This window comes from Amycolatopsis sp. NPDC048633 (assembly GCF_040650695.1).
Taxonomy (GTDB): domain Bacteria; phylum Actinomycetota; class Actinomycetes; order Mycobacteriales; family Pseudonocardiaceae; genus Amycolatopsis.
This window is the reverse complement of record NZ_JBEZHS010000001.1, coordinates 1-220,098: the sequence shown is the minus strand read 5'-3', so window position 1 is coordinate 220,098 and position 220,098 is coordinate 1. Positions and strand designations below refer to the sequence as shown.

Annotated in this window: 225 protein-coding genes, 7 tRNA genes and 1 pseudogene (1 of these 233 only partly in view); 130 read left to right on the top strand and 103 right to left on the bottom strand. The window is 70.6% G+C overall.

Translation table 11 applies throughout. The features are described from left to right. Positions 1-1,174 carry the 5' portion of an aspartate aminotransferase family protein gene (locus AB0C38_RS01165; protein ID WP_360664574.1) on the bottom strand. 119 nt of this gene lie to the left of the window's left edge, so 1,174 of the gene's 1,293 nt are visible here — the first part of the coding sequence; its start codon is at positions 1,172-1,174; its stop codon lies off the left edge, out of view. Positions 1,175-1,295: 121 nt separating this feature from the next. Here AB0C38_RS01165 and serS point away from each other — a divergent pair, with 121 nt between their 5' ends. Then, entirely contained in the window at positions 1,296-2,558 is a 1,263-nt protein-coding gene (gene serS, locus AB0C38_RS01160) for a serine--tRNA ligase (RefSeq protein WP_360664571.1), read from the top strand. 71 nt (positions 2,559-2,629) lie between these two features. Continuing rightward, positions 2,630-3,631: a DUF3558 family protein gene (locus tag AB0C38_RS01155; RefSeq protein WP_360664568.1), complete on the top strand. Its 1,002-nt coding sequence runs from the start codon at positions 2,630-2,632 to the stop codon at positions 3,629-3,631. On the opposite strand, the gene lhgO is transcribed toward AB0C38_RS01155, so the two are convergent. Further along, positions 3,628-4,815, bottom strand: a complete 1,188-nt coding sequence (gene lhgO / locus AB0C38_RS01150; protein WP_360664565.1) for an L-2-hydroxyglutarate oxidase — start codon at positions 4,813-4,815, stop codon at positions 3,628-3,630. The two genes, AB0C38_RS01155 and lhgO, sit on opposite strands and share 4 nt — an antisense overlap. Before the next feature lie 95 nt (positions 4,816-4,910). On the opposite strand from lhgO, the gene AB0C38_RS01145 reads away from it, so the two are divergent. Together AB0C38_RS01145 and AB0C38_RS01140 are read left to right on the top strand one after the other, a co-directional pair. Further along, on the top strand, positions 4,911-5,504 hold the full coding sequence (locus AB0C38_RS01145) for a TetR/AcrR family transcriptional regulator (RefSeq protein ID WP_360664563.1): 594 nt from the start codon (positions 4,911-4,913) through the stop codon (positions 5,502-5,504). Beyond that, entirely contained in the window at positions 5,501-5,986 is a 486-nt protein-coding gene (locus AB0C38_RS01140) for a nuclear transport factor 2 family protein (protein ID WP_360664560.1), read from the top strand. Before AB0C38_RS01145 ends, AB0C38_RS01140 begins: the two co-directional genes overlap by 4 nt. A gap of 59 nt (positions 5,987-6,045) precedes the next feature. On the opposite strand, the gene AB0C38_RS01135 is transcribed toward AB0C38_RS01140, so the two are convergent. Next, complete coding sequence (locus tag AB0C38_RS01135) at positions 6,046-9,135, bottom strand: BTAD domain-containing putative transcriptional regulator (protein WP_360664557.1); 3,090 nt, start codon at positions 9,133-9,135, stop codon at positions 6,046-6,048. Positions 9,136-9,263: 128 nt separating this feature from the next. Between AB0C38_RS01135 and AB0C38_RS01130 the strand changes: the two genes are divergently transcribed. Genes AB0C38_RS01130 through AB0C38_RS01110 form a run of 5 tightly spaced genes read left to right on the top strand, consistent with a single transcriptional unit; the run spans position 9,264 to position 13,829 of the window. Continuing rightward, positions 9,264-10,397 carry a DegT/DnrJ/EryC1/StrS family aminotransferase gene (locus tag AB0C38_RS01130; RefSeq protein ID WP_360664554.1) on the top strand — a complete coding sequence of 378 codons (1,134 nt, stop codon included), beginning with the start codon at positions 9,264-9,266 and terminating at the stop codon, positions 10,395-10,397. A gap of 23 nt (positions 10,398-10,420) precedes the next feature. Beyond that, positions 10,421-11,350 carry an NAD-dependent epimerase/dehydratase family protein gene (locus AB0C38_RS01125; protein WP_360664551.1) on the top strand — a complete coding sequence of 310 codons (930 nt, stop codon included), beginning with the start codon at positions 10,421-10,423 and terminating at the stop codon, positions 11,348-11,350. A gap of 32 nt (positions 11,351-11,382) precedes the next feature. After that, on the top strand, positions 11,383-12,579 hold the full coding sequence (locus AB0C38_RS01120) for a glycosyltransferase family 4 protein (protein WP_360664548.1): 1,197 nt from the start codon (positions 11,383-11,385) through the stop codon (positions 12,577-12,579). Then, positions 12,566-13,195: an acyltransferase gene (locus AB0C38_RS01115; protein ID WP_360664546.1), complete on the top strand. Its 630-nt coding sequence runs from the start codon at positions 12,566-12,568 to the stop codon at positions 13,193-13,195. The genes AB0C38_RS01120 and AB0C38_RS01115 overlap by 14 nt, the downstream gene beginning before the upstream one ends. Before the next feature lie 25 nt (positions 13,196-13,220). Beyond that, complete coding sequence (locus AB0C38_RS01110; protein WP_360664543.1) at positions 13,221-13,829, top strand: Uma2 family endonuclease; 609 nt, start codon at positions 13,221-13,223, stop codon at positions 13,827-13,829. Positions 13,830-14,021: 192 nt separating this feature from the next. On the opposite strand, the gene AB0C38_RS01105 is transcribed toward AB0C38_RS01110, so the two are convergent. Beyond that, complete coding sequence (locus tag AB0C38_RS01105) at positions 14,022-14,627, bottom strand: hypothetical protein (protein ID WP_360664540.1); 606 nt, start codon at positions 14,625-14,627, stop codon at positions 14,022-14,024. 119 nt (positions 14,628-14,746) lie between these two features. On the opposite strand from AB0C38_RS01105, the gene AB0C38_RS01100 reads away from it, so the two are divergent. Together AB0C38_RS01100 and AB0C38_RS01095 are read left to right on the top strand one after the other, a co-directional pair. Beyond that, entirely contained in the window at positions 14,747-15,259 is a 513-nt protein-coding gene (locus AB0C38_RS01100) for a SigE family RNA polymerase sigma factor (protein WP_360664537.1), read from the top strand. Next, positions 15,256-15,972: a hypothetical protein gene (locus AB0C38_RS01095; protein ID WP_360664535.1), complete on the top strand. Its 717-nt coding sequence runs from the start codon at positions 15,256-15,258 to the stop codon at positions 15,970-15,972. Before AB0C38_RS01100 ends, AB0C38_RS01095 begins: the two co-directional genes overlap by 4 nt. Before the next feature lie 20 nt (positions 15,973-15,992). Here the strand turns inward: AB0C38_RS01095 and AB0C38_RS01090 are convergent, their stop codons facing one another. Next, positions 15,993-16,949, bottom strand: a complete 957-nt coding sequence (locus AB0C38_RS01090; protein ID WP_360664532.1) for a Gfo/Idh/MocA family oxidoreductase — start codon at positions 16,947-16,949, stop codon at positions 15,993-15,995. After that, the gene (locus AB0C38_RS01085) at positions 16,946-18,052 is read right to left on the bottom strand and encodes a DegT/DnrJ/EryC1/StrS family aminotransferase (protein WP_360664529.1); all 1,107 of its coding nucleotides are present in this window, start codon (positions 18,050-18,052) and stop codon (positions 16,946-16,948) included. Before AB0C38_RS01085 ends, AB0C38_RS01090 begins: the two co-directional genes overlap by 4 nt. Positions 18,053-18,201: 149 nt before the next feature. Here AB0C38_RS01085 and AB0C38_RS01080 point away from each other — a divergent pair, with 149 nt between their 5' ends. From AB0C38_RS01080 to AB0C38_RS01050, 7 genes are read left to right on the top strand one after another with little or no spacing between them, the layout of a single operon-like run. Then, positions 18,202-18,921, top strand: a complete 720-nt coding sequence (locus tag AB0C38_RS01080) for a UDP-N-acetylglucosamine acyltransferase (RefSeq protein WP_360664526.1) — start codon at positions 18,202-18,204, stop codon at positions 18,919-18,921. An 11-nt stretch (positions 18,922-18,932) separates the two neighbouring features. After that, positions 18,933-19,175 carry an acyl carrier protein gene (locus tag AB0C38_RS01075; RefSeq protein WP_196425827.1) on the top strand — a complete coding sequence of 81 codons (243 nt, stop codon included), beginning with the start codon at positions 18,933-18,935 and terminating at the stop codon, positions 19,173-19,175. Further along, positions 19,168-19,899: a glucose 1-dehydrogenase gene (locus tag AB0C38_RS01070; protein ID WP_360664523.1), complete on the top strand. Its 732-nt coding sequence runs from the start codon at positions 19,168-19,170 to the stop codon at positions 19,897-19,899. The genes AB0C38_RS01075 and AB0C38_RS01070 overlap by 8 nt, the downstream gene beginning before the upstream one ends. Continuing rightward, positions 19,896-21,290 (top strand): AMP-binding protein, encoded by a 1,395-nt coding sequence (locus tag AB0C38_RS01065; RefSeq protein ID WP_360664520.1) that lies wholly within the window; start codon positions 19,896-19,898, stop codon positions 21,288-21,290. Before AB0C38_RS01070 ends, AB0C38_RS01065 begins: the two co-directional genes overlap by 4 nt. After that, positions 21,287-22,339, top strand: a complete 1,053-nt coding sequence (locus AB0C38_RS01060; RefSeq protein WP_360664517.1) for an acyl-protein synthetase — start codon at positions 21,287-21,289, stop codon at positions 22,337-22,339. Before AB0C38_RS01065 ends, AB0C38_RS01060 begins: the two co-directional genes overlap by 4 nt. Further along, a complete protein-coding gene (locus AB0C38_RS01055) occupies positions 22,336-23,580 on the top strand; it encodes an acyl-CoA reductase (protein ID WP_360664514.1) in 1,245 nt (414 codons plus the stop codon). Before AB0C38_RS01060 ends, AB0C38_RS01055 begins: the two co-directional genes overlap by 4 nt. 11 nt (positions 23,581-23,591) lie before the next feature. After that, on the top strand, positions 23,592-24,569 hold the full coding sequence (locus AB0C38_RS01050) for a lysylphosphatidylglycerol synthase transmembrane domain-containing protein (RefSeq protein WP_360664511.1): 978 nt from the start codon (positions 23,592-23,594) through the stop codon (positions 24,567-24,569). Positions 24,570-24,763: 194 nt separating this feature from the next. Here the strand turns inward: AB0C38_RS01050 and AB0C38_RS01045 are convergent, their stop codons facing one another. Further along, positions 24,764-26,653, bottom strand: coding sequence for a DUF6541 family protein (locus AB0C38_RS01045; protein ID WP_360664508.1), 1,890 nt, complete (start codon positions 26,651-26,653; stop codon positions 24,764-24,766). 163 nt (positions 26,654-26,816) lie between these two features. On the opposite strand from AB0C38_RS01045, the gene AB0C38_RS01040 reads away from it, so the two are divergent. From AB0C38_RS01040 to AB0C38_RS01030, 3 genes are read left to right on the top strand one after another with little or no spacing between them, the layout of a single operon-like run. Beyond that, positions 26,817-28,610, top strand: a complete 1,794-nt coding sequence (locus AB0C38_RS01040; RefSeq protein WP_360664505.1) for a hypothetical protein — start codon at positions 26,817-26,819, stop codon at positions 28,608-28,610. Next, positions 28,607-30,049 (top strand): hypothetical protein, encoded by a 1,443-nt coding sequence (locus AB0C38_RS01035; protein WP_360664502.1) that lies wholly within the window; start codon positions 28,607-28,609, stop codon positions 30,047-30,049. Before AB0C38_RS01040 ends, AB0C38_RS01035 begins: the two co-directional genes overlap by 4 nt. Positions 30,050-30,058: 9 nt before the next feature. Then, positions 30,059-30,787, top strand: a complete 729-nt coding sequence (locus AB0C38_RS01030) for a lysophospholipid acyltransferase family protein (protein WP_360664499.1) — start codon at positions 30,059-30,061, stop codon at positions 30,785-30,787. A 55-nt stretch (positions 30,788-30,842) separates the two neighbouring features. Here AB0C38_RS01030 and AB0C38_RS01025 read toward each other — a convergent pair whose 3' ends face one another. After that, positions 30,843-31,640 carry an HAD family hydrolase gene (locus AB0C38_RS01025; RefSeq protein WP_360667410.1) on the bottom strand — a complete coding sequence of 266 codons (798 nt, stop codon included), beginning with the start codon at positions 31,638-31,640 and terminating at the stop codon, positions 30,843-30,845. 96 nt (positions 31,641-31,736) lie between these two features. Here AB0C38_RS01025 and AB0C38_RS01020 point away from each other — a divergent pair, with 96 nt between their 5' ends. Beyond that, complete coding sequence (locus AB0C38_RS01020; protein WP_360664496.1) at positions 31,737-32,633, top strand: LLM class flavin-dependent oxidoreductase; 897 nt, start codon at positions 31,737-31,739, stop codon at positions 32,631-32,633. A gap of 148 nt (positions 32,634-32,781) precedes the next feature. Here the strand turns inward: AB0C38_RS01020 and AB0C38_RS01015 are convergent, their stop codons facing one another. Then, positions 32,782-34,791, bottom strand: coding sequence for a DUF6541 family protein (locus tag AB0C38_RS01015; protein WP_360664493.1), 2,010 nt, complete (start codon positions 34,789-34,791; stop codon positions 32,782-32,784). Between the two features lie 79 nt (positions 34,792-34,870). On the opposite strand from AB0C38_RS01015, the gene glf reads away from it, so the two are divergent. The 5 genes from glf (at position 34,871) to AB0C38_RS00990 (ending at position 39,859) form a co-directional block, all read left to right on the top strand. Next, complete coding sequence (glf, locus tag AB0C38_RS01010) at positions 34,871-36,094, top strand: UDP-galactopyranose mutase (protein ID WP_360664490.1); 1,224 nt, start codon at positions 34,871-34,873, stop codon at positions 36,092-36,094. Then, positions 36,087-36,605, top strand: a complete 519-nt coding sequence (locus AB0C38_RS01005; RefSeq protein ID WP_360664487.1) for a phosphatase PAP2 family protein — start codon at positions 36,087-36,089, stop codon at positions 36,603-36,605. Before glf ends, AB0C38_RS01005 begins: the two co-directional genes overlap by 8 nt. Further along, a complete protein-coding gene (locus AB0C38_RS01000) occupies positions 36,602-37,588 on the top strand; it encodes a decaprenyl-phosphate phosphoribosyltransferase (protein ID WP_360664484.1) in 987 nt (328 codons plus the stop codon). Before AB0C38_RS01005 ends, AB0C38_RS01000 begins: the two co-directional genes overlap by 4 nt. 106 nt (positions 37,589-37,694) lie before the next feature. Next, positions 37,695-38,270 carry a hypothetical protein gene (locus AB0C38_RS00995; protein ID WP_360664481.1) on the top strand — a complete coding sequence of 192 codons (576 nt, stop codon included), beginning with the start codon at positions 37,695-37,697 and terminating at the stop codon, positions 38,268-38,270. Positions 38,271-38,341: 71 nt separating this feature from the next. After that, positions 38,342-39,859 carry a hypothetical protein gene (locus AB0C38_RS00990; protein WP_360664478.1) on the top strand — a complete coding sequence of 506 codons (1,518 nt, stop codon included), beginning with the start codon at positions 38,342-38,344 and terminating at the stop codon, positions 39,857-39,859. Here AB0C38_RS00990 and AB0C38_RS00985 read toward each other — a convergent pair. The 4 genes from AB0C38_RS00985 to AB0C38_RS00970 all read right to left on the bottom strand — a co-directional run bounded on the left by AB0C38_RS00985 (position 39,841) and on the right by AB0C38_RS00970 (position 43,339). Next, positions 39,841-40,473, bottom strand: coding sequence for a VC0807 family protein (locus AB0C38_RS00985; protein WP_360664477.1), 633 nt, complete (start codon positions 40,471-40,473; stop codon positions 39,841-39,843). The genes AB0C38_RS00990 and AB0C38_RS00985 overlap by 19 nt on opposite strands. Before the next feature lie 39 nt (positions 40,474-40,512). Beyond that, entirely contained in the window at positions 40,513-41,127 is a 615-nt protein-coding gene (locus tag AB0C38_RS00980; protein WP_360664474.1) for a VC0807 family protein, read from the bottom strand. Positions 41,128-41,216: 89 nt separating this feature from the next. Then, a complete protein-coding gene (locus AB0C38_RS00975) occupies positions 41,217-41,972 on the bottom strand; it encodes a decaprenylphospho-beta-D-erythro-pentofuranosid-2-ulose 2-reductase (RefSeq protein WP_360664471.1) in 756 nt (251 codons plus the stop codon). Further along, the gene (locus tag AB0C38_RS00970; protein ID WP_360664468.1) at positions 41,969-43,339 is read right to left on the bottom strand and encodes an FAD-binding oxidoreductase; all 1,371 of its coding nucleotides are present in this window, start codon (positions 43,337-43,339) and stop codon (positions 41,969-41,971) included. Before AB0C38_RS00970 ends, AB0C38_RS00975 begins: the two co-directional genes overlap by 4 nt. Before the next feature lie 125 nt (positions 43,340-43,464). On the opposite strand from AB0C38_RS00970, the gene AB0C38_RS00965 reads away from it, so the two are divergent. Both AB0C38_RS00965 and AB0C38_RS00960 read left to right on the top strand, forming a co-directional pair. Next, positions 43,465-43,935, top strand: coding sequence for a GtrA family protein (locus AB0C38_RS00965; protein ID WP_360664465.1), 471 nt, complete (start codon positions 43,465-43,467; stop codon positions 43,933-43,935). Between the two features lie 8 nt (positions 43,936-43,943). Next, on the top strand, positions 43,944-45,863 hold the full coding sequence (locus AB0C38_RS00960; RefSeq protein ID WP_360664462.1) for a glycosyltransferase: 1,920 nt from the start codon (positions 43,944-43,946) through the stop codon (positions 45,861-45,863). Between the two features lie 53 nt (positions 45,864-45,916). Here AB0C38_RS00960 and AB0C38_RS00955 read toward each other — a convergent pair whose 3' ends face one another. Then, entirely contained in the window at positions 45,917-46,162 is a 246-nt protein-coding gene (locus AB0C38_RS00955) for a hypothetical protein (protein ID WP_360664459.1), read from the bottom strand. 130 nt (positions 46,163-46,292) lie between these two features. On the opposite strand from AB0C38_RS00955, the gene AB0C38_RS00950 reads away from it, so the two are divergent. From AB0C38_RS00950 to AB0C38_RS00935, 4 genes are all read left to right on the top strand, one after another. Then, positions 46,293-47,060: an ESX secretion-associated protein EspG gene (locus AB0C38_RS00950; RefSeq protein ID WP_360664456.1), complete on the top strand. Its 768-nt coding sequence runs from the start codon at positions 46,293-46,295 to the stop codon at positions 47,058-47,060. A 128-nt stretch (positions 47,061-47,188) separates the two neighbouring features. Continuing rightward, complete coding sequence (locus AB0C38_RS00945; protein WP_360664453.1) at positions 47,189-47,635, top strand: hypothetical protein; 447 nt, start codon at positions 47,189-47,191, stop codon at positions 47,633-47,635. 4 nt (positions 47,636-47,639) lie between these two features. Beyond that, positions 47,640-48,215 (top strand): DUF3558 family protein, encoded by a 576-nt coding sequence (locus AB0C38_RS00940; RefSeq protein WP_360664450.1) that lies wholly within the window; start codon positions 47,640-47,642, stop codon positions 48,213-48,215. A 10-nt stretch (positions 48,216-48,225) separates the two neighbouring features. Further along, the gene (locus AB0C38_RS00935; RefSeq protein ID WP_360664447.1) at positions 48,226-49,710 is read left to right on the top strand and encodes a hypothetical protein; all 1,485 of its coding nucleotides are present in this window, start codon (positions 48,226-48,228) and stop codon (positions 49,708-49,710) included. Positions 49,711-49,762: 52 nt separating this feature from the next. Here AB0C38_RS00935 and AB0C38_RS00930 read toward each other — a convergent pair whose 3' ends face one another. The 3 genes from AB0C38_RS00930 to AB0C38_RS00920 are packed head-to-tail and all read right to left on the bottom strand — an operon-like array spanning position 49,763 to position 52,446. Further along, on the bottom strand, positions 49,763-50,671 hold the full coding sequence (locus AB0C38_RS00930) for a glycosyltransferase family 2 protein (protein WP_360664445.1): 909 nt from the start codon (positions 50,669-50,671) through the stop codon (positions 49,763-49,765). Continuing rightward, a complete protein-coding gene (locus AB0C38_RS00925) occupies positions 50,671-51,489 on the bottom strand; it encodes an ABC transporter ATP-binding protein (protein ID WP_360664443.1) in 819 nt (272 codons plus the stop codon). The genes AB0C38_RS00930 and AB0C38_RS00925 overlap by 1 nt, the downstream gene beginning before the upstream one ends. A 3-nt stretch (positions 51,490-51,492) precedes the next feature. Continuing rightward, positions 51,493-52,446, bottom strand: coding sequence for an ABC transporter permease (locus AB0C38_RS00920; RefSeq protein ID WP_360664440.1), 954 nt, complete (start codon positions 52,444-52,446; stop codon positions 51,493-51,495). Positions 52,447-52,590: 144 nt separating this feature from the next. On the opposite strand from AB0C38_RS00920, the gene AB0C38_RS00915 reads away from it, so the two are divergent. Genes AB0C38_RS00915 through pseI form a run of 4 tightly spaced genes read left to right on the top strand, consistent with a single transcriptional unit; the run spans position 52,591 to position 55,216 of the window. Then, positions 52,591-53,217 (top strand): glycosyltransferase family 29 protein, encoded by a 627-nt coding sequence (locus AB0C38_RS00915; RefSeq protein ID WP_360667407.1) that lies wholly within the window; start codon positions 52,591-52,593, stop codon positions 53,215-53,217. A gap of 34 nt (positions 53,218-53,251) precedes the next feature. After that, a complete protein-coding gene (locus AB0C38_RS00910; protein WP_360664438.1) occupies positions 53,252-53,686 on the top strand; it encodes a hypothetical protein in 435 nt (144 codons plus the stop codon). Between the two features lies 1 nt (position 53,687). Continuing rightward, positions 53,688-54,140, top strand: coding sequence for a GNAT family N-acetyltransferase (locus AB0C38_RS00905; RefSeq protein ID WP_360664435.1), 453 nt, complete (start codon positions 53,688-53,690; stop codon positions 54,138-54,140). Positions 54,141-54,166: 26 nt separating this feature from the next. After that, positions 54,167-55,216: a pseudaminic acid synthase gene (pseI, locus tag AB0C38_RS00900; protein WP_360664432.1), complete on the top strand. Its 1,050-nt coding sequence runs from the start codon at positions 54,167-54,169 to the stop codon at positions 55,214-55,216. Here the strand turns inward: pseI and pseC are convergent. Next, the gene (gene pseC, locus AB0C38_RS00895) at positions 55,213-56,343 is read right to left on the bottom strand and encodes a UDP-4-amino-4,6-dideoxy-N-acetyl-beta-L-altrosamine transaminase (protein WP_360664429.1); all 1,131 of its coding nucleotides are present in this window, start codon (positions 56,341-56,343) and stop codon (positions 55,213-55,215) included. The two genes, pseI and pseC, sit on opposite strands and share 4 nt — an antisense overlap. Further along, complete coding sequence (pseB, locus tag AB0C38_RS00890) at positions 56,336-57,319, bottom strand: UDP-N-acetylglucosamine 4,6-dehydratase (inverting) (protein ID WP_360664426.1); 984 nt, start codon at positions 57,317-57,319, stop codon at positions 56,336-56,338. Before pseB ends, pseC begins: the two co-directional genes overlap by 8 nt. 41 nt (positions 57,320-57,360) lie before the next feature. Between pseB and AB0C38_RS00885 the strand changes: the two genes are divergently transcribed. From AB0C38_RS00885 to AB0C38_RS00875, 3 genes are read left to right on the top strand one after another with little or no spacing between them, the layout of a single operon-like run. Beyond that, complete coding sequence (locus tag AB0C38_RS00885) at positions 57,361-58,107, top strand: glycosyltransferase family protein (RefSeq protein ID WP_360664424.1); 747 nt, start codon at positions 57,361-57,363, stop codon at positions 58,105-58,107. Continuing rightward, positions 58,101-59,081: a spore coat protein gene (locus tag AB0C38_RS00880; RefSeq protein ID WP_360667405.1), complete on the top strand. Its 981-nt coding sequence runs from the start codon at positions 58,101-58,103 to the stop codon at positions 59,079-59,081. Before AB0C38_RS00885 ends, AB0C38_RS00880 begins: the two co-directional genes overlap by 7 nt. A gap of 3 nt (positions 59,082-59,084) precedes the next feature. Further along, a complete protein-coding gene (locus AB0C38_RS00875; protein ID WP_360664421.1) occupies positions 59,085-60,227 on the top strand; it encodes an epoxide hydrolase family protein in 1,143 nt (380 codons plus the stop codon). A 313-nt stretch (positions 60,228-60,540) separates the two neighbouring features. On the opposite strand, the gene AB0C38_RS00870 is transcribed toward AB0C38_RS00875, so the two are convergent. After that, positions 60,541-61,107, bottom strand: coding sequence for a bacterial proteasome activator family protein (locus AB0C38_RS00870; protein WP_360664418.1), 567 nt, complete (start codon positions 61,105-61,107; stop codon positions 60,541-60,543). 134 nt (positions 61,108-61,241) lie between these two features. Between AB0C38_RS00870 and AB0C38_RS00865 the strand changes: the two genes are divergently transcribed. Beyond that, complete coding sequence (locus AB0C38_RS00865; RefSeq protein ID WP_360664415.1) at positions 61,242-62,441, top strand: cysteine desulfurase-like protein; 1,200 nt, start codon at positions 61,242-61,244, stop codon at positions 62,439-62,441. Here AB0C38_RS00865 and AB0C38_RS00860 read toward each other — a convergent pair. Continuing rightward, a complete protein-coding gene (locus tag AB0C38_RS00860) occupies positions 62,438-63,415 on the bottom strand; it encodes an NAD(P)H-quinone oxidoreductase (protein ID WP_360664413.1) in 978 nt (325 codons plus the stop codon). The two genes, AB0C38_RS00865 and AB0C38_RS00860, sit on opposite strands and share 4 nt — an antisense overlap. 82 nt (positions 63,416-63,497) lie before the next feature. Here AB0C38_RS00860 and AB0C38_RS00855 point away from each other — a divergent pair, with 82 nt between their 5' ends. Next, positions 63,498-65,039, top strand: coding sequence for a M28 family metallopeptidase (locus AB0C38_RS00855; protein ID WP_360664410.1), 1,542 nt, complete (start codon positions 63,498-63,500; stop codon positions 65,037-65,039). Between the two features lie 48 nt (positions 65,040-65,087). Here the strand turns inward: AB0C38_RS00855 and AB0C38_RS00850 are convergent, their stop codons facing one another. Continuing rightward, positions 65,088-66,014, bottom strand: a complete 927-nt coding sequence (locus AB0C38_RS00850) for a neutral zinc metallopeptidase (protein ID WP_360664407.1) — start codon at positions 66,012-66,014, stop codon at positions 65,088-65,090. Positions 66,015-66,557: 543 nt separating this feature from the next. On the opposite strand from AB0C38_RS00850, the gene AB0C38_RS00845 reads away from it, so the two are divergent. Then, complete coding sequence (locus AB0C38_RS00845; protein ID WP_360664405.1) at positions 66,558-67,031, top strand: MarR family transcriptional regulator; 474 nt, start codon at positions 66,558-66,560, stop codon at positions 67,029-67,031. A 36-nt stretch (positions 67,032-67,067) separates the two neighbouring features. Here the strand turns inward: AB0C38_RS00845 and AB0C38_RS00840 are convergent. The 3 genes from AB0C38_RS00840 to AB0C38_RS00830 all read right to left on the bottom strand — a co-directional run bounded on the left by AB0C38_RS00840 (position 67,068) and on the right by AB0C38_RS00830 (position 68,384). After that, a tRNA-Ser gene (locus AB0C38_RS00840) sits at positions 67,068-67,154 on the bottom strand. A gap of 74 nt (positions 67,155-67,228) precedes the next feature. Further along, positions 67,229-68,071 (bottom strand): patatin-like phospholipase family protein, encoded by an 843-nt coding sequence (locus AB0C38_RS00835; RefSeq protein ID WP_360664402.1) that lies wholly within the window; start codon positions 68,069-68,071, stop codon positions 67,229-67,231. A gap of 31 nt (positions 68,072-68,102) precedes the next feature. After that, on the bottom strand, positions 68,103-68,384 hold the full coding sequence (locus AB0C38_RS00830; protein ID WP_360664399.1) for a DUF2277 domain-containing protein: 282 nt from the start codon (positions 68,382-68,384) through the stop codon (positions 68,103-68,105). 102 nt (positions 68,385-68,486) lie between these two features. Between AB0C38_RS00830 and AB0C38_RS00825 the strand changes: the two genes are divergently transcribed. Further along, the gene (locus AB0C38_RS00825) at positions 68,487-69,428 is read left to right on the top strand and encodes an Ldh family oxidoreductase (RefSeq protein WP_360664396.1); all 942 of its coding nucleotides are present in this window, start codon (positions 68,487-68,489) and stop codon (positions 69,426-69,428) included. 130 nt (positions 69,429-69,558) lie between these two features. Here the strand turns inward: AB0C38_RS00825 and AB0C38_RS00820 are convergent, their stop codons facing one another. Both AB0C38_RS00820 and AB0C38_RS00815 read right to left on the bottom strand, forming a co-directional pair. Then, on the bottom strand, positions 69,559-69,783 hold the full coding sequence (locus AB0C38_RS00820) for an RNA-binding S4 domain-containing protein (RefSeq protein WP_360664393.1): 225 nt from the start codon (positions 69,781-69,783) through the stop codon (positions 69,559-69,561). A gap of 17 nt (positions 69,784-69,800) precedes the next feature. After that, a complete protein-coding gene (locus AB0C38_RS00815) occupies positions 69,801-70,598 on the bottom strand; it encodes a trypsin-like serine protease (protein WP_360664390.1) in 798 nt (265 codons plus the stop codon). 135 nt (positions 70,599-70,733) lie between these two features. Between AB0C38_RS00815 and AB0C38_RS00810 the strand changes: the two genes are divergently transcribed. Both AB0C38_RS00810 and AB0C38_RS00805 read left to right on the top strand, forming a co-directional pair. Beyond that, entirely contained in the window at positions 70,734-71,552 is an 819-nt protein-coding gene (locus AB0C38_RS00810) for an SDR family oxidoreductase (RefSeq protein ID WP_360664387.1), read from the top strand. A gap of 116 nt (positions 71,553-71,668) precedes the next feature. Next, on the top strand, positions 71,669-72,295 hold the full coding sequence (locus AB0C38_RS00805) for a hypothetical protein (protein ID WP_360664384.1): 627 nt from the start codon (positions 71,669-71,671) through the stop codon (positions 72,293-72,295). A gap of 1 nt (position 72,296) precedes the next feature. Here the strand turns inward: AB0C38_RS00805 and AB0C38_RS00800 are convergent, their stop codons facing one another. Next, positions 72,297-72,956 (bottom strand): response regulator, encoded by a 660-nt coding sequence (locus AB0C38_RS00800; protein ID WP_360664381.1) that lies wholly within the window; start codon positions 72,954-72,956, stop codon positions 72,297-72,299. After that, positions 72,953-74,530, bottom strand: a complete 1,578-nt coding sequence (locus AB0C38_RS00795) for a sensor histidine kinase (protein ID WP_360667402.1) — start codon at positions 74,528-74,530, stop codon at positions 72,953-72,955. Before AB0C38_RS00795 ends, AB0C38_RS00800 begins: the two co-directional genes overlap by 4 nt. 190 nt (positions 74,531-74,720) lie before the next feature. On the opposite strand from AB0C38_RS00795, the gene AB0C38_RS00790 reads away from it, so the two are divergent. The 4 genes from AB0C38_RS00790 to AB0C38_RS00775 all read left to right on the top strand — a co-directional run bounded on the left by AB0C38_RS00790 (position 74,721) and on the right by AB0C38_RS00775 (position 78,363). Continuing rightward, on the top strand, positions 74,721-75,527 hold the full coding sequence (locus AB0C38_RS00790) for an ABC transporter ATP-binding protein (protein WP_360664378.1): 807 nt from the start codon (positions 74,721-74,723) through the stop codon (positions 75,525-75,527). Beyond that, positions 75,517-76,404 carry an ABC transporter permease gene (locus AB0C38_RS00785; protein WP_360664375.1) on the top strand — a complete coding sequence of 296 codons (888 nt, stop codon included), beginning with the start codon at positions 75,517-75,519 and terminating at the stop codon, positions 76,402-76,404. The genes AB0C38_RS00790 and AB0C38_RS00785 overlap by 11 nt, the downstream gene beginning before the upstream one ends. Position 76,405: 1 nt before the next feature. After that, positions 76,406-77,461, top strand: coding sequence for an ABC transporter substrate-binding protein (locus AB0C38_RS00780; protein ID WP_360664372.1), 1,056 nt, complete (start codon positions 76,406-76,408; stop codon positions 77,459-77,461). A gap of 191 nt (positions 77,462-77,652) precedes the next feature. Further along, complete coding sequence (locus AB0C38_RS00775) at positions 77,653-78,363, top strand: G1 family glutamic endopeptidase (protein WP_360664369.1); 711 nt, start codon at positions 77,653-77,655, stop codon at positions 78,361-78,363. 1 nt (position 78,364) lies between these two features. Here AB0C38_RS00775 and AB0C38_RS00770 read toward each other — a convergent pair whose 3' ends face one another. Together AB0C38_RS00770 and AB0C38_RS00765 are read right to left on the bottom strand one after the other, a co-directional pair. Then, complete coding sequence (locus AB0C38_RS00770; RefSeq protein ID WP_360667399.1) at positions 78,365-78,973, bottom strand: hypothetical protein; 609 nt, start codon at positions 78,971-78,973, stop codon at positions 78,365-78,367. A gap of 185 nt (positions 78,974-79,158) precedes the next feature. Further along, positions 79,159-82,068 (bottom strand): AAA family ATPase, encoded by a 2,910-nt coding sequence (locus AB0C38_RS00765; protein WP_360664366.1) that lies wholly within the window; start codon positions 82,066-82,068, stop codon positions 79,159-79,161. 448 nt (positions 82,069-82,516) lie between these two features. On the opposite strand from AB0C38_RS00765, the gene AB0C38_RS00760 reads away from it, so the two are divergent. Further along, positions 82,517-83,620: a S1 family peptidase gene (locus tag AB0C38_RS00760; protein ID WP_360664363.1), complete on the top strand. Its 1,104-nt coding sequence runs from the start codon at positions 82,517-82,519 to the stop codon at positions 83,618-83,620. 95 nt (positions 83,621-83,715) lie between these two features. Here AB0C38_RS00760 and AB0C38_RS00755 read toward each other — a convergent pair whose 3' ends face one another. Both AB0C38_RS00755 and AB0C38_RS00750 read right to left on the bottom strand, forming a co-directional pair. Continuing rightward, positions 83,716-84,120: an SsgA family sporulation/cell division regulator gene (locus AB0C38_RS00755; protein WP_360664360.1), complete on the bottom strand. Its 405-nt coding sequence runs from the start codon at positions 84,118-84,120 to the stop codon at positions 83,716-83,718. Positions 84,121-84,273: 153 nt separating this feature from the next. After that, positions 84,274-85,473, bottom strand: coding sequence for an MFS transporter (locus tag AB0C38_RS00750; RefSeq protein WP_360664357.1), 1,200 nt, complete (start codon positions 85,471-85,473; stop codon positions 84,274-84,276). A gap of 62 nt (positions 85,474-85,535) precedes the next feature. Here AB0C38_RS00750 and AB0C38_RS00745 point away from each other — a divergent pair, with 62 nt between their 5' ends. Further along, positions 85,536-85,964, top strand: coding sequence for a transcriptional regulator (locus AB0C38_RS00745; RefSeq protein ID WP_360664354.1), 429 nt, complete (start codon positions 85,536-85,538; stop codon positions 85,962-85,964). Then, positions 85,961-87,040: an FAD-dependent monooxygenase gene (locus AB0C38_RS00740; RefSeq protein WP_360664352.1), complete on the top strand. Its 1,080-nt coding sequence runs from the start codon at positions 85,961-85,963 to the stop codon at positions 87,038-87,040. Before AB0C38_RS00745 ends, AB0C38_RS00740 begins: the two co-directional genes overlap by 4 nt. Here the strand turns inward: AB0C38_RS00740 and AB0C38_RS00735 are convergent. After that, the gene (locus tag AB0C38_RS00735) at positions 87,018-87,491 is read right to left on the bottom strand and encodes an Lrp/AsnC family transcriptional regulator (protein WP_286000487.1); all 474 of its coding nucleotides are present in this window, start codon (positions 87,489-87,491) and stop codon (positions 87,018-87,020) included. The two genes, AB0C38_RS00740 and AB0C38_RS00735, sit on opposite strands and share 23 nt — an antisense overlap. A 213-nt stretch (positions 87,492-87,704) precedes the next feature. Here AB0C38_RS00735 and AB0C38_RS00730 point away from each other — a divergent pair, with 213 nt between their 5' ends. Continuing rightward, positions 87,705-88,694: a beta-ketoacyl-ACP synthase III gene (locus AB0C38_RS00730; RefSeq protein WP_360664349.1), complete on the top strand. Its 990-nt coding sequence runs from the start codon at positions 87,705-87,707 to the stop codon at positions 88,692-88,694. Here the strand turns inward: AB0C38_RS00730 and AB0C38_RS00725 are convergent. The 3 genes from AB0C38_RS00725 to AB0C38_RS00715 form a co-directional block, all read right to left on the bottom strand. Then, positions 88,682-90,181, bottom strand: a complete 1,500-nt coding sequence (locus AB0C38_RS00725) for an adenylate/guanylate cyclase domain-containing protein (protein WP_360664346.1) — start codon at positions 90,179-90,181, stop codon at positions 88,682-88,684. The genes AB0C38_RS00730 and AB0C38_RS00725 overlap by 13 nt on opposite strands. 88 nt (positions 90,182-90,269) lie before the next feature. Further along, the gene (locus AB0C38_RS00720) at positions 90,270-91,082 is read right to left on the bottom strand and encodes a class I SAM-dependent methyltransferase (protein ID WP_360664344.1); all 813 of its coding nucleotides are present in this window, start codon (positions 91,080-91,082) and stop codon (positions 90,270-90,272) included. Between the two features lie 36 nt (positions 91,083-91,118). Beyond that, positions 91,119-91,817: a FadR/GntR family transcriptional regulator gene (locus AB0C38_RS00715; protein ID WP_360664341.1), complete on the bottom strand. Its 699-nt coding sequence runs from the start codon at positions 91,815-91,817 to the stop codon at positions 91,119-91,121. A gap of 46 nt (positions 91,818-91,863) precedes the next feature. Here AB0C38_RS00715 and AB0C38_RS00710 point away from each other — a divergent pair, with 46 nt between their 5' ends. Together AB0C38_RS00710 and AB0C38_RS00705 are read left to right on the top strand one after the other, a co-directional pair. After that, on the top strand, positions 91,864-92,217 hold the full coding sequence (locus AB0C38_RS00710; RefSeq protein ID WP_360664338.1) for a VOC family protein: 354 nt from the start codon (positions 91,864-91,866) through the stop codon (positions 92,215-92,217). A gap of 69 nt (positions 92,218-92,286) precedes the next feature. Beyond that, on the top strand, positions 92,287-93,060 hold the full coding sequence (locus tag AB0C38_RS00705) for a sulfite exporter TauE/SafE family protein (RefSeq protein WP_360664336.1): 774 nt from the start codon (positions 92,287-92,289) through the stop codon (positions 93,058-93,060). Here the strand turns inward: AB0C38_RS00705 and hisC are convergent. Beyond that, positions 93,050-94,105, bottom strand: coding sequence for a histidinol-phosphate transaminase (gene hisC / locus AB0C38_RS00700; protein WP_360664334.1), 1,056 nt, complete (start codon positions 94,103-94,105; stop codon positions 93,050-93,052). The two genes, AB0C38_RS00705 and hisC, sit on opposite strands and share 11 nt — an antisense overlap. A 145-nt stretch (positions 94,106-94,250) precedes the next feature. Between hisC and AB0C38_RS00695 the strand changes: the two genes are divergently transcribed. The 7 genes from AB0C38_RS00695 (at position 94,251) to AB0C38_RS00665 (ending at position 102,317) form a co-directional block, all read left to right on the top strand. Further along, on the top strand, positions 94,251-94,880 hold the full coding sequence (locus AB0C38_RS00695) for a dienelactone hydrolase family protein (RefSeq protein WP_360664331.1): 630 nt from the start codon (positions 94,251-94,253) through the stop codon (positions 94,878-94,880). A 49-nt stretch (positions 94,881-94,929) separates the two neighbouring features. Further along, positions 94,930-96,927, top strand: coding sequence for an acetoacetate--CoA ligase (locus AB0C38_RS00690; RefSeq protein ID WP_360664328.1), 1,998 nt, complete (start codon positions 94,930-94,932; stop codon positions 96,925-96,927). A gap of 122 nt (positions 96,928-97,049) precedes the next feature. Beyond that, a complete protein-coding gene (locus AB0C38_RS00685; RefSeq protein ID WP_360664325.1) occupies positions 97,050-98,765 on the top strand; it encodes a phosphatidylglycerol lysyltransferase domain-containing protein in 1,716 nt (571 codons plus the stop codon). Positions 98,766-98,830: 65 nt separating this feature from the next. Next, positions 98,831-98,920: transfer RNA gene (locus tag AB0C38_RS00680), tRNA-Ser, on the top strand. Between the two features lie 46 nt (positions 98,921-98,966). Then, positions 98,967-99,040: transfer RNA gene (locus AB0C38_RS00675), tRNA-Arg, on the top strand. Between the two features lie 302 nt (positions 99,041-99,342). After that, entirely contained in the window at positions 99,343-100,971 is a 1,629-nt protein-coding gene (locus AB0C38_RS00670; protein WP_360664322.1) for a glycosyl hydrolase family 18 protein, read from the top strand. Continuing rightward, positions 100,968-102,317, top strand: coding sequence for a cellulose binding domain-containing protein (locus AB0C38_RS00665; RefSeq protein WP_360664319.1), 1,350 nt, complete (start codon positions 100,968-100,970; stop codon positions 102,315-102,317). Before AB0C38_RS00670 ends, AB0C38_RS00665 begins: the two co-directional genes overlap by 4 nt. Before the next feature lie 61 nt (positions 102,318-102,378). Here the strand turns inward: AB0C38_RS00665 and AB0C38_RS00660 are convergent, their stop codons facing one another. Beyond that, on the bottom strand, positions 102,379-103,707 hold the full coding sequence (locus AB0C38_RS00660; RefSeq protein WP_360664316.1) for an aspartate aminotransferase family protein: 1,329 nt from the start codon (positions 103,705-103,707) through the stop codon (positions 102,379-102,381). 87 nt (positions 103,708-103,794) lie between these two features. Here AB0C38_RS00660 and AB0C38_RS00655 point away from each other — a divergent pair, with 87 nt between their 5' ends. Beyond that, positions 103,795-104,712 carry a LysR family transcriptional regulator gene (locus AB0C38_RS00655; RefSeq protein ID WP_360664314.1) on the top strand — a complete coding sequence of 306 codons (918 nt, stop codon included), beginning with the start codon at positions 103,795-103,797 and terminating at the stop codon, positions 104,710-104,712. A gap of 4 nt (positions 104,713-104,716) precedes the next feature. Next, positions 104,717-106,873, top strand: coding sequence for a carbamoyltransferase HypF (gene hypF, locus AB0C38_RS00650; protein ID WP_360664311.1), 2,157 nt, complete (start codon positions 104,717-104,719; stop codon positions 106,871-106,873). On the opposite strand, the gene hypB is transcribed toward hypF, so the two are convergent. The 16 genes and pseudogenes from hypB to AB0C38_RS00570 all read right to left on the bottom strand — a co-directional run bounded on the left by hypB (position 106,830) and on the right by AB0C38_RS00570 (position 119,331). Further along, positions 106,830-107,525 (bottom strand): hydrogenase nickel incorporation protein HypB, encoded by a 696-nt coding sequence (hypB, locus tag AB0C38_RS00645; RefSeq protein ID WP_360664308.1) that lies wholly within the window; start codon positions 107,523-107,525, stop codon positions 106,830-106,832. The two genes, hypF and hypB, sit on opposite strands and share 44 nt — an antisense overlap. 1 nt (position 107,526) lies before the next feature. After that, positions 107,527-107,855, bottom strand: a pseudogene (locus AB0C38_RS00640) (hydrogenase maturation nickel metallochaperone HypA). Next, positions 107,856-108,932 (bottom strand): hydrogenase expression/formation protein HypE, encoded by a 1,077-nt coding sequence (gene hypE / locus AB0C38_RS00635; RefSeq protein ID WP_360664305.1) that lies wholly within the window; start codon positions 108,930-108,932, stop codon positions 107,856-107,858. After that, complete coding sequence (gene hypD / locus AB0C38_RS00630) at positions 108,929-110,056, bottom strand: hydrogenase formation protein HypD (protein WP_360664302.1); 1,128 nt, start codon at positions 110,054-110,056, stop codon at positions 108,929-108,931. Before hypD ends, hypE begins: the two co-directional genes overlap by 4 nt. 8 nt (positions 110,057-110,064) lie before the next feature. Then, positions 110,065-110,337: a HypC/HybG/HupF family hydrogenase formation chaperone gene (locus AB0C38_RS00625; protein WP_284744512.1), complete on the bottom strand. Its 273-nt coding sequence runs from the start codon at positions 110,335-110,337 to the stop codon at positions 110,065-110,067. A 3-nt stretch (positions 110,338-110,340) separates the two neighbouring features. Then, positions 110,341-110,838: a hydrogenase maturation protease gene (locus AB0C38_RS00620; RefSeq protein WP_360664299.1), complete on the bottom strand. Its 498-nt coding sequence runs from the start codon at positions 110,836-110,838 to the stop codon at positions 110,341-110,343. After that, the gene (locus AB0C38_RS00615; protein WP_360664296.1) at positions 110,835-111,995 is read right to left on the bottom strand and encodes a hypothetical protein; all 1,161 of its coding nucleotides are present in this window, start codon (positions 111,993-111,995) and stop codon (positions 110,835-110,837) included. The genes AB0C38_RS00620 and AB0C38_RS00615 overlap by 4 nt, the downstream gene beginning before the upstream one ends. Further along, a complete protein-coding gene (locus AB0C38_RS00610; protein WP_360664293.1) occupies positions 111,992-112,621 on the bottom strand; it encodes a DUF6084 family protein in 630 nt (209 codons plus the stop codon). Before AB0C38_RS00610 ends, AB0C38_RS00615 begins: the two co-directional genes overlap by 4 nt. After that, positions 112,614-113,231, bottom strand: a complete 618-nt coding sequence (locus AB0C38_RS00605) for a DUF5947 family protein (protein ID WP_360664290.1) — start codon at positions 113,229-113,231, stop codon at positions 112,614-112,616. The genes AB0C38_RS00610 and AB0C38_RS00605 overlap by 8 nt, the downstream gene beginning before the upstream one ends. After that, a complete protein-coding gene (locus tag AB0C38_RS00600; RefSeq protein ID WP_360664287.1) occupies positions 113,228-113,755 on the bottom strand; it encodes a NifU family protein in 528 nt (175 codons plus the stop codon). Before AB0C38_RS00600 ends, AB0C38_RS00605 begins: the two co-directional genes overlap by 4 nt. Further along, positions 113,755-115,539, bottom strand: coding sequence for a nickel-dependent hydrogenase large subunit (locus AB0C38_RS00595; protein WP_360664284.1), 1,785 nt, complete (start codon positions 115,537-115,539; stop codon positions 113,755-113,757). The genes AB0C38_RS00600 and AB0C38_RS00595 overlap by 1 nt, the downstream gene beginning before the upstream one ends. 13 nt (positions 115,540-115,552) lie before the next feature. Continuing rightward, entirely contained in the window at positions 115,553-116,608 is a 1,056-nt protein-coding gene (locus AB0C38_RS00590; protein ID WP_360664281.1) for a hydrogenase expression protein HypE, read from the bottom strand. Next, positions 116,605-117,294, bottom strand: coding sequence for an SIS domain-containing protein (locus tag AB0C38_RS00585; protein ID WP_360664278.1), 690 nt, complete (start codon positions 117,292-117,294; stop codon positions 116,605-116,607). Before AB0C38_RS00585 ends, AB0C38_RS00590 begins: the two co-directional genes overlap by 4 nt. 19 nt (positions 117,295-117,313) lie before the next feature. Beyond that, positions 117,314-117,499, bottom strand: a complete 186-nt coding sequence (locus tag AB0C38_RS00580) for a HypC/HybG/HupF family hydrogenase formation chaperone (RefSeq protein ID WP_360667397.1) — start codon at positions 117,497-117,499, stop codon at positions 117,314-117,316. Positions 117,500-117,546: 47 nt separating this feature from the next. After that, entirely contained in the window at positions 117,547-118,167 is a 621-nt protein-coding gene (locus AB0C38_RS00575) for an SIS domain-containing protein (RefSeq protein WP_360664275.1), read from the bottom strand. A gap of 120 nt (positions 118,168-118,287) precedes the next feature. Next, on the bottom strand, positions 118,288-119,331 hold the full coding sequence (locus AB0C38_RS00570; protein ID WP_360664272.1) for a tetratricopeptide repeat protein: 1,044 nt from the start codon (positions 119,329-119,331) through the stop codon (positions 118,288-118,290). Positions 119,332-119,509: 178 nt separating this feature from the next. Here AB0C38_RS00570 and AB0C38_RS00565 point away from each other — a divergent pair, with 178 nt between their 5' ends. From AB0C38_RS00565 to AB0C38_RS00555, 3 genes are all read left to right on the top strand, one after another. Continuing rightward, the gene (locus tag AB0C38_RS00565; RefSeq protein WP_360664269.1) at positions 119,510-120,190 is read left to right on the top strand and encodes an HNH endonuclease family protein; all 681 of its coding nucleotides are present in this window, start codon (positions 119,510-119,512) and stop codon (positions 120,188-120,190) included. A 10-nt stretch (positions 120,191-120,200) separates the two neighbouring features. Continuing rightward, the gene (locus AB0C38_RS00560) at positions 120,201-120,839 is read left to right on the top strand and encodes an alpha/beta hydrolase (protein ID WP_360664266.1); all 639 of its coding nucleotides are present in this window, start codon (positions 120,201-120,203) and stop codon (positions 120,837-120,839) included. 330 nt (positions 120,840-121,169) lie between these two features. Next, on the top strand, positions 121,170-121,919 hold the full coding sequence (locus AB0C38_RS00555) for a 3D domain-containing protein (RefSeq protein ID WP_360664263.1): 750 nt from the start codon (positions 121,170-121,172) through the stop codon (positions 121,917-121,919). 85 nt (positions 121,920-122,004) lie between these two features. On the opposite strand, the gene AB0C38_RS00550 is transcribed toward AB0C38_RS00555, so the two are convergent. Together AB0C38_RS00550 and AB0C38_RS00545 are read right to left on the bottom strand one after the other, a co-directional pair. Then, positions 122,005-122,643 carry a nitroreductase family protein gene (locus AB0C38_RS00550; RefSeq protein ID WP_360664260.1) on the bottom strand — a complete coding sequence of 213 codons (639 nt, stop codon included), beginning with the start codon at positions 122,641-122,643 and terminating at the stop codon, positions 122,005-122,007. Between the two features lie 18 nt (positions 122,644-122,661). After that, a complete protein-coding gene (locus tag AB0C38_RS00545; RefSeq protein WP_360664257.1) occupies positions 122,662-123,636 on the bottom strand; it encodes an aldo/keto reductase in 975 nt (324 codons plus the stop codon). A gap of 41 nt (positions 123,637-123,677) precedes the next feature. Between AB0C38_RS00545 and AB0C38_RS00540 the strand changes: the two genes are divergently transcribed. Next, entirely contained in the window at positions 123,678-124,166 is a 489-nt protein-coding gene (locus AB0C38_RS00540; protein ID WP_360664254.1) for a MarR family transcriptional regulator, read from the top strand. On the opposite strand, the gene AB0C38_RS00535 is transcribed toward AB0C38_RS00540, so the two are convergent. The 3 genes from AB0C38_RS00535 to AB0C38_RS00525 form a co-directional block, all read right to left on the bottom strand. Further along, the gene (locus AB0C38_RS00535) at positions 124,167-124,583 is read right to left on the bottom strand and encodes an ATP-binding protein (protein ID WP_360664251.1); all 417 of its coding nucleotides are present in this window, start codon (positions 124,581-124,583) and stop codon (positions 124,167-124,169) included. Positions 124,584-124,645: 62 nt separating this feature from the next. Next, a complete protein-coding gene (locus AB0C38_RS00530) occupies positions 124,646-125,425 on the bottom strand; it encodes a SigB/SigF/SigG family RNA polymerase sigma factor (protein ID WP_360664249.1) in 780 nt (259 codons plus the stop codon). After that, positions 125,422-125,838, bottom strand: a complete 417-nt coding sequence (locus AB0C38_RS00525; RefSeq protein ID WP_360664246.1) for an anti-sigma factor — start codon at positions 125,836-125,838, stop codon at positions 125,422-125,424. The genes AB0C38_RS00530 and AB0C38_RS00525 overlap by 4 nt, the downstream gene beginning before the upstream one ends. 162 nt (positions 125,839-126,000) lie before the next feature. Here AB0C38_RS00525 and AB0C38_RS00520 point away from each other — a divergent pair, with 162 nt between their 5' ends. The 3 genes from AB0C38_RS00520 to AB0C38_RS00510 all read left to right on the top strand — a co-directional run bounded on the left by AB0C38_RS00520 (position 126,001) and on the right by AB0C38_RS00510 (position 127,717). After that, complete coding sequence (locus tag AB0C38_RS00520; protein WP_360664243.1) at positions 126,001-126,309, top strand: WhiB family transcriptional regulator; 309 nt, start codon at positions 126,001-126,003, stop codon at positions 126,307-126,309. Between the two features lie 206 nt (positions 126,310-126,515). Further along, the gene (locus AB0C38_RS00515; protein WP_086862300.1) at positions 126,516-126,869 is read left to right on the top strand and encodes an STAS domain-containing protein; all 354 of its coding nucleotides are present in this window, start codon (positions 126,516-126,518) and stop codon (positions 126,867-126,869) included. A gap of 59 nt (positions 126,870-126,928) precedes the next feature. Beyond that, the gene (locus AB0C38_RS00510; RefSeq protein WP_360664239.1) at positions 126,929-127,717 is read left to right on the top strand and encodes a metal-dependent hydrolase; all 789 of its coding nucleotides are present in this window, start codon (positions 126,929-126,931) and stop codon (positions 127,715-127,717) included. Here AB0C38_RS00510 and AB0C38_RS00505 read toward each other — a convergent pair. Continuing rightward, on the bottom strand, positions 127,680-128,441 hold the full coding sequence (locus tag AB0C38_RS00505) for a nuclear transport factor 2 family protein (RefSeq protein ID WP_360664236.1): 762 nt from the start codon (positions 128,439-128,441) through the stop codon (positions 127,680-127,682). The genes AB0C38_RS00510 and AB0C38_RS00505 overlap by 38 nt on opposite strands. A gap of 97 nt (positions 128,442-128,538) precedes the next feature. On the opposite strand from AB0C38_RS00505, the gene AB0C38_RS00500 reads away from it, so the two are divergent. After that, positions 128,539-129,084: a TetR/AcrR family transcriptional regulator gene (locus AB0C38_RS00500; protein ID WP_360664233.1), complete on the top strand. Its 546-nt coding sequence runs from the start codon at positions 128,539-128,541 to the stop codon at positions 129,082-129,084. Positions 129,085-129,158: 74 nt separating this feature from the next. On the opposite strand, the gene AB0C38_RS00495 is transcribed toward AB0C38_RS00500, so the two are convergent. After that, positions 129,159-129,566: a hypothetical protein gene (locus tag AB0C38_RS00495; protein WP_360664230.1), complete on the bottom strand. Its 408-nt coding sequence runs from the start codon at positions 129,564-129,566 to the stop codon at positions 129,159-129,161. Between AB0C38_RS00495 and AB0C38_RS00490 the strand changes: the two genes are divergently transcribed. Continuing rightward, positions 129,565-130,044, top strand: a complete 480-nt coding sequence (locus AB0C38_RS00490; RefSeq protein WP_360664227.1) for a hypothetical protein — start codon at positions 129,565-129,567, stop codon at positions 130,042-130,044. The genes AB0C38_RS00495 and AB0C38_RS00490 overlap by 2 nt on opposite strands. Here AB0C38_RS00490 and AB0C38_RS00485 read toward each other — a convergent pair. Together AB0C38_RS00485 and AB0C38_RS00480 are read right to left on the bottom strand one after the other, a co-directional pair. Continuing rightward, positions 130,041-131,678: an ABC transporter permease gene (locus tag AB0C38_RS00485; protein WP_360664224.1), complete on the bottom strand. Its 1,638-nt coding sequence runs from the start codon at positions 131,676-131,678 to the stop codon at positions 130,041-130,043. The two genes, AB0C38_RS00490 and AB0C38_RS00485, sit on opposite strands and share 4 nt — an antisense overlap. Then, complete coding sequence (locus AB0C38_RS00480) at positions 131,675-132,571, bottom strand: ABC transporter ATP-binding protein (protein WP_284744540.1); 897 nt, start codon at positions 132,569-132,571, stop codon at positions 131,675-131,677. Before AB0C38_RS00480 ends, AB0C38_RS00485 begins: the two co-directional genes overlap by 4 nt. Positions 132,572-132,664: 93 nt before the next feature. Between AB0C38_RS00480 and AB0C38_RS00475 the strand changes: the two genes are divergently transcribed. The 4 genes from AB0C38_RS00475 to AB0C38_RS00460 all read left to right on the top strand — a co-directional run bounded on the left by AB0C38_RS00475 (position 132,665) and on the right by AB0C38_RS00460 (position 135,329). Further along, positions 132,665-133,153 (top strand): MarR family transcriptional regulator, encoded by a 489-nt coding sequence (locus tag AB0C38_RS00475; RefSeq protein ID WP_360664221.1) that lies wholly within the window; start codon positions 132,665-132,667, stop codon positions 133,151-133,153. A 9-nt stretch (positions 133,154-133,162) separates the two neighbouring features. Then, the gene (locus AB0C38_RS00470; protein WP_360664218.1) at positions 133,163-133,834 is read left to right on the top strand and encodes an SGNH/GDSL hydrolase family protein; all 672 of its coding nucleotides are present in this window, start codon (positions 133,163-133,165) and stop codon (positions 133,832-133,834) included. A gap of 419 nt (positions 133,835-134,253) precedes the next feature. After that, entirely contained in the window at positions 134,254-134,859 is a 606-nt protein-coding gene (locus AB0C38_RS00465) for a sigma-70 family RNA polymerase sigma factor (RefSeq protein WP_360664215.1), read from the top strand. Beyond that, entirely contained in the window at positions 134,856-135,329 is a 474-nt protein-coding gene (locus AB0C38_RS00460) for a carboxypeptidase regulatory-like domain-containing protein (RefSeq protein ID WP_360664212.1), read from the top strand. Before AB0C38_RS00465 ends, AB0C38_RS00460 begins: the two co-directional genes overlap by 4 nt. On the opposite strand, the gene AB0C38_RS00455 is transcribed toward AB0C38_RS00460, so the two are convergent. Together AB0C38_RS00455 and AB0C38_RS00450 are read right to left on the bottom strand one after the other, a co-directional pair. After that, positions 135,326-136,099: a polysaccharide deacetylase family protein gene (locus AB0C38_RS00455; protein ID WP_360664209.1), complete on the bottom strand. Its 774-nt coding sequence runs from the start codon at positions 136,097-136,099 to the stop codon at positions 135,326-135,328. The genes AB0C38_RS00460 and AB0C38_RS00455 overlap by 4 nt on opposite strands. Positions 136,100-136,202: 103 nt before the next feature. Next, the gene (locus tag AB0C38_RS00450; protein WP_360664206.1) at positions 136,203-136,655 is read right to left on the bottom strand and encodes an SRPBCC family protein; all 453 of its coding nucleotides are present in this window, start codon (positions 136,653-136,655) and stop codon (positions 136,203-136,205) included. Positions 136,656-136,721: 66 nt separating this feature from the next. Between AB0C38_RS00450 and AB0C38_RS00445 the strand changes: the two genes are divergently transcribed. Then, complete coding sequence (locus tag AB0C38_RS00445) at positions 136,722-138,689, top strand: FUSC family protein (protein WP_360664203.1); 1,968 nt, start codon at positions 136,722-136,724, stop codon at positions 138,687-138,689. Positions 138,690-138,713: 24 nt separating this feature from the next. After that, positions 138,714-138,935 (top strand): antitoxin, encoded by a 222-nt coding sequence (locus AB0C38_RS00440; RefSeq protein WP_360664200.1) that lies wholly within the window; start codon positions 138,714-138,716, stop codon positions 138,933-138,935. Here the strand turns inward: AB0C38_RS00440 and AB0C38_RS00435 are convergent, their stop codons facing one another. From AB0C38_RS00435 to AB0C38_RS00425, 3 genes are read right to left on the bottom strand one after another with little or no spacing between them, the layout of a single operon-like run. Then, positions 138,936-139,889 carry a prephenate dehydrogenase gene (locus AB0C38_RS00435; protein ID WP_360667394.1) on the bottom strand — a complete coding sequence of 318 codons (954 nt, stop codon included), beginning with the start codon at positions 139,887-139,889 and terminating at the stop codon, positions 138,936-138,938. A gap of 50 nt (positions 139,890-139,939) precedes the next feature. Continuing rightward, entirely contained in the window at positions 139,940-141,952 is a 2,013-nt protein-coding gene (locus AB0C38_RS00430) for an NADPH-dependent 2,4-dienoyl-CoA reductase (protein WP_360664197.1), read from the bottom strand. Beyond that, entirely contained in the window at positions 141,952-142,494 is a 543-nt protein-coding gene (locus AB0C38_RS00425) for a PadR family transcriptional regulator (RefSeq protein ID WP_360664194.1), read from the bottom strand. The genes AB0C38_RS00430 and AB0C38_RS00425 overlap by 1 nt, the downstream gene beginning before the upstream one ends. 104 nt (positions 142,495-142,598) lie before the next feature. Here AB0C38_RS00425 and AB0C38_RS00420 point away from each other — a divergent pair, with 104 nt between their 5' ends. After that, positions 142,599-143,537 (top strand): patatin family protein, encoded by a 939-nt coding sequence (locus AB0C38_RS00420; protein ID WP_284744554.1) that lies wholly within the window; start codon positions 142,599-142,601, stop codon positions 143,535-143,537. Here AB0C38_RS00420 and AB0C38_RS00415 read toward each other — a convergent pair. The 3 genes from AB0C38_RS00415 to AB0C38_RS00405 all read right to left on the bottom strand — a co-directional run bounded on the left by AB0C38_RS00415 (position 143,520) and on the right by AB0C38_RS00405 (position 145,404). Continuing rightward, positions 143,520-143,987 (bottom strand): hypothetical protein, encoded by a 468-nt coding sequence (locus AB0C38_RS00415; protein WP_360664190.1) that lies wholly within the window; start codon positions 143,985-143,987, stop codon positions 143,520-143,522. The two genes, AB0C38_RS00420 and AB0C38_RS00415, sit on opposite strands and share 18 nt — an antisense overlap. A gap of 88 nt (positions 143,988-144,075) precedes the next feature. Further along, positions 144,076-144,918, bottom strand: coding sequence for an SAM-dependent methyltransferase (locus AB0C38_RS00410; protein ID WP_360664187.1), 843 nt, complete (start codon positions 144,916-144,918; stop codon positions 144,076-144,078). A gap of 36 nt (positions 144,919-144,954) precedes the next feature. Beyond that, a complete protein-coding gene (locus AB0C38_RS00405; protein ID WP_360664184.1) occupies positions 144,955-145,404 on the bottom strand; it encodes a MarR family transcriptional regulator in 450 nt (149 codons plus the stop codon). A gap of 156 nt (positions 145,405-145,560) precedes the next feature. On the opposite strand from AB0C38_RS00405, the gene AB0C38_RS00400 reads away from it, so the two are divergent. Both AB0C38_RS00400 and AB0C38_RS00395 read left to right on the top strand, forming a co-directional pair. Beyond that, positions 145,561-146,523, top strand: coding sequence for an alpha/beta hydrolase (locus tag AB0C38_RS00400; RefSeq protein WP_360664181.1), 963 nt, complete (start codon positions 145,561-145,563; stop codon positions 146,521-146,523). A gap of 160 nt (positions 146,524-146,683) precedes the next feature. Continuing rightward, positions 146,684-147,889, top strand: coding sequence for an alpha/beta hydrolase-fold protein (locus AB0C38_RS00395; protein WP_360664178.1), 1,206 nt, complete (start codon positions 146,684-146,686; stop codon positions 147,887-147,889). A 206-nt stretch (positions 147,890-148,095) separates the two neighbouring features. On the opposite strand, the gene AB0C38_RS00390 is transcribed toward AB0C38_RS00395, so the two are convergent. Continuing rightward, positions 148,096-148,764 (bottom strand): hypothetical protein, encoded by a 669-nt coding sequence (locus AB0C38_RS00390; protein ID WP_360664175.1) that lies wholly within the window; start codon positions 148,762-148,764, stop codon positions 148,096-148,098. A gap of 424 nt (positions 148,765-149,188) precedes the next feature. Here AB0C38_RS00390 and AB0C38_RS00385 point away from each other — a divergent pair, with 424 nt between their 5' ends. Next, positions 149,189-149,824 (top strand): DUF4383 domain-containing protein, encoded by a 636-nt coding sequence (locus AB0C38_RS00385; RefSeq protein WP_360664172.1) that lies wholly within the window; start codon positions 149,189-149,191, stop codon positions 149,822-149,824. A gap of 18 nt (positions 149,825-149,842) precedes the next feature. On the opposite strand, the gene AB0C38_RS00380 is transcribed toward AB0C38_RS00385, so the two are convergent. Together AB0C38_RS00380 and AB0C38_RS00375 are read right to left on the bottom strand one after the other, a co-directional pair. Beyond that, positions 149,843-150,829 carry an SCO0930 family lipoprotein gene (locus AB0C38_RS00380; RefSeq protein WP_360664169.1) on the bottom strand — a complete coding sequence of 329 codons (987 nt, stop codon included), beginning with the start codon at positions 150,827-150,829 and terminating at the stop codon, positions 149,843-149,845. Positions 150,830-150,965: 136 nt separating this feature from the next. Further along, positions 150,966-152,546, bottom strand: a complete 1,581-nt coding sequence (locus AB0C38_RS00375; RefSeq protein ID WP_360664166.1) for a lyase family protein — start codon at positions 152,544-152,546, stop codon at positions 150,966-150,968. Between the two features lie 68 nt (positions 152,547-152,614). On the opposite strand from AB0C38_RS00375, the gene AB0C38_RS00370 reads away from it, so the two are divergent. Next, complete coding sequence (locus tag AB0C38_RS00370; protein WP_360664163.1) at positions 152,615-153,256, top strand: TMEM175 family protein; 642 nt, start codon at positions 152,615-152,617, stop codon at positions 153,254-153,256. 4 nt (positions 153,257-153,260) lie between these two features. On the opposite strand, the gene AB0C38_RS00365 is transcribed toward AB0C38_RS00370, so the two are convergent. Next, a complete protein-coding gene (locus tag AB0C38_RS00365) occupies positions 153,261-153,803 on the bottom strand; it encodes a DinB family protein (RefSeq protein ID WP_360664160.1) in 543 nt (180 codons plus the stop codon). Positions 153,804-154,013: 210 nt separating this feature from the next. Between AB0C38_RS00365 and AB0C38_RS00360 the strand changes: the two genes are divergently transcribed. After that, on the top strand, positions 154,014-154,859 hold the full coding sequence (locus AB0C38_RS00360) for a hypothetical protein (RefSeq protein ID WP_360664157.1): 846 nt from the start codon (positions 154,014-154,016) through the stop codon (positions 154,857-154,859). Positions 154,860-154,965: 106 nt separating this feature from the next. Here AB0C38_RS00360 and AB0C38_RS00355 read toward each other — a convergent pair whose 3' ends face one another. Continuing rightward, positions 154,966-155,115: a zeta toxin family protein gene (locus AB0C38_RS00355; protein ID WP_360664154.1), complete on the bottom strand. Its 150-nt coding sequence runs from the start codon at positions 155,113-155,115 to the stop codon at positions 154,966-154,968. A 111-nt stretch (positions 155,116-155,226) separates the two neighbouring features. On the opposite strand from AB0C38_RS00355, the gene AB0C38_RS00350 reads away from it, so the two are divergent. After that, a tRNA-Lys gene (locus tag AB0C38_RS00350) sits at positions 155,227-155,302 on the top strand. Between the two features lie 38 nt (positions 155,303-155,340). Beyond that, on the top strand, positions 155,341-155,841 hold the full coding sequence (locus tag AB0C38_RS00345) for a histidine phosphatase family protein (RefSeq protein ID WP_360664151.1): 501 nt from the start codon (positions 155,341-155,343) through the stop codon (positions 155,839-155,841). A 56-nt stretch (positions 155,842-155,897) separates the two neighbouring features. Here AB0C38_RS00345 and AB0C38_RS00340 read toward each other — a convergent pair whose 3' ends face one another. Continuing rightward, complete coding sequence (locus tag AB0C38_RS00340) at positions 155,898-156,611, bottom strand: trypsin-like serine protease (RefSeq protein WP_360664149.1); 714 nt, start codon at positions 156,609-156,611, stop codon at positions 155,898-155,900. A gap of 199 nt (positions 156,612-156,810) precedes the next feature. Between AB0C38_RS00340 and AB0C38_RS00335 the strand changes: the two genes are divergently transcribed. After that, on the top strand, positions 156,811-156,987 hold the full coding sequence (locus AB0C38_RS00335; RefSeq protein ID WP_360664146.1) for a glycosyltransferase family 39 protein: 177 nt from the start codon (positions 156,811-156,813) through the stop codon (positions 156,985-156,987). 208 nt (positions 156,988-157,195) lie between these two features. Then, a complete protein-coding gene (locus AB0C38_RS00330) occupies positions 157,196-158,128 on the top strand; it encodes a hypothetical protein (RefSeq protein ID WP_360664143.1) in 933 nt (310 codons plus the stop codon). A gap of 99 nt (positions 158,129-158,227) precedes the next feature. Here AB0C38_RS00330 and AB0C38_RS00325 read toward each other — a convergent pair whose 3' ends face one another. Then, positions 158,228-158,599 carry a hypothetical protein gene (locus tag AB0C38_RS00325; protein ID WP_360667391.1) on the bottom strand — a complete coding sequence of 124 codons (372 nt, stop codon included), beginning with the start codon at positions 158,597-158,599 and terminating at the stop codon, positions 158,228-158,230. Positions 158,600-158,621: 22 nt separating this feature from the next. After that, a complete protein-coding gene (locus tag AB0C38_RS00320; RefSeq protein ID WP_360664140.1) occupies positions 158,622-158,987 on the bottom strand; it encodes a hypothetical protein in 366 nt (121 codons plus the stop codon). Positions 158,988-159,436: 449 nt separating this feature from the next. On the opposite strand from AB0C38_RS00320, the gene lanKC reads away from it, so the two are divergent. The 4 genes from lanKC to AB0C38_RS00300 all read left to right on the top strand — a co-directional run bounded on the left by lanKC (position 159,437) and on the right by AB0C38_RS00300 (position 166,033). After that, positions 159,437-162,001 carry a class III lanthionine synthetase LanKC gene (gene lanKC / locus AB0C38_RS00315; protein ID WP_360664137.1) on the top strand — a complete coding sequence of 855 codons (2,565 nt, stop codon included), beginning with the start codon at positions 159,437-159,439 and terminating at the stop codon, positions 161,999-162,001. Positions 162,002-162,038: 37 nt separating this feature from the next. Then, on the top strand, positions 162,039-162,182 hold the full coding sequence (locus tag AB0C38_RS00310) for a SapB/AmfS family lanthipeptide (protein ID WP_360664135.1): 144 nt from the start codon (positions 162,039-162,041) through the stop codon (positions 162,180-162,182). A gap of 129 nt (positions 162,183-162,311) precedes the next feature. Beyond that, on the top strand, positions 162,312-163,979 hold the full coding sequence (locus AB0C38_RS00305) for an ABC transporter ATP-binding protein (RefSeq protein ID WP_360664132.1): 1,668 nt from the start codon (positions 162,312-162,314) through the stop codon (positions 163,977-163,979). Continuing rightward, positions 163,976-166,033 (top strand): ATP-binding cassette domain-containing protein, encoded by a 2,058-nt coding sequence (locus tag AB0C38_RS00300; RefSeq protein ID WP_360664129.1) that lies wholly within the window; start codon positions 163,976-163,978, stop codon positions 166,031-166,033. The genes AB0C38_RS00305 and AB0C38_RS00300 overlap by 4 nt, the downstream gene beginning before the upstream one ends. 236 nt (positions 166,034-166,269) lie before the next feature. On the opposite strand, the gene AB0C38_RS00295 is transcribed toward AB0C38_RS00300, so the two are convergent. Further along, positions 166,270-166,683, bottom strand: a complete 414-nt coding sequence (locus AB0C38_RS00295; RefSeq protein ID WP_360664126.1) for a thioesterase family protein — start codon at positions 166,681-166,683, stop codon at positions 166,270-166,272. Then, positions 166,677-167,957 (bottom strand): hydroxyacid-oxoacid transhydrogenase, encoded by a 1,281-nt coding sequence (locus tag AB0C38_RS00290; protein WP_360664123.1) that lies wholly within the window; start codon positions 167,955-167,957, stop codon positions 166,677-166,679. Before AB0C38_RS00290 ends, AB0C38_RS00295 begins: the two co-directional genes overlap by 7 nt. Positions 167,958-168,092: 135 nt before the next feature. Between AB0C38_RS00290 and AB0C38_RS00285 the strand changes: the two genes are divergently transcribed. The 13 genes from AB0C38_RS00285 to AB0C38_RS00225 all read left to right on the top strand — a co-directional run bounded on the left by AB0C38_RS00285 (position 168,093) and on the right by AB0C38_RS00225 (position 183,330). Next, the gene (locus AB0C38_RS00285; protein WP_360667388.1) at positions 168,093-169,751 is read left to right on the top strand and encodes a thiamine pyrophosphate-dependent enzyme; all 1,659 of its coding nucleotides are present in this window, start codon (positions 168,093-168,095) and stop codon (positions 169,749-169,751) included. 212 nt (positions 169,752-169,963) lie between these two features. Then, entirely contained in the window at positions 169,964-170,137 is a 174-nt protein-coding gene (locus AB0C38_RS00280; protein ID WP_360664120.1) for a hypothetical protein, read from the top strand. 206 nt (positions 170,138-170,343) lie between these two features. Next, positions 170,344-170,547, top strand: coding sequence for a cold-shock protein (locus tag AB0C38_RS00275; protein ID WP_013222289.1), 204 nt, complete (start codon positions 170,344-170,346; stop codon positions 170,545-170,547). Between the two features lie 64 nt (positions 170,548-170,611). Further along, positions 170,612-170,836: a heavy-metal-associated domain-containing protein gene (locus AB0C38_RS00270; protein ID WP_360664117.1), complete on the top strand. Its 225-nt coding sequence runs from the start codon at positions 170,612-170,614 to the stop codon at positions 170,834-170,836. Between the two features lie 614 nt (positions 170,837-171,450). Then, on the top strand, positions 171,451-172,485 hold the full coding sequence (locus AB0C38_RS00265) for an NAD(+)/NADH kinase (RefSeq protein WP_360664114.1): 1,035 nt from the start codon (positions 171,451-171,453) through the stop codon (positions 172,483-172,485). Next, positions 172,482-173,438, top strand: coding sequence for a thiamine pyrophosphate-dependent dehydrogenase E1 component subunit alpha (locus AB0C38_RS00260; RefSeq protein ID WP_360664111.1), 957 nt, complete (start codon positions 172,482-172,484; stop codon positions 173,436-173,438). The genes AB0C38_RS00265 and AB0C38_RS00260 overlap by 4 nt, the downstream gene beginning before the upstream one ends. Before the next feature lie 11 nt (positions 173,439-173,449). After that, complete coding sequence (locus AB0C38_RS00255; RefSeq protein WP_360664108.1) at positions 173,450-174,463, top strand: alpha-ketoacid dehydrogenase subunit beta; 1,014 nt, start codon at positions 173,450-173,452, stop codon at positions 174,461-174,463. Next, positions 174,460-175,530 (top strand): acetoin dehydrogenase dihydrolipoyllysine-residue acetyltransferase subunit, encoded by a 1,071-nt coding sequence (locus AB0C38_RS00250; protein ID WP_360664105.1) that lies wholly within the window; start codon positions 174,460-174,462, stop codon positions 175,528-175,530. The genes AB0C38_RS00255 and AB0C38_RS00250 overlap by 4 nt, the downstream gene beginning before the upstream one ends. Before the next feature lie 164 nt (positions 175,531-175,694). Further along, a complete protein-coding gene (locus AB0C38_RS00245) occupies positions 175,695-176,957 on the top strand; it encodes a GAF domain-containing protein (RefSeq protein ID WP_360664102.1) in 1,263 nt (420 codons plus the stop codon). A 14-nt stretch (positions 176,958-176,971) separates the two neighbouring features. Then, entirely contained in the window at positions 176,972-178,108 is a 1,137-nt protein-coding gene (locus tag AB0C38_RS00240) for a histidine kinase (RefSeq protein ID WP_360664099.1), read from the top strand. Between the two features lie 107 nt (positions 178,109-178,215). Next, a complete protein-coding gene (locus tag AB0C38_RS00235) occupies positions 178,216-179,637 on the top strand; it encodes a hypothetical protein (RefSeq protein ID WP_360664096.1) in 1,422 nt (473 codons plus the stop codon). Continuing rightward, positions 179,634-180,602, top strand: coding sequence for a glutamate ABC transporter substrate-binding protein (locus AB0C38_RS00230; RefSeq protein WP_360664093.1), 969 nt, complete (start codon positions 179,634-179,636; stop codon positions 180,600-180,602). The genes AB0C38_RS00235 and AB0C38_RS00230 overlap by 4 nt, the downstream gene beginning before the upstream one ends. A gap of 52 nt (positions 180,603-180,654) precedes the next feature. Beyond that, positions 180,655-183,330: a tetratricopeptide repeat protein gene (locus AB0C38_RS00225; protein WP_360664090.1), complete on the top strand. Its 2,676-nt coding sequence runs from the start codon at positions 180,655-180,657 to the stop codon at positions 183,328-183,330. A 6-nt stretch (positions 183,331-183,336) separates the two neighbouring features. Here AB0C38_RS00225 and AB0C38_RS00220 read toward each other — a convergent pair whose 3' ends face one another. After that, on the bottom strand, positions 183,337-183,924 hold the full coding sequence (locus AB0C38_RS00220) for a PaaI family thioesterase (RefSeq protein WP_360664087.1): 588 nt from the start codon (positions 183,922-183,924) through the stop codon (positions 183,337-183,339). A 237-nt stretch (positions 183,925-184,161) separates the two neighbouring features. On the opposite strand from AB0C38_RS00220, the gene AB0C38_RS00215 reads away from it, so the two are divergent. Next, positions 184,162-185,496 carry an MFS transporter gene (locus AB0C38_RS00215; protein WP_360664084.1) on the top strand — a complete coding sequence of 445 codons (1,335 nt, stop codon included), beginning with the start codon at positions 184,162-184,164 and terminating at the stop codon, positions 185,494-185,496. Positions 185,497-185,839: 343 nt separating this feature from the next. On the opposite strand, the gene AB0C38_RS00210 is transcribed toward AB0C38_RS00215, so the two are convergent. From AB0C38_RS00210 to AB0C38_RS00195, 4 genes are all read right to left on the bottom strand, one after another. Further along, entirely contained in the window at positions 185,840-186,298 is a 459-nt protein-coding gene (locus AB0C38_RS00210; protein WP_360664081.1) for a hypothetical protein, read from the bottom strand. Positions 186,299-186,303: 5 nt separating this feature from the next. Then, positions 186,304-186,858, bottom strand: coding sequence for a SigE family RNA polymerase sigma factor (locus AB0C38_RS00205; RefSeq protein WP_285482082.1), 555 nt, complete (start codon positions 186,856-186,858; stop codon positions 186,304-186,306). Between the two features lie 4 nt (positions 186,859-186,862). Then, the gene (locus AB0C38_RS00200) at positions 186,863-187,165 is read right to left on the bottom strand and encodes a hypothetical protein (protein WP_360664078.1); all 303 of its coding nucleotides are present in this window, start codon (positions 187,163-187,165) and stop codon (positions 186,863-186,865) included. A gap of 199 nt (positions 187,166-187,364) precedes the next feature. Beyond that, positions 187,365-188,564: an Ig-like domain-containing protein gene (locus tag AB0C38_RS00195; protein ID WP_360664075.1), complete on the bottom strand. Its 1,200-nt coding sequence runs from the start codon at positions 188,562-188,564 to the stop codon at positions 187,365-187,367. 468 nt (positions 188,565-189,032) lie between these two features. On the opposite strand from AB0C38_RS00195, the gene AB0C38_RS00190 reads away from it, so the two are divergent. Next, positions 189,033-189,236: a cold-shock protein gene (locus AB0C38_RS00190; RefSeq protein WP_003097368.1), complete on the top strand. Its 204-nt coding sequence runs from the start codon at positions 189,033-189,035 to the stop codon at positions 189,234-189,236. 81 nt (positions 189,237-189,317) lie between these two features. Here AB0C38_RS00190 and AB0C38_RS00185 read toward each other — a convergent pair whose 3' ends face one another. After that, positions 189,318-189,752, bottom strand: a complete 435-nt coding sequence (locus AB0C38_RS00185) for a hypothetical protein (RefSeq protein WP_360664072.1) — start codon at positions 189,750-189,752, stop codon at positions 189,318-189,320. 798 nt (positions 189,753-190,550) lie between these two features. Between AB0C38_RS00185 and AB0C38_RS00180 the strand changes: the two genes are divergently transcribed. From AB0C38_RS00180 to AB0C38_RS00145, 8 genes are all read left to right on the top strand, one after another. Then, positions 190,551-190,805 carry a hypothetical protein gene (locus AB0C38_RS00180; RefSeq protein ID WP_360664069.1) on the top strand — a complete coding sequence of 85 codons (255 nt, stop codon included), beginning with the start codon at positions 190,551-190,553 and terminating at the stop codon, positions 190,803-190,805. 170 nt (positions 190,806-190,975) lie between these two features. After that, positions 190,976-191,764, top strand: a complete 789-nt coding sequence (locus tag AB0C38_RS00175) for a hypothetical protein (RefSeq protein ID WP_360664066.1) — start codon at positions 190,976-190,978, stop codon at positions 191,762-191,764. Positions 191,765-191,863: 99 nt separating this feature from the next. Next, positions 191,864-191,936, top strand: a tRNA-Glu gene (locus AB0C38_RS00170). A 28-nt stretch (positions 191,937-191,964) separates the two neighbouring features. Beyond that, a tRNA-Asp gene (locus AB0C38_RS00165) sits at positions 191,965-192,038 on the top strand. A 31-nt stretch (positions 192,039-192,069) separates the two neighbouring features. Further along, positions 192,070-192,143 (top strand) — tRNA-Phe (locus tag AB0C38_RS00160). A 154-nt stretch (positions 192,144-192,297) separates the two neighbouring features. Next, positions 192,298-192,726, top strand: coding sequence for a hypothetical protein (locus AB0C38_RS00155; RefSeq protein WP_360664063.1), 429 nt, complete (start codon positions 192,298-192,300; stop codon positions 192,724-192,726). A gap of 251 nt (positions 192,727-192,977) precedes the next feature. Beyond that, on the top strand, positions 192,978-193,328 hold the full coding sequence (locus tag AB0C38_RS00150; RefSeq protein WP_360664060.1) for a YciI family protein: 351 nt from the start codon (positions 192,978-192,980) through the stop codon (positions 193,326-193,328). Positions 193,329-193,361: 33 nt separating this feature from the next. Beyond that, a complete protein-coding gene (locus AB0C38_RS00145) occupies positions 193,362-194,153 on the top strand; it encodes an arylamine N-acetyltransferase (protein WP_360664057.1) in 792 nt (263 codons plus the stop codon). Here AB0C38_RS00145 and AB0C38_RS00140 read toward each other — a convergent pair. Next, a complete protein-coding gene (locus tag AB0C38_RS00140; RefSeq protein ID WP_360664054.1) occupies positions 194,147-196,456 on the bottom strand; it encodes an EAL domain-containing protein in 2,310 nt (769 codons plus the stop codon). The genes AB0C38_RS00145 and AB0C38_RS00140 overlap by 7 nt on opposite strands. A gap of 40 nt (positions 196,457-196,496) precedes the next feature. After that, complete coding sequence (locus AB0C38_RS00135) at positions 196,497-197,246, bottom strand: rhomboid-like protein (RefSeq protein ID WP_360664050.1); 750 nt, start codon at positions 197,244-197,246, stop codon at positions 196,497-196,499. 171 nt (positions 197,247-197,417) lie between these two features. Here AB0C38_RS00135 and AB0C38_RS00130 point away from each other — a divergent pair, with 171 nt between their 5' ends. Then, positions 197,418-197,924, top strand: coding sequence for a hypothetical protein (locus AB0C38_RS00130; RefSeq protein ID WP_360664047.1), 507 nt, complete (start codon positions 197,418-197,420; stop codon positions 197,922-197,924). On the opposite strand, the gene AB0C38_RS00125 is transcribed toward AB0C38_RS00130, so the two are convergent. Next, the gene (locus tag AB0C38_RS00125; protein WP_360664044.1) at positions 197,911-198,372 is read right to left on the bottom strand and encodes a pyridoxamine 5'-phosphate oxidase family protein; all 462 of its coding nucleotides are present in this window, start codon (positions 198,370-198,372) and stop codon (positions 197,911-197,913) included. The genes AB0C38_RS00130 and AB0C38_RS00125 overlap by 14 nt on opposite strands. Positions 198,373-198,458: 86 nt before the next feature. Between AB0C38_RS00125 and AB0C38_RS00120 the strand changes: the two genes are divergently transcribed. Next, positions 198,459-199,034 (top strand): TetR/AcrR family transcriptional regulator, encoded by a 576-nt coding sequence (locus AB0C38_RS00120; RefSeq protein ID WP_360664041.1) that lies wholly within the window; start codon positions 198,459-198,461, stop codon positions 199,032-199,034. Here the strand turns inward: AB0C38_RS00120 and AB0C38_RS00115 are convergent. Further along, positions 198,985-200,316, bottom strand: coding sequence for a nucleobase:cation symporter-2 family protein (locus tag AB0C38_RS00115; RefSeq protein WP_360664038.1), 1,332 nt, complete (start codon positions 200,314-200,316; stop codon positions 198,985-198,987). The two genes, AB0C38_RS00120 and AB0C38_RS00115, sit on opposite strands and share 50 nt — an antisense overlap. Before the next feature lie 119 nt (positions 200,317-200,435). On the opposite strand from AB0C38_RS00115, the gene AB0C38_RS00110 reads away from it, so the two are divergent. From AB0C38_RS00110 to AB0C38_RS00090, 5 genes are all read left to right on the top strand, one after another. Next, positions 200,436-201,575 (top strand): 5-methyltetrahydropteroyltriglutamate--homocysteine S-methyltransferase, encoded by a 1,140-nt coding sequence (locus AB0C38_RS00110; RefSeq protein WP_360664035.1) that lies wholly within the window; start codon positions 200,436-200,438, stop codon positions 201,573-201,575. Then, complete coding sequence (locus AB0C38_RS00105; protein WP_191312392.1) at positions 201,575-201,892, top strand: NIPSNAP family protein; 318 nt, start codon at positions 201,575-201,577, stop codon at positions 201,890-201,892. The genes AB0C38_RS00110 and AB0C38_RS00105 overlap by 1 nt, the downstream gene beginning before the upstream one ends. Position 201,893: 1 nt before the next feature. Beyond that, complete coding sequence (locus AB0C38_RS00100) at positions 201,894-202,679, top strand: IclR family transcriptional regulator (RefSeq protein WP_360664032.1); 786 nt, start codon at positions 201,894-201,896, stop codon at positions 202,677-202,679. 78 nt (positions 202,680-202,757) lie between these two features. Further along, the gene (locus AB0C38_RS00095; protein WP_360664029.1) at positions 202,758-203,978 is read left to right on the top strand and encodes an FAD-dependent oxidoreductase; all 1,221 of its coding nucleotides are present in this window, start codon (positions 202,758-202,760) and stop codon (positions 203,976-203,978) included. A gap of 32 nt (positions 203,979-204,010) precedes the next feature. Next, a complete protein-coding gene (locus AB0C38_RS00090) occupies positions 204,011-204,748 on the top strand; it encodes a Clp protease N-terminal domain-containing protein (protein WP_360664026.1) in 738 nt (245 codons plus the stop codon). Positions 204,749-204,841: 93 nt separating this feature from the next. Here AB0C38_RS00090 and gndA read toward each other — a convergent pair whose 3' ends face one another. Continuing rightward, positions 204,842-206,281 (bottom strand): NADP-dependent phosphogluconate dehydrogenase, encoded by a 1,440-nt coding sequence (gndA, locus tag AB0C38_RS00085; RefSeq protein WP_360664023.1) that lies wholly within the window; start codon positions 206,279-206,281, stop codon positions 204,842-204,844. An 85-nt stretch (positions 206,282-206,366) separates the two neighbouring features. Further along, positions 206,367-207,290 (bottom strand): MBL fold metallo-hydrolase, encoded by a 924-nt coding sequence (locus AB0C38_RS00080; RefSeq protein WP_360664021.1) that lies wholly within the window; start codon positions 207,288-207,290, stop codon positions 206,367-206,369. 235 nt (positions 207,291-207,525) lie between these two features. Between AB0C38_RS00080 and AB0C38_RS00075 the strand changes: the two genes are divergently transcribed. The 4 genes from AB0C38_RS00075 to AB0C38_RS00060 all read left to right on the top strand — a co-directional run bounded on the left by AB0C38_RS00075 (position 207,526) and on the right by AB0C38_RS00060 (position 210,759). After that, positions 207,526-208,389, top strand: coding sequence for a helix-turn-helix transcriptional regulator (locus AB0C38_RS00075; protein WP_360664018.1), 864 nt, complete (start codon positions 207,526-207,528; stop codon positions 208,387-208,389). 101 nt (positions 208,390-208,490) lie between these two features. Then, complete coding sequence (locus AB0C38_RS00070) at positions 208,491-209,318, top strand: SAM-dependent methyltransferase (protein WP_360664015.1); 828 nt, start codon at positions 208,491-208,493, stop codon at positions 209,316-209,318. Beyond that, positions 209,315-210,163: an SAM-dependent methyltransferase gene (locus AB0C38_RS00065; protein WP_360664012.1), complete on the top strand. Its 849-nt coding sequence runs from the start codon at positions 209,315-209,317 to the stop codon at positions 210,161-210,163. The genes AB0C38_RS00070 and AB0C38_RS00065 overlap by 4 nt, the downstream gene beginning before the upstream one ends. Continuing rightward, positions 210,160-210,759 (top strand): class I SAM-dependent methyltransferase, encoded by a 600-nt coding sequence (locus AB0C38_RS00060; protein ID WP_360664009.1) that lies wholly within the window; start codon positions 210,160-210,162, stop codon positions 210,757-210,759. Before AB0C38_RS00065 ends, AB0C38_RS00060 begins: the two co-directional genes overlap by 4 nt. 183 nt (positions 210,760-210,942) lie before the next feature. On the opposite strand, the gene AB0C38_RS00055 is transcribed toward AB0C38_RS00060, so the two are convergent. Further along, a complete protein-coding gene (locus AB0C38_RS00055; RefSeq protein WP_360664006.1) occupies positions 210,943-211,197 on the bottom strand; it encodes a hypothetical protein in 255 nt (84 codons plus the stop codon). 458 nt (positions 211,198-211,655) lie between these two features. Between AB0C38_RS00055 and AB0C38_RS00050 the strand changes: the two genes are divergently transcribed. Continuing rightward, positions 211,656-211,910, top strand: a complete 255-nt coding sequence (locus AB0C38_RS00050) for a DUF397 domain-containing protein (protein WP_285482105.1) — start codon at positions 211,656-211,658, stop codon at positions 211,908-211,910. A 131-nt stretch (positions 211,911-212,041) separates the two neighbouring features. On the opposite strand, the gene AB0C38_RS00045 is transcribed toward AB0C38_RS00050, so the two are convergent. From AB0C38_RS00045 to AB0C38_RS00025, 5 genes are all read right to left on the bottom strand, one after another. Next, positions 212,042-212,575 (bottom strand): hypothetical protein, encoded by a 534-nt coding sequence (locus tag AB0C38_RS00045; RefSeq protein ID WP_360664003.1) that lies wholly within the window; start codon positions 212,573-212,575, stop codon positions 212,042-212,044. 64 nt (positions 212,576-212,639) lie between these two features. Then, positions 212,640-213,782 (bottom strand): hypothetical protein, encoded by a 1,143-nt coding sequence (locus tag AB0C38_RS00040; protein WP_360664000.1) that lies wholly within the window; start codon positions 213,780-213,782, stop codon positions 212,640-212,642. Positions 213,783-213,800: 18 nt separating this feature from the next. Beyond that, positions 213,801-214,193: a FixH family protein gene (locus tag AB0C38_RS00035; protein ID WP_360663997.1), complete on the bottom strand. Its 393-nt coding sequence runs from the start codon at positions 214,191-214,193 to the stop codon at positions 213,801-213,803. Continuing rightward, positions 214,190-215,587: a hypothetical protein gene (locus AB0C38_RS00030; protein ID WP_360663994.1), complete on the bottom strand. Its 1,398-nt coding sequence runs from the start codon at positions 215,585-215,587 to the stop codon at positions 214,190-214,192. Before AB0C38_RS00030 ends, AB0C38_RS00035 begins: the two co-directional genes overlap by 4 nt. Positions 215,588-215,682: 95 nt before the next feature. Beyond that, positions 215,683-216,537, bottom strand: coding sequence for an alpha/beta hydrolase (locus AB0C38_RS00025; protein ID WP_360663991.1), 855 nt, complete (start codon positions 216,535-216,537; stop codon positions 215,683-215,685). A 53-nt stretch (positions 216,538-216,590) separates the two neighbouring features. Between AB0C38_RS00025 and AB0C38_RS00020 the strand changes: the two genes are divergently transcribed. Further along, positions 216,591-217,145 (top strand): CGNR zinc finger domain-containing protein, encoded by a 555-nt coding sequence (locus tag AB0C38_RS00020; RefSeq protein ID WP_360663988.1) that lies wholly within the window; start codon positions 216,591-216,593, stop codon positions 217,143-217,145. On the opposite strand, the gene AB0C38_RS00015 is transcribed toward AB0C38_RS00020, so the two are convergent. From AB0C38_RS00015 to AB0C38_RS00005, 3 genes are read right to left on the bottom strand one after another with little or no spacing between them, the layout of a single operon-like run. Beyond that, positions 217,142-218,002: an oxygenase MpaB family protein gene (locus tag AB0C38_RS00015; RefSeq protein WP_360663985.1), complete on the bottom strand. Its 861-nt coding sequence runs from the start codon at positions 218,000-218,002 to the stop codon at positions 217,142-217,144. The genes AB0C38_RS00020 and AB0C38_RS00015 overlap by 4 nt on opposite strands. Next, the gene (locus AB0C38_RS00010; protein WP_360663982.1) at positions 218,002-218,577 is read right to left on the bottom strand and encodes a TetR family transcriptional regulator; all 576 of its coding nucleotides are present in this window, start codon (positions 218,575-218,577) and stop codon (positions 218,002-218,004) included. Before AB0C38_RS00010 ends, AB0C38_RS00015 begins: the two co-directional genes overlap by 1 nt. Further along, positions 218,544-219,920, bottom strand: a complete 1,377-nt coding sequence (locus AB0C38_RS00005; RefSeq protein ID WP_360663979.1) for an amidase — start codon at positions 219,918-219,920, stop codon at positions 218,544-218,546. Before AB0C38_RS00005 ends, AB0C38_RS00010 begins: the two co-directional genes overlap by 34 nt. Positions 219,921-220,098 lie beyond the last annotated feature (178 nt).

Genomic DNA, 220,098 nt, shown 5'->3' with positions numbered 1-220,098 from the left:
CGCCCTTGCCGACCAGCAGCCCGCGCTTCTTCGTCTCCTCCAGCATCCGAGCCGCCGCGGCGACAAATGGCACCGTCGTTCCCGGCTTGATCAGCTCGACCCCGATCATCAGCCCCTTGCCGCGCACCTCGGCCACCAGCGGGGACGAAGCGGCGCGCAGCCCGTCGAGCAGCTGACGGCCGCGGGCCGCGCAGTTCGCCTGCAGGTCGTGGTCCTTGATGTAGTCCAGCACCGCCGTCGCGCCGGCCATCGAGACCGGGTTGCCGCCGAACGTCGAGAACGACTGGGCCTGGAAACAGTCCAGCACGTCCCCGCGGGCCACCACCCCGCCGACCGCCAGGCCGTTCCCCAGGCCCTTCGCGAACGTCATCATGTCCGGCGTCACGCCGTGCGCGTCGATGCCCCAGAAGTGCTCACCGGTGCGTCCCCAGCCCGTCTGGACTTCGTCGGAGATGAACAGGACGCCATAGGAGTCGAGCACCTCCTTCATCGCCCGGAACAGCCCGTCCGGCGGGAGGCTGAACCCGCCGACGCCCTGGATCGGCTCGGCGATGAGGCACGCGACGTCGCCTGCCGTCGCCGTGTCCAGCACGTCCACCAAGTCCGCGACACAAGCGTCGATGTACGCCGCATCCGACAGGTCCCGGAACGGGCTTCGATAGCGATAACCGCCGTGGACGTAGTTGACCTTGACCGGGCTCAGCGCCGACGCCGACCAGCCGCGGTTGCCGGTGATCGCGACCGTCCCGAAGGACCGGCCGTGGTAGGAGTTCCGCATCGCCAGCACCTGGTTGCTGCGCCGGAACTGCGTCGCGAGCATCAACGCCGTGTCGTTGGCCTCGCTGCCGGAGTTGGTGAAGAACACCTTCGCGTCCGGGATGCCCGACAGCGAAGCGATCCGCTCGGCCAGCTCGACCTGCGAGCGGATCAGGTACAGCGTCGAGGTGTGCAGGATGCCCGTGTCGAGCTGCTTGCGGACCGCGTCGCCGATCTCGGCGACGTCGTAGCCCATCGAGTTGGTCAGCACGCCGGCGAAGAAGTCGAGGTAGGTGCGGCCCTGCGAGTCCGTCATCCGCCGGTCGTGCGCGTGCACGATCTCGATCGGCTCCTCGTAGAGCAACGACATCCACGACGGCATGACTGCGCGGTGCCGGGCCAGCAGCTCGTCGGTCATCGGGCGCCTCCTCTGGGGGTTTCCCTGGAGTATGAGGACGCCGTGAACAGCGCTTCAACGATCAGACTGTCGGGATAACCCAGTAGGGACGCACAGTCTGTACGGACTACCCTCTGTCTTCGTGATTGACCCCAGGACTCTGCGCGATGACCCGGAAGCCGTGCGCGCGTCGCAGCGCGCCCGAGGCGAGGACGAAGGAGTGGTCGACAAGCTGCTCTCCCTCGACTCCCGGCGCCGCTCTTCGATCGCGGCCGCGGACAAGCTGCGCAACGAGCAGAAGATCCTGGGCAAGCAGATCCCGAAGGCGCCGCCGGAGGAGAAGCAGCAGCTGCTGGCCACGGCCAAGGAGCTCTCCGCGCAGGTCAAGGCCGCCGAAGCGGAGCAGAACACGTCGTCGGAGGAGTTCGACCAGCTCTTCCGCACCGTGGCCAACCTGGTGCACCCGGACGCGCCGGTCGGCGGCGAAGACGACTTCACCGTGCTCAAGCACGTCGGCGAGCCCACCAAGTTCGACTTCACCCCGCGCGACCACCTCGACCTGCTCGAAGCGCTCGGCGGCGTCGACATGGAGCGCGGCGCCAAGGTGTCCGGCTCGCGGTTCTACTTCCTCACCGGTGTCGGCGCGCAGCTGCAGCTCGGCCTGCTCAACATGGCCATCGCGCAGGCGCTCGAGAACGGCTTCACGCCGATGATCACGCCGTCGCTGGTCCGGCCGGAGATCATGGCCGGCACCGGCTTCCTCGGCCAGCACTCGAGCGAGATCTACCACCTCGAGGACGACGACCTGTACCTCGTCGGCACGTCGGAGGTGCCGCTCGCCGGCTTCCACGCCGACGAGATCCTCGACCTGAACGACGGCCCGAACCGCTACGCGGGCTGGTCGTCCTGCTACCGGCGCGAGGCCGGCTCGTACGGCAAGGACACCCGCGGCATCATCCGCGTCCACCAGTTCGACAAGGTGGAGATGTTCGTCTACACCAAGCCGGAGGACGCCGAGGCCGAGCACGAGCGGCTGCTCGGCTGGGAAGAGCAGATGCTCGCCAAGATCGAGGTGCCCTACCGGGTCATCGACACCGCGACCGGCGACCTCGGCACGTCCGCGCACCGCAAGTTCGACTGCGAGGCGTGGATCCCGACGCAGGACACCTACCGCGAGCTGACCTCGACGTCCAACTGCACGACGTTCCAGGCCCGCCGGCTGTCGGTCCGCTACCGCGGCGAGAACGGCAAGCCGCTGATCGCCGCGACGCTCAACGGCACCCTGGCCACCACCCGGTGGATCGTCGCGATCATCGAGAACCACCAGCAGGAGGACGGCTCGGTGCGCGTGCCCGAGGCGCTGCGCCCGTTCGTCGGCGGCAAGGAAGTCCTCACGCCCCGCTGATTTGCGGTTATGCCGGGTGCGCACCCGTTCGGCCCAGTAAGGTCCGGGCCGAACGGGAGAGGACTCTTCGCATGCGCATGAAGTGGCAGGTCGCGGTGGCTTTGGCGGCCCTGACCGTGGTGTCCGGCTGCACGGTGGCCGTCGGTGGGTCGGCGTCGCCAGTGCCGGGTCAGGGCCCGATCGTCAAGGACATCGACGCCTGCACGCTGCTCGACGAGTCCCAGCTCGACGCGCTCGGCTACGAGGCCAAGGGCCGCTCGGTCAAGGAGAACAAGGACCGGAACCAGACGGCGATGTGCCTGTGGAACACGAAGGACGACCTCGAGCCGTCGGCCATCCTCAACGTCGGCTACACGACGGACATCGACTTCAACGAGTACATCGCCGGCGCCGTCCCGAAGGGCGAGCCGCAGCAGATCGCCGGCTTCAGCTGGACGCAGTACCCGTCGATCCTGTCCGACGACTGCGTGCTCTACGCCCTCCTCGGGGACAAGTCCTTCGCGTACGTCAGCGTGTCGGAGCCGCCCCTCGAGAAGTCGTGCGAGCTGGCGAAAGCCGCGGTTCCGCAGGTCGCGGCCCACCTGCCCGGCGGTCAGGACGCGCCGTCGATCACCCCGACGGCGCCGCCCAAGACGGAGCCGGGCGGGCCGCTGCTGTCGGCCGACCCGTGCGCGACGCTGAAGCCGGACCAGGTGGCGCAGCTGAAGAACGTCTCGCCCACCGGCGAGAAGGACAGCTCATCGGCGGTGCCCAACGCGATGTACTGCCTCTGGGACGACACCGACGGCGACGAGGGCCAGAAGGCGTTCGAAGTCTGGTTCGGTCCCAGCACGCCGGTCGGGGACTGGCCGGGCACGAAGGGCGTGACCCCGACCGAGACCGTCGACGTCGGCGGAAAGAAGTGGGGCGTCTTCCCGAACATGGGCGGCCTCCGCGCGACCTGCGGCGCGACCCTGCCGATCACCGACACGTCGTCGGTGCAGGTGGTCAGCGGGTTCATCGGCGACGACACCAAGACGTGCGACCTCGTCAAGCAGGGCCTGCCGCTGGTGACGGCGAACCTGCCCGGTTAAGCCTCGGAAACCTGGTCGGCGATGTGGCGCGCGATCTCCAGCGCGCTCGTCGCGGCCGGCGACGGCGCGTTCAGGACGTGCACCTGGTTGCGCGCGGTCTCGATGAGGAAGTCGTCGACGAGTGAGCCGTCACGGCGCATCGCCTGCGCGCGGACGCCGGAGCCGTGGCGGACGATGTCGTCCTCGGTGACGGCCGGGACGAGCCGGGCGAGGCTCGCGGCGAACCGCTTCTTCGAGAACGAGCGCCGGACCTCGTCGAGGCCGGTCGGGAACGCGTACTTCTTCGCGAGCCGCCAGACGCCGGGGAAGGCCGCCACCTCGGCGACGTCCTTGGCGGAGAAGTCGCTCCAGCGGTAACCCTCGCGGCGCAGCGCGAGCACGGCGTTCGGGCCGGCGTGCACACTGCCGTCGAGCATCCGTGTGAGGTGCACGCCGAGGAACGGCAGCGTCGGGTCCGGCACCGGGTAGATCAGGCCCTTGACCAGGCCGCGGCGTTCGGGCTTGAGCTCGTAGTACTCACCGCGGAACGGCACGATCTTCGCCGACGGCGTCAGCCCGGCCAGGCGCGCGACGCGGTCGGAGTGCAGGCCGGCGCAGTTGACGAGCCCGTCCGCGACGATGACGTCGGACCCGGTCGCCACCTCGACCCCGCCGTTCGCCCCGGCGCGGATGGCCATCGCGGGGCTGTCGAGCCGCAGGTCGACGCCGGCTTCGTCGAGCAGCCGGACGAGTGCCTGGCAGACGCCGGGGAAGTCGATGATCCCGGTGGACTCGACCCGCAGCGCGGCGACGCAGGCGACTTCGGGCTCGTACTCGCGGGCTTCGGCGGGGGAGATCTTCTTCGCCGGGACGCCGTTGGCTTCGGCTCGCTCGGCGAGGGTGTTCAGCGCCGGGATCTCTTTTTCGTCGGTGGCGACGACGAGCTTCCCGCAGACCTCGACGGGCACGCCGTACTGCCGCGCGAAGTCCACGATGGACCGGTTGCCGGCGACGGACATGCGCGCCTTGAAGGACCCGGGCTTGTAGTAGAGCCCGGCGTGGACGACGTTCGAGTTGTGCCCGGTCTGGTGCGCCGCCCAGCGCGGCTCCTTCTCCAGCACCGTGACGTCCAGCCCGCGCCTGGTCAGCTCCCAGGCCACGGCCAGACCGACGATCCCGCCCCCGACGACCACCACGTTGCGCACGATCGACCAGGCTACGCGAGTGCACTTCAGCCGCTGTTCCCTGGCGTTACCTAACACTTGTCAGGTACAGTACCTAACCAATGTCAGGTAAGCGGTTGACGCGGGAAGCTCGGCGCGAGCGGATCCTCGCCGCGGCCGGCTCGGTGTTCGCATCGGCGGGCTACGACGCGGCCGGGATGCGCGAGGTGGCCGCGGCCGCCGGGATCAGCACGCCGGTGCTCTACGACCACTTCCCGGCGAAGGCGGAGCTGTACGCGGCGCTCCTGGAGTCCGAAGTGGACGACCTCCTGGCCGGCTGGGGCTCGCCCCCGCCGTCGGACGACCCGGAAGTGCTGCTGCGCGGCCGCGTCTCGGCGATCTTCGCGTGGATCGAGAACCACGAGCGTGGCTGGCGGATGATCTTCGCGGAGACGCCGTCGGACCCGGCGGTCGCGTCGGTGCACCGGCGCGGTCAGGAACGGGCGACGGCCAACCTGGCGGCGTTGTTCCACGGCGTGCCGCTGGACCTCACGGCCCGCATCCCGCGCCCGCTGGCGGACGAGGTGCTGGCGGAGGCGTGCAAGAGCGCGCTGAACGCGGTGGCGACGTGGTGGTGGCGGCACCGCGAAGTTCCGCGCGACGAGGTCGTCGCGCTGACGGTGGACCTGTTGTGGCGCGGCCTGGCCACGCTGACCGAGGGGGAACGATGAGCACCGAGACCTACCGCCGCGCGGCCGAAGCGGGGGACGTCGACCTGGCGATGACGGCGTTCGCGCCGGACGCGGTCCTGCATTCGCCGCTCACCTCGCGGGTGCGGTTCACCGGGCACGCGCAGCTGCGGCCGCTGATCGAGGTGGCGTACGCGCACCTGTCGGAGATCCGCTTCCACACCGACGTCGGGGACGAGCGGACGCGAGTGGTGGTCTACACCGCCCGGATCGGCGGTGAGCCGATCGAAGAGGCGACGCTGGTGCGGCTGAACTCCGACGGGCTGATCGAGGAGGCGACGCTGTTCGTGCGGACGCTGCCGGGCCTGGTGGCGCTGATGGACCGCTTCGGTCCGGACCTCGCCCGGAAGAACGGGCGGCCGGGGGTGGCGCGGGCGCTGGGCGTGCTGGTGAAGCCGCTGCTGGCGATGGTCCGCTCGGGCGACCGGCACGCGGTCCCGCTGGTGGCGCCCCGGACGTCCTGAACGACTCTTTCAGGTCGCCGGACGTCATGAACGACTCTTTCATGACGTCCGGGGGAAGGTCAGTCCGCCAGCCCGGCCGTGGTCAGCGCCTTCTGCGCGTTCATCCCCAAGCCCACCCCGTAAGCCCGCTCGAACCCGTCGGCCCCCAGCGACTCGACGCCCCGGGCGCGCACCGAGGAGACGTCCGGGTCGCCGGCGATCGACGTCCCCCGCACCCCGGCCGCCGCGCCGAGCAGGGTGGCCGCCTGCTCGGGCTGGGCCACGCCGGCCAAGCCCTCCAGGGCGAACGCCACGACGTCGCCCGCGTGCCACTGCCGTCCGGTCAGCAGGGCCGAGCGGTGCAGCTGGGCCGCCTCGGCCGGCCGCCCCTCGGCCAGCGCCAGCCAGCCCAGCGAGATGAGCGCCGTCGCGCGGACCGTCTCCGCCGCGAACGAGCCGCCCGGGCACTCCGCCAGCGCGCGCTCGCACAGGGCGCTGGCCGCGGCCAGGTCGCCTTCGTACCGGGCCAGGTTCGCCAGCCCGATGTAGGCCGCCGCGCGGGACTCCGGCATCCCCGTGCGGCGGGCCGTCGCCGCGGCCAGTTCGTAGTCCGCTCGCGCGCCCGCGCGGTCACCCGACAGCAGGCGGGTCCACGCGCGGCGGCAGATGAGGTCCGCGGCGTCGTCGGTCGCGCCGATCTCGTGGATCAGGCTCAGTGCCTCGTCCATCAGCGGCACCGCGGCGGCGTGCTCGCCGCGCCAGGTCAGCAGCTGGGACAGATGGTCCAGTGCCATCGACAGGCCCCACCGCTCGCCCAGCGCGCGGAACTGCGCCGCGCCCTCGCGAAGCCCTTCCTCGGCCTCGGTCAGGTGCCCGGTCATCATCGCCCGCAGGCCCATGCCCGTCGGCAGCAGCGCCCAGCCCCAGGCGTCCCCGGCCGCCAGCAGGCCCTCGCCGCGGCCGGCCAGCTCTTCATCGTCGCCGGGCGGGCCCACGACGACGCCGAGCAGCATCACCAGCATCGGGTTCCGGGGCGCCCAGTCGCCGTCCACCGCGTAGCGCCGCACGAGCGGCAGGTACTGCTCCAGCGACTCGTGCGGCGACCCGGACATCGCCCCGAGCACGCACACCAGGAACTCCTCGACGTACTCCTCGCGCGCCTCCGGAGGGCATCGCGAGACGACCGCGAGCGACAACCCGGCGCCCTCGAACCGGCGGCCGCGCATCCACCAGTACATCGCCAGCAGCGGCACGAGCCGCAGCGCCAGCACGACGTCGTGGTCGGTCGCCCAGCGCAGGGCGGCCAGGAGGTTGTCGTACTCGGCGTCGATCCGGTCCAGCCACGCCAGCTGGGCCGCGGTCCGCAGCATCGGGTCGGCTTCCTCGGCGAACCGCAGGAAGTACTCGGCGTGCGCGCGGTGGAACGTCTCGGTCTCGCCCGCTTCGGCGAGCTTCTCCGCGCCGAACGCGCGGATCGTCTCCAGCATCCGGAACCGCCCGCCGACGGCCTCGACCAGCGACTTGTCGGCCAGTTCGAGCAGCAGGCCGTCGTCGGCGCCGCAGACTTCCGACGCGGCGGCGAGCGTCGCGCCGCCGGGGAACACCGTCAAGCGCCGCGCCAGTTCGCGTTCGTCGTCGCCGAGGAGGTCCCAGCTCCATTCGACGACGCCGCGCAGCGAGCGGTGCCGTTCTTCGGCCGTCCGGCTGCCGCGGGCGAGCAGCCGGAACCGGTCGTCGAGCCGGGCCGCGATCTCCCCGAGGTCGAGGCTCCGGACGCGCGCGGCGGCGAGCTCCAGCGCCAGCGGCAGGCCGTCGAGGGCCGCGCAGACGTGCTGGACGTCGCCGATCGTCGCCTCGCCGACGGCGAACGCGGGGTCGCTCGCGGCCGCGCGGTCGGCGAACAGCCGGATCGCCGGGTACGCCAGCGCCTCGGCGGCGGGCGTCCCCGGCGGCGGGACGGCCAGCCGCGGCACCGGCGCCAGCTGCTCGCCGGTGATGCCGAGCGGCTCGCGGCTGGTGGCCAGCACCCGCAGCCCCGGGCACGCGCCGAGCAGCCGCGCGGTCAGCCGGGCCGCGACGTCGACGACGTGCTCGCAGTTGTCGAGCACGAGCAGGGTCGAGCGGTCGCGCAACGCCGAGATCAGCCGGTCGGCCGGGTCCTGCGGGCCGCCGCGCGAGCTCTCGCGCAGGCCGAGCGCGGCCAGCACCGCACCGGGGACGCCGGCGCCGCTGTGCGGGGCGAGCTCGACGAACGCGACCGGCCCGGCCTCGGCCGCCGCGGTTTCGATCGCCAGCCGCGTCTTGCCGGTGCCCCCCGGCCCGGTCAGCGTCACGAGCCGGCTGCGTCCCAGCAGCTCGGCCACCTCCCGCAGCTCGCCGGCCCGGCCGACGAAGGTGGTCAGCTGCGCGGGCAACGCGGCGATCGCCGGCTTCTGGGTTCCGCCACGCAGCACGGCGAGGTGGGCTTCGGCGAGGTCGGGACCAGGGTCGGCACCCAGCTCGTCGGCCAGCGTGCGGCGGGCGTCTTCGAACGCGGCCAGCGCGTCGGCCGAGCGGCCCGCGGCGGCGAGCGCGCGCACGAGCTGGGCGCGCGGCCGTTCCCGCAGCGGCTGGGCGGCGACGGTCTCCCGCAGCTCGGCCAGCACGTCTTCGGCCTGCCCGAGGGCCAGCCGGGCCTCGACGTGGTCGTCCGCCGCGTCGGCCCGCAGCTCCTCGAGCCGGGCGGCCTGGGCCGCGGCGAACGGCGCGTCGGTCAGGTCGGTGAACGCCGCCCCGCGCCACAACGCCATCGCTTCGCCCAAAGTGGACGCCGCTCGTGCGTGCTCGCCGTTCTTCAGCAGCGTCCGGCCTTCGCGGGCAAGCCTTTCGAAGGCCAGAACGTCCACTTCGTCCGGTTCGACGACCAAGCGATACCCGGCCGCGGTGAACTCGACCGGCGCCAGCTCCTTCAACGCCGTCCGCAGCCGGGAGACCTGCGACTGGAGGGCGTTCGCCGCGCCGTCCGGCGGGTTTTCGCCGTACATGCCGTCGATCAGCCGCTCGGCCGGGACGAACCGCCCGGCCTCCAAGGCGAGCAGCGCGAGCAGTGTCCGCGACCGCGGGCCGCCCACCGCCACCTGCTCACCGTCCGGGCGCCACGCGGCGACCGCCCCCAGTACGCCGAATCGCATGGGGTTCAGCCTAAGACGTCGCCCGACCTGCGGAAGTCGTCACTCGAAAGTGGTCTTCGGCGTGGGCCTGTGAATCACCTGAGCGACCGTATATACACTTCGCCGGGTCCCCACGCAATGGGAGAGGTATGTCGACCGACAGCATTGTCCTAGGTCAACCGACCGTGGGCGAAGAGGAGCTAGCCGCCGTCGCCGAGGTCTTCAGATCCGGCTGGCTGGCCGGCGCCGGACCGGCGTGCCGCCGCTTCGAGGAACGGTTCGCGCAGGTGACGGGCACCGCGCACGCGTTGACGACCGCGAACTGCGGCTCGGCGCTCTTCCTGGGGCTCAAGGTCCTCGGTGTGCGGCCCGGCGATGAGGTGATCGTCGGTGACTACACGTTCCCGGCCACCGGCCACGCCGTCGTGCAGGCCGGCGCGATCCCGGTGTTCGCCGACATCCGCCCGGACGTCTTCAGTGCCGATCCGGCCCACGTCGAGTCCCTGATCACCCCGAAGACCGTCGGCATCCTCGTCGTCGACGTCGCCGGCCAGCCCGGTGACTTCGACGAGTACCGCGCGATCGCCGACAAGCACGGCCTCTGGCTCTTCGAGGACGCCGCCTGCGCCGCGGGCGCGACGTACCGGACGCGCCCGGCCGGCAGCCTCGCCGACCTCGCCGCGTTCTCCTTCCACGGCCGCAAGGGCATCACCGCGGGCGAAGGCGGCGCGCTGGTCTCCGACCGCGAGGACCTCATCGCGCACGCCCGCAAGCTGCACACCTACGGCATCGAGCCGGCGATCAGCCGTGAAGGCTCCGGTGCGCTGCCGATCCCGGAGTTCCACGAGCTCGGTTACAACTTCCGCATGTCGGACATCCAGGCCGCGATCATGAACGTCCAGCTCGACCGGCTCCCGGATCTCCTCGCCGCCCGCCGCTCGGTCGCGAAGCGCTACCACGAGGCCTTCGAGGACGTCGGCGCGCTGACCGTCCCGGTGGAACTGTCCGATCGGGAGCACCCGTGGCAGGCCTACCTGCTCACGGTGGCGCTCGAGATCAGCCGAGACACCCTCGCCCTGCGCATCCGCGAGCGGGGCGTCCAGTGCAACTTCGGCACGTACGCCTCCCACCTGCAACCGATCTACGGCGCTCAGACCCCGCTGCCCGTGTCGGCCGACGCGTTCGCGCGTCAACTCGCCATCCCCATGCACGCCAACCTCACCGACGCCGAAGTGACGCGCGTCGGCGAGGTGGTGCGCGAAGCCGTGCAGTCCCTGTCTTGACCCCGCCGACCGAGGAGAAATTGGTGTCCGACAAGAAGGTGCTCTTCACCGGGGCGGGTGGGTTCATCGCCGCGCACGTGATCCCGCTGCTCATCGAGGGCGGCTACACCGTGCGGATCTTCGACAACATGACCCGCGGCGACCGCGCCCGCGTCAACGAGTTCGTGGCCACCGGCAAGGTCGAGCTCGTCGAGAAGGACGTCCGCTACGGCGGCGCGGTGCGCGAGGCCATGCGCGGCTGCACGCACGTCATCCACTTCGCCACGGTCTCGATCAACAAGTCGATCGCCGACCCGCACGAGTCGTTCGACATCAACATGACCGGCAACCACAACGTGTTCGCCGCGGCCGCCGACGAAGGCGTCGAGCGCCTGGTGTTCGCGTCGACGGCGTCGGTCTACGGCGAGCCGAAGCGGCTGCCGATGCACGAGGACGACGAGCTCAAGCCGCTCACGCCGTACTGCATCTCGAAGCGCGCCGGCGAGGACATGCTCGGCTTCTACGAGCGCCAGAAGGGCCTGTCCTGGAACGCCCTGCGGTTCTTCAACGTGTACGGGCCCGGCCAGAAGATCGAGGCGTACTACACCTCGGTGATCAACCACTTCATCCAGCGCCTGCGGGCCGGCCAGCCGCCGATCATCGACGGCCGCGGCGACCAGTCGATGGACTTCGTGCACGTCACCGACCTGGCGCGGGCCGTCGTCGCGGCGCTGGAGTCCGAGCAGGCGAACCTGCCGATCAACATCGGCACCGGCATCGACACGTCGATCGCCGCGCTGGCCAAGATCCTGATCGAGGCCGTCGGCGTCGACGTCGAGCCGCTGTTCAACGAGCGTGACGTACTGGTCTCGCGGCGCGCCGCCGACATCACCCGCGCCCGCGAGGTGCTCGGCTGGGAGCCGCGGATCACTGTCGAAGAAGGCATGCGGCAGCTGGTCGAGGACTCCGAGTGAGTGCCACCGCGGGCCCTGCCCGAGGACGTGCGATGCGGATCGCGGTGGTCAACAACTTCTTCCCGCCCCGGGTGGGCGGGAGCGCGCACATGTCGGCATCGCTGGCGGCGCAGTTCGTCGAGTCCGGGCACGAGGTCCTGGCGATCACGGCCGCGTACGCCGACGCCCCGGCCGAGGAGGAGCGCGACGGCTACCGCGTCGTGCGCCTCCCGGCGGTGAAGATGCCGCAGGTCGGCCTGTCGATCGACTTCGACATGAGCTTCGCGTCGCTGCGGCCGGGCAACTGGCGGCGGTTGTGGAAGCTGCTGAACGAGTTCAAGCCGGACGCGATCCACCTGCACGGCCAGTTCTTCGACCTGTCGTGGCTGGCCGGGATCTACGCGCGGCGGCGGAACATCCCGGTGCTGCTCACCATCCACACCCTGCTGATCAGCGACAACAAGCTGTACGGCGGCGTGTTCCGGATGCTCGACGCGGTCCTCGTGAAGCCGATCCTGCGCTACATCCGGCCGAAGTACGTCATCCTGGACAAGCTGGGCGTCGACTACTGCGTCGACCGCTACGGCACCAGCGACGCGAACTCGGAGTACTTCCCGATCGCGGTCGACACCGGCCACTTCGCGAAGCCGGTGACGAAGGACGTCCGCGCGGAGCACGAAATCGGTGACGCGCCGCTGATCGTCTCGCTCGGGCACGTCATCCCGCTGCGCAACCGCTTGCCGCTGATCGAAGCCCTGCCGTCCATTTTGGACAAGCACCCCGGGGTCCGGGTGGTCGTCGTCGGCCGCGTCTACCACGACGCGTTCCTGAAGCGCGCCGCGGAACTGGGCGTTTCGGATGCGCTCGTGGTCACCGGCGCGGTGCCGAAGGCGGACGTCCCGGCGTACTTCGCGGCGGCGGACATCGTGACGCACGACCTCAACGGCGGCTGCGGCACGGCGTCGCTGGAGGCGATGCTGTCCGGCACGGCGACGATCGCGTCGGTCACCGAGGACAACTACCCCGGCATCGAGCTGCGCAACGGCGAGAACGTGCTGCTGGTCCGCCCGGACGACGCGGAAGCCGTGGCGCGCACGGTGATCGACCTGCTCGACGACCCGGATCGCCGCGCGCTCATCGCCCAGCGCGAGAGCGAGATGGTCCGGTCGAACTTCGGGCTCGACGTCGTCGCCGAGGAACACCTTCGTACGTTCGAGAAACTGGTGTCGGAAGCGGATGTTCTTCGATGACGAGCGCAGCCACCGGCTGCGCCCGCAGATCCTGACCGAGCTCGTCTCGCAGTACATGAACGACGCCGAGCGGGCGCAGTTCTACGGTCTGCCCGAGACGTGCCGCGTGCGCGAGCGCGTGAAGATCATCAGCCCCGAGAACCTCAAGATGGGCGACCACTGCTGGGTCGGCGAAGGCGCGGCGCTCGACGCGAGCGGCGGCCTGGAGATCGGCGAGCACACCAGCATCGGGCTGAACACGCTGATCTTCACGCACTCGAGCTGGCTCGCGAACATGACGCTGCAGAACCATTCGGGCAGCGACCTGATCGAGCGCAAGCCGGTGAAGATCGGCAAGGGCTGCTTCATCGGCGGCCTGGTGGTGATCATGGCGGGCGTGACGATCGGCGACTTCGCGACGGTGCAGCCGAACTCGGTGGTGGCGAAGGACGTCCCGCCCCGGACCCTGGTCGCGGGCAACCCGGCGCGGGTGTTCCAGCGCTACGACGAGGAGTACATCCAGTCCGAAGTGGACCGGGTCCGCGGGGAGAATGCGCGACGCCGCGAGATCGCGGAGTCACACGGGCAGAACACTTCGGGCTGGGGAGCCCCATCGGGCGACTACTCGGAGCAGTAGCTTTGTGGCAGCCTGACGTGCGAAGATGACGTCCAGTTACTGCGGCGAGGAGAAGGCGATGAGTGTCATGGAGTGGCCTCACCACCTCTTGTCCCTTGAAGACTGGATCGACCTGCCGGAAACCCCGGAGTACCAGGTCGAAGTGGTCGAAGGGGTTCTCGTCGTGGCGCCGCGTCCGATGCCGTTCCACCAGTCCGCCCTTACGCGGCTGAGCTACTTGATCAACGAGCAGCTCCCGGACAGATACTGGGCGCTGAGCGAGGTCGAGATGGTCGTCGCGGAGGCGCCGCTGACCGTCCGCGTGCCCGATGTGATCGTGGGCCCGACCGCCGTGGTGGAGACCAATCCGGCGCGGCTGCAGGCCGCGGATGCGCGGCTGGTCGTCGAGGTGTTGTCCGAGGGCACCAGGCGGACCGACCAGGTCACGAAATTCTCCGAGTATGCCGAGGCTGGGATCGAGTACTACTGGATCGTCGATCTCGCTCGTCCGGCCAGCGTGATCGCTTACCGCTTGGTCGAGGAGGACTACGAGAGTCTCGGCGAGCAGTCCGGCGTCGCCGAACTCGACTTCGACGGCGACGTGCTGACCATCGACCTGGATGCGCTCACCACCCGGCGCGCCCAGCGTCCTTAGAGCCCGTCCGCTTGCTCACGAAGTGGATGACGGCGGCGCCGACGTCATCGCCGGCACCGCCGTCGTGGAACCGCCCCAACACGCTGTGACGCAGGTCAGCAGGCGTGCGGCGGCGAAGATTTCCTCGTTGAAGCGCCCGCAAGACAATCTAGTGCTCCGTAACCGAGCGCAGGATTGCGGTTACGCAACGTTTCAGCCGTGGCCCACGCCCGTCTTGCCCGACGGGAGCTGCTTACCCGCCGCGTCGAAGGCCTCGAGGTGTTCCGGGTCCGCCGTTCCCGGGTCGAACCAGAACACGACCACGTTCGGGTCCGCGCTCCAGCGGGCCTGGTGCGCGACGCCCGTCGAGCCCGTGATCTTCGCGGCCGGGCCGACGTAGTAGCCGAAGCCCGGCACGTCGTGGCCGTCCGCGTTCAGGCCGCCGTTCACCGCGTGGAAGCCCGGCGCCTTGTCGGAGCCCGACGTCTCGTTCACGATGACCAGGTCCTTCAGGCCTGACGCGTCGCGCGTGCCCGCCATGATGCCGAACGTCGTCTCCGGGAGCCGGGGTTCCTGCACCTTGACGCCGTAGAAGACCAGGTCGCCCAGGCCCGACGGGATCACGTCGCCCAGCACCTCGTGCTCGGGCGCGGTGACGCGGGTCGGCGGCGGCGAAACCGGTGCGGCGGCGAGAGCCACCGGCGCGGCAGGTGCCACCGGCGCCGCAGGGGCGGCGTTCGCGCTGGTCAGCACGCCGGACACGGCGAGCGCGCCGCACGCGGCGACGACGGTGCCGGCGATGACGAGGCGTTTCCTCATGCGTTCCTCCCTCGGAGACAAGATCGTCCGGGGGGAACGACGGGCGTAGGCTCGAAAAGGTTGAGAGCAACCTTTCCGCGGCCCGGCCGTCGCTGGGAGAAGACGGAACGAGGTGACCGATGGCGCGCGGCGACGACGAGTTCGCGGACTTCGTCCGTGCCTCCTCGGCCCGCCTCACGCACGCCGCCTACCTGCTCACCGGCGACCGCCACCAGGCGGAAGACGCCGCGCAGACCGCCTTCACCCGCACGTACGCGGCCTGGTCGCGGGTCCGGCACAAGGACGCCTACGGCTACGCCCGCACCGTCCTGATGAACCACGTCATCGACGGCTGGCGGCGCCCGATCCGCGAGTACGCCACCGAGGCGATGCCCGACCAGCAGGACCGGCTCGACGTCGACAAGGCCGTCACCCAGCGCGCGTGGCTCACCGCCGTGCTGCGGACGCTGACCGCCCGCGAACGCGCCGTTGTCGTGCTGCGGCACTTCTTCGACCTGCCCGAAGCCGACGTGGCCCGTGAACTCGGCGTCTCGCTGGGTACCGTGAAGAGCACGAACTCGCGGGCGCTGGCGAAGCTGCGCGTCGAGGCCGACACCGACGAGGACACGCTGATCGGAGGGAGCGGACGATGAACGACCTCGACGATTTCCGCGCCGCCCTCCGCCGGTCACCGAGCGAGCCCTTCGCCGAGCCGGACCTGGCCCGGATCATGGCCGACGGCACGCGCATCCGGCGTCGCCGCCGCGTGCTGACGACCACCGCAGGTATCACCGCCGCGGCCGTCGTCGTGCTGGTGGTCGTGTTCGCGGTCCAGCTGCGGCAGCCCGCGCCCGCGCCGGTCGCGCAGCCGCCCGCACCGCCGACGTCGGCCGCACCGGCGTCGACGACCGGCCCGCCTGAGAAACCGCCGCTCGGCGACGTCGTCGGCACCGGGATCCGCACGAGCGCCGGCGAGATCGTGTTGTTCGCCCGGGCCGTCGACGAACCGTCGCTGCTGCCGGAGATCCACTTCGGCCTGGTCGCCGGGTTCCGCTCGGGCACCTCGCTGCAGGCCGCGCTGGCCACGAACGAGGTCCGCGGCTCGGACCGGTCGTTCGGCTTCCACGCCACCGACGGCGGCGAGCTCATCAGCGACCAGCTCATCCCGGTCTTCGGCTACTTCGCCGGCCCGGTGGCGCGGATCACCACGACCGTCCACGGCAAGACCGTCGACGCCAGCCTGACCAAGTGGACCGAGGACCCGAGCGTGGTCTTCTTCTGGTTCGACCCCGTCGAGGTGCCGGACTCGGGGTCGCTGACCCCGCTGGTCGCCTACGACGAGAACGGCAAGCGCCTCACCAAGTAGCCGCCCGCGGTGCCGGTGAGCTAGGCCGCCGCCTGAGTCAGGACCTGCTCGACGACGTGGTGCGACGGCAGGATCAGGTCGCGTTCGGTGTCGGCGTCGACCTTGCCCTCCAGCAGGTCGCAGAACCGGTCCAGCTGAGACGCGAGCGGCTCGCGCGCCGTGATCAGCTCGGGGATCTCGATCACCGTCTGCTGCCGGTAGCCGAGGCCGTCCGGCGTGACGGAGTCGTGCGAGATGTGCCGGTAGATCGTGACGTCGCGGCGCAGCAGGTCGATCTCGATGAGGCGGTCCAGCTCGGACACGACCAGCGACCGGACCTTCTTCTGGCCCAAGCGGGACGCCGAAACCGTGGCCAGGCCGGTCGGGAACGACAGTACCGTCTCGATGGTGTCCTCGGCGCCGTCGACCGACTGCGGGTGGAAGTACCCCGCGCCGGACGTCACCCGCGCCGGCGTCGCACCGCCGAAGAACTGGATCGCCAGGTCGACGTCGTGCACCAGCAGGTCCCACGCGACGCCGGTCTTGATCCGCGGCGCGTACGGGCCGTGGCGGCGGGCCATCAGGTGGATCGGCTCCTGCACCAGCGCCCGCGCGGTCATGACGGCGGGGTTGTAGCGCTCGAGCAGCCCGCACATCAGCGCGACGCCCTGCTTCTTCGACAGGGCAACGATTTCCTGCGACTTCTCGTAGCTGTTGCAGACCGGCTTTTCGACCAGCATCGGCTTGCCCTGGCCCAGGATTTCCTGCGCGAGGTCGTAGTGCACTTCGGTGGCCGAGGCCAGCACGACGGCGTCCACATCGGACAGTGAGCCGAGCTCGGGCGTCCACTTCGTCTCGTACCGCTCGGCGACCGCCTTGCCGGCTTCTTCGCGCGGGTCGATCACGCGGACGAGGTCCACGCGCTCGTTACCGGCGAGCACGCGGGCGTGCAGCGATCCCATGTTCCCGGTGCCGACAAGAGCGATCCGATGCGTCATGCGCCCAGTACCTCACGAACGGTTTCGATGATGGTGTCCAGTTGGGACTCGGTCAGGTGCGGGTGCACCGGCAGGGACAGCGCCTGGTTGGCGACCGCCTGCGCCACCGGGAAGTCCTCGACGCGCGCGCCCGGGGTCAGGTCGTGACCCGCGTAGCAGTCGTAGTCGAAGACGATCTTCGGGTAGTAGATGCCGTTGCCGATGCCGCGCTCGGTGAGCGCCGCGGCCAGCTCGTCGCGCGAGAGGAACGCGTGCGGCCCGACCAGCACGGTGTACTGGTGCCACACGTGCTCGCGGCCCGGCAGCACCTGCGGGATGTCCAGGCCGGGCGTGCCGGCGAGGCCCTCCGACAGCCGCTTCGCGTTCGCCTGGCGGGCCGCGGTCAGCTGGTCGAGCTTCGCCAGCTGCGGGATGCCCACGGCCGCGTGCAGGTCGGTCATCCGGTAGTTGTGCCCGGCGACCTCGTACTGGTAGCGGGCGCGCATGCCCTGGTTGCGCAGCACGCGCAGCTTGTCGGCCAGCGCGTCGTCGTCCGTCGTGATGACGCCGCCCTCGGCGGTGGTGATGTTCTTCGTCGCGTACAGCGAGAAGCAGCCGATGCCGAACGAGCCGGCCTGCTTGCCCTCGAACGACGCGCCGACGGCCTGCGCGGAGTCCTCGATGACCTGGAGGCCGTGCTCGGCGGCCAGCGGGGCGAGCTTGCCCATGTCCGCGGTCTGGCCGTAGAGGTGCACCGGCATCAGCACCTTCGTGCGGTCGGTCACGACCTTGGCGACGGCGTCGGGGTCGATCGCGAAGTCGTCGCGCCGGATGTCGGCGAACCGGACGGTCGCGCCGGCTTCGAGGATCGCGTTCAGGGTGGCGACGAAGGTGAACGGCGAGGTGATGACCTCGTCGCCCGGCTTCAGGTCGAGCACCTGGAGCGACGCGACGAGCGCGGTCGTCCCGTTGTTGACCGCGATCGCGTGCTTCGTCCCGGAGACGGCCGCGAAGGCGTCTTCGAAGCGCTTGACCATCGGTCCCTGTGCGATGGCGCCGGAGCGCAGCACCTCGACGACGAGGTCCTCCGCGTCGCGGACGTCGACCACAGTGATGGGGATCATGGGCAGTCTCTCTCGGCAGGCGATTTCGGCGCGTCCGGTACAGTGAGCCGCCGGTTCTGCGCCCGGCCGCCCTGCATGAACGCGGGCCACACGTTACCGGGCGCGGTAGCACGCCCAGTACCCAGCCGCCGACGAACGGATACCCGCCCGTGCCCAACCGCATCCACCCGACCGCCGTCCTCGGTGAAGGCGTCGAACTCGGCGACGACAACGTGATCGGGCCGTTCGCGGTGATCGTCGGGCCGGCCCGGATCGGCGACGGCAACTGGATCGGCCCGCACGTGACGATCGGCACGCCCGGCGAGGACCGTCATCGCCCCCACCCGGCGGCGTGGGACGACGTCCCCACCGGTGACGCGGATCACGACGGCCACGGCGTCGTCATCGGCAGCCGCAACCGCATCCGCGAGTACGTGAGCGTCCACCAAGGGACCTGGCGGACGACGACGATCGGCAGCGACGGCTACTTCCTGCGCAACTCCCACATCGCGCACGACAGCCTGGTCGGCGACGGCGTGACGATCGCCTCCAACGCCGTCACCGGCGGGCACTGCCACATCTGGGACGGCGCCAACCTCGGCATGGGCGCGATCCTGCACCAGAAGGTCGTCGTCGGCCCCGGCGCGATGATCGGGATGGGCTCGGCGGTCCGGCGCGAGATCGGCGCGTTCACCATCGCCGTCGGCAACCCGGCCCGCGTCACCGGCGTCAACGTCGTGGGCCTGTCCCGCCGCGGCGTCGACGAGGCGACGATCGAGGCGCTCGGGCCGTGGCTGAAGGGCAAAGGCAGCCTCCCGGACAACACGTTGCCCGGCGAACTCTCTACCTTGGTAAAGGCGTGGGACGCCCGCCCGCGCGAAGAGCACTAGGAGTCACGAACATGTCGGTTGCCCCCAAGCTGCGCGAGGTCTTCGTCGAGGCGCTGGACCTCGACGCGGACGTGGACGTCGAGAACCTGAAGTACCGCGACCTCGAGGCGTGGGACTCGGTCGGCCACATGGCGCTGGTCGCGGCCATCGAGGACGAGTTCGACGTCGAGTTCGACACCGACCAGGTGATCGACATGTCGAGCTTCAAGGTCGCCGTGGACATGGTGACCGAGCTGCAGGCGAAGAATGACTGATCTGTCCGGTCGTGTCGCGCTCGTCACCGGCGGGACGCGGGGGATCGGCCTGGCCACCGTGCGCGCGCTCGCCGAAGCGGGCGCGACGGTGGTGCTCACCGGCCGCGACGAGGCCCGCGCCAAGGAGGCAGCCTCTTCGGTGGGCGCCGCGGCCGGGCTCGCGCTGGACGTCACCGACGCGAAGGCCGTTTCTTCGCTGGTCAGGGGCGTCGCGAAGGAGCACGGCAAGCTCGACATCGTCGTGGCCAACGCCGGGATCATGGAGGACGCGCTCCTCGGGATGATCCGCGAAGAGCTCATCGACACGACGCTGAGCACGAACGTCGCCGGCACGCTGCACACGGTCCAGGCCGCGGCCCGGGCGATGATGCGCAAGAAGACCGGCTCGATCGTGGTGCTCGCGTCGATCGTCGGCGAATACGGAAAAGCCGGCCAGACGGTGTACGCGGCCTCGAAGGCGGCGGTGGCCAACATCGCGCGTTCGGCGGCGAAGGAGCTCGGCCGCTCCGGCATCCGGGTCAACGCGGTCGCGCCGGGCGTGATCGAGACCGACCTGACCGCGGGCCTGAGCGAGGACGCGAAGGCGGAGAACACCGGCAAGACGCCGCTCGGGCGCCTCGGCCGGGCGGAAGACGTGGCGAACGCGATCCGGTTCCTGGTGAGTGATGAGGCGTCCTTCATCACCGGCCAGGTGCTGGGCGTCGACGGAGGCTTGGTGCTGTGACTTTGCTGGGTGCGGGAGCTCGGCTGGTGGACGTGGCCGGGGGCCGCACGCTGGCGGGCGCGGAACTGTCGGCCGAGGTCGGCCGGGCAATGGAGGCGCTGGCCTCGTTGCCGACCGGCGTCGTGTTCGCGCGGATGTCGATCGACCTGCCGAGCGTGCTGACCTACCTGGGCGCGTTCGAGTCCCGGCGGGCGATCGCGCTGATCGACCCGGCGCTCGACGCCGACGTCCTGGCCGGGCTGGTCTCGCGCTTCCGGCCGGCGGCGGTGCTGTCGGCTTCGGGCGACGCGCCTCCGGGGTACGTCACGCGCGGCTCCGACTGGGTTCGCTCGTCGGCCGAGGGGGTGCAGCCGCACCCCGACCTGGCCGTGCTGCTGCCGACCAGCGGGTCCACCGGCAACCCGAAGCTCGTCCGGCTCTCGCGCCAGGCGATCCTGTCGAACGCCGACGCCATCGCGCAGGTGCTGGACATCGACGCCGACGAGGTCGCGCCGACCTGCCTGCCGTTGCACTACAGCTACGGCCTTTCGGTGCTGAACTCGCACTTGGTGCGCGACGCGACCATCGTGATCGAGCCGTCCGGCGTGCTCGGCCGCGGCTTCTGGGACGCCGTCGAGACCTACGGCGTCACGTCCCTCTCGGGCGTCCCGTACCACTACGAAATGCTGCGGCGGCTCAAGTTCGACCCCGCGAAGTACCCGACGCTGCGCACGCTGACGCAGGCCGGCGGGAAGCTGCGCGACGAGCTGATCGCCGAGTTCAACGACAAGATGCTGGCCGTCGGCGGCCGGATGTACGTCATGTACGGCCAGACCGAGGCCGCGCCGCGGATGACGACAGTGCCCGCCGAAAGACTGGCCGAAAAGCTCGGTTCCGCCGGGCCGGCGCTGCCGGGCGGCAAGTTCGCCGTCCGCCGCGACGACGGGTCGGAGACCACGCACCCGAAAATTGTCGGTGAGGTCGTCTACCGTGGGCCCAATGTGATGCTGGGTTACGCGGACGACGAGTCCGGCCTGGCCAAGGGCGACGAATACGCCGGCGTGCTCGCCACCGGTGACCTCGGGTACCTCGACGAAGAGGGGTTCCTGTTCATCACCGGGCGGCTCAAGCGCATCGGCAAGGTGTTCGGCAACCGCGTCAGCCTCGACGACCTCGAGAACGCGGCCCGCGCGGCGGCGGTCGGGATCGACGTCGTGGCGGCGGTGCCCGCCGGCGACAAGGTCGTGCTGTTCGCGGAGGGCGTCGACAAGGCGATCTGCAAGGACGCGTCGCGGGCGCTGTCCGAGCGGTTGCACCTGCACGTCAGCGGGTTCGACGTCCGCCCGATCGACACCGTGCCGCTGCTGGCCAGCGGCAAGATCGACTACCGGTCCTTGGAGGCGAAGGTATGAGTGTGTTCACTCGGTCGCAGGCTGACCGGGAGGCCTTGCTGCTGCCCGAGCTCGCCTCGTTGACGGCACACCACCGGGCGAACTCCGAAGGCTACGAACGGATCCTGTCGTCGCTGGGAATCGCGCCATCCGCTTCCTTTGCCACGATCGCCGACCTGCCCTGGCTGCCGGTGCGGATGTTCAAGACGCACGACCTGAAGTCGGTGCCGGACAGCGAGGTGTTCAAGACCCTCACGTCGTCCGGCACCACCGGCGCCGGCGCGTCGCGGATCTACCTGGACAAGGAAGCGGCGGGCGCGCAGACCAAGCAGCTCGGCGCCACGCTGCAGGAGGTCCTCGGCGGCGAGCGGCTGCCGATGCTGATGGTCGACACGATCGGCATCATCAAGAACCGCCGGTCGTTCTCCGCGCGCGGCGCGGGCGTGCTGGGCATGGCGAACTTCGGCCGCAAGCACACGTACGTGCTCGACGAGAACGACCAGCCGGACGTCGAGGCGGTCAAGAAGTTCCTGGCCGAGTACGGCGGCAAGCCGTTCCTGATCTTCGGCTTCACGTTCATGGTGTGGCAGTACCTGTACGAGGTCGCCCGGGAGCACCGGCTCGACCTGTCGAACGGCATCCTCGTCCATTCCGGTGGCTGGAAGAAGCTGATCGACCGCGCGGTGGACAACACCGAGTTCCGGCGGCGGTTCAAGGAGGACACCGGCCTCACCCGGATCCACAACTACTACGGGATGATCGAGCAGATCGGCACGGTGTTCCTCGAAGGCCCGTCCGGGAACTCGCTGTACTGCCCGGACTTCGCCGACGTCGTGATCCGGAACCCGGAGACGTGGGAAGAGCAGCCGGTCGGGGAGCCGGGCGTGATCGAGGTCGTCTCGACGCTGCCGCGGTCGTACCCGGGGCACGTGCTGCTGACCGAGGACCTCGGCGTGTACAACGGGATCGACGACGGTGACTGGCCGGGCAAGCACTTCTCCGTGCTCGGGCGGCTGCCCAAGGCCGAGGCCCGCGGTTGCTCCGACACCTTCTCGGGAGCGGCGGCGTGAGCACTCTTACCCAGCGTTTTCCTTTGTCGGACGCGGTTTCGGTGGGCGACCTGGTCTCCGAGCTGCGCGCTTCGCCGCCGGGCGGGCGGCTGCGCGTCGGTGACCCGCGGGTCGTCGAGTTCGTCACGAAGTTCGCGCGCAAGCTGCTGGCCCCGGCCACCGCGCGCCGGTTCCCGGAGCTGGCCTCGCTCGGGTTCTTCCTGCGCAAGGGCGAGATCGCCAAGGCTTTGTCCACTCTGGACACTTCGGCCGGTTCGCTGCGGTTCCCGCGCGGGCTGGTGTTCCACGTGCCGCCGGCGAACGTCGACACGATCTTCGTCTACTCGTGGGCGCTGTCGGCGCTGGCGGGCAACCACAACGTCGTGCGGGTGTCGTCGCGCTCGGCCGGGGCCGCCGAGGCGGTACTGGAGGCGCTGAACGCGGCACTGTCCGAAGTGGACCCGGCGACCGCGGCGGCGATCACGGCCACCCAGCGCATGGTGACGTACGACCGCAGCGACGAGGTGAGCGGCGCCCTGTCGCTGGCCGCCGACCTGCGCGTCATCTGGGGCGGCGACAGTTCGGTCGCGGCGCTGCGCAAGTACCCGCTGGCGCCGCACGCGCGTGACCTGACGTTCCCGGACCGCTCGTCGTTCGCCATCGCGTCGGTGGCGGGTTGGCAGCGAGCGTCTTCGGAAGAACGTCGTACGGCCGCCGAGGGCTTCTACAACGACTCGTACTGGTTCGACCAAGCCGCCTGCTCGTCCCCGCGCGCGGTGTTCTGGGTCGGCGACGCCGCCGGCGCGCAGGCCGCGGGCCAGGAGTTCCGCACGCTGCTGGCGTCGGTGCTGGAGACGAAACAGCACGTCACAGAGCCGGCGATGGCGGTCCAGAAGCGCGTCTCGGCGTACGGCGCGGCGGTCGACGGGCTGGTCAAGGAGATCGCGTTCCAGGGCAACGGCCTGGCCACCCTGGAGCTGACCGACCCGGCGGTCCTGCCGCGCGAGTGGCTCGGCGCGGGCACGTTCGCGAACGCGCGAGTGTCCACTTTGTCCGATCTGGTGCCGATCGTCCTGCGGAAGGACCAGACGGTCGGCCAGTTCGGTTTCACGGCCGAGGAGCTGACGGCGTTCGCGCACGAGCTGGCGGGCCGCGGCGTCGACCGGATCGTGCCGTTCGGCAGCGCCCTGACGTTCTCCGCGGTCTGGGACGGTTACGATCTGCTGGCCGAATTCAGCCGCCTGGTCACGGTGCAGGCCTGAGGAGACCGTCGATGACGACAGTTGAGACGCCGGAGGAGCTCCCGGCTGCCGGAAAGCAGCGGAAGTCCACCAAAGCGAAGATCCTCGACGTCGTCAGATGGGTCGCGATCCTGCTGGTCATCGGCTTCGCGGCGAAGCAGCTGGCCTCGAACTGGGGCGAGTTCTGGCACACCCTGCGTGACGTGGCGTGGCAGTCGTCCCTGCTGAGCCTGCTGGCCCTGGTCGCGGCGATCATGGTGTCGACCTGGGGCTGGCAGGCGATGGTCGACGACCTGGGCAAGCCGATCGGCTACGCCAGGGGAGCGCAGATCTGCCTGGTCGGCTCGCTCGGCAAGTACGTGCCGGGCTCGGTCTGGGCGTACCTGCTGCAGATGGAGCTGGGCCGCAAGGCGGGCCTCGCTCGCGCCCGGATCTTCACGGGCTCACTGATCCAGCTGGGCGTGGGCGTGGTGTCGGCGCTGGTGGTGTCCCTCCTGGCGGCGCCGGCGGTGTTCAGCAACAGCCCGCGTGCGCTGTGGCTGTTCGTGCTGATCCCGGTCGGCCTGGCGATGCTGCACCCGAAGATCCTGACCTGGGGCACGTCCCTGGTGCTGCGAATCCTCCGCCGGCCGCCGCTGCAGCATCCGCTGGGCTGGCGCGTGGTGGGCAAGGTCTTCGGCGCCTCGACGGCGGCGTGGTGCCTGCAGGGGATCCACCTGTGGCTCCTGGCCAACTCGGTGGGCACGCCCGGTTTCAGCGGTTTCGTCCTGTGCGTGGGCGCGATGGCCGTGGCGATGACGGTGGGCACGTTCGCGTTCATCCTCCCGAGCGGAGTGGGCGTCCGCGAGGTGGCCCAGGTAGCGGTCCTGACGGCCAGCGGCCTGACGGTCGGCCAGGCCACAGCGTTCGCGGTGGCCTCCCGGGTGATGTTCACAGTGGCCGACCTCCTGACGGCGGGCATGGCCGCGGTGGCAGCCCGCTCGACCCGCCCGGCGGTCACCCCCGCCTGACCTGGGCCTACCCGCCCCGCCGACACCCGCCCGGCGCTACTGGACGTCATGAAAGAGTCGTTCACCTCGCCAGACGACATGAAAGAGTCGTTCATGACGTCCGGGGGTTGTCCACCGCCTGCCCCCAAGTTGTCCACAGGCGTTACGCACATGTGGACAACTCCGGTCAGTCAGCCCGGCCGTGAATCACCAACTCACGGCAGCAAGCGATAAATCACCGCGTCCGAATTGCGCCAAACTTCCTTCAAGAACGGCTCGCCGGCCAATCCCACCAACCCAGGCTGATAAGGCTCCGCCGGCGCCGCCAAAGGCACGCCCAGGATCACCCAATGAATGTTCAGCCGCTGAACCGCCGCCCGGACCGTCGGATCGGTCTGGTAATCCCGGAACCGCTGGGCCAGCAATACGGCGTCCGAAGGGGGTGAAGTCTGGTCGTAGTGCGCCGCCACCGTGCGGACGCCCGACAGCGCGTACGTCCACGCCGTCCCGTCGAAGCGGTCGTTCATCGCCCACTCGCCCGGGGCGGCCAGCTTGCCCAGCTGCTCCATCGCCACTTCCTCGCCCGGCGTCACGTGCAGCTTCGACGGGTCCGCGGCCTGGTAGCCCGTGTACACGCGGGCGCCGTTCGACCGGAAGTACAAGCCGTTCGTGAGCGCCACGAAACCCAGCAGCACCACCACCGCGATCGCCACCGCCGGCACGCGCGCGGGGAGCCGGTCGCGCAGCCACGCCTGGGTCGAGGCCAAGCCGTGTGCGGCCAGCACGCACAGCGGGATCGCCGCCATCGCGAAGAACCGGTACGGGTCGTCCCACCACGGCCGCGACAACGCCATCACCAGCGGGGCGTTCGACGACGCCACCGCCATGTACGCCAGCCCCGTCACCCCCGCCGTCAGCCCGATCCAGCGCAACGCGCCCGCCCGCGCGAAGAACACGATCCCGAGGAACAGTGCCACCGACAGCCACACCTGCGGATGCGCTTCGAAGTGCTGGAACCCCAGCAACGCCCCCAGCGCCGTCGACGCGCGCCACTCGATCGGCCAGCCGAAGTACTGGATGTCGCTGCCCGTGGCCAGGCCCAGCGCCCCGAACAACTGCAGCCACGCCACCAGGAACGACACCGCCGCGATCGGCAGCAGCGCCAGCAGGTCGCGGCCGATCCGGCGCCAGCCCGACAGCCAGCGCTGCACCAGCAGCGGCCCGGCGAACAGGATCCCGCCGAACAACGTCGACGAGTGGACGCACAGCAAGCCCACCGCGGCCAGCAGCAGCACGAAACCCGTGTCCGGCGCGACGCGCTCCAAGTACCGTCGCAACGCGACCGCCGCCAGCGGCGTCAGTGTGACCCCCAGTGCGAACGGCAGCAGCGGGCCGCGGTCCATCGACTCGTAGACGCCGACCACCGGCGCCACCGCCGTCAGCGCCACCGCGCCCGCCAGCACCGCGCGCCCGCGGAACTCGCGGACCAGCGTCACCAGCGACAACGCCAGCAAACCCGGCAGCAGCAGCGTGTTCGCGTCCAGGGTGGCCGGGATCGACGCCCCGCTCAGGCGGTTCGTCATCGCCGCCAGCAGGTGGTAGGCGTTGGGGTAGAACACCGGCGCCGCGTCGCCGTACCAGTTCACGTGACCCGTGCCGAACAGGCTGCCGTCGCCGGTGTCGGCGATGTAGCGGACGGCGTTCCCGTGGTACACCGCGTCGAATCCCTGCGGCAGCGCGCCGATGTGGCCCAGGCCACGCAACGTCGCGTAGAAGCCGACGGCCGCCCCGAACAGCAGGCACGCGCCCACCGCGAGGTGCCCGCGACGGTCCCACAGCCCGGGTTCCGGTTCGGGTGCCCAACGCCGGACCGTCAGTTTCCGGACACCGTAAGCGATCGCGGCGAACACGACGGTCGAAACGGCGTACGTCAGCGGCGTGAACGACCATCCCACGGCCGCCGTCCACGGCCCGGTCAGGCCGCCGATGGCGTAGCTCAGCAACGGGGCCAATCCGGCCAGGGCCCAGCCGCGCAGTCCCGCGGCGAGTCCCGTCAGGAGGCCCGGGACGGCGATGACGACAATGGCAACGCAGACGGAGAGCACGCTGGAGACTAAGCCGACAAGGATCAGTCGGACGCTGCGGGGTGAGCAGTCCGATCGGGACGATTCGCGAATGTCTCTTCGCGATACCCGAACGGGTTATATTGACCGGTGCGTTTCCCTGCTTGACTGACGCCGGGCGGAGCGATCTTCACGAGGGGGCCGGGTGGTCTACGCGGTCGTGGTGGCGTGGCTGGTCCTCGCCGCGATCGTGGTGCTGACCTGGGGACGGCTTGACACCGACCGCGGCTGGCGCGGCTTCGTCCTCACGCTCACCCTCGGCCTTTCCCTGCTGCACCAGTTGCTGTTCGCGACCGTCACCGAGGACGCGCTCGTTTCGTTCCGTTATGCGCAGAACATCGCCGACGGAACCGGCCCGGTCTTCAACCCCGGTGAACGCGTCGAGGGCTATACGAACTTCCTCTGGCTGGTGCTGATCGCCCTGCCGCGGGCCGCGTTCGGCGCCGACGTGCAGACCACCGCCGTCGTGTTCGGCGTTGTCGCCGCGCTCGGCTGCGTACTCGTTTCCTATTTCCTGGTGAACCGGATCGTTGCGGGAGCCGACACGCAGCCGCGGCCGGCGATCGGCGTCGCCGCCGCGGTGCTCACCGCGAGCGCCGGCGGCCTCGCCGTCTACGGGCCGTCCGGCTCCGAGGTCCCGCTGTTCGTGCTCCTGCTCCTCGCCGTCTGCTACTCGCTCGCGGCCCGCCGCCCGGTGGTCGCCGGCGTGCTCGTCGCCTTCGCCGTGATGACGAGCCCGGAGGGGCTGGTGATTGCGGTGCTGGGCGGCTTCTGGCTGGCCGGCGCCGCGCTGAAGAAGAAGCACAGCTGGTGGGCTCCGGTGGGGTACGCGCTCGGCGCGCTGGTGTTCCTGATCCCGCGGCTGGCCTGGCGCGCGACGTTCTACCAGCACTACGTCCCGGCGCCGCTGGCCGCGAAGCTCGGCGGGTCGTTCAGCTCGCAGGTCGCCACCGGCTGGCCGTACCTGTCCGGGTTCGCCTTGGCGCACCAGGGTTTCCTGCTGCTCGGGCTGGTTGCAGCGGTCGCGCTCCTGCTGCGTCGCACCGAACCCGCGTTTCGGGGGTTCCGGGTGGCGGAGCCCCCGGCCCGGGGCGAAGCCCCGGTTGTCACCGAACCCGCGTTTCGGGGGTTCCGGGTGGCGGAGCCCCCGGCGCGGGGCGAAGCCCCGGATGTCACAGCTCAGGTGGGCACAGCCGTCGAGGCGCGCGCCCTGATCTGGCTGCTGTTCGCGACGGCCGTCGCGCTCGCCGCGGCCGCGGTGCTGATCGGTGGCGACCCGGGTCCGTCGTGGCGGCTGCTGGCCCCGCTGCCGCCGCTGATCGCCGTGGCGGCCGTCAGTGCGTACGGCGTGCTCACCGTCGACGTCGAGGCGAAGCCGTCGCCGCGGCCGAGGGCGTGGCCCGCCGCGACGCGGCTCGTCCCGGTGACCGCCTGCGGGCTCGCCGGCATCGCGGTGCTCGTCTCGGTGTTCAGCCCGGAGATGCTCGACCGCGTGCGCGACTGGCGCGCGCACGGCACCGAGCTGAGCGAGATCGGCGGCTGGCTCGGCCGGTACCTGCCGCCTGGGTCGGTCGTCAGCGCCGCCGCGCCCGGCGCGCTCGCGGCCCACGGCGGGCAGCTGCTCATCATCGACGTCCTCGGCCGCACGGACGACCACATCGCCCGCGAGGGGCGGCACGTCGGCGGCGTCGCGACCGACTACGACTACGTCGTCAACGGCCGCCGCCCGACCGTCGCCGTGCCCGCCGACAGCGGCTACGCCGACCGCCAGCACTGCGCGATCGACCCGGTCTACGCGGGCCGGTACGAGGTCGCCACGTTCCGCCGCGTCGGCACGCCCTACTGGGTCTCCGTGTACCCCCGCGCGGAGCAGGCGAAGTCCGTGGTCACGGACCTCGACAAGGATCCGGACTTCCGCTACGTACCCTGTCCTTCGTGAAGCTCGAGGTCCCGAAACGCCGGCTCGGTGCCGAAGCGAAGCTCGGGATCGGGGTCTTCGGGACGTCGCTCGCGCTGTTCGTGCTGCGGTTCCTGGTGCCGCGCCCGGTCGCGATGTCCAACAACGGCGACGGCGGCCGCGTGCTGTGCGGCGCCGGGATCACCTGGAAGGGCCTGCCCGAGCCGTTCGTGCACCTCGCCTACACGCCCGCGCCGGGCGTGCCGCCGTGCCGGCCGACGTACCTGCTCACGCAGAGCTGGCTCGCGGACCTGGCCGTCCGGATCGGCCGCCTGGTCGGCCTGCCCGGGACGCTCGGCCTGGTCGTGCTGGGCCTGCTGAGCAGCGTCATCGCCGCGGCGGCGATCGCCGCGATCGTGCTCGGCCTGCCGTACTCCTCCCGCGCGCGGCTGGCCGTGGCGGCCGGGCTGCTGCTGGTCGTCGCCGACTCGGCGTTCTTCGGGTACTTCGCCGCAATACTCGGCGAAGGCGCGGCCTTCCTCGGTTTGCTGCTGGTCGTCGGCGGCTTGCTGCTGACCGCGCGCGAAGGCTGGTGGAGCTACGCGGGCATGGCGGTGACGCTCGCCGGCGGTGTCCTGGCGGTCAACGCCAAGGTCCAGACGCTGACGATCCTGCCGATCCTCGCGCTCGCGGTGCTCCTCGTCCGGCCGGGCACGCTGCGCGGGCCGAAGCGGTGGGCGGCGGCGGTGCTGGTCGTCGGTGCTCTCGGCGCCGCCACACTGTCCGCGCAGCAGAGCGTCGAGCCGGCCGTCGCGCCCGACGGCACGCTCGCCGAGCTGCCCGGCGACGACTCGCGCGAGATCAACGTCTTCAACTCGATCTTCCTGAACATCGTCGACGGGCGGCACGACACCCAGGCCGACCTGGCCGAGCTCGGGCTGCCGCCGACGTTCGCCCAGTACGCGGGCAACGGCTGGTGGCACCCCCACCCGGCGACCATGGACCCGCTCTACGCGCGGTACCGCGACCAGATGACGCGCGGGAACGTCGTCGCTTACTTCGCGGGCCATCCCGCCCGGACGTTGGAGGTGCTGAACCGGGCCGCGACCGACCAGCTCACGGCGCGCCCGGGCTACCTCGGCAGCTTCGACCAGGACGCGGGCTTCGCGCCGAACGCGCAGGAGTACCGGGTGCCGGTGGTGTCGTGGCTGACCGGCCTGATCAGTCCGCTCGGCCTGTTCGCACTGGTCCCGATCTGGCTGTTCGTGCTGGTCAGAGCGTGGACGCAGCGGCGTGGCCCGCTGGGCGTCGTGCTGGCGTTCCTGTTCGCCGTCTCCGTGACGCAGTTCGGCGCCGCGGCCCTCGGCGACGGCATCGAGGGCATCAAGCACCAGTCCGTCGCGCTGTTCACGATCCTGCTCGCGGTCATGCTTTGTGTTCTTCCCCGCTCGAACGGCCGCCAGGAACCTACGGTCCCGTAACCTGGCACGATGGCTGACCTGGTGTACCCGCCCGTGATCGGAGCGGCCCGGACGATGTTCCGGGTACTGGACAACCGCATCCGGATCGAGGGCGCGGAGCACATCCCGCGCCGCGGCGGCGCGGTCATCGCGTGCAACCACGTGAGCTACCTCGACTTCATCTTCTGCGGCCTCGGCGCGCGCCCGGCCAAGCGGCTGACGCGGTTCATGGCGAAGAAGGAGATCTTCGACAACCGGATCGCCGGGCCGCTGATGCGCGGGATGCACCACATCTCCGTCGACCGCTCCGCCGGCGTCGCCTCCTACCGCGAGGCCCTCGGCAAGCTGAAGGACGGCGAGGTCGTCGGCGTCTTCCCCGAAGCCACCATCAGCCGGTCGTTCACCGTCAAGGAGATCAAGTCCGGCGCCGTCCGGATGGCCGCGGCGGCGAACGTCCCGGTCGTGCCGATGGCGCTGTGGGGCACCCAGCGGCTCTGGACGAAGGGCCGGCCGAAGGACCTGACCCGCCGGCACGTGCCGATCTCGATCCTCATCGGCGAGCCGATGCACCCGGCGAAGGGCGACGACTGGGACGTCGTGACGAAGGACCTGCGCGACCGGATGAGCGCGCTCGTCGACCGCGCCCAGGCCGGCTACCCGGACCAGCCCGCGTCCGACGAGGAACGCTGGTGGCTGCCCGCCCACCTGGGCGGGACCGCGCCGACCCCGGAGGAAGCCGCCGAGCTCGACCGGCAGTGACATCCGGGGCGTCGCCCCGGGCCGGGGCTCCGCGACCCGGACCCCCGCAGGACGGCTAGAACCAGCGCTCGAGGACCTGCGCGACGCCGTCCTCGCCGGCCGGGCCGGTGACCTCGTCGGCCACCGCGAGCACCGCGCGGTGCCCGTTCTCCATCGCGACCCCGTGGCCGGCCCAGCGCAGCATCTCGACGTCGTTGGGCATGTCGCCGAAGGCGATCACCCGCTCGCGCTCGGCGCCCAGCCGCTCGGCGACGTCGGCGAGACCGGTCGCCTTCGTGATCCCGTGCGCGGACAGCTCCACCAGGCCGCCCGACGACGAGTAGGTGACGTCGACCTCGCGCTCGAACAGCGCGTTCACCGCGTCGGACATCTCCTCGGACGACATCCCGCGGTGGCTGACCAGCAGCTTGATGGCCGCGTGCCCGAGCACCTCGGCGCGCGGCGCGGTGCGGCCTTCGCCGTCGCCCCACGGGTTGTGGTACTTCGGCTCGATCACGAAGCTGCGCATCTCGTGGTCGGCGCCGGTGCTGACGCGTTCGGCGGCCAGCCGGCAGCCGGGCAGCGCCTTGTCGAGCGCGTGCGCGATGTCCTGGAGCAGTTCGGGCCGCAGGAGGCCGTGCACCGCGACGACCTCTTCGCGGCCGCAGTCGTACAGGACGGCGCCGTTCGCGCACACGGCGTACCCGGTCAGCTCGAGCGGCTTGGCCACGGGCGCGATCCAGCGCGGCGGCCGGCCGCTGGCCAGCACGAACGGCACGCCCGCCTCGATCGCCCGGCGGACGGTCGCGATGGTGCGGGCACTGAGGGATTCGGAGGGGCCGAGCAGGGTGCCGTCGACGTCGGACGCGATCAACTGAGGTCTCTCCACCCCGCCATTGTCCCTGACACGTCCGGGTGGCCTCGTCCCCATCCGAGCGATTGTCGGTGGTTACCGATACGGTCCGGCATTGTGCGAGTAGGCATCGTGATTCTCCCGGAAGATCGTTGGTGGGCCGCCGAGCCGAAGTGGCGCGCCGCCGAGGAATACGGCTTCGACCACGCGTGGACGTACGACCACCTGGGCTGGCGCAACCTGGTCGACGGCCCGTGGTTCTCCGCGGTCCCGACCCTGACCGCCGCGGCGATGGTGACGTCCCGCATCCGGCTGGGCACGTTCGTGGCCTCCCCGGTCGCGCGGCACCCGGTGCCGTTCACGCGGGAGCTGACCACCCTGGACGACATCTCGGACGGCCGGTTCGTCCTGGGGGTCGGCGCGGGCGTCGACCACCAGTACTACGACAGCAAGGTGCTGGACGCGCCGCAGCTGTCGGCCAAGCAGCGCGCGGACCGGTTCACCGAGTTCGTCGAGGCGCTCGACGGGCTGCTCATGACGGACAAGTTCGACTTCGACGGCGAGTACTACCGGGCCCGCGAGGCCCGCAACCTGCCGGGCACGGTCCAGCGCCCCCGGCTGCCGTTCGTGGTCGCGGCGAACGGCCCCCGCACGATGACCCTGGCGGCGCGTTTCGGCGCGGGCTGGGTCACGACGGGCAAGGGCGGCGCGACCGAGGACGAGTGGTGGGGCGGCATCAAGCAGCTCACGGAGGTCTTCGACCAGCGGCTGGACGCGGTGGGCCGCGAGCGGGCGAGCATCCAGCGGCACCTGAGCCTGGACGCGTCCCCGGTGTTCTCACTGAGCAGCGTGGAGGCGTTCCGCGACGCGGCAGGCCGTGCGGGGGAGCTGGGCTTCACCGACGTCATCGCCCACTGGCCGCGGTCGTCGTCGCCGTACGAAGGCCGCGAAGCGGTGCTGGAGCAGGTGGCGAGCGACGTCCTCCCGGAACTCCACGCTAGTCCGAACGGGTGACATCCGGGCCGCCGGGAAACCGATTGCCGTCCCTCGGGCGTCCATCACTGCAGACGTCAGAGATCACCCCGGGGGTGGTTGGGGGACGGAGGGCCCTCGTGGCCGCGGCACGGGGCGCCGCGGCCACGAGGGCTTTGTCTTGCCCGGGCTACTTCACGATCCGGTAGATCACGGCTCCCGGGTTCCGGTAGACCTCGTGCACGAAGTCGTGGCCGTCCAGGTGCTGCAGGCCGGGCGCGATCGGGGTGTCCCGGCGGATCGTGCCGCTGCCGACCAGCACGTAGTGCACGTTGAGCCGCTGGGTGGCCGCGCGGACCCGCGGGTCGCTGTCGTAGTCGCCGAAGTGCAACGCCAGGTAGAGCGCGTCCGGGGGTGCGATGCCCGCGTCGTAGTGGCCGGCCACCGGGTGCACGCCGGTGAGCGCGTACATCCACGCCGTGCCGTCCATGCGGTCGTTGAGCACCTTCTGGTCGGCGGGGATCCCCAGCGTGCCGAGGTGGTCCATCGCGTCGATCTCGTCCTGGCTGACCGGCGGGACGGTCTCGCCGGGCAGGCCGTTGTAGTACAGCAGCGACACCGTCTTGGCGTTGGCCGCGCGGTAGAACCCGCCGGTCAGCACGCCCATCGCGACGACCAGCAGCACCGCCGTGGCCAGCCCGACCCGGCCGGTCAGCCACGGCCGCGCCCGCACCCAGGCGCGTCCGCTCGCGACCTTCGCCAGCCACTGCTGGGCCTCGCTCATCCCGTGCGCGGCGAGCAGGCACATCGGGATCGCCGCCAGCGCCATCAGCCGGAACCGGTCGTTCCACCAGGGCCGCGACAGGGCGATCACCCAGTCTTCGCCGCCGAAGCACGCGACGACCACGAAGAGCGCCGACAGCGCGAGCGCCGAGAGCACCGCCCAGCGCATCCGCCGCAGCCGCGGCAGCGTGAACACGCCGAGGGCCAGGAACACCGTCAGCCAGATCTGCGGCACCGGCAGCACCTGCTTGAAGGTCACCAGCATCGCCAGTGCTTTCCACACCGGCATGTGCGAGCCCCACGCGTGGTACGGGTACGCCCCGGACGTGAAACTGATCGCGCCGAGGATCATCGGCGCGGCCAGCAGCCCGGTCGCCACCATCACCGGCACCATCCGCAGGACGTCGCCGCCGGCCACCCGCCACGCGGCCCGCCCGTCGGGAACGCCGTCGATCCGGCGTCGGCGCAATGCCCGGTACCAGCGCTGCACCACCACCGGGAACGCGAACAGGATCGCCCCGAACAGCGCGCTCGAGTGCGCGGCGAGCAGGCCGGTGGCGCTCAGCGCCAGCACCGCGCCCGTGTCGACGCCCGGCCGCACGACGAACCGCTGCAGCGCGACCACCGCCAGCGGCGTCAGCACGATGCCGAGCGCGAACGGCAGCAGGCCGCTCGACACCGACTCGTACGCCCCGGTCGTCGCGCCGCCCGCGACCAGCGCCGCGCTGCCGGCGAACACCGCGCGGCCGCCGAGCTGGCGCACCAGCGCGACCATGGCCAGCGCGAACAGCCCGGCGATCGGCATCGTGACGGCGTTGAGCGTGACCGGGACCGACGTCCCCGACAGCTGGTAGACCAGGGCGCCGACCAGGTGGTACGCGTTCGGGTAGAAGGACCCGTCCGGGTACCAGTTGATGGTGCCCATGCCGGTCAGGGAGCCATCGCCGGTCTCGGCGATGTACCGGATGCCGTTCGCGTGGAAGACGGTGTCCCAGCGCTGGAACACCGCGGTCGTCCCGCCGCGGCCGGTGACCACGACGGCGATCGACACGGCGGTGGCGATCGCGACGCAGGCCCCCACGGCCAGGTGGGCGCGGCGCGTCCACGGGTGCGGCGGCTCCTCGGCCCCCGGCGTCATCCAGCCCCGCGCGATCGAGAGCCGGCGCAGGCCGTGGAGCACGCCGGCGAGCAGCAAGGTGCACGCGGCGACGCTCAGCGGGCCGTACGGCACGTGCACGATCGCCAGCCAGGGGCCGGCCAGGCCGGTGATGGCGTAGCTGAGCAGCGGCGCGAGCCCGGCCAGAGCCCAGCCGCGGACGCCGGCGGCCCAGCCCACGACGCCGCCAGGCACCGCCAGCACGGCCAGATAGGTGGCCACGGCGGTGAAGTAGCTCCAGAAGTCCTCGGGTGCAGGCACTGCTTTCCAGGTGTGTCGTAGGCCGAAATGTGATAGTCGGATGCGAGCCGGGTCAGCGACCCCCGTACCCTCGACGCCCGTGAGCGCGCACACGAACCCCGCACAGATTACTGAAGACGATTTCGCAGGTTACGACCTCGTCATCGTCGGGTCCGGTTTCTTCGGTCTGACCGTCGCCGAACGGGCCGCGACCGAGCTGGGCAAGAAGGTCCTCATCCTCGAGCGGCGCAGCCACCTCGGCGGCAACGCGTACTCGGAGGCGGACCCGGAGACCGGGATCGAGGTGCACAAGTACGGCGCGCACCTGTTCCACACCTCGAACAAGCGCGTCTGGGAGTACGTGAACCGCTTCACCGAGTTCACGAACTACCAGCACCGGGTGTTCGCGCGGGTCAAGGACCAGGTCTACTCGTTCCCGATGAACCTGGGCCTGATCAACCAGTTCTTCGGCAAGTCCCACACGCCGGACGAGGCCCGCGAGCTCATCGCCAAGCAGTCGTCGGAGTTCGAGACCGGCGCCGCGCAGAACCTCGAGGAGAAGGCGATCTCGCTGGTCGGCCGTCCCCTCTACGAGGCGTTCATCCGCGGGTACACCGCGAAGCAGTGGGAGAACGACCCCAAGAACCTGGGCGAGAACATCATCACGCGCCTGCCGGTCCGCTACAACTTCGACAACCGGTACTTCAACGACACCTACGAGGGCCTGCCCGTCAACGGGTACACCGCGTGGCTCGAGAAGATGGCCGAGCACGAGAACATCGAGATCCGGCTGAACGTCGACTACTTCGACGTGCGCGAGCACATCCCGGCGGGCACCCCGACCGTCTACACCGGGCCGCTGGACCGCTACTTCGGCTACTCGGCGGGCCGGTTCACCTGGCGCACCGTCGACTTCGAGTCCGAGGTCGCGGAGACCGGTGACTTCCAGGGCACCTCGGTCGTCAACTACAACGACCAGGAAGTGCCCTACACCCGCATCATCGAGTTCCGGCACTTCCACCCGGAGCGGGACTACCCCAAGGACAAGACGGTCATCTTCCGGGAGTACTCGCGCTTCGCGAAGGAAGAGGACGAGCCGTACTACCCGATCAACACCCCGGAGAACCGCGAGAAGCTCGAGGCCTACCGCGAGCTGGCGAAGACCGAGGCGCGCGAGCGCAACGTGCTGTTCGGCGGCCGGCTCGGCACCTACAAGTACCTCGACATGCACATGGCCATCGGGTCGGCGCTGTCGGCGTTCGACAACAAGATCGCCCCGCACCTGACCGACGGCGCGCCGCTCGACGGGTCCCTCGATGCTTGAGAAGGGCGCCCCGACGGGCGAGGTCGCTGTCCTCTCGAAGGCGCAGGGCTTTCTGAGGAGTGACGTTTCGGTGAAAGCCGCGCGCGGCATGTCGCACTTCGGCGAGCACGCGATCGGCTGGTTCGGCATCGGCCTGATCGGTGCCGTGGTCGACAAGAAGCGACGCAAGGACTGGCTGGTCGCTTCGGCCGGTGTGGTCGGTGCGCACGCGGCCTCGATCGCGGTGAAACGCGTGGTCAGGCGGCCCCGACCGGACCACCCGAGCGTCGAGGTACTGGTCGGCACGCCGAGCAAGCTGAGCTTCCCGTCGTCGCACGCGACGTCCACGACGGCGGCGGCGGTGCTCTACTCCGGATTGACCGGGCGTAACCTGGTGCCCGCCCTGGTACCGCCGATGCTCGCCTCGCGGCTCGTGCTCGGCGTTCACTATCCGACAGACGTTCTGGCCGGTGCGGCCCTCGGGGGGCTCGTCGGTGGTCTGATACGACGGAAGCTGAAGAAGAACCCATGAGCGAGACGACCGAGCAGCGCAACAGCGACGAAGCGGCCGTGACTCCTGAGGCACCGGAGACCCCGGTGACGGCGGAGACGACGACGGCGACTGCCGCCCGCGGGCCGTTCGGCCTGGTCGGCGGCGTCATCAAGACGGCGCGGCCGCGCCAGTGGGTCAAGAACGTGCTGGTCTTCGCGGCCCCGTTCTTCGCCTTCTCGAAGTCGACGGACCGCACGGGCCTCCTGCTCGACGCGATCGTCGCCTTCGTGGCGTTCTCGCTGGTGGCGAGCTCGGTCTACCTCATCAACGACGCCGTCGACGTCGAGGCCGACCGGGCGCACCCGACCAAGCGGAACCGGCCGATCGCGGCCGGGATCGTGCCGGTCCCCGTCGCGTACGGGGCCGCGGTCGTGTTCTTCCTGGCCGGTCTCGGCGTGTCGTTCTTCGCCAGCTGGCAGCTGGCGATCGTGCTGGGCGTCTACGAGGCCGTCCAGCTCGGCTACTGCTTCGGCCTGAAGCACCAGCCGGTGGTCGACCTGGCCATCGTCGGCTCGGGCTTCCTGATGCGCTCGATCGCCGGTGGTGTCGCGGGCGGCCTCGCGCTCTCGCAGTGGTTCCTGCTGGTCACGGCGTTCGGCTCGCTGTTCATGGTCGCGGGCAAGCGCTACGCGGAGATCATGCTGTTCGAGCGCACCGGCGCCAAGATCCGCTCGTCGCTGAAGAAGTATTCGGCCAGCTACCTGCGGTTCGTCTGGGCGACGTCGGCGGCGATCCTGATCATGTCGTACTGCCTGTGGGCCTTCGAGATCCGGCAGACCGAGCACAACTCGGTCTGGGCGCTCATCTCGATGGTGCCCTTCGTGGTGGCGGTGCTGCGGTACGCGGTGGACGTCGACGGCGGCATCGCGGGCGAGCCCGAGGAGATCGCGCTCAAGGACCGCGTGCTGCAGGTGCTCGGGGCGACCTGGGTGGCCACGCTGTTCCTGTCGTTCTACCTGTGACTCATGGCGGATCGACAGGTTCGTTTCAGGTGACGCACAGCTGAGCGGCGCACCCTGAAGTGGTGGGGGCGGGCACTGGCCCGTCCCCGTGACCAGGGGAGCCACGATGAACGACCAGCCGCGCGAGGAGAAGGCCCCGGAGGGGGCCGACCAGCCGACCGTCGAGCAGCCCACGGCCCAGGCCGGCGCGGCTGACCAGCCGACCACGCAGCAGCCGGCGGCCGCTGCGCCAGGGCAGAGCGAGCCTGCGACTCAGGCGGTGCCCACCGCGGCCCAGGCCCCGGCCGGGAACGCCTTGCCGACGGCCGAGGGGACCGCCGTCCACGGTCAGCAGCCGCCACCCGCCCCACCCACGCCGCAGCTTTCCCAGCCCGGTCCCGGCCAGGCCTACGGCGCCTGGGGCCCGCCTCAGGCCGCTCCACGGCAGCCCGGCGGCTTCCGGCGTTTCGTCGGGCACCGCGCCACCCAGCTCGTCGGCGTCGGCGTGCTCGGCCTGCTGATCGGCGGCGGCATCGTCGGCGGGATCGCCGCCGCGACCAGTCACGGTCCGCGCGACGGCCGCCCCGGCATCCACCGCCAGTACGACGGCCCCGGCCAGGGCCCGGACGGCCGCGGCTTCCCCGGTCGCGGTGGTGGCAACTCCGGCAACTCGGGCGATTCCGGCTCCGGGAACGGCATCTGATCGCTGTGGTCTGAGCCACCCGTACCTCGCTCAGATCACAGAAGCATCACGGGCGGGGTACGGTGTTCGGGATGCGAAGCGCCTCCGCAGAACTTCCCCAAGCCGCCCGTGCGCTGCCGGCGGCGCTGCCCCTTGCCCGCTCGTGGGCGCTGCCGGCGGGTGCCGCGGCGGCTTCCGCGCTGGTGTTCGCCCTGGTCAGCAGCCATCTCATCGATGACACGTACATCACGCTGTCCTACGCGAAGAACCTCGCCTTCCACGCCCACTGGGGCCTGGTCGAACAGGGGACGGCGAACACCGCGACGTCCCCGCTGAACGTCCTGGCCCTGGCCGCGGTCACGTTCGTCGTCCGCGACGCCGTGCTGGCCGCCGGGATCGTGTTCGTCGCCGCGCAGGTGCTGCTCGTCCTCGGCCTGCGCCGGCTGGGCGAGCGCACCGGGCTGCCAGCCGCGTTCGCGCCGGTGACGTTCGCGCTGCTGCTGGTCAACCCGCTGCTGCTGTCCTCGGTCGGGCTGGAGGTCGCGCTCGGCGCCGCCGGCGTCGTCTGGACGCTGGTCTACGCGGGCGAGCGCAAGGCGGGCCGCCTCGGCGTCGTGATCGGGCTGCTCGCCCTCGTCCGGATCGACCTGTTGCTCATCGCGGTGGTGCTCTTCGCGGCCCGTCGCGAGTTCTGGACCGGCATCTGGCGGACGGCCTTCGCCGCGCTCGCGGTGACGCTGCCGTGGTTCGGGTTCAGCTGGGTCGTGCTCGGCTCGGCCGTGCCGGACACGCTGGTCATCAAGATCAGCCAGCAGTCGTGGGGACCGTTCAGCTTCACGAACGGCCCGCTCCTGTACTGGCGGAACTTCCCGGCCGAAGCCGCGCTGTCGTTCCTGCCGCTGCTGCTCGCCGCCGTGGTGGGCGTGGTCTGGGTCGTCCAGTACCGCCGCGGTTCCGAGCTTGCCCGCCGCCTCACGCCGTTCGCGGCGCTGGCCGTCGCGGGAGCCCTGCACTACCTGGCGTACAGCCAGCTCGGCGTCCCGCCGTACCACTGGTACTACGCGCCGAGCATCATCGGCGCGACGATCTTCCTGGCGGCGTGCGCGTGCGCGGTGCCAGAACGCGTGCGACGCGGAACGTGGACGCTGGCCGGCGGAGTCCTCGCGGCGAGCGTCGCGGTGTACGCGGTGCCGGGGCTCCCGCGCCAGTTCGCCCCGATCACGAGCAACCACGCCTCGACGACGGAGTACCGCGAGATCGGCGAGGAGCTGGCCGCGATCGCCCACGGCCGCACGGTGGAGACGGCGGGAGAGGTCGGCGCGCTGGCGTACGCCTGCGACTGCGAGCTGGTCGACGAGTTCTCCGACCGCGGCGCGGTCGACCCGGCGATCACCGAGACGAAACGCCGCAGCGGCGACCTCGGCCGCGCGCTGCTGGAGGCGAACTTCCACAACTTCGACCACAGCGTGGCCCCGATCAGCCCCGACCTGATCCTGGCGACGACCCGGCGGCCGCCGCCCCCGACGGCGCTGGCGACCTGGCGCATCGACTCGCCGTGGATGGGCACCCAGAACCTCTACCTGATGCCCGCTCACGCGGCCGGCAGCTGATCACCGCCGCGGAACATCCGGTTCATCGTCCCCTCCCGGGCCAGCAGCACCTGCGTGATCACCTGGAGCACCACGAAGCTCCCGATCGACAACGCCGTGTCGAGCCCGGGCACCACGTCCACCGGCAGCGTGTACGCCATCGCGATGCTCCCCGCGCTGTGTAAGAGCCCGCCGACGCCCCACACGACCGTCAGCACCCACCACACCCGCCGGAACGACGGCGTGTCCGCCCAGCGGGCCTCCAGCGTCGAAGCCCGGCCCGGCAGCAACGCCAGCGTCGCCTGGTACGTCGTCGGGCGGCGGCCGATGCGCAGGCTCGCCAGCATCCACACCCCGATCAGCACGCTGAACCACGCGCCGCGGACCAGCTGCAGCCGCGCGTCGCCGGTCAGCAGGGACGTCGCGAGCCCGAGCGCCACGATGGCCAGCACGAACACGCCCATGCCGTCGACCCGCCGGTGCCGCGCGGCCAGGTACAGCACCCGCAGCGCCGGGGGCAGGCCGCTGAGCGTCAGCGCCCAGATCGGCGCCACCTCGAACGCCCGCAGCAGGTAGTAGCCGCCGACCGGGGCGGCGATGTCGCAGAGCAGCGTGACCAGCATGCTCCTGAGCATCGGGGATCCGCGCCGCCGGGCACATCGTCGAGCCGGCTGTCAGGCATCCACCGTCCGGTTGATGCCCATCCGCTGCCGCGTGAACTTCACGCCGAGCACCACGGTCCCGATCGTCAGCGCGGTGTCGAGGATCGGCACGATGTCCACCGGCAGCGTGAACGCCATCACGACGACGGCGCAGGCCAGCAGGACGCAGCCGGCGCCCCACCAGAGCGTCGCCGAACGCCACCGCTGCCGGAACGCCGCCGAAACGCCCCACATCCGCTCGAGGTCGCCGGCGCGGGCGGACTGGAAGGTGCACGCCGCCCGGAACAGGAGCGGCCGCCGGCCGACGAGCAGGCTCGCCAGCATCACCACGCCGAGCGGCAGGGTGAGCCAGGCGCTGCGGACGAGCAGCAGGCGGGCGTCGCCGGAGAACACCGCCACCGCGCTGTTGACGAGCAGCACGGCCAGCACGAACGCGCTGACCGGGTCGACCCGCCGGTGCCGCACCAGGACGTACCCGGTCCGCAGCGCCGGCAGCACGGCGCCGGCCAGCAGCGCCCACAGCGCGTCGACGTCGAAGGAGCGCAGGACGTAGTACAGGGCCATCGGGAGGGCGACGTCGCGCAGGAGCACCGTCAGCCCGCCGCGGTCGCTCGTCGTGTTTGCCATGGTGACAGTCTGTTTCGACGACGACCACGGCACATCGGCGTGCGGGCGGGGTTCGGATGGAACCCCGCCTCAACCCCGGGGTGGAGACGTCAGATGGGGAGCTTGCGGAAGATCGGCCGCGGGACGTGCCGCAGCGCCGACATCACCAGCCGGAACGGCGCCGGCGCCCAGATCAGGTCCTTGCCCGAGCGGGCGGCCGCCACGGCCTGCTCGGCGACCTGGTCGGCGTTCTGGGTCAGGGGAGCGTCCTTCAAGCCGTCGGTCATCTTCGTGCGCACCTGACCCGAGCGGACGACCGTCACCTGCACGCCGTGCGGCGCGAGAGCCTCGCCGAGGCCCAGGTAGAAGCCGTCGAAACCGGCCTTGGACGAGCCGTAGACGAAGTTGGAGCGCCGGACGCGCTCACCGGCCACCGACGACAGCGCGATGACCGTGCCGTGGCCCTGGACCTTGAGCTTCTCCGACAGCGCGACGCCGACGGACACCGCGGCGGTGTAGTTCACCGTCGCCGCCTCGACGGCCTTCGCGTGGTCCTGCCACAGCTCCTCGGGGTCGCCGAGCAGGCCGAACGCCACCACCGCGACGTCGATGTCGCCGCCCTCGAACGCCTTGTCCAGCACGCCGGGGTGCGAGGCCAGGTCCTTCGCGTCGAAGTCGACGGTCGCGACCTCGGCGCCCTTGTCCTTCAGGCGCTGCGCGGCCGCGTCGAGCCGCGGCGACGGCCGGGCCGCGAGCACGACCCGCAGCGGCTTCTCGGTGAGGTACTTCTCGGCGATCGCCAGCGCGATGTCGGACGTGCCGCCGAGCAGCAGCAGGGACTGGGGGTTGCCAACAGCGTCGATCACAGCTCGAGCCTCCGGCTCATGTCAGAGGCGAAAACGCCTTCGGGGTCAACGGCGGCGCGCACCTTGCGCCACTCTTCGAGGCGCGGGTACATCTTCGCGAACGTCTCGGGCGAGGTGCGCGAGTCCTTCGCGGTGTACAGCCGGCCGCCCAGCTCGAGGACGTCGTCGTCGAGCTCCTGGCAGAACCGGCTGAGGCCGTTCTTGATCGGGAAGTCGACGCAGACCATCCAGCCGGGGTGCGGGAACGACAGCGGCGCCGCGTTGCCTTCACCCATCCGCTTGAAAACGTTGAGGAAGGACACGTGGCCCGACTCGGCGATCTTCTTGACGATCTTCCGCAACGGCTCGTGCGCGTTGAGCGGCGTCGAGAACTGGTACTGCAGGAAACCCTTCGAACCGTAGGCCCGGTTCCACTCGCCGAACATGTCCAGCGGGTGGTAGAAGGCGGTCAGGTTCTGGATGACGCCGCGGGCGTCCTTCGGCGTCTTCCGGTAGTACAGCTCGCCGATCGTGCCGAAGGTCAGCTTGTTCGCGAGGCCGTTCGGGAAGACGTCCGGCAGGGTCGCGAGCTGCGGGGCGTCGAACTTGAGCGGGTTCGCGCGCAGCTTCGGCGGCAGCTCGTCCAGCTTCGCCAGCGAGCCGCGGCCGAACGCGGCGCGGCCCAGCTTCGAGCCGGTGGAGATCGTGTCGAACCACGCCGACGAGTACGTGTAGTTGTCGTCGGAGCCGTTGCTGACCAGCTCCAGGGTCTCGTCGAGGTTGTTCGTGCGCTCGTTGTCGGCGAGGAAGTACGCCGTCTCGGTCTTGGTCATCCGGATCGTCGCCCGGACGATGATCCCGGTCAGGCCGATGCCGGCGACGGTCGCCCAGAACAGCTCGGCGTCCGGGCCCTCCGGCGTCAGCGTGCGGACCTTGCCGTCCGCGGTGATGAGGTCCATCGACACGACGTGGTTGCCGAAGCTGCCCGCGCTGTGGTGGTTCTTGCCGTGGATGTCGTTGGCGATCGCGCCGCCGACGGTCACCTGGCGCGTGCCCGGCAGCACCGGGACCCACAGGCCGTACGGCAGCGCCTCACGCATCAGCTGGTCGAGGCTGACACCGGCGTCGAGGTCGACTAGCGCGCTGTCCGGGTCGATCGAGTGGATCCGGTTCAGCGCGGTCATGTCGATGACGAGGCCGCCCGCGTTCTGCGCCGGGTCGCCGTAGGAGCGGCCGAGGCCGCGCGCGATGACACCGCGCTCGCCGGCCTGGGTCACGGCCCGCGCGATGACTTCGACGTCTGCGGTGCTCAGCACGTCGGCGGTGGTCGGTGCCGTCCGCGCCCAGCCCGTGAGCGTGCGACGCTGTGTCTCGGGTCCTTGGGTCACCCGACCAGGGTAGCCACGCCGAAGGACGCCCGGAACGTGACCCTGAAGTGCTCGCTTCTACACTTTGCGCATCAAGGCACAAGCGCCCGCGCGGGTGACCATGACTCAGGCAACGAGGTAAAGCAGTGGTGGCGACCGATCCGCAAGCCGACATCGCAGCTGCTCAGCCGTCCTCCATCGGACTGCTCGGGCAGCTCATTCGCTTCGCCCTGATCGGCGGCTTCTGCGCCCTGATCGACCTGGGTACGTACACGCTGCTGACCCAGGTGGCCGGGATGGCCACTTCACCGTGGGTCGACGTCGCTCGCGCTATCAGTTTCATCGTGGGCACCACCACGGCGTTCTTCCTGAACCGCAAGTTCACCTTTTCGGGCGGACGGCGCGACGGGAAGGCCCAGGTCGGCTCGTTCGTCCTGCTCTACACCGTGACGTTCTTCGTCGCGGTCGGGGTGAACCAGCTCATGCTGCAGGTGCTGCCGGAGTCCGCGTGGCAGCACACACTGTGCTGGGCCGTGTCGCAGGCAACCGCCACGGTGATCAATTTCGTGATGCTCAAGTGGGTCGTCTTCCGCGAGCCGTCGACTGAGGAGAACTGAGGAACTCAATGCCCGGTAAAACAGCCACCCCGGCGCCGACCACCCAAGCCGGCGCGGCCGCCGAGACGCGGTTCACCGAGCACACTCCGCAGGGTCGCCTGACGGCGCAGCGGGGGCTCTACGCCGGCCCCGCGCCGATCGTGAGCAAGGACCTCTACGCCGAGCTCGAGTGGGGCTCGGCCGTGCGGGAACGTGCGGTGATCACCCTCGAGCCCGCCTCCAAGGTGTCGGGCAACACGTACTTCGGCCGCTTCCCGGCCAGCTACTGGCAGCGCTGGTCGACGGTGACCGAGGTTTCGGTCGAGGCCGTCGTCACCGGCACGGGCCTGCTGTCCATGGGCGCCTCCGACGTCGAGGGCGAGCCCCGCGTGGTGGCCGCCGAGCAGGTCGCCGACGTCAAGCAGGCGAAGGTGACACTGACCTCGCAGCTGGACAAGTTCTACGACGGCGGCGCGCTCTGGCTGGACCTCGAGACCGAGGGTGGCCAGACGCTGCGCGTCGAGCAGGTCCGCTGGACGGTCGAGGCGCCGGAGAAGATCCGCCCGACCGCGGTGACCATCTGCACGATGAACCGCGCCGACGACTGCCTGAAGAACCTGCAGGCCCTGGCCGCGGACGTGTCGTCGCTGGAGACCCTGGACGCGATCTACGTCGCCGACCAGGGCACCGACCTCGTCGAGTCCCGTGACGGGTTCGAGCAGGTCGCGAAGGACCTCGCCGACAAGCTGCACTACATCAAGCAGCCGAACCTCGGCGGCGCCGGCGGCTTCACCCGCGGCCTCTTCGAGGTGGCCGGGCACACCGCGACCGAGCACGCGAACGTCCTGTTCATGGACGACGACGTGCTGCTGGAGCCGGACCTGGTGATCCGGATGACGGCGTTCTCCAACCGCGCCGCCAACCCGATCATCGTCGGCGGCCAGATGCTCAACCTGTTCCACCCGAACCAGCTGCACGTCGGCGCCGAGTACGCCCGGCTCAACACGCTCGAGCCCGGCCAGCCGGTCGAGCACTCGCTCACCACCGCCGACCTGCTCGGCGTGGACGAGGAGACGCTGAAGCCGAACCGCCAGGAGCGTCGCCTCGACGCCGGCTACAACGGCTGGTGGTCCTGCCTGATCCCCTACGAGGTCGTGCAGGCCACGGGCTACCCGATGCCGTTCTTCTTCCAGTGGGACGACGCGGAGTACTCCTACCGCGCCCGCGCGCACGGCTTCCCGACCGTCACCCTGCCGGGTGCGGGCGTGTGGCACGCGGACTTCCACATGAAGGACTGGGACGAGTGGCACCGGTACTTCAACCTGCGCAACTCGATCATCACCGCGGCGCTGCACTCGCCGTTCAACCTCAACCTGCTCTCGCGGGTCCTGCTCGCGCAGCTGGTGCGCTACCTGCTGGGCATGCAGTACGGCCTGTCGGCGACGCTGATCAAGGCCGTCGAGGACTTCCTCGAGGGGCCCGAGATCCTGCGTGACGGCGGGGTCGAGGCGATGAAGGAGATCCGCCGCATCCGCGACCAGTACCCGGAGACCAAGCGCCACAAGGCGACCGACGTCCCGGGTATCGCGTCCAACGACATCGGCATCATCAACAGCGCGCCGCGGCCCAGCATGCAGCGCCTGGTGCTGATCAAGCGGGTGCTCGACCGGGTCCTCGGCCGCAGCCGCTTCGGGCTCGGCGCGGTGCCGATCGACGAGGCCAACTGGTGGCACATCGCGCTGTTCGAGACCGCGGTGGTCACCGACGCGAACCAGGAAGGCGTCCGCGTCCGGTCGTACGACAAGGTCAAGATGTTCGACCTGGCCAAGCGCGGCGCGAAGGTGGTCCAGCGGCTGCGCAAGGAAGGCGCGGCGGTGCAGGAGCAGTACAAGCGCGCCATGCCGGAGCTCACCTCGCGCGACAACTGGAAGCGCCTGTACAAGCTCTGACCGACGTTTGCCGAAGGCCGTCTCACGCTCGTCGTGAGGCGGCCTTCACCGGGTCAGCCGTGCATGCCGAAGACCGTGGACTTCCGGTTCAGGTCGTCGAGGTACGCGGCGGCCACGTGGGCGAAGTTGATCGCCACCTCGGAGCCGTCCTTGGTGGTCACCGTTTCGACCGCGCCGGTCTTCACGAGCTGGGCGAGCTTGCCCGTCAGTTTCGCGGATTCGTCGGCCTTCAAGGCGAACAGCAGCGGTTCGCCGCCGGTGGCGAGGTGCAGTACGAGTGCGGGTTTCGGGTCAGCCATGCCTCCATCGGACCAGCGCTGATCTTGCGCTGACAAGGGAGTTCGCTGTCGGCGCAGCATCCGGCTGCGGGCGGGGCACGTCGTGGACTACCGTTTCCGGAGGCCAAGGAACCCGCGGGGGGAAGAGAAGATGCCGCACTCGTTCTCGCTGTCGCTGGCGGCGGTGGACATCCTGCTCGAACAGCTCGGGCTGGGCCGCGCGCCGACGCCGTTCGAGGTCCCGCACGTCGGCACGACCGTCGAGCAGCGCGCGATGATCCGCGACGCCGTCGTCCGTGACCTGAACGGTCGCGGGCTGTGGAGCCGCGGCCGGCTCGACCCGGACGCCGAGCTGGCGCTGGCCACCTTCGTCCGGGGCAGCGTGGTGATCAACGCGGCCGCCGAGCTGGGCGAACGCCACCTCTTCGCCCGCGTGGCGTCCGATGGCCAGTTCGCGGTGCTCGCCCGCCAGGAGGAGAACCTCATCGTCTTCGAGGAGGTCCGCCCGACGGGCATCGTCCCGGCGATCGTCGACCTCCTCCCGCTGACCCCGGCGGCGCCCGGCCAGTCGGTCACCATCGCCCGCCCGGTGGAGCAGCCCCGCCACCAGCGCCGCGACGACGCGTACGACCCCTTCGCCGGCGTCAGCGGCCCGCGCTCGCAGGGCAGCAGTGGCGGCGGCCCGCAGCTCCGCATGATCGAGCGGGTGTTCCAGGAGCCGAAGAAGCGCGTCGGCCAGTTCACGACCCAGACCCGCGGCGGCACGTTCCCGCCCCTGGCCTGGTTCGACACCCCGTCCGGCCGCTGGCTGATGTCCTCACGGGCGGCCGCGGACGGCCAGCGCTGGGTCACCTACGCCCCGGCCGACAACGCCCGCCTGGCCCAGCAGCTGTACGCGCAGCTCGAAGGCCAGTTCTGAGCGCCGGGAACCACGCACGGGGCCGCTGCGTCCGAGGTGAAGATCGGTGAACGGCCGTCGCACAGGGTGCCCGGCTAGTAGACTTCCGGGTGCACACGCACGGCGAAGCGATTCGGGGTGGAACAGCGATGTTGATGGCTGACGGTGGCGGCGGCTCGATCTCGGACATCGTCAACCCGCTTTCCTCTGCCGGTATGGGCGCCGCGGTCCAGAGCGTCACGGCGGAGACGCAGAAGCTGGTCGACGCGGCCAAGGGTGGCGGTTTCAAGATCACCCCCGAAGGTGTCAAACCGATCCGGGACGCCCTGACCGACCTGATCAACGACCTCGGAACCCTGCAATATCAGAGCTCCATGCTCGATCAGGCACCACAACTCGGTAGCCACCCGTACGGGCACACCATCGCCAAGCACGACCAGAAGAGCGCCTCGGAAGCCGAAGGTTCGGCGACCGCAGTCCTGGAGCAGCTCAGGCAGGTCGCGAAGCAGGCCGATGAAGCGCTCGCCAGGGCCGCGGGCTTGTACAAGGGAACCGAGAACGACGCCTTCGCCGCGCTCCAGACCAAGCAGGCTTGAGGTAATGACCAAACTTCTCATCCGTGTCGTGTTGCCGCTCGTCGCCGGCGGATTCTTGCTTGCCGGGTGCACCAGTACCCAGGGCGGAACGGCATCACCTGCGCCGTCGCCGTCAGCCAGCGATTCGGGTGTCCCGGAGACTTCTTCCTCTTCGGGCGGTGGCACCCAGTCGATCACGGATCCCTGCTCGCTCATCGAGATGAGCGACCTCAGTAGCTACGGCGAGTTCAAAGAGCCGCAGAAGAAGACGCTCGCTGGCGCTCGATCCTGCAGTTACCAGCAGAAGATCGCCTCGGCCAGTGATGATTCCAAGGTGATCGGCGCGAACATCCGTGACAGCGCGTCGGTCGCACAGATCAACGACACCGGCGGCGGATTGGTCGATCGCGACATCAACGGGCGTAAGGCCAAAGAGGCGCCCGGCGGTAGCGCTGTCGCCGGTTGCACGCTCGCCCTGCCGGTGGGTGAATCGTCACGGGTGGACGTGGCGGTGATCGGCGCCGATTCGGCGGACGAGGCTTGCCAAATCGCCGAAGCGGTCGCGAAGGCCGCTGTCGAACCGCGGTTGCCGAAGGGATAGGGGAACCCAGATGACGACGCGACAGGGTCCGCCGCCGAAGGCCGCGGACAAGACGCCCCAAGAAGTCCAGGACATGGCGCCTGCCGAGCGCGATGCCTACCTGCAGCAGAAGGCCGACGAGGGGGTCGACCCGGGCAGCTGGTTGTTCGGACCGGTCCAGCAGTGGATCGCCCAGGCCAAGGCGAAGAACCAGGCCCAGGAGATGGGCGACAAGAACGTCGCCGACGCCACCAAGGGCCGCGACGTCGAGTACGTCCAGGGCCTGAACGCGCCGAACTCGGACTACAAGGGCAACGATCACACCCAGCTCCAGGCGTACCTGAACAGCAACCTGAACGTCGACCAAGTGTCCGAGGTCTCGACCGCGTACCACGAGGTGCACAAGGTCTTCGACAAGTTCGCGACGTCGATGAACACCGCGGTCAACGCCTCCAAGGGCACCTGGGAAGGCACCGCCGCGACCAACGCGCAGCAGTACTTCACCAGCCTGGGTACGTGGTCCGACGCGAACTCGCAGAACGCGAAGCTCGCCTCGGAGACCATCTACGACCAGGGCCAAGCCGCGTCCACGGCGAAGAACTCCATGCCCGCCCCGATCCCCTTCTCCTGGGGCGACGAGTTCAAGTCCTGGGCGACGTCGAACCCGTTCAGCCTGCCGGACAACGTCGACAAGTCCCTCCAGAAGCAGAAGGACAGCCAGGCGGCGCACGACGAGGCCGCGGGCGTCATGTCGACCTACGACAAGAGCCTGTACGAGTCCGCGTCGAAGCAGCCGGCCTTCGCGCCGCCGCCCAGCTTCAGCACCGGAGGCGGCTCCGGTGACCCGAACGGTGGGGACGGGAAGGGCATCGACGACCACGTCGGCAGCATCACCATGCCGAGCGGCAACCCGGTGAACACGCCGAGCGGGACGAACAACAACTTCACCACCGGGAACATCCCCGGTCCCAACATCACGCCGCACATCTCCGGTCCCGGCTCGACGACCGGCGCGGGCCTGCTCCCGGCCGGCACGACCACGCCGTCCGGCTTCACGCCGGGTGCGATCCCCGGTGGGTCGACGCAGAACCCGAACCAGTCGTTCGGCGGCATGCCGCCGATGAGCCCGATGCCGATGGGTGGCATGAACATGGGCGGCGACGAGGCCTACAACTCCAAGGTCGGCGGGGGTGGCGGCGGTCGCGGCAGCGGCTTCGGTCCCGGGGGCTCGGGCGCCGGCGGCAGTTCGACCGGCGCGGGCGCCGCGTCGGGTGCGGCCCGGCCGGGCGGCATCGGTGCGGCCGAAGCGGCCGCGGGACGCGGCATGGGCGGCCTCGGCTCGGGCGGCGGCGCGTCTGGCCGTGGCGGCATGGGCGGGGGCGGCATGGGCCGCGGCCAGAAGGGCGAGGGCGACGAAGACACGGAGCACTCGCGCCCGACGTACCTGGTCGAGGGCGACCCCGACGAGGTCTTCGGCACCGACATGCGCACCGCTCCGCCGGTCATCGGCGAATAAGGCGAACGAAAAGGGCCCCCGCCGAGCAGCGGGGGCCCTTTTCGTTGAAGTCTCAGTAGCGGTAGAACTTCTCCGCCCGGCCCTGCCGCACCAGCTTCAGCCACTGCAGGAACGCCTTCGGGTCGCGCTTCACGCCCACGAAGTACAGCCCGAACCGGAGGATCTCCAGCGCGCCGATCTTGCGCATTCCCGGCTGGGACAACAGGTATCCGCGGTTGCGGTACGTGTAGTACCGCTTGACCTCGTTCTCCGGGTCCTGCGCGTGGAACTTGCCGCCCAGCATGGGCTTGAACTCGTCCGAGCCGTCCGGGTGCAGGTACTTCGTCTTCAGCGACGTGCCGAACGGCAGCCCCGAACGCACCAGCCGGCGGTGCAGCTCGACCTCGTCGCCGCGGAAGAACAGGCGCAGGTCCGGCACGCCGACGACGTCCAATGTGGACGAACGGAACAGCGCGCCGTTCATCAGGGACGCGATGCCGGGCAGGAAGTCGACGCCCAGCTCGGACTGCGACCGCTTCCACGTCAGGCCGCGGCGGAGCGGGAACGCCAGCTTCTCCGGGGCGTCGATGTTGGACACCACCGGTGAGATCTCCGCCAGGTTCCGCTTTTCCGCCTCCGCCAGCAGGATCGCCAGCACGTTCTCGTCGGCGGGGCGCCCGTCGTCGTCGGCCAGCCAGACCCAGTCCGCGCCCATCGACAGCGCGTGCAGCATGCCCAGCGCGAACCCGCCCGCGCCACCGAGGTTCCGGTGCGATGGCAGGTACGTGTGCGGCAGCGGGTAGTTGTCGACGACCTCACGGGCCGAGTCGTCCGGCCCGTTGTCCACCACCACGAGGTGGTCGACCGGCCGCGTCTGGGCCGCGATGATCTTCAGCGAGTCCGCGAGCAGCTCGCGCCGGTGCCGCGTGACGACCACGCCGACGACCGCGCCGTCGGGCAGCTGCCGGGTCTCGCTGACCATCATTCCCCGCCGTTCGTCGTCGCCGTCGCCGGTTCGATGCCCAGACGCTGCAGCGTTTCCTTGCTCATGTCCACGAACGGGTCGCGGCCCTTGTACCCGGTGAGGACTTCCCGCAGCGATCCCCGTTGCTTGATGTGACCTTCGTCCATCCAGAGGGCCGAGTCGCAGAGCTCGAACAGGAACTCGTCGGCGTGGCTGGCGAACACCAGGATGCCCGAGCGCTTGACCAGGTCCTTGAGGCGGTCGCGCGCCTTGTTGAGGAACGCCGCGTCGACCGCGCCGATGCCCTCGTCGAGGATCAGGATCTCCGGGTCGATCGAGGTGACGACACCCAGCGCCAGCCGCACGCGCATACCCGTCGAGTACGTCCGCAGCGGCATCTGCAGGTAGTCACCGAGCTCGGTGAACTCCGCGATGTCGTCGACCCGCTTCTCCATCTCCTTGGCGCTCATCCCGAGGAAGAGGCCGCGGATGATGATGTTCTCGACCCCGGAGATCTCCGGGTCCATGCCGACGCCGAGGTCGAACACCGGCGCGATCTTGCCCTGGATCCGCGACGACCCGCGGGTGGGCTCGTAGATGCCGGCGAGCAGCCGCAGCAGCGTGGACTTGCCGGCACCGTTGTGCCCGACGAGGCCGACCCGGTCGCCTTCGCGCAGCGAAAGCGTCACGTCGTGCAGGGCTTCGATGATCGGCACCTTGGTGTCGGTGCCGATCTTGCCACCGACCTTGCCGAGGACCTTCTTCTTCATCGACCGGGTCTTCGCGTCGAAGATCGGGAAGTCGACGAAGGCGTTGTGAACGTCAATGCTGACCATTTGTCACACCCAGTAGGAGACGCGAGCACGGTAATTGCGCATCGCGACGAGCGCGAGCGCCCAGCCGACGATGGTGATGGAGACGACCACGATCCAGTTGCCCAGTGTGAACGACTGGCCGAGCAGCGGTGCCCGGACCACCTGCATGAAGTGGTACAGCGGGTTCAGCTGGATGATCGGCAGCACCCACGAAATGCTCGCGCGGGCACCGCCGCCGAGCAGCTGGTCGACCGGCCACACGATGGGCGTGCCGTAGAACAGCAGCTGGATCAGCGAGTTGATGACCTGCGGGATGTCGCGGAAGCGGGTCGAGATGATGCCCAGCAGCAGCGTCACCCAGCCCGCGTTCAGCGCGAGCAGGAAGAACCCGGGGATGGCGAGCAGGATGTTCCAGCTCAGGCCCGGGTGGCAGTACAGGTCCGCGTGGCACAGGCCGTCCGGGGAGCCCAGCGAGTAGTTGTTGTCCAGCGCCGAGAAGAAGATCACGAGGATCACGACGTAGACGATCATGTTGTGCGCCAGCAGCAGCGTTTGCCGCCACACCGTGCGCAGCATGTACACGCTCAGCGGTGCGGGGAGCTGCTTGATCAGGCCCTCGTTGGCAATGAACGTCTCCATGCCCTCGGCCAGGCACCCGCTGATGAAGCCCCACAGGATGAAACCGGTGGACAGGTAGGGCAGGAACACCTCGATCGGCGAGTGGAACAGCTGCGAGTACAGCAGCCCGAGCCCGAGCGCGATGACCGCCTGGCTGATCGTGATCCAGAACGGCCCGATCACCGAGCGGCGGTACCGCTGCTTGATGTCCTGCCAGCCGAGGTGACCCCACAGCTCGCGAGCGGAGAAACCGGTCTTGATGTCGGCGAAGGCGCGCGCGAACGTCTTGCTGTCGGACGGCGGGGGCACCGACGTCGCTGCGGGAGAGTTCGCGGCCTGAACCGTGCTGGTGGCATGCACGTGGACGAGGGTACCGATGGGATGAGCGGCGTCCGGGCCACCCCGCCCGTGTGGTAGAGCTCGGAGACCCGCTACGCGGTGGGTCACTCGTCCGTGCTGGTACTTTCTCGGCTTATGACTGCTGCTCTCGGCGCGGCGAGCCTGATGGTCAACCTGCTCGCGGCCTACGCCGACCGGCCAGACCCGCGTTCGGTGGCCGTCGTCGGCAACCAGCCGCTCCCGCCCGACCCCCAACGGGCGAAGGCGATCGACGCGTGCGACCTCGTGATCCGCGTCAACGGCTTCGTCGTCGACAAGCCGGGCGAGGAGGTCGTCGGCTCCCGGACCCACGTCGTGGTGTTCAACCGGGCGATCCGGGCCACCCCGTACGTCTTCCAGGACTACCGGAAACGGCTCTACCTGCTGGTCGAGCCCGGCCGGATGCACTGGGAACCGGAGGACGTGCCGGGCTGGTGGCCCGCCGACCTCGGTGCGGTCCCGGTGTCGAACCGCGAGGTCGTGCTGCCGCTGTCGGACGCTCTGGGCCTGCCGACCCGCGACGAGCCGACGTGGTCGACCACCGGCACGCTGGCCGCCTGGGTCGCGCGGACGTCGTTCCCGACCGCCCAGCTCGTCCTCACCGGGTTCTCGTTCATCGACAACCCGGACCAGACCTCGTGGGAGCACGCCGCCGGCGACTCCTGCATCGTCGGCCCGGAGCACCAGATCGCCGCCGAAGGGCGGCTGCTGGACTCCTGGACCAAGACCGGTGACACCACCCTCCTGCGCTGAAACGCGCGTCCCCACCCCACGTAAGGAACACCCCATGGCAGTGCAGAAACTGGGCAGAGGCCTGCTCGAGCGGATCGTCCGGGTCGTCGACTTCCGCGTGGACGAGCGCACCCGCGGGCTCGCCGAGCGGGTCAACAACCTCGAGCACGCCACCGCCGACCACCGGCGCCGGCTCGACAACGCCGAGCACAACCTCGAGCAGGCCCGTGGTGACCTGCGCTGGGCCCGTGCCGAGCTCGACCGCCTGATCCCGCACGTGGCCGCCCAGGAAGGGCGCCTGGAGACGCTGCGCGAGTCGATGTCGCTGGTGCCCAGCACCGACAGCGCGCAGATCGCCGAGGCCCGCACGCTGATCGAGGAGATCCAGCGGCAGCACGCCCAGATCCGCGTCCGGCTCGCCGGCATCTCCCGCTACGAGGACCGGCTCCGCCGCATCGAGGACCGGGTCGAGCAGCCCGTCGCCCAGTAGCTTGCGCGCCCGGGAGGCCACCGAGGCGGACGCCGAGCTGCTGCTGGGCTGGCGCAACGACCCGCGGACCCGGCAGTCGTCGCGGTCGACGGCGGTGGTCGCCCTGGCGGAGCACCTCGCGTGGCTGCGCGGGGTGCTCGCGGACCCCGACCGGCTGCTGCTGGTCGTGGACCACGAGGACGCGCCGGCGGGCACCGTCCGGTTCGACCGCCGGGACGGCGACGGCTGGGAGGTCAGCATCACCCTCGCGCCGGAGCACCGCGGTCGTGGCCTGGCCGGCGCGGTGCTCGCCGAGGGGGAGCGGGCGGCGCGGGAGCGCCTCGGTGTCCGGGTCGTGCTCGCCGCCGTGCACCAGGACAACGCCGCTTCGGCGAAGCTGTTCGACCACGCCGGCTACACCGAAGCCGCGCCTGCCGTCAGCGGCTTCCGGCAGCTGCGCAAGACTCTGAGCTGACCCGCAGTCCACCCCGGGGAGGCACCATGCACGACATCCGGTTCGGCGCGCACCTGATCGGTCCGGGCCACGCGCCGTTCGTCATCGCCGAGATGTCCGGCAACCACAACGGCGACCTCGACCGGGCGCTGCAGATCATCGACGTCATCGCGGAGACCGGTGCGCAGGCGGTCAAGCTGCAGACCTACCGGCCGGACACGATCACCATCGACGTCGACACCCCGGCGTTCCGCATCGGTGACTCGCATTCCCTGTGGGGCGGCGAAAACCTGTACAAACTGTACGAAAAGGCCCACACGCCCTGGGAATGGCACGAACCGCTCTTCGAGCGCGCCCGGGCGCGCGGGCTGGAGATCTTCTCGAGCCCGTTCGACCCGACCGCGGTCGAGCTGCTGGAGTCCCTGGGCGCGCCGGCGTACAAGATCGCGTCGTCCGAGATCGTCGACCTGCCGCTGGTCGAGCTGTGCGCCCGCACGGGGAAACCGCTGGTCATCTCCACCGGCATGGCGAACGTCGCGGAGATCGACGCCGCGGTGCGCACCGCGCGTGAAGCGGGCAACGACCAGCTGATCGTGCTCGGCTGCACGGCGAGCTACCCGGCGTCGCCGTCCGAGAGCAACCTGCGCGGGCTGCCGCTGCTGGCCGGCCTGACGCAGACGCTGGTGGGCCTGTCGGACCACACCCCGGGCATCGGGGCGCCGGTCGCGGCCGTCGCGCTGGGCGCGGTGGCCATCGAGAAGCACGTCACGCTCGCTCGCGCGGACGGCGGCGTCGACTCGGAGTTCTCGCTGGAGCCCGCGGAGCTGGCGGCCCTGGTCACTGAGACGCGGCGGGCCTGGGAGGCGCTGGGTGAGCCCGTGCTGGGCCCGCGCGAGAGCGAGAAGGAGGGCCTGCGGCTGCGGCGATCCCTCTACGTCGTCGAGGACGTGCGCGCCGGGGACGAGGTGACACCGGCGAACGTCCGGTCGATCCGGCCCACCGGCGGACTGGCCCCGGCCGAGATCACCAAGGTCGTGGGGCGCACCTTCCGCGTCGACGCCGCGAAGGGCACGCCCCTGACCTGGGACCTGATCTAGAAGAAGTCGCGTACGGCGTCGACAACGCGGTCGACGTCGGCGTCCGTCAGCGACGGGAACAGCGGCAGCGAGAGCTCCTGCTCGTAGTACGCCTCGGCGTTCGGGCAGAGGCCGCGCCGGTAGCCGAGGTCCTCGAACACCGGGTGCCAGTACACCGGGATGTAGTTCACCTGGACGCCGATGCCGACCCCGCGCAGGTGCTCGAACAGCGCCTTGCGCCGGCCCTCGAGGACCCGCAGCGGGTAGAGGTGCCACACCGGGTCGGCGCCCGGGCGGCTCGGCGGCGTCGCCACGCCGTCGACGTCGGCCAGCGCCGCGGTGTACCGCTCGTGGATCTCGGCGCGGCGCTTCTTGAACTCCACGAGCCGCTTCAGCTGGCTGCTGCCGAGCGCGCAGAGGACGTCCGGCAGGCGGTAGTTCAGGCCGAACTCGTGCACCTCCTGGTGCCAGGCGCCCTCGTCCGGGTAGCGCTGCTCGGCGCGGTCGCGGACCAGGCCGTGGTTGCGGAACTTCCGGGCGCGGTCCAGCAGGCCCGCGTCCGGGGTGACGACGGCGCCGCCTTCGGCCGTGGTGAGGTTCTTCGTCGGGAAGAACGAGAACGTCGTCAGGTCGGCGATCGAGCCCACCGGACGGCCCTGCCAGGAGCCGCCGACAGAGTGCGCCGCGTCCTCCAGGAGCAGCGCGCCCGCGTTGTGGGCGATTTCGGCGAGGGCGTCCAGCTCGGCCGGGTGGCCGGCGTAGTCGACCGCGGCGACGACCTTCGTGCGTTCGGTCACCGCGGCCGCGGCTGCTTCGACCGAAAGGTTCCCGGTGTCCGGTTCGACGTCGGCGAAGACCACCTTGGCGCCGTGCAGGACGGCGGTCGCGGCGGTGGCGACGAACGTCATCGGCGCGGCGACGACCTCGTCACCCGGCTTGAGCGCGGCCGCCGCGTACGCGACGTGCAGGGCCGCGGTGCCCGAGGTGACGGCCACCGCGGGCGAGCCGCCGGTGTACCCGGCGAGGTCCGTCTCGAACTGCTGGACCGCGGGCCCGGTGGTCAGCCAGTCGCCGCGCAGCACGTCGACGACGGCCTGGATGTCCTCTTCACTGATCGACTGGCGCCCGTAAGGCAAGAAGTCAGGCATGCTGCTCGACCAGTTCGCGCAGCTCCTCGCCGTTCAGCCAGAGGTCGTTGGTGTCCGAGCGGTAGGCGGAGCCCTCCGGCATCGGCGTGCCGTCCGCCGGCGGCTGGAAGCCCCAGCCGGCGAGGTGCGGCTGCACGACGTACCGGTCCTTGAGCTGGACCGTCCGGCGCGCGTCGTCCGGCGCGATCATCTCTTCGTGCAGCTTCTCGCCCGGGCGGATGCCGACCTCGTGCATCTCGCTGCCCGGCGCGATCGCCTGGGCCAGGTCGACCAGCCGCATGCTCGGGATCCGCGGCACGTACAGCTCGCCGCCGTGCATCTGGTCGAACGAGTCGACGACGAACCGCACGGCCTGGGGGAGCGTGATCCAGAACCGGGTCATGTCCTTGTGCGTGATCGGCAGCGACTCGCCCTGCTGGGCCAGCTTGCGGAAGAACGGGATGACGCTGCCCCGCGAGCCCATCACGTTGCCGTAGCGCACCACGGAGAACCGGGTCACGTGCGCGGCCGCGTAGTGGTTGCCGCTGATGAACATCCGGTCGGCGCACAGCTTGGTGGCGCCGTAGAGGTTGATCGGGCTGGACGCCTTGTCCGTCGACAGCGCGACGACCTTCTTGACGCCGGTGTCGATCGCGGCCTCGATCACGTTCTGCGAGCCCATGACGTTGGTCTGGACGAATTCGAACGGGTTGTACTCACCGGTGTCGACCTGCTTGAGCGCGGCGGCGTGCACGACGTAGTCGACGCCGTGCATGGCGCGCTCGAGCCGGCGCCGGTCGCGGATGTCGCCGATGAACCAGCGCAGGCGCGGGTCGTCGTTGAACAACTGCCGGGCTTCGTACTGCTTCAGCTCGTCGCGGGAGAGCACGACCAGCCGGCTCGGGTTCAGTTCGGCGAGCGCGTGCGCGATGAACGCCTTGCCGAAGGAACCGGTCCCGCCGGTGAGCAGGATGCTGGAGCCATCCAGCTCGGACATCGTTGACCTCCGCGTTCGGGTGACGGTGTGCGTCGGCCATCATGTCACCCATGCGTGCAGCGCCCGTGGTCAACGCCGTCATCCAGGCCCGGTCGTCGTCGACCAGGCTGCCCGGCAAGGTGCTGCGCCCGCTCGGCGGCCGCAGCGTGCTGGGCTGGGTCGTCCGGGCCGCGGCGGCCGCACCCGGCGTCGACCAGGTGGTGGTCGCGACGTCTTCGGACGCTTCGGACGACGACGTCGCGTCGGAAGCCGCCCGCTGCGGAGCCGCGGTGGTCCGCGGTCCCCTCGACGACGTGCTGGGCCGGTTCGCGGTGGCGCTGGCCGAGCACCCCGCCGACGCCGTGATCAGGCTCACCGCCGACTGCCCGCTGCTGGACCCGGCGCTGATCGGCCAGCTCGCGACGCTGTGGCGGGCCCAGCCGTCGCTGGACTACGTGAGCACGACGCTCGTCCGGACGCTGCCGCGTGGGTTCGACGCCGAGCTGGTGCGGGCCGCCGTGCTGCTCGACCAGGTCTCGACGGCCACCGGGGCGGATCGCGAGCACGTCACTTCAGGCATCTATTCGCAGCCTTCGCGCTACTCGTGCGCCGGTGTCGTGGTGAGCCCGGCGGCCGACGACCTGCGCGTGACGTTGGACACCGCGGAGGACTGGTCGCTGCTTTCGGCTGTGGTCGGCGAACTCGGCGACGGCGTCGGCGACTGGCGGGCCGTCGTCGCGCTGCTGCGGTCGCGGCCGGAGGTGGTGGCGCTGAACGCGCACGTCGAGCAGAAGAAGGTCGGATCGTGAGGCTGCTCCTGCGGGCGGACGCGTCGGCGTCGATCGGCGCCGGGCACGTCTCACGGGCGGTCGCCTACGCCGAGCGGGCCGTGGCGCGCGGCTTTTCGGTCGCGTTCTCGGGCCGGGTCGACAACGCGGAGTGGCTCGCTTCTCGCTTCGACGAGCTGGGCGTCCCGCGCGTGCCTTTCGACGCTTCCGGGTTCGACGCGGTGGTCGTCGACCACTACGGCCTCGGTGACCTGCGGAAAGAGATCAACGCGGCGGGTGCGCTGCTCGTCTCGATCGAGGACGACGTGTTCGGGCGGCGGCCCGCGGACATCGTCGTCGACTCGGGTTTCGCGCCTTCTTTTCGGCCTGACGACGGCTCGGACGTCTTGCTGCGGGGGATCGAGTACGCACCGCTTCGGGACGTCGTGCGGGATACGCGCCGGGTCCCTTCCGGGCCACCGCCGCACGTTACGGTGGCTCTGGGCGGCGGTGACCAGTGGGCCCCGACGGTCGGGTTGCTGCTTCGCGCGCTTCGCGACACGGAACTGCCGTTCGCGGCGGACGTGCTGGTGCGCGGCGAACCTTCGCGGCCCGCCTTGCGGCCGGACCAGTCGATCCGCGTCGCGGCGCCGAGCCCCGCGCTGCTGGAGCTGTTCGCGACCACGGACGTCGCGGTGAGCGCGGCCGGGGTGACGTTCGTGGAGCTGTGCTGCCTCGGCGTCCCGACGGCGGCGGTGCGGCTGGTGGACAACCAGGAACCGGGCTACCGGGCGGCTTTGGAACTTGGCCTGGCGGCGGGACTCGGCCCCGCGGAGTCCCTGTCGGAGCGGCTGCCCGCGGTGACGGCGGTTCTGCGTTCACTGTTGTCCGACTCGGCTCTTCGGCGGCGGTTGTCGGCGGCAGCGTCGTCCACAGTGGACGGACTTGGTGTCGATCGAGTGCTGGATCAGGTGGAATCGAGGACCGGAACTGTCCGCGATGCTTCGTATCGTTGAGGCATGACGATCACCCCGTTCCGCATCGACGTTCCCCCAGCCCAGCTCGACGATCTCCGCGCGCGCCTGGCGAACACCCGCTGGCCGGACCAGCCCGCCGACGCCGGCTGGCGGCTCGGGGCGCCCGTCGACTACGTGCGTGAGCTGGCCGAGTACTGGCGGACGGGCTTCGACTGGCGGGCGCAGGAGGCGCGGATCAACGCGTTCCCGCAGTTCACGACGACGATCGACGGGACGAACGTGCACTTCCTGCACGTGGTCTCCCCGGAGCCGTCCGCGACGCCGGTGCTGCTGACGCACGGCTGGCCGGGCTCGATCGTCGAGTTCCTGGACGTCATCGGCCCCCTGACGGACCCGCGCGCGTACGGCGGCGACCCTTCTACGGCTTTGACTGTGGTGGTCCCGTCGATCCCGGGCTACGGCTTCTCGGGCCCGACGCCGACGCCGGATTGGGGCCCGGAGCGGATCGCGCGAGCGTTCGCCTCACTGATGACCAGCTTGGGCTACGAGCGGTTCGGCGCCCACGGCGGCGACTGGGGCGCGATCATCTCGCGAGAGCTGGCGATCCAGTTCCCGGCGCGGCTGCTGGGGATCCACGTGACGATGCTGGCCTCGGCGGTCGCGCGGACCGCGTCGGACCTCGACGGCCTTCCGGACCAGGAGCTCGGCCGGCGTTCGCTGGAGAAGGGCCAGGCGTTCTCGGCTTCCGGAACGGGCTACGCGATCATCCAGGCGACGAAGCCGCAAACGCTTGCGTACGGTCTGCACGATTCTCCGGCGGGCCAGCTGGCGTGGATCGCGGAGAAGTTCCGCTCGTTCTCGAACAGTCCGGTGGACCTGATCGACCGCGACGATCTGCTGGCGGACGTGTCGATCTACTGGTTCACGGAGACGGCCAACTCATCGGCTCGGTTGTACGCGGCGTTGACGGGAGGCTGGGGAGCACCGCCGGCGTCGAACACGGTCCCGACGGGGGTAGCGGTCTTCCCGGACGACATCGGCCTGCCGATCCGGACACTGGCGGAGCGAACGGACAAGATCGTCCGCTGGACGGAGTTCCCTCGCGGCGGGCACTTCCCGGCGTTGGAGGAACCGGACGCGCTGATCGGCGACATCCGCGAGTTCTTCCGCGCTCTCAGGGCTTGAAGGTCAGGGTCGGGCAGCGGCCCCGCCTCTTCTTTGCAGGGCGGGGCATGTCCTGAGGGGTCGAGTTCGACCAGCGGGCCGCTGCGCTGTCATGAACGACTCTTTCACCTCACCAGACGACATGAACGAGTCGTTCATGACGTCCGGGCTGCCACCGCCGAGGCGAGGGGCCGCCACTCCTGGCCCCGCCCTTCCCTGGGGGGCGTGCCCTTGTCCAGTCTATCGCCGCACCCGGACAAAACCGCCGCGAAGCGAGTTGTCCACAGGGGTTGTCCACATCCCCTCCGGTCTGTGGACAACCCCGGGACAACCGTCAGAGGTACTGACCCGTCCCCGAGATCCCCGGCCCGTGCGGCTCATGCCCCGCACCGGCAGCCGAAGGCCCAGCAGGCAACCCCCGCCGCATCTGCTCCAACTGCACCCGCGCCGCCATCTGCTGGGCGAACAAAGCTGTCTGGATTCCGCTGAACAACCCCTCCAGCCAGCCGACCAGCTGCGCCTGCGCGATGCGCAGCTCGGCGTCCGAAGGCGTCTCGTCGTCGGTGAACGGCCGCACCAGTCGCTCCAGCTCGTCCTGGAGCTCCGGTGCCAGCGAAGCAGCCAGCTCCTTCACCGACGTCTGGTGGATTTCGCGGACCCGGGTTCGGGATGCGTCGTCCAGCGGGGCCGCGCGGACCTCCTCCAGGAGCTGCTTGATCATCGTGCCGATCCGCATCACCTTGGCCGGCTCTTCGATGAGCTCGCCCACCGCCTCGGCGTGCTCCGCGCCCTCAAGCGGCGAGCCGTCCTGCCCGACTACCACCACGTGGGGTGAAGATTCGTGGTCGGTGTCACCCGCTGTGCCCGATTCCCGGAAGTTCGGCTCGGTCATGTGCTCCATCCTGGCTCGCGTTCGCCACGCTCCGCGACACCCGCGGGGTGTCCGTCTCCGAGCGTAGCCGCTCCCGGCTTTCCCGGTGGCTCTCCACCCAACCCCGGACGCACGGCGAAACCGCACGTCCGTACGGTGTCCCCATGGCGTTCGACGTCGCTCGTATCCGTGGGCTCTTTCCCGCGCTGGGTGACGGCTGGATTCACTTCGACGGCGCCGCCGGAATGCTGGTCCCGGAACAGGTCGCTTCGGCCGTTTCCACGGCGATGCGCGCCCCGGTGTCGGGGCCGGGTGGAGCGTTTCCGGCCTCACAACGCGCGGAAAGCATCGTGACCGCGGCCCGCCGGGCCGTGGCCGACCTGGTCGGGGCCGACCCGGCCGCCGTCGTGCTCGGGCCGAGCTCGCCGGTGATGCTGCGCCGCCTCTGCGACGCGCTCGCCGAGCGCTGGACCATCGGCGACGAAGTCGTCGTGTCGAGGCTCGACGAACAGGCCAACCTCGCGCCGTGGCAGCGTGCCGCGAAGCGCGTCGGCGCCGTCGTGCGCTGGGGCGAAATCGACATCGAGACGTGCGAACTGCCCGCGTGGCAGTACGAGCAGCTCGTGTCGGCGCGCACGAAAGCCGTCGCGGTCACGCTCGCGTCCGGCTCGGTCGGCACCCGGCCGGACGTCCCGACGATCATCGAGTTCGCCAAGCGGGTCGGCGCGCTCGTCGTCGTCGACGCCACCTACGCCGCGCCGTTCCTGCCGCTGGACATCAACGCTCTCGGCGCCGACGTCATGGTCGTGTCCGCCCAGGCCTGGGGCGGGCCTTCGGTGGGCGCGCTCGTGTTCCGCGACCCCGAGCTGATCGAACGCATCGCGTCCGTCTCGCTCGACCCGGCCGCGCGCGGCGCCGCCCGCCTCGAGCTCGGCCCGCACGCCTACCCGCTGCTGGCCGGGCTGATCGCGTCCATCGACTACCTCGCCGGGCTCGACGACGCCGCGTCCGGTTCGCGCCGCGAGCGCCTCGTCACCTCGCTCGGCTCGGCGAAGTCGTACCACGCCGGGCTGCTCGCGCAGCTGTCGACGGAACTGCTGTCGTTGCGCCACATCATGGTCATCGGCAACGCCATGCGCCGCATTCCCGCGCTCGCCTTCGCCGTCGCCGGCAAGAAGTCGCCCGAGGTCGCCGAATACCTGGCTTCGCAGGGGTTGTGCGCCTTCGCCGATGACGGCGCGGCAGGCGTCTTCGCATCACTCGGCGTCGGAGAAGTGGGCGGCGCCGTGCGGATCGGGCTCGCCCACTACTCCAACGTCTTCGAAATCAATCAGCTCGTGCGGGTCCTCGAAGAACTGCGTTAAGACTTCGCCGCCAGCAGGATCTTCCCGAACACGCTGCCCTCTTCGAGCGCGCGGTGCGCGGACGCGGCTTCGGCCATCGGCACGACCTGGCCGATGATCGGCTTGACCAGACCCTCGGAAACCAGCGGCCACAGCCGTTCGCGGACGTCGGCGACGATCGCCGCCTTCTGGTCCAGGGGCCGGAAGCGCAGGCCCGCCGCGAACACCGAAGCCCGCTTGCCGAGCAGCGCGCCGACGTTCAGCTCGCCCTTCACCCCGCCCTGCATGCCGATGATCACCAGCCGGCCGTCCTGCCGCAGGGCGTCGACGTTGCGGCCGAGGTAGGACGCGCCCATGTTGTCGAGGATGACGTCCGCGCCGCCGGTCTCCTTCTTGAGGACCTCGACGAAGTCCTCTTCTTTGTAGTTGATCGCGAGGTCGGCGCCGAGCTGGCGGCAGCGGTCGAGCCGCTCGGCCGAACCGGCGGTCACGACGACGGTCGCGCCGAGCGCCTTGCCGACCTGGATCGCGTGCGTGCCGATGCCGCCGGCGCCGCCGTGGACCAGCAGCACGTCGTCCTCGGCGAGCTTCGCGTGCATCACGACGTTCGCCCACACCGTGCACGCCACCTCGGGCAGGCCGGCCGCGGTGATCAGGTCGATCTCGCCGGGCACCGGCAGCAGCTGCCCGGCCGGGACGACGGCCTTCTCCGCGTAGCCGCCGCCGGCGAGCAGCGCGCAGACCTCGTCGCCGATTGCCCAGCCTTCGACTCCTTCGCCGAGTTCGGCGATCGTGCCCGAGCACTCCAAGCCGATCGTTTCGCTGGCCCCGGGCGGCGGCGGGTAGTGGCCCTGGCGCTGCAGGAGGTCCGCCCGGTTCACCGCGCTGGCCGCGACGTCCAGCAGCACTTCGCCGGGGCCGGGACGCGGTTCCGCGACCTCCGACCACTCGAGAACGTCCGGGTCACCTGGTTCACGGATGGTGATCGCGTACATGTGTCGACTGTATACCGGCTAACGAAGTTCCCGCCGAATGACGCATTGACGTACTACTCATTCGGAACAAAGGTGAGCAACCATGTCACTCTTCAGAAAGAGATTCCTCCCGCCGATGGCCCTGGCCGCCGGCGCGACGCTGGTGCTCGGCCTCACCCCGGCCGCCGCCGCGAGCACGGTCCCCGACGGTCCTGCCCTGGCGAAGCAGCTCGTCAAGAAGGTCGACCTCAACGGCGTCAACCGGCACCTGATCGCCCTGCAGCGCATCGCCGACACCAACGGCGGCACGCGGGCGGCGAGCACCGAGGGCCACAAGAAGTCCGCCGAGTACATCGCGACCAAGCTCGAGGCGGCCGGCTTCCAGGTGACGCGCCAGGAGTTCCCGTTCACCTACGCGGAAACCCTGGCCGAGAAGCTGACCGCGGGCGGCCAGGACGTCCCGGTCATCGCGATGGAGTACACCGTCTCGACGCCGGTCGGCGGCATCACCGCGCCGCTGTCGGTGGCCGCGGTCGACGAGACCAGTGGCTGCGAGGCCACCGACTACCCCGCCGACGTCGCCGGCAAGATCGCGCTGATCAAGCGCGGTGGCTGCTCGTTCGCGCAGAAGCAGGCGACCGCCGCGGCCGCGGGCGCGATCGGCGCGGTCGTCTACAACAACACCGACGGCGACCTGAACGGGACCTTGGGGGACCCGGCCGACGCGAAGATCCCGACCGGCGGCGTCACGGCGGCGGCCGGGGCGCAGCTCGCCACCCTCGGCGGCCAGCCGGTGACCCTGGAGCTGCGCACCTTCCAGGAGGCGCGGACCAGCTACAACGTCATCGCCGAGACCAAGACCGGGCGCAAGGACAACGTCGTGATGCTGGGGGCGCACCTCGACAGCGTCCCGGCCGGCCCCGGCATCAACGACAACGGCACCGGCTCGGCGGCCCTGCTCGAGACGGCGCTGCAGCTGGGGAGCAGCCCGAAGGCCAACAACGGCGTCCGCTTCGGCTTCTGGAGCGCGGAGGAGTCCGGCCTGATCGGCTCCACCTACTACGTCGACTCGCTGACCTTCGAGCAGCAGCTCGACATCGCGCTGTACCTGAACTTCGACATGATCGGCTCGCCGAACGCCGGGTACTTCGCCTACGACGGTGACGACTCCGACGGTGTCGGCGCGGGCCCCGGCCCGTACGGCTCGGCGCAGATCGAGAAGACCTTCGTCGACTACCTGCAGGCCGCGCGCGGGGTGTCCCTCGAGGGCACCGACTTCACCGGGCGTTCGGACTACGGCGAGTTCATCGCCGTCGGCATCCCGGCCGGCGGTCTCGACACCGGCGCCGAGGTCCTGAAGACCCCGGCGCAGGCGGCGAAGTGGGGCGGCACGGCCGGCATCGCGTTCGACCCGTGCTACCACCAGGCCTGCGACAACCTGGGCAACATCGACCGGGTCGCGCTGGACCGCAACGCGGACGGCATCGCCTGGGCCCTCGGCGTCTACGCGACGAGCACCGAGAGCGTCAACGGCGTGAAGCTGGGCAAGAGCAAGACGGCCAAGCAGAAGGCCGCCGACCGCGGCGCGCAGCGGAACTTCTCCGCGCACGCCGTCGCCGGTGACCCGCACGCGCTCACTTCCTGAGCACAGGCAGAAGGGGCCGTCCCGGCTGGGACGGCCCCTTCGTCGTGACTAGCCGAGGTTGCTGGTGCCGAAGGTGTCGCAGCGGGCCGGGTCGCCGGTCTGGAAGCCGGTGGTGAACCACTTCTTGCGCTGCGCGGACGTGCCGTGGGTGAACTGCGAGCTGTTCACCTGGCCGCCGCCGAGCTTGGTCTGGATGTAGTCGTCGCCGATGCGGGACGCGGTGTCCAGCGCGGAGGCGATGTCGTCCTGGGTGACGTCGGTGATCAGCGGCTTGCCGCTCTCGGTCGGCGTCGTCGACGCGTGGTTGGCCCAGACGCCGGCGTAGCAGTCGGCCTGCAGCTCCAGGCGCACCGAACCCGACGTCGGGCCGCTGCCGGAGCCCTTCTTCGACGTGCCGAGCAGGTTCTGCACGTGGTGGCCGTACTCGTGGGCGAGCACGTACGCCTCGGTGAAGAGGCCGCCCTGCGCGCCGAAGCGGGTCTTCAGCTCGTCGAAGAAGGAGAGGTCGATGTAGACCTCGGAGTCGGCCGGGCAGTAGAACGGCCCGGTGTCGGAGGTGGCGCTGCCGCAGCCGGTGCGGACGCCGCCGTTGAAGAAGTTCGTCGGCGCCTTCCGGTAGGTCGAACCGGAGCGCGCGAACTGCTGCGTCCAGTAGTCCTGGACGGAGTTGACGACCGCGACGATGGCGCAGTCGTGGTTCTTGTTGGCGTCCGCGCCGGTCTTGCACTCGCTGGAGAGCTTCGAGTTGTCGACCTGCTGACCGGAGCCGACGCTGCCGAGCCCGCCGCTCAGGCCGCTGCCGCCGGTGCTCACCCCGCCGAGCTGGGAGAGCACGAAGTAGATGATCAGCCCGACGACGCCGAGTCCGCCACCGCCGAGCGCCACGCGGCCGCCGATCCCGCCGCCGCCTCCACCGCTTCCGCGCAGGTCCTGGACTTCTGAGGCGTCCAGGCCGGCGTCGTCGTCGAATCTCACCCGCGAATCGTACTGTGCTGTTCGTGGTCAAGCCGACTACACGGAACGAGCCTGGGTGCGGCCGTCGCGCTGGCGGCCACACCCAGGCTCTGTACCGAGGTTGTGTCTTGGTCGAGCGGTTGGCCGCGACTGGGGGCCGGCGTTCAGGCGCTGTCGTCACGACTGCCGAGGTCGTGACCCGATACAGGCCCGATCGACGCCGTATGCGTGAACGCATGGAAGCCCGCGCGGGTGCTGTTCACAATCGCGTCCGGCCCGTTCATGTGCCGTTCCGGTCGCGGGGACGCAGCAGGCGGTCAACCGCGAGGATCACCCGTCACGCAACCACCTGACCTCTCCTGGCGGGGAGCCGGGCCGGCACGTCGCCGTCGTCGAGCCGCATACCCTGGCCGACCATCCGCCGACAAGAAGAATGCGCCTTTTTCCGCCGAGTCTCAACCTTTTCGTAACCCCACCTTCGGGCGATGTTGCGACGGCATTTTTACCGGCACGCAGTTCGGACTCGGACCGCGCGGTCCCTTGATCAGCGTTCTAGGCTGCCTTATGACCGAGGAGCGGCCTGTGCGTTGGTTGAACGAAGCCGAGATGGCGGCGTGGCGCTCCTACATCGTGGCGACCCTGAAACTGCGGCAGGTGCTGCACCGGGAGCTGGCGGTGCGGCACGACGTGTCCCTGACCGACTACGAGGTGCTCGTCTGCCTCGAGATGCAGGCCGGCCACCGGATGCGGATGTCCGAGCTGGCCGTGCTGATGGGCTCGACGAAGAGCAGGCTGTCGCACCAGGTCGGCCGGCTCGAAGACGCGGGGGTGGTCCGGCGGGTCCGTGACCCCGAGGACAAGCGCGGGGTCATCACGGAGCTGACCGACGAGGGCCTGGCTCTGCTCGCGAAGGCCGCGCCCACCCACCTGGAAGGGGTGCGCGAGCACCTCATCGACCTGCTGAGCCCCGAGGAGCAGGCGACGATCGCCGCGGCGTTCGACCGGGTGCTGGGTCACCTGTCCGAGGTGGACGGCTGAACCCGGGCGCGGCTACTCCGCGCCCGGGGCCTGGAGCGGTAGCGGTGGGATTCGAACCCACGGAGAGGTTGCCCCCTCGCATGTTTTCAAGACATGTTCCTTCGGCCGCTCGGACACGCTACCTCGCCCCACGAGGGTAGCCGACGGAGTCCGGGGGCCCGGGATGTGCTCCGGGGCATGGGGTTGGTGCACCGGGCCTACTTCCAGGTGAGCGTGAGCGCCGCGCCCTGCGCGCGCCCCGCCTCCGCGGCCGGGGTGCGGGTCGCCGGGTCCAGCGGGTTCTGGCCGATCGCCGCGACCGACGCCTCGTCCGGGGTGACCAATGCGACCTCTGCGCCCGCCGCGCGCAGGTCGTCCAGCACCGTGAGCAGCGGCTTCTCCATCGGGAACGGGGAATCCGCCGTTCCCAGCGGCGACACCACCGTGACGCGGGTGCACCCCGTCGCGTAGTCGGCGTTGTCGGCCGAGCGGACGCCGCCGTCCACGTACCGGCGGCCGCCGATCGTCACCGCCGGCCAGATGCCCGGGACCGCGCAGCTCGCCGCCACCGCGTCGACCAGGGACACCCCGGACGCGCGGTCGAAACGGCGAGGCTCGCCCGTCTCCGCGTCGACCGCCACGATCACCAGGCGCTGCTCCGGCCACTCGTGCACCGGCAACCGCTCCGCGACCACCGCCCGCCGGTCCGCTTCGGGGACGGTCTCGGCCGTCAGCGCCAGCCGGCCCACCGCGCGGCGGACCTCGGCCGGTGTCGCCGAGCCGGTGACCGCGCCGCCGAACTCCGCCGCGAACTTCTCCAAGTCGAGCTCCACCGGGATCTCCCGGGTCTGCCGCGCCGGCTCGGCCTGGCGCGCGAACAGCTCGTCGATTGAAACCCCGCTCGTGACCTGCGCCGCGACCACCGACCCCGCCGAGGTCCCGACGAGCAGGTCCGCGCCCGTCAGGTCTTGGCCGTGGCCGGCCAGCCCGGTCAGCAACCCCGTCGTCCACGCGACCCCGGCGACCCCGCCGCCGCCCAGCACCAAAGCCTGTCCGCTCATGCGGCCAGCCTAGCGAGGGGGTCCGACAGTTTCAGGGACGCTTCAACGCCTGGGCGGCCATCCGTGCCCGCACCTCGGGACGGCGCAACGGCGGGATCGTCGCCGGCGGCTGGCGGCGCTCGGGCAGCTGCTCCAGCAGCCGCGTGGTGATTTCGGTGATCTCGGCGACCGCCGCTTCGAACGGTTCGCGCGTGGCGTCCGACAGCGACTGCACGCCGGTCACCTTGCGCACGTACTGGCGGGCCGCGGCCTCGATCTCCTCGCCGGTCGCGGACGGCTGCAGTCCCCGGAGGGTGGTGATGTTTCGGCACATGCAGCCCAGGGTACGACTCTTCGGACGCCTCGATCACACGGTCGGGTAGGCCCGGCCCCACGTCGTTGACGCCGGATCCCGCCGTTGGGCAGTGTCGGGGAAGTGCCTCTCAGACCGCGTCCCTTCCGCTCCGCCCGCCCCGAACCCGTGATCGCCGAAGAAGAACCCCGCGAAACCCCGATCCCGGAACAGGCCTGGCCGCGCGTGCGGGCCGACGAGCTGGTCACCCTCGTGGCACACGTCTTCGCCGCCCACGGCTTCCCCGAAGCACGCGCCCGCATCGCGGCGGAAGCCCTCTGCCACGGCGACCTGACCGGTTCGCCGGACACCGGCGTCGCCGACCTGACCCGGGTCCACCTGCCGATGCTGAAGACCGGGCACGTCGTGCCGCACGCCGAGCCGCTGATGATCGCCGACCGCGGGGCCGCCGCGCTGCTCGACTACCGCCGCGCGCCCGGGTTGTGGGCGGTCGGCGACGCGATGGACCGGGCGGTGGCGCGGGCCGGCCGCTTCGGCGTCGGGCTCGTCTCGCTGCGCGGCGTCGGGCCGTTCGGCCGGGCCGGGCACCACGCCGCGCGGGCCCTGCCGCACGCGATGATCGGGCTGGTGCTCGCCGCGGGCGGCGAACCCGGCCAGCCGATGAACCCGCTCGGCATGGCCGCGCCCGGGGGCGCGTACCCCGAGTTCATCTTCGACATGGACCGCTCCGGCTCGGAAGGCGCCGGGCTGACGCTGCTGGTCGAGGTCCTCGCCGGGGTGCTCTCCGGCGTGGCCGACCACGAGCACGACACGGGCCTGCTGGTGCTGGCGATCGCGCCGACGACGCTGCGCAGCGCCGACGGCTTCTACCGCGCGGCGAGCGCCCTCTTCGGCAGCATGCTCGGCTGGGACGGCGGTGCGCCGATCCGCTACCCCGGCTGGCGCGAGGCCCAGCACCTGGAGCAGTGCCGGGCGCTGGGGGTGCCCCTGTCCGGCCCGGTCCGCCGCGAGCTGGACGCACTGGCCGCGTCGATCGGCCTGCCCCCGCTGACCAGCGTGGGTTAGCCCGGCCCAAGCGCCCCAATGTGGCCTTCGGTGCGTGAGACGCAACCAAGGCGGCCTTCGGTGCGTGAGACGCAACCAAGGCGGCCTTCGGTGCGTCAGACGCAACCAAGGCCGCCTTGGGGCGCTCGGGTCAGTGCACCAGGATGACCTTGCCGCGGTTCGCGCCGACGGCCACGACGTCCCCGTTGGTCAGCTGGCGGCCGCGGCGGGTCTCGACCTCGCCGTTGACGGTGACCTCCTCCGCGTCGATCAGGTCCTTCGCGTGGGAGCCGTCTTCGGCGAGGCCGGCCAGCTTGAGGAACTGGCCGAGCCGGATCGGCTCGCCGGTGATCGGTACGTCGACGGGGTCGCTCATACCCCGCATCATGCCGCTCAGGTGCGGGCGGTCGTCTGCCGGTACAGCGCCTGGACGTCCGTGTCGAAGTAGCTCGAGTACGACGTGTCCGGGTCGTCGCCGCCGTACTCGAAGCCGCCGATGACGCCGATGACCGTGCCCAGCCTCGTCCGGGGGTCCGTGCCGATCACCCACGGGCCGCCGCTGGTGCCCGTCGGGAAACCCGCGCAGTCCACCTTGAGCTGGTAGGTGTCCTGCCGGCTCGTCGTGTTCCGGCAGACCGCCGGGACCTCGGAGTCGTCCGGGTAGCCGGTGAGCGTGATGGCCTGCTCGAACTCGGTGCCCGTCGCGAGGGCGTTCGCGCCGACCAGGGTCTCCAGGGGCTTCGTGGCCCCCGCCTGGTGCGCGGTGGCGAAGCCGACGTCGAGGTCCGGGTCCGACGACGCGCTCCAGCCGGGCGCGACGAGCTCGTCCGACACCGTCCAGTAGCCGAACGGCGCGACGCCGTCGTGGTAGCCGGGCGCGAACGTGACGCCGGTGAGGTAGCCGCCGCCTTCGCCGTCGTGGATGCAGTGGGCCGCGGTCAGCAGCACGTCACCCGGCCGGCTGTGCACGACGCTGGCGGTGCAGTAGTGCGACCCGTCGAGGAACAGCGCCCCGACCGCGGGACTGGACTCCGCGGGCAGGTCCGGCGTCGACACCGGCACGGCCTCGACGGTGTCCGGAGGGGACGCGCTCGCGGACCGCGGCTGCCGGGCCGCGAAGACGACGAAAGCCGCGCCGAGCAGCAGGACCGCGGCCAGGGTGAGCAGGACGGCGGGCCGCCGCACGCGCATCGCCTCCTCGTCGTCCTCGCCCCCGGTCTGTCGTCCCCATCACCTTAAGGTGCCGCACCGACACGATCGGCACACCCACAGCAAGCTCACAGCCGCTAATATCCGTAACTCGTGGGTAACACCTAAGGAGCGCCGATGAAGCAGTTCGCGGACAAGGTCGTGGTGGTCACCGGGGCGGGCTCGGGGATCGGGCGGGCGCTGTCGCTCGAGTTCGCCCGGCGCGGGGCGCGGGTCGCCCTCTCCGACGTCAACGCCGCGAACGCGGAGGAGACCGCGAAGCTGGCCGGCGACAACGCCCGCGCGTACGTCCTCGACGTCGCCGACCGCGCCGCCGTGCTCGCCCATGCCGACGAGGTCGCCGACGAGTTCGGCCGCGTCAACGTCATCGTGAACAACGCCGGGGTGGCGCTCGGCGCGACCGTCGAGGAGATGACGTTCGAGGACTACGACTGGCTGATGGGCGTCAACCTCGGCGGAGTCGTGAACGGCACGAAGGCCTTCCTGCCGCACCTGATCGCGTCCGGCGACGGGCACGTCGTGAACATTTCCAGCGTCTTCGGTTTCGTCGGCGTGCCGACGCAGAGCGCGTACAACGCGGCGAAGTTCGCGGTCCGCGGATTCACCGAAGCCCTGCGCGAAGAAATGCTGATCGTGCGGCACCCGGTCGCGGTGAGCTGCGTGCACCCCGGCGGGATCAAGACCAACATCGTGCGCAACTCCCGCAGCGCCGCCGACGACCAGGAGAAGGCCGCGCAGGGCTTCGAACGGATCGCCCGCACCACACCGGAGAAGGCGGCACAGACGATCCTGCGCGGGATCGAGCGGAAGTCGGCGCGGATCCTCATCGGACCGGACGCCTACGTCATCGACGCCATCCCGCGCGTGCTCGGCTCGGCCTACCAGCGGCCGCTCGCGATCCTCGCGCGGATGGGCCTCAAGCAAATGGAAAGGTGAATTTCCGGTTGCGCCACAAGGGGGATCCTTCACTCAATGGAGTTGCGTTTCTGACAGGGCCGTCCGAAATGGTCCAGAATGCGTGAGGTCCACGAGCCCCGTACCGGAGGTCCCTGATGCTTCGCACCGCACAGCGCAGTGCGACCCGTCCGTCCGGCGACACCGCGGTGGAGCTGCTGGATCGCACCGGCATCATCGCGGCGAGCCTGCCGAAGCGCCGTCGCACCGACGACGACCTGCCCGAGCTCGAGCCGATCTACACCCGGCCGCCGGTGTGCGACCAGGACCTGCGGCCGAAGTCGGTGGTGATCCGGCGGCGCGCCCGCACGTGGCTCGGCAGTGGCGCCGCGGTGCTGCTCGTCGCCGTCGGGTGGCTGGGCGGCGGCATGCTCTCCGGCGGCCTGTTCGGCTCCGCGCCGGACGACGTCGCGCAGCCGGACTCGCGCCCGGCCGTCGCCGAGGCGCCGGCGCCCCCGCCGCAGGCCCCGCAGGCGCCGGCGGTCACGCCGCCGCCGACCACCGTGTACGTGGCGGTGCCCGCGAAACCGGCTCCGAAGAACATCCAGGCGCAGGCGAAACCGCAGCCCAAGAAGAAGCCGGCCGAGGACGACGAGGCGCGCGTCGACCTGCCGCCGTCGCCGACGTCGTCGGCGCCTGACCCGGTCCGGTCCTGGATGGACGCGGCCGAAAGCATGATGCAGCAGTACCAGTACCGCGCGGAGACGCCGACCACCCGCCGCTGACTCAGGCGCCGGACCAGCGGTACTCGTGCTCCGGGCGCCCGGTGGCGCCGTAGCGCAGGCGCATCTGGACGGTCCCCGACTCGGCCAGCGCCGTGAGGTACCGCTGCGCCGTCGCCCGCGCCATGCCCAGCTCGCCGGCGACCTCCGCGGCCGACAGCGGACGGCCCGCCCGGCGCAGCTGCTCCGAAACGAGCCGGGACGTCGCTGTCGACTGGCCCTTCGGCGCGGACGTGCGGTCCTGGTCGTGCAGCACCCGGTACGCGCGGTCGACGTCGTCCTGGCCCAGGGCGCGGCCTTCGGTGAGCAGGCCGCGGAAGCGCGCGTACGACGTCAGGCGTTCCGCGAGCTGGCGCGTGGTGAACGGCTTGATCAGGTAGTTCAGCGCACCGGCCCGGATCGCGGCCGCCACGGACGCGCTGTCGGTCGCCGCGGACAGCACGATCGTGTCGGTCTGCAGCTCCGGGAGCACCGCGAGGCCGGACTCGTCGGGCAGGTAGACGTCGAGCAGGACCAGGTCCGGCGCGAGCTCCCGGACGCGGGCGCGGGCCTCCGCCGCGGTGTGGGCGGTGCCGACCACCGCGAAGCCGTCGACCTCCTCGACGAACCCGGCGTGCACCCCGGCGACGCGGAAGTCGTCGTCGACGATGAGCGTGCGGATCATCGGTCCTCCGTCAGCATTCCGGGCAGTTTCGCGACGAACAGGGCACCCGTCTCACCGTCGCCCGGGCCGGCCAGCCAGACGTCGCCGCCGCGGGCGCGGGCCGCCTGCCGGGCGAGCGCCAGCCCGAGGCCGTGGCCGGGCGCGATCTTCGTCGAGACGCCTTCGTCGAACAACGTCCGCTGCAGCTCGCCGGGCACGCCGGGCCCACTGTCCACAACGGACAAATGGAGTGTGCCGCCCTCGGCGAGCAGGCTGATCTCGACGGTCGCCGGCCGCCGCGGGCCCATCCGGGCGGCGTGCAGCGCGTTGTCGACGAGGTTGCCGATCACGGTGTTCGCGGCGATCGGGTCGGTCACGGTCGTGGGCACCCAGGTGTCGTCGGCGAGCTTGAGCGTGAGGCCCTTTTCCTGCGCCTGCTCGGTTTTCGCGACCAGCAGCGCCTGCAGGTACGGGTCGGCGACGGCGTCGCCCAGCTCGCTCGGCCGCGCCGACGTCGAATCCGTCAGCGTCTGCAGGTATTCGACGGCTTCGGTGTGGTGGCCGAGCTGGAGCAGCCCGTAGAGCGTGTGCAGCCGGTTCGCGAACTCGTGCCGCTGGGCGCGCAGGCCGTCGGACAGCACGCGGATGCCGTCGAGCTCGCGGGTGAGCGTGTCGAGGTCGGTGCGGTCGCGGAAGGTCAGCACGGTGCCGATCGGCCGTTCGTCCAGGTGCACCGCCCGCGAGTTGATGACGAGCACCCGGTTCCCGGCCACCGCGAGGAGGTTGTCGACCGGCAGTCCTTCGGCGACGGCCTTGTGCAGCCGAGGGGAAAGTTCCAGCTCGGCCATCGCCGCGCCGATCGGGAGCTCGGTGCCGAGCAGGCGTTCGGCTTCGCCGTTGCGCACCGAGACGCGGTTCGTTTCGTCGACCGCCAGGACGCCCTCGCCGATCCCGTGCAGCACGGCTTCGCGTTCGTAGAGCAGCTCGGTGAGTTCGTGCGGTTCGAGGCCGTGCGTCACGCGTCGCAGCCGCCGGTTCAGCAGCGCCGACGCGCCCGCGCCGAGCAGCAGCGCGCCGCCAGCGAACAGCAGGGTGATCGCCAAGAGCCGGTTGAAGTCGCCGGTCGGGTCGCCGACTTCGAAGCCGACGCTGACTTCGCCGACCACGCGTTGCCCCTGCCAGATCGGGGTCTTGCTGCGCACGGACAGGCCGAGGGTGCCGCTCTGCACCGCGCTGATCTCGTCCTCCCCGGCGAGGGCTCGGTCCGCCGGGGTGCTGACCGGCTTGCCGATCTCGGACAGCGTCGGGTGGGCGAGCCGGATGCCCTTGTCGTCGGTGATCACGACGAAGAGCGCTTCGTTGACCTTCGTGACGGCGAGGACACGCTCTTCGAGCGGGCCGCCGGGAAGCTTCGCGGCCGCGTTCGCGACGACGACCGGGTCCGCGGCGACGGATTTGGCGATGGCGAGCGCGCGGCGCCCGTACTGGTCGGTGAGCGTGCGTGACAGCAGGACGCTGACCAGCGCCACCCCGAGCCCGACGACCAGGGCGACCACGCCGATCTGCAGCAGCAGCACCTGCCTGCTGAACCGCATCCGCGGGAAGAGCGCCCACTTTGGCATGGCTGGGAACATACCCCCAGGTCAAGCCCGTGCGCTAAACGAGCAAAACATGCATAACGCGCAGCTCGCACGCAGAACGTCGACAAGCTTCACCTGGCCGCCACGCCTGCTTAACGTGCCTTCCAGCGTGATCCCCACCACGTGACGAAGGAGTCACCTCCCCATGGTTCCCCCACTGATCGAACTCACCGGAGCCACCAAACGGTTCCCGAGCGGGTCCGGTTCCGTGCACACGGCCGTCCGCGACCTGACCATGACCGTCCAGCCCGGCGAGTTCGTCGCCGTCGTCGGCCCCACCGGCTGCGGCAAGTCGACGACGCTCTCGCTGGTCTCGGGGCTGCAGCCGCCGTCCGCCGGGCGGGTGCAGGTGAACGGCGAAGACGTGAAGTCCATCCCCGACGGCGTCGGGTACATGTTCCAGACCGACGCCGTGATGCCGTGGCGCTCGGTGCTGGAGAACGTCGCCTCCGGCCCGCGCTTCCGCGGGGTGCCGAAGGCCGAGGCCCGGGCGCAGGCCGTCGACTGGATCGGCCGCGTCGGGCTCGCCGGGTTCGAGAAGTACTACCCGCACCAGCTCTCCGGCGGCATGCGCAAGCGCGTCGCGCTGGCCCAGACGCTGGTCACCAAGCCGAAGATCATGCTGATGGACGAGCCGTTCTCGGCGCTGGACGTGCAGACCCGCGCGCTCATGCAGGATGAGCTGCTGCGGCTGTGGTCGGGGACCGGAGCCGCGGTGATCTTCGTGACGCACGACCTCGACGAGGCGATCGCGCTGTCCGACAAGGTCGTCGTGCTGACGTCGTCGCCGGCCACGGTGAAGGACATCTTCGAGATTCCCCTGGAGCGGCCGCGGAAGGTCGAGGAGCTTCGGCTCACCGAGGAGTTCCGCAAGCTCTACGCCGACATCTGGGAATCGTTGCGCAGCGAGGTCGACAAGGCCCGCGAGAAGGGAGCCACCAATGTCGCTTGAGACTCCGGCGGCGCCGTCCGCTCCCTTGCCGGTCCTGGAGACCGAGCAGGACATCCTGGCCCGCGCGAAGCAGGCGTCTTCACGGCGCAAGCGCAACATCTGGCTGCTGCGCCTGGCGATCGTCGTCGTCTGGCTCGGTAGCTGGGAGCTGACCGCGACGTACTGGATCGACCCGTTCTTCTACTCGAAGCCGTCGAAGATCTGGGAGCGGCTGGTCGAGTGGTTCAGCGCCGGCACCGACTTCGGCTCGATCTGGTACCAGATCGTGGTGACCGTCGAGGAGGCCGCGATCGGTTTCGTCATCGGCGCCATCGCCGGTGTCGTGTTCGGCGTGATCCTCGGCCGCAGCTCCTACCTGGCCCAGGTGCTGGCGCCGTTCATCAAGGCCGCCAACGCGTTGCCGCGCATCGTGCTCGCCGCGCTGTTCGTCATCTGGTTCGGGCTCGGGCTGTCGTCGAAGGTCGCGACCGTCGTCGTGCTCGTGTTCTTCGCGGTGTTCTTCAACGCCTTCACCGGGGCCCGCGAGGTGGACCGGAACCTGATCGACAACGCCCGCATCCTCGGCGCGACGCGCGGCCAGGTGCTCAAGTCGATCGTGCTGCCGAGTGCGACGTCGTGGATCCTGTCGTCGCTGCACGTCGCCTTCGGGTTCGCGCTGATCGGCGCGGTCGTCGGTGAGTACACCGGCGCGAAGGCCGGGATGGGCTTCCTGATCGCCAACGCGCAGGGCACGTTCGACACGGCCGGGGTGTACGCCGGGATGCTGATTATCACCGTCGTGGCGCTGCTCGCGGAGTGGGGCATCAGTTCGCTCGAGGGCAGGCTGCTGCGGTGGCGCCCGCCGTCCGCCGCCGACGCCGCGCACGGAGTGGTCTGACATGCGTCTGAAGAGGACAGTCGGCGTGGTGGCCGCGCTCGCGGTCGCCATGGCCGGGGTCACGGCGTGCCGCGACTCGCGGGAGATCGCCATCGGGGACACCGGCCGGCCGCACATCAAGATCATGATCGGTGGCATCTCGAAGGTCATCTACCTGCCGGGCCAGCTGGCGCAGCAGATCGGCGCCTACGAACGGCAGGGGCTGGACATCGAGCTGTTCGACCAGCCGTCGGGTGCCAACGCGGAGACGTCGCTGCTGGCCGGCGAGGTGCAGGGGGTCGTCGGGTTCTACGACCACACGATCGACCTGCAGGCCAAGGAACAGTGCATCCAGAGCGTGGTGCAGTTCGCGAACGTGCCGGGCGAGGCCGAGATGGTCGCCACCGGCAAGGCCGGGGAGATCCGCTCCGGCGCGGACTTCAAGGGCCGCAACCTCGGCGTCACGTCGCTGGGCTCGTCGACGGACTTCCTGACGAAGGCGCTCGCCTCGCGTGGCGGCGTCAGCTCGAAGGACTACACGCCGGTCAAGGTCGGCGCCGGGCAGACGTTCATCTCGGCGCTGAACCAGGGTTCGATCGACGCCGGGATGACCACCGACCCGACGATCGCGCAGCTGACGAACACCGGCCAGGCGAAGGTGCTCTACGACATGCGTACGGTCGAGGGCACGAAGGCCGCTTTGGGTGGTTTGTACCCGGCCAGTTCGCTGTACATGGGCTGCGAAATCGTGAAGCGGTATCCGGACATCGTGCAGAAACTGGCCAACGCGTACGTCGAAAGCCTGAAGTGGATTTCGACGCACACACCGGAACAGGTCGCCGACATCATGCCGCCGTCGTTCGCCGGCGGGGACAAGGCGCTGTACGTGAAGTCGCTGAAGGACAGCCTGCCGATGTTCACCAAGGACGGCCGGATGGACCCGGCGGGTGCGCAGAACGTGCTGAAGGTGCTGGGCGAGTCGTCCAGCAACGTCAAGCCGAAGAAGGACAAGATCGACCTGTCGCAGACGTACACGACGAAGTTCGTGGACGTGGCGCGGGCGCAGTCCCAGCAGTAGGAGCCCCGCTCACCTGACCGGGCGGTAGGTGAGCGATATCGACCCGTAAAGGCCTCTTTCCCCCGCGGAGGCCTTTACGGGTCTTTTCGGGCAATGGGAAGACCATTCGAAAGTAGCTACCTTCTTTTCAGCGCGGCTCCAACACTTGGGATACGGCTTTCCCGGTCCCCATCGGTGAATGGAGTCCCCGCATGTCCAGAATCCTTTCGTCGCGTGCTGCCCGCGTCCTCACGGCGGTCGCCGCGGCCGCGGCCGGCCTCGCGGTGTCGGGCACCGCGCACGCCGCGGTCGAGTACGGCTCGCACCTCCACGGCCACCAGTTCTCGGGCGGCAACTGGGGTGGCTACGTCAGCTTCGGCAGCTTCACCACGGCGACGGCGAGCTGGACCGAGCCGACGGTGACGTGCCGGTCGAGCAACGACCTCTTCGCCCCGTGGGTCGGCATCGACGGCGATGGATCGTCCACAGTGGAACAGACCGGCGTCGAGACGGACTGCTCCAGCGGGCATCCGGTGTACTCGGCCTGGTACGAGATGTACCCGGCCGCGCCGGTGTACTACAACGTGTCGGTCGGCGCGGGCGACCACATCACCGCGACGGTGACCCGGACCGCCACCAACACCTACCGGCTCGACCTGTCCGACACGACCAAGGGCTGGACCAAGACGACCACGAAGTCGCTGACGTCGAAGCACGCGTCCGCGGAGGCGATCATCGAGTCGCCGACCGACTCCTACCCGACGATCTCCGGGGGCATCAAGTTCACCGGCGTCAAGTTCAACGGGACGAACCTGGCCTCGACCAGCCCGTCCGGCCTGAACGCCGACGACCGCGGCACGAACACCTGGATCCCGGGCGCGATCGGCTCGGACGGCCAGAGCTTCACGATCTCGCGCCACTGAGCTATTTCAGGTTGTTGATGGCCCACGAGACCACCATCACCGCCAGGACGAGCGAGATGGCGGCCTGCAGCATCATCGTCAGCTTCGCCCAGATCCGCAGGGGCATGACGTCGGTGGGGCTGAAGGCGGCCGCGTTGGTGAAGGAGAAGTAGAGGTAGTCCAGGTAGGACGGTTCCCAGTCCTGGTGCGCCAGGTCCGGGTCGGCCATCTGCGGGAACTGCAGGTCGGGGAACTCCGCCCGGCCTGTGGCCCGCCGGCCCGGGCCACCGCGGTCGAACTCCCAGTACCAGAGCGAGAAGGCGACGATGTTCGTCCAGTAGACGATCCCGCCGGTGACCAGGACGGCCCCGGCGCGGTCGCCGATGGAGCTGGTGACGATGCCGTAGACGAGCTGCACCGCGGACGCGCCGTTCACCGCGGTGACGGCCGCGACCAGCAGCAGCGAGATGACCCGTTCGACGGCGCTGAACTGCGACATCCGTCCCGGGTTGACCAGCAGCAGCGCGACGACGAGCAGCCCGGAGACGGCGGGCAGCAGCCACTTGGGGTGCAGCGCCATGTCATCGGGCAGGGCGACCTGCAGCACCAGGGTGGCGACGACGACGCCCATGGCGGTCCACCGGGTCTCCCCGGAGGTCCGCCGGCGCCACGCGGGAAGGGCCTGTTCTGTCACGCGCCCAACGTAAGGCGGTCACCGCGGGCCCGCCAGTGGCCCGGCCGATGCCATGAAAGACCCTTTCATGTCGCCAGACGCCATGAACGACTCTTTCATGGCGTTTCGGGCCGTTCGTGACCTCAGCCGGCCGGTGCCGTGGTGACTTCGCCGGGCAGCTTGCGGGCCACGTCCGTGCGCGAGCGCGCGCCCAGCTTCCGCAGCACCTTCGCCACGTGCTGCTCGACCGTGCGCGGCGAGAGGAACAGCCCGTCCGCGATCTCCCGGTTCGTCCGCCCCTCCGCCAGCATCCGTGCCACTTCGCGCTCCCGTGGCGAAAGCTCGCTGCCGTACCCGCGCCGCCCGCGTTGCGAAGGGGCCCAGGCGCCGTGTTCGCGCAGCTGGTGACGGCACCGCCCGGCATCCCGCGTCGCGCCCAGCTGTTCGTACGCCTCGGCCGCCGCCGTCAGCTCCTCGATCGCGTCGCGGTTGCCCGCCGCGAGGCGGCACATCGCCGCCCTTTCCCGCATGCCCGTCGCCGGGTACGGCATCGGTAGCGCCGCATAGCCCGACGCCGCTTCGTCGAACAGGGCCGCCGCGGCCAAGTGCTTTCCGCGCGCCTCCAGCAACACCGCCCGGCCGGCGACCAAGGCCGCCGTCGCGACCGGGGCGTCCCGGTCTTCGATGCCGCGGGCGAACGCCTCGACCACGCTGTCCGCCTCCGGCCAGCGCCCGGCCCGCGCGTACGCCTGCGCCGCCGCCGGGACCAGCGCCGCCGCCCAGATCCAGACGCCCTTGCGCCCGGCCGCGGCCACCGCCGTGTCGGCCGCCGCGCACGCGCCGTCGACGTCGTCGGTCGCGAGGAGCACGGCGATCAGCACCCCGGCCGCCGAAAGCACCACCGGGTTCGGCCCGCGGTCCGGCGCGTGGACGCTCGCCGCGGTCAGGTGCCGTTGCGCGGCGGCGAACTCCCCGCGCACGGCGGCCAGCCCGCCGAGCACCAGCGACGACTCCATGACGATCGGGCCGAGCTCCGGATAGCTGTCGCGCAGCTGCTCGGCGGCTTCGGCGAGCCCGCTCCAGCGCCCGCGCACCCAGTCCAGCCGGACGCGGGTGCCCTGGATCAGGCCGATCGCGTACAGCGCGCCCGCGTCGGTCGCCCGCCGGACGCCCTCGGTCACCAGCCGGTCCGCCCGGTCGAGGTGCCCCGCCCACGACTGGCCGTCGGCGAGGTTGCACCACAGCCGGGCCAGCTGGACGCGCTCGGCGACCGTGCCGACGGTGTCCGACAGCGCTTCGAACTCCGCCCACGCCGAGCCGTCGCCGACGTGCGACGCGGCCGCGATGCGGTCGGCGGTCAGCGCGAGCCGCAGCTCCGGGTCGTCGAGCCGCTCGTACACCTCGCCCGCGCGGGCGCGCCAGGATTCGTGCCAGGACAACGGCGTCAGGCCGTCGATCGGCTGGGCGAGCAGCGTGATCCCGCGCGCGGCGAGGTCGGGCCGGTCGGTCAGCTCGCCGATCGCGCGCTCGACCTCGAGGCGGCCGCGGCCGAGCCCGCCGATGGTCCGGACCTGCAGCATGCCGAGGCTCAACCGGATCGAGCCGCGGACCGACGGCGGCAGCGTCACCTCTTCGAGGACGCGTTCGAGCGTGCCGATCACGTCGGGCCGGAACCCCCGCAGCGCGACCTGGCTCAGCTTGCCGGCGACGCGTCCGATGTCGGCCTGCGCCGGGCCGGGTTCGGCCAGCACCGACTGCAGGAGGTCGATCGCACGGGACGTCTCGCCGCGGGTGACGGCCTCGTCCGCGGCGGCTTCGGCGTAGTGCCGCCACTGGTCGACGCGGCCGGCCGCGCGGGAGTGCCGGGCCAGCAGCGTGAGCGGCGGGGACGGCTGCGCGGCGAGCACGCGGATCGCCTGCGCGTGCAGCAACGCGCGCTCGGGCCCGCTCACCGTGTCGTAGACCGCCTTGCGCGCCAACGGATGCCGGAAGCCGTACCGGCCGTCGCCGACCTCGCCGAGCACCCCGCCGGACAACGCCGCGAGCAGCGCGGTGCGGAGGGTGTCGTCGGACAGCCCGGCCAGCTCGCCGAGCACGGCGGCTTCGGCGCCGACACCGAGGACCGCGGCCGCGCCGGCCAGCCGCACAGCCGGCTCAGGCAGCGTGGAAAGCCGCTCGGTGACGGCTTCGCGCAGCAGCACCGGGACTTCGAGGTTCTCCAGCATCCGGTCGGAGAGGACTTCGCCGACCGGCAGCCGCTCGGCCGCTTCGCGCAGGGCCCGCAGCGTCTCTTCGACCACGAACGGGATCCCGGCGGTGCACTCGTGCACCTTCGCCGCGAACTCGTCGGTGACGCGGGGCAGCTCGAGGATTTCGACCGCGAGCTTGCGCACCGCCGTGACGTCGAGCGCGCCCAGCGCGACGCGCGCGGAGTGGACGGCCGGATCGGTGCGGAACGGCGCGCCGAGCGGGCCGGGCCGGACGTCGGTCGCCGACCGGTACGTGGCGACCACTGCCAGCTCCGGCGGCATCGAGCCGGCGAGGAACCGCATCAGGTCCCGGGTGTCCTCGTCGGCCCACTGGAGGTCGTCGATCAGCACGAGCGCCGGCCCGCACGCCCGCAGGAGCTCCCGCACCGCGCGGAAGACGCGGTGGCGTTCGGCGACCGGGTCGGCGAGGGGCTCGGGCCGGGGAGGAAGCGCTTCCGCGAGCTCGGGGAGCAGCGGCCGCAGCACGCCGGCGACCGGGCTGAGCGGGCCGAGCGGTGCGTCGCCCACCGCGCGAAGCGCTTCCAGGATGGGCCCGTAGGGAAACGGTTCCCGCATCGGCTGGCAGGCGCCGGTGAGCACGCGGCTGCCGTCGAACTCCTTGCGCCGCCCGATCTCGGCGAGCAGCCGGGTCCGGCCCATGCCGGGCTCGCCCTCGATCAGGACCGCGGCCGGGCGCCGCCGGAGCACGTCGACGATGGCGTCGAGCTCGGTGTCGCGGCCGGTCAGCCGGGCGGGTCCAGACCGGACGGACACCGAGGTGGCACGGGGAGCCGTCAACCACACAACGACCTCCTCGACGTGCACCGGGGACTGTGCGCGGGAGCCTAAGCAGCGCTCAACCGTCCGTAAACCATTAACCGAATAGGTGGTCGGTACCGCCCTCACACGTCCGCCTACCGGCTGTCACCGGTTTGCCGCGGGATCCGCCGGTCCCGGGTCACAGCGCGTGCGAAACCGCGGTGATCACCCCGTTCCGGCCGCACGTAACGCGTTCCGGGAGGGGTGACGGCTACTGAAAGTAGTTCACGGAAACCCTACTTAAGGACCTGTCCGTCCGGGTGACGACCGAGGGTCAGGACCGCTTGGAGCAGGGGATACGTCCGGGGTGAATGCGTATACCCATTCGCCGGGCGCCCGGATTGCACCGTAACGCCCACTGCGGGGACCCTCACCCGGGGGAGTACCACTGCGTGGCCGGTTCAGCGCCGCGCGTAACCATCTAGGGAGAAGCATGAAGATCGCCAGACTCTTCGGTGCCGCTGCCGCCGTGGTGATGACGACGGGTGCGCTCGTCGCGGTCGCCGTCCCCGCCTCGGGCCAGGACCTGCTGAACCCGGACATCGTGCCCGCCATGCAGCGCGACCTGGGCCTGACCCAAGACCAGGTGCTGACGCGGCTGAAGAGCGAGGACGTCGCGAACAAGGTCACCGAGGCCGTCAGCGCGACGCTCGGCGACGCGTTCGGCGGCGCCACCTACAACGCCGCCACGGGCAAGGCGCACATCCAGACGACGAGCGCCGCCGAAGTCGCCAAGATCCGGTCGTCCGGGGCCGAGGCGGAGGTCGTGAAGTTCAGCGCTCGCCAGCTCGACTCCACTGTGGACAAGTTCAAGGCCCTCGACAGCTCGGCACCGTACGCGGTCACGGGCTGGGGCGTGGACTCCGCCACCAACCGCGTCACGCTGTCCGTCCTGCAGGGCCAGCGCGCCGCCGCCGACACCTTCCTCACCCAGTCCGGTGTGGACAAGTCGTCGGTGACGATCCTCGACGCGGCGGCGAAACCGACGCTGCACGCCAACATCCGCGGTGGTGACGCCTACTACATCGGCGGCTCTTCGCGCTGCTCGGTCGGCTTCTCGACCACGACCGGCTTCCTGACCGCCGGCCACTGCGCGGCCCTCACCGGGGGCGGCTCGCTGACGGGCTCCAACGGCGCCGCGCTCGGCTCGTGGGGCACCTACCGGTTCCCGGGCAGCGACTACGCCTCGGTCCGGACCAACAGCAGCTGGACCCCGGTCGGCCAGATGAACAACGGCACCCGCGTGACGGGCTCGTCCAACGCGGCGACCGGCACCTCGGTCTGCAAGGCCGGCTCGACCACCGGCTGGACCTGCGGCACGGTCGGCGCCAAGAACCAGAGCGTCCGCTACGCCGAGGGCACGGTCAATGGCATGACCGCGACCAACGTCCGCTCGGCGGCCGGTGACTCGGGCGGCGGCTTCATCGCGGGCAACACGGCGCAGGGCATCCTGTCCGGTGGCAACACGTCCGTGACGTACTTCTTCCCGATCGGTGCCGCCCTGTCGGCGACCGGGACGACGCTGCGGCTCGGCTGACCTTCTCCTGAAACAGCGAAAGGGCGGGTTTCGAGTGCCTCCAGCGCACTCGAAACCCGCCCTTCGTCCTCGCCGCGGGAATGGGAGGTTCGGGGTCAGACGTTGCTGATCTCCTCGATCAGCCCGTCGACGTCGAAGTGCGCGCTCTCTTCACCGAGCGGCACCAGTTCGTAGGACGCCTCGAGGAACGTCCGGACGTCTTCGGTCTCCAGCTCGAACGACGCATAGCCGTCCGGTGACTCGATTTCCAGGGTGAGGAAGTCCTCGTCGTCGGACAGGTCCGGGCGGACCCGGACGTCACCGAGACCGGCCGGGTCGTCGAGGCCGGCCACGAGGAGGTCACGCGCGAAGGTCCATTCGATCCACCGGCCGCGCTCGGTCCGGAACGCGACGGTGACCGCGAACGGCTCCTCGGCGTGGTAGGAGAGGCGGGACAGGACGGGCGTGGTGCTCTCGTTCAGCACCACGAACTGGCTCTGGTGAACGGCGTCGGTCTGCATGGCCCCTCCTGGAGTCTCGGGTGGTTCGCGCGGCGCGAACTGTTCGAGGAGGAGATGGCCGGGGCCATGCGCCATGACGGAGAAACTCTCACGTTCACTTGATCGGTTGCATCCGTCCATTGTGGTGTAACGTCCGGCACATACCCCTTGCGTTCATTCGGCGACTGCTGGTGACGGCTCACGCAGGGCGTGGGGCAGCTTCTTCCGCAGCACGAGCAGCGCCGGGATGGCCGCCGTGCAGGTCAGGGCCAGTACCGACCACGTCAGCGCGTTGCTGACGCTGAGCAGGACGGCCAGCAAACCGGGCGCGAGCGCGACGGGCAGTCCCCAGGAGAGCTGGAAGATCGAGCTGGCGCGGCCTTCGGCACCGGGTGGTGCGGCCGCGGCGGCCGTCGCGGTGCCGGTGGGGCCGAACATCGCCTCCGCGACGGAGAAGCCGAGGCTCGTCACGAGGATCAGGCCGGCGGCACCGTGCAGGGGGACCATTTCCAACGGGATCAGCAGGGCGAAGGAAACCGCGAACAACGTCGCGGCGCCGATGAGCCCGGTCGTCCGGCTGCGCCCGGCGAGCAGGGCGACGATCGGGCGCTGCCCCAGCACGACGACCACGGTGCCGAGGGTGATCGCGGTCCCGGCGATCCACTGTGGACCGTGCAGGAGATCGCGCACGACGATGGGCAGCACGGCGAACTTGCTCGCGCTGGCGAGCGTGAAAGCCGTGTGGGTGACGCAGAACCCGGTGAAGGGCCGGTTGGTGAGAACCGTCCGCCAGCTCCCGGCCGGTTTGTCCACTCGTGCTTCGGCCCGGGGGAGCAGTCCGATCAGTACCGCTGCCACCGCGAAGCTCGCCGCGTTCACGTACGCGAGCAGGTGGAACGCCCACGGGCTCGTGATCGTCGGCAGCACCGCGGTCGCCGCCGCCCCGATCCCGGCGCCGGCGAACCGCCCCACCGTCTGCGTCGCCAGCATGCGGTCCGTTTCGCCGCCCGAGGTGAGCCGGGCCACCATCGGCGCGTTGCACGTCCAGAACAGCCGGTCGCCGAAGCCGGCGACCACCGAAACCACGATCACCTGCCAGCTGGTGTGGACCAGTGGGTACGCGCAGAAGGCCGCGATCCGCACGAGGTTCCCGGCGATGAGCAGGGCCCGCGGCCCGAACCGGTCCATGGCGGCCCCGGTCGCCGGGCCGCTGACGAGCGCCAGCAGCGCGCCGGTGCTCAGCGACGTCCCGGCGTCGAGCAGGCCCATGCCCTGGCCGTGCACCAGGAACAGCAGCGCGAACGGCACCCACAGCCCGCTGCCGAGCGCGTCGATCAGAGTCGCGACCAAGAAGATCCGGCGATGACGAAGCATGCTTCCCCCCAGAAAGGCAGCGCTTCAGAATATCGCTTCAGAACATGCTAGCGTCTACTAGCATGGACGATCGGATGGCGTGGGCCGAGCGGGCCGCGGGCTTCTTCGCGGAGCAGTACGGCATCCCGCCGATCGCCGGCCGCATCCTCGGCTGGCTGATGGTGTGCGACCCGCCGGCCCAGTCGGCGACCGCGATCGCCGGCTCGATCGGGGCGAGCCGCGCGTCGCTCACGTCCAACATGAACCTGCTGACGGCCGCGCGGCTGGTGCGCAAGCAGCGGGTGCCGGGTGACCGCACCACCTACTTCCGGATCGACGACGACGCCTGGCCGCGCGTCGTGCGGGAGCGCATCGCCACGCTCGCTTCCTTCGTCGGCATCGCCGAAGACGGCATGGCGCTCTTCGAACCCGGCGACGAACGCGCGGAGCGGGTCCGCGCGGCGCGGGACACGTTCGCGTGGCTCGCCAAGGCACTGGAGGAACCGCGATGAAAGCAGTGGTGGCCGGCGCCGGCATCGGCGGCGTCACGGCGGCGCTGGCCCTGATCCAGGCGGGCTGGGACGTCGAGGTGCTCGAACGCGCACCCGAGCTGGGCGAGGTCGGCGCCGGGCTGTCGATCGCGCCGAACGCCCTGCGCGCACTGGACGCGCTGGGCATCGGCGAGCAGGTCCGCGCGGCCGCGACGCCGTCTCAGGCCGCGTACAACCTGTGCGTCCCGTCGGGGAAGCGGCTGCGGCGCTTCGACCCCGCGCACGACACGCCGTTGTCCTGCTTCCACCGCGCGGACCTGCACCGCCTGCTCGCCGCCGGGCTGCCGGACGGGGTGGTGCGGACCGGCCGCACGGTGCGATCCGTGTCGGCGGACGGCGAGGTCGTCCACGATGCCGGGCGGACCCAGGCGGATCTGGTGGTGGGCGCGGACGGCATCCACAGTGCGGTCCGGGAAGCGCTGTGGCCCGGCGTCACGCCCCGCTTCCGCTACACGGTCTGGCGCGGCGTGACCGAACCCGGCCTTCCCGAGGCCGGCACGTTCACCTTCGGCCGCGGCGCGTACTTCCTGGCCCACCCGATCGGCGGCGAGCGGGTGTACTGGGCGCTCGCGGTGCACGAACGCCGTCCGGGCGTCCGCTACGACGACGACCTGGCCGAGGTCCGGCGCCGGGTCCGCGGCTGGCACGTCGAGCCGTTCCTCGACGCGACGCCGAAGGTGCTGCACAACGACGTCACGGACCTGCCGCCGCTCCCGTCGTACGTCCGCGGCCGGGTGGCGCTGCTCGGCGACGCGGCCCACGCGATGACGCCGGACATGGGCCAGGGCGCGTGTCAGGCGATCGAGGACGCGGTGACGCTCGCGGCGGTCGGCCTCGAGGGCTACGACCAGGCCCGGCTCGCCCGGACCCACGGCATCGCGCGGATGGCCCGCCAGAAGGGCGCGATGGCCCTGACGACGTCCCGGCTCGGGTGCGCGATCAACCGCCTGGGCATGCGCGCGCCCGCGTCGGTGATCCGGAAGCAGACGGGGAAGCTGTGGTCCTGGACCCCGCCTACGGCCCGAGCGGCAGGGTGAGCCCGACCTTCACCCGGTCCATCGCGACGCTCGTCGTGAAGTGCCGGACGTTCGGGTTGTCGAAGAACATCCGCCGGGTGAACGCCTCGAAGCCCGCCATGTCCGGGCACGTCACGACCAGCACGAAGTCCGCGTTGCCGGTGACGTAGTAGCACTGCTGGACGCAGTCGTCGGCGAGGATCTGGCGGCGGAACGCGTCCAGGACCGCCAGGTTCTCCCGCTCCATCTCGACCATGACCACGAACGTCATGCTCAGCCCGAGCGCCTCCGGCGACAGCACCGCGACCTCGCGCTCGATGACCCCCGCTTCGCGCAGCCGCTTGATCCGCCGTTGCACCGCCGCGGCCGAGAGACCGACCTTCGCCCCGATGGTCTCGGCGATGGTGCGGGCGTCCTCCTGGAGGCAGGCGAGGATGGCGGTGTCCAGCTGGTCGAGGTCGGGAGTCTGCACTCCAGCAGGCTAGCCGGGACCCCCGACGATTCGCCCGGCGTTCGCTCCGCGCTCACTCTTGCGTGACGTCGCTCACTACTCCGTCCGAGGGGAAAGTGAAACAACTTTTTCCGTGACCTGGAACACAACTCACCGGTCTACCAGGGGGTAGCCCATACAAGTGGAAGACCAGCCGGTCGCTCCGCCAACCCGCCGGCGTGGGGAGGCTCTCCCGTGCCCGCACCCGCCGCCGTGCTGACCGGAATCGGTTCGTGCTTGCCGACGACAGTCCTGGGCAACGAGGAGATCGCCGCCCGGCTCGACACCACCGACGAGTGGATCCGGACCCGCACCGGCATCCGGGAGCGCCGTGTGGCCGGACCCGACGAGTCCACTGTGGACCTCGCGGTCGGGGCGGGCCGCGAAGCACTGGCGGGCGCCTCCGCCGACGTCGTCGTCCTCGCCACGTCGACCCCCGACCAGCCCTGCCCGGCCAGCGCGCCGCAGGTCGCCGCCCGGCTCGGCCTCGGCACGGCCGCGGCCTTCGACGTCAACGCCGTCTGCAGCGGCTTCGTCTACGCGCTGGCCACCGCCGCGGGTTTCATCGCGGGCGGCATCGCCGGGCGAGTGCTCGTGATCGGCGCCGACACCTTCACCACGCTCATCGACCCCGAAGACCGCACGACCGTCCCGATCTTCGGCGACGGCGCGGGCGCGGTCCTGCTGCGCGCGGGTGAGCCCGACGAACCCGGCGCGCTCGGGCCGTTCGACCTGCACAGCGAGGGCGAGCTCGCCGACCTGCTGTGGGTCGAAGCCGGCGGCGCGCGGCGGCGGCTCTCCGACCAGCCGAGCGACCGCTTCCTCGCGATGCAGGGCACCGCGGTGTTCCGGCACGCCTGCGCGCGGATGGCGGAGTCGTCGCGGACCGTGCTGGAGCGCGTGGGCTGGATGGTCGGCGACGTCGACCGCTTCGTCGGGCACCAGGCGAACATCCGGATCCTCCAGGCGACGGCGAAGCAGCTCGGCATGCCGGCCGACGCCGTCGTCGCCAACATCGACCGCGTCGGCAACACCAGCGCCGCGTCCATCCCGCTCGCCCTGGCCGACGCCCAGGCCGACGGAACGCTCGTCGCCGGGCACCGAGTGCTGCTCAGCGCGTTCGGCGCGGGCCTGACCTGGGGCTCGACGGTGCTGCGCTGGCCGGAGCTGGGTCAGCTGTCCTGAGGTTCCGGGCCGGCTGTCCAAGTCGGCGTCGGCTCCTGGCGGCCGCGCAGCGCCAGCTCGCCGTGCTTCTCCCAGTACGCGCGTTCGCTCGGCAGTGCCGCGGAGACGACGGCGTCGCTGGCGAGGATCCGTGACGGCACCGCCTTGGCCAGCTCGGTCAGCCGCGCGGCCTCGTTGACCGCGTCGCCGATCACGGTGTACTCGAGCCGGCTGCTGCTGCCGAGCTGCCCGGCGAACACCGGGCCGCTCGAGACGCCGATGCCGAGGTCGAGCTCGCCGTTCGCGCACACCGCGTCCCGGATCGCGCGGGCCGCGGCCAGTGCGGCCGTCGGCGCGTCCGCGAGCCGCGTCGGGGCGCCGAAGATGCACAACGCGGCGTCGCCCTGGAACTTGTTGACCAGCCCGCCGCGCGCGCCGACCGCGGAGACGACCGCGGCGAACAGCCGGTTCAGCTTCTCGACGAGCTCCTCCGGCGGCGTGCGGTAGGCGAGAGCGGTCGAGTCGACGACGTCGACGAACAACGCCGTGACCTCGCGGACGTCGCCCGACAGCGACGCGCCGTACTCCAGCGCGTGCCGGGCGACGTCGGCGCCGACGTGCCTGCCGAACAGGTCCTGCATCCGCGCCTGCTCGCGCAGGCCGGCGGCGAGCTGGTTGACCGACGTCTGGAGCAGGCCGATCTCGCTGGAGTCGTCGACGTCGACGGTGACGTCGTTGTCGCCGCGCGCGATCCGGTCGAGGGCGACGCGCAGCCGGTGCAGCGGCGCCGCGACGGCTCTGGCCAGCAGGGCGGTGCCGATCGCGCCGACGCCGAGCCCGATCACCGACAGCATGATCAGGCTGGCGGTGTGGTTGCCCGAGCCGAGGTCCGGCGGCGTCGCGATGAGCAGGACGCCGACGAAGGGGACGCCGCTGGCCAGCGCCCAGGTGACGATCAGCCGGGTGAGCACGGTGACCGGCAGCGACCCGCGCGGCGGCAGGATCTCCAGCGCGATCGTCATCACCGGCCGCGCCACCCACTCGGCGGCGAGGTAGGTGAGGCCCACGGTGGTGAGGCCGCCGAGCCCGATGACCGTGGCCATGCCGACGGCGTCGTCGCTCGAGCCGAGGACCCCGGCCAGCACGCTGAGGACGGCGGTGCCGATCAGCCAGAGCGTGCCGCTGACCACGGCCATGTCGACGGGCAGCCGCAGCGCGCGCCTCGCTTCGCTTTCCGATGGCGGGCGGCCGAGCACGAACCAGATCGCGGTCCGGCGCTGCAGCCAGGCCGTCCACAGTGTCCCGGCGAGCAGCGAGACGGCGACGATCCCGGCGGCGGTGAGGCCGAGGATCCACCCGCGGTCGCCGACGTCGCCTGGTAGGCCCTGCAGCAGCAGGAGCAGTGCGACGACCCCGGACCCGGCGACGCTGGAGCCGAGACCGAGGCCGGCGAAGCCCAGGCTGGTACGCAGCACCACCCGGAAGTTGCCGACGGCGATCTTGCGCACGGCGTTGATCGTACGGCCGAAAATGCGTGGCCACTGCCGGTGGCCGCGGTCGAGTCGTGAAGCGCGCGCCGCGGGTGCTGGAGTCGCGTCAGAAGCGGTACCGCACGATGTGCGCCATCCGCGCCATCGCCGGGAAGTACTTCAGCATCCGCAGCTGGAACCGGGTGAACGGCCGCAGCCGGGCCATCACCTCGGGCTGGGACCAGTGCGCGGCGTCCAAAGAGGACACCAGCGTCAGGCCGTAGCGCTCCAGCTCGTGCGGGTCGTCGACGCCCCAGTGCAGTGTTGCCTTCGCGCGCCGGACCGGGGTGTTGAGCTTCTGGGCCTTGATGCCGAACTTGCTGAAGACGTCGCCGATCAGTTCGCCGGACGGGAACTTCGCGACCAGCCGGCGGATGAGCTCGGTGCCGTTCTCCGGGGTCAGGTACATGGTCAGGCCTTCGGCGACGATCAGCGCCGGGCGGTCCGATGGCACCTGGTCGAGCCACCCGAAGTCGGTCACCGACGTGCCGATGTTCGTGTGGTTCGGCGCGGCCGCGTAGAGCTTCTCGCGCAGCTCGACGACCTCGGGGTAGTCGACGTCGTACCAGTGGACGGTCTCCGGCGGGGCGAGGCGCTGGAAGCGCGTGTCCATGCCGCAGCCGAGGTGCAGCACGAGGGCGTCGGGGTGCTGGCGCAGGTAGTCGGCGGCCCACTCGTCGATCGGCTTCGCGCGCAGGACGACGCTCACGGCGCTGTCGCGGGTGATCCCCAGCTTGGCGAAGTCGTAGTCGATCTGCCGGACGGCTTCGTCGGCGGCGTGGTCGCCGAGCACCGGGTCGGCCTCGCGGCTGTCGAGCGCGCGGCCGTACAGCGTGGCCAGCATGGTGGCTTTTTCTTCGGTGAAGTGCACCTTCTCCATCACGACCCCCAAAAGTTTCACAATGTTGTGAAAAGTCTAGCGCTCTTCGGGGTGGGCGGCGAAGTCGTGCGCGTAGGTCTTGGCGTCGACCAGGTGCTTGAGGGTCAGCTCGCGGGCCGCGGCCGGGTCGGACCGGCGGATGGCGTCGAGGATGGCGCGGTGGTCGTCGACGGCCTTGCGGATCTGGCCGGGCAGCCGCAGCGCCGCCCGCCGTTCCTCGCCGACCAGGGCGAGCACGGACCGCAGCAGCCCGGCGACGTCGTCGTTGCCGGCGTTCTGCGCGATGACCCGGTGGAACTCGGCGTCGGCGGCGATGACGTGCAGCATGTCGCCGTCCTCGGCGGCCCGCGCCATCTCGGCGACGTTGTCCTCGAGCCGGCTCACGGTCTTTGCGGTGGCTTGCCGGGCGAGCCGTTCGGCGAGGGTCGGCTCGACGGTCGCCCGCAGGTCGAACAGCTTCTCGACGAGCTGGTCGTGCTCGGTGAACCAGGTGCGCAGGGGCTGTTCCTGCTGCTCGCGGACGTAGGTGCCGGAGCCGGCGCGGATTTGGACGTAACCGATGGAGGCGAGCACGCGCAGTGCCTGCCGCAGCGAGCCGCGGCTGATGCCGAGGTCCTCGCACAGGACGCGTTCGGCGGGCAGCCGAGAGCCCGGCGGCAGCTTCCCGGAGTCGATCAGCGACCGCAGCCGGTCGACGGTCGCGCTCCAGACCTGCTCGGTGTCCACGGCGCCCATCCTCTCAGCTCCGGAAACTGTCGGTGGTGACTGTCATGATCACGCCATGACCGCACGGTTCAAGGACCTCGCTCTGGACGCGACCGACCACCAGGCCCTGGCGGACTGGTGGTGCCGCGCCATGGGCTACGTCCGCCGCGACTCGCTCACCGGCGACACCCGGCCGGACGACTGGCCCGTCCCGATCGTCGACCCGGATGGCAACGGGCCGCTGATCTGGCTCAACCCGGTGCCCGAGGAGAAGACGGTCAAGAACCGCATGCACCTGGACGTCTTCGGCGACCCGGCGGAGCTGGCCGAACTGGGCGCGACGCTGATCCACGCCCGTGGCGGCGACCTCGAATGGGAGGTGATGGCCGACCCGGAAGGCAACGAGTTCTGCGTCTTCACGCCGCGGTGAGTGTCTGCCCAGACACATCTGCGTCGCGGGACCGGCCGACGATGCTTAGGCTCCGCACGTGAGTGCTTCATGACGTGGTGGCACGCGGTGATCGTCGTGGTCGCCGGGATCTGGGCCGGGACCATCAACGCCGTCGTCGGGTCGGGGACCCTCGTGACGTTCCCCGTCCTGGTCGCGCTGGGCTATCCGCCGGTGACGGCGACGACGTCCAACGCGATCGGTCTCGCGCCCGGGACCCTCAGCGGGGCCTGGGGGTATCGGCACGAGCTCGCCGGCTACTGGCCGCAGGTCGCGAAGTTCGCCGTCGCGTCCTTCCTGGGCGCCATCGGTGGCACCATCCTGCTGCTGTCGCTGCCGAAGGACGCCTTCGAAGCCGTCGTCCCCGTGCTCGTGGGGCTGGCCGTGATCCTCGTGATCGTGCAGCCGCGCGTCTCGAAGTGGGTCGCGAAACGCCGCGAAGGCAACGGCGAGGAGCACAAAGCCGGGCCGTTGCTGATGTTCTTCATCTTCCTCATCGGCATCTACGGCGGGTACTTCACCGCCGCGCAGGGCGTGATGCTGATGGCCGTGATGGGGATGCTGCTGTCCGAACCGCTGCAGAAGCTCAACGGCGTCAAGAACGTCCTCGCGGCCGTGGTCAACGTCGTCGCCGGGGTGATCTACGCGTTCGTCGCGCCGATCAGCTGGCCCGTGGTGCTGTGGCTGGCCGTCGGGTCGACCGCCGGCGGCTTCCTCGGCGCGAAGATCGGCCGGAAGCTGCCGCCGGCGGTGCTGCGCGGCGTGATCGTCGTGATCGGCGTCGCCGCCGTGATCCAGCTGGTGGTCAAGCAGTTCAGCGACTGAATTCGCGCGCCGCGGCCAGGAAGAGGTCGTTCTCCTCGCGGGTCCCGATCGTCACGCGCACGCCGTCGCCGGCGAACGGGCGCACCACGAGCTTGCGGTCGAGCGCGTGCTCAGCGAACGGCACGGCCTGGTCCCCGAGCGGCAGCCAGACGAAGTTGGCCTGCGTCTCGGGCACCTGGTAACCGGCTTCGAGCAGCGCGTCCCGCACCCGCGCGCGTTCGACGACGATCTCCTCGCAGCGCTGGAGCAGCTCGTCCGCCGCGTCGAGCGACGCGAGCGCCGCGACCTGGGCCAGCATGTTCACCGAGAAGGCGACGTACACCTGGCGAAGCGCGTCGGCGATCGATTCCGGCGCGACGGCGTAACCCACCCGGAGGCCCGCGAGGCCGTACGCCTTCGAGAACGTGCGCAGCACCATGACGTTCGAGCGCGTCCGCGTGTACTCGACGCCGTCGGGCACCTCGGGGTCGGTGACGAACTCCTTGTACGCCTCGTCCAGCACCACCAGCACGTGCTCCGGGACCGCGTCGAGGAACCGCTCCAGCTCGGTGCGGCGGATCGCCGTGCCGGTCGGGTTGTTGGGGTTGCAGACGAAGACCACGCGCGTCCGGTCGGTGATCGCCGCGAGCATCGCGTCGAGGTCGAGCGCCTGGCCCTCGGTGATCGGGACCTTCACGGACACGGCGTTCGCCACCTGCGTGACGATCGGGTACGCCTCGAACGAGCGCCAGGCGAAGATCACCTCGTCGCCGGGCGCGCAGACCGCCTGGATCGTCTGCTGGCACAGGGAGACCGAGCCGCAGCCGATGGCGACGTGCTCCACCGGCATGTCCAGGTCCCGCGCCAGCCGCTCGCGCAGGGCCTGCGAGCCGGTGTCCGGGTAGCGGTTGATGCCCGCGGCGGCCTCGGCGATCGCCCGGGTGACGCTCGGCAGCGCGCCGCCGGGCACCTCGTTGCTCGCCAGCTTGATCGCGCCTTCGATCGTCCGGCCGGGAACGTATTTCGGCAACGATTCGAGATCGGCACGCGGGGACACGGACGGCATCTTCGGCGCTCCTGGAATTCGACGGGACGACCCGGCCACCGTATCTTTTCCGCCCGCCGCCCCGCGACTCCCTTCAGGCGGTATGTGACCGGTAGACCTGCCAAACTGGGTTCCTTCCGTTCACCTCGAAGTGATTGAGTGACGTATGACGTCGACCAGCACCGTGGACTACCAGCGCACCGACGGCCGAGCCCTCCGCCTGACCTTCTCGGAACCCGAAGGCGCGCTGCGCGGTGGTTTGGTGGTGCTGCACGAAGCGGACGGGGTCACCGACGGCGTCAAGCTGCTGCTCGCCAGCCTCGCGATCGAGGGCTGGCTGACCGTCACCCCGCACCTCGAAAACGCGGAGCTGACGCAGCGGGACCTGCTCGACGCGACGGACATCACACTCGCCTGGCTCGTCGAACGCGGGGTCCAGGCCGACCTGCTCGGTGTCATGGGCTTCGACCTGGGTGGCACCGCGGCACTGGTCGTCGCCTCGCACCGCAGGCTGGGCGCCGCCGTCAGCGTCGGCGGGCAGCAGTCCGCCGAACTGCCCGCGCTGGTCGAGATCGCGGGGAAGCTCACCAGCCCGTGGCTCGGCATGTACGGCGACGCCGGCGACGAGGCGGGCGGCGCCGACGTCGAGCGGCTGCGCGACGCCGCAGCGTCGGCGAAGGTCGCCACGAACGTCGTCCACTACCCGGGGGCGAACCACCGCTTCGACGCCGACCCGGGCGCGGCCGCCGAGGCCTGGCAGCGCACGCTCAGCTGGTTCGACGCCCACCTGCGCTAGGGGATTTCGAGCGCCGTCACATCCTGATCCGAAGGATTACGCTCGTGACGTGACGCACACCGCCGACGCCCCCGAAGTGCTCTGGCGCCCTGAGCCGAGCCACGTTGCCGACACCAAGATCGAAGCCTTCCGCCAGTGGCTGCGTGCCGAACGCGGCGTCGAGGTGGACGACTACCGCTCGCTCTGGGAGTTCTCGGTCGAGCGTGGGCCGGACTTCTGGACGGCGGTCGCGGACTTCCTCGGCGTCCGCTGGCACGACCAGCCGGGCGACGTGCTCTCCGGCGAGATGCCGGACGCCGTCTGGTTCGACGGCGCCACGCTGAACTACGCCGAGCACGCGCTGACCCCCGGCGTCGCGGGCGCCGCGAAGGGCGACGACGAGACGGCGGTGATCTTCCACCGCGAAGACGGCTTCGCGGACCACCTCACTTACGGCAAGCTTCGCGCGCAGGTCGGTGCGGCCCGGGCGGCCTTCCTGGAACTCGGCGTCGGCAAGGGCGACCGCGTCGTCGCGCTGGCCCCGAACTGCCCGCAGACGCTGGTCGCGTTCCTCGCCGCGGCGAGCATCGGGGCGATCTGGTCGTCGTGCTCGCCGGACTTCGGTGTCCGCGCGGTCGCTGACCGGTTCGTGCAGATCGAGCCGAAGGTGCTTTTCGCCGTCAACGCGTACGCGTACAACGGGCGGCAGTTCGACATCCGGACGACGGTCGCCGACCTGCAGGCGAAGTTGCCGTCGCTGGCCGCGACGGTGCTCGTCCAGTACGTCGGCGAAGGGCGGATGGCGGGCACGCTCGACTGGGCCGAACTGCTCGCGCAGCACGAGGGCGCGCCGCTGCTGTTCGAGCCGGTCGAGTTCGCGCACCCGCTGTGGGTGCTCTACTCCTCCGGCACCACCGGCCTGCCGAAGGGCATCGTGCACGGCCACGGCGGCATCACGCTGGAGCACCTCAAGGCCCTTGCGCTGCAGACCGACCTCGGGCCCGGCGACCGGTTCTTCTGGTTCAGCACCACCGGCTGGATGATGTGGAACTTCCTCATCTCGGGCCTGCTGGTCGGCACGACGATCGTGCTCTACGACGGCAGTCCCGGCCACCCGGACCTCAACGCGCTCTGGCACCTGGCCGAGCAGCACCGCGTCACGTACTTCGGGACGTCGGCGCCGTTCATCCAGAGCTGCCTGAAGGCGGGCATCAAGCCCGCCGAGCGCTACGACCTGACGGCGTTGCGCGCGCTCGGTTCCACCGGGGCGCCGCTGAGCGTCGAGGGCTTCCGGTGGATCGTGAACGAGGTCGGCAAGAAGGTGCAGATCTGCTCGGTCTCCGGCGGCACGGACCTGTGCGCGGCGTTCGTCGCGTCGGCGCCCGACGTACCGGTCTGGCTGGGGGAGCTGTCCTGTCCGGCGCTGGGGGCCGCGGTCAACGCGTTCGACGAGGCGGGCAACGCCGTCGTCGAGCAGGTGGGCGAGCTGGTGATCACGAAGCCGATGCCGTCGATGCCGGTGTTCTTCTGGAACGACCCCGACGGCTCGCGCCTGCGTGAGGCGTACTTCGAGATGTACCCGGGGCTGTGGCGCCACGGCGACTGGATCCGGGTCACCGGCCGCGGCTCGGCGGTGATCTACGGCCGCAGCGACTCGACGCTCAACCGCGGCGGCGTCCGGATGGGCACGGCGGAGTTCTACCGGGTCGTCGAAGGCTACGACGAGGTCGCGGATTCGCTGGTCGTGGACACTTCGGCGGCCGGCAACGAGGACGGGCAGCTGCTCTGTTTCCTGGTGCTCGCCGACGGCGTCGAGATCGAGGACGTCGAGCCTCGGCTCAAGAAGGAGCTCCGTAGCGCGCTGTCACCGAGGCATGTACCCGATCGGTTCGTAGTGGTTCAGGAGATTCCTCGTACCTTGAACGGTAAGAAGTGTGAGGTACCGGTGAAGAAGATCCTCGCCGGTGTGGCTCCTGACCGGGCCGTCAGCCGCGACGCGCTGGCGAACCCGGCGGCGTTGACGCCGTTCGTGGAGCTCGCCGGGGGTTACCGAACCGGCCAAAAGTAGGCCGGCCTCCGAGCGGCAGGTGACCGTCGCTACGGGGCCGATCCGGCCGTGACTGTGGTCGGATCGGTAACAGACGGCGCAGTAGATGGGGGAAGCATGATCGTCCACAACGGGTTGCACGGGTGGTGACGGGGACACGCGCGCAGATCACCTGGCGGGTGGCGGGAGCCACCACGGTGGGAGTGATCACCTGGGTGACCCGGCTGGCCGGACTGATGACGCTCGTGTCGGTCCTGGTGCCGGCCGGGCGGCGGAACCTGCGCGGGCACCTGTCCGAGTGGCTGGAGCTGCCACAGGAGGCGACGGTCGCGGCGGCGACCGTCGCGCTGGTCACGGGCGTGCTGCTCCTCCTCCTGGCCGCGGGGCTGCGGCGCCGCAAGCGCCGGGCCTGGCAGCTGGCGATCGGCGCGACGGTGCTGCTCACGGTGTCGCACATCGGGCTCCGGCACGTCTTCGGTGCCGGGCTGGTGTCGGTCGTGCTGCTGGTGGGCCTGATCGCGAGCCGGCGCTACTTCGTCGCGAAGCCGGACCCGGTGGTCGGCCGCTGGCGCGCGGTGCGCGTGTTCCTGCAGCTGGCGCTGGCCGGGTTCGCGATCAACGTCATCCTGCTGTCGGTGGCGTCGCGGGCGGTGCTGGAGCCGATGAGCTTCCCGGACCGGCTGGCGGAGTCCGCGCTCGCGCTGGCCGGCGCCAGCGGGCCCGCCGTGTTCCACCAGATGTGGCTGGAGGACATGACCGCGGCCGTCGGCCTGCTGTTCGGGCTGGCCGCGATCCTGGTCTCGGCGTACTTCCTGCTGCGCTCGGCCGAGCCGGCGCCCCAGCTGTCCGACGACGAGGTCGCCCGCCTGCGCAAGCTGCTGGACGAGCACGGCGAGCGGGATTCTCTCGGCTACTTCGCGCTGCGGCGGGACAAGTTCGCGGTGTTCTCGCGGACCGGCAAGGCCGCGGTCACCTACCGCGTGATCGCCGGGGTGGCGCTGTGCTCGGCCGACCCGCTCGGCGACCACGAGGCGTGGCCGGGCGCGATCGAGGAGTACCTGGAGGTCTGCCGGCGCAACGGCTGGGTCCCGGCGGCGATGGGCGTCTCGGAGCTCGGCGCGACGGTCTGGGCCCGGTTCGGCCTGGAGGTGCTGGAGATCGGCGACGAAGCGGTCGTCGACGTCGACGGGTTCACCTTGGACGGACGCGTCATGCGCGGCGTCCGCCAGGCCGCGGCCCGTACGAAGCGCGCGGGGTACAAGGTGCTGGTGCGCCGGGCCGAGGACCTGCGTCCCGGTGAGCTGGACGAGCTGGTGACGCTGGCCGCGAACTGGCGCGGCACGGACACCGAGCGCGGGTTCTCGATGGCGCTGGGCCGCATGGGCGACCCGGGTTCGGTGCTGGTGACGGCCGAGCAGGGCGGGCGCGTCCGAGGCGTCCTTCAGTTCGTGCCGTGGGGTGCGACGGGCCTTTCGCTGGACGTCATGCGCCGCGACCGCACGGCCGACAACGGCGTCAACGAGCTGATGATTTCGGAGCTCCTGCTCGCGGCGGGGAGGCATGACGTCGAGCAGGTGTCCCTGAACTTCGCCGCGTTCCGCGCGTTGATGGAACAGGGCCAGCGCATCGGCGCCGGCCCGGTCGCCAAGACGGCGGCGAAGGTACTCCACTTCTTTTCGCGCTGGATCCAGATCGAGACGCTGTACAAGTTCAACGCGAAGTTCCGGCCGCGCTGGGTACCTCGCTATCTGGTGTACCCGGGAGTGCGCGAACTGCCCCGGGTCGGCATCGCGACGTTCGAGGCGGAAGGCCTCGGCGGACGCTCTCCGCGCCTGCTCAGGCTGCTGCGCCGGGCGTGAGGGGGGTGCTGTCGGAGGGTGATCGGGGGGTGTGTAACCTATCTGAGCAGTGGTCGTTGGGCCCAGGAGGCTTCGCCTAGTCTGGTCTATGGCGCCGCACTGCTAATGCGGTTGGGGGTAACCCCCCCTCCCGGGTTCAAATCCCGGAGCCTCCGCTGGTACCCGGTTCGCCGGGTGCTAGGTTAGAGAACAACTGAACACGCGCCCGTAGCTCAGCTGGATAGAGCATCTGACTACGGATCAGAAGGTCAGGGGTTCGAATCCCTTCGGGCGCACGTCTGGTTGAGACAGCACTGGAGCCCCCTCGCAAGAGGGGGCTCTTTTGTGTTGTCTCCCAGTTGGTGCGTAGTCCTCGTGCTCCGGCGGCAAGACAGCCAATCGGCTGCTTTGCGTAACTGGACTGGACCAGTGAACTCACCTTCGTCCTAGCTGGTCAGCTGCCCGTCGGCACTCTCCGTGGTTGTGCTTCCCTAATTGGTCTGGACCACGTAACGTCTTCGCAAACGGCGCAAAAACACCACCCGGTCCCCCGCCTGAGGTGGCACCGCCGTCCCCGCACCTGGCTCAAAGGAGAGCGATGTCCAGAAAGAGATGGCACCTCCTCGGTCTGTTCACCGCGGTCGGCGCGATCGCGGTCGGTCTCGTCACCGTGCCGGCGAGCGCCGCCGGCGGCGTCGGCGCCAGCTTCACGAAGGGCTCCGACTGGGGCACCGGCTACGAAGGCAAGTACACGATCAACAACGGCTCCGGCTCGACGCTGCCCGCCTGGACGGTCGAGTTCGACCTCCCGTCCGGCGCGAAGATCGCCTCCCTCTGGGACGGCAGCTACACCGCGGCCGGCCAGCACGTCACCGTCAAGAACAGCTGGAACGGCAACGTCGGGAACGGCAGCACCGCCAGCTTCGGCTTCAACGTCGCGTACTCCGGCACCTACTCGGCGCCCGCGAACTGCCGGCTGAACGGCGGCTCCTGCGACGCCGGCGGCGGCACCCCGACCACCACGCCGACGACCCCGACGCAGCCGACCACCACCCCGACGACACCGACGACGCCCACCACCCCGACAACGACCACGCCGCCCCCGCCGGGCGGCCTGAAGAACGTCGGCTACTTCGTGCAGTGGGGCGTCTACGGCCGCAACTACCACGTCAAGAACATCGAGACGTCGGGTTCGGCGAGCAAGCTGACGCACATCAACTACGCGTTCGGCAACGTGAAGAACGGCCAGTGCACGGCGAACGACGACCCGTACGCCGACTACCAGAAGACCTACGACGCCTCGACGAGCGTCGACGGTGTCGCCGACACCTGGGACCAGCCGGTGGCCGGCAACTTCAACCAGCTGCGCAAGCTCAAGAAGCTGCACCCGGGCCTCAAGGTGATCTGGTCGTTCGGCGGCTGGACCTACTCCGGTGGCTTCGGCCAGGCCGCGCAGAACGCCGCCGCGTTCGCGCAGTCCTGCTACAACCTGCTGAAGGACCCGCGCTGGGCCGACATCTGGGACGGCATCGACATCGACTGGGAGTACCCCAACGCGTGCGGTCTCTCCTGTGACACCAGCGGTGCCGCGGCCTACAAGAACCTGATGGGCGCGCTGCGGTCGAAGTTCGGTTCGTCGTTCCTGGTCACCTCGGCCATCTCGGCGGACGGCACCAACGGCGGCAAGCTCGACGTCGCCGACTACGCCGGCGCGGCGCAGTACCTCGACTGGTTCAACGTCATGACGTACGACTACTTCGGCGCCTTCTCGCCGCAGGGCCCGACCGCCCCGCACTCGTCGCTGACGTCGTACTCGGGCATCCCGACGCCGGGCTTCTACTCCGACGCGGCGATCCAGAAGCTCAAAAGCAAGGGTGTCCCGTCGAGCAAGCTGTTGCTGGGCATCGGGTTCTACGGCCGCGGCTGGACCGGCGTCACGCAGGCCACCCCGGGCGGCACCGCGACCGGCCCCGCGCCGGGTACGTACGAGCCGGGCAACGAGGACTACAAGGTCCTGAAGAACACCTGCCCGTCGACCGGCACGATCGCGGGCACCGCGTACGCCAAGTGCGGCAGCAACTGGTGGAGCTACGACACCCCGTCGACCATCGGCGGCAAGATGGCGTACACGAAGCAACAGGGTCTCGGCGGCGCCTTCTTCTGGGAACTGACCGGTGACACCAGCAACGGCGAGCTCATCACCGCGATGAAGAACGGCCTGTCATGAGGCGCCGCTGGTTGCCCGCACTCGGGCTGGCGGCCGCGGCCGCCACGATCGGCGCGATGTTCGTGATCGCTCCGGCGAACGCGGCGGGCGGCGTGTCCGCGACCTTCTCGAAGGGCTCCGACTGGGGCACCGGGTACGAGGGCAAGTACACGATCGCCAACGGCTCCGGCTCGACGCTCGCCGCGTGGACGGTCGAGTTCGACCTGCCGAGCGGCGCGAAGATCTCTTCGCTGTGGGACGGCAGCTACACGGCTTCCGGCCAGCACGTCACGGTGAAGAACACGTGGAACGGCAACGTCGGCAACGGCGGTAGCGCGAGCTTCGGCTTCAACGTGGCGTACTCGGGTTCGTACGTCGCGCCGTCGAACTGCAAGCTCAACGGCGGGTCGTGTGCGGCCGGGGGGACACCCCCGACCACCACACCGCCGCCTACGACGACGCCCCCGCCGACCACCACCCCGCCGCCGGGGACCGGTGGCAAGGGCGCGCCGTACCTGTACCTGGGCTGGGGCAACCCGCCCAACCCGCAGACGGTGATGAACGCGACCGGCGTCAAGTGGTTCACCATGGCGTTCATCAACGCCTCCGGTGGCTGCAACCCGGCGTGGGACAGCAGCCGTCCGCTTTCCGGTAGCGCGGACGCCAACGCGATCGCGCAGATCAAGGCGGCGGGCGGGCAGGTCGTCCCGTCGTTCGGCGGCTGGAGCGGCACCAAGCTGGGCCCGAACTGCTCGACGCCGCAGGCGTTGGCCGGTGCGTACCAGCAGGTGATCAACGCGTACGGGCTGAAGGCGATCGACATCGACATCGAGAACTCCGACGAGTTCGAGAACGAGGCCGTGCAGGACCGGATCCTGAACGCGCTGAAGATCGTCAAGCAGAACAACCCGGGCGTGCAGACGATCCTGACGTTCGGCACGTCGACGACCGGCCCGAACTACTACGGCAACCGGCTCATCGACCAGTCGAAGGCCCTGGGCGCCGGCGTGGACGTGTACACGATCATGCCGTTCGACTTCGGCGGCGGCGCGAACATGTACCAGAGCACGGTGAACGCGGCGAACGGCTTGCGCGACAAGCTGAAGTCGACGTTCGGCTGGAACGACGCCACGGCGTACAGCCACCTGGGCATCTCGGGCATGAACGGGTTGTCCGACCAGCAGGAGCTGACCGATCTTTCGACGTGGACCCAGATCACGAACTGGGCCAAGTCGAACAAGCTCGGCAGGCTGGCGTTCTGGTCGGTGAACCGGGATCGTGGTTGTCCTGGTGGTGGCGTGCAGGCGGCCTGCAGCGGCATCGCCCAGAACGACTGGGACTTCACGAAGGTGACGGCGGGCTTCTGACGCCGTCGTGAATGGAGGCCTCCTTGCCGGCTCCCCGGGCCGGCAAGGAGGCCTTTCGCGTTCAGAGCGTCTTGACGGCGTCGCCGATGGCCTCGTCCAGGATCGACAGGCCGAGCGAAATCTCCTCTTCGGACGCCGTCAGCGGCGGCGCGATCCGGAACACCCCGCCCATTCCGGGCAGCTGCACGATGTTCATGTGCAGCCCGAGCTCGAGGCAGCGCGCCGTGACGCGGGCGCCCAGCTCGTCCGAACTGCGCTTGGTTTCGCGGTCGACGACCAGTTCCAGCCCGGCCAGCAGACCGCGGCCGCGGATGTCGCCGACGACCTCGTGCCGGTGGGCGATGCGCTCCAGGCCGTGGCGCAGCAACGAGCCCAGCTGCAGCGCGCGCTCGTCGAGGTGGTCGCGGGTCAGCACGTCCAGGACGGTGTTGCCGACCGCCGCCGGAAGCGGGTCCGCGACGTGCGTGGTGAAGAACAGGAACCCGCGCTCGTGCGCCTCCTGCTCGATTTCGGCGCTGGTCAGCACCGCGGCGAGGGGCAGGCCGGCGCCGAGCGTCTTCGACAGCGTCAGGATGTCCGGGACGACGCCGTCGCGCTCGAACGCGTACCAGATCCCGGTGCGGCAGAGCCCCGTCTGGGCCTCGTCGACGATCAGCAGCATGCCGCGTTCACGGCACTTCTCCTGCAACGCGGCGAAGTAGCCGGCCGGCGGTTCGATGATGCCGCCGGAGCTGAGGATCGGCTCGACGATGCACGCGGCCAGGCTGCCGACCGACTGCGCGTCGATCATCTCGAAGCCGAAGTCGAGCTGGCGCCGCCAGTCGAGGCGGCCGTCCGCGTCGGTGAAGTCCGGCCGGTACGCGTTGGGCGCCGGGATGGCGAAGTTGCCGGGCGCGGCGGGCCCGTACCCGCGACGGCCGGCGCTGTACGTCGCGCTCGCCGCGGCCTGCGTCATGCCGTGCCACGACCGGGCGAACGAGACGATCTCGTGCTTGCCGGTGACGAGCTTCGCCATGCGGAGGGCGGCTTCGTTGGACTCCGCGCCGGTGGTCAGCAGCAGCGCCTTCTCCAGCGGCGCCGGGAGCGTCTCGGCGAGGCGCCGCGCGAGGTCGACGACCGGGCGGCTCAGCATGCCGCTGAACAGGTGGTCGAGCTTCGCGGCCTGCCGCCGGACGGTGTCGACGATCTCCGGGTGCGAATGCCCGAGGATCGCGCTCATCTGGCCGGAGGTGAAGTCGAGGATGCGGCGGCCGTCTTCGGTGAAGACGAAGCTGCCTTCGGCGTGGTCGATGATCTCGTGGGTGAACGCGCCGCCGTAGCGCACCAGGTGCTTGTCGGCGTCGGCCCAGAAGACGTCTGCGGAGGTGGTCTCGGAAGTCGGAGCAGCCATGCCTTCGACGGTAAGTCCGGTCCGAGCGACACGTCCAGCTCACAATTCCGGCTGTCCTGTTCGGATTTTCCGTACAAGAATGGGCCGATGTTGAACCCGTGGCGCCTGCGGCTGCTGAGCCGGCTCGACACGCTGGGGACGGTCCGCGCGGTGGCGCAGGACGCGAACCTGAGCGCGTCGAGCGTGTCGCAGCAGCTGGCCGTGCTCGAAGCGGAAACCCGCACCCAGCTGCTGGAACGCACGGGTCGGAGAGTCCGCCTGACCCCGGCGGGGCTGATGCTGGCGCGGCGCGCGCGGGCGATCCTCGACCACATGGACACGGTCGAGGCGGAGCTGCGCAGCCTCGGCGACGAGCCGGTCGGCCAGGTCCGGCTCGGGGCGTTCCAGAGCGCGATCCACACGATGGCGGTCCCGGCGGTGACGCGGCTCGCGGGTGCGTACCCGCACCTGGAGGTCGAGCTGATCGAGCTGGAGCCGCACGAGAGCATCCCGGCCCTGCGCGGCGGCGACGCGGACGTGATCATCACGACGACCGACTTCGTGCAGCTGCCGCTGGGCCCGGACCTCGACATCGTCCCGCTGGCGACGGACCCGATCGTGCTGGTGACGTCCGCGGAGGGCCCCCGCGGCCCGGCGGACTTGTCGGCGTACGCGGACTCGCCGTGGGCGCTGGACACGCCGCAGTCGTACATGGCGAACCTGACGCTGCGCCTGTGCCGCGAGTCGGGTTTCGAACCGCGGGTGGTGTGCCGGTTCAGCAACTACCTAATGACGTTGCAGCACGTCGAGGCCGGGTTGTCGATCGCGCTGCTGCCAGGGCTGGCGGTGGACCGCCGCTATCGAGTGGCGACGCGCGAGCTGGCCTCCCCGGTGACCCGCACGATCGCGGCGGTGGTGCGAAGGGGAACGCCGTTGCGCGCAGGGGTGAACGTGGTTTTGGACGCCTTGCGGCAGCCGCCGGACCTTCCGGCACTGGCCCCGTGGGTCGACGAGAGCGCAGACTGACCGGGTGCGGGTGGCGGTCAGGGTCGCCGGGGTGGTGCAGGGCGTCGGGTTCCGGCCCTTCGTTCACGCTCTCGCGCTCCGGCTTGGCCTCGCCGGGTTCGTCGGGAACGACGTGCACGGCGTCTTCGTCGAGGCCGAAGGCACTCCGCAACAGATCGAAGCCTTTTCCGCAGCACTGAGGGACCAGGCACCACCGCTGGCCGTCGTCGACCACATCGAGATCCGCGAAACCCCCGCGACCGGGGACACCGGGTTCGTCATCGTCGCCAGCCCGGCCGGCGGGACCGCCGACACGCTGATCTCCGCCGATCCCGCCACCTGCGACGACTGCCTGCGCGAGCTGCGCGACCCCGCCGACCGGCGGTTCCGGTACCCGTTCGTCAACTGCACGAACTGCGGCCCGCGGTTCACCATCGTCCAGGGCGTGCCCTACGACCGGCCGCTCACCACCATGGCCGCCTTCGCGATGTGCGCCGAGTGCAAACAGGAATACGAGGACCCGGCCGACCGGCGGTTCCACGCCCAGCCCGTCTGCTGCCCTGCCTGCGGGCCCACCCTGCGGTTCGAGCCCGGTGGCGGTGACCCGATCCACGCAGCCGCGGAGGCCATCAAGCGAGGCACGATCGTCGCCGTCAAGGGGCTCGGCGGTTACCACCTCGCCGTCGGGGCAAGGCACGAAGAAGCGGCCAAGAACCTGCGAACCAGGAAACACCGTGAGGACAAGCCTTTTGCCGTCATGGTCGCCGACCTCCAGCAGGCCCGGGAACTCGCCGAGGTCGGCGAAGCGGCTGAAGAAGCACTGACCAGCCGACGACGGCCGATCGTGCTGCTGGCGAAAACGGGACACCTCGCGGCCGCCGTCGCGCCCGGGAACCGGCGGATCGGGCTGATGCTGCCCTACACCCCGCTGCACCACTTGCTGCTGGAGCACACCGGGCCGATCGTCCTGACCAGCGCGAACGTCTCCGACGAGCCGATCGTGTACCGCGACGAAGACCTCGGACGCCTGAAGGACATCGCCGACGCGTTCCTCGTCCACGACCGGCCGATCCACGTCCGGACCGACGACTCCGTCGTGCGCATCGTCGGGAAGAAACCCCAGCTCCAACGGCGTTCGCGCGGCTACGCGCCCGAGCCCCTCAGCATCAAGAAAACGACGACGCACCTCCTCGGCTGCGGCGCCGAACTCAAGAACACCTTCTGCCTGGCCAAGGGCCGCCACGCGTTCGTCTCGCACCACATCGGCGACCTCGAGAACTACGAGACGCTCAAGTCCTTCACCGAGGGCATCGCCCACTTCGAACGCCTCTTCGCCGTCGATCCCGTGCTGGTCGCGCACGACCTGCACCCCGAGTACCTGTCGACGAAGTACGCCCTCGACCGCGAGGACGTCGAGCTGCTCGGCGTCCAGCACCACCACGCCCACATCGCCGCGTGCCTGGCGGACAACGGCGAGGACGGCCCGGTCCTCGGCGTCGCCTTCGACGGCACCGGCTTCGGCCCCGACGGCACCATCTGGGGCGGCGAGTTCCTCCTCGCCGATCTCACGAGCTACCAGCGACTGAGCCACCTGAGGCCGGTCGCCATGCCCGGCGGCGTCATGGCCATCCGGCAGCCGTGGCGGATGGCGGCGTCCTATGTGGACGAACTCGGGCGGCCGGCGCGCGAAGACGTCGTCAAGCTCAAGCGCAGCGGCATCAACTCACCCCTGACGTCCAGTGCCGGACGCCTTTTCGACGCGGCCGCCGCGCTGCTCGGCGTCCGGGACACCATCACCTACGAGGGCCAGGCCGCCATCGAGCTGGAACAGCTGGCCGATCTCACCGAGAAGTCCGCCTACCGGGCCCGCGTCGACGACGTCGTCCACGGCGAGGACCTCATCGCCGCCCTCCTGGACGACCCCGGCAGCACGGCGAAGAGGGCCGCGCGGTTCCACAACGGGGTCGCCGACGCGATCGCCCGGACCTGCGACCGGTTCCGCGACCACAGCACCACGGTCGCGCTGTCCGGCGGGGTCTTCCAGAACGTCCTGCTGCTCGACCGGACGATCGAACAGCTGGCACAAAAGGGCTTCCGTGTCCTGACCCACCGGAACGTGCCGGCCAACGACGGCGGGATCAGCTTCGGACAGGTTGCCGTAGCCAGTCGTACCAGTCGCTGAGCCCGTCGCCGCGCGTCGCGCTGATCGGCAAGATCTGTGCCGACGGGTTCACGCGCCGGGTGTCCCGCTCGAACTCGGCGACGTCGAAGTCGACGTACGGCAGCAGGTCGACCTTGTTCAGCAGCACGAGGTCCGTCGCGGCGAACATGTGCGGGTACTTCAGCGGCTTCCCGGGCCCCTCGGTGACCGACAGGATCACGACCCGCGCGGCCTCGCCGAGGTCGAACAACGCCGGGCAGACCAGGTTGCCGACGTTCTCGATGAACAGCTTCGAACCGGGCGAAGGCGCCAGCGAATGCAACGCCCGGTGCAGCATCGACGCGTCGAGGTGGCAGCCGGCGCCGGTGTTGATCTGCACCACCGGCGCGCCCGTCGCCTTGATCCGCTCGGCGTCGAGCAGCGTCTCCTGGTCGCCCTCGACCACCGCGCACGGCGTGTCCAAGACCCGGATCGTCCGCTCCAGCAGCGTCGTCTTCCCGGCGCCGGGCGAGCTCATCAGGTTGATCGCGAAGACGTCCGACGCGCGCAGGTGCGCGCGGTTGTGCGACGCGAGTTCGTCGTTCTTCGCCAGGATGTCCTGCTCCATGACCACCGTGTGCGTGTGGTCGGTGATCCGGACCGCCGAGTCGGAGCAGCCGCAGGTGTCGCACATGTCAACCGACCTCCACCGAGGTGATGCGCAGTTCGCGCCCCGCGAGCACCGAAACGTCGGCGCTGCCGCAGGGGCACAGCAGGATGAAGTCGTCGAGGGTGAACTCCTCGCCGCAGTCGCGGCAGCGCGCCCGCCCGGACGGCTCGGCGATGTCCAGCCGGGCACCTTCCAGCGACGTCCCCGTGCAGAGGACGTCGAAGCAGAACCGGACGCTGTCCGGCACCACGCCGGACAGCCGCCCGATCTCCAGCCGCACACCCGTCACCGTCGCGTGCCCAGCTTGGCGACGATCGCGTCGACGACCGACTGCGTGACCGCCATTTCGTGCATTCAGCAGATCCTCGGCAGCGGGTCCCCGACCAGCAGGTCCACGATCCGGGTGCCGCCGAACGCGGTGTTCAGCAGCACGATCCCCGGCGGGTCGTCGGCGATCCGCCCGATCACCGCGGCCTCCGCGCCCAGTGGATGCCCGCGCAACGCCGTCAGAGCGGCGTCGACCTGCGAGCCGTCCACGACGACCACGATCCGGCCTTCGCACGCCACGTACAGCGGATCGATGCCGAGCAGCTCGGACGCGCCGCGGACCTCCTCCCGCACCGGGACGGCCTTCTCGTCGACGACCACGGCGACCTCCGCGGCCTTCGCGATCTCGTTGAGGATCGTCGCGACGCCGCCGCGGGTCGCGTCCCGCATCGCGCGCACGCCGGGCACCGCGGCCAGCAGCCCGGCGACGAGGTCGTGCACCGGCGCGGTGTCGGACTCCAGGTCGGCGTCGATGTCGAGCTCGCCGCGGGCCAGCATGATCGTGACGCCGTGGTCGCCGATCGGCCCGGAGACGAGGACGGCGTCTCCGGGCCTCACGGTGGCGACGCCGAGCCCGGTGCGCGTGAGCACCCCGACCCCGGCGGTGTTGATGTAGACCCCGTCGGCCTTGCCGCGCTGCACGACCTTCGTGTCGCCGGTGACGATCTGGACGTCGGCTTCCGAGGCGGCCTTCTTCATCGAGTCGACGATCTTCAGCAGGTCCTCGACCGGAAAGCCTTCTTCGAGGATGAACCCGGCGGTCAGGTACAGCGGCCGCGCGCCCGAGACGGCGAGGTCGTTCACCGTGCCGTTGACCGCCAGGTCGCCGATGTTCCCGCCGGGGAAGAACAGCGGCGAGACGACGTAGGAGTCGGTGGTCAGCGCCAGCCGGGCGTCGCCGATGGTCAGTGACGCCGAGTCTTCCAGCGGCTCGAGCAGCGGGTTGCGGAACGCGTCGAGGAACACCGCCTCGATCAGCGTGTGCGTCGACTTGCCGCCCGCGCCGTGCGACAGCGTGATGCGCTCTTCACGCACCTTCGCGCGTCGCCGCCGGGCCCGCTCGATGCGGTCGAGGACCTGCTGCTCGCGTTCCGTGGTCGTCATGCGCGGCTCGCCTCCCGGACGCGCTGACGGCTGAACCTGCCGAAGTTGTAGTACGCCGCGCAGGCGCCTTCGGGGGAGACCATGCACGTCCCGATCGGCGTCTCCGGGGTGCACGCGGTGCCGAACACCTTGCACTCCCACGGCTTCAGCACGCCCTTGAGCACCTCGCCGCACTGGCACGCCTTCGGGTCCGCGACGCGCAGGCCGGGGATCTCGAAGATCCGTTCGGCGTCGAAGGCGGCGTACTTCTCGCGGACGGCCATCGCCGAGTGCGTGATGAACCCGAGGCCGCGCCACTCGAAGTACGGCCGCAGCTCCATCACCTCGTTGATCGCCTTCAACGCCACGATGTTGCCGTTCCACGGCACGACCCGGGAGTACTGGTTCTCCACCTCGGAGCGCTTCTCGGAGAGCTGGACCATCAGCAGGTAGATCGACTGCAGGATGTCGAGGGGCTCGAACCCGGCGACCACGACGGGCTTGCCGTAGTCGCGGGCGATGAACTCGTACGGCCGGCAGCCGATCACCGTGGACACGTGCCCCGGGCCGATGAAGCCGTCGAGCCGCAGGTCGGGGGAGTCGAGGATGGCCTTGATCGCCGGGATGATCGTGACGTGGTTGCCGAACACCGAGAAGTTCTCGATGCCTTCGGCGGCCGCCCGCAGCAGCGTCATCGCGGTGGACGGCGTCGTCGTCTCGAACCCGATGGCCATGAACACGACGCGCAGGTCCGGGTTCTGCCGCGCGATCTTCAGCGAGTCGAGCGGCGAGTAGACCATCCGGATGTTGGTGCCCTCGGCGTTGGAGTCGAAGAAGTTCCCGCCGGAGCCGGGCACGCGCATCATGTCGCCGAACGACGTCATGAGCACGCCGGGCTGCCGGGCGATGTGGATGGCGTCGTCGATGCGGCCCATCGGGATCACGCACACCGGGCAGCCCGGCCCGTGCACCAGCGTGATGCTCTCGGGCAGGTAGTCCTCGAGGCCGTGCTTGTAGATGGTGTGCGTGTGCCCGCCGCAGACCTCCATGAACTTGTAGTGGCGGCCCGGCTCGCACAGCGACGTGATCTTCGCGGACAGCGCCCGCGCCTTCTCCGCGTCGCGGAACTCGTCGACGAATCGCATGACGACTCCTAATCGATCTGGGATTCGAGCAGTGCGGCCATCTCGTCCTCGTACGCCTTGCCGATGCTTTCGAGGAAGTCCAGCGCGGCTGCCGCTTCCGCTTCGTCTATTTTGGACAGTGCGAAGCCGACGTGGATGAGGATCCACTCGCCGGGCTTCGGCGGGTCGTCTTCGAGCAGGCCGATGTTGATGAGCCGCTTGACCCCGCTGACCGAGACCTTCGCGAGGTCCGGCCGGTCTTCGCTGATCTCGATGATCTCGCCGGGTATGCCGAGGCACATGGCTCAGACCTCCGTCTTCTCCTTGACCGGCAGCTCGGGGCTGGTGCCCCAGGCGAGTTCGGTGACGGCGCGGACCGCGGCCGGGATGGCCGCGGTCACTTCGGGCGACAGCCCGATCCCTTCGTCGAGGCACGCCGGTTCGCAGCCGACGATCAGCACCCGGCCGGCGTCCCCGCCCAGCAGCCCGAGCAGCCGGAACACCGCTTCGGGCTGCATGCCGTGTGCGTCGATCGAGGCCGAGGCGGCCAGGTCGCCGGTGTCCGCCTCGATGAGCGAAAGCGTCCCGGGCGGCCGGCCGTGCGGGGTCGCGTCGAGCAGGATCGTCGTGTCGTAGCCGCCCATCAGGTCGTAGGCGAGGTGCATGCCGGCGATGCCGTAGTCGGCGATCTGCACCCACTCCGGCAGCTCGGTGCCTTCGAGCTCCTTGATCACCTCGACGCCGAAGCCGTCGTCGCTCAGGAAGATGTTGCCGATGCCGGCGACCAGGACTCGTGGCCTCATTCCGCGACCTCCAGGGGTTCGATCTCTTCGGGCGAGAAGTACCGGAACCGGCCGTGCGTGGTCTGCAGGTCGGCGGCCGGATCGGCGTCCACGGTGACCGCGACGTACGTGACACCGTCCACATCGGACAGCACGTTCCGCACCGTGGCGGTGAGCCCGGCGAGGAACATGTCCTGGGCGTCGGTGCCGCGCAGGCTGGGCCGCAGCCGCACCTTCGACCCGGCGGTGACGTCGACGCCGGCGACGGTCACCGTCTCGGACTCGGGCTCGCCGGTGACCGACCGCAGGTACCGCACGGTCCCGTGCAGGCGGTCGAGCAGTTCGGGCGGCATCGCGTCGACGCGGTCGACGATGGCCGCCGCGCGCGGGTCGGTGGCCCGGGCCTCGCGCTTCTCCTCGTCGGTCAGCGTCATCGTGCGCAGCGTCAGGATCTCGTCGATTTCGGTGCCGTCGAAGAGGTCCCCGGGGCTTTCCTCGGCGATCGACGGGTTGTCGTAGAGGATGATCGGCGACGCGAGCATGACCGTGCTGCGGGAAGTGTCACCGATCAGGACCGGCCAGAGCCGTTCCTGCCGGCAGGCTTCGACCGCGGGTTTCGCCCACTCCGGCGGGTCCAGCATGGACAGGAAGTGCCCGGTGTCGACGCTGAGCACGAGGTGAGCGGCCAGCAGCGAATGCCGGAGAGCGTGCTCGCGGACGCCGTCGGAGTGCCACGACGTCGTGTTGTGCACCTCGACGCGCAGCCGGGCGCCGCCGAACGGCCCGTCGAGCGGGTCGACGCGCGCGGTCAGGACGCCGGACAGCGGGTGGGTCCGTTCTTCGCCGGGCACGTGGAACTCCGTCTCGGCCGGGAGTTCCGAAAGCGGCAGCTCGAAGTCGGTCTCGTGCTCGACGGCTTCGTCCCACGTGAGCCGCGTCCGCGTCTGCAGGAACCGCACCTTGACGTGCAGGATCGTGTGGGCCAGCGGTTCGAGGACGCATTCGACGCGGGCCGACGCGTGCTCGCCGATCTCGGCCGACGCGTACGACGGCGGCACCAGCACGCCCCACTGCCAGCGCACCTTGTTCTTCCCCGCGGAAGCCCGGTACGGGTAGAGGAGGTAGCCCTCGTAGAGCACGGCGTCGCCGATGGCGCGGGCCTGGTCTCCGGCGTTCACGGCCCACCGGCCAGCAGCTGTTCGATCGCCGCTTCCCAGGTCGGGATGGCGTTTGCCGCCTTGTACTTGAGCAGCGCGTCCACGGTCTCGCGCGGCAGCTTGATCCACGCGACGTTCGGGAAGTACCGGGCCATCAGCTCGTCCCAGACGGCCACCGGCATCCGGCACTCGGCCTGCGTGTGCCACGGCACCTGCTCCACCCAGAACCCCGGCCCGCCCTTGCCGAACACGGTCCCGCTGAACAGCAGCACCATCGGCACGACACCCTCGGACAGCGCGTGGAAGTACTTGCCGGCCGCGACTTCGAGGTCGTAGGTGCACGGCACCTCGGCGTCGATCTCGGTGGCGCCGGTGAAGCCGGGCACCGCCACCGAAACCGTCGTGAACTGGAACGGCTTGAGCGTGTCGCCCCACCGGGACCGGTCGCCGAAGAGGTGCGTGAGCAGCTCCGACTCGTCGTCGGAGTACCGGCGCCGCTGCGGCTCGATGCGGATCTGGACGCGCAGCACCATCGCGTGGACGGGCTGCCCGGTCAGCTCCGAGATCCGCAGCTTGAACGCCAGCGTCGGCGAAGCGGCGTACTTCAGCGGCCGGACGTCGATGCAGTCGAAGGTCAGCTCAGTCATCGGTCACGACCTCGCTGCGCTCGCGCAGGCGCGCGAAGAACCCGTCGATCGCCTCGTGCGCCTCAGTACCGCCGTCGAAGCCGCGCCACGTCGTCCGGACGAGCCCGACCAGCTCGTAGCAGACGTCGATCGGCACCAGGAAGCACTCGAAGCCCAGGTCGAGCTTGTTGAGCAGCAAGGCTTCGACGTCGTCGGCGACGTCGGCGAACGCCGGGGTGCCGGCCAGCAGCTCGTCCCAGGTGCCGAGCGGCAGGAGCGACTCGGTCGCCCCCGCCGGGCTCGGGTAGAACGCGACGGTCCGGTCCTGCACCGAGTTGCGGAACAGGAACGCCGTCTTCACCGGGATCCCGGCCGTCTCCCAGAGCGCCGTCCCCGGCCCGAACCGCGGGGCGTGCCGGAAGCGGTCCGGCACCGCGCGGTGCCGCTTCCCGCCCGCCCCGCGGTGGGTGAAGAGCAGGTAGCAGCCCCGGCAGGTGCACATGATCGTCCGGGATTCGAGGTCGATGACGTGCCCGTGCTCCGCGCCGATCGGTTCCGCGCACATCTCGCACTTCTCGCCCGGCGCGGCGCGCGGGGCGGGGGTGCGGAACCTGCGCAGGCCGCCCGTCACGAGATCTCCACGGGACACGGCACCAGCGGCAGCAGCGGCCGGCCACCGGGCCCGGTCTCTTCCGGCACGACGCCTTCGACGACGACGTCGGAGATCTCCGGCGCCGCTTCCCGGACCACCCGCTCGATGGCGTACTTCGCGGTGACCGTCGAGGACGGACAGCCGTCGCAGGTGCCCTGCAGCCGCAGCCGCAGGACACCGTCGTCGATCCCGACGAGCTCGACGTCGCCGGCGTGCGAACCCAGGTACGGCCGGACCTTGTCGAGCGCTTCGGTGACCCGCTCGTGCGTCGACCTCGGGTGCAGGTCGTGCAGCACGAGCAGGCCGCGGACGTGGTCGTCCTCGGCGAGGCGGTCCAGCAGCGGCCGGTCCGCGTCGCCGACGACGTCCACGATCCGGGCCAGGCCGGCGCCGTAGAACTCGAGCAGCGTGTGGACGAGGTCCTCGGCGAGCTCGGCGTCGGCGCCGCCGAACTCGCCCAGCAGCTGCTCGATGCGTTCGCCGACCCGGTCGACCTCCGTCATCAGACGATCTCCCCGCCGAACGCGTGCGGGGTGTGCAGCCGCTCGATCACCTTGCCCTTGCCGGTGTACATGTGGACGCCGCAGGGCAGGCACGGGTCGAAGCTGCGGACCGCGCGCATGATGTCGATGCCCTTGAAGTTCTCCTGCGTGTTCTCCTCGAAGATCGGCGTGTTCTGCACGGCGTCCTCGTACGGCCCCGGCGTGCCGAAGCTGTCGCGCACGCTGCCGTTCCACGGCGTCGGCGGGTACGGGTGGTAGTTCGCGATCTTGCCGCCCTTGATCACCATGTGGTGCGAGAGCACGCCTCGCACCGCTTCGGTGAACCCGCAGCTCACGCCCTCGTCGGGGACCTTGAACGGCTCCCACGTCTTGGTATTGCCCTTGCGGACCTCACCCAGCGCCTGCTCGGCGAAGTGCAGGGCCATCGCCGCCGAGTACGCCTGGAAGTACGTCCGGGCGCGGTTGCGCTCGAGCGCGTTGCTCCACTGCGGGATCTTCCACTCGTAGGCGACCTCGGGTTTGGTCGCCGTGCGCGGCAGGGTGATCGTCACGCTGTGTCCGGTCGACTTGACGTACGGCGTGTCGACGAGCCCGGCGAGCGCCGTCACCCACAGCCGCGCGATGGGGCCGCCGCCGGTGTCGAGGGCCAGGTGGTCCTTGCCGTCGAACCACCGCGGCGACATCGTCCACGAGTACTTGCTGTCGAAGTCACGTTTCTGCGGCCGCGGGATGGTGTGCTGGTTCCACGGGTGGCGCTGGTCGACCGGGTTGCCCAGCGGGTCCTGCGTGACGAACATCGGCTGGTCGGCCCAGTCCTCGTAGAACGAGCTGCCGAGCAGGATCCGGATGCCGAGGTTGATGTCGAGCAGGCTGGTGGTGACGAGCTTGCCGTCGACGACGATGCCCGGCGTCACGTACATCTTCCGGCCCCAGGACTCCATGTTCTCGTAGCTGAAGTCGCAGTACTCCGGGTTGTTCAGGCTGCCCCAGCAGCCGAGCAGGACGCGCCGCCGCCCGACCTCTTCGTAGCCGGGCAGGGCTTCGTAGAAGAAGTCGAACAGGTCGTCGTGCATCGGCAGGCAGCGCTTCATGAACTCGACGTAGCGCATCAGCCGGGTCAGGTAGTCGGTGAACAGCTGCACGGTGGCGACCGTGCCGACGCCGCCCGGGTACAACGTGGACGGGTGGACGTGCCGGCCCTCCATCAGGCAGAACATCTCGCGCGTGCTCCGGGAAACCTGCAGCGCTTCCCGGTAGAACTCGCCTTCCAGCGGGTTCAGCGAGCGCATGATGTCGCCGATGGTCTTGTACCCGTGGTCGCCCGCGTGCGGGGATTCGGTGCGGTTGGCCAGCTCCAGGACGCCGGGGTTGGTCTCGCGGACCATCCGCTCGCAGTAGTCGACCCCGACCAGGTTCTCCTGGAAGATGTTGTGGTCGAACATGTACTCGGCGGCCTCGCCGAGGTTGAGGATCCACTCGCCCAGGTGCGGCGGGCGGACGCCGTAGGCCATGTTCTGCGCGTAGACCGAACACGTCGCGTGGTTGTCACCGCAGATCCCGCAGATCCGGCTGGTGATGAAGTGCGCGTCGCGCGGGTCCTTGCCCTTCATGAAGATGCTGTAGCCGCGGAAGACCGACGACGTGCTGTGGCACTCGACGACCCGTTTAGCCGCCCAGTCGATCTTCGTGTAGATCCCGAGGCTGCCGACGATCCGCGTGATCGGGTCCCACGCCATCTCGACGAGGTCGGTCCGCCCCTTGGTGCTGACGCCCTTGTCCGTCATCTTCCGATCCCTTTCAGCGCCAGGAGGACTTGTAGCCGGTGCCGAGCTTCTTGCCCGTGTGGCGCCACTTGGGCTCCTTGTCGAGCTTGCGTTCGGTGATCTTCCGCAGCCGGCGGATCACCGACCCGTACGCGCCGCTGGCCAGCGACGACACGTGCGCGCCCGGCGGCTCGTCCATGAACGGCATGAACTTGTCCGGGAAGCCCGGCATGGTGCAGCCGATGCAGATCCCGCCGACGTTCGGGCAGCCGCCGACGCCGTTGATCCAGCCGCGCTTGGGCACGTTGCACTTCACGACCGGGCCCCAGCAGCCCAGCTTCACCAGGCACTTCGGGGAGCCGTACTCGGTGGCGAACTGACCCTGTTCGTAGTAGCCGCCGCGGTCGCAGCCCTCGTGCACGGTCGCGCCGAAGAGCCACTGCGGCCGCAGCTGGTCGTCGAGCGGGATCATCGGCGCCTGGCCGGCGGCCTGGTAGAGCAGGTAGACGATGGTCTCGGACAGGTTGTCCGGGTGGGTCGGGCAGCCGGGCACGCAGACGATCGGGATGCCGGCGCCGGACTTCCAGTCCCAGCCCAGGTAGTCGGGCACGCCCATGGCACCGGTCGGGTTGCCCTCCATCGCGTGGATGCCGCCGTAGGTGGCACAGGTGCCGACGGCCAGCACCGCCAATGCCTTGGGGGTCAAGCGGTCCAGCCACTCGCTCGTCGTCATCGGCTGGCCGGTCTCGGGGTTGTTCCCGAAGCCGCACCAGTAGCCCTCTTCCTTGATCGCCTCGTTCGGGATCGAGCCCTCGACGACCAGCACGAACGGCTCCAGCTCGCCGCGGTCGGCCTTGTAGAACCACTCGATGAACGTGTCGGCCCCCTTGTCGGGGCCGCATTCGAAGTCGATCAACGGCCAGTGGACCGCGATCTTGGGCAAGCCGGGCAAAGCGCCGAGGACGATTTCCTCGATGCTCGGTTGCGTGGCGGCCGTCAGCGCGACGGAGTCGCCGTCGCAGGACAGGCCGGCGTTGATCCAGAGGATGTGGATGGGCTGTTCTTCGGTTTGCTCTGCGGCATGAGTCACGGCGTTTCAACCCCGAAGTCGTCGAGCGCGCCGAGGGTCAGCTCCCACAGCGCGTGGTAGAGGGTCGTCTGGGCTTCCTGGATGCGGTGCACGGAAGGTGACGGGACGACGAAGAGGTGGTCGATGCTGTCCAGCTCGGCCATCTTCCCGCCGTCGTAGCCGGCGATGCCGACGGTCACCATGCCGCGCCGGGCGGCTTCGTCGAAGGCGCGCACCAGGTTCGCGGAGTTCCCGCTGGTGGACAGGCCCACCGCGATGTCGCCGGCGCGCCCGAAAGCGCCGATCTGCCGGGCGAACACGACGTCGAACCCGATGTCGTTCGAAAGCGCGGTCACCACCGCGATGTCGTTCGTCAGCCCGAAGGCGGGCAACGGCTTCGCGTCACCGGCCGGACTGAGGAACAGGCTGGCGAGGTCCTGCGCGTCGGTCGAGCTCCCACCGTTGCCGAAGGCGAGCAGCCGGCCGCCGGCGGCGAACGCGCGCGCCACGTCCTGCGCGCACGCGAACAACCGGTCGCGGTCGGCCGCGAGCACCTCGCCGCGCAGGGCGACGATCTCGCGCACCTTGTCCACAGTGGAGTGTTCGACCTGATCGAGGACGGCGCCGACGTCACTGGAACCCGCGTAGAGGAACGGGTACAGCGCTTCGAGACCGTCCGCGCCCACGGGGGTTTGTTCCCGCGTCATGGCGCGTCAACTCCCTCGGCTAGGGATTCTCCAGACGAGCGATGGCTTCACCGGCGTGCACCAGGATTCGGTCGCCGACGCCGGCCGTGACCAGCGCGACGCTCACCTCTTCCCGGCCCGAGCCGGTATCCACGACTGCGAACCCGAGGTCCAGGAGTTCGACTACGGTCACTTCGACCGCGGTGTCGGAGCAGGTGATGCACACCCCGTCGTGGCAGACGGGGCCGACTTCTCTGTCGGCGTCACGGGCGCTCACGACGCCACCTCCGGGGTCAGCAGGCCGGGTTGCTCGAAGAAGACGTGCACCAGCTCCCACAGCACGTGGTAGGTGGTCACGTGGACCTCCTTGACGATCCGGGGGTCGTCCGAGCGGGCGATGAATACGTGGTCCAGCCCAGTAGTCGCGGCGATCGCGCCGCCGTTACGACCGGTCAGCGCGACGGTGAGCATCCCGAGGTCGCGGGCCGTTTCGAGCGCACGGCGGACGTTGGCGCACTCGCCGTCGGTCGAGATGCCCAGCGCGATGTCGGCCGGTTCGCCGATGATCCGCAGCTGGTGGGCGAAGACGTCTTCGAGGCCGACGCGGTTGGCGACGCCGGTGACCGTCGCGACGTCGGCGGTCAGCGAGAGCGCCGGCAGCGCGCGCTTGCCGACGATCACGGGATGGACGAACTCCACCGCGACGTGCTGGGCGTCGGTGCTGGGGCCGCCGTTGCCGAACACCACGAGCTTGCCGCCGCGGTGGAAGCGGCGGGCCATGCCGTGGCACGCCTGGGCGACCGTCCTGGCGTCTTCGGCCAGGGCGAGCACGGGTGCCTTGCGGCGTTCGAAAAGGGCGTCGACGGAGTCCGGGTGATTCGGTGACCACGACATCGCGGCACTTCCTCGGGGAGCTGCTCGGTGGTGGGAGCCCATTCAGGCTAGAGCTGTGAGTTGGATCACACAAGAGATCGAACGTGGTCTCTGCTCCGCCAACTGGGTCAGATCAGCCGCTCAGACGTGGTGCTCGCGGTCCTCCTGGACGTGCTCCGCCCGGGCGAGCCACTGTTCGGCCTCCTGGCCGGACCCGCGCGAGCGCAGCATCCGGGCCAGGCTGAGCATGCCCTGGACGTCGCCCGTCTCGGCGGCGCGGCGGAACCACCGCTCGGCGTCCGCGAGGTCGTCCCGGTGCTCGGCGAGGTGCCCGAGGTTGGTGAGCGCGGGGACGCTGCCGTGCTCGGCGGCCTTGCGGTACCAGGCGGCGGCCTCGCCTTCGTCGCCGCGGTTGCGGGCGAGCACGCCGAGGTTGGTCATCGCCGCCGGGTCGCCGCGCTCGGCGGCGTCGAGGTACCAGTTCTCGGCCTCTTCGAGGTCGCCGCGGCGGTGCAGCAGCAGCCCGAGCCGGACGATCGCCTCGACGTGCCCGCCGGTCGCGCCCTGGCGGTACCACGACTCGGCGTCGCCGGGCCGGCCGAGCCGTTCGGCCTGCCTGCCCAGCTGGCAGGTGGCCGCGAGGTCGCCGGCCTGCACGGCCGAGCGCCACCAGCGGGCGGCTTCGGCGGCCTGACCACGGTCGCGGAGCACGATGCCCAGGTCGATCATCGCGCCGGTGATCCCGGCGTCGGCGGCCTGCCGCAGCCACGACTCGGCCTCTTCGGTCCGGTGCTGCTCGCGCAGCATGTGCCCGAGCGCGGCGATCGAGGGCAGGTCGCCGGTGCGGGCCGCCTCGCCGTACCAGTGCTGGGCGTCTTCGCGCTTGCCGCGCCGCTCGTAGGACCGGGCGAGGTTCAGCATGCCGTGCGGATCGCCGGCCAGGGCGGCCTCGTGGTACCAGCGCTCGGCTTCGTCCGGCACGCCGCGTTCGGCGAGCAGGTGGGCGAGCGAAGTCATCGAGACGCGGTCGCCGCCCATGGCGGCCTGCCGGAACCACGTCTCGGCCTCGGCGAGGTCCCCGCGCTCCCGCATCGCCGAGCCCATGCGGGCCATCGCGACGACGTTGCCGCCCTCGGCGGCTTTGCGCTGGAAGAACTCGTCGAACTTCTTGAGCCGGCCGGGCATCGGCTGCTCCCTCCGGATGGGTCCTGCTCCGGTAGTCGCAGTTGAGGGGCTCGGTGTGACACCTCTGCCATGGGTGGGCGAGATCACATTCGCGCCAGGTCGTCGTGTCGGCGCGGTTTTCCCAGGCCGGCAGGGGTGAGACTACGCCGCGCTCAGGTGAACTCGAGAGGAGAATTTGGTGGCGGCCCGCGGTTTTCGGCTCAGCGTGACCCAACGATCTCTGCTGGTAGTCGCGATCCTGGCGGTCGCCCTCTTCGGGTACTGGGCGACCAGCAGAAGCTCCGGTGCGACCCCGCCGCCGTCGTCGTCCCCGGCACCGGTTCCGGCCACCGCCGCCGACGTGCAGAAGCAGCTCGGCGAGCTGAAGGTCGCCGCGCGGACGTCCATGGACGGCTACTCGCGCGAGAAGTTCCCGCACTGGGACAGCCAGGGGTCAGGGTGTGACACCCGCGAAGTCGTGCTGAAGCGCGCCGGCGCGGACGTGAAGACGGACAAGGACTGCAAGGCGACGGCCGGGAGCTGGAAGAGCGTCTACGACGACGAGACCTGGACCAAGGCGACCGACCTCGACATCGACCACATGGTCCCGCTCGGGCAGGCCTGGGCCAGCGGCGCCAAGGCGTGGACGACCGAGAAGCGCGAGCAGTTCGCCAACGACCTCACCCGCCCGCAGCTGTTCGCCGTCACCGACAACCTCAACCAGCAGAAGAGCGACAAGGCGCCCGACCAGTGGAAACCGCCGCTCGTCGCGTTCTGGTGCACCTACGCGACCGACTGGATCGTGGTGAAGCACTACTACGGGCTGACCGTCACCGAAGGGGAGAAGACGGCCTTGACGGACATGCTGCGGCGCTGCTGAGCTGGCCGGCATGACGACCTTCGCGCTGATCCACGGGGGAGGCGGCAGCGGGTGGGACTTCCACCGGCTCGGCCCCGAACTGGTCGCCCGCGGCCACGACTTCGTCGCGCCGGACCTGCCGATCACGGACAAGACGGCGGGGCTGGACGCATTCGCGGAGACGGTCCTGGCCGCACTGGGCGACGCCTCGGACGTCGCCGTCGTCGGCCACTCGTACGGCGGGTTCACGGCACCGCTGGTCGCGGCGAAGGTGCGGGCGCGGGTGCTGGTGTACCTGGCCGGGATGATCCCGGCACCGGGGGAGCAGCCGGGTCAGTGGTGGGGCAACACGGGTTTCGCGGCGCCATCGGGCTTGAGCGACATCGAGACGTACTTCAACGGGGTCCCGTTGCCGCTGGCCGAGGAAGGCATGGCGCACGGGCGCGACCAGGTGAGCAAGGAGTGGGACGAGCCGTGGCCGCTGCCGGCCCACCCGGACGTCCCCACCCGGGTCCTGCTGTGCCGCGACGACCGGTTCTTCACCCCGGACTTCCAGCGTCGCGTCGCGCGCGAACGGCTGGGCATCGAGCCCGACGAGGTCGACGGCCCGCACTGCGCACCGCTGAGCCACCCCGCGCAAATCGCCGACCTGCTGGTCAGTTACCTCTGAAGCCGTGAGGGGCACCTTCAGGGCTTATATGTCCCTGAAGGTGCCCCCTACGGCTCTTGTGCCCAAGACCCCAGCCGCCGAGATGTTGTGAACGACTCGTTCACCTCGTCCGACGCCCTGAACGACTCTTTCCTGACGTTCGGGCCCCGCGATCCAGCCGTGCCACCCCGACTTCACCGGATACCTCTGAGCCGTTCGGGGTATCGGCCAACTTAAAGGTCTAGACCTATTGACTGTGTGGTCCAGGCCACTTAACGTCGTTTTCGCGGCGAACCCGCACCTCCCCCGCGTCACCTCCACCCCGGTCCCCACCTCGGAGGTCTCCCCGTCATGCGCTTCGCCAGGGTCCTCGGGCTGGCGGCCCTCACCGCCGGCAGCCTCCTCGTCGCTCCCGCCGCACCCGCGTCGGCCGCCGCTTTGCCCGCCTGCCAGCACTTCTACCAGGGCACCATCCCCGACCGCCCGGTCACCGGCGGCCACGGTCCCGGCACACTCACCGGCGCCGTGAACGTGAGCAACCGCCTGCCCGCGCCCGGCTCGGTAGCCGGCGGCCTGGGCTCCGACGGCAAGGTCACCTTCACCTTCGCCCGCGTCTCCGGTGCGAGGGCCTACCGCGCGTTCCGCAACGGCCAGGCCCTCCAGTGGATCAGCGACTGGGGCCAGCCGACGCTCACCGTCACCGACGCGAGCCCCTGCCAGAACGCGAACTACCAGCTCTACGCGATGACCGCCGAGGACAACTCGCCCGGCTCGCTCGGCCAGATCTCCACCGCGTACCGCCTCGACAGCGGCAACCGGCTCGCCACCTACCGCATCCCGGCCGGCACCACGCTGAACTACCGCGTCACGTCCTACAACGACGTCGCCCAGACGGCGCTCGGCTACAGCGCCGGCTCGGGCTTCTGCGCGGTCGACGCCCGGATCATCCCGTGGGGCACCAGGTTCTCCGTGCCGGGCTACGGCGAGTGCTACGCCGCGGACATCGGCAGCTGGATCAAGGACGACATCGTCGACATCTGGCTGCCCGGCTCGCAGGCCGACGCCTGGGGCATCCAGCGGCTCACCCTGACCGTGCGCTGACGACGCACGAGCACCGGACGGCCGCAAGGCCGTGACGGCCTCCTTGCCGACGTCCCCCTACGCCCCGGCAAGGAGGCCTCATGGCTCACCAGCGGTCGAGGTGCAGCACCTCTTCCAGGGGCTGGCGCGCCGCCGGCTTGAACGTGTCGCCCGTGTAGAACGCCGTCGGGATCAGCGCCGCCTGGTGGACGTTCTTCGGCAGCCCCAGCACCTCCGCCGCCTCCTGCTCGTACTTCAGGTGCAGCGTCGTCCACGCCGTTCCCAGCGTCACCGAGCGGGCCGCCAGCATGTAGCTCCACACCGCCGGCAGCAGCGACGCCCACATCCCCGCCTGGTTGCCGGCCGGCAGCTCCGCGGACGCCGTTTCGAGGCACGGCACCACCAGCACCGGGACGTCGCCCATCCGGTCGGCCAGGTACGCGACGCTGTCGCCGACGCGCTTCTGCACCGGGGCCCGCGAAGGGTCGTCCGCGAACTGCTTGCCGGCCGCGCCCGGCGACTCCAGGTACTCGTGGCACGCCCGGCTGTAGATCCGCCCGAGCGCGGCCCGCTGGTCCGCGTCCGTGACGACCAGCCACTGCCACCGCTGGGTGTTGGAACCGCTCGGCGCCTGCAGCGCGACCTGCATGCAGTGTTTCACCAGGTCGAGCGGCACGGGCCGGTCGAAGTCCAGCCGCTTGCGCACGGTCCTGGTGGTCGTCAGGAGCTCTTCGGGCGTCATCATCGGCCTATCATGCCGGGCTTACCAGCGATCGTGCACCAGCGGCCGGATCAGCTCGTCGTACGTCTCGCGAACGCCCGCCAGCGCCTCGGCCGACAACGGCGGCAGCGAAGCCGCCGTGGTGTTCGTGGAAGCCTGCGAAGCGTTGCGCGCGCCCGGGATCACCGTGCTCACGCCCGGCTGGTCGATGATCCACCGCAACGCGAACTGCGCCAGCGTCTGACCCTCCGGAACGAGCCCGCGCAGCCGCTCGACGGCTTCCAGCCCGACCTCGTACGGCACGCCCGAGAACGTCTCGCCGACGTCGAACGCCTCGCCGTGGCGGTTGAAGTTCCGGTGGTCGTTTTCCGCGAACGTCGTCGAAGCCGTGTAGCGCCCGGACAGCAGGCCCGAGGCCAGCGGCACCCGCGCGATGATCCCCGCGCCCGCCTCCGCCGCCGCGGGCAGCACCCGCTCCAGCGGCTTGAGCCGCAGGCAGTTCAGGATGATCTGCACGGAAGCGACGTTCGGCCGCGCCAACGCCGTCAGCGCCTCTTCGCACGTCTCGACACTCACGCCGTACGCCTTGATGCGGCCCTCGGAGACCATTTCGTCCAAGGCGTCGTACACCGCGTCGGACGAATACACCGGCGTCGGCGGGCAGTGCAGCTGGACCAGGTCGAGCGTCTCGACGCCGAGGTTGCGGCGCGAGCGGTCGTTCCACTCGCGGAAGTTCGCGCGGACGTAGTTCTCCGGCACCTGTTCGACCCGGCGGCCCATCTTGGTCGCCACGAACACGTCGCGCTCGGCGCGGAACCGGCCGACCAGCCGCTCGCTGCGCCCGTCGCCGTAGACGTCGGCGGTGTCGAAGAAGGTGACGCCGGCGTCGGCCGCCGCGTGCAGCACCGCCAGGGCGTCCTGTTCGTCGACCTCGCCCCAGTCGGCGCCGAGCTGCCAGCAGCCGAGCCCGACGACGGACACCTCGCGGCCCAGCCGGGTGATCTTCCGGTTCTCCATGCCGCGATCCAAGCACACGGCCCCGCCTATGATCGGCCGTCATGGCCATGACGTCGGGTCCGGACGGACTCGGGACCCGCATGCGGCACGTCCTCGAGATCCTCGAGGGCGACGTCGCGAAGTTCCTCGCCGACATCGGCCTCGACGACTACCGCCCGCGGTACTCGGGGGTGGTGCGGGCGCTGCTCGCGCGCGGCCCGCTTGCCATCCGCGACCTCGCCGCGGAGATGGGCGTGACGCACTCGGCGGCCAGCCAGACCGTCGCGCAGATGAGCCGCACCGGGCTCGTCAGCCTCGAACCGGGTGCGGACGCCCGGCAGCGCATCGTGTCGCTCACCGAGAAAACGCGCGAGCTCCTGCCGCTGATCGAGGCGGAGTGGACGGCGACGACCGAGGCGTCGGAGGCACTGGAAGCGGAGCTGCCGTACCCGCTGCGCGGGGTGCTGGACGCGATCATGGCCGCGCTCGAACGGAAGCCGTTCCGGGAGCGGATCGGGGAGACCGACGCCGCGCGGGAGCTGCTGCCCTGATCAGGCGCCCGGGATGCGGAAGACGGCCCAGACGAACTTGCCACCGGGGCAGCGCTCGAAGCCCCAGTCCTCCGACAGCGCCTGGACCAGGACGAGCCCGCGGCTGCGGGCCTCGGCCGGCGACGGCGCCCGCAGCTCGGGCAGCCGGCTGCCGGTGTCGTGCACCCGCATCTTCAGCAGTCCACCGGCGTACGACAGCTCCAGCCGCTGCGGCCGCTCGCCGTGCTCGAAGGCGTTGGTGACCAGCTCGGACGTCGCCAGCAGGACGTCGTCGAACTGCCTCTCGGTCAGGCCGAACCGCAGCAGGGCGGAGCGGACCTCGTGGCGCGCCCGCGCCGGGGCCGTCACGTCCGCCGGGAGGAACACCGTCAGCTGCTCGGCTCGCGCCGTGCGCTGCGGCATCTTCGACATCGTCATCGGTCCCCCTCCCAGTGAGTTCCGGTACCGTCCGCGAGGTACCCAAGCGGCTGAGCGGCTAATCAGGTGCCGTCGGCGAGCTCGGATTCGTCCAGGCCCGAACGCAGCTTCTTCAAGGTCGCGGCCAGCAACCGCGATACCTGCATCTGGGAGACCCCGACGCGGCGCGCGATGTCCGACTGGCTCATCCCGGACCCGAACCGCAGCGCGACGATCTTGCGCTCCCGCTCCGGCAGGCTGTCCAGCATCGGGCGCAGCGCCTCGCGCAGCTCGGCCTGGCCCAGCTCGGCGTCCGGCGCCCCGAACCGCGTGTGCGCCGCGTTCTCCAGCAGGTGGTCCAGCGACGCGCCGTAGCGGCCCTGACCGGCGCGAAGCCCCTCGTAGACGTCCTCGATCGGGACGCCGAGGCGCGCGGCGATCTCACTGGGCTTCGGCGCCCGCGAGAGCTGCACGGTGAGCTCTTCGCGCGCACCGGAGATGTTCGCGTTCAGCTCCTTGAGCCGCCGCGGCACCCGCACCGACCAGCTGTTGTCCCGGAAGTGGTGCCGCAGCTCCCCGGAGATGGTGGGGACGGCGAAGGCCAGGAAGTCCGTCCCCTGCTCGGGATCGAACCGGTCGACGGCGTGGATGAGCCCGACCGTGGCGATCTGGACCAGGTCCTCCATCGCCTCGTCGCGGTTGCGGAACTTCCGGGCCAGGTTGCGCGCGAGCTCCAGGTGGTTGCGCACCAGGGTGTCCCGGATGCGTTCCCGCTCCGGGGAGCCTGCCGGCAGCGCGGCGAGGCGGGTGAACAGCGCGCCGACGTCGAGGTCGCTCCCGCTGCTCCCGGCGGGATCGCTCACGAGTCCGCCGCCTGGCTCTCCCGGACGAGGTCGACCCGGGACAGGTAGCGGCCGTCCTCGGGGGTCACCGTGCGCTGGGCCGACGTCGCGAGCGCGGTCAGCAGCTGCCACGACAGGCCCGAGTCGTCCTCGTGGTCCGGGGTGTCCGAAAGCACCGACACCGAGACCTCGATGCGCGGCCCGCTCCACGAGAAGATGCAGGTGAGGCGGCCGTCCGAGCTGGCGGGAAGCAGCAGTGAGCAGGCTTCGTCCACCGCCATCCGGAGGTCCTCGACAGCATCGAGGTCGAAGTCCTGGCGCATGGCGATGTCCGCCACGATGGTGCGCAGCGTCGGCACGACGTGCGGGATCGCGGCCGTCCGCACCTCGATGACCTGCGCGCCTTCCGGGACGAGCGGGGCGTTGTCCTCCACGTTTGTTCCTTTCTCCGGCTCGCGCTCCAGGGTTCGGCGGTGTCCTCTTCACGCCCGGTCGCGAGATGCCCGTGGGGTGAGCAAACCAAACCCGGGTTTGATCCGCTCCACCGGCGGGCATGTAGCGATCGACATGCTGATCCTGGGAAAGGCAGGGACGACATGGCTGACGTCAGCCGGCTGCCCAACGTGGTTGCTGAAGAGTGGGAATGGCAGCTTCGCGGCTCGTGCCGTGGCGCGGACAGCAGCCTGTTCTTCCACACGGACAACGAGCGGGGTTCGGCGCGGGAGCGGCGCGAGACGCGGGCCAAGGCCATCTGCCAGACCTGCCCGGTCCTGGCCCAGTGCCGCACGCACGCGATGACGGTACAGGAGCCCTACGGCATCTGGGGTGGCCTCGGCGAGATCGAACGGCGGCAGCTGTTCCTCCGCCAGCGCCGGGCGGCGCGGAAGGTGATGAGTGCGCACTGACCAGGCAGGATTCGATCGCACGTGAGCACTCCGCGCGAAAGGGCGGCGGCCGTGGCGGGCTCGGTCGCTTCCTGGGTTAGGGTTGGCCCCGGAGTTGCCTTGACCGTGCCACCGCGAGCTTTGGGGAAGGCACGGTGACACGGTTGCCGCTTGAAACAACAGGCGCGTACCCGGCGCAGGAGCAGCGCCTGACGAGGAGAAACTGCATGCCCGCAGCCGACCAGAACGCCACCCCGCCCGGGTTCGGCATCACGCTGGACACCGACGCGACGGAGCCCCGGGTGGTGGTCACCGGCGAGCTCGACCTGCTCACCAGTCCGCAGCTGCAGGAGGCCCTGGCGGGGCTGATCGCGGACAAGCGCGCGCAGCGGGTCGTGGCCGATCTGACCGGGGTGACCTTCTTCGATTCCTCCGCGCTGAACGTGGTGCTCCGCGCACAACGCCAGGCCGGCGAGCAGGACGTCGAACTCGAGGTCGTCCCCAGCCCCGCGGTGAGCCGCGTGATCGAGCTCACCGGCGTGGCCGAACACCTGAGCGTGTCGGAAGACCCCCAAGCCTGACCGCCCGCTACGGTTCCGCGGACTGATTTTTGTGCGTGGACCTTGGGGGCAGCACGATGATGGGGCGCACGCATGCCCTGACCGGCTGGTGCGCGGGCTTGGCCCTGGCGCCCGCGGTCGGGGCGGGTTCGGTGCACCAGGCGGTGGTCTTCGCCGCCACGACGGCGGGGTTCGCCCTGCTGCCCGACCTCGACCACCCCGGAGCGAGTGCGTCCCGTCTGCTCGGTTGGCTGACGGGTGCTTTGTCGTGGCTGCTGCGCCGTGTGTCGTCGGCGTTCTACGCGCTGACCAAAGGACCCCGCGACGAGAAGGTGACGGGCAAGCACCGCCACCTGTCCCACACGGTGTTGTTCGCGGCGGGTCTCGGCGCGTTGACGTCCTGGGGTACCGAAGCCGGCGGCCCGTGGGCGGTCGTCGGCGTGGTGATCTTCGGGCTGATGCTGGCGGAAGGCGCCCTGGGCGACTGGTTGCTGCCGGTGAGCGGCGCCGCGGTGGCCTGGTGGTTCTTCACGGCGCCGCCCGACCGGGTGGGCGAGCTGGAGTCCATCACGGGCTGGCTGGGCATCGCGGTGGCAGCGGGGTGCGTGACCCACTGCCTCGGTGACGCGCTCACCGAGGCCGGATGTCCTTTCCTGTTCCCGGTTCCCATCGCCGGCGAGACCTGGTACGAGATCCGCCCACCCCGGGCGTTGCGCTTCAAGACGGGCAAGAAGGTCGAGAAGCGCCTGATCTTCCCGGTGTTCGCGGTGCTCGCGGTCCTGCTGGTGCCGGGGGTGTGGGACTACTCGGTGAGCACGGTCGAGCGCCTGTTCATCCCACCGGCGAGCCAGCAGGCGACAACGCCGTGAACCGCTCCGCCGCCGCGGCGGTGTCGGTGTAGTCGCGGGTGTGCGTGATCAGGCCGTCCTCGACGGTCATGACCATGACGTAGGAAACCGTGAAGGCCGTACCGTTCAGCTCCTGGTGCAGGTCGAACTCCGCGACGAGCACCGCCGGGTCGGCCGTTTCGTGCACGATCACGTTGTCCGCCTTGGTGATCCGGCGGGCCGTGCCCGCGCGGCGGAAGCGGCGGCGCAGCTCTTCGCGGCCCTTCGTCACTCGCGGCACGCCGGGGAGGGTGAAGGGCATTTCGAGGGTGACGTCCTCGGCGTAGAGGTCGGCGAGGTCGTCCCAGCGGTTCTCGACGGAGGCGGCCAGGAAACGGTCGAAGACCTCGCGCGTGCGCAGCGAAGCGAGCGCGAGGTTCGGGTAGTCGCGGTACGCCGTGATCTCTCCGCCTGCCACCGTCACCACCCCGACCGACGACGGGCGGCCGGACACCGCCAGCTCCAGCACGAACCCCGTCTCCGTCACCTCCGCCGCGACCTGGGCTTCCAGCACGCCCAGGGCACGGGCTCGCGCGCCGGCGGCGGTGAGCCGGGACAGGATCGCTTCCCGGCCTTCGACGCGCTGGCCGAGGAACGGCAGTTCGTACACCGCGTCGGCGGCGAAGAGGTCCGCGAACGGCGTGGTGTCCAACGTGGACATCCCCTCGCTGACCATGGCGGCGATTTCGGGCACGGTGCGTGGCATCGGAATTCTCCTGGAAGACTGGACGTTGAATCGGAACGGTGCACCCGCTTACGACGATACGGAGCGTACGTTCCGGTTGTCAACGAGGAGAAGACACATGGAAAAGATGCGCGCGGACGCGCGGCGCAACCGGGCGAAGGTCCTGGCTGCCGCCGAAGAGGCGTTCGCCGCCGACGGGCTCGCGGTGCCGCTCGACGACATCGCGCGCCTGGCCGGAGTCGGCGCGGGGACCGTTTACCGGCATTTCCCCAGCAAGGAGGCGCTTTTCCAGGCCGTCGTCCTCGAACGCATCGAGCAGTTCGCCGAGGAGGCCCGCGGGCTCGCCGCCGCCGAGAATCCCGGCGAAGTCTTCCTCGACTACTTCGTCCGCGTGATCAAACAGGCCTCGCTCAACCGCGCAATCTGCGACGCGCTCGCCGAGTCGGGCGGGCACGCGTTCAAGGCCGGCGCGGGCGACGACTTCCGCGTGGCGCTCGGAGAGCTCCTGCGGCGGGCCCAGGCGGTGGGTGCGGTCCGCAAGGACATCGACGGCGACGACCTGAGGGCACTCATCGTCGGCTGCCTCGCGGTCGAGCGCTACTCGCCGGGCAGCCGTCACCTGGTCCGCATCGTGGTCGACGGGCTGCGAGCCTCATCCAGCTGAGACCACGCTCAACAAAGTTGCGTCAAGCAGACTCAAGTCGCACGGTCTGTAACAACAGCTATGATCAACGCGAGTTAGTCCTCGTACCTGCGCTGCGCGTGGCGAGGGGGTGCCCGGATGAGTGGCCGACCTACTTGGGGCTCCACCGCGGTCACCGGGCTGGCGGGATTCGCCACCGGGCTGCTGGTGGCCGCGCTGCTCGTCGCCGGGCGGCCGGCCCCCCGGCCCGCCGATGTCGTCGCCCCGCCGACCAGCACCGTTCCCGCCGTGCCGATCACCGTGACCGCGTCCGTGCCGCCGTCCACCGTCACGTCGGTCGAGACCTCGCCGCCGAGTACCACCACCAGCGTCGTCGAGGTGACCGTGACCTCTTCGCCGACCTCTGCCACGCCGACGTCGACGTCGCCCGCCTTGCCGTTGACCAGCGTCTCGCGCGACTGACCCGTGCAACCCCAGCGCGGGTAACTCCGTCTGGACGGCATGCGAAGGATTCCGTGGATCGCGGCTCTCCTGCTCGGCGCCGCCGGGTGCGGCCAGGCCGGCTCGGGGACGGAGGTCGCCTGCCCGGCGATCGGCACCCGGATCGGGATCGGCTTGACCGTCCCGAACCCGGCCGGCGTCACGCGCGCGACGCTCGACGCCTGCTGGGGCGACCAGTGCGTCACGCGCCCGGTCGACCTCTTCCCCGAGACGGCCGCGGGCACCCAGACCTGCACCGGGACCGGCCCGGACGACTCCTGCGGCGTCTCGATGGTCCAGACCGGCGGCCTGCAGGGCTTCGCCGACATCCCCGGCCTGCAGGCCGAGCCGATCCGGGTCACCGTCCGCTTCGACGACGGCAAGCCGCACACCGCGGTCGTCACGCCTGCCTTCAGCGAACCGGGCGGCCCCGCCTGTGGGAAGGCGGGGCCGCAGGCTCAGCTCGTGGCCGGGGCCGACCACGAGATCAAACCGCGTTAGCCGACGTCCCGGCGCCGCCAGCCCACCAGGCCGGCGACCAGGGCGACGGCCGCGACCGCCGTGAGCCACACGAGCGGGGTCGCGACGAGCTCCTGGCCGGGGATCTTCGGCGGGTGCTGGAACGGTGACACGTCCAGCACCGCCTGCGGCAGGTTGACGACCGGGCCGAACAGGCTCAGCAGCAGCGCCAGCGAGCCGACCGCCCAGGCCGCGGCCGAAAAGCCCGGCAGCAGCCCGAAGATCGTCACCGCCAGCGCGACCACGACCCACGCCGCGGGCAGCTGGACGAGCATCCCGGCGAGGGAGTCGCCGACCGAGCCGCCGACGTCGCCGGTGCGCAACCCGTTGGCCAGGCCCATGAACAGGCCGCCGGCCAGCAGCAGCAACGCCGTGCCGAAGAACGCGAACACCAGGTGACCCGCCGCCCAGCGCAGCTTGCCGACGCTGGTGGCCAGCACCGGCTCGAGCCGGATCGCGGTCTCCTCGCCGCGCATGCGCAGCACCGCCTGGATCCCGTACAGCGACGCGACCATCGCGAACAGCCCGGCCATGACAGCGAGGAACGCCTGCGTGAGCGCCTCACTGCCGCCGAGGCGCGCCATGATCTCCTGCGCCTGCGGGCTGGAGCCGACCAAACCGCCGATGCCGCTGGCGATCGAGCCGAACACCGCGCCGACGACGGCCATCCCGACCGTCCAGCCGAGCAGCGGGCCGCGGTGCAGCCGCACGGCGAGCGCGAACGGCGTCCGCAGGCTCGCCGCGGCCCGCGCCGGACCCGGCCGCGGCGGCAGGATGCCGACGCCGACGTCGCGGCGGGGCAGCAGCCAGTACGCCACGGCGCCGACCACCACTGCGGCGGCCACCGGCAGCAGCAGCACCCACCAGCGTTCCCCCGCGAACGGGCGGATCTGCTGCACCCAGCCGATCGGCGACAGCCACGACAGCCACTGAGCGTCCACAGTGGAGTCTCCGGCGCCGCGCAGCAGGAAGGCGGCGCCGACCACGGCGGTGCCGATCCCGTTGGCCGTGCGGGAGTACTCGGCGAGCTGGACGGCGACCGCCGCGACGGCCGTGAACACCAGGCCCGCCAAGGCTTCCGACGCGCCGAAGGCCAGCGACCCGGCGGCGGGCAGCCCGGCGCCGACCATGCTGCCGTACTGGATCAGGCCGATCAGCACGCTCGCCCCGCCGGCCACCAGGACGGCCGACGTCAGCGCCGCGTACCGGCCGACGACCGCGGACGCGAGCAGCTCCGCGCGGCCCGTGTCCTCCTCGGCGCGGGTGTGCCGGGTGACCGTGAAGACCACCATCAGCCCGGCGAGCAGCGCCAGGAACCCGCACATGCGCCAGGCGATGAACCCGCCGGCGGTGGTCAGGTCGAACGGCGGCCCGTAGAGCAGTGCGTACGACGGGTTGGTGTTCGCGCCGGCCTGCAGCGCCAGCCGGTCGGCGACGGTCGGGTAGAACTGTGTGAACGTCTTGACCGTGCTGGCCGGGACGATGCTCAGCAGCACGATCCAGATCGGCAGGACGACGCGGTCGCGGCGCAGCGCGAGCCGGGTGAGGTGCCAGGTGCCGGCGAGTTCGTGCGCCGGCGCGACCTCGGCTTCGGCACGGGAGAGCGTCGCGGTCATTTCGCGCTCGCTTCGGTCGTGTAGTGGCGCAGGAACAGCTCTTCCAGCGTCGGCGGCTGGCTGACGAGACTCCGCACGCCGACCTGGGTCAGCTGGCGCAGGGCCTCGTCGAGCGAGCGCGTTTCGACGTCGAAGCGGACGCGGTTGCCGTCGACCTTGAGGTCGTGGATGTTCTCCAGCTTCGCGAGCCCGTTCGGCGGCCCGGCGAGCTCGGCGGTGATCGACGTCCGGGTCAGGTGACGCAGCTCGGCCAGCGTGCCGGACTCGACCGTGGCGCCGTTGCGGATGATGCTGACCTTGTCGCAGAGCGCCTCGACCTCGGCGAGGATGTGGCTGGAGAGCAGCACCGTGCGGCCCTGTTCGCGCTCCTCCTGGATGGCGTACTGGAACGTCGCCTCCATCAGGGGGTCGAGGCCGGACGTCGGCTCGTCGAGGATCAGCAGGTCGACCCGGGAGGCGAGCGCGGCGACGATGGCGACCTTCTGCCGGTTGCCCTTCGAGTACGTCCGCCCCTTCTTCTTGGGGTCGAGGTCGAACCGTTCGACGAGGTCGGCGCGGCGCTTCTCGTCGAGCCCGCCGCGCAGGCGGCCGAGCAGGTCGATCACCTCGCCGCCGGAGAGGTTGGGCCAGAGGTTGACGTCGCCGGGCACGTAGGCCAGGCGGCGGTGCAGGCTCGCCGCGTCCTTCCAGGGGTCGCCGCCGAGCAGCCGGACGTCCCCGGAGTCCGCGTGGAGCAGGCCGAGCAGGACCCGGACGGTGGTCGACTTCCCGGCGCCGTTCGGGCCCAGGAAGCCGTGTACTTCCCCAGTAGGTACCTGCAGATCGAGGCCGTCCAAGGCCTTGGTCCGGCCGAACGACTTGTGCAAGCCGGAGATCGCGATGGCGTTTTCCATGCTTCGGAAGCTACACTGATTTCACGAAGTTGTGAAGTTAAGAAAATGTCTAGATGGAGTGATCTTGACGGACCGGTACGGGAGGATGGGCCGATGACGACGCCTGACACGAAGCGAGATGAAGACGCCGTCCGCCGGTACGTCGAGAGCCTGGCCCTGGTGCTCTCGCAGATCGGGATGCAGCGCATGTCCGCGCGGGTGTTCGCGGCCCTGATGACCACCGACGACGCCCGCCTGACCGCGGCCGACCTGGCCTCGCAGCTGTCGGTCAGCCCGGCGGCCATCTCCGGCGCCGTGCGCTTCCTCGAGCAGATCGGCCTGGTCGCCAAGGAACGCGAGCCCGGCGAGCGCCGCGACCACTACCGCCTCTTCGACGACCTCTGGTACGCGACGTTCCTCAAGCGCGACCGCATGATCATCATGTGGCGCGACGCGGCGGGCGACGGCATCCAAGCCCTCGGTGAGGACTCGCCCGCCGGGCAGCGGCTCGCCGAGATGCGCGACTTCCTGTCGTTCATGCTGGATGAGCTCAACGGCATGTACGAGCGTTGGCACAAGCTTCGCGCGGAGAAGAACGCTTAACTTCTAAGCATGGTGATCCTCGCTCAAGCCCTGTACGTCAAGCGGAAGACCCCGCGGCTCCCCGGCGCCGCGGGACCGACCGAGGGACTGGTCGCAGGGAACGGCGAACCCTTCCGACTGGCCGTGCTCGGCGAGTCCACAGTGGACGGCGTCGGCGCGGGGGACCACGAGGAAGCGCTCACCGGCTGCCTCGCCCGCGAGCTCGCGCGCGACGGCCGGGCGGTCCGGTGGCAGGCAGTCGGCCGAACCGGTGCCAACGCCCGGGTCGTCCGCGCCGAGCTGGTCCCGCTCGTGCGCCCGGCCGACCTGGTCGTGATCGCCCTCGGCGTCAACGACACCATCGAGCTCCGGACGGCCGCGGGCTACCGCCGTGACCTGCTGGAACTGGTCGTCGAGCTGCGGCGGCGCCTCGGTCCCGTGGACGTCCTCCTGGCCGGCGTGCCGCCGATGTCCCGCTTCCCGGCGCTGCCACGGCCACTGCGGGACTTCCTCGCTGCCCGCTCGGCCGCCCTCGACGCGGCGGCCGCGACCCTCGGGAAGCTCCCCGGCGTCACGCACCTCCCGATGGACCCGCGGCTGCTCGACCCGGCCGCGTTCGCGTCCGATCGCTTCCACCCCGGGCCGGCGGGCTATGCGCGGTGGGCGCAAACGCTTGCCGAAGCACGTTCGGTGATCGCTTAGCCGCACTGCGTCGATCTTCAAAAAAAGTTCGAGGTTCGTGTATCTGGCCGTCCCGCCAGTGCGTCCTGTGGGGCAGCCAAGCACGAGATTGGGAACGCGGCAGGGGGTGCCGAGTTCGAAATGCGCGGTGACCGGGAGCCGAGGGGGCTGCCGGACACCGTCGGCCGGGTGCCCTTCGGGGGAGGGGACATCCGGCGGGGCCCGTTGGGGAGCGGGCCCTTGAGGGAGGGGAGTATCGGCCGGCGTGGGCTCACCGCCCGCGTCGGCCGGTGCCTCCCTCGATCGTCCTTGACCGGAGCGCGACCGACGAACTAAGAGACTTGATGTATCCGAGATCCACCTGCACGCTCCTTCCCCCCGAAGGACCCGCGATACTGCCGAAGCCGACTCGAAGACTTTTCCGAAGAGGGGCAGATACCGTGACCGACGTGCAAACCACAGAGGTAGACCCTCCTTGGGAGGGCTTGACCGGCGCCGAACTGCACGCCGCGTGCATGCAGGCCGCCCGGGACGGTGACCGCCGTGCGATGGACCGTCTCGTCGCCGAGCTGACCCCGCTCGTCTGGCACGTCGCCCGGGCCAACGGCCTCGACCGCTCCATCGCCGAGGACGTCGTCCAGACCGTGTGGCTCGCCCTCTTCAGCCAGCTCGGAAAGCTCAGAGACCCCAAGGCCCTCGCCGCGTGGCTGATCACGACCACCCGCCGCGAGGCCACCCACCCCTTCGGCCGCCGCGTGCAGCCCGTGCCGCTGAGCGACGAAGTCGCCGAGGCCATGCCGAGCACCCAACCGGCACCCGAGGACGAAGCCGTCCGCGCCGATCGCGACCGCCGCGTCTGGCGTGCCTTCGTCCGGTTGCCCCACCGCTGTCAGGACCTGCTCCGGCTGACCGTGCTCGCGGGTCGCGCGGAGTACCAGCTCGTCGCCGAGGCGCTGCGCATGCCCCGCGGCAGTGTCGGACCCACCAGAGGGCGCTGCCTCGACCAGATGCGCGATCTCCTCGCCAGTGAAGGGGGAACCCGATGAACGACCTCGGAGCGCCGGGCGAGGCCTTTTCCGACGAATTGATCCTGGCCGGCATCGGCCGCTTCCTCGACGAGCTGGACCCGCCACCGGACGACCTGGTGCAGCGGGTCCAGTTCGCGCTCGCCCTCGAAGACCTCGACGTCGAGGTCGCCCGGTGGGAACGGCTGGACACCCTCGCCGGCGTGCGCGGCGGCGGCACCGGCACGATCACCTTCACCGTCAGCGACCTGACCGTGATGATCAACCTGACCAAGATCGGCAAGCTGCACCGCATCGACGGCTGGCTGGTGCCGGCCGGCCAGTACGGCGTCGAGGTGCGGGTCGCCGAGCACGGGACGTCGTCCACGACCGCCGACGAAGGCGGCCGGTTCGTGCTCGACAACGTGCCGAGCGGGACGACGCAGATCCTCGTGCACCTCGGTGACGTGTCGTGCCGCCGGACCGTCGTGACGCCGACGGTCGTGCTTTAGCCCAGGAAGTCGGCCAGGGGGACGGGAATGAGCCCGTCCTTCTCGGCCTGCTCGACGAACGCCGTGTAGTCCTCTTTGAAGGTCTTGCGGAAGTGCATCAGCACGACGTCGCCCGGCTTGAGCTTGTCGCCGGCCTGGAACTGGACGTGCCCGTCGTTGACCGCGGCCGTCCACAGCACCGCGGCGCGCATCCCGCACGCGGCCGCCGCGCGCAGCGTGTTCTGGTCGTAGTTGCCGAACGGCGGCCGGAACAGCGACGGCCGCACGCCGAGCCCGCGCTGGAAGTCGTCCGCGTCGTCGCAGATCTCCTTGCGCTGGAACTCGTACGGCTTGCCCTTGAGGTTCGGGTGGTCGACCGTGTGGTCGCCGAGCGTCGCGCCGGTGGCGTCGAGGATCTGCTTGAAGTAGGCCTCGTGGCCCTTCACGTACTTCTGGTTCAGGAACAGCACCGGGTGGGTGCCGTTCTGCTGCATCAGCTTCAGCGCGTCCGGGTCCTTGACCGCGCCGTCGTCCATGGTGAGGAAGACGTACGGCTTGTCGGTGGTGATCCGCTTGACCACCGGGACCTGGCCGTTCGCGATCGCCGGCGCCTTCTGCTGGACCGTGCCGAACGGGTACGGTCCCGGCGTCGTCGCCCCCGGCCCGCCCCCGGGCGCCGGGTTCGGCTGGCTGGTGCCGAACTCCCGCTGGTCCGGCTCGTTCGCCGAACAGGCCGTCAGTGTCGTCAACGCCAAAGCCGCGGCGGCGACCAGTGCTACGACGCGCTTCATCCCGCGTCCCCCTCCCGCGTAGTGCAGAACTACCCGAAAGGGTGACGCGGGGACGGTGGGCCAAGTTGCGTGAGCTGATCTTGTGTGGCCGGAACCACCCAGGTCAGCGCCCGGTTTCTGCCGCCTTGACCAGCTTGCCGGAGAACAGCCGGATCACACGTTCGAGGCCGGCCGCCAGGATCGGGCCGCTGCCCTTGACCGGCTCGGTGAACGACCCGGTCCAGCGCAGGTGCGTGCCGCCGCCGTCGGTCGGCGTGAAGAGCACCTCGGCGCGGTAGTCCTTGATCGGGTTGCCGCCGAAGAACGTGTAGACGTGCTTATGGCCGGGCTCGTACTCGAGCGTCTCCTCGCGGATCAGCACCGGCCAGAGGCCGACCTCGCGGACGGCGCCGACGCCGGCCGGGTCATCGGTGCCCTGGCGCTTCCAGCGGGCCTGCACGATGAGTGGCTTTCCCCACTTCGCCCAGCTCGGGCCGTCGGCTTCGAGCTCGAACAGGGCGTCCGGCGACGCGGTGCTCGTGCGGTTGACCTCGAAGGAGAACTTGCGGCCCGGCATCGACCCTCCAGCTTGTTGACAGATTGATAATTAAGCGTTCCCGGCAGCGTAGGTCAAGATGGGGGCGTGAGCACGCCGCGTCCCGACATCGCCGCGCCGCACTGGCTGACCCAGCTCCTGCGTAGCAAGCCGGTCCCGGTGCCGTGGAACATGGTCGCCCGCGCCGTCATCGCGCTGGCCGTGCCGCTCGCGGTCGCCTATGCCGCAGGTGATATTGCCGTCGGCGCGCTGATCTCGACCGGCGCGCTGCCCGCCGTGCTGTCCGAGTCGGCCGGCCCCTACCGCTACCGCGCCCGCCGGCTCGGCGGCGCGACGCTGGCGGCGACGGCCGGGTACGTCGTCGGGCTGCTCACCGGCGGCACGCCCGCGCTGTCGGTGCCCGCGGTGATCCTGGTCGCGGCGGTGTCCGCGCTGATCAGCGCGGCCGGCAGCAACGCCTCGGTCGCCGGGCTGCAGATGTTCGTGTTCTGCGTCCTCGGCACCGGCCAGCACGCGACCGGCGTGCGGGTCGAGATCCTGCTCGGCTTCTTCTGCCTCGGCGCGGTCTGGAGCCTCGCGGTGGCGCTCGCCAGCTGGACGTTCCGGGCGACCAGCCCCGAACGCTCCGCCGTCGCGCACGTCTACGTCGAGCTGGCCGCGATGCTCTCCGCGACCGACGAAGCCGTCTCACGGGTCGCCCGCCACCGGCTGACCACGGCCATGAACACCGCGTACGACCAGCTGCTGACCGCGCGCTCGTGGCTGTCCGGCCGTGACGCCGCCTACCGGCACCTGCTCAACCTGCTCTCGGCGACGACGGCCGCGGTCGAGGCGTCGGTGGCGATGGTCAACGCCGGCCGGCGCACGCCCCAGGACGTCATCGATCACTTCGTCGCGCTGTCGGCGTCGGTGCTGGCCAGCCAGCCGCTGCCGGAACCGCCGCCGAGGCCGGCCGACGACGCCGACCCGGTGCTCGCCGCGCTGTACGCCGGCCTGGTCCGGATCGGCAAGGGCGACGACCGGAAGCGCCGGGAGCCGACGCCCTGGTACCGGCGGCTGCGGACGTGGGCGGGCTCGCTGGCGTCCGGCCCGCTGACCTGGATCGCCGCGCTGCGGCTGACGCTGTGCGTCGCGATCGCCGAGGTCGTCGGGCTGCTCGTGCCGTTCGAGCGGTCCTACTGGATCACCCTGACCGTCGGGATCGTCCTCAAGCCGGACTTCGGCTCGGTCTTCGGCCGCGCGGTGCTGCGCGGGATCGGCACGGTCGTCGGCGTCGGGGTGGGCGCCATCGTGCTCGGCGTCGGCGGACACGGCTGGCTGCTGGTCGCGCTGATCGCGATCTTCGCCGGCGGCGTCGCGGTCGGGAAGGTGCGCAACTACGGCATCCTCAGCGCGTTCGTGACACCGTTGATCATCCTGCAGATGGACCTGGCGAACACCGGCAGCTGGAACGTCGTCCTGGCGCGGCTGGTCGACACCGTGCTCGGCTGCGTGATCGTGCTGGTCTTCGGTTACCTGTTGTGGCCGGGAAGCCGCCGTCCCCAGGTCGGCGGCCGGCTCGCGGACGGGCTGGACGCGGTCGCGGAGTACGTCTCGTGCGCGCTGGTCGAAGCGTCGTCCGGCGACGCGCGGCTCGCGCGGTCACGGGCCCGGCGCGGCGCGTACCGGGCGCTGGCCGACCTGCGGACGGCGTTCCAGCAGGTCGTTGTCGAACCGTCCGCGAACGGCCGCCAGGCGGTGGCGTGGTGGCCGGTGATCGCCGCGCAGGAACGCGTGGCGGACGCCGTCACCGAGGTCGGCGTGACGATCGGGCGCGGCGTGGCACCGCCGGGCCAGGATGACATCGAGCTGCTCACCGCCGCTTTGGACGAACTGGCGTCGGCGATCCGCGAGCAGCGCGAGCCGCGGTCGATGCCGCTGCCGGACAGCGCGCAGCTGGCCGGAGTGGTCGACCAGCTGGAGTCGGCGTTCGACGCCGTCCGCGGGCCTGACCTGGTGGAACGCACGCCGCTGCGGCTCGTCCGGCGGTTCCTGCCCTACCACCGGCGCACGTGACGTGCGTGCTGTTCAATTGCTCCCATGGGAATCGACTTCGATGCGTTGAAAGGCAAGGCCGAAGAGGCCCTGCGCGAGCACGGCGACAAGATCGAGGATGGCCTCGACAAGGCGGGTGACTTCGCGAAGTCGAAGTTCTCCGGGCACGACGAGCAGATCGACAGCGGCATCGAGAAGGCGAAGAGCTTCCTCGACAAGTTCGACGACAAGCCGGACACGCCCCCGGCCCAGCCCCCGACCCAGTAGCTACTGGACCTCGCCGGTCGCGATCCCGTCCGCGAGGCCGGTGATCCGGCCGCCGCGTTCGCCGAGCGCGATCAGGCCCTGCCGCGCGTCCGGGGCCGACAGGCTGATCCGGACGCCCGCGCGCTCGACGTCCAGGCTGGCGGCCAGCGCTTGCGCGCCTTCGTACCCCGCGTTGATCGTGGCGGCCAGCCCGCCGGTCGAGGCGAGCGAACCGCGCGCGGCGCCGAGCCGGCCGAGGGCTTCGTCGACGATCGGCAGCAGCGCGTCCCGGTTGCCCTCGGTCATGGCGCGCACGAGCTGCGGGTTCGATCCCGCGACGCGCGTTCCGTCCCGGTAGGACCCGGCGGCCAGCGACATGGCCAGCGGCCCGCCCTCGGCGCCGATCGTGGCGAGGATCGCCGCCAGCAGGTGCGGCAGGTGCGAGATCCGGGCGACGGCTTCGTCGTGCGACTCGGCGGGCAGCGGGACGACGTGCGCCCCGATGTCCAGCACGAACCCCGCGACCTCGGCCCACGCTTCGAGATCGGTGTCGTCTTCGACGGCGACGACCCACGCCGCGCCCTGGAACAGCGAGGCGTCCCCGGCCAGCCAGCCCGAGCTCGACGTCCCGGCCATCGGGTGCCCGCCGACGTACCGCGTGTACGGCACGCGACGGCGGACAGCGTCCAGTACCGGCGCTTTCACGCTGGTCACGTCGGTGAGCAGGCAGTGCGACGCGTGCTGGGCGACCAGGCGCAGCAGGTCCTCGACGGCCGGCAGCGGCACGGCCAGCACGACCATCGCATCCCCGGCGTCGGCCCGGTGCAGCGCGGCTTCGACGTCCGTCGTGACGTCGAACCCCGCCCTGCTGGCCGCGTCGGCGTCCACTTCGGAAACCGCGGCGCCGAACGCCGTGCGGCCGCTCGCGGCCGCCGCGCGCAGCAGCGAACCGCCGATCAGCCCGAGCCCGATCACGCATACGTCTCGCACGGGGCCCATCCTGCCAGTGCCGGACGCATCTGGTGCTACAGCGCGGCGGCGAGCCTCGTTCCCTGGTCGATCGCCCGTTTCGCGTCGAGTTCGGCGGCGACGTCGGCCCCGCCGATGAGGTGCACCGGCAGGCCGGTGGCGCGCAGCTCGTCCGCGAGGTCCCGCACGGGTTCCTGACCGGCGCAGACGACGACCGTGTCGACTTCGAGGAGCCGCGCTTCGCCGTCGACGGTGAGGTGCAGGCCGGCGTCGTCGATCCGCTCGTACGTCACGCCGGTGAGCTGCTCGACGCGTTTCGCCTTGAGCGCGGCCCGGTGCACCCAGCCCGACGTCTTGCCGAGCCCGGAACCGATCCCGGACTTCTTGCGCTGCAGCAGGTAGACCTGCCGCGGCGACGGCTCGGGCTTCGGCTCGGCGAGCCCGCCGGGCGCCTGTTCGGGATCGGTGACGCCCCACTCGGCCATCCACGCGTCGAGGTTCAGCGCGGGGGAGTCCGCGTGGGTCAGGAACTCGCTGACGTCGACGCCGATCCCGCCGGCGCCGATCACCGCGACCCGCTCGCCGACCGGCTTCCCGTGCCGGACGACGTCGACGTAGGAAAGCACCTTCGGGTGGTCGATCCCGGGCAGCGACGGCACCCGCGGCGCGACGCCGGTGGCCAGCACGACCTCGTCGAAGCCGGTCAGGTCGGCCGCGGTCACCCGGGTGCCGAGGTGCAGCTTCACGCCGGTCACCTCGACGCGCCGCTGGTAGTAGCGGATCGTCTCGGCGAACTCCTCCTTGCCGGGGATCTTCCGCGCGATGCCGAACTGGCCGCCGACCTCGTCGTCGGCTTCGAACAGCTCGACGCTGTGCCCGCGCTCGGCCAGCGCGGTCGCCGCGGACAACCCGGCGGGACCCGCGCCGACGACGGCCACGTGCTTCGACCGCCGCGCCGGGGCGAGGGTCAGCGTGGTTTCGTGGCCGGCGCGCGGGTTCACCATGCAGGACACGAGCTTGCGCTTGAAGGCGTGGTCGAGACAGGCCTGGTTGCAGGCGATGCACGTGTTGATCTCGTCCTCGCGGCCGGTCTCGGCCTTGCGGATCCACTCCGGGTCGGCGAGGAACGGCCGCGCCATCGACACGAGGTCGGCGTCACCGCTCGCCAGTGCCTCCTCGGCGACCTGCGGCATGTTGATCCGGTTCGACGTGACGACCGGGATCCCGACGTGCGGCTTGAGCTTCCCGGTGACCCAGGTGAACGCGGCGCGCGGCACCGACGTCACGATCGTCGGCACGCGGGCCTCGTGCCAGCCGATGCCGGTGTTGATGATCGTCGCGCCAGCGGCTTCGACGTCCTTCGCGAGCGCGACGACGTCCTCCCAGCGCTGGCCTCCGGGCACGAGGTCGAGCATGGAAAGCCGGTAGATGATGATGAAGTCGTCGCCGGCCTTCTCACGCGTCTGCCGGACGATCTCGACGGCGAACCGGCGTCGCTTCTCAGGCGAGCCGCCCCAGGCGTCGGTGCGTTTGTTGGTGCGCTCGGCCAGGAACTGGTTGATCAGGTAGCCCTCGGAGCCCATGATCTCGACGCCGTCGTAGCCCGCTTCGCGCGCGAGAGCGGCGCAGTCGGCGAAGGCACGGATCTGCTGACGTACGCCGTAGCCGGTCAGGGCACGCGGCCGGAACGGGTTGATCGGCGCCTTGATGCTCGACGCGGACACGCTGAGCGGGTGGTAGGCGTACCGGCCCGCGTGCAGGACCTGCAGCGCGATCTTGCCGCCCGCCTCGTGGACGGGCGTGGTGAGCTGCCGGTGCTGCCGGGCTTCGGTGGCCGTCGTGAGCTTGGAAGCGAGCGGCAGCAGCCAGCCGGTGCGGTTCGGGGCGAACCCGCCGGTGACGATCAGCCCGACACCACCGCGGGCGCGCTCGGCGTAGTACTCGGCCAGCTCGGGGAAGTGCGCGGCCTTGTCTTCGAGGCCGGTGTGCATCGACCCCATCAGGACGCGGTTGCGCAGCGTCGTGAAGCTGAGGTCGAGCGGGGCCAGCAAGTTCGGGTAGTCGGTCATCAGGCGTCCTTCTCGTGGTGGAGAGCAGCGAGAACTTCGTCGAACCACTCGACCTGGCCCTCTTCGACGCGGATGCCGCCGCGCAGGACCAGGTACTGGTGCAGGTGCTGGCCCTGGAGTCCCGCGGGCGCGGGGAAGTCGCGCTTCTCGATCTGGCGGTAGACGTCGAGGCGTTCGGCGTGGGCCGAGCGGTGGCGCACGATCTCGGCGGCGACGGCACCGGGGTCGCCGAAGGTCGCGCCGCGGATCTTCACCGCGAGTTCCATGGGCCCGGCGGACGGGTCCGGCTCGGCGAGCCATCGGACCAGTTCGGCGCGCCCGCCGTCGCTGACCGTGTAGACCTTCTTGTCCGGCCGGCCCGACTGCGCGACGACGTCGACGGCGACCCAGCCCGCCTCTTCCATCCGCTTCAGCACGCGGTAGATCTGCTGGTGGGTGGCGCTCCAGAAGAGTCCGATCGACTTCTCGAAGCGGCGCGTCAGCTCGTAGCCCGAGCCGGCGCGCTCGGACAGCGAGACGAGGATCGCGTGCTCCAAGGCCATGGCCCGAGGGTCCTATGCAACGAGTTGCAGTGCAACGAGGCGCACGTCACTTCACCCCCCTGGGTGGGATAAATCGGGTCGACGGATCGCCCGAAACGACGAGGATGGGAGGAGTGCACCCGGTACTCGAACTGATCTCCGAACGGATGGCGACGGGCAGCGTCCCGGGAGAACGCACCGACGGCCGCCGTCTCGCGCTGGCCGTCGAAGGCGGCAGCAGCCGCGGCACCTACTCGAGCGGCATGGCCCTGGCGCTGGACGAACTGGGCGCCGTCCCGGTGTTCGACGCCGTCTACGGCTCGTCGGCCGGCGCGCTGAACGCCGCCTGGCTGCTCAGCGGGTGCTCGTCGACGGGCGTGCGGACCTGGTGGAACCCGGTCGTCATGCGCCGGATCATCAACCCGCTGCACACCCTGCGCGGCCGCGCGGTGATCGACCTCGAATACCTCGTCCACCAGGTCTATTCGGTGCTGGAGCCGATGGACTTCCCGGCGATCCTGGCCAACCCGGTGACGTTCCACCCGCTGGCGACCGACGCCGACACGGGGGAGTCGACCGACCTCCACCCCTTTCTCGACGACGTCGACGCGGTGAAGGTCGCGCTGGCGGCGTCGTCCTGCATGCCGGTGCTGGCCGGCCCGCCGATCCCGATGGCCGGCCGCCGGTTCGTCGACGCGGGGGTCGCCGAACCGATCCCGTTCCGCACGGCGCTGGCCCAGGACGCGACCGACGTCCTCGTGCTGCGCACCCGCCGCGCGGACGAGCTGCCGGTGCCGCCATCGCGGGCGTACGACGTCGTGGTGCCGCGCTTCCTGCGCCGCCAGGCCCCGGGCACGATTCCCGCGTGGCGTGACACCTATCGCCACGACGTCGAGGACGAGGAGATCTTGGCGTCCGACCCGCGGATCTTGAGCATCCGCCCGCCCACCGGCTCGCCGGACGTGGCGGTGCTGGAGCGCGACCCCGAGGTGCTGCGCAAGGCCGTCGAGCTCGGCAAGAGCGCGGTCCTCGACGTCCTGGAAGGGCTACGCGAAGCTTCCTAGCCGGGTCGCCCGCGCCTGCACGACCAGCCGCTGCGCGCCCAGCGACACGGCCAGGTAGAGCAGGATCGACGCGCCGCCCAGGCCCTTCGCGCCGCTGTCGATCAGCACGTCGAGGCCGAGGTGGCTGCCGATCGCGGCCAGCCACAGCAGGATCGTCAGCCAGGTGCCCTGGCGGAACAGCACCCCGTCCTGCCGCCACAGCCGCACGGTGTATCCGCGGACGACGCCGAAGCCGGCGGCGAGCACGAGACTGCCGGCGAGCAGCGCGATCGCGAGCCCGGTCGCCGGTTCCTTCTTGAAGTACGCGCCCAGCGCGACGACCCCCAGCACCAGCAGGATCAGCAGCACGGTCGGCTTGCGGTCCTCGCGGACCGGGCGCTGCTGCACCTGGCGCCACAGGATCCAGGCCACGACGACGAGTCCGACGAGGATGTTGGCCGAGCCGCTCACGAGCATTCCCCCTGGTGATCCGTTCGATCACCAGGGTGCGCGTGACCCGGCCGCCGGGACGTCAACCCCAGGGTTGAAGCCAGGTGGATCAGGGCTTGCGCGCGACGCCGCCGATCACCCGCGACTCGGACGGCGAGCCGGCGAACACCGTCTGCTCGTCGGGGTGCCAAGCCGGCGCGTAGACCAGCCCAGGCTCGAGCATCGGCCACCCGCCGAAGAAGCGTTCGAACTCGGCCATCGGCCGCAGGAAACCCGGGTTCGTCGTGGTCTCGTAGTACTCGAGCAGGTCGATCAGCGCCTGCCGCTCGTCCTCGTTGACCGGGTTCTCGTTGGTCATCTGCGACAGCACCAGCAGCGAGCCGGGGGCGAGCCGCCGGCGGTAGAACTCGAGCAGCCGGTCGGGGTTCGCGTCGTCCTTGATGAAGTGCATGACGGCGTTGATCACCAGGGCGACCGGCTCGCGGACGTTGATGATGTCCGAGGCGCGCACCCGCTCCCAGAGGTCCTCCGGCTGCAGGAAGTCCGCGGCGATCGCGTGGTGGCGCTCGGGGTCGGCGGTGTCGGCGAGCAGCAGCGTCGAATGCGCGAGGGCGATCGGCTCGTTGTCGATGTAGAGCACGCGGGTGTCGAGCTCTTCGCGCTCTTCGTCGGCGACCTCGTGGACGTTGCCCGCGGTCGGCAGCCCGGAACCGATGTCGACGAACTGCCGGATGCCGGCCCGCACGCACTCGCGGATCGCGCGGCCGAGGAACTGACGGCTGGTCAGGCAGTACTCGCCCATGAGCGGCAGCCGGGCGCGGACCTTCTCGGCGAACGCGCGATCGATCGCGTAGTTCGTGTTCCCGCCGATGAAGTAGTCGTAGATCCGCGCGGCGGAGGGCCGGTCGAGGCTGCTCTCGACGGCCTTGAGGGCGTCGTCGTGGTTGATCATGATCACCCCTTCGCGGTCATGCTGTCACGGGCGCGGTCACGCCGGGGACAACGCCTCCCGATAGGCGTTCACGGACTCCGTCAACCGGTCGAGTTCGCCGCGCATCCGGGCGATACCGGCTTCGTCCAGGCTCATCGCCGCGCCGATCACGTCCGGGATGCCCGCGGCCTTCGCGCGCAACGCCTCGCCGGACGCGGTGAGGCTGATCCGGACCGACCGCTCGTCGTCGGCCTGCCGGGTCCGCTTGACCATGCCGGTCGTCTCGAGCCGCTTGAGCAGCGGCGACAGCGTGCCCGAGTCGAGGTTCAGCTCGGCGCCGAGCTCCTTGACCAGGCGGTCGTCGCGCTCCCAGAGCGCCAGCATGACGAGGTACTGGGGGTAGGTCAGGCCGAGGTCGTCCAGGACGACGCGGTAGAGCGACGTCACCGCGCGCGACGCCGAGTACAGGCCGAAGCAGAGCTGGTCGTCCAGTCGCAGTGATGCCATCGCGTCCTCCTTGCTCGTAACAACCCCATGGTCCTCGACGCGGCTTCGCGAGGCAACTCAAGTGCCCTTAATCTCATTGAGTCCAATTAAGTTGTGTACAACTGAGTTGCGGGCTACCTTCAGTCGTGTCAGCTTCACCGCCCCGAGGAGGACGACATGACCGCCAACCCGCACAACCTCGCCCTGGAACCGGCCGCGCAGGCGTTCGCCGAGGCCACCGACCAGCCGCCGTACCTGTTCCAGCTGCCGCCGGAGGAGGGACGCAAGGCCGTCGACGGCGTTCAGGACGGCGACGTCCCCATGGCCGCCGCCGACATCGAGGTCCTGACCGTCCCGGGTGGCCCGAACGGCGAGGTCGAGACGCGGATCGTGCGTCCCGCCGGCGTCGACGGCCCGCTGCCGGTGATCGTCTACATCCACGGCGCCGGCTGGGTGTTCGGCGACTTCCACACCCACGAGCGCCTGGTGCGCGAACTGGCGGCCGGCGTCGGCGCGGCCGTGGTCTTCCCCGAGTACAGCCGCTCGCCCGAGGCGCGCTACCCGATCGCCATCGAAGAGAACTACGCGGTGGCGAAGTGGGTCGCCGAGCACGGCGCGTCGAAGGGGCTGGACGCCTCGCGCATCGCGATCGCCGGCGACTCCGTCGGCGGGAACATGACCGCGGCGTTGACCCTGCTCGCGAAGCAGCGCGGCGACGTCACCTTCCGCCAGCAGGTGCTCTTCTACCCGGTGACCGACGCGAACTTCGACACCGAGTCGTACACGAAGTTCGCCGAGGGCTACTTCCTCGGCCGCGATGGCATGAAGTGGTTCTGGGACCAGTACACGACGGATCCCGCGCAGCGAGCGGAGATCACCGCGTCCCCGCTGCGCGCGTCGCTCGACGAGCTGGCCGGGCTGCCGCCGGCGCTGGTGATCACCGGCGAGGCGGACGTGCTCCGCGACGAAGGCGAGGCGTACGCGGCGAAGCTGCGCCAGGCCGGTGTGCCGGTCACGGCCGTGCGGTACCAGGGGGTCATCCACGACTTCGTGATGGTGAACGCGCTGCGCGAGACCCATGCTGCCGAGGCCGCGATCACCCAGGCCGTCACCGTGCTGACGCGTGCTTTCGAGCAGTGACTTTCCAGGAATAACTGAGAAAACGCTGAGTTCGCGACACGTTGCGGCCCTATGACCCAACTCACAGGGCCGCAACGTGCATGCCCGCTCAAACGTGATATATACGCGACTCCCGATCGATCCGGGCGCGCATTACTGCCCGCCCGGAAGGACCGTTCCCATGAGCATCAGCAGCATCCGGCTGGATTCGCCGGTCAACATGATCGTGGTGGTCGTGCTGACGCTGCTCGCGATCATCGCGGTCCCGTGGTTCTGGGACCGCTGGAAGCGCAAGCGGTTGTGGCGCAGCGCGACGATCTTGCTCGCGGTCGTGCTCCTCGTGGTCTCGACCGGCATGGCGGGCAACATGATCGGCGGGTTCTTCCCGACGGTCGGGTCGCTGCTCGGCACCGGCGTCTACTCCGGCCAAGGCACCGACGCGGAGGCGGCGCAGAACGGCGAAGACCTCGAGAAGCTGCGCGACACGGGGGTGGCGCACGCGCGTGAGGGCAAGGGAACGGTCGTCCACATGAAGGTGACCGGCCGGCGCACGAAGCTGACCCGCGACGTCACGGTCTACCTGCCCCCGCAGTACTTCGACGCGGCCTACAAGGAGCTGCGGTTCCCGGCGGTCGAGTGGATCCCGAACTACCCGTCCGGCCCCGAGGTCTTCGCCGTCTACGGCATGCCGCAACAGCTCGACGCGGCGATCGCCAAGCGCGCGCTGCCGCCGACGGTGGTGATCGTCCCCGACCCGACGGGCGTCCCGAAGGTCGGCCACGACACGGAATGCGTCGACGAGGTCAACGGAACGGCGAACGACACGTACCTGACGGCCGACCTGCGCGACTGGGCCCTGCAGAAGCTCGGCGTCTCGCCGAACCGCCGGGCGTGGACGATGGCGGGCTGGTCGTCCGGCGGCTACTGCGCGATGAACCTGGTGACGCGCCACCCCCAGTGGTACGGCCAGGCGGTCAGCGCGAGCGGCTACGACAAGGCCCAGGTCGACGCCGAGACGGAAGACCTGTTCCACGGCCGCCGGGACATCGACGACGCGAACAACGTCCGGGTGAACGTGCGGCTGCACCCCTCCCCGGTGGAGATCCTGGCGATTTCGGGGGACAAGGAGAGCTACGAGAGCTTCGCGATCGGCCAGATCCGCGCGGCGGCCCGGCCCCCGCTGCAGTTTTCGTCGTGGATCATCCCGGACGCGGGGCACAACATGAACACGTTCAAGTCGCAGATCCCGGACATCCTGGCGTGGATCGGCGCCCACACCCTGGCCCCGGCGCCCGCCGGGCGACAGGTCGAGACCACCGGCGGGGTGCAGCCGTGGCCCCTGCCGCGTTCCGGGGCACAAGGCGCCTTGGCGGACACGGATCAGTAGGGGAGCGCGCGGTGCCCGGCCCGCGCCGGGTGTCGCCGTCGCGCCGCCGTCCCGCGTCGCCATGCCGAGTGCCGCCGTCCCGCGTCGCCGTGCCGGGTGTCGCCGTTCGGGCCGCCTACCCGTGTCGCCGCGCTGGGTGTGGCCGTCCCGCTGTCCACCTGCGTCGCCGAAGCCTTCCCCCCAAGCCGTTCGCCGTGGCGGGCCGCTCAGCCGAGCAGGGCCGAGACCACCGCCGTCACCCGCTTCGAAGCGGTCGCGTAGTCGACCGAGGCCGGGTGCTCGCTGAGCACCGCCACGATGTACCGGCCGTCCTCGCCGAGCAGGCCCGAGGTGTGCAGCATCCGCGTCGGCCGGCAGCAGGACCAGCCCTGCTTCACCGCCCACGGCCGGTCGCCGGCGGCGTCCGGGATGCCGAAGTACTGGCGGAAACCGTCCGAACCCACCTCGGTCGCGGCGCGCAGCGCGGTCAGGATCGCGCCGGGCGCGTGCGCCAGCACGTACTGGTAGATCCGCACCACGTCCTTCGCCGTGATCCGCGTGTCACCCCACCGCCCCGGATCCGCGGGCGCGCGGGTGCCGGTCAACCCGATCTTCTTGGCCCAGCCCGTCACGATCGACGGCCCGCCGTAGGTCGACCAGAACTGGCTCGCGAGGTCGTCGTCGCTGCGGGACAGCATCCGCTGCACCTGCGACACGGGACCGCCGCGCTCGAGCACGGACAAGGCGATCAGCAGCTTCACGAGCGACGCCGACGTGTACCCGCGATCCGCGTGCACCGAGACGGTCGTCGCCCCGGCCTGCCGGTCGAACACGACGACGCTGACGTCGCCCCCGGCCACCAGCCGGTCCAGCTCGGCGGCGTCCACCTTGGACATGGGCTTGGACCCGGGCTTGGATTCAGGTTTGGGTGAGGGCGAGGGCGACGGGGTGGGCGTCGGAGTCGAGCGCGGGCTCGGGCTCGGGCTCGGCGATTCGGACATCGTTGTCACCGCTTCGGCGACGGCGACCGCTTGCGGCGCCTGAGCCACACCGTGACCGATCGTCACAGCCACCGCGCCGATCGCCCCCACGCACAGTCCCACCAGGAAGATGCCGCTCAGCTTGCGCATGATCCGGATTGCCGGAAGAGCGGCTCAGCGTTCCCCGAATCGGGTGAATTTGTGGGATAGCTCTCGGATCGGCCCGGATCCGGGAACGCACCGGTGGCCTGCGGGCAAGCACCATCGTTTCGCGCAGTGTGTTCGCGGGGTACCTGTGTGCGGTGACGATCGTCACCACACTCTGGGAAGGACTGGAGTCATGACTCACGCGAAAGGCGCACGCATCCGGGTACGCGGCCTGCAGCCGGCGCAGGTGCTGGCCGGACTGGCCGGGATCGCGTTTCTCATCGTCGGCATCATCGGGTTCACCCGGACCGGCGTCGGGAACTTCGCCGGCCACCACGACGCCGGATTCTGGCGGTTCTCCGGCAACCCGCTCATGAGCTTGGTCCGCGTCGTCACCGGCGTCGTCGGCCTGCTGCTGGCGTTCGGCTCGGGCCGCGCCCGGACGTTCGGCTGGCTGCTCTTCATCTTCTACGGCGCCCTGTTCGTGTGGGGCCTGATGATCGACGGCCTCATCTCGACCAACCCGTTCGCCAACGCCGGCAACCCGATGGACATGGGCCGCGCCGACACCTGGCTGCACCTCGGTGTCGCCGCGCTCGGTCTGCTGATCGCCGTCCTGCCGGCCCGCCGCACCATCCACGTCCCCGAGGACGAGGTGGTCGAGGAGCCGACCGTCGTCGAGCAGCGCACCGACCGCGTCACGGACACCGACCGCACGGAAACGCTTCCGGCCGAGGAGCCGCGTCGCCGTTCGTTCCTGCGCCGGGGCCACACGGAACGAGGCCCGGAAGTCGCTCGTGAAGAGCGTCCGCCGGGCCTCGCCCACTAGAAGCAATTACTGGGTGGCTCAGTAGGTGGTGCCACCCGAGCCGGAGTTGCTGGTCCCGGCGCCACTGTCAGCCGGAGCCTGGCTGGCGGCGGCGCTGGGGCCGGTGCCGATCTTGCACCCGGCCGGCTCGATGACGAACCACGTGCCGTTCACGCCGTTGCCGTTCGCGTCACCGGGCTTCGTGTCCTTCGAGAAGGTGTAGACCGGCCAGCCGCCGATGGTGACCTGCTCGGTGCCGTCGGCGCGCTTGATGCTGCCGAGGAGCTTCGAGTCGATGCCCTGCAGCTCGACCTTGCCGTTCGAGAGGACCGCCGGCCAGGTCTTGGCGCAGTCGCCGTTGCAGGCGGACGTCTTGGCCTTCTTGGTGTCCTTCTGGAACAGGTAGAGCGTCATGCCGTTCTGGTCGACGATCGCCGCACCGAGGCCGTCGATGTTGCTGGCGCTCAGCTTCACGACGCCGGCTTCGCTCGCGGCCTGCCCGGCCTTGCCGCCCTTGGCGTTGGAGGCGTACCAGGCGCCACCGACACCCTGGCCGGTCGCGTCACCGGCTTTGGCGTCCTTGGCGTAGCGGTAGAGCGCCCACCCGCCGACGGTGATCTGCTCGGTGCCGTCGGAGCGCGTCACCTTCCCGACGAGGTTCTTGTCGACCCCCTGAACCTGCACGTCCCCGGTGGCCAGCATCGGCGGCCAGGCCTTGGCGCAGTCACCGTCGCAGTTGGACTTCGGCGGCTTGGCCGTGTCCTTGTCGAAGCGGTAGAGGGTCATGCCGTTCTGGTCGGTGAGCACCTGCCCGACGTTGGCCACGTCCGCGACGACCAGTTTCGATTCGTTCGACGCGGGTGCAGCGTTGCCGACCTGCCCGTTGGCGATCTGGCCGCCACCGGTGCCGCCCGCCGCCGCAGGGGCGATGACCGGCTGAGCAGTTTCGGCACCCGAGCAAGCGGTGAGCACTGCCAGCCCGGCTGCCGCAGCGGCGACGGAGACGGCGATGCGCGTGCGAAGCATGGAAGTTCTCCTTGTGTCCGTTGGGGTTTCCCGCCGCTCGGTGCGGCTGCCTTGATACCCACTACACGGACCCCCGGCGGAGGCGGTTCAAAGAATTTTCGGCCGAAGCCTGCTCCTGGTCAGAACGCTGCGGCCGCTACTCCGAAGCGCCGCCCGGCCGCGGCTCGCCGAGGGCGCGGTCGACCAGCGACCCCGCCGCGCCGGTGTACGCGGCCGGGTCGAGGAGGGCATCCAGCGCCGCCGGGGTGAGGACCTCGGTGATCGCGGGCAGCTCGTCGAGCACGTCGCGCAGCGGCCGGTCTTCGCGCACCGCCCGCTGCGACGCCTCGCCCAGCAGCTCCTTGGCCTTCGCCTTGCCGAGCAGCGGCGCGAGCACGGCGGAGAGCCGCTCGGACACGATCAGCCCGTGCGTCGACGCCACGTTCGCCCGCATCCGCCCCGGCTGCGCGGTGAGCCCACGCGCCAGCTCGACGGCGGTGTGCGCGGCACCACCGGTCAGCCGGAGGCACTCGCGGATCAGCTGCCACTCGGCGTGCCAGACCCCGGCCGAGCGCTCGTCCTCGGTCAGCATCGACTGCGTGACGCCCGCGGCCAGCACCGGCACCTGCAGCGCGGCCGAACGGATCAGCGTCGCGAGCACCGGGTTCCGCTTGTGCGGCATCGCCGTCGAGCCGCCCCGCCCCTCAGCCGCCGGTTCGACGACCTCGCCGAGCTCGGTCCGGGTAAGCGTCGCGACGTCGACGGCCACCTTCCCCAGCGCCCCCGCGGCGAACGCGAGCGCGCTCGCGAGGTCCACGACCGGCGTCCGCAGCGAATGCCACGGCAGCACCGGCGCGGCCAGCCCGGTCTCCTCGGCGAACGCGGCGGTCAGGCGTTCCGCGTAGTCGACGCCGGCCGCGTCCGCGCCGGGGTGTCCGGCCGCGGTTCCGCCGGGGTGTCCGCCCGCGGCTGCCCCGGGGTGTCCGGCCCTGGCGGCAGCGTCGGCGAGATCCTGGCCCCCGCCCCCGCCCCCGCCCCCGCCCCCGCCCTCCCGCTCGCCGGCGCCGGCCTGCCCGGGCTGCCCGGGCAACGCGTCGTCGGCCAAGCGCGCGTACTCGAGGTACGCCGCCAGCGTCCCGGCCGCGCCGCCCAGTGAGACCGGCAGCCCGCCGTCCAGCACCCGCCGGACCCGGACTGCCGCGTCCAGCACCAGCTGCCGCCAGCCCGCGGCCTTGAGCCCGAACGTCGTCGGCACCGCGTGCGCCGTCAGCGTCCGGCCGGGCATCGTCGTGTCCCGGTGCTCGCGCGCCAGCTCGGCCAGCGCCTCGGCCGTCGCATCGAGATCGGCCGCGAGCGGCCGTAACGTCCGGTCCGCGACCAGCATCATCGCCGTGTCGAAGATGTCCTGGCTGGTCGAGCCGCGGTGCACGTACTCGGCGGCCTCGGGCGCGATCGCGCCGACGGCCGACGTCAGTGCCTTCACCAGCCCGACGACCGGGTTCGCCGTCGCCCGCGACCCGTGCGCCAGCTCGACGACGTCGATCCGCGCACTGCCCGCGGCCGCCGTGATCGCTTCCGCGGCCCCGGCCGGCACCGTCCCGAGCCGCGCCTGCGCCCTGGCGAGCGCCGCCTCGGCGTCGAGCATGGCGCGCAACCAGGCCTCGTCTCCGGTCGACGCTTCGGCCCGCGTACCGGCCCGGACCGGGGACAGGAGTCCGGAATCGGGGGCGACGCTCATGGCCTCAGCATCGCACGCTGCCGGCCTCGGCTGCCTTCCCACAGCCGGGTCTGGCAGGCTCACCCGCCATGAGTAGCGCCAAGTCCGAAGAGGACACCGCAAGCTCCGAAGCCCGGGGCCTCGCCGCCGAGCGCCTCACCTTCTTCTCGGACGCCGTCGTCGCCATCGCGATCACGCTGCTCGCGCTCGAGCTGCCGCTGCCGGAGGGCGCCACCAGCGCCGAACTGCTGCGTTCACTCGGGCATCATCGCTCCGAATACATCTCCTTCCTGATCAGCTTCGCCGTCATCGCCGGGCACTGGCGTGCCCACCACCGCTTGTTCCACCACGTCACCACCGTGTGTGGCGGGCTCCTGCCGATCACCTTCGGCTGGCTGCTGATGATGGTGCTCATGCCCTTCGCCACGAAGGTGATCGCCGAGGACGGCGGGTTCGAGTTCCGGTTCGTTCTGTACGCGCTCGTGCAGGTCGTCGCGCTGGCGCTGTTCCTCGTGATGACCAGGCAGATCCAGCGGCAGCACCTCCACCGCGCGGACACCCCGCCGGAGCTCTTCGGCGAGTTCTACCGCGGCCTCGGCACGATGATCGCCGCCTTCGCCGTGTCGATCCCGGTCGCTTTCTTCACGCACTGGGCCTACGCGTGCTGGATCGTCATTCCGTTCGTGGGCAACCTCCTCTTCCGGCTTCGCCGTCCGGCGGCGCGAGCCTGAGCCGTTATTCGCCGGTGGCGCCGTCGATCCGTTCACGGACCAGGTCGGCCTGGCCGATGTGGCGCGCGTACTCGCCGATCATCCGCAGCATCAGCCAGCGCAGCGTGAACGGTTCGCCGGTGCTGATCCGCGTGCCTGTTTGCTCCAGGGAGCTCGCGGCAACGATCTCCCGGGAACGCCCGCATTCGGCGTGCCACAAGGAAAAAGCCTCGCCGACGTCACCGTCCAGCGCTGTGAAGTCCTGCTCCGGGTCGTCGTCCGAGTAGTACAGGTTCGGTAGGTCCTCGCCCGCGAACTGGATCCGGAACCACCAGCGTTCGACGCCGGTGAGGTGCCGCAGCAGGCCGTGCAGCGTCAGCGTCGACGGTGGTACCGAGCGCTCGGACAACCGGGCCGGGTCCAGGCCTTCGCACTTCAGCTCGAAGGTGCGCCGGTAGTAGTCGAGGCTCTCGGTCAGAGCTCGGCGCTCGTCCGCGACCGGCGTCGGGTCGGCCCGCTCGCCGGCCAAGCGGCTCGGGACGGCCACCGGGGTGGTGTGTTCGGTCATGTGCGGAGCGTGCCACGGGGGTCCGACAATTTTCGGTCCATCTGCGTGTCCGGTGACCCGGCAACGGCGGAAAACCCCAGTTCAGACACGGTTTCGCGAACCAGGTAACGAATGCCGGGGAGTGACGATCTGATCTTCGTCAGCTGCTGCGATCACCCGTCCCCACCGGTTGGAGCGGCACCCCTCGTCCGGAATCAGGAGATCACGACCATGGAGCGAACCGGTCGAAGAACCGCCGTGCTGGCCGCGCTGACCGCAGCGGCCCTCATCGCGGCCCCCGCCGTCGCGTCCGCCGCGCCGGCCCCCAGCACGATCGACGTCAGCGACACGTCGGTCCGCGCAGGCGACACGTTCACGGTCACCGAGCAGCTGTACAACCCGACGGACTTCACCGTCACCGGCGCGAAGGCGGCGATCTACACCAAGGAAAAGCCGATCAGCGAGCTGGTGGACCTGGTCTCCTGCGCCGGCACGCTCGGCTGCGACCAGTACCTCAGCAGCTACCGCGGCGGCGTCGGCGACCTCGGCGCGGGCGAAAGCCGCACCGTGACGTTCACCCTCCGCGTGAAGGAAGACGTCACCGGCGGCCAGTTCACGCTGCAGCACCAGTTCGCCGGCGACAACTACGCGTTCAGCGTCGAGGACGGCCCCGCCATCACGATCACCCCGGCGGCGAAGGCCGACGTCAAGGTCGCGCTGACCGCCACCCCGCGCGTCGGCCTGGTCGCCCGAGTCGACTACGTGATCACGGTGTCGAACAGCGGCCCGGCCACCGCGACCGGCGTCCGCGTGACGGCCAACGCCGGCTCGGGCCGCTCGGTCACGTCGGCGACGGGGTGCACCCGCTCGGGCACGACCCTGAACTGCGCGATCGGCACCCTGGCACCGGGCGCTTCGGCGACAGCGAAGTTCACGTCGGAGGGCGGCGTCTTCGCATGGGGCGCGTTCACGGCAACGGCCCAGCGCGCGGCCAGCACCCCGGCCGACCCGGCCGCGGCCAACGACACGGCATCGAAGAAGTGCACGGCTTACACCGGACTGTTCGTGCAGTGCTGACGAGCTGACGACGCGCGGGGCCCACGCCGGGCCCCGCGCGTCCGTCCGTTCAGGGCAAGGTGCGGGCCTGCTCCCAGGTCGGCGAATGCGCCGTGCCCGCGCGGCCTCAGGCAGGTACGGCGCCACGAACTCTGTCCGGATCCAGACGTGTATGCAGGTGCACGGTCGGCTGCGGCGCATCCTTGGTGACCAGCCGCGCGAGAGTGGACTTCCCGGCACCGGGCGGCCCGGTGAGGATCAGCAGCGAACCTGACATGCACGCATGACGCGAGCCCAGCCCGCCGAGAACCAGTCTTGACCTTCGGTGAGGCGCCAGCCGGACCCGGTGTGCGGGTGGGTGACGGGGTCCTGGCTAAACTTGCGGTACGGGCCGTTAGCTCAATTGGTAGAGCTGCGGACTTTTAATCCGTAGGTTCTGGGTTCGAGCCCCAGGCGGCCCACCATTCCTCGGCGCGGTCCACCGAGGCGACAGGCGGTGTACATGGACGCGACCAGGCGGCTCATCGTCCTCAGGCACGCCAAATCGGACTGGCCGGACGACGTCCCCGACCACGAACGCCCCCTCGGACCCCGTGGACTTCGGGACGCGCCCAAGCTCGGCCGCTGGCTCGGTGACCACGGCTACGTCCCCGATCGCGTCGTCTGCTCCACCGCCCGTCGCACCAGGGAAACCTGGGAGCGGGTGCGCGAGGCCCTCCCGGAGAAGCCGCCCGTCGAGTACGACGAAGATCTCTACGGTGCCGGCCTCGAAGAGTTCCTCGAAGCCGTCCGCCGGGTTCCGGCGCAGGTCACCACGCTTGCCCTCGTCGGGCACGAGCCCGGTGTCAGTGAGCTGACGCTGCAGCTCGCCGGCTACGGGGATGACACCCGGCTGGTCCGGGCCAAGTTTCCCACCGGTGCCGCGGCTGTGCTCGCCACCGCCGATACCTGGGCTGACCTCGCCACCGCGCGACTCGAAGCCTTCTTCCGCCCTCGCGATTAAACGTCCTGACGGGAAAGGGCCCGGCCGGGAAACTGCCGGGCCCTTTCCGGAGGGAATCAGACTCCCGCGACCGAGGAAATCCAGCTGCGGTATCGCGTGATGTTCGTGTACGCCGTGTTGTTCGACCGGTCGCTGGTCGATGCGACGCCGACCTGGCGTCCGGAGGCGAACATCGGGCCGCCCGAGTCGCCGCCGGCCGTGATGCCGTTGACGCGGTTCGCGCACACCGCGACGCCGCCCGCGTAGTCGCTGCAGCCGATCGAGTTCACCCGGACCGTCGCGACCTTCAGGTACCTCGACTGGCAGTTGATCTCGGAGCCGCACTGGCTGGTCGCGCCCCAGCCGTAGACCGAGACGTTCTGGCCGACCGAGACGTCGCCGACGGAGCCGAGCGGGGCGTACGTCGCGCTCACCGAGGTCGTCAGGCGGACGATCGCCAGGTCGGCGCTCGCATTCCTGGTGATCGTGGACCCGGTGGCCGTCTTGCCGCCGCTGGTCTGGTCCAGGCTGCCGATCCGGAACGTGTACGTCCCGGAGCTGCTGACGCAGTGCTTCGCGGTCAGGATGTACTGCGGCGCGATAATCGTCGCGGTGCAGTTCTGCTGGCCGTTCACGAACAGCCGGGCCGCCCAGGGGCCGCTCGAGGCGGTGCTGCCGCCGATGATCGACGGCTGGGCCTGCGGGGTGGTCTGGGCGGTCGCCGGGCCGCCGAGGCCGACGACGGCCAGTGCGGTACTCGCGGCCAGCAGCACGAACTTGCCGAATTTCACGCTCACTCCTTTTCGTGCGGAGAACCCGCACGGGAAAGCCGGTGGGGACCGAACGAGAAGAGTGTCCGAGTTTTCGGGGAATGTCCGGAACCGACGAAAGTCCGGTCGTATCCGTATTTATCTCGCCGAATGGACTACGTGCAGTTCCCGTACTGTTCCGCGCTCAACCCACGGGTGGAAGGTCACTTCAATCCGGAGCTTGAGGACTCCGGGCGCGATCGAAGACGCGCGGTGGCTGGTGTTGGCCGGTGTCTTCGTCGGACTGGGGTTCATGACGAAGATGCTCGCCGCGTGGATCGTGCTGCCCGGGCTGGCGCTGGCGTACTTCTTCGCGGCGCCCGGCTCTCGCGGACGACGTCTCGCGTGGATCGGATAGCCGGCGGGGTGACGCTCGTCGTGTCGCTGGCCTGGCCCGTCGTCGTCACCCTGTGGCCGGGCGCGAAGCCGTTCGTCGGCAGCACCACGGACGGCTCGGTCTGGCAGCTGGCCTTCGGCTACAACGGCGTGACGCGGCTGGTCGGCGGGTCGACCGGGATCGGCGGCGGCTACGGCGCCACGGTCGGCGCGGCGCGGGTCCGCTGCGGTTGTTCGACGCCGAGGTCGGCGGGCAGATCGCCTGGCTGCTCCCACTCGCGCTGGTGTCCCTGGTCGTCGCCGCCTGCCGCGCTCGTGGCGCCGCGCCGCGCACGAAGGCGGGCTGGGCGTTGTGGGGTGGCTGGCTGGTCGTCGGCGCCGCGGTCTTCTCGTTCACCGGTGGCATCTTCCACGCGTACTACACCGCCGAGCTCGCCCCGGCGATCGCGGCGCTCGCCGCGGCCGGTCTGGCCACGGCTTGGCGGTGGCGCCGCTCATCGGGAGCGGCCCGGTTCGCGTTGCCGGCCACGGCGGCGGGGACGGCGGCGCTCGCGTACGTCCTCCTCGACCGGACGCCGGACTGGCTGCGGTGGCTTCGGTTCACCGTGCTCGCGCTGGCGGTGCTCGCCGTCGTCGCGGTGCTCCTGCCGGCTCCGCGCGTCGCGGTTGTGACCGGGCTGGCCGTCGTCGTGGCCGGTCCCGCCGCCTTCGTCGTCGAGACCGCGGTGCGTCCGGTGAGCGTGCTGGAGACCGCCGATCCGGGTGCCGGGCCACCGTCGACGGATGCGGTGCGCACAGTCGTCGGCCTCAATACCGGCGCCGGTGCCGAGGCCGGGTATGTCCGGTTCATCGACGACGCGTATCGGCTCAGCGCAGGTCAGCGGGAGGTGCTCGCTTACGCGCAGGCGTCGTCCGCGGGAGTTGTCCTGGCCGTCGAGGGCGGCACGTACGGTGCGGACCCGTTCCTGCTGAACACCGACGCGCGGGTGGCGCCGCTGGGGGGTATCTCGGCTTCGATCCGGCGCCGTCCGCTGCCGACCTGCCGCGGTGGGTCGCGGCCGGGAAACTGCGGTTCGTGCTGTTGCCGGAGGTGTTCCTCGAGATCGGCCGCGGCGGCTCGCAGCAGCGGACCGCCGCCGCGGTCGGGGACGCGGGCGAGTTGACCGGGCGCATCGGCTGGGAGGCGAAGCACTGCCGTCCGGTGCCGCCCGCGCGGATCGGCCCGGACGCCGCCACCGCGGGGGTGTTGTTCGACTGCGGCGTCAGGCCGTGACCTTGACCGGGGCGGTGCGGCGGAGCCAGTACAGCCCGATGACCGGCAGCGCCAGCGGGATGAACAGGTAGCCTTCGCCGTAGACCGACCAGACGGTCGGGTGCCGGAACGCGGCCGCGTCGACCAGGCTCAGCGTGCCGATGGTCAGCACGCCCAGCAGTTCGATCGAGCAGGCCACCAGCGCCACGCGCCACCAGCCGTCGCCGCGCCGGGCCAGCGCGATCGTCGCGACGATGTACACGACCGCGGCGAACGCCGAGAGCAGGTAGGCCAGCGGTGCTTCGTGGAACTTCGTGCTGATCTGGACGCCGGCCCGCGACGTCGCGGCCAGCGCGAAGATCGCGTATACGGCGACGAGCACCCGCCCGGGGCCGGAGGCCGTCCTACGCTGTTGCTCCACTCCACACCTCGTTCAGTCGCAGCACCATCACCGGGATGGCGATGCAGGCGATGCCGAGCACCGCCGTGCTCGACCGGCTGCGTTCGGCCAGTGCCCAGGCCGCGCCGACGGGCAGCACGACCAGGCTGCCGATCAGGTAGGCGAGGTAGGTCGCCATGCTGCCTGGCCGGTCGCCGCCGGCGAGCAGCACGATCCCGATGACCAGCTGGACGACCAGCAGGACCTCGACGACCGCGATCCCGATCAGGAGCGGGTTGTCCGGGAGCCGGTTGCGGGCCGACTGGACGAAGCTCCAGAGCGCGACGAGCGTGGCCGCCACGGCGACCGTCACGGCGAATCCGAAGATCACCCGTTCCTCCTTCCGGTCCGCCGGCCGCCAACTTACTCCGTAGTACCCGGGGGTCCGTCCGTCGAGGTGCCGCGAGCGTGGCGTAGACCACCCGGAATGTTCCAAAGTGGACTCTCCGAGCCAACCAGGTGTGTTCTCACCGGGTGAATTGATCACCAGAAGGCCTTGATGGCATTCTGCCAATTCGGTGGTTTATTCCGTGTTATCCTGGTGTGGACCTGCGGGAATGTTGCAAAAAGCTTCGTGTTACACCCCGACAGGGTGGTTGGCCATCGGCCAAGAATCACGCTGGGTTCGACTACCGACTGGTAAGTGCCCTTTTTGCCTACCTCGGATAGCCCAGTTGAACCCCCGGGTTGGCGGATTCCCCCCGAGCCCTCCGGCATGGGGGAATATTCCTCGTCCCCGGAGCGGTGTTGCCCGGGGGAACACATGGAGGGGTATCTTCGATGGACCTGCGCTACGAAGCATTTTGCTTCGCCGACCCGTTGTTCTACGACGAACAACTGGAAATCGGCGCGCCGGTCGACGATTTTGCCCAGGCGCTGCCGATGCCGGTCACCGGCTGGGTCACCGCCGGCCGGGGGGTCTGGCGTGTGCTGCATCCCGAAGGTCGCGAACTCCCTGGCCAGGGCTGGAAAATCCACGTTTCCGCTGGTCTGGACAATGCCCGCCGGGTGCTCGTGCAGGTGCACGAGTACTGTATCGAGCACCGGATCTCCTTCAAGCACCTCCGCTCGTTGCTGATCCTGCTCGCCCGGAATTCGAAATATGCCCCTCGTGACGGCAGTGCCAAGCTCATCACCATTTACCCGGCCGATGAAGACGAGCTGGGGCGTGTTCTCGAAGATCTGGGTACCCGGCTCGAAGGCGAGCACGGTGCCTATATCCTGAGCGACCTGCGATACGGCGACGGGCCACTCTACGTCCGTTACGGCGGATTCGCCGAACAGTGGGTCGAACACGACGGCAACCGCGTCCTGGCGATCCGCAAGCCGGACGGCAGGCTGGTGCCGGACAAGCGGGAACCGACGTTCTCCATCCCCGACTGGGTGAAAGTTCCGGCCTGTTTGCGGAGCAGCATCGCTGCGCGTAAGGCCGGCGACCCGAGCCAGTTCCCCTACCGGGTGACGAGCTCGCTGCACTTCTCCAACGGCGGCGGCGTCTACCTCGCCGACCCGAAGGCGGGCGGCGACGAGGTCGTGCTCAAGGAGGCCCGGCCCCACGCCGGCCTGGACCGCGCCCAGATCGACGCCGTCGCCCGGCTGCGCCGCGAGCACGACGTGCTCGACGCGCTGGCCGGCATCCCCGGCGTGCCCCGTGCTTTCGAGCGCTTCACCGTCTGGGAACACCATTACCTCGCCATGGAGTACATGCCCGGCACGTCGCTCGGCAACTGGCTGGCCCGCAACTACCCGCTGACCAGGCGCGACACGACCGAAGCCGACCTCACGACGTACGCCGCTCGGGCGCTGGCCGTGCTCGCGAAGGTCGAGGAGATGGTCGAGGCGATCCATGCCCGCGGCTTCGTCTTCGGTGACCTGCACGCGCTGAACATCCTGATCGACGAAGACGACGAGAGCCGGGTTTCGCTCATCGACTTCGAGATGGCCTCCGGCATCGAGTCCGGCGAACGGCCCGCGCTCGGCGCGCCGGGCTTCCGCGCACCGGCCGACCGGACCGGCTTCGAGATCGACGAGCACGCCCTCGCGGCGCTACGGCTGTGGATCTTCCTGCCGCTGTCGGCGTTGCTGGAGCTCGCGCCGGCGAAGCTGCGGGGCATCGCCGACTTCGTCGAACGCCGGTTCGGCCTGCCCGAGGGCTACGCCGACGCCGCAGTCGCGGTGCTGGCTTCGCGTGAGAAGACCGCGGAGCCGGCACCGGTTCACACGGAGCTCGACCAGGAGAAACCGGACTGGCCGCTGGTCCGCAAGCAGATCGCCGAGGCGATCCTGGCCAGCGCGACTCCCGAGCGCCAGGACCGGCTGTTCCCCGGCGACATCGAGCAGTTCCGGGTCGGCGGCGCCTGTTTCGGTGTCGGTGCCGCGGGCGTGCTGCACGCCCTCGACGTCACCGGCGCCGGCCGGTTCCCCGAGCACGAGCGCTGGCTGATCGACTCGGTCCGCCGTGAGCCGCCGACCCGGCCCGGGTTCTACGACGGCAGTTACGGCATCGCGTACGTGCTGGAGAACCTCGGTCACCACGACGAGGCGAGCCGGCTGCTGGCGTCGTCGGCGCGGCTCGTCGAGCAGACCACCGACCACGCACTCGAGGGCGGCCTGGCCGGCATCGGCCTGACGCAGCTGCACTTCGCCGCGGCCCGGCAGGACAACGAGTTCGGCCGGCAGGCTCTGTCCACCGCCGTCCGGCTGGCCGAGGCGCTCGAAACCGCCGCGCCGCCCGGGAACTTCGCCCGCGCCGGACTGCTGTCCGGCTGGTCCGGTCCGGCGCTGCTGTTCATCCGGCTCTTCGAAGGCACCGGCGAGCCGGCCTGGCTGGCGTTCGCCGACCAGGCGCTGCGCCGTGACCTTGAAGAATGCGCGCTCGCCGACGACGCGTCACTGCAGGTCCGCGACGGTGCCACCCGCACTCTCCCGTACGCCGGCATCGGCAGCGCGGGAATCCTCGTGGTCGCCGAGCAGCTGGCACGGCACCGTCCGGACGCCGTCGCCTGCGAAAGCCTGCCCGAGCTGCGTCAGTCGTGCCGCGGCGAGTTCGTGATCCACCCCGGCCTGCTCTACGGCCGGCTCGGGCTCGCGGTCGCCCTCGGCATGGGCGCCGAACCCGAGCAGCGCGTCCGCGACGCGATCGACCTGCACCTGGCCCGGCTGGCCTGGTACGCGGTGCCGTTCCGCGGCGGGCTCGCTTTCCCCGGCAACCAGCTGCTGCGGTTGTCGATGGACGTCACCACCGGCGGCGCGGGGATCCTCCTCGCACTCGCCGCCCTCCTGGACGGCAAGGAGGTGCTGCCCTTCCTGGGCGGCACGCCGTCCCCACACACCTCCGGTCGCTAAGACCGGCGGATACGAAGAAACCGAGGAAAGGAACACCATGGAACTCGTTCTGGAGCTGCAGGCCCTGGAGACCCCCGAGGTGCTCAACGGTGGTCACGGCGGCGGGGGCGGCGCGCCGTCGAACCTGAGCCTGCTGGCCTCCTGCACCAACAGCACCATCTCGCTGCTGACCTGCCACTGACCTGGCAAGTCCGCCGGCAAGTAGTGCCTAGGTGAACGGTGCGGGAGCGGCACAGGCCAAGTGCGCCGCTCCCGCACGTTCATTCTGGCCCCGGAACCGCCTCGGCGGTACCTCGTCCGAAGGAGTGAGATGCGCGGCTCCGCCGATCGGTTGCTGGTCCGGGTAGCCGGCCTCGACCGACCGCGGCTCGCCGCCATCATCGTCACCGCTCTGGTCGCCACCGCGGCCGGGCTGCTCCTTCCCGGCGCGCTCGCGGCCGCGGTCGACGCAGTGGTCGCGGGCCGCCCGAGCGGCCGCGAAGTCTCGTGGCTGCTGCTCGTCGGCGGTACCGAGATCGCGGCCGACGTCGTCGGCGGGATCCTGACCACCCGCGTGACGGCGACGGCGTCCGCCTGGTTGCGCCGCACGCTCTCCGACAAGCTCTTCGCGCTCGGCGCCCGTTCACGCTTCGCCGAGGGCGACGCGATCAGCAGGCTCACCGGCGACTGCGTCGGTGCCGGCGGCATCGTGACTATCGTCGTCCAGTGCGGCTCGATGCTGGTCATCTCCTCCGGCGCCGTGGTGCTGCTCGCCCTGCTCGACTGGTGGCTGGCGCTCGTCTTCCTCGGCAGCATCCCGTTCGCGCTGCTGCTCGCGCGCAGCCACCTCAAGCACACCGCCGACGACGTCCTCACGTACCAGCAGGTTTCCGGCGAACTAGCCGCCCGGATGGTCGACGCGGTCGCCGGCCTACGCACGATCGCGGCGTCCGGCACAGCCGACCGCGAAGCCGAGCGCGTGCTGCGCCCCCTGCCGAAGCTGGGCATGGCCGGGCTCGGCATCTGGCGCACGCAGGCCCGCATGGTCTGGCGCGCCGGCTTGCTGACGCCCGCGGTGGAAATCTCCGTGCTGGCCGCGGCCGGCTTCGGCGTCCTCGCGGGCCGGCTCAGCGTCGGCGACGTCGTCGCGACGCTCGGTTATGTCACCCTCGCGCTCGGCCTGGTCACCCAGATCCCGCTGCTCACCATGCTGTCCCGGGCCCGCGGCTGCGCCGAACGGCTCGTCGAGGTCGTCGACGAGCCCGCACCCGAGCCCGGCAAGCTCCCGCTCCTGCCCGGCGACGGCACCCTCGACCTCCGCCACGTCGGCGTCACCGGCGCCCTCGCGGAGATCGACCTGCGCATCGAAGGCGGCACCTTCCTCGCGGTCGTCGGCCGGTCGGGCGCGGGCAAGTCCGCGCTGGCCGGTGTGCTCGGCGGGCTGATCACGCCCGACGAAGGCCAGGTCCTCCTCGACGGCCGCCAGCTCGAGCGCCTCCGCCGCGAGGAGCTGCGCGCGGTCGTCGGCTACGCCTTCGAACGGCCCGCCCTGCTCGGCACCACGGTCGCCGACGCGGTCGGCTACGGGTCTTGGGCCGGTGAGGCTGCGGTCCGCAGCGCCTGCCGGACCGCACAGGTCGACGAGGTCGTCGTCCGCCTACCCGACGGCTACCACACGCCGTTGACCGAGACGCCGCTTTCCGGCGGCGAGGCTCAGCGGCTTGGCCTAGCCCGCGCGCTCGTGCACAACCCGCGCGTCCTGATCTTCGACGACGCCACGGCCAGCCTCGACACGGTCACCGAGGCCGCGGTCGAGCGCGCTTTGGCCGGCGCGCTGCCCGGCCGAACCCGCGTCGTCGTTACCCACCGCGCGGGCACCGCCGCCCGCGCCGACCTGGTGGTCTGGCTCGAGGAGGGCCGGATCCGCGCGGTGGCCCCGCACGCCGCCCTCTGGCAGGAGCCCGGCTACCGGGGTGTCTTCACGGAGGACGACGAGTGAGCCTGCGCCGGTTGTACTGGTCCGCTCTCGCCGGGCAGTGGCGTGGCGGTGCGGTGCTGCTTGTGTGTTCGCTGCTCGAAGGCGTACCTGCTTTCTTCTCGGGACGGCTCGTCGAGCTGTCCGTGGACCGGGGGTTCTCGGTCGGCGACCCGGCGGCCGGCCTCGGCTGGCTGGCGTTGTTCGGGCTCGCCGCCGTGCTCGGCGCGTTCGGCTCGCGGATGGTGTGGCACCAGCTCGGCAAGGTGGTCGAGCCGCTGCGCGACGCGCTGGTGACCGCGGTCGTCCGTGGCGTGCTGCACGACGAGTCCCCGCCGCGCAACCAGCCGGACTCCAGCGGCGTCGCCCGGATCACCCAGCACGTCGAGGTGGTCCGCGACGCGACCGCCGGCCTGCTCGTGCAAGCCCGCGGCATGCTGGTGACGACGGCGTCCGCGCTCGCCGGCCTCGTGACGGTCGCCGGCGCGCTGGTGGTCCCGGTCGCGGTGCCGGTGGTCGTCTCGTTGGTCGCCTTCGTCTGCCTCCTTCCTTCTCTCGCTCGTCGTCAGCGCGCGCTCGCCCTGGCCGATGAGCACACGGCCGCGACGGCGGGCGCGTCCCTGGCCGGGATGCGCGACATCGTGGCCTGCGGTGCCGAGCCGATCGCCGCGCTGGCGATGTACGACGCGGTCGACGCCCAGGCGACGGCCGCGATCCACGTGGCGCGCTCGAGCGCCCTCCGGTCGCTGGTGATCTCGATCGGCGGGTTCGTCCCGTTGCTGCTCGCGCTGGCGTTGGCCCCGGGGCTGGTGGCCCGCGGCGAGCTGACCGCGGGCGCGGCCTTGGGCGCGCTGGTCTACCTGGCCACGACGATGCAGCCGGCCTTGCGTGGCCTCGCGGCCACGGCCGGCACCGTCGTCCTGCGCCTGCTGGTCGCCCTCCGCCGGCTTGCGGAGACAGCCGAGCTGCCCGCCGTTCCCGACGGGACCGCGACCCCGCGCGGCACCGACGTCCGGGTCCGCGGCCTGACGTTCGGCTGGGGCGCGACGGCAGAGCCCGTGGTCCGTGGCTTGGACCTGGGGCTGCGGCCGGGGGAGCACCTCGCCGTCGTCGGACCGAGTGGTATCGGCAAGTCGACGCTGGCCGGCTTGCTGACCGGGATGCTCAGCCCACAGGAGGGCATGGTGCTGCTGGGCGGCGTCCCGGTCCGGGACGTGCCCGCGGCGCTCCGGCACGAGCTCGTGGCGCTGATCCCGCAGGAGGCGTACGTCTTCGCGGGAACCGTGCGGGACAACGTCGGTCTCTTCGCCCCGTCAGCCCCGGACGACGCACTCTCGGCCGCCGCGGATGCGGTGGGCGCGGGCGCGTTGGTCCGGCGCCTCGGCGGTCTCGACGCCGAGATCGGCCACGGCGGCGAAGGCATCTCCGCGGGCGAAGCACAGTTGCTCGCGCTGGCCAGGGTCTACGCCAGTTCGGCGGAATTCGTGATCCTCGATGAAGCGACCTCCCATCTCGACCCGGTGTCGGAAGCCCGCGCGGAGCGGGCCTTCGCCGCGCGGGGTGGTGTCCTGGTGGTGATCGCGCACCGGCTTTCGTCGGCTCTGCGGGCGGACCGCGTGCTCGTCATGGACGGCCGCGAGACCGCTTTGGGCCGCCACACCGACCTGTTGGCCAGGTCGGCGCGGTACGCCGAACTCATGCAGGCGTGGGCGACACCGGTGACCGGGGAAGCGATCACCGGTGCCGGCCCGACGGCGGACGCGGGCAGCCAACCACCCGGTACCAGGGGTTCGCCGCCTGTGAGCAGTGACGCGGCCGTCGGCGGGGCGCCTTCCGGCGACGAGTCCGCGATCTCTGCCACGCCGTCTCCAGGCAGTGGTGCGGCCGTTGACGGGGCGCCTTCCGGCAACGGGTCCGCAACCACTGTTCGTCCTCATGTGGGCAGCGGATCCGCGGCCGTCGGCGGGGCGCCTGCCGACGACGGGTTCGCGGCCACCGCGAGGCCGTCAGCTCATCGTGATTCCGGTGCCACCGGATCGACGCCTAGGTCGCCATCCGTGTCGCGAGCCGCACGGTGAGCTGACCGTCCTTCCACTGTGGACGGATCTCATGCGTTCCACTTTATCCGCGTCGAGGGGCCGCGGAACCCCTCGACGCGAATCTGTGGACAACTCGCCGATCTTCGCACTGCCTGTGGACAACTCGGGCCGATCGACCGGTTCTGTCGGTGCCGTGATGCATGATCGGAAGCGCGGGAAGAACCCGGCCCGGAACCGGCACCGTCAGAGAGGAGGTGAACCGCCGGCGGTCGACGTCATCCGGGTTGCAGCGCTTCCAACGCCTCACGCAGCTTGCCGGCGAGCGGTGTCGGCCGGCGGGACTCGCGGTCCACGAAGACGTGCACGAAGTGCCCTTCCGCGACCAGGGACTCATCGGCGGCGTACATGCCGATTTCGTAGCGCACGCTGGACTTCCCGAGGTGCGCCACACGCAAGCCCACCCGCAACGCTCCAGGAAAGGACACCGATGAGTGATACCCGCAGTGCGACTCGACGCACAGCCCGATCACCTCCCCGGCTTCGATGTCGAGGCCGCCCTGCTCGATCAGCCACGTGTTGATCACGGTGTCCATCAGCGAGTAGTGCACCACGTTGTTGACGTGCCCGTAGACGTCGTTGTCCTTCCAGCGCAACGGAACCGTCTGCCAGTGCGGGTACCCGTTCACCACAGTGACACCGACTCGCGCAGGATGCCGGAAAGGTCCTCCTCCGACGCTTCGCGGGGCGCGGTGGCCAGCAACCGCTGCTGCTTCAGTGTTCCCTCGACCAGGGAGTCCACATCGGACTCCGTGTAGCCGACGGCACCGATGCCGTCCGGGATGCCGATCCGCCGCATCAGGTCGATCAGCACCGCGGGCAGGTGGTCGGCGAAGTCGCCGGGCCACTCGAAGTCGGGCGCCAGCAGGCGCGCGACGCGCAGGTGGCGGTCCGGTGCCGCGTCGAAAGTGAAGCGGAACGCGGCGGGCGCGGTCAGGGACACGGCCATGCCGTGCGGCACCATGGGTTCTTCGCCCGGATAGCCGTCCGGGTGGAAATCCCTGACCTGACCGGCGATCGGGTACGCGTTGGCGTGCGGGATGTGCACGCCGGCGTTGCCGAACCCGAGTCCGGCGAACGTCGCGGCCAGGGCCATGGCTTCGCGTGCCTTAAGGTCGTCGCCCTCGCGCACGGCGGCGGGGAGGGCCCACGACAGCAGCCGCAGCGACTGTTCGGCGAACATGTCGGCCAGCGGGTTCGAGCCGCAGTACGGCACGCGCTGCTCCGGGCGCTTGCGCTCGAACTCGGTGTACGGCTTCGCGGTGTAGCTCTCCGCGGCGTGGCAGAGGATGTCCATGCCGCTGGCAGCGGTCACGCCGGCGGGCTGGCTGACGGTGAGCCGCGGGTCGACGACGGCAAGGGTCGGGCGCAGCCGCAGGTGGCTGATCCCGCTCTTGACGCGCAGGGACAGCACGTCGAGCACGCAGACCGTGGTGCTCTCCGAGCCGGTGCCGGTGGTCGTGGGAACGGCGACCAACGGCTTCAGCGGGCGGTCCGGTGCGCGGCCGCCGCCGACGGGAGCGTTGACGTAGTCCATCAGCTCGCCGTCGTTGCTGGTGAGCAGGTTCGCCGCCTTGGCGGTGTCGATGGCCGACCCGCCGCCGACGGCGACGAAGGCGTCGTACGGACCGGTTCCGCGGGCGAAGTCAACCGCCTTCTGCATGCTGACATCGGTGGGTTCGACGTGTACGCCGTCGAAGATCTCGGTTTCGATGCCGTAGCCCGCGATCCCGTCGGCGATGCGGCGCGGCCAGCCGGTCGCGGCGACCTGTGGGTCCGTCACGACGAGCACACGGTGCACGCCGTACTGGGTCAGGTCGTAGCCGATCTCGTCGCTGGCGCCGGTGCCGTACTTCAACGCCGGTGCGCCATAAGTAAAAACGGTTTCATGTTCGGTCGCGGCCAAGACTGAGGTCCTCGCTCCCTTGATCGGCTAACAGTCGGTCAAAGCGGACATTCAGTCCATCCTTACCGGGTTTCGGCGAAGATCACTTGACTGCACTGAACGGTGCCCGCCTAAGCTCTCCTCATTAGATACCAACTGGGAGCGACCGTCGCCCAGACGGCCGTGCGGATCCTGACCGAGGCGCGTGTCCGTCGCGTGTACGCGGTGGTCGGCGAGTCCTTCCTGGAACTGCTCGACGCCCTGCAACGCGAGCGGGAGATCACGCTGGTCTCGGCGCGCCACGACGCAGGCGCGGCGTTCATGGCGGAGGCAGAGGGCAAGCTCACCGAGCGGCCCGCAGTGCTGCTCGCCAGCCGGGGGCCGAGCGCGGCGAGCCTGGCGATCGGCGTCCAGACGGCGTACCAGGACGAGACGCCGATGGTCGTGCTGCTGGAGACGCCGGCGGCCGAACCGGTGCCGTCGTCGTCGGGGGAGCTGCCGACGTCGGACCTGACGGACATGTTCGAGTCGATCGCCAAGTCGACGCTGCGGGTGACCGACCCGGACAGCCTGCCCGGGCTGCTCGCGCACGCGTTGACCACGTCGCAGGAAGGGCGGCCGGGGCCGGTCGTGCTCGGCGTGCCCTGCGACATCTGGGGGATGCCCTACGACGCGGCGAAGCCGATGGCGCGGGTCCGGCCGCCGGCTTCGGGCACGCTGGGCCGTTCGGCGGACGCCGTGGCGCAACTGGTGGACGAGGCGAAGTACCCCGTGGTCATCGTCGGCGGGCGGGCGCGGTCCGCGCGCGACGAGCTGATCGCGGTCGCCGACGAGCTCGCGCTGCCCGTCTACAACGCCTTCCGGCGACAGGACGCCTTCCCGGAGAACCACGCGCGCTACGCCGGTCACCTCGGGCTCGGCATCCCGGCGCGGCAGCTGGACGCCCTGGAACGGGCCGATCTGGTGCTCGCGCTCGGCACCCAGCTCGATGAGGTCACCACCCAGGCCTACCGCTACCCGACAGCCCAGCAGACGCTGGTCATGGTCGGTACCGGCATCGAGGTCAGCATGCGGCGGCGCGGGCTGACGTTCCGGGTGGACTCCGAGGTCGAGCCGTTCCTGCGGGAGCTGCGCGAGGTGGCGTCGCCGCGGACGCGGCGGGCTTCGGCGGCGAACGCGGCCGTCCACACCTTCATGACCCCGCCCGACACGAGCGGCAACACCCGGGTGCACCCGGTCGACGTCGTCCGGGCGCTGCGGAAGCTGGCGCCCGAAGACACCATCGTGACCAGCGATGCCGGCAACTTCGCGCAGTTCATGCACCGGTACTGGTGCTTCACCGCGCCGCGCAGCCAGCTGGGGCCGAGCAACGCCGCGATGGGCTACGCCGTGCCGGCTGCGGTGGCGGCGAAGCTAGCCGAGCCGCGGCGGACCGTCGTGGCCATGGTCGGTGACGCCGGGACGCTGATGACCGGCCAGGAGATCGAGACGGCCGTGCGGTACCGGGCGCCGGTGATGGTCGTCGTCTTCCAGAACGGCGTGCACGGCGCGCTCGCCATGCACCAGGCCCGTACGCACGGCAGGCTGTCCGGGGTGTCCATTCCGCTGACCGACTTCGCGTCGTGGGCGCGTGGACTCGGCGCGGCCGGGTACACCGTGGACGATCGCGAGGAGCTCGAGCCGATCATCGCCAGCGCGCTGGTGCGGCAGCGGCCGTGCGTCATCGACGTGCGCACCGACCCGGACGTGGTGACCCCGGACGTGCGGCTTTCCGCCCTGCTCGGGCAGGCTCGTCCGCAACCGCCCGCCCAGTAAGGGTTTGCTCGGTTTCGCTTCGGAAAACGCCGGGGAAGTTGTGTGGTAGCACGGCGGCGGCTCAGGTAATCTGGCGTTGTTCCGGTGGTGGTTCGCCGCTGAACCTTCCCGGCCGGGTCCCGGCGGGAACAACCGGTTTCTGTCGGTGCCGCATGGCACCATCACGGTCATGACCCGCGCCGAAGCGGGCAGGGAACGAGGGGAGTTTCGACGTGACCGATCACCAGCACGCATCCGAACCAGCGCGGAAGTCCTCCGGCGTCGTACCGGTGCTGTTCAGCGCCAGCTCGGAGGCCCACGACGACGCCGTGGTCGCGGCGGAACGCGACACGACCTGGCGTTCGCCGTTCACCGCGGAGGGGCTGCGCCCGGCGAGTGGCGAATAGCTCACCCCGCTCGGGTGACGATGGCTTGTCCGCCCTGCTCAAGGTGTGCTTTACTGACGATGGTCTAGATTTTTGTGTTCGTGTTGAGTCACGCTCGCAGAATTCAGCGGGCGTAGTGTCTCCTCGCCGAGGAAGCAAACCGTCCTGGTGGTGACCCGGGGCGCCGAAGTGGCTTCCTGATTTGTGGTTGCATATGGAGATTTTTGATGACTCAGGGCACTGTGAAGTGGTTCAACTCCGAGAAGGGGTTCGGCTTCATCACCCCCGACAACGGTGGCGGCGACGTCTTCGTTCACTACAGCGAGATCCAGGGTAACGGCTTCAAGAGCCTCGAGGAGAACGCTCGCGTCGAGTTCGAGATCGGCCAGGGCCAGAAGGGCCCGCAGGCCACGTCGGTCACCGTGATCTGACTTTGATCTTGGGAAAGGGCCGTCACCCGTTCGGGGTGGCGGCCCTTTTCGTATGCTGCGCACCATGATCGAGCACGGTTACACCGTCTCCGGGATGAGCTGCGGGCACTGCGCCCAGTCGGTCACCGAAGAACTCACCGGCCTGCCGGGAGTGACCGAAGTGGACGTCGACGTCGCGATCGGCCGGGTGGTCGTTCGTGCCGAAGGCCCGTTGGTGGAGGACGACGTGCGGACCGCGGTCGAGGAGGCCGGCTTCTCCTACGAGGGCACGGCGAGCCTGGTCTCGTAGCTCTTCGCCGGGGCTGGAGCTCGGTTCGTTCTTCTCCGGCGAGTTGATCTCCAGGGTGGACACTCCACTGGAGATCCCGGCCCGGTGTGATCTTCGGCTCAGCCGGGCCGCGGTCGCCGATATGGCACGCGCCCGTGGGGTGGCCGGGTTGCGCGCGACCGGCACCGCGCGGTGCCAGAGCCCGCGCGGCGAGCAAGGTGGCCAAGCAGCACGTCAGGCGCGTGGCCGGCACCGGCGCTTGCGGTGTGCACGGCACGGCCGGTTGGCGCGGCTGCGCGATGGACGCGGCATCGCCGCAGTAGGCCCGGCGCGGACCCGCGATCCGGACGGCACAGCCCCGCGATGGGCGCGGCGCGGCCGCGCGATCCGGACGGCACAGTCCGGCGATCCGACCGCCACAGCCTGGCGATCCGGACAGCACAATCCCGCGATCCGGACGGCACAGCCCCGCGATGGGCGCGGCACAGCCTCGCGATCCGACCGGCACAGACCCACGATCCGGACGGCACAGCCCGCCGGCGGCTGCCCCTGTGAACACTGCAACGGCCTGCAACCCTTCCTTTTCGCCCGCCCTAGGAGTCTGCTGTTCTCCGGTGCGGTGACAGGAGGCCAGGTTGGGCGAGACGGTGGCGGGGATCGTCGCGAATCCGGCTTCGGGGCGGGACATCCGCCGGCTGGTTGCGCAGGCTTCGGTGTTCCCCACCGCGGAAAAGGCGAACATGGTCCAGCGGCTGCTGGCCGCCTTCGCTGTGACCGGGCTTGATCGGGCTCTCGTGTCCACCGATCTGGGTGGGATCTCCGCCTCGGTTCTCAAAGCGCTCGGGCGGGGTGGGACCTGGCCCAAGGTCGACTTCTGCGAAGACGATCCGATCACCGGCACTGCCGCCGACACGACCAATGCCGTCCGCCGGATGGTCGAAGCCGGGGCCGGGGTCATCGTTGTCCTCGGTGGGGATGGCACTGCTCGCGTTGCCGCCGCGGCCTGCGAAGACGTTCCGCTCCTTGCTCTCTCCACCGGGACCAACAACGCCTTTCCGCAGATGCGGGAGGCGACCGTCGCCGGGTTGGCCGCCGGGCTGATCGCCACCGGGCAGATCGATCCCGATCTCGTCACGCACCGGGTCAGCATGCTCGAAGTCGTCACCAAAGCCCGCCGGGAGATCGCGCTCGTCGACGTCTGCGTGTCGCTGAGTCGGCACATCGGGGCGCGGGCGCTGTGGGATCCGTCTTCGCTCACCGAGCTCTACTGCACCTTCGCCGAACCCGACGGCATCGGCCTCTCCAGCGTGCCCGGGCAGCTGTGCCCGAGCCCGCGGTCGAGCCCGGACGGCGTCGCGCTGCAGCTCGGGCCCGTCGACGAGACGCCGTACGTCGTGCACGCGCCCATCGCGCCCGGGCTCGTCCGGCCCGTCGGGGTCCGCGGGTGGGGCGTGCTCACCCCCGGGATGCGGGTCGAGCTCGCCGCGTCGGGTGGCGTCATCGCGCTCGACGGGGAGCGCGAACTCGAACTGAAAATCGGCGAAAGCGCCTTCGTCGAGCTCAAGCCGGACGGCCCGTGGGTCGTGGACGTCCGGGCGGCGATGGCGGAAGCGGCACGGAAAGGGCTGTTGCGCACGGAAACCGAACTAGGGAAGGAGCGTCGAAGATGACGGACACCCTGCGGGAGGCGTATCGCGTGATGCGCACCATCCGAGCGTTCGAAGAGCGGGTGCACGAGGAGTTCGCGACAGGCGAAATTCCCGGGTTCGTGCACCTCTACGCCGGTGAGGAGGCCTCCGCCGCGGGTGTCTGCGCCCACCTCGACGACCGTGACGCCATCGCCAGCACCCACCGCGGGCACGGCCACTGCATCGCCAAGGGCGTCGACGTCAAGGCCATGATGGCCGAGATCTACGGCCGCCGGACCGGCTCCTGCCACGGCAAAGGCGGCTCGATGCACATCGCCGACCTCTCGAAGGGCATGCTCGGCGCGAACGGCATCGTCGGCGGCGGCCCGCCGCTCATCTGCGGCACCGCCCTCGCCGCGAAGCAGCAGAACACCGGCGGCGTCGGCGTCGCCTTCTTCGGTGACGGCGCCAGCAACCAGGGAACGACGCTGGAGGCGCTGAACCTCGCGTCGGTCTGGGACCTCCCCGCCCTCTTCATCGCCGAGAACAACGGTTACGCCGAAGCGACGTCGAGCACCTGGTCCGTCGCCTCGGACAACATCGCCGACCGCGCCGCCGGGTTCGGCATGCCGGGCGTGATCGTCGACGGGTTCGACTTCTTCGCCGTCCACGAAGCCGCGGGGGAGGCCGTCGAACGCGCTCGCGGCGGCGGTGGCCCCACGCTCATCGAGGTCAAGTTCACCCGCTACTTCGGGCACTTCGAGGGCGACCAGCAGACCTACCGGGCCGGTGAAGTCGCCCAAGCCCGCGAGAACCTCGACTGCCTCAAGCAGTTCCGCACCCGGGTCACCGACAGCGGTGAGCTGCGCGAACGGGTTCTCGACGACATCGACGCCGAAGTCGCGAAGCTCATCGAAGCCGCCGTCTCCGAAGCAAAGGCCGCGCCGAAACCCACGAAGGAAGACCTCGAGACCGACGTCTACGTGTCGTACTAAGGAGCGCCGTCATGGCCAGGACGATCAGCTACCGCGACGCGATCAACGAGGCGCTCACGCAGGAGATGGAGCGCGACGAGACGGTCATCGTCATGGGCGAGGACAACGCGGGCGGCGCCGGCAGCCCCGGTGACGACGACGCCTGGGGCGGCGTCCTCGGCGTCACGAAGGGCCTCTTCCACAAGTTCCCGGGCCGGGTGCTCGACACGCCGATCTCCGAGTCCGCCTTCATGGGCGCGGCGATCGGCGCCGCGACGCGCGGGCAGCGGCCGGTCGCGGAGCTGATGTTCATCGACTTCATGGGCGTCTGCTTCGACCAGATCTTCAACCAGGCGGCCAAGTTCCGGTACATGTTCGGCGGCAACGCGCGGACGCCGGTGGTGATCCGGACGATGTACGGCGCCGGGCTGCGGGCCGCGGCGCAGCATTCGCAGTGCCTGTACCCGATCTTCACGCACATCCCGGGCCTGAAGGTCGTCCTCCCGTCGAGCCCGTACGAGGCGAAAGGCCTGCTCATCCAGGCCATCCGCGACGACGACCCGGTGATCTTCTGCGAGCACAAGGCCCTCTACGACACCAGCGGCGACGTCCCCGAGGACAGCTACACGATCCCGTTCGGCGAGGCGAACGTCGTGCGCGACGGCGGTGACGTGACGATCGTGGCCTTCGGCCGCATGGTCGCCATCGCCGAAGAAGCCGCGAAAGAGCTGGCCACCAGCGGCATCGAAGCCGAGATCATCGACCCGCGCACCACCAGCCCGCTCGACACCGAGACGATCCTCGAAAGCGTCGAAAACACCGGGCGCCTGGTCGTCGTCGACGAGGCCTCGCCGCGCTGCAACCTCGCCACGGACGTCTCCGCGCTCGTCGCGAAGGAGGCGTTCGGCTCGCTGCGCGCCCCGATCGAGATGGTGACGCCGCCGCACACACCGGTGCCGTTCTCCGACGCGCTCGAGGACCTCTACATCCCGGACGCGCAGAAGGTCCTCAACGCGGCGAAGGCGGTTGTGGAGTACCGGCGATGATCCGGCCCGTCACGATGCCCAAGTGGGGCCTCTCGATGGAACGCGGCCGGGTCACCGACTGGTTCGTGGCCGAAGGCGACGAGGTCAAGACGGGTGACGACCTCGCCGACATCGACACCGACAAGATCAACGGCACGCTCGAATCCCCGGGTGACGGCGTGCTCCGGCGGGTGATCGCCGAGGCCGGCGAGGAGGTGCCGGTCGGCGGCACCATCGCCCTGCTCGCCGAAGCGACCACAGCCGAGCAGGAACTCGACGAAGCCGCCCGGAAAGCCCGCGCGGAGATCGACGCGGGCGCGGTCGAGGCACCGGAAGGCCCGGTCACCGGCACCGTCGAGGTCGGCGGCAGAACACTCGCCTATGCGACGCTCGGTACCGAGGGCGACGTCGTCGTCCTGGTCCACGGCTTCGGCGGCGACAAGAACTCCTGGCTGTTCGTGCAGGAGCCCCTGGCCCGGACGAGGGTCGTGCACGCCCTCGACCTGCCCGGACACGGTGATTCGACCAAGGACGTCGGCGACGGCTCCCTCGACACCCTGGCCGACGCGGTCCTCGGCTTCCTCGCCGCGCTGGGCATCGAAAAAGCCCACCTGGTCGGGCACTCGCTGGGCGGCGCGGTCGTCACGGCGGCGGCCGCGAAGGCACCGGGCAAGATCACAAAGCTCACGCTCATCGCCCCGGCCGGGTTCGGCACCGCCGTCAACGCCGGTTACCTGCGCGGATTCGCGGCCGCGACGACCCGGCGCGAGCTGAAACCGCACCTGAGCGCCCTGTTCGCCGACCCGGGCCTGGTCACCCGCCAGCTGGCCGACGACCTGCTCAGGTACAAGCGGCGAGACGGCGTCGGCCAGGTCCTCGCGACGCTCCTTGACACGCTCCTCGACGGCGACGCGCAGGCCATCGCCGCAGCTCCACTGCTGTCCAAAGTGGACTTACCGACCAAGACGATCTGGGGCCGCCAAGACGCCGTCCTGCCGCCGGGAAACGCGGACGTGTACGTCGAGAACGCCGGGCACATGGTGCATCTGGAGGCTCCGGGCGCCGTGCTCGCCGCGATCACGGGCTGACCCGCCCCGCGCCTCCGGTGGCTCTTGGCCCCACCGGAGGCCGCTGAAGGGCTCTTCGCCGGCACCTCCCTCGCCGGCGAAGAGCCCTTCGGCGAGATTGTCGCCACCTTCCGATCAGCGGACCGAAAAGGCAGACTGAGGAGGCGGAGCGCAAGGAGCGGCGGTTGGGGCAGCGAGACCTCGAGGCAGCGTTGCCTGCCGGGGTGGATCCCCGGCGGCACGCCCATGTCCTCGCGCGGGTGCACGAAGCGGCGTTGGCCGGAAAAGCCCTGCCCAGCCGGCCGCGGCCGGTCATCGACGCGTCCTGGCAGCGGATGCGCCGGCTCGGCATCGATCCCGACAGCCGGTCGGCCGCGCCCGTCCTGACCGTCGAAGAGCTGGAATCGCGTCGCCGCACGAGCGGGCTGGCCGAAGCTCTGCCGACGCTGCGAGGCGGCCTGAACAGCCTGGCCGAGCAGGCCGCGCACATCATGGTGATCGTCGACGCGGGCGGCAGCGTGCTCTGGCGCGACGGCAGCGCCGCGGTCCGCCGCCGCGCCGACCGGCTCGGGTTCGTCGAAGGCGTCGACTGGCAGGAGGAAGCCGTCGGCACCAACGCGATCGGCACGGCCCTGGTCACGCGCCGCCCGGTCCAGATGTACGCCGCCGAGCACTACGTCCGCGCGCACCACTCCTGGACGTGCGCCGCCGTGCCGCTGCACGACCCGCGCGACGGCAGGCTGCTCGGCATCGTCGACCTCTCCGGCCCGGCCTCGACCGTCCACGCGACGACGTTGGCGCTGGTCGACGCCGTGACGCGGCTCGCGGAGTCCCAGCTGCGCACCACCCACCTCACCGAGCTGGAACGGCTGCGGAGCTTCGCCGTCCCGGTGCTCGCGAAGGTCGGCGGGCAGGCCGTCGTCGCCGACGAACACGGCTGGGTCGCCGCGGCCGCCGGGCTCGCGCCGGTCGACCGGATCGCGCTGCCCGCGAACCTCGCGCCGGGCGGGGTCTGGCTGCCCGCGTACGGCCACTGCGCGGTCGAGCCCGTGCCCGGCGGCTGGTTGGTCCGCCCCACCGAAGGCGACGCCGCTCCGCCGACCCGCGTCGTCCTCGACGTCCGGTCGCCACGCGAACCCGAGCTGACCGTGGCCGGCGCGGCCGGGACCTGGACGCACCGGCTCAGCCCGCGCCACGCCGAGATGCTGTACGTGCTGGCCAGCCACCGCGCCGGCCGCTCGGCGTCCGAGCTGTCCTCCGACCTGTTCGGCGACGCGGGCCGCACGGTCACCGTCCGCGCGGAGATGTCCCGGCTGCGCCGCCACTTCGGCGGCATCCTCGGCGCGAAGCCGTACCGCTTCGCCGACGACGTCGAAGTGCTGGTCCGGCGCCCGCCGAGCCCCGAAGAGGTGCTGCCGCACTCGCTCGCCCCGGCCATCCGCGGCTGATCACGCCGGGGAAGATGGGGGACGTGCCGAAACGTCCCCTGCTGCCGGACACCATCGCGCCGAGCTGGCTCGTGGTGCAGGTGCTCGGCACCCTGTTCTTCGCCGGGACGCTGGTGACCGCGCGCGAACCGGACCCCTGGATCTGGACCGCCTACGGCGTCGCGAGCGCGTGCTGGCTCGGCTTCGTCGTGCTCGCGCCCCGGTGGCCGAAGACGGCGGTCGCGCTGCTCGCTGTGGCCAGCGCGCTGCCGGCGGCGCTCGTCGGCCGGGCCGGGGACTCGTCGGCGATCGTCCTGTCCGTCATCGCGCTCGGCAGGCTCGCGGCGCTCACCACGGCCGGCGTCGGCGTGATCCTCGGGGTCGGCCTGCTGGACATCGTGCTCGCGGTGACCGCGCACCTGGTCGCCGGGCACTTCGCCGGCGCGGCGCTCGCCGACCCCGCCGTGATGCTGCTGCTCGTGCTGGTCGGGCTCAACCGCCGCCAGTACGAGGTCCAGGCCATCCAGGCCGGGGCGCTGCTCGAACAGACCCGGCTCGCCCAGGCGGAACACGCACGCGCCGCCGCGCTCGACGAACGCACGCGCATCGCCCGCGAGATCCACGACGTCCTGGCGCATTCCCTGGGCGCGCTGGGGGTCCAGCTCGAGCTCGCCGAGGCGCTGCTCGAAGAACGGTCCGATGTGGACGGTGCGCTGCGGTCGGTCCGGCGGTCACGGCGGCTGGCCGCCGACGGGCTGGCCGAAGCCCGCAACGCCGTCGCCGCGCTCCGCCGTGACGTCCCGCCGCTGGCCGAGGCGCTCGCCGCGGTGGCCGCCGAGCACGCCGGCAACCACAGCGTCGAAGTCGCTTTCGACACCGTTGGCGAGGCCCGGCCGCTGCCGTCCGCGGCGGTCGTCGCGCTGGTGAGCGTCGCGCGGGAAGCCCTGACGAACGCGGGCAAGCACGCGCCCGGCGAAGACGTCCGGATGCGGCTGGGCTACGCGCCCGGCGTCGTCCGGCTCGACGTCCGCAGCAAGCTCGGCGAATTCACTCGGACAGGTGAAGGTTTCGGCTTGGCCGGGATGCGCGAGCGCCTGGCCCTCGCCGATGGCACGCTGGAATCGGGACCGGACGACGGCTACTGGCGCGTACGGGCGGAGATCCGGGGCTGACCTGCCCGCCTCGAGATCACGTGCTGGTGACAGCGGGCGGTGCCCGTGCCCGCGCGCACGGCGACTCGGCTACCTTCTGCGGGTACGCTTTCGGGGAGGAATCGGGGATGACCAGCACTGCGACGGCCCCGGGTCCCACGGCGCCCGCGCCGGGACCCCCACCGCCGTCGCCACCGGACGGCCGCGACCGCGCCGGGGGCCGCAGCGGCCTCCTCGGGCTGCTGGACCTGCCGGGCCAGGCGGTTCGCGCGATCATCCGGTCCGCCGCGACCATGCCGGGCCGGCTCACCGTGATCGCCGTCGGGCTGGTGCTGCTGGCCCTCGTCGCCGGGCTGATCGCGACGCTGTCGGTGCAGGACCGCGACGACACGATCAGCGGCGTCATCGACCACCGCGAGCCGCTGGCCGCCGCGGCGCAGCAGGTCTACAAGTCGCTGTCGGACGCCGACGCGACCGCGGCCAGCGCGTTCCTTTCGATTGGCACCGAGCCGCCCGAGCTCCGCTCGCGCTACGAGCGCGACATCGCCGAAGCCGGCGCCGCGCTCGCGAAGGCCGCCTCCGACTCCTCCGACGTCGCCGACGCGGCCGCCCCGGTCGACGTCCTCAACCAGTCGCTGCCGGTCTACACCGGGCTCGTCGAAACGGCCCGCGCGAACAACCGCCTCGGCTACCCGGTCGGCGCCTCCTACCTGCGCGAGGCGTCCGAGCTGATGCGCGCGAAGATCCTGCCCGCGGCGCAGGACCTCTACCGCGTCGACACCGAGAAGCTGATCGAGGAGCAGGACAGCGCCACCGGGTTCCCGTGGCTCGCCACGATCCTCGTGGTCGCGTTCCTCGCCGCGCTGATCGCGGCCCAGGTCTACCTGACCCGGCGCACCAACCGGCTGCTCAACGTCGGGCTCGTCGTCGCGACGGCCGCCGTCGTGGTGTCGCTGCTGTGGGGCGCGGCTGCGCTGGTCGTGCAGGGCAGCCTGGTCGGCAGCGGCCAGGACGACGGTTCGCACCGCGTCGACGTGCTCGTCCGCGCGCGGATCGCCGCGCTGCAGGCCCGCGCCGACGAAACGCTGACCCTGGTCGCCCGCGGTGACGGCGCGACGTACGAAAGGGACTTCGGCACCAACGCGGCCCAGCTGGTCGGCCCGGACGGGCAGGGCGGCCTGCTCGCGGAAGCCCGCGGCCTGATCACGGACGGCGAAGGCGCCGCGAAGGTCGCCGACGCGACGAGGGCCGCGGAAGACTGGCTGAAGGCGCACAAGCAGGTCCGCAGCCAGGACGACTCCGGGCAGTACCAGGAAGCGGTCGACACCGCCGTGCTGGAGGACCGCAAGACCGGTTCGGCGCCGGCGTTCCGGCGGCTCGACGACAGCCTCCAGGCGGCGATCGACGTCGGCAGGCAGGAGTTCCTCGACGACACCCACGACGGTGACCGCGCGCTGACGTTCCTCGCGCCCGGCCTGGCCGTGCTGGCCGTCATCGCCGCGGCGGGTGTCACCATGGGGATCCGGGAGCGACTGAGGGAGTACCGGTGAGCAGGCGCGGGAACACGGTCCGGGCGGGCGTGCTGGCGGTCGTCGCGCTGCTCGCGGCGTCGTGCGGCAGTCCCGGGAAACCGGTCGACCCGGCCCCGGTGAGCAACGCGGCGTGGCCGCAGCCCGCGCACGTCGGCGGGCCGGACGCGACCGCGGGCGGCGGTGCGGACACCAGCTGCAACCCGCTGGCCAGCCTCCCACCGAACGGGACCATCGGCAGCGACTCGACCATGGCGAAGATCAAGGAACGCGGGAAGCTGATCGCCGGCGTCGACCAGACCACCTACCTCTTCGGTTTCCGCAACCCGACCACGGGCAACCTCGAGGGCTTCGACATCGACATGGTCAACGCGATCGCCCGGGCGCTGTTCGGCACCTCCGAGGGGCGCGTCCAGTTCCGCGCGATCTCGTCTTCGCAGCGCGAGGACGTGCTGAAGGACCACCAGGTCGACGTCGTGGTCCGGACCTACAGCATCACCTGCTCCCGCAAGAAGGACGTCGACTTCTCGTCCGTCTACTACCAGGCGGGGCAGCAGATCCTGGTCGCGAAGGAGTCGAAGACGGAGAAGCTTTCCGACCTGAGCGGCAAGCGGGTGTGCGCGGCGAAGAAGTCGACGTCGCTGGCGAAGATCGCGACGGACCCGGCGAAGCCGGTGCCGATCTCGGTCGACAACTGGTCCGACTGCCTGGTGATGCTCCAGCAGGGGCAGGTCGCGGCGGTGTCGACCGACGACACGATCCTCGCCGGGATGGCCGCGCAGGACCCGACGCTGAAGGTCGTCGGCGGGCAGTTCACGCAGGAGAACTACGGCATCGGCGTGCCGAAGGACAACGAGGACATGGTCCGCTACGTCAACGCCGTGCTCGAGGAGATCCGCGGTACCGGCGTCTGGCAGGACAGCTACCGCAAATGGGTGGAGCCCTCGCTGGGGGCGGCCTCGCCGCCGTCGCCGCAGTACCGGTGAGCGCGTCGCGACTAGGATTGGTCCCCGCAGGCCGGGGATCTGGGAGGTAGCAGTGTCGGAGGAGCCGCGCCGTCCTCGGCACGCCGCGCCGGACGAGGAGCGCCGGGTGGCCACGCCGAGCTGGCAGCCGCCGCCACCGGTGCGGTGGGAGACGCCGGAGCCGTCGATCTCGGGCCGCCTCGACGACGGTGAGCCGTCCCGTGGCGAGGAGACCGTCATCCACGCGCCCGTGCGCCGTCCGCCGACGCCGCCGGGCGGCCAGCCTTCGGTCGTGCGCGGGACGATCCCGGGCGCGGAGGATCCGACCCGTCCGCCGGGCCGCATCAACCCCGTCCTGCCGCCGGTCCAGCCGACGCACGCGGTGCAGCCCCCGACGCAGGTGGTCCGCCCGGACCCGAACGTGCCGCAGCCGACGAGCGTGCTCGCCTCGCCGACGCCCGAGACCCAGAGCATCATGCCGCCGATGCCGCGGCCGGCCACCGGTCCGGACACGCCGCTGCCCGACCCGGGCACCGAAAGCGTGCTGCCCGAACGCAGCAGCGAAGGCCGGCACACCGGCACCGGCACCGGCACCGGTTCGGGAACCGGCAGCGGCCCGGGCTCCGGCTCGGGTTCGTTCCCCGGCACCTCGCGGCGGACGTCGTCGCGGACGTCGCGCTCGCGTCGCGGCCGGCTCGGCGCCGGGCTGGTCGAGGTCCCGCCGGTGCCCGCGCGCGACCCGGCGTCGGCGGTGCTGACGAACCCGGTGGTGTCGGAGGAAAAGCGGTTCTGCGGCAGCTGCAGCGCGAAGGTCGGCCGCGGAAAGGACGGGAAACCCGGTGTCCCGGAAGGGAAGTGCGAGAACTGCGGGGCGCCGTTCTCGTTCGTCCCGAAGCTGCAGCCGAACGAGCTGGTCGGCGGCCAGTACGAGGTCCTCGGCGCGATCGCCTACGGCGGCCTGGGCTGGATCTACCTGGCGCAGGACCACAACGTCAGCGACCGCTGGGTCGTCCTCAAAGGACTGATCGACACCGGCGACCAGACGGCGATGGCGGCCGCGGCCAACGAGCAGCGGTTCCTCGCCGAGGTCGAGCACCCGAACATCGTCAAGATCCACAACTTCGTGCAGCACCCGGACGCCCACAGCGGGACGACCGTCGGCTACATCGTCATGGAGTACGTCGGCGGCCAGTCGCTGCGGCAGCTCGCGCTGGCGCACCACCGCGAGAGCCGCCGTCCGGAGCCGCTGCCGATCGGCCAGGTCATCGCGTACGGGCTGGAAATCCTGCCCGCGCTCGGGTACCTGCACAGCCAGAACCTGCTCTACTGCGACCTCAAGCCGGACAACGTGATCCAGACCAACGAGCAGCTGAAGCTGATCGACCTGGGCGCGGTCCGGCGGATGGACGACTACGAGAGCCCGCTGTTCTTCACCACCGGCTACAGCGCGCCGGAGCTGGCGAAGCAGGGCGCGTCGGTGGCGTCGGACCTGTTCACCGTCGGGCGCACGCTCGCGGTGCTGAGCTTCGAGTTCACCGGCTACACCAGCAAGTTCAAGACGACGCTGCCCGCGCCGGACGCGGTCCCGCTGTTCGCGCTCTTCGGTTCGTACTACCGGTTCCTGCGACGCGCGACGCACGCCGACCCGGACCGGCGGTTCCTCTCCGCCGAGGAGATGGGCGACCAGCTGACCGGCGTGCTGCGCGAGATCATGGCGCTGGGCACCGGCAAGCCGCGCCCCGGCGCGTCGACGGTGTTCGGCCCGGAGAGCCGCACGTTCGGCGTGCAGCTGGTGGTGCCGGAGGCCGGCCAGAGCGTGCCGCTGCCCGGCGCGGACGAGGTCGTCGCCGGCCTGCCGATCCCGCAGGTCGACACGGACGACCCGGCGGCGGGCGTGCTCGCCACGACGACCGCGCTCGACCCGCGTGGCGCCATCGAGGCGCTGGCCGGCGCGCCGCGCGAGTCGATCGAGGTGCGGCTGCGGATCGTGCGCGCCCGGATCGAGCTGGGCGAGCTGGCCGAGGCGCAGCGGCAGCTGCAGGCCGGGCAGTACCTGGCGATCAAGAACGGCTTCCCGCACGACTGGCGGATCGACTGGTACCGCGGCCTGATCGAGCTGGCGGGCGGCCGGTCGCGGGTCGCGCAGGTCGCGTTCGAGTCCGCGTACGACGACCTGCCGGGTGAGGTCGCCCCGAAGCTCGCGCTGGGGATCAGCGCCGAGGGCGTCGGCGACTACTTCGCGGCCGCGCGGTTCTACGAGCTGGTCTGGCGGACCGACCGCACGTACGTCAGCGCGGCGTTCGGCCTGGCGCGGGTGTACCTCGCGCAGGGCGCGCGCAACAGCGCGGTGGAGGTCCTGGAGACGGTCCCGCCGTCCTCGACGCACTACGTCGACGCGCAGGTCGCGGCGATCAGGATCAAGACCACGGCGACCAAGGCGAACGGCCGCGAGACGCCGGTGACCGAGCACGACCTGCTGGACGCGTCGTCCCGGCTGGAGCGGCTCCGGCTGGACCTCGAGCGCCAGACGCGCCTGTCCGCTGGCGTGCTCGAAGCGGCGCACGACTGGCTCCGGCAGGGCAAGCCCACGCCGGGCGCGCGGGTGCTGGGGTGCTCGCTGGACGAGCGCGAGCTGCGGTTCGGGCTGGAGCGGTGCTACCGCGCCCTGGCGCGGCTGGCGAGCACGGTCGACGAGCGCGTGAAGCTCGTGGACCGGGCGAACGCCATCCGCCCGCGGACCCTAACCTGACCGGCGTCAGGGGTTGATGTCCCAGTCGCGCTCGCGCTGCTGGTTCTTCTCGTGCTGCGCGGCCAGCTTCTCCAGCGCCTCGGGGTCGCCGTGCGTGCTGAAGTGCTCGAAGCCCACGACGATGAACAGCGCCCGCGCGCTCACCGCGATCGGGCCGTCCTCCGCGTCGAGCCTGCCGTCGGCGCTGACGTAGATCTTGCGGCCCGCGAGGCCGTCGAGGCGGGCCTCGATGAACAGCGTCGAGCCGACCGGGACCGGGCGGCGGAAGTCCGTCTCGAGCTTGCCCGTCACCGCCGGGCGGCGCATCAGGTTGCCGACCGTCGAGCCGAGGGCTTCGTCGAACGCGCAGGCCAGCAGGCCGCCGTGGGCGAGCCCGGGCGCGCCCTGGTGGGCCGCCGTCACGGTGAACCGCGAGTGGATCACCTGGCCCTCGCCGACGGTCGAGCGCAGGTGCAGCCCGGCGTCGGCCTCGTCGCCGCAGCCGAAGCACTCGCTGAAGTGCACGCCGAGCTCGGTGCCCGGGGCCGGCGCCTTCGGGTGCGGGACCGCCGGCTCCACCGCCACCGGCGGCCAGGGTTGAGAAACACGACTCATGCGCTGACGTTAACTCGCCGGTAGCCGGCGCTCGCGCGCGACCCGCGCCGGATGCAGGCAACGTACATCTCTCAGTAGCCGGAAAGTTCCCCACTGTAGATGTTTCGCGGTTCAGGCTGCCGAGCTCAGGGAGCCGGGCAAGACTGGACGGATGAGCTCGAACGGCCCAATGGGCACTGCACGGAGGAGGTCGTCGCCGGCATGAGCGAACCAGCAGCAACGACGGGCAAACCAGCAGTGGACGAGAGAACCGTCAAGCGCGCCGTGTGGGCGTCCGCGATGGGAAACGCCACCGAGTGGTACGACTACGGCGTCTTCACCTCGGGCGCGATCGCCGTCAGCATCGGCTCGGAGTTCTTCCCCGGTGAGGGCAACGCGGTGCTGAAGTCGCTGGCGCTGCTCGCCGTCGGGTTCATCGTACGGCCGTTCGGCGGGGCGTTCTTCGGCCCGCTCGGCGACAAGATCGGCCGCAAGAAGGTCCTCGCCATCACGATCCTGCTGATGTCGGGCTGCACCTTCCTGGTCGGCGTCCTGCCGACGTATTCCGGCGGCTACAGCATGGGCATCGCGGCCCCGATCGCGATCCTGCTGCTCCGGATCATCCAGGGCTTCTCCACCGGTGGTGAGTACGGCGGAGCGGCGACGTTCATCGCCGAGTACTCGCCGACGAAGCGCCGTGGTTTCTTCGGCAGCTTCCTCGAGCTCGGCACGCTGGCGGGCTACGTGCTCGGCAACCTCGTGGTGCTCTCCGTGACGCTCTCCCTGTCGGCCGACCAGGTCGACGCGTGGGGCTGGCGGATCCCGTTCTTCGTCGCGCTGCCGCTCGGCCTGGTCGGGCTCTACCTGCGGAATAAGCTCGAGGACACCCCCGAGTTCCGCCGGATGGAGGCCGCGGGCGGGAAGCCGCAGAAGGCGCCGCTCAAGGAGATCTTCACCCGCAACTGGCGGATGATCCTCAACCTGATCGGCATCGTGCTGCTGCTGAACGTCGCGGACTACCTGCTGCTGACCACGATGCCGACGTACTTCACGGAAACGCTGAAGATCAACGACAACACGTCGACGCTGATCATCATCGCCGTCGAGATCCTGCAGATGGCGATCATCATCCCGCTCGGCGCGCTGTCCGACAAGATCGGCCGGAAACCGTTGCTGCTCACCGCGGCCATCGGGTTCCTGGTGCTGAGCTGGCCGTCGCTCAAGCTGATGCAGTCCGGCAGCATCTTCTGGCTCTTCGTCGGGTTCCTGATCGTGGCGATCCTGCTGGTGCTGATGCTCGCGGTGATCGGCTCGACGTTCCCGGCGATGTTCCCGACCCGCGTCCGGTACGGCTCGTTCGCGATCGGCTACAACATCTCGACGTCGCTGTTCGGTGGTACCTGCGGTGTCATCGTGACGGCGTTGATCCAGAGCACCGGCAACCCGGACTGGCCGGCGTACTACCTGATGGCCGCGGCGCTGATCGCGATCATCCCGATCATCAAGATCCCGGAAACGTCGCAGGTGCCGATGGACGAGATCGACACCGAAGGCAGCGGGGGCAAGCTGACCTCCGCGGCCGCTCAGCGCTGAGCGGCTCGCGCCGGAAACACGTGTGCCCCGTCCGGATCACCGGGCGGGGCACACGTGCGCGGTGGGTCAGTTCGCGTCGCGCCGAGGAGTGAAGCGCTTACGAGACCAAGCGGCGAGTGCGCCTGCGACCACAACAGCGATTCCGGTTTCGACGATGAGTGCGGCGAACACCATGTGCTTCCTCCTCGGGTTCTCGGGCCGGCGACGAAGCGTCCGGCTGAGCAGTTTGTCCGGCGTCCGATCGGACCACCACAGGGTTCATCGCCACGGGCCGCTCGCGTATTTCGTCAAAAACCCACTTCTGAACGGTGATCTACGCCACGTCTTTGACCTGCGGAAACAGCTAGCGTGACGTCGTCGCGACGGGCGCTTCCGGGTTCGTCGAGGTCGGGTTCGCCGAGGGCGGTGACGTCGGTCGCTCCACCTTCCGGGCCGAGGACGGGGTCGGCTGCGTCGTCTTCGACGCGCGCGGGGTCCGGCCCGGCTCGGCCGGGGGCGGCGCGATCGAGGTCGCCGGGACCTCGGTGGGCGACGGCGAGCTGGGAGCGGTGGTGCCGATCGTGGAGAGCACGGGGCCGGCGGGCTGCACCGGCTCCGGCGGCCCGACGCGGTGACCGGCCAGGAAGGCGGCCACCGCGAGGACCACCGCCGTCGCGGACGAGGTGCCCGCGACCGCCAGTCGCTTGCGTCGTCGCCGGATCCGGCCGCCGCGCTCGATCACGTCGGCGGCCTCGAGCCGCATCGGCGGGGTGTCACCGGTAGCGCCGGTGAGGATCGCGCGGACGTCGTCTTCGGGGTCCATGTTCGTCACCTCCCCTCCGTGGTCGCGCTGAAGGTCAGCGCTTCGTAGTGCGGGCCGAGCCGGTTGCGCAGTGTCGCCAGGCCCCGCGAGGCCTGGCTCTTCACCGTGCCGGTGCTGCAGCCGAGTGCCTGCGCCGTCTCCTCGACGCTCAGATCCTCGAAGTACCGCAGCACCAGCACGGCGCGCTGCTTGGGGGCCAGCACGGCCAGCGCGTGCCGGACCAGCATGTCCTGGTCGCTCCCGGCGGGTTCCGCCGGGAGCTCGGGCAGGGTGTCGGTGAGCCGCTCCCGTTTCCACCTGCTGCGCCGGTGCTCGGCGAGGAACGTGCGCAGCACGACCTTGCGGGCGTAGGCGTCCAAGGCGTCGTGGCGCGACAGCCTCGGCCAGGCGAGGTAGAGCTTGAGCAGCGCGGCCTGCGTGAGGTCCTCGGCTTGGTGCCAGTCGCCGCAGAGCAGGAAGGCGGTGGACCGCAGGCTGTGCGCGCGCTCGCCGAAGTACCGGGCGAACTCGCCGTCCCACGGCGAGCCCGGCCCGGTCGACGGACGGGAGCGGGAGATCACCGAGCTACCGGGTCACCCCGATGGCCGGCAGGTGCAGGTCACCGGTCGGCCCGGCGGGCACGGCGACGGGGACGCGCTGCGGGCGTGCGGACGGCGCCTTCGTCGCCTCACGCGGCGGCGCGGGCACGGCGGTCGGCGCCTTGGTCGGCTGGCGGCTGGTCGTCGGGATCGCCGACGGCGGGTTGGTCGGCTGGGTCGTCGCGGACGGTGCCGGCGGCTGCGCCTCCGAAGCCAGCGCGATGCCACCGGTCAGGGCACCACCGGCGAGCACGAGAGCGCCGAGGGAAAGGGCGATACGGATACGCAAGACAGCTCCTCTTCTCGCGGGCGCGGCCGTCGATCGCCGCGCCTCTGCCCTTAGTCATGCGGCGGGTGGTCGGCGGGGTTGCATCGAGTTCCGGCCGATCTTGAAGACGTTCGGCAGGGGTGGGGAGTTGCGGCCGGAACGACGAACGGCCGGGAAGTCCGCGTGGGACTTCCCGGCCGCCCGGTCTTCCTGTGTGGTCTCAGCCGGCGAGCGCCGACAGCTTCTGCCAGCTCGCCCAGTCGTACGTCCAGTCGCTGTAGTCGCCGTCCTTGGCGCTCAGCGTCTGCGTGCTTCCCGTGATCTCGACCGGGTCGCCCGTGAGCACGCCGTCGTAGTACTCCTTGGCTCGCGCCGGCGACAGGTTCAGGCAGCCGTGCGAGACGTTCTTCTTGCCCTGCGCCCAGACCGACGCCGCCAGGCCGTGGATGAACTCGCCGTTGTTGGAGATCCGGACCGCCCACGGCACCACGACGTTCTCGTAGTGGTACTTCGGGTTGCTCATCGCGTACGTGGACTGCTTGCCCATCACGACGTGCACGCCGCTGTGGGTGACGCGGCCCGGGTCGGAGTCGAGGCCGTAGCTCACCGGGTAGTCGGCGATCTGCTGGCCGTCGCGGATCACCTGCATCGTGTGCTGCGTGGTGTTGCCCTTGACGATCTGCGAGCGGCCGATCGTGAAGCTGGCCGACACGTCCTGCTTGCCGTACACGCCTTCACCGATCTTGACGCCGTAGATCTTGGCGTTGACCTTCACCGTGGTGCCCGGCTTGTAGTACTCCTTGGGCCGCCAGTGCGCCGAGGTGTCGCCGTCCGTCCAGCCCCACGAGCCCTCGGTCTTCGGCGTCGTCTCGACGGAAAGCGCCTTCTCGACGGAAGCCTTGTCGGTGACGCGGCTCGGGAAGGACAGCGCGATCGGCATCGCGATGCCGTACGTCTGCCCGTCGCCGACGTTCAGGCTGGCCGACATCTGGCGCTTCGGCTTCACCGTGGTGAAAGCGCCGCCGATCGGCAGGTTCTTGCCGTCGGCGCCCTGCGCCTGGCCGGACCAGGTGTAAGTCTTGCCGTAGCCGAGCTGCTCGGTGGTGTTCCAGCTCTTCTTGTCCGCCGACGTCTGGCCCTGGACCTGCTTGCCGTCCGGGTTGGTCAGCGTCACCGAGACGATCGTGCCGCTGTCGACCTTGACCTCGACCGGTTCGCCGGGCGGCACGTCCTGCGCGCCGCCGGCCGGCGTCACCGTCAGTTTCGCCGGCTGCGCGGTGGGCGCGGGTGGCTGCGTCGGGCCCCCGCCCGACGTCCCGCTCGCCGACACCGTCGGTTCACTGCTGCACGCCCCCAGCGTGAGCACCGCGATCAAACCCAGTGCCACAGCAGCGCCCCGGCGCCGCGTGGAAGTCCTCACCGTCAACCCATTCCCCTTTGCCCCTTTGGTGCTTCCCCTCCTCGAAGACGTCCCGCGGACCTGCGACGTTGAGCAAGAGTCGCGTGACGAAGGTCACAAGTGGCCGCGGAGGCTTTCACTGAGGGGGCACGGGCGACTCCGAGCCGTATCCGGTGATCACGGCGTCGCCTGCCGCGCAAGACTAACCGGTGGGTCCGACAGAACGTGGCCGGGAGCCCTACGACGTTCCGGTGACCTTGGCCCGGACAGGCGTTTTTCGCCTCGATCACGGGGTTCAACTTTGGCCAGATCCCGGTAGTCTGCTTGCAGGCCGTCGTTTTGCGTGTTCGTGGCTTCACACTCGCGGAACTTCTGACGCGAGCCATGGAGCCGACACGCTCTTGACTCGTCTCGTTGGAACCGCCCGGGACGGCCGGGGTGCCGCTTCGGTGGCATTCGAAGCGGATCTGTGTAACGAGGAGAACAGCGGTGGCGCAAGGCACTGTGAAGTGGTTCAACGCGGAGAAGGGCTTCGGCTTCATCGCGCAGGACGGCGGCGAAGGCGACGTGTTCGTTCACTACTCGGAGATCGAGGGTCGCGGTTTCCGCACGCTCGAGGAGAACCAGCGAGTGGAGTTCGAGGTCGGCCAGGGACAGAAGGGCCCGCAGGCCCAGAAGGTCCGCGCGATCTGAGAGACAGGCCCTTTAGCGTTGTCTTAAGGCCTGAGCGAAGGGCCCCCGGCGTGTTGTCGGGGGCCCTTTCTCATGAAGACGTCAGCGCCGCCCGACGGCCGGCGCGTCGAAGGCGTCGGCGGGGAAGTGGAACTCGTCGGTGAGGTCGGTGAGCTCGCCGACGTGCTGCCGCTGGTCCTGCAGCGAGGAGGCCTGGCCTTCCCAGTTGAGCCGCTCGAGGATCCACTCCTGAGCGAGCGCCTGGGGCGAGATGTCCCGGTCGGCGGCGATGTCCTTCAGCTGCTGGTTGGCGATGAGGCTCATCCGGAGCTGGATGACCTGAGCCTCACCGAACCGCTTGCCGGTCCCGGTGCTCTCGTTGTCGGCATCGGGCGCCAGGGCGGCGAGGTAGGAGGTGAGTTCCTTGTCCTCGACAACACCATCATCCGCAGGCTTAGCGGCACCACGATGGCGTCCGGAGGACGCGGCTTTGAGGTTCGTCCGGCTGCTCAAGCGGCCAAGGGAGGGAAGAGGCACGCCAGCCACGATAACGGTTAGGTCTCACCACACAAACCACTGTGAGCCACAACACGCCGAACGGTCACCCCGATCAGCCCAACGGTTACCCAAACAGAGCAGCGCAGCATAAGCGCAGCGCAACAGGCACCTAACGCAATGAGTCGATCACGGCCAACACCTGCAATCGGCCAAGGTGACGAGCCTCCGCGGCAGCAGAGGAGGCCGGGGCGACGAGCAGGCGCCCGGCGCCCGGCAGCAAGGGGATGGCTGCCAAGCCACGGCAACAGGAGTGCCCGGAGTAGCAGGGGGCGGCATCGAACGAAACGAGAGCCGCGGAGAGCGCAAGACGAACGGCGCACGGAAGGCAGTTCGCCAGGGCGCGCAGCGCCCGAAGCGAGAACTTGCACCGGCTGGAAGCGGAGCCAGAGGCACCGTGGGGGTCCGGGGGCTCGGCCCCCGGGCAATACGCCGGAATGACTGGGGCAAGCGAAGCGCCCCAGGAAATGGAGGACCCCCGCGCCAGGGGGAGGAACGCGGGGGTCGGAGGGGATCTCCACAGGCGCTGACCGGGGGTGTGTCAGCACTTCGATTGTTGCACGAGTTCACCCTCTGGGCGAGTGGAGAGCGGGAAATTTCCGCGTCTGGTGTCACTTCCGTCCCAGGTGACCGTCGTTCGGGTGGTCCCGTTCTCTCTGCGTGCTGATTGCGCTGCGTTGAGCGGAGCGTGGCCTCAGGTTCACTCTCCGGGGGGCTGTGTGTGGCGCCCGGTGCTGGCTAGCCTCGCGGCCAAGCTGTTGTGAGCCGTATGGAGGGGCTATGAGCGGGTCTGTTGAAGTGCGGCAGTTCCTCCTTCGGTACGAAGGTGCCGATGGGGGGAGTGCTCCGTTCGCCGGGGGGTTGCCGGCGCAGCGGAGTGGGGCCGCGGATGCGCAGCGGGTGTCGGATGATCAGGTTCGGCGGGCTCGGCTGGCGGTGGCGAATGGTGCGCTGGGGGTCGAGGACTGCGTGCAGCTGCTGGAGATGCTGGGTCTGGATTTGGATGAGGATGGGCGGGCGCCGGTTCAGCGCTGAGTGTGGGTGCGGGCCGGTGGGTCCGGTGGGCGGTGTGGGTGCCGCCGGGCCTGTCCGGTGATGTTCGTGCTGGTTGTCGCCGTTTCCGGCAAGTGACTGACAAGGCTGTCGAGGTTCTTGACGGGCGTTTCGTAACAGTGTTACGTTTGCCGCGTCGAAAGGGGACGGACATGACGACGATCGAGGGCGCGGCGGGGCTGGCGAACCGGATCCGCCCGGTCGTCCAGGTGCTGGGCGGGAAATTCATGACTTCGCCGGAGCTGGCGGCGGTCGAGGCGGAGGCCGGGTTGCCGCCGCGCTCGCTGTACCTGCGGGGGCGTTCGGCGGTGCTCGGCGACGTTCCGCCGAAGGTGGCCGCGGAGCTGTTCGGGATCTTCCCGCACTGGCTGTTCGACTTCGTCCTGCCGCCGGCGACGGCGGCCTTGGATGCACCGGCGTCCGTCCGTGCCTACGCGGAGTCATCGGCTCGGTGGTCGCGCGTCAGCCTTTCGGCCGTATCGGAGCCCGGCCGTCTGGCGGACCTGCTGTTCCGCGTGGTCGACGCCGCGGACGCGAGCGGGCTGGCGCTATTCGCCGGCTGGAAGAACGCCGCACGTCCTTCCGGGGACGTCGAACGGCTCGGGTTCGCGCTGATGGTCTTCCGCGAGCTGCGCGGCGGCCTGCACTTCGCGGCGCTGCGGGCGCTGGGCCTGTCGGTGCCGGAGGCGGTGATCGCGGACCCGGAGGGCGGCCGCGAGCGGCTGCTGCGCACGGCATGGCCGGCGGAGGCGGCCGACGAGCTGCTGGCGGCGGCTTCGCGGAAGCCGGATCTGCGCGACCGTTGGCAGCGCGCGGAGTCCTTGACGGACGATCGGATCGACGAGCTGCTCGCCTCGACGTTGGCGGCGCCGGAGCAGGCGGAGCTCGATCGTCGTCTGGCTGAGCTGTTTGCGCTGGTCGTGGCCGCGCCGGAGGCTTAAGGGAACCCCCGTGCAAAGCGGTGGTGGCGTGCCCTATGCTTGTAATCGCTCCCGGGGGGACCTGAGAGCGCGGTCGGTCGGTCACCCGAAACCGACCGGGCTCCCATCGTCCAGCGGCCTAGGACTCCGCCCTTTCAAGGCGGCAACGCGGGTTCGAATCCCGTTGGGAGTACGCAGTACCGTAGTAAAGCAGTATGCAAGGCCCTGTGGCGCAGTTGGTTAGCGCGTCGCCCTGTCACGGCGAAGGTCGCGGGTTCGAGTCCCGTCAGGGTCGCAAGATCGTTCGGCTCCTTGCCGGCGTTCCCGGCCAGGTAGCTCAGTTGGTACGAGCGTCCGCCTGAAAAGCGGAAGGTCGCCGGTTCGACCCCGGCCCTGGCCACGCTGGTAGAAACCGCCTTGACCCAGGTCAGGGCGGTTTCCTCGTTTCTGGGGCCTGGTCTTTGGCCGGCCGCTGTTGACCTTGATTGACCGCCGTCGCCGTCGCTAGTCGCACGCCTAGCTGAGTTGTCGGTGGCCGTGCTTAGTCTCACACGATGGACTTGAGCTGGATGGGACAGATTGTCCCCGTGGTGGTGACGGCTGGCACGGCGATCGCAGGGCTGATGAAAGGCCAGCGCCGTAGCCGCGCCAACATCAGATACGACGCTGAGATCTTGAAGGAGCTGCCGCCCGACTCCGAGGCATACAAGCGATTGGCGGAGCACATCGAGGACCGCGTCAACGTGATGGCGAAGGTTGAGCGGGAAGGCTCAAGGAAACCCTTTTCGGCCATCTGGTGCTTCATCTTTGCGCTTGGCTTCAGCTACGCCGGGGTGGTGTTGTACGCGCTCGACCACTGGTGGGCAGTGCTGACAGCCATGGTGGTCTTCGTCTTCGTGCTGTTCTTTCTGTACTTGGCGTTTGACTACCTGGTGCTTGCCGAGCGCGACGAGAAGGGCAACCGTGTCACGCGGAGCCCATAGTCCCCGTCATCGTCGTCCCCTGCCATCCGTCCGGCGCTGAAGGATCGCCTGCGAGGGATCGATGCCGGGGCCTGGGGACGACCTCCTCTCGCGTCTCGCCCAAGCCCGCGACGAGCACGACCGGCTCACCACCCTGCCCGTTAGGCCGAACGAGTGAACCGCGAAAGCGCATGTCCGGTCCGTGCGGCCGGCGCCGACCACCCGGTGAAAGGCAGCCCACCCCGGGCCGCCACCCACACCGGGGAGCCGACATGCGATACCTCCTGACCCTCCACATGAACCCGACCCTCTGGGCCACCCTCACCGACGACCAGAAGAACGGCGTCTACGAAGGCCACGGCGACTTCACCAAGCGCATCACCGACACCGGCGAGATGGTCGGGACCAAGGCGCTCGCCGAGCCGGCCGAAACCCGGACCGTCCGCGTCAAGGACGGGGAGACGCAGGTCCAGGACGGCGCCTTCATCGAGGCTGAAGCCTTCTTCTGCGGCTACTACATCGTCGACGTCGAAACCGAGGAGCGGGCCGTCGAGCTCGCCGCGATGATCCCCGACGCCCAGTACACCGCCGTCGAGGTGCGGAAGATCATCCACGAGGGTTGACCTCGATCAAGGTCGAGGGTGCACGCTGGAAGCATGACCACTGCAGGGGAATGGGGCATCGACGCCGTCGACCTCGACGCGTACCTCGCGCGGATCGGGCAGCCGGCGGCCCCGCCTTCGGCGCAGGCGTTGAAAGATCTCATGCGCGCGCACGTCCGGACCATTCCGTTCGAGAACATCGACGTCGTTCTTCAGCAGCACCAAGGGATTTCGCTCGACGTCGTGAGCGCGAAGCTCGTCGGGCGGCGGCGAGGCGGCTACTGCTACGAGCAGTCCGGCCTCTTCGCCGCCGTCCTCGAGCGGCTCGGCTACACCGTCCACCGGCTCGCCGGGCGCGTCCAGCCGCGGCGGCCGGGGCCGTACACGCACATGACGCTGGTCGTCGAGGTCGACGGCGGACGCTTCCACGCCGACGTCGGGTTCGGTGCCGGGATCTTCGCGCCGACGCCGCTCGTCGACGGTCAGGAAACCGACCAGGCCGGCTGGCCGCATCGGCTGACCGAGAAGAACGGCTGGTGGACGCTCAAGAAGGCGGACGAGGACCTGCTCGACTTCCGGCTCGACGCGATGCACCCGATCGACTACGAGGTCTACCACCACTACACCTCGACGCACCCGAAGTCGCCGTTCACCGGACGCCTGGTGATCATGACGCTCGAACCGGGCGTCAGCCGGAAGCTGCTGGGCCGCGAGCTGACCGTCGAAAAGCCCGGCGGCAGCAGCGAAACCACCACCGTCGCCCCGGACGAGCTCGACACGACCCTGAAGGACTTCGGCATCGAGCTGACGGCGGACGAGCTGGGCCGGCTCAAAACCCTTTACTGACCGAACAGCTCGGCCGCCGGCACCGGCCGGCCGAGGTGGTAGCCCTGCGCCTGGTCACACCCCAGCGAGCGGAGCAGGTCCAGCTGCTCAGCGGTCTCGACACCCTCGGCGATCACCGTCAGGTCGACGGCGTGGGCCATCGCGATGATGCTCGTGACGATCGCCGCCGCGTCCCGTGATTCGGCGATGCCGGTGATGAACGAGCGGTCGATCTTGAGCGTGTCCAGCGTCAGCCGGCGCAGCTGGGCGAGCGACGAATACCCGGTGCCGAAGTCGTCGATCGCCAGCAGCACGCCCAGCGACCGCAGGGACGCCAGCACTTCCGCGGCCGCTTCCTGGTCGCGCATCAACGCGCTCTCGGTGACCTCCAGGCACAGCGCGCCGGCCGGCAGCCCGGTGTTGGCCAGCGCGTCCTGCACCGCGGGCACCAGGTGCGGGTCGTCGAGCTGGCGGGTCGACAGGTTGACCTTCAGCGTCAGGTTCAGGCCCTGGTCGCGGCGCCGCGCGGCGAGCTCGCGCGTGGTCGCGCGGAGCATCTCCTTGCCGATCACGTTGATCAGGTCGCTTTCCTCGGCGAGCGGGATGAACTCCGCGGGCGAGATCGCGCCGTGGCGGGGGTGCGTCCAGCGCAGCAGCGCCTCGACCGCGACCATCTCGCCGGTTCGCAGGTCGACGACCGGCTGGTAGGCGGGCCAGAGCTGGCCGTCGTGCACCGCGTCGCGCAGGTCCTGCTCCATCCGCAGCCGCCGCTGCATCCGCTCGCGCAGGCCGACGTCGAAGAAGTGGTGCCGCCCCCGGCCGAGCGTCTTGGCCTGGTACATCGCGACGTCGGCGTCGCGCACCAGGTCCTCGGCGCTGCGGCGGTCCGCGCCGCCGACGAGCACGACGCCGATGCTGGCGTCGAGGTGCAGCTGCCGGCCCAGCACGCCGATCGGCTCGGCCAGCGCGGCCCGCAGGTGCTCGGCCAGCGCACGGACCTCGCCGGGCTCGGTGACCTCGCCGGTGACGACGACGAACTCGTCGCCGCCGAGCCGGCCGACCAGGTCGTCGCGGCCGGAGCAGCGGCGCAGGCGCTCGCCGACGATCCGCAGCACCTGGTCGCCGACCGAGTGCCCGAGCGAGTCGTTGATGACCTTGAACTTGTCCAGGTCGAGGAACAGCACGGTGAGCGCGCCGCGGCCGGTGCCGTCGAGCCGGCCGAGCACCAGGGTCCGGTTGGCCAGCCGGGTGAGCGGGTCGTGGGTCGCGTCGTGGGCGAGCTGCGCGCTGATCGCGCGGGCCTCGGTGATGTCGGTGAACGACGTGACCACGGCCAGCGCCGCCGGGTCGTCCGGGTTGAGCAGCCGCGAGGTCAGCGACACCCAGACGTCGCGGCCGTCGGGCCGGCGCAGGCGCACGACCAGGCCGTTGTGCGCGACGCCGGTCCGCCGCGTCCGGACCGACGGCGTCTCGTCCGGCGGGATCCACTGCCCGGACTCGGTGAACAGCACGAGCGTGTGGCACGGGACGCCGATCAGCTCGGCTTCGGCGACGCCGAGGATCCGGCAGGCCGCCGGGTTCGCCGCTTCGATGAGCCCGCCCGGGCCCATCACCAGCACGCCTTCGTCGAGGGACGCGACGACCGTGCGGTGGTTCTGCTCGGCCCGCCGCCGCGCGGTTTCGTCTGCGCAGACGAGCACGTACCCGTCGTTCATCTCAGCTGCCGAAACGCGGACCGCCAGGGGAGCGCCGTCCCGCCGCCGGTGCAACGCCTCGGTGACCCCGCCGCCGCGCAGGTCGAGGGGCGCGCCGACCAGCTCGCTCGCCCGCCGTCCGACGGCTTCGGCGGCGGTCCAGCCGTACACCGCTTCGGCGGCCGGGTTCCAGCTGGTCACGACGCCTTCGCCGGTGGTCGCGATCAGCGCGTCGCTGACGTGCGACACCAGCGCAGCCTGGTAGCGGAGGGCGTCCGCGGCCGCCTTCTTCGCCGTGATGTCCCGCATGACGACCTGGTAGGCGAGCCCGCCGAGGCGCACCGACACCGTCTCGACGGCGAACTTGCTCCCGTCCAGCCGGGACATCAGCGCTTCGACCGGCTCGCTCGCCTGCCCCGGCTCGGTGAGCAGCGCGAGCTTCTCCACCAGCGCGGTACGGGAGTCCTCGGCGACGAAGTCGGTGAAGCGGCGGCCGACGACCTCGGCCGCGGATCGCGCGGCGAACGTCTCGAGGGCCGCGCGGTTGGCATAGGTCAGAACGCCGTTCTCGTGGACGCAGATCGCGTCCGGACTCAGCTCGACCAGCTCGCCGAGGGAGTCAGCCTCCATGAGCGTCCGTCCCCCATGCTTCGCGGCTGTGGCCCGTCGATTACACCACCGACTCCGGCGCCTGCCTACCCGCCGGAATCCGGGTCCGGCCTGCGGCTGGGCCGCGCAGCCGCGGGCCCCAGAACAGCAGCCCGAAGTGCGCGGCGATCAGGTGGCCGAGCAGCGTGACGACCGAGTCGAGGCTCGCCGGGTCGTCGCCGAGCCAGATCGCCGCGATGAACGCCTCCATGGCGGCCAGCGCCACCAGGCGGGCGCGGCCGCGCAGCAGGAAGACGAGCGCGCCGGCGGTGGTGAAGAAGCCGTAGCTGACGCCGATGTCGAGCCAGTGCCCGGCCGAGTTCGGCAGGACGCGGGCGCTGATCAGGGCCATCACCGGCAGCTCGGTGACGAGGGTGGCCAGCACGTGGCCGGAGAAGAACACGGTCGCCGCGCGGCGGGCGCCGAAGCGGCGTTCCAGCGGCGCGACGGCGATCGTGAAGATCACGACGTAGGCGAGCCAGCCCTCGTCGGACAGCCAGATCGCGCTGGTCAGCAGCGAGGTCAGCGGCCGCCGCCACAGGTTGTGGGCGTCGGTGCTGGACAGCTGGAGCAGCCGGGCGGTCAGCTCCGGGTCGGCGAACTTGAGCAGCAGCGTCGTGCCGAGCAGGAGAACGAGGTAACCGAACGTGAAGGGGGTTACCTTCGGCTGGGGGATGATCTTCGTGAACGCCGACAGGCTGCGACGCGAAACGGCGATCCGGGGGAGCGGCCGATCGGCTTTCAGCAGCATGGTTCGAGTCTCGACGGTCATGCTGGGAGTCTCCCGAACCGCAGCTGTGAATCCGCTGTGGAATGTCACTCACCGTCAAACCGAACGTTACGTGACGAATTTTTGCCGATACCTCACCCATTCGGGTGCTTTGTGCGGTAAAAATATGATCACGACGTCGGCCGAAAGGCTCTCTCGGGAAGGTCTGTCGGGGTGAACGACGAGGTATCGGTTGCCGAGCTGCTCGTGCGCGAGGGCTGGGGCGACCGTTCGGCGCAGGGCCAGTCCCGCTGGCGTGTGCTCGCGGTGATGGTCGCCGTCGTCATCGGCTGCGGAGCCGCCGCGGTGCTGGTCGGGCTCGGCGGCAAGGGCACTGAGAACGCGTCCCCGGTCGACCAGATCCAGGTCATCCCGTTCCCCCAGCGCACCACCGGGCTGGGCGGCGCCGGCCAGGCCACGGACTCGCCGCCGGAAGGTGGCACCGGCGGCGGTGACGTCGTCCCCGGCGTCGGGGTGCCCCGAGAGACTGTCACCGAAGTGCCGGGCAGCACGCCGGACACCGAGAGCAGTGCCAGCACCACGACGCCGACCACCACTCCGACCAGTGGCGGTCCGGACTCCTCGGTCACCCCGACCACGACTCCGCCGGCCGGGCAGCGCCCGCCGAGCGCGACCCCGCCGCCCCCGCGGCCGTCGTGCATCCTGATCATCTGCTGGTGAGCAGGCGAGCTTTTTCCGCGATGTCGCTGAAGTCCGCGGTGTTCCAGCGCTCCGGGCGCATCACGATCGCGATGTTGTTCCCGTGGGTGTCGTCGGTCGCGTCCGTGTAGGCCTCGCTGGCGCCCGGAGGCAGGTAGCGGGCCGCCATCTCGTGCCGCTGCGCCTTGGTCATCGGCGACGACTCCACCACCGGGCCTTCGACCGAGACGTACTTGTAGACGCCGTCCTGCTGCTGGACGCACAGCGCGAAGCGGCCGGCCGCCTCGATCAGCCGGGTCTTGCGCAGCCCGGGCGACGTCATCACGACGACGTCGCCGCCCGGCTCGTAGCGGTACCAGATCGGCGTGGTCAGCGGCGCCCGGCCGGGCTCGGCCGTCACGCTGAGGACGCCGACCTGCGGCTGGGCGAGGAACGCTTCGCGCTCTTCCTTGGTCATCTTCCGGGCCACCGTGACTCCTTAAGGCAATCTGATTTGCCTTAAAGGTACGCACGCTCGCCGAGTTAAGGCAAGTGTGTTTGCTTTAGGATGGGCGGATGACCCGACCCGGTGGCCGCAGCGCCCGCGTCCGAGACGCGGTGCACGACGCCGTCGTCGAGCTGCTCGCCGCCGGGGAGATCGACGCCGCGATCCCGCGGATCGCCGAGCGTGCGGGCGTGAACCCGACCAGCATCTACCGGCGCTGGGGCAGCCGCGACCACCTGCTGCTCGACGCCGCCGTGACGCGCCTGCGCGCGACGTCGCCGATCCCGGACACCGGCTCCCTGCACGGCGATCTGCGGGGCTGGGCCGAAGGCGTCGAACGCGCGATGCGCGACCCCCGCGGCCAAATCCTGCTCCGTGCGCTCGTCGCGACAATGAGCCCGGACGAGAAACCGCTCGAATACCTCCGGGCCCGCGGGGACGACCTGCAAGCCACGCTCGACAAGGCCGCGGCACGCGGCGAACCCGTGCCGTCGGTCGACGAGGTGCTGGACTTCGTCCTGGCCCCGCTCTACCTGCGGGTGCTGTTCCGGCGCCCGGCCGAGCCGGGCACCGGGGCCCGGCTCGTCGAGCGGTTGCTCATGGCGCTTCCAGCAGATCCGGCTCCGCGTGCCGGCCGAGGTGGTTGAACAACAGGTTCAGCGCGAACGCCAGCACCGCCGCCACCGTGATCGAGCTGCCGCAGATCGTCTGCAGCCAGGCCGGGAAGTGCTGGAAGATCTTCGGCGCGAACGCCGGCAGCAGGCCGACGCCGAGGGCCACCGCGACGATGAACGTGTTGTGGTTGCCCGAAAACTCCACCGTCTTGAGGTTCTGCGCGCCGACCGCGGCGACCATCGCGAACATGACGACCGCGACCCCGCCGACGACCGGCTGGGGGATCGCCGCGATGAACGCACCGATCTTCGGCACCAGGCCCATCAGCACCAGGATCCCGCCGGTCACCGCGACCACCCAGCGGCTGCGCACGCCGGTCATCCGCACCAGGCCGACGTTCTGCGCGAACGCCGTGTCGGGGAAGGAGTTCAGCACGCCGCCGAGCACGGCCGAGAAGCCGTCGGTGGCCAGGCCGCGCGCGAGGTCGGAGTCGGTCGGCGGCCGCCCGGTGATCTCGCCGACGGCGATCATGTCGGCGGTCGACTCGGTGAACGTCACGAGCATGACCACGCACATCGAAAGGACCGCGGCGATCGGGAACGTCGGTGCGCCGAAGTGGAACGGCGACGCGAGCCCGAACCAGCTGGCCGCGGCGAGCCCGTCCCAGTGCACCAGCCCCAGCGGAATCGCGGCCACCAGCCCGATCGCCAGGGCCAGCAGCGGGCCGATCTGGTTGGCGAACCCGCGCAGCACCCGCGTGAACAGCACGAGCAGCGCGAGCACGCCGAACGCGAGCAGGATGTGCGACAGGGCCGCGTAATCCGGCGCGGTGGGGTCGTTGCCCGCGATCAGCCCCGCGCCCGGGCCGAGCAGCGAGACGCCGATGACGAGCAGCAGCGTCCCGGTGACCAGCGGCGGGAAGAACCGGATCAGCTTGGCGAACGGTTTCGCGATGATCAGCCCGAACACGCCGGACGCCAGCATCGCGCCGTAGACCGCGGGCAGGCCGTACTGGGACGCGATCAGGATCATCGGGTTGACGACGCTGAACGTCGCGCCCGCGACCACGGGCAGCCGGATGCCGAGGATCTTCCCGATGCCGATCGACTGGATCAGCGTGGCGATGCCGGCGACGAGGAGATCGGCGTTGACCAGCAGCCCGATCGTCGCCGGGTCCAGCTTCAGCGCGCTGCCGACGATCAGCGGCACGGCGACCGCGCCCGCGTACATGATCGACATGTGCTGCAGGCCGAGCAGTGCCAGCCGGCCGGCGGGCAGGCCCTGGTCGACGGGGTGCACCGCGGGTTTCGTCATGATCAAGCCCCTTTCCCGCGGTACATCTGACGCTTCGCGCGTGACGGTAGCAAGTCTCCGCCGTGATGATCTCGTTTCCGGGGGCGGCGGAACGGTCTCGGATGTGTGACCATCGGTGCATGACTTCGGGTGGTATTTCCCAGGTGGGCCCGCCGTTTCGCGCTGATCACGTCGGGAGCCTCCTGCGGCCCCCGGTGCTGCGCGACGCGCGACGGCGGCGCGAAAGCGGTGAGATCGGCGTGGAGCAGCTCCGCGCGGTCGAGGACGACGCGATCCGTGACGTCATCAAGATGCAGAAGGTGGCCGGGCTGAGCTCGGCCACCGACGGCGAGTTCCGGCGTGCTTCGTGGCACATGGACTTCATCTACGCGCTCGGCGGGATCTCCCAGAGCGACGAACGGCTGCACGTCAAGTTCCACAACCTGGCGGGCGATCTCGAGTTCAGCCCACCCGGCCTGCAGGTCGACGGCAAGGTGCGGCTCGACGAGCCGATCTTCGCCGACCACTTCCGGTTCCTGCAGTCCCATGTGGACCCCGGCGTGACGCCGAAGCTGACCATCCCGTCACCGAGCATGGTCTACTACCGCGGCGGCCGGGCGGCGGTCAGCGAGACCGTCTACCCGGACCTCGAAGAGTTTTACACCGACCTGAGTGCGGCGTACAAAGCGCAGATCGCCGCGATGGCCGGCCTCGGCTGCCGGTACCTGCAGCTCGACGACACCAGCCTCGCCTACCTCAACGACCCCGCGCAGCGGGAGCTCGTCGCGCGGATGGGCGGCGACCCGGACACCCAGCACCTGCGCAACATCGCGACGCTGAACGCGGCGCTGGCCGGCCGTCCCGAGGGGCTGGCGGTGACGACCCACCTGTGCCGCGGCAACTTCCGGTCGTCGTGGGTCGCTTCGGGCAGCTACGAATTCGTCGCGGAGGCGCTGTTCGGCGACCTGGCCGTCGACGGGTTCTTCCTGGAGTTCGACGACGAACGCTCCGGTGGCTTCGAACCGCTTCGGTTCGTGCCGAAGGACAAGAAGGTCGTCCTCGGCCTGGTCACGACGAAGCGGGCGGAGCTGGAAGACCCCGACGTCCTGGTGCGGCGGATCGAGGAGGCTTCGCAGTACGTCGATGTCGACCAGCTTTGCCTTTCGCCGCAGTGCGGTTTCTCCTCGACCGAGGAGGGCAACGACCTGACACCGGACGAGCAGCTGCGGAAGCTGGAGCTGCTCGTGGCGACGGCCGACCGCGTCTGGGGCGGCCACTGATGATCACCTGCGTCGTCGACTACGTCATCGACCCCGCGAAGCTTCCCGACTTCGAACGCTTCGCCGCCGCGTGGATGCGGTTGGTGCAGCGCGAAGGCGGGATCCACCACGGCTATTTCCTGCCGTCGGAGGGTGCGAGCGACGAAGCCCGGGCGCTGTTCAGCTTCGAGAGCCTCGCGGCGTACGAGCGCTACCGGACGCTGTTCGGCGTCGACCCGGACTTCATCGAGGCCGACAAGATCCGGGACGAGAGCGGTTGCGTGGTGCGGTACCGGCGGACGTTCATGCGCCCGCTCCTGCCGGACGACGACCTCTGACGTGCGACACAGCGCGCGGCGGCCGCCCTCGGTCGTGGATCGCGTCCTCGATCTGCTGGACGCCTTCACGGCCGAGCGGCCGCAGCTGACGCTGTCCGAGCTCAGCCGCCGTGCCGGGTTGCCCCTGTCGACCACGCACCGGCTGGCCGGGGAGCTGACCAAACGCGGTGCGCTCATGCGCGACGAAGCCGGCGTCTACCGCGTCGGGTTGTGGTTGTGGGAAGTCGCTTCGCTCGCTCCGCACGGTGCGGAGCTGCGAGAGAGCGCGATGCCGTTCCTGGAGGACCTCTACGAGGCCACGCACCAGAACGTGCAGCTCGCCGTGCTCGACGGGCCGGAGGTCGTCTACGTCGAGCGCATCTCGGGCCGCGGCGCGGTCAACGTCCTGACGCGCGTCGGCGGCCGGCTGCCCGCGCACGCGACCGGCGTCGGCCAGGTGCTGCTCGCGCACGCCCCGGCCGAAACCCAGGAGGAGGTCCTGGCCGCGCCGCTGAAGACGTTCACGCTGAAGACGATCGGCTCGGCTTCGCAGCTGCGGCGGGTACTGGCCGACGTCCGCCGCGACGGGTACGCGATCAGCGACGGCCAGATCGAGCTGATCTCGCTGTCGGTGGCGGCCCCGGTCTACGACTCGACGGACGAGGTGGTGGCGGCGATCTCGGTGGTGGTCCCGGCGGAGGGGACGGACCCGCGGACGCTGGTCCCGGCGGTCCGGGCGGCGGCGCGGGGGATTTCGCGGGTGCTCCGGGCGCCGCGGGCCCTGCGGACCACCGGCGAACCCCACTGATCAACTCCGTTCCTCGACGAGCCGGGCGGGGTGTGGTCGGATGGCGGTGAGGGTTGCCGGATGGGTGAGGAGCAGGGGATGACCACCGTTCTCGTGGTCGGGGCCGGACAGAGCGGGTTCCAGGCCGTGGCGTCGCTGCGGGACCGCGGCTTCGACGGCCGGGTCGTGCTGGTCGGTGACGAGCCGGGCGTGCCGTACCAGCGGCCGCCGCTGTCGAAGGCCTACCTGGCCGGGACCGCGGGGCTCGAGCAGCTGCACCTGCGCGGCGAGGACTTCTTCGCCGACAAGGACATCGAGCTGGTCGCCGGCCGGGTCGCTTCGATCGACCGCGAGGCTTCGCTGATACGTCTCGAAGACGGCGCCGAGCTGACGTACGACCACCTCGTCCTGGCCACCGGCTCACGCAACCGGACGCTGCCCGTCCCCGGCGCGGACCTGCCCGGCGTGCTGACCCTGCGCACCCGTGACGACGCCGACCGGCTGCGTGCTTCGCTCACCACCTCGGAAAACGTCGTCGTGGTGGGCGGCGGCTTCATCGGGCTGGAGTTCGCCTCACACGCCGGCCGCCCGGTGACGATCGTCGAAGCGCAGGACCGGCTGCTCAACCGCGTCGCGACGCCGGAGATTTCCGCCTACTTCGCCGCGCTGCACCGCGAAGCCGGGCACACGGTGCTGCTCGGCCAGGGCGTTTCGGCGCTGCACGGTGACTCGCGGGTGCGCGAGGTCGAGCTGTCCGACGGCCGCCGGCTGCCCGCCGACCTGGTCGTGATCGCCGTCGGTGTCGTGCCGGAGACGACGCTCGCTTCGGCGGCCGGGCTCGCGGTGGACAACGGCGTGGTCGTCGACGCGCACCTGCGGACAGCCGACGAAAAGATCTTCGCGATCGGCGACTGCGCGAACTTCCCGTGCGTGCAGGCGGGCGCCGCGACCCGGCTGGAGTCGGTGCAGAACGCCGTCGACCAGGCCCGGTGCGTGGCCGCGGCGATCACCGGCGCGCCCGCGCCGTACGCGAGCCTGCCGTGGTTCTGGACCGACCAGTCCGGCGCGAAGCTGCAGATCGCCGGGATCCTTTCGGGCGCCGACCGGACGGTGGTCGCGGGCGACCAGGCCGCGGGCAAGTTCTCGGTGCTGTCCTTCCGCGACGACGTCCTCATCGCGGTCGAGTCGGTGAACCGGCCGGCCGACCACATCGCCGCGCGGCGCTTGTTCACCGCGAACCCGCACCCCGCGTACGCGGACCTGGCGGCGAGCGAGTTCAACCTCAAGGAGCACCTGAAGGTAGCGTCAACTCGCGGTTGACGATTGGAGAGCGTCAACCTAAAGTTGACGGCATGACGCTACCCAACCCCATCAAGCTCGACGACCTCATCAGCGCGATCAAGAGCAACAACGACAAGGACGCCCTCGCCCAGCTCTCCGACGCCGTCTACATGGGCGAGCACCTCGGTGATGTTGCCGACCACCTCATCGGCCACTTCGTCGACCAGGCCCGCCGCTCCGGCGCGTCCTGGACCGAGATCGGCAAGAGCATGGGCGTCACGAAGCAGGCGGCCCAGAAGCGGTTCGTGCCGAAGGTGGACCCGGGTGGTGACGTCTCCGGCGCGATCGAGCGGGTCTACGGCCGCTACACCGACCGCGCGCGGCACGTGATCGTCGCGGCCCAGAAGGCGGCGATCGACAACGCCAGCCCGGCCATCGACACCGTGCACCTGGTGCTGGGCCTGCTCACCGAGCCCGCGGCCCTCGCCGCGGGCGCGATCCTGGCCCAGGGCGTCACGCTGGAGACCGTCCACGAGGCCGCCGAAGCCCAGCTGCCCGAGCGGGCGGAGGCAGTGCCCAGCCCGATGCCGTTCAGTGCCGAGGCGAAGAAGGCACTGGAGTTGACCCTGCGCGAAGGGCTGCGGCTGGGGCACAACTACATCGGCACCGAGCACATCCTCCTGGCGCTCCTGGAGCAGGGCGAAGGCGTCGGCTTCCAGGTGCTCGACGGCCTGGGGATCAAGAAGGACAAGGCCGAGGAGAAGATCGTCGCGGTCCTGGCGGAAATCCTGGCCGCCCGGGGACAGTGAGGCTCTTCTGCGTGGCCGCGCTACTCGCGTTGCTGCTGGTGACGCTGCTCTGACCGGGAAGGACCAGGGGGTCTTCCCGGTCAGAGCACGGCATCAGGCGGAGGCTTCCGGGCGGCCGTCGGCGGCCCAGGACGTGTGGAACGAGCCGTCGCGGTCCACGCGGCGGTACGTGTGCGCCCCGAAGAAGTCACGCTGACCCTGGACCAGCGCCGCCGGCAGCCGGTCCGCGCGGAGGCCGTCGTAGTACGCCAGCGCCGTCGAGAAGCCCGGCGTCGGGATCCCGAGCCGGACCGCCGTCGAGATCACCGAACGCCACGAGTCCTGCGCGTCCTCGACCGCCTTGCGGAAGCCGCCCGACGTCAGCAACGTCGGCAGCGAAGGCTCCTCGGCGTAGGCCGACGTGATGTCGTTGAGGAACTTCGCGCGGATGATGCAGCCGCCGCGCCAGATCGAGGCGACCTTGCCGAGGTCGATGTCCCAGCCGTACTCCGTCGCGCCGGCCTGGATCTGGTTGAAGCCCTGCGCGTACGCGACGACCTTCGACGCGTACAGCGCCTGCTCGACGTCGTCCGCGAAGCGCTCCAGCTCCGAGCCGGACAGCGGCGTCCGCGAAGGACCGCCGAGCCCGCGGGCCGCCGAGCGCAGCGAAGTCGACCCGGACAGCGAACGCGCGAAGACGGCTTCGGCGATGCCCGAGATCGGGACACCCAGGTCGAGGCCGATCTGCACGGTCCAGCGGCCGGTGCCCTTCTGCTCGGCGGCGTCCGCGACGACGTCGACGAACGGCTTGCCGGACGACTTGTCGACGTGCGCCAGCACGTCGGCGGTGATCTCGATCAGGTAGGAGTCGAGCCGGCCGGTGTTCCAGGTCCGGAACACGTCGGCGATCTCGGCGGGGGAGTAGCCGCCCGCGCCGCGCAGCAGGTCGAACGACTCCGCGATCAGCTGCATGTCGGCGTACTCGATGCCGTTGTGCACCATCTTGACGAAGTGGCCGGCGCCGTCCGCGCCGATGTGCGTGCAGCACGGCTCGCCGTCGACCTTGGCCGAGATGTCCTCGAACAGCGGGCCGAGGGACTCGTACGACTCCTTCGAGCCGCCGGGCATGATGCTCGGCCCGTGCAGCGCGCCCTCTTCGCCGCCGGAGACGCCGCTGCCGACGAAGTGCAGCCCGCGCTCGCGCAGCGCCTGCTCGCGGCGGCGCGTGTCGGCGAAGTGCGCGTTGCCGGCGTCGATGATCACGTCGCCCTCTTCGAGCAGCGGCGCGAACTCCTCGATGACGGCGTCCGTCGGGCCGCCCGCCTTGACCATGATCACGACCTGCCGGGGCCGCTCCAGCGCGTCGACGAACGCCTGCGCCGAGTACGCCGGGATGAAGTCACCTTCGTCGCCGAACTGGTCCACCAGCGCGCGGGTCCGCTCCTCGGACCGGTTGTGCAGGGCCACCGTGTGCCCGTGCCGGGCCAGGTTGCGGGCCAGGTTGCGGCCCATGACCGCCAGGCCGGTGACCCCGATGCTCGCCTTCTTGCTCATCCGCATCCTCTCGAAGACTCTCTCGATTCAGACCCTAGTCCGATCGACGCCTCATGGGAGGGCACGGAGCGGTGGCTCACTCAGTTCAGGAGAAGCAGCGGATCGGGCCGCGGTTGATCGCGACCATGTCCATCACCGCGGCGGCGAGGTCGATCTGCGCGCCCCACTCGGCGCCGTCCAGCTCGGCGTACGCGCGGTGCAGGTTGCCCGGCAGCCGCTCCTGCTCGGAGAGCGACGCGAACTCGCCCAGGTCCGTCTCCTTGGCCAGCTCCAGCGGCGACAACCCGGCAGCTTTCCCGCGCGACGCCGTCTCCTGGACGAACTTCAGGTACGCGTCCACAGTGTCGACGACGTCGAGCCCGCACGCCGGCCCGTGCCCGGGCAGGATCACGGCCGGCTCGAGCTCCCGGATCACGTCCAGCCCGGCGCGCCAGCCGGCCACCGAGCCCATCAGCGCGAACGGGCTGCCGCCGTTGAACACCAGGTCACCGGCGTAGAGCACGCGCTGCTCCGGCAGCCAGACCAGGACGTCGTTGGTGGTGTGCGCCGCGTGGCCGGGGTGGATCAGCTCGAGGGTGACGTCGCCGGCGTGCACGGTCAGCCGGTCGTCGAACACGACCTCCGGCGGCCGCGACCGCAGCTCGCCCCAGTCGCTGCCGACGAAGATGCCTTCGAACGTCTGGATGCCCTCGGCGACCATCAGCTCGCGCGTCTTGCGGTGCCCGATGATCGTCGCGCCTTCGGCCAGGTAGTTGCCGTTGGTGTGGTCGCCGTGGTGGTGGGTGTTCACCAGCGTCGTCACCGGGCTGCCGGTGGCGGCGCCGACCGTCTCGAGCAGCGCGCGCGTGCGGCGCTCGGTCGAGCACGTGTCGATCAGCACGGTGTGGTCGCCGGCATCGACGAACCCGCAGTTGTTGATGTACCAGGAGCCGTCCGGCTGGACGTAGCCGTGGACCCGGTCGGCCAGGCGGGTGACGGCGGCGGCGGCGGCGGGCGAACGATCGGTCACCGGCTCACTATGCCCGAGACCGCGCTCCCCCGGTTGGCGGAATAATTCGGAATTTCACTGGTCCAGGAGAGTGACAACCTAGGTGACTGGCGTTCCGCGGCGTTTCCTGGAACGCTGCGCGATGTCATCATCGAGATCCGCAAGGTGAAGCACTAACCTGGGTGGGTTCGATAGTTCGCGTGCGACGGCGGCCGGTGGCCGTCGTCGCTTGGTAGTGGTCCGGGAGAGCAGGGCGATGGCCAGCACCGTCACCTCGCGCCGGAAGCAGCTCGGAAACGAGCTCCGGCACGCCCGCACCGCGGCGCGGATGACACAGCAGCAGGTCGCCGAGGTTCTCGGCTGCACCCAGGGCAAGGTCAACAAGATCGAGTCCGGTGCCGTCGGGGTGAAGCTCGGGGATGTGCGATCCATGCTGAACGCGTTCGGGATCAACGGCGAAGAGGCCGACACCCTGATGAACCTGGCGCGGGCCGCGGCCGGGCAGCGCGGCCACTGGTCGGGCTACCGCTCGGTGGTGCCGCACTGGTTCCGCACCTTCACCGACCTGGAGCCCGCGGCCGCGGAGATCCTCACCTGGCACGGCGAGCGCATCCCGGGTCCGCTGCAGTCCGAGCACTACATGCTCAAGCAGTTCACCGAGGCCGGCGCGACGGACGTGACGTCCCTGGTGCGCAACCGGCTCGACCGCAAGGCCGTGTTCGAGCAGCAGCAGCCGCCGTACTACCGGTTCATCATCAGCGAGGGCGCGCTGCGCCGGGCCCCTGGCGGGTACGCGCCCGCGGTGATGCTCGACCAGGTCGAGCACCTGCTCTCGCTCGAGCGGCACCCGCGGGTCTACGTCCACGTGCTGCCGTTCGGGGCGCGGCTGGCCGCGGTGCCCAACGACTTCACGATCATGCGCTTCCCGGACCGCACCCGGGACTTCGTCTACATCGAGCACTCCGCCGGCGGTCTGTACCTCGACGACGTCAAGGACTTCAACATCTTCGTCGACTCGTGGGACAGGCTGCGTGGAGCGGCGCTGGAGCGGCAGGAGACCCGGCAGTTCCTCAAGGAGCTTGCAGAGGGTTACCGCGGCCAGATGCAGCAGATCCAATAGGGCGAACGGCGGCGCGAAGAGTCCCGAGTGGTGAACAACTGTCGGTAGAGTGGGCTTGTTTGCGCCCGATCCCACCGGAAGTGCCGCCCGAAGGGGACATCGTGGACCCCGACTTCCTTCCCGAGTCCGTCGATCTCGACCGGCCGAACGTGGCGAGGATCTACGACTGGGCGCTCGGCGGCACCGCGAACTGGGCGATCGACCGGCAGTACGGCGAGTTGGCCGTGAAAGCGTTTCCGCTGGCGAAGACCCTGGCGCGCGGCAACCGCGACTTCCTCGGCCGGGCCGTGCGCCACTGCGTTTCGCTGGGCATCACGCAGTTCCTCGACCTCGGGTCCGGCATCCCGACCGCGGGCAACGTCCACGAGGTGGCCGACGACCACGCCGACGACAGCCGCTGCGTCTACGTCGACAACGAGCCGGTGGCCGTCGCGCACGGGCGGATCCTGCTCGACGAGGAGGGCGATCCCGAGCGCCAGGCCGTCCTGCACGCCGACCTGCGGGACGCCGAGGAGGTCTGGGAAGCGGCGCTGGCCACCGGCGTGCTCGACCCCGACCGGCCGATCTGCCTGCTCAGCGTGGCCGTGCTGCACTTCCTGCCCGACGTCACCGGCGTCCGCGAAGCCATCCGCGACTACCGGACGCTGCTGGCGCCGGGATCGGCCTACGTTCTCTCGCACGCGACCGAATCCGGCGTCGAAGGCGACGAGCTGGCGCAGATCCGGCGGCTCGTGAAGCTGTCCGAGCGGTCGAGTTCGCCGGCGGTTTCCCGGTCGCTCGACGAGATCGCCGCGTTCTTCGGTAACTTCGACGTCGTCGACCCCGGGATCGTGCCTGTGGGAGAGTGGCGCCCCGAGCCCGGCGCCGCCCCGGTCCCCCTTGCGAGCGTGGTCGGCGGTGTCGGCCGCAAGCCTGGAGGACGGAAATGACGACGCAGGATCCCGAAGCCCCCGAAGGCGTCGACCTCGAGCGGCCGAACGCGGCCCGCATCTACGACTGGTTCCTCGGCGGCGACGCCAACTGGGCCATCGACCGGCAGTTCGGCGAACAGGCGGTCAAGACGTTCCCGATGATCAAGACGGTCGCGCGCGTCGGCCGTGACTTTCTCGGCCGCGGGGTCCGGTACCTGGCCCGCAACGGCATCGACCAGTTCCTCGACCTGGGGTCGGGCGTGCCGACCGTCGGGAACGTGCACGAGGTCGCGGCCGAGGTGAACCCGAACGCGCGGTGCGTGTACGTCGACAACGAGCCGGTCGCGGTGGCGCACTCACAGGTCCTGCTGGAGAAGGAGGGCGTGGCCGACCGGCACGCCGTGCTGCAGGGCGACCTGCGCGACCCGGCCGACATCTGGAAGCGCGCGCTCGAGACCGGCGTCCTCGACACGAACCGGCCGATCGGCCTGATCATCGTCGGCGTCCTGTACTTCCTCGGCAAGGACGAGCCGGTGGCCGACATCATCCAGAAGTACCTGTCGCTGCTGCCGTCCGGCTCGTACTTCCTGTCCTCGCACCTGACCACCGAAGGCCTCGACGCGCTGGCCGACCACGACAGCCGCACGTCGATCGTGGAGCAGTACAACAAGTCCAGCACCCCGCTGTACCTGCGCAGCAAGACGGAGTTCACGAGCTTCTTCGACGGCTTGGAGCTCGTGGAGCCGGGCATCGTCTACCTGCCCGAGTGGCACCCGGAGGAGATCGAGTCGCGGGCCACGAAGAAGCTCGCGAACGACCCGGCGTTCAGCGGCCACATCTGCGGCCTCGGCCGCAAACCGTGACGGCGGCCTACGACGCGGTCGCCGTCCAGTACGCGGAGCTCGTCCGCGACATCTGGGACGGCGACGCGCTGGACCGGGCCGCGTGGGCGGCGTTCGCGGATTTCGTGCGCGGCCGCGGCCCGGTCGCCGACCTGGGCTGCGGCCCCGGCCACCTGACGGCGCACCTGCGTTCGCTGGGGCTCGACGCGTTCGGCGTCGACGTGTCCCCGGAGATGGTTTCCCTGGCGCGCGCCGCACTCCCGGACCTGCGGTTCGAAGTGGGTTCGATGGCGGCGCTGGATCTGCCCGACGCGTCGCTGGCGGGGATCCTGTCGTGGTACTCGGTGATCCACACGCCGCCTGCGGAGATGCTCGGGTACTTCGCCGAATTCACCCGGACGTTGGCGCCCGGCGGTCACGTTCTGTTGGGCTGCTTCGAGGGCGCCTCGGTGACGGAGTTCGACCACAAGGTCACGACGGCCTACCGGTGGCCGCTGGACGAGCTGATGGCGCTGGCGGCCGCGGCGGGACTCGTCGAGGTGGGCCGGATGTACCGCGAAGCCACGGAAGGGGAGCGACCGTTCCGCCAGGGCCGGTTGCTGCTGCGGAAACCGTAGCCGCAACGGACGAGGCTGCCGCGCCGGATGTCATGAACGACTCTTTCATGTCGTCCGGCGCCATGAACGAGTCGTTCATGACATCGGATTCGCCGGCCTGCGGAAACCGTAGCCCCGAGACAGCGAGAGCCCCGGTCCCATCAGGGAACCGGGGCTCTTGTGGTGGTACGGCAGTTCAGGTGTTCAGGCGCGCGAGCCCACCCGGCCGCGCAGCAGCGGGCTCAGGTCGATCGCGGCTTCCAGGGGCCGGGTGGTCCGGAACCCGTCGGAGTGGCGCTGCAGCGGGGGGTCCTGGTCCGTCGCCCATGTCGTCGTCTTGCGCAGGGGCGCCTGGATCAGGCTGAAGCCGAAGCGGTTCCTCAGTTCGTTGCCGATCCCTCGGCGGCCGCGGTGCTCTTCTTCCTCGCGGCGGAAGAGCGAGTTCAGCCGGACGGCCATCGTCTACACCCCCAGCTCTCGTCGCGGTGACCGGGCGATGGCCGGTCCGGGACAGAGTTCGGTCGCGGTGCGGGAAAACGCTTCCCCGCCTGTGGTTCGGACCAGCTCGGTCGCACCGCGGGCGAACCTGCCCACGACGAGCACGCCCGGTGGCGCGCTGTCCTCGACGATCACGCTGATCCTCCCCCATGAGGTCCTGCGGTGGTGGTTGGTCGGTCGTCAGCCGGTGGCCCGCGTTCGGAGACCGCCCGTCGCATGCAGCCAGTCATTCACCGACGCCAGCGCCCCGGCCGATGCGATTAATCCTACTCCTGGAATAATCTTCATGTCGAGGCCGGACCTAGTTGATCACCCGCTTGGCCGTGCGGCGTACTCCATTGAGACACTGAGTAGCCGGACGCGGGTACTTTTGACCTGGTCCCGGCCGCGCCCCCCATCGATCCACGGAGGTACGACCCATGGCGGATTATCCGTCGTTCGCGGATTACGATCCGAACACGGCCGTGTCCCTGTTCCAAGAGGCTGCCTGGGAGAAGTCCTTCGCCAGCGAGCCCAACGGTGGGAGCTGCGTCGAGGTCAACCTCGGCCGGGAAGGCCTGATCGGCGTCCGCGACACCAAGCTCGCGACCAGCCCGGTCTTCGTGTTCGACACCGCCGAGTGGGAAGCGTTCCTGGTCGCCGTGAAGGCCGGTCAGTTCGACCTGCCCGCCTGATCCGTCACCCGGGGCGGTGATCGTGATCACCCGCCTGTGTACAGAAATCGCGAAGGCCCCCTTCCCCATCTCTGGTGAAGGAGGCCTTCGCGACGGCGCGGATACGTCCGGTGCCGATTGTGAGGGGAATCTCACCCGGTTGCCGGAAGTGCACCCCCGCGCAACCGGCTCCGGGTCCGGCGCCAGGCCACCACGACCAGCGCCACGAGCCCGATCAGCGGCAACGTGCTGATCGCCCAGCTCAGGCCCATCGGCGGCCCCGGCTGTTCGAGCACCGGCAGCGCGCGCAGGTCACCGGTGCCGGACCCGGCCGGGCCGTTGACCGTGAAGCGGAATGTCCACTCACCGGGACGCGGCATCGAGCGGACGTCGAGCCCCCAGACCTCGCGCTTGCGCGGGTGCCGGACCAGGGGCTGCACGCGGTTCTTGCCGCCCTCCGGGTTGATCATCGTGAGCGTGCCGGACTTGTCCTCGATCCCGCCGTCGGGGATGAAGGTGAAGTCCAGCGACTGCTCGGCCTTCAGCGGCCAGGTGCTGAACCCGATCGTCATCGCGTACGGCCCGGCTTGCACGTGCTCGGTGTGCACGATGTTGACCGGCTCGTACGCGTTCGCCGGCGCCGCCGTGGCGAACAGCAGTCCAGTGACGGCGGCCAGGGCTAGCACGATTCTTTTGGGGGTTCCGGGTGGCGGAGCCCCCGGTTGGGGCGGAGCCCCAAATGGCAACGGCTTACGCATCAGCGGTTTCCCCCTTCTTCGCGGGCGCCAGCAGGCAGAGCATCCCGCCGAACCGCCACCCGGCGAACCCGCCGAGCAGCCCGAGCAGGCCGCTGAGCACGGCCGTCGTCGCCAGGTACCAGGCCGGCGGCAGGTGCGCGCCGGTGTAGAGCAGGGTGCGCTGGACCGGCAGGCTCAGCCCGAGCAGCAGCCCGGCGATCCCGCCGGTGAGCACGGACACCCGGCCGACGCGCCATCCGCGGCGCCGCCCGGCGAAGTAGAGCAGCTCCATCAGCACGGCGACCGGCAGCAGCGCCATCGGGGTCAGCGACGGCATCTGCGGCACGCCCGAGACCGCGTCCCGCAGCGGCAGGTCGACCAGGTCCGCGTAGGCCACCGCCGCCCACGGCGAGAACCACCAGAAGACCGCCTGGACGGCCGCGACCATCGCCGCGGTGCCCACCGCCCCGCCCGGGCGGCGGAAGAACCCGGCGCCGACCGCGACCAGCAGCACCGCCATCATCGAGCAGCCGATGGAGACGGCGTCGGCGTAGTCGTCCGGCACCTGCTGCAGCCCGAGCGCGAGCACCGGCCCGAACGTGAGCAGCACGGTCAGCGACGCGAGCGTGCCGATCCGGCCCCAGCGGTGCTCGCGCGCCGCGGCGAACACCGCGGTCGTGCCGATCAGCGACACCGTGATCGACAGCAGCAGCCCGATGTGCGGCGGCGAGTCGATGACCGCGTCGAAGCCGTAGAGCCCGTGCCACCACTGGTCCCACAGGCCGTACAGCAGGAACGTCGCCGCGCCCACTCCGGAAACCAGATAACCCAGTGGTGCCGCGAACGTCTTGCCGAACACGTTGACCACGCGCCCGCCGACCCGCGGGTCGACCGGCCGCCCGGCCCGCCGCGCCGCCGTCGTCAGCAGCACGACGGCGAGGCTCGCCAGGCCGACGACCGCGCTGCCCGCGTACAGGAACAGGTGCGGCAGCGTGAAGAACGTGTCCGGCCCGACGTCGCTGTGCCACTGGATGTCCCAGGTGAGCCCCACCAGTGACAGCAGTGACCCCCCGAGCACGACGTTCGCGGGCAGCAACCCCGTTCGCGCCTGTTTCGCGACCGACGCCGTCCTGACGCCGGATGCGGTGAGATCCATTCCCCCGACCTCCTCCTTCTACTTGACCAACACGGGAAAAACGACTTGGGCGGGCCCGCCGGGGCCGCTCAGGGACACGGTGATCTCCCACTGCCCGGCCATCGGCAGCCCGACGTCCGCGGCGCGGAAGTGGCCGGGCCCGTCCGGCCCGGCGGGCACCGCCGGGAACGCGTGTCCCATCTGCGCCATGACCGGCGCGACCGTGACGGCGTCGGGCGCGGGCCCGGTCACCGCCACCGCGAACGTGTTGCCGCCGATGCGCGGCTCGTCCGCGGAGAACTGGACCGTGTACGGCCCGGAAACCGCTTGCTGGGTGGTGGCTTTCGCGCTGCCGCCCGGCCACAGCAGCCAGGTGGCCCCGGCCACGACGACCAGCGCGACCACGATGATCAGCAACGTCGGGCGTTTCATCGGCCGGCTCCTGTCGTCGGGACGTCCACCACGGCGGGGATGGTGAGCACGCGGTAGCCGCGCTCGGCCTGCAGCCAGATCCGGTACCGGCCGGGCGCGGCGAAGGTGTAGGTGAAGCTGACGTCCGGGCCGTACGCGGCGACGGTCTCGTCGGGGCGGTCGAGCTGGCCCGCGACCGGCGGGATCATGGCGTGGACGTGTGCCCACGTCGGTGCCGTCGCGGCGTCGGTGCCCGGTTGCCCGGTGATCGGCCCGGCGACGATCAGGTGGCCGAGCATGCCCAGCCACGGCTGGAGGTCCTGGGTCCGGAAGTGCGCGGTGATCGTCGTCGGCGTGCCGGGGGAGATGGTGAGCTCGACCGGGGTGCCGTCGACCGTCCGCGGTCCGGCGCCGGGTGGTTCGGGTGCGGGCGCGGCGGTGCCCGTCATGTCCACAGTGGACCGGACGAGCTGGACCCCGCCGCCGCGCCGGACGAGCTCGGCGGCGACGGTGTAGGTGCCCGCTTCCGGATCGGCCACGCTGACGCGGTAGTCGCCGGGGCCGACGCGCACCGGGTGCAGGTGGCTCATCCGGCCGGACGGCGAGACGAGGACCAGGTGCACGAGCGCGTTGTCGTGGATCAGCAGGTCGTCGACCGGGCGGCCGGTGGCGCCGTCGGTGAGGCCGAGCCGCAGACCGCCGGGCGCCGGGTGCGCCGCGAGGTTCACCGGCGGCCGCGAGTAGTCCACAGTGGACAACTGGGCGTTGGCGTACGGGTCGGTGACGTTGTCGAACGTCGGATCGAGCTGGCTGCCGGGCGCGGGCGGCGGGGGAGTGCTCGCCGACAGCAGCGCACCGGTGACCGCGACGGCGAGCGCGGCGACCACGCCACCGGCGGGGATCAGTGCGAAGGCGGTCCGCTTCGCCCGCATCGCCACGACGAGCGCGAGCAGGAGGAACACGCCCGCGGCGACGAACCCGCCGTAGGTGGCCTTCTCCCACGGTGGGACCACGCGCGCCGGCACGATGAACGGGATGGTCGCGGTGGTTCCGGTGCCGTCGCCGAGCGACAGCTCCCACGGTCCCGGCTTGTCGACTTGGAGATTTCCCGCGTACACGCCCGGTTCGGCGCCGAGGACGACGTCGCCCCGGGACGTCACGACGCCGTCGGCCGCGACGGCCAGGTGTAGCGTCCCGGGCGCGGTGCCCTGGTGCGTGACGACGTCGACCCGCAGCGGCGACGGCGTGACGTCGACCCGGCGGATGATCACGGTCAGCTCGCGGGCGCCGAGCGTCTGCGCGACCTGGATGTCCGTGCCGGACGGCGCGCCGTCGGCGAGCGCGGTCCCGCCGCCGGCCACGAACCCCAGCACGGCCAGCAGCATCAGCAACACGGTTCTCGATTTGGTCCCCATTGTGGGGTGAACCTATCGACGGCGACGGGTGGCGGGCGTCACGGCGGCGAGGGAACTCCGGTCCCCAGTGCGGGGGACCGGAGCCCCCGGGGGTCTCAGGGGTGCAGGAACTTCCGCAGGTGGGCGACGACTTCTTCGGGCTGTTCCTCGGGCAGGAAGTGTCCGCATTCGGCCAGGGCCACGCCCGTGACGTCGTTCGCGTACTCCCGCCAGATCTCGAGGGTGGGCAGGGTGCCCAGCAGGCCGTTCGCGCCCCACAGGGCGAGAAGTGGCTGGGTGACGCGCTTTCCGGCCTCGTAGTCGGCGTCGTCGGCCTCGGCGTCGTCCGGGAAGGACGCGCGGTAGTCGTCGAAACCGGCCCTGAGCGCGCCGGGCTGGGAGAAGGCGCGGACGTACTCGGTGACGGAGTCCGGGTCGAGGCGGTGGCGCTGGTAGGTCCAGCGTTCGTAGAAGTAGCCGAGGTAGGCGGCGATGTCCTGGCCGGCGAGGAGCTCCGGCAGATCGGGCTGGAGGTGGAAGAGCCAGTGCCAGTAGGCCTTCGCGATGCCGGTGTCGAGGCGCTGCCACATGGCGCGGGTCGGGGCGATGTCGAGGACGGCGAGGCGATCGACCTGGTCCGGGCGGTCCAGCGCCCAGCGGTGGGCGACGCGGCCGCCGCGGTCGTGCCCGGCGACGGCGATCTTCGGGAACCCGAGGTGGTCGGCGAGCGCGGCGACGTCGGCGGCCATGGTGCGCTTGTCGTAGCCGGTCTTCGGTTTGTCGGTGCGGCCGTAGCCGCGCAGGTCGGGGGCGATGACGGTGTGCGTCTCGGCGAGGGGCCCGAGGACTTTGTGCCAGCAGTGCGACGTCTGCGGCCAGCCGTGCAGCAGGAACAGCGGCGGGCCCTCTCCGGCCCTGACGTAGTGCATCCGGATGCCGTTGACCGTGGCCATGCTTTCTAACCTGTTCATGCGGTTAGAAGGTAGCGGCACTTCTAACTGTTCGCAACGGTTAGAATGAGGGCATGGAGTGGGCTTTCGATGGCGGACGGCCGTGCCTCGACCTGGTCAACACGCTGCGCTCGCGGTACGCCGAGGGCGTCGAGCTGCTGACCGGGCCCGACGCGCTGGCGGAGTGGCTCTCGCTCGCGGGCTTCACGACGGGCCCGGTGCCGGTGACGGCCGGGAACGTGCTGGCGGCGAAGGCGTTGCGAGAAGCGGTGGACCGGGTGCTGCTCGCGGACGGGCTGCCGGCCGAAATGGACGTCGACCTGGTGAACAACGCGGCGGCCTCGGCCTCCGCGCCACCGCCGCGCCTGGTCGTGGCCGGCGGTCGGCTGCGGCGCGAGGTCCCGGCCTCGAAGGATCCGGTCGCGGTGGCGTTCGCGACGTTGGCCGCCGACGCGATCGACCTGGCGACGAGCGAGGCATCGGTGCGGGTGTGCGCGGCGGACGACTGCGGGCTGCGGTTCTGTGACGCGTCGCCGCGGCGGAACCGGCACTGGTGCTCGATGGCCCGGTGCGGGAACCGCGCCAAGGCCCGCGCGCACTACGCCCGGGTCAGCGGCCGCGACGACTAGCTCGCCGAACCCGGGCCGTTGCCGCCGACCAGGCGTTGGTAGACCCTCGGGTGCGCGCGGAGCCAGACGTTGAGCTTGCCGATCCAGCGCATGTGCGCCGTCCGCAACCCGGCCGGGACCGGTGTCGCGAGAACCTTTACCACGCGGGCAAAGCGCAGGAACCGCCGCTGGTCACGAAGAGTCCACTGTAGACCAAGGCGATCGCGGAGTGCGGGTGGCAGCGTCGCGCGGAGCAGGAACATCTGGACCCGGGCGTGCAGCCGCCACCACGAGTCGGGCAGCCACCGCACCGGCTTGTCCACCGTCCGGATCGTCTCGAAGAGCTGGTCGATCGTCGGGTTCCCGGCGAAACCGGCCACCTTTTCGTCGTAGTAGCGCTCGAAAGCCGCCCAGTCCGGCGGCAGGTCGCGTTCGCGCACCCCGAGCAGCCGGCCGATGGCGCACATCTGCGCGTAGTACTGCTCAAGTTCCACATCGGACAAAGGGCGTCCGAAGAACCGTTGTGCGTCAACGGGAACCTTCACCAGGGTCGCGTGCACCCAGGCGTAGGCCTCCGGGTTCAACGCGCTGTAGCGCCGTCCGTCCAGGGAACCGGTGAACGAACGGTGCAAGGAGCGCAGCCGTGCGGCCTCCACCCGCGCACCCGCGACACCGCCGTAGACGTAGATCGACAGCGACGCGCCCGTCCGCATCAGCCGCGTCCAGGGATCCGACGTGTAGTCCGAATGGTCGCGCACTCCCGCCGCGACGACCGGGTGCGCGACCTGCAGCACCAGCACCTGCCCCGCCAGCAGCCCGTCGCGGAAGTCACCGAAGTACTTCCACGCCGCCGTGCCGCGGACGATCGGCGGAGCCATCAAGCCCCGCGGAGCAGCATCATCAGCGGCTCGGCCACCGGGGTGTCCGTCTCGCCGGTCGCCAGCCGGCGCAGCTGCAGCCCGGCGATCAGCGCGACGACCGGCGCGGCCAGCCGCCGCGGCTCCGGCACGCCGATCGCTTCGAGGATCGTCACGGCCAGTTCGTCGTACGCCGCGAAGCAGCGCGAAGAAGCTTCGTGCAGCTCGGGATCCCGGGCGGACTGGAGATACAGCTCGTGCGCGCCGAGCTCGTCGGCGCCGAACGGCAGCTGCGCGATCACGTGCTCGACGACCGACGCGGCCTGCTCGACGCTCAGGCCGTCGGCGCGGTAGCCGTCGACGATCGCGCCGAGCTTCGTCGTCTCCTCCGCGGCGAACATCAGCATCGCTTCGCGCAGCAACGCCGTCTGGCTGGGGAAGTGGTAGGTGAGCGTGCCGAGCGAAACGCCGGCGGCGGCGACGATCCGGCGGTTCGTCAGCCCGCCGACGCCGTGCTCGCCGACGACGGTCAGCGCGCCGCGCAGGATGGCGTCCCGGGTGCTTACCAGCTTGTCTCGGGATGCCGCTCCGGCCACCGTTCGACCTCTTCCAGTTGGGCGGCGAGCGAAACCAGCCGCTCCTCGGCGTGCGAGGGGCCGAGCAGCTGCGCGCCCAGCGGCAGGCCGTCGGCCGTCAGCCCGGCCGGGACGTTGACCCCCGGCCAGCCCAGCACGTTCCACGGCCAAGCGTACGGGCAGGCGGCGATCATGGCCTGGTCGGTCTCCCAGCCGGACAGCCCGTCGAACGTGCCGATCGGCGGCGGCGGGGTCGCGGTGGTCGGGGTCAGCAGGACGTCGACGCGGCCGAAGACCGAGCCGATCCGCCGGTGCAGTCCCGGTTCGAGCGCGCGGGCGAGCCGCAGCGCGGGTCCGGCCAGCAGGCGGCCGTGGCCGGCGTTGCTGCGGGTCCGCGGGTCGAGCCCGGTGCGGTCGGGCACCCGCAGCGTCCAGTCGCGGACGCCGGTGAGCGAGCGCGGCAGGAACGTCAGGCCGATCAGCCCGTAGTCCGGCTCGACCTCGACGATCTCGTGGCCCAGCCCGGCGAGCGACTCGGCGAGGCGCCGCACGTTCGCTTCGACGACCGGGTCGAGCCGGGTTTTGGTGGCGGTGAACGGGATCCGCGTCGACAGCCCGATCCGCAGCCGCCCGGGTTCGCGCCTGGCCGCGGTTCGGAACGCGGTGCCGGTGGCGGCGGCGACGTCCAGCAGCAGGGCGGCGTCCTCGACGGTCCGGGCGAGCGGGCCGAGCACGGTCAGGCCGTGGAACAGCTCGCCGTCGGTCGGGATCCGGCCGCGCTGGGTCTTGATGCCGACGAGCCCGGTCCACGCGGCCGGGATGCGCACCGAGCCGGCGCCGTCGGAACCGAGCGCGGCCGCGATGACCCCCGACGCCACCGCGGCCGCGCTCCCGCCTGAAGAACCCCCTGGGGTGTGGCCGATGTGCCACGGATTGCGCGTCGCACCGAAGGCCGGGCCCTCGGTGAACGGCCATTGGCCCAGTTCGGGGGTGTTGGTCTTGCCGATGATGACCGCGCCGGCCTCGCGCAGCAGCGCGACGGCGGGCGCGTCGGACGTCGCGACCGGGAACTCGCCGAGGCAGCCGAAGGACGTGGGCAGGCCGGTGAGGTCGACGTCGTCCTTGATGGCGACGGGGACGCCGAGCAGCGGTTTCCGGTCGCCGGACTGGAGCCGCTCGTCCGCGTCGGCCGCTTCGGCGAGAGCCGCGTCGTCGCGCAGGTGCCGGAATGCGTTGAGCGTCGGCTGGCTCGCGTGCGCGCGCCCGAGAGCGGTCGCGGTGAGCTCGGCCGAGGTGACCTCACCGGCGGCGAGCTGCGCGGCCTGCTCGGCAAGACCGGCGAAGTCCAGGCTCGTGGCTGTCATGGCGGCCCCCGAAAGTTCTCGTTCGTTCGAACGAACGTTACCGGATACCGACGGTCTCCGGCTACTCCCGAACGCCCCAATGTGGCCTTGGTTGCGTTCAACGCACCCAAGGGGCCCTTCGGTGCGTTCAACGCACCGAAGGCCACATTGGGGCGCTCGAGAGTGGGCTCAGGACGTT

Bases quoted from the DNA above. Each gene is read 5' to 3' on its own strand.
- AB0C38_RS01155 (WP_360664568.1), top strand. From the start codon at position 2,630: ATGCGCATGAAGTGGCAGGTCGCGGTGGCTTTGGCGGCCCTGACCGTG.
- AB0C38_RS01140 (WP_360664560.1), top strand. From the start codon at position 5,501: ATGAGCACCGAGACCTACCGCCGCGCGGCCGAAGCGGGGGACGTCGAC.
- AB0C38_RS01135 (WP_360664557.1), bottom strand. From the start codon at position 9,135: ATGCGATTCGGCGTACTGGGGGCGGTCGCCGCGTGGCGCCCGGACGGT.
- AB0C38_RS01130 (WP_360664554.1), top strand. From the start codon at position 9,264: ATGTCGACCGACAGCATTGTCCTAGGTCAACCGACCGTGGGCGAAGAG.
- AB0C38_RS01120 (WP_360664548.1), top strand. From the start codon at position 11,383: ATGCGGATCGCGGTGGTCAACAACTTCTTCCCGCCCCGGGTGGGCGGG.
- AB0C38_RS01115 (WP_360664546.1), top strand. From the start codon at position 12,566: ATGTTCTTCGATGACGAGCGCAGCCACCGGCTGCGCCCGCAGATCCTG.
- AB0C38_RS01110 (WP_360664543.1), top strand. From the start codon at position 13,221: ATGACGTCCAGTTACTGCGGCGAGGAGAAGGCGATGAGTGTCATGGAG.
- AB0C38_RS01105 (WP_360664540.1), bottom strand. From the start codon at position 14,627: ATGAGGAAACGCCTCGTCATCGCCGGCACCGTCGTCGCCGCGTGCGGC.
- AB0C38_RS01100 (WP_360664537.1), top strand. From the start codon at position 14,747: ATGGCGCGCGGCGACGACGAGTTCGCGGACTTCGTCCGTGCCTCCTCG.
- AB0C38_RS01095 (WP_360664535.1), top strand. From the start codon at position 15,256: ATGAACGACCTCGACGATTTCCGCGCCGCCCTCCGCCGGTCACCGAGC.
- AB0C38_RS01090 (WP_360664532.1), bottom strand. From the start codon at position 16,949: ATGACGCATCGGATCGCTCTTGTCGGCACCGGGAACATGGGATCGCTG.
- AB0C38_RS01085 (WP_360664529.1), bottom strand. From the start codon at position 18,052: ATGATCCCCATCACTGTGGTCGACGTCCGCGACGCGGAGGACCTCGTC.
- AB0C38_RS01075 (WP_196425827.1), top strand. From the start codon at position 18,933: ATGTCGGTTGCCCCCAAGCTGCGCGAGGTCTTCGTCGAGGCGCTGGAC.
- AB0C38_RS01070 (WP_360664523.1), top strand. From the start codon at position 19,168: ATGACTGATCTGTCCGGTCGTGTCGCGCTCGTCACCGGCGGGACGCGG.
- AB0C38_RS01060 (WP_360664517.1), top strand. From the start codon at position 21,287: ATGAGTGTGTTCACTCGGTCGCAGGCTGACCGGGAGGCCTTGCTGCTG.
- AB0C38_RS01050 (WP_360664511.1), top strand. From the start codon at position 23,592: ATGACGACAGTTGAGACGCCGGAGGAGCTCCCGGCTGCCGGAAAGCAG.
- AB0C38_RS01030 (WP_360664499.1), top strand. From the start codon at position 30,059: ATGGCTGACCTGGTGTACCCGCCCGTGATCGGAGCGGCCCGGACGATG.
- AB0C38_RS01005 (WP_360664487.1), top strand. From the start codon at position 36,087: ATGCTTGAGAAGGGCGCCCCGACGGGCGAGGTCGCTGTCCTCTCGAAG.
- AB0C38_RS01000 (WP_360664484.1), top strand. From the start codon at position 36,602: ATGAGCGAGACGACCGAGCAGCGCAACAGCGACGAAGCGGCCGTGACT.
- AB0C38_RS00995 (WP_360664481.1), top strand. From the start codon at position 37,695: ATGAACGACCAGCCGCGCGAGGAGAAGGCCCCGGAGGGGGCCGACCAG.
- AB0C38_RS00990 (WP_360664478.1), top strand. From the start codon at position 38,342: ATGCGAAGCGCCTCCGCAGAACTTCCCCAAGCCGCCCGTGCGCTGCCG.
- AB0C38_RS00985 (WP_360664477.1), bottom strand. From the start codon at position 40,473: ATGCTCAGGAGCATGCTGGTCACGCTGCTCTGCGACATCGCCGCCCCG.
- AB0C38_RS00980 (WP_360664474.1), bottom strand. From the start codon at position 41,127: ATGGCAAACACGACGAGCGACCGCGGCGGGCTGACGGTGCTCCTGCGC.
- AB0C38_RS00960 (WP_360664462.1), top strand. From the start codon at position 43,944: ATGCCCGGTAAAACAGCCACCCCGGCGCCGACCACCCAAGCCGGCGCG.
- AB0C38_RS00955 (WP_360664459.1), bottom strand. From the start codon at position 46,162: ATGGCTGACCCGAAACCCGCACTCGTACTGCACCTCGCCACCGGCGGC.
- AB0C38_RS00950 (WP_360664456.1), top strand. From the start codon at position 46,293: ATGCCGCACTCGTTCTCGCTGTCGCTGGCGGCGGTGGACATCCTGCTC.
- AB0C38_RS00945 (WP_360664453.1), top strand. From the start codon at position 47,189: ATGTTGATGGCTGACGGTGGCGGCGGCTCGATCTCGGACATCGTCAAC.
- AB0C38_RS00940 (WP_360664450.1), top strand. From the start codon at position 47,640: ATGACCAAACTTCTCATCCGTGTCGTGTTGCCGCTCGTCGCCGGCGGA.
- AB0C38_RS00935 (WP_360664447.1), top strand. From the start codon at position 48,226: ATGACGACGCGACAGGGTCCGCCGCCGAAGGCCGCGGACAAGACGCCC.
- AB0C38_RS00930 (WP_360664445.1), bottom strand. From the start codon at position 50,671: ATGGTCAGCGAGACCCGGCAGCTGCCCGACGGCGCGGTCGTCGGCGTG.
- AB0C38_RS00925 (WP_360664443.1), bottom strand. From the start codon at position 51,489: ATGGTCAGCATTGACGTTCACAACGCCTTCGTCGACTTCCCGATCTTC.
- AB0C38_RS00915 (WP_360667407.1), top strand. From the start codon at position 52,591: ATGGTCAACCTGCTCGCGGCCTACGCCGACCGGCCAGACCCGCGTTCG.
- AB0C38_RS00910 (WP_360664438.1), top strand. From the start codon at position 53,252: ATGGCAGTGCAGAAACTGGGCAGAGGCCTGCTCGAGCGGATCGTCCGG.
- pseI (WP_360664432.1), top strand. From the start codon at position 54,167: ATGCACGACATCCGGTTCGGCGCGCACCTGATCGGTCCGGGCCACGCG.
- pseC (WP_360664429.1), bottom strand. From the start codon at position 56,343: ATGCCTGACTTCTTGCCTTACGGGCGCCAGTCGATCAGTGAAGAGGAC.
- pseB (WP_360664426.1), bottom strand. From the start codon at position 57,319: ATGTCCGAGCTGGATGGCTCCAGCATCCTGCTCACCGGCGGGACCGGT.
- AB0C38_RS00885 (WP_360664424.1), top strand. From the start codon at position 57,361: ATGTCACCCATGCGTGCAGCGCCCGTGGTCAACGCCGTCATCCAGGCC.
- AB0C38_RS00875 (WP_360664421.1), top strand. From the start codon at position 59,085: ATGACGATCACCCCGTTCCGCATCGACGTTCCCCCAGCCCAGCTCGAC.
- AB0C38_RS00870 (WP_360664418.1), bottom strand. From the start codon at position 61,107: ATGGAGCACATGACCGAGCCGAACTTCCGGGAATCGGGCACAGCGGGT.
- AB0C38_RS00865 (WP_360664415.1), top strand. From the start codon at position 61,242: ATGGCGTTCGACGTCGCTCGTATCCGTGGGCTCTTTCCCGCGCTGGGT.
- AB0C38_RS00860 (WP_360664413.1), bottom strand. From the start codon at position 63,415: ATGTACGCGATCACCATCCGTGAACCAGGTGACCCGGACGTTCTCGAG.
- AB0C38_RS00855 (WP_360664410.1), top strand. From the start codon at position 63,498: ATGTCACTCTTCAGAAAGAGATTCCTCCCGCCGATGGCCCTGGCCGCC.
- AB0C38_RS00845 (WP_360664405.1), top strand. From the start codon at position 66,558: ATGACCGAGGAGCGGCCTGTGCGTTGGTTGAACGAAGCCGAGATGGCG.
- AB0C38_RS00835 (WP_360664402.1), bottom strand. From the start codon at position 68,071: ATGAGCGGACAGGCTTTGGTGCTGGGCGGCGGCGGGGTCGCCGGGGTC.
- AB0C38_RS00830 (WP_360664399.1), bottom strand. From the start codon at position 68,384: ATGTGCCGAAACATCACCACCCTCCGGGGACTGCAGCCGTCCGCGACC.
- AB0C38_RS00820 (WP_360664393.1), bottom strand. From the start codon at position 69,783: ATGAGCGACCCCGTCGACGTACCGATCACCGGCGAGCCGATCCGGCTC.
- AB0C38_RS00815 (WP_360664390.1), bottom strand. From the start codon at position 70,598: ATGCGCGTGCGGCGGCCCGCCGTCCTGCTCACCCTGGCCGCGGTCCTG.
- AB0C38_RS00810 (WP_360664387.1), top strand. From the start codon at position 70,734: ATGAAGCAGTTCGCGGACAAGGTCGTGGTGGTCACCGGGGCGGGCTCG.
- AB0C38_RS00805 (WP_360664384.1), top strand. From the start codon at position 71,669: ATGCTTCGCACCGCACAGCGCAGTGCGACCCGTCCGTCCGGCGACACC.
- AB0C38_RS00800 (WP_360664381.1), bottom strand. From the start codon at position 72,956: ATGATCCGCACGCTCATCGTCGACGACGACTTCCGCGTCGCCGGGGTG.
- AB0C38_RS00795 (WP_360667402.1), bottom strand. From the start codon at position 74,530: ATGCGGTTCAGCAGGCAGGTGCTGCTGCTGCAGATCGGCGTGGTCGCC.
- AB0C38_RS00790 (WP_360664378.1), top strand. From the start codon at position 74,721: ATGGTTCCCCCACTGATCGAACTCACCGGAGCCACCAAACGGTTCCCG.
- AB0C38_RS00785 (WP_360664375.1), top strand. From the start codon at position 75,517: ATGTCGCTTGAGACTCCGGCGGCGCCGTCCGCTCCCTTGCCGGTCCTG.
- AB0C38_RS00780 (WP_360664372.1), top strand. From the start codon at position 76,406: ATGCGTCTGAAGAGGACAGTCGGCGTGGTGGCCGCGCTCGCGGTCGCC.
- AB0C38_RS00775 (WP_360664369.1), top strand. From the start codon at position 77,653: ATGTCCAGAATCCTTTCGTCGCGTGCTGCCCGCGTCCTCACGGCGGTC.
- AB0C38_RS00770 (WP_360667399.1), bottom strand. From the start codon at position 78,973: ATGGGCGTCGTCGTCGCCACCCTGGTGCTGCAGGTCGCCCTGCCCGAT.
- AB0C38_RS00760 (WP_360664363.1), top strand. From the start codon at position 82,517: ATGAAGATCGCCAGACTCTTCGGTGCCGCTGCCGCCGTGGTGATGACG.
- AB0C38_RS00755 (WP_360664360.1), bottom strand. From the start codon at position 84,120: ATGCAGACCGACGCCGTTCACCAGAGCCAGTTCGTGGTGCTGAACGAG.
- AB0C38_RS00750 (WP_360664357.1), bottom strand. From the start codon at position 85,473: ATGCTTCGTCATCGCCGGATCTTCTTGGTCGCGACTCTGATCGACGCG.
- AB0C38_RS00745 (WP_360664354.1), top strand. From the start codon at position 85,536: ATGGACGATCGGATGGCGTGGGCCGAGCGGGCCGCGGGCTTCTTCGCG.
- AB0C38_RS00740 (WP_360664352.1), top strand. From the start codon at position 85,961: ATGAAAGCAGTGGTGGCCGGCGCCGGCATCGGCGGCGTCACGGCGGCG.
- AB0C38_RS00720 (WP_360664344.1), bottom strand. From the start codon at position 91,082: ATGGAGAAGGTGCACTTCACCGAAGAAAAAGCCACCATGCTGGCCACG.
- AB0C38_RS00715 (WP_360664341.1), bottom strand. From the start codon at position 91,817: ATGGGCGCCGTGGACACCGAGCAGGTCTGGAGCGCGACCGTCGACCGG.
- AB0C38_RS00710 (WP_360664338.1), top strand. From the start codon at position 91,864: ATGACCGCACGGTTCAAGGACCTCGCTCTGGACGCGACCGACCACCAG.
- AB0C38_RS00705 (WP_360664336.1), top strand. From the start codon at position 92,287: ATGACGTGGTGGCACGCGGTGATCGTCGTGGTCGCCGGGATCTGGGCC.
- hisC (WP_360664334.1), bottom strand. From the start codon at position 94,105: ATGCCGTCCGTGTCCCCGCGTGCCGATCTCGAATCGTTGCCGAAATAC.
- AB0C38_RS00695 (WP_360664331.1), top strand. From the start codon at position 94,251: ATGACGTCGACCAGCACCGTGGACTACCAGCGCACCGACGGCCGAGCC.
- AB0C38_RS00670 (WP_360664322.1), top strand. From the start codon at position 99,343: ATGTCCAGAAAGAGATGGCACCTCCTCGGTCTGTTCACCGCGGTCGGC.
- AB0C38_RS00665 (WP_360664319.1), top strand. From the start codon at position 100,968: ATGAGGCGCCGCTGGTTGCCCGCACTCGGGCTGGCGGCCGCGGCCGCC.
- AB0C38_RS00660 (WP_360664316.1), bottom strand. From the start codon at position 103,707: ATGGCTGCTCCGACTTCCGAGACCACCTCCGCAGACGTCTTCTGGGCC.
- AB0C38_RS00655 (WP_360664314.1), top strand. From the start codon at position 103,795: ATGTTGAACCCGTGGCGCCTGCGGCTGCTGAGCCGGCTCGACACGCTG.
- hypB (WP_360664308.1), bottom strand. From the start codon at position 107,525: ATGTGCGACACCTGCGGCTGCTCCGACTCGGCGGTCCGGATCACCGAC.
- hypE (WP_360664305.1), bottom strand. From the start codon at position 108,932: ATGACGACCACGGAACGCGAGCAGCAGGTCCTCGACCGCATCGAGCGG.
- hypD (WP_360664302.1), bottom strand. From the start codon at position 110,056: ATGCGATTCGTCGACGAGTTCCGCGACGCGGAGAAGGCGCGGGCGCTG.
- AB0C38_RS00625 (WP_284744512.1), bottom strand. From the start codon at position 110,337: ATGTGCCTCGGCATACCCGGCGAGATCATCGAGATCAGCGAAGACCGG.
- AB0C38_RS00620 (WP_360664299.1), bottom strand. From the start codon at position 110,838: ATGAGGCCACGAGTCCTGGTCGCCGGCATCGGCAACATCTTCCTGAGC.
- AB0C38_RS00610 (WP_360664293.1), bottom strand. From the start codon at position 112,621: ATGACTGAGCTGACCTTCGACTGCATCGACGTCCGGCCGCTGAAGTAC.
- AB0C38_RS00600 (WP_360664287.1), bottom strand. From the start codon at position 113,755: ATGACGGAGGTCGACCGGGTCGGCGAACGCATCGAGCAGCTGCTGGGC.
- AB0C38_RS00595 (WP_360664284.1), bottom strand. From the start codon at position 115,539: ATGACGGACAAGGGCGTCAGCACCAAGGGGCGGACCGACCTCGTCGAG.
- AB0C38_RS00585 (WP_360664278.1), bottom strand. From the start codon at position 117,294: ATGACGCGGGAACAAACCCCCGTGGGCGCGGACGGTCTCGAAGCGCTG.
- AB0C38_RS00575 (WP_360664275.1), bottom strand. From the start codon at position 118,167: ATGTCGTGGTCACCGAATCACCCGGACTCCGTCGACGCCCTTTTCGAA.
- AB0C38_RS00570 (WP_360664272.1), bottom strand. From the start codon at position 119,331: ATGCCCGGCCGGCTCAAGAAGTTCGACGAGTTCTTCCAGCGCAAAGCC.
- AB0C38_RS00560 (WP_360664266.1), top strand. From the start codon at position 120,201: ATGACGACCTTCGCGCTGATCCACGGGGGAGGCGGCAGCGGGTGGGAC.
- AB0C38_RS00555 (WP_360664263.1), top strand. From the start codon at position 121,170: ATGCGCTTCGCCAGGGTCCTCGGGCTGGCGGCCCTCACCGCCGGCAGC.
- AB0C38_RS00550 (WP_360664260.1), bottom strand. From the start codon at position 122,643: ATGATGACGCCCGAAGAGCTCCTGACGACCACCAGGACCGTGCGCAAG.
- AB0C38_RS00545 (WP_360664257.1), bottom strand. From the start codon at position 123,636: ATGGAGAACCGGAAGATCACCCGGCTGGGCCGCGAGGTGTCCGTCGTC.
- AB0C38_RS00540 (WP_360664254.1), top strand. From the start codon at position 123,678: ATGGCCATGACGTCGGGTCCGGACGGACTCGGGACCCGCATGCGGCAC.
- AB0C38_RS00535 (WP_360664251.1), bottom strand. From the start codon at position 124,583: ATGACGATGTCGAAGATGCCGCAGCGCACGGCGCGAGCCGAGCAGCTG.
- AB0C38_RS00520 (WP_360664243.1), top strand. From the start codon at position 126,001: ATGGCTGACGTCAGCCGGCTGCCCAACGTGGTTGCTGAAGAGTGGGAA.
- AB0C38_RS00515 (WP_086862300.1), top strand. From the start codon at position 126,516: ATGCCCGCAGCCGACCAGAACGCCACCCCGCCCGGGTTCGGCATCACG.
- AB0C38_RS00510 (WP_360664239.1), top strand. From the start codon at position 126,929: ATGGGGCGCACGCATGCCCTGACCGGCTGGTGCGCGGGCTTGGCCCTG.
- AB0C38_RS00505 (WP_360664236.1), bottom strand. From the start codon at position 128,441: ATGCCACGCACCGTGCCCGAAATCGCCGCCATGGTCAGCGAGGGGATG.
- AB0C38_RS00500 (WP_360664233.1), top strand. From the start codon at position 128,539: ATGGAAAAGATGCGCGCGGACGCGCGGCGCAACCGGGCGAAGGTCCTG.
- AB0C38_RS00490 (WP_360664227.1), top strand. From the start codon at position 129,565: ATGCGAAGGATTCCGTGGATCGCGGCTCTCCTGCTCGGCGCCGCCGGG.
- AB0C38_RS00495 (WP_360664230.1), bottom strand. From the start codon at position 129,566: ATGCCGTCCAGACGGAGTTACCCGCGCTGGGGTTGCACGGGTCAGTCG.
- AB0C38_RS00485 (WP_360664224.1), bottom strand. From the start codon at position 131,678: ATGACCGCGACGCTCTCCCGTGCCGAAGCCGAGGTCGCGCCGGCGCAC.
- AB0C38_RS00480 (WP_284744540.1), bottom strand. From the start codon at position 132,571: ATGGAAAACGCCATCGCGATCTCCGGCTTGCACAAGTCGTTCGGCCGG.
- AB0C38_RS00475 (WP_360664221.1), top strand. From the start codon at position 132,665: ATGACGACGCCTGACACGAAGCGAGATGAAGACGCCGTCCGCCGGTAC.
- AB0C38_RS00470 (WP_360664218.1), top strand. From the start codon at position 133,163: ATGGTGATCCTCGCTCAAGCCCTGTACGTCAAGCGGAAGACCCCGCGG.
- AB0C38_RS00460 (WP_360664212.1), top strand. From the start codon at position 134,856: ATGAACGACCTCGGAGCGCCGGGCGAGGCCTTTTCCGACGAATTGATC.
- AB0C38_RS00455 (WP_360664209.1), bottom strand. From the start codon at position 136,099: ATGAAGCGCGTCGTAGCACTGGTCGCCGCCGCGGCTTTGGCGTTGACG.
- AB0C38_RS00450 (WP_360664206.1), bottom strand. From the start codon at position 136,655: ATGCCGGGCCGCAAGTTCTCCTTCGAGGTCAACCGCACGAGCACCGCG.
- AB0C38_RS00440 (WP_360664200.1), top strand. From the start codon at position 138,714: ATGGGAATCGACTTCGATGCGTTGAAAGGCAAGGCCGAAGAGGCCCTG.
- AB0C38_RS00430 (WP_360664197.1), bottom strand. From the start codon at position 141,952: ATGACCGACTACCCGAACTTGCTGGCCCCGCTCGACCTCAGCTTCACG.
- AB0C38_RS00425 (WP_360664194.1), bottom strand. From the start codon at position 142,494: ATGGCCTTGGAGCACGCGATCCTCGTCTCGCTGTCCGAGCGCGCCGGC.
- AB0C38_RS00420 (WP_284744554.1), top strand. From the start codon at position 142,599: ATGGGAGGAGTGCACCCGGTACTCGAACTGATCTCCGAACGGATGGCG.
- AB0C38_RS00410 (WP_360664187.1), bottom strand. From the start codon at position 144,918: ATGATCAACCACGACGACGCCCTCAAGGCCGTCGAGAGCAGCCTCGAC.
- AB0C38_RS00405 (WP_360664184.1), bottom strand. From the start codon at position 145,404: ATGGCATCACTGCGACTGGACGACCAGCTCTGCTTCGGCCTGTACTCG.
- AB0C38_RS00400 (WP_360664181.1), top strand. From the start codon at position 145,561: ATGACCGCCAACCCGCACAACCTCGCCCTGGAACCGGCCGCGCAGGCG.
- AB0C38_RS00395 (WP_360664178.1), top strand. From the start codon at position 146,684: ATGAGCATCAGCAGCATCCGGCTGGATTCGCCGGTCAACATGATCGTG.
- AB0C38_RS00390 (WP_360664175.1), bottom strand. From the start codon at position 148,764: ATGTCCAAGGTGGACGCCGCCGAGCTGGACCGGCTGGTGGCCGGGGGC.
- AB0C38_RS00385 (WP_360664172.1), top strand. From the start codon at position 149,189: ATGACTCACGCGAAAGGCGCACGCATCCGGGTACGCGGCCTGCAGCCG.
- AB0C38_RS00380 (WP_360664169.1), bottom strand. From the start codon at position 150,829: ATGCTTCGCACGCGCATCGCCGTCTCCGTCGCCGCTGCGGCAGCCGGG.
- AB0C38_RS00375 (WP_360664166.1), bottom strand. From the start codon at position 152,546: ATGAGCGTCGCCCCCGATTCCGGACTCCTGTCCCCGGTCCGGGCCGGT.
- AB0C38_RS00370 (WP_360664163.1), top strand. From the start codon at position 152,615: ATGAGTAGCGCCAAGTCCGAAGAGGACACCGCAAGCTCCGAAGCCCGG.
- AB0C38_RS00365 (WP_360664160.1), bottom strand. From the start codon at position 153,803: ATGACCGAACACACCACCCCGGTGGCCGTCCCGAGCCGCTTGGCCGGC.
- AB0C38_RS00360 (WP_360664157.1), top strand. From the start codon at position 154,014: ATGGAGCGAACCGGTCGAAGAACCGCCGTGCTGGCCGCGCTGACCGCA.
- AB0C38_RS00355 (WP_360664154.1), bottom strand. From the start codon at position 155,115: ATGTCAGGTTCGCTGCTGATCCTCACCGGGCCGCCCGGTGCCGGGAAG.
- AB0C38_RS00345 (WP_360664151.1), top strand. From the start codon at position 155,341: ATGGACGCGACCAGGCGGCTCATCGTCCTCAGGCACGCCAAATCGGAC.
- lanKC (WP_360664137.1), top strand. From the start codon at position 159,437: ATGGACCTGCGCTACGAAGCATTTTGCTTCGCCGACCCGTTGTTCTAC.
- AB0C38_RS00310 (WP_360664135.1), top strand. From the start codon at position 162,039: ATGGAACTCGTTCTGGAGCTGCAGGCCCTGGAGACCCCCGAGGTGCTC.
- AB0C38_RS00305 (WP_360664132.1), top strand. From the start codon at position 162,312: ATGCGCGGCTCCGCCGATCGGTTGCTGGTCCGGGTAGCCGGCCTCGAC.
- AB0C38_RS00275 (WP_013222289.1), top strand. From the start codon at position 170,344: ATGACTCAGGGCACTGTGAAGTGGTTCAACTCCGAGAAGGGGTTCGGC.
- AB0C38_RS00270 (WP_360664117.1), top strand. From the start codon at position 170,612: ATGATCGAGCACGGTTACACCGTCTCCGGGATGAGCTGCGGGCACTGC.
- AB0C38_RS00260 (WP_360664111.1), top strand. From the start codon at position 172,482: ATGACGGACACCCTGCGGGAGGCGTATCGCGTGATGCGCACCATCCGA.
- AB0C38_RS00255 (WP_360664108.1), top strand. From the start codon at position 173,450: ATGGCCAGGACGATCAGCTACCGCGACGCGATCAACGAGGCGCTCACG.
- AB0C38_RS00250 (WP_360664105.1), top strand. From the start codon at position 174,460: ATGATCCGGCCCGTCACGATGCCCAAGTGGGGCCTCTCGATGGAACGC.
- AB0C38_RS00240 (WP_360664099.1), top strand. From the start codon at position 176,972: ATGGGGGACGTGCCGAAACGTCCCCTGCTGCCGGACACCATCGCGCCG.
- AB0C38_RS00235 (WP_360664096.1), top strand. From the start codon at position 178,216: ATGACCAGCACTGCGACGGCCCCGGGTCCCACGGCGCCCGCGCCGGGA.
- AB0C38_RS00220 (WP_360664087.1), bottom strand. From the start codon at position 183,924: ATGAGTCGTGTTTCTCAACCCTGGCCGCCGGTGGCGGTGGAGCCGGCG.
- AB0C38_RS00210 (WP_360664081.1), bottom strand. From the start codon at position 186,298: ATGGACCCCGAAGACGACGTCCGCGCGATCCTCACCGGCGCTACCGGT.
- AB0C38_RS00180 (WP_360664069.1), top strand. From the start codon at position 190,551: ATGAGCGGGTCTGTTGAAGTGCGGCAGTTCCTCCTTCGGTACGAAGGT.
- AB0C38_RS00175 (WP_360664066.1), top strand. From the start codon at position 190,976: ATGACGACGATCGAGGGCGCGGCGGGGCTGGCGAACCGGATCCGCCCG.
- AB0C38_RS00155 (WP_360664063.1), top strand. From the start codon at position 192,298: ATGGACTTGAGCTGGATGGGACAGATTGTCCCCGTGGTGGTGACGGCT.
- AB0C38_RS00150 (WP_360664060.1), top strand. From the start codon at position 192,978: ATGCGATACCTCCTGACCCTCCACATGAACCCGACCCTCTGGGCCACC.
- AB0C38_RS00145 (WP_360664057.1), top strand. From the start codon at position 193,362: ATGACCACTGCAGGGGAATGGGGCATCGACGCCGTCGACCTCGACGCG.
- AB0C38_RS00140 (WP_360664054.1), bottom strand. From the start codon at position 196,456: ATGGAGGCTGACTCCCTCGGCGAGCTGGTCGAGCTGAGTCCGGACGCG.
- AB0C38_RS00135 (WP_360664050.1), bottom strand. From the start codon at position 197,246: ATGACCGTCGAGACTCGAACCATGCTGCTGAAAGCCGATCGGCCGCTC.
- AB0C38_RS00120 (WP_360664041.1), top strand. From the start codon at position 198,459: ATGACCCGACCCGGTGGCCGCAGCGCCCGCGTCCGAGACGCGGTGCAC.
- AB0C38_RS00115 (WP_360664038.1), bottom strand. From the start codon at position 200,316: ATGACGAAACCCGCGGTGCACCCCGTCGACCAGGGCCTGCCCGCCGGC.
- AB0C38_RS00110 (WP_360664035.1), top strand. From the start codon at position 200,436: ATGACTTCGGGTGGTATTTCCCAGGTGGGCCCGCCGTTTCGCGCTGAT.
- AB0C38_RS00105 (WP_191312392.1), top strand. From the start codon at position 201,575: ATGATCACCTGCGTCGTCGACTACGTCATCGACCCCGCGAAGCTTCCC.
- AB0C38_RS00095 (WP_360664029.1), top strand. From the start codon at position 202,758: ATGACCACCGTTCTCGTGGTCGGGGCCGGACAGAGCGGGTTCCAGGCC.
- AB0C38_RS00090 (WP_360664026.1), top strand. From the start codon at position 204,011: ATGACGCTACCCAACCCCATCAAGCTCGACGACCTCATCAGCGCGATC.
- gndA (WP_360664023.1), bottom strand. From the start codon at position 206,281: ATGAGCAAGAAGGCGAGCATCGGGGTCACCGGCCTGGCGGTCATGGGC.
- AB0C38_RS00075 (WP_360664018.1), top strand. From the start codon at position 207,526: ATGGCCAGCACCGTCACCTCGCGCCGGAAGCAGCTCGGAAACGAGCTC.
- AB0C38_RS00065 (WP_360664012.1), top strand. From the start codon at position 209,315: ATGACGACGCAGGATCCCGAAGCCCCCGAAGGCGTCGACCTCGAGCGG.
- AB0C38_RS00055 (WP_360664006.1), bottom strand. From the start codon at position 211,197: ATGGCCGTCCGGCTGAACTCGCTCTTCCGCCGCGAGGAAGAAGAGCAC.
- AB0C38_RS00050 (WP_285482105.1), top strand. From the start codon at position 211,656: ATGGCGGATTATCCGTCGTTCGCGGATTACGATCCGAACACGGCCGTG.
- AB0C38_RS00040 (WP_360664000.1), bottom strand. From the start codon at position 213,782: ATGGATCTCACCGCATCCGGCGTCAGGACGGCGTCGGTCGCGAAACAG.
- AB0C38_RS00035 (WP_360663997.1), bottom strand. From the start codon at position 214,193: ATGAAACGCCCGACGTTGCTGATCATCGTGGTCGCGCTGGTCGTCGTG.
- AB0C38_RS00030 (WP_360663994.1), bottom strand. From the start codon at position 215,587: ATGGGGACCAAATCGAGAACCGTGTTGCTGATGCTGCTGGCCGTGCTG.
- AB0C38_RS00025 (WP_360663991.1), bottom strand. From the start codon at position 216,537: ATGAACAGGTTAGAAAGCATGGCCACGGTCAACGGCATCCGGATGCAC.
- AB0C38_RS00020 (WP_360663988.1), top strand. From the start codon at position 216,591: ATGGAGTGGGCTTTCGATGGCGGACGGCCGTGCCTCGACCTGGTCAAC.
- AB0C38_RS00015 (WP_360663985.1), bottom strand. From the start codon at position 218,002: ATGGCTCCGCCGATCGTCCGCGGCACGGCGGCGTGGAAGTACTTCGGT.
- AB0C38_RS00005 (WP_360663979.1), bottom strand. From the start codon at position 219,920: ATGACAGCCACGAGCCTGGACTTCGCCGGTCTTGCCGAGCAGGCCGCG.